Annotated in this window: 182 protein-coding genes, 2 tRNA genes and 3 pseudogenes; 91 read left to right on the top strand and 96 right to left on the bottom strand. The window is 68.4% G+C overall.

What is annotated here, in order from left to right:
* Positions 1–257, top strand: a 257-nt coding sequence (locus tag LOZ83_RS37665) for a hypothetical protein (protein WP_236796664.1), incomplete at its 5' end; no start/stop codon positions are given.
* Here LOZ83_RS37665 and LOZ83_RS37660 read toward each other — a convergent pair.
* Positions 237–1,055 carry an MBL fold metallo-hydrolase gene (locus LOZ83_RS37660; RefSeq protein ID WP_236796663.1) on the bottom strand — a complete coding sequence of 273 codons (819 nt, stop codon included), beginning with the start codon at positions 1,053–1,055 and terminating at the stop codon, positions 237–239. The two genes, LOZ83_RS37665 and LOZ83_RS37660, sit on opposite strands and share 21 nt — an antisense overlap.
* Entirely contained in the window at positions 1,055–1,630 is a 576-nt protein-coding gene (locus LOZ83_RS37655; protein WP_236796661.1) for a TetR/AcrR family transcriptional regulator, read from the bottom strand. Before LOZ83_RS37655 ends, LOZ83_RS37660 begins: the two co-directional genes overlap by 1 nt.
* 57 nt (positions 1,631–1,687) lie before the next feature.
* Here LOZ83_RS37655 and LOZ83_RS37650 point away from each other — a divergent pair, with 57 nt between their 5' ends.
* Both LOZ83_RS37650 and LOZ83_RS37645 read left to right on the top strand, forming a co-directional pair.
* The gene (locus LOZ83_RS37650; protein WP_236796659.1) at positions 1,688–2,596 is read left to right on the top strand and encodes an aldose 1-epimerase family protein; all 909 of its coding nucleotides are present in this window, start codon (positions 1,688–1,690) and stop codon (positions 2,594–2,596) included.
* Positions 2,597–2,640: 44 nt separating this feature from the next.
* Positions 2,641–3,852: an amidohydrolase gene (locus tag LOZ83_RS37645; RefSeq protein ID WP_236796657.1), complete on the top strand. Its 1,212-nt coding sequence runs from the start codon at positions 2,641–2,643 to the stop codon at positions 3,850–3,852.
* Here LOZ83_RS37645 and LOZ83_RS37640 read toward each other — a convergent pair whose 3' ends face one another.
* Together LOZ83_RS37640 and LOZ83_RS37635 are read right to left on the bottom strand one after the other, a co-directional pair.
* Complete coding sequence (locus LOZ83_RS37640; RefSeq protein ID WP_236796656.1) at positions 3,853–5,505, bottom strand: glycosyltransferase family 39 protein; 1,653 nt, start codon at positions 5,503–5,505, stop codon at positions 3,853–3,855.
* Between the two features lie 57 nt (positions 5,506–5,562).
* Complete coding sequence (locus LOZ83_RS37635) at positions 5,563–6,699, bottom strand: acyl-CoA dehydrogenase family protein (protein WP_236796655.1); 1,137 nt, start codon at positions 6,697–6,699, stop codon at positions 5,563–5,565.
* A gap of 70 nt (positions 6,700–6,769) precedes the next feature.
* Between LOZ83_RS37635 and LOZ83_RS37630 the strand changes: the two genes are divergently transcribed.
* The 4 genes and pseudogenes from LOZ83_RS37630 to LOZ83_RS37615 all read left to right on the top strand — a co-directional run bounded on the left by LOZ83_RS37630 (position 6,770) and on the right by LOZ83_RS37615 (position 11,275).
* Positions 6,770–7,372, top strand: a complete 603-nt coding sequence (locus LOZ83_RS37630) for a TetR/AcrR family transcriptional regulator (RefSeq protein ID WP_236796654.1) — start codon at positions 6,770–6,772, stop codon at positions 7,370–7,372.
* Between the two features lie 9 nt (positions 7,373–7,381).
* The gene (locus LOZ83_RS37625; protein ID WP_236796653.1) at positions 7,382–8,302 is read left to right on the top strand and encodes a carbohydrate kinase; all 921 of its coding nucleotides are present in this window, start codon (positions 7,382–7,384) and stop codon (positions 8,300–8,302) included.
* Between the two features lie 197 nt (positions 8,303–8,499).
* Positions 8,500–9,810 carry a citrate synthase gene (locus LOZ83_RS37620; RefSeq protein ID WP_236796652.1) on the top strand — a complete coding sequence of 437 codons (1,311 nt, stop codon included), beginning with the start codon at positions 8,500–8,502 and terminating at the stop codon, positions 9,808–9,810.
* Positions 9,811–9,902: 92 nt separating this feature from the next.
* Positions 9,903–11,275 (top strand): annotated as a pseudogene (locus LOZ83_RS37615) (deoxyribodipyrimidine photo-lyase).
* Here the strand turns inward: LOZ83_RS37615 and LOZ83_RS37610 are convergent.
* The 11 genes from LOZ83_RS37610 to LOZ83_RS37560 all read right to left on the bottom strand — a co-directional run bounded on the left by LOZ83_RS37610 (position 11,247) and on the right by LOZ83_RS37560 (position 21,999).
* On the bottom strand, positions 11,247–12,434 hold the full coding sequence (locus LOZ83_RS37610; RefSeq protein WP_236796651.1) for an ABC transporter permease: 1,188 nt from the start codon (positions 12,432–12,434) through the stop codon (positions 11,247–11,249). The pseudogene LOZ83_RS37615 and the gene LOZ83_RS37610 sit on opposite strands and share 29 nt — an antisense overlap.
* A complete protein-coding gene (locus tag LOZ83_RS37605) occupies positions 12,431–13,339 on the bottom strand; it encodes an ABC transporter ATP-binding protein (RefSeq protein WP_236796678.1) in 909 nt (302 codons plus the stop codon). The genes LOZ83_RS37610 and LOZ83_RS37605 overlap by 4 nt, the downstream gene beginning before the upstream one ends.
* The gene (locus LOZ83_RS37600; protein ID WP_236796650.1) at positions 13,326–13,847 is read right to left on the bottom strand and encodes a hypothetical protein; all 522 of its coding nucleotides are present in this window, start codon (positions 13,845–13,847) and stop codon (positions 13,326–13,328) included. The genes LOZ83_RS37605 and LOZ83_RS37600 overlap by 14 nt, the downstream gene beginning before the upstream one ends.
* The gene (locus tag LOZ83_RS37595) at positions 13,844–14,113 is read right to left on the bottom strand and encodes a helix-turn-helix transcriptional regulator (RefSeq protein ID WP_236796649.1); all 270 of its coding nucleotides are present in this window, start codon (positions 14,111–14,113) and stop codon (positions 13,844–13,846) included. The genes LOZ83_RS37600 and LOZ83_RS37595 overlap by 4 nt, the downstream gene beginning before the upstream one ends.
* A gap of 66 nt (positions 14,114–14,179) precedes the next feature.
* Positions 14,180–14,875, bottom strand: a complete 696-nt coding sequence (locus LOZ83_RS37590) for a TetR/AcrR family transcriptional regulator (RefSeq protein ID WP_236796648.1) — start codon at positions 14,873–14,875, stop codon at positions 14,180–14,182.
* A gap of 38 nt (positions 14,876–14,913) precedes the next feature.
* Positions 14,914–15,447, bottom strand: coding sequence for a gamma-glutamylcyclotransferase (locus LOZ83_RS37585; protein ID WP_236796647.1), 534 nt, complete (start codon positions 15,445–15,447; stop codon positions 14,914–14,916).
* Positions 15,448–15,509: 62 nt separating this feature from the next.
* Positions 15,510–16,610, bottom strand: a complete 1,101-nt coding sequence (locus tag LOZ83_RS37580) for an S-(hydroxymethyl)mycothiol dehydrogenase (protein ID WP_236796646.1) — start codon at positions 16,608–16,610, stop codon at positions 15,510–15,512.
* 326 nt (positions 16,611–16,936) lie between these two features.
* Entirely contained in the window at positions 16,937–18,130 is a 1,194-nt protein-coding gene (locus tag LOZ83_RS37575; RefSeq protein ID WP_236796645.1) for a C39 family peptidase, read from the bottom strand.
* A gap of 43 nt (positions 18,131–18,173) precedes the next feature.
* A complete protein-coding gene (locus LOZ83_RS37570; RefSeq protein WP_236796644.1) occupies positions 18,174–18,575 on the bottom strand; it encodes a PaaI family thioesterase in 402 nt (133 codons plus the stop codon).
* Positions 18,576–18,579: 4 nt separating this feature from the next.
* A complete protein-coding gene (locus LOZ83_RS37565; protein ID WP_236796643.1) occupies positions 18,580–20,259 on the bottom strand; it encodes a TIGR03767 family metallophosphoesterase in 1,680 nt (559 codons plus the stop codon).
* Positions 20,260–20,370: 111 nt separating this feature from the next.
* Positions 20,371–21,999 (bottom strand): long-chain fatty acid--CoA ligase, encoded by a 1,629-nt coding sequence (locus LOZ83_RS37560; protein ID WP_236796642.1) that lies wholly within the window; start codon positions 21,997–21,999, stop codon positions 20,371–20,373.
* 261 nt (positions 22,000–22,260) lie between these two features.
* Here LOZ83_RS37560 and mihF point away from each other — a divergent pair, with 261 nt between their 5' ends.
* On the top strand, positions 22,261–22,572 hold the full coding sequence (gene mihF / locus LOZ83_RS37555) for an integration host factor, actinobacterial type (protein ID WP_154759096.1): 312 nt from the start codon (positions 22,261–22,263) through the stop codon (positions 22,570–22,572).
* Between the two features lie 65 nt (positions 22,573–22,637).
* A complete protein-coding gene (locus LOZ83_RS37550) occupies positions 22,638–23,762 on the top strand; it encodes an isochorismate synthase (RefSeq protein WP_374202770.1) in 1,125 nt (374 codons plus the stop codon).
* 265 nt (positions 23,763–24,027) lie between these two features.
* On the opposite strand, the gene LOZ83_RS37545 is transcribed toward LOZ83_RS37550, so the two are convergent.
* Complete coding sequence (locus tag LOZ83_RS37545) at positions 24,028–24,696, bottom strand: 4'-phosphopantetheinyl transferase superfamily protein (RefSeq protein WP_236796640.1); 669 nt, start codon at positions 24,694–24,696, stop codon at positions 24,028–24,030.
* 83 nt (positions 24,697–24,779) lie between these two features.
* On the opposite strand from LOZ83_RS37545, the gene LOZ83_RS37540 reads away from it, so the two are divergent.
* Positions 24,780–25,949 (top strand): acyl-CoA dehydrogenase family protein, encoded by a 1,170-nt coding sequence (locus tag LOZ83_RS37540; protein ID WP_236796639.1) that lies wholly within the window; start codon positions 24,780–24,782, stop codon positions 25,947–25,949.
* Here LOZ83_RS37540 and LOZ83_RS37535 read toward each other — a convergent pair.
* From LOZ83_RS37535 to LOZ83_RS37515, 5 genes are all read right to left on the bottom strand, one after another.
* On the bottom strand, positions 25,946–28,141 hold the full coding sequence (locus LOZ83_RS37535; RefSeq protein WP_236796638.1) for a hypothetical protein: 2,196 nt from the start codon (positions 28,139–28,141) through the stop codon (positions 25,946–25,948). The genes LOZ83_RS37540 and LOZ83_RS37535 overlap by 4 nt on opposite strands.
* 113 nt (positions 28,142–28,254) lie before the next feature.
* Entirely contained in the window at positions 28,255–28,578 is a 324-nt protein-coding gene (locus LOZ83_RS37530) for a hypothetical protein (protein WP_236796637.1), read from the bottom strand.
* A 57-nt stretch (positions 28,579–28,635) separates the two neighbouring features.
* Positions 28,636–29,277 (bottom strand): TetR/AcrR family transcriptional regulator, encoded by a 642-nt coding sequence (locus tag LOZ83_RS37525; RefSeq protein WP_236796636.1) that lies wholly within the window; start codon positions 29,275–29,277, stop codon positions 28,636–28,638.
* On the bottom strand, positions 29,268–30,794 hold the full coding sequence (locus LOZ83_RS37520; protein ID WP_236796635.1) for an AMP-binding protein: 1,527 nt from the start codon (positions 30,792–30,794) through the stop codon (positions 29,268–29,270). The genes LOZ83_RS37525 and LOZ83_RS37520 overlap by 10 nt, the downstream gene beginning before the upstream one ends.
* A complete protein-coding gene (locus LOZ83_RS37515; RefSeq protein ID WP_236796634.1) occupies positions 30,791–31,522 on the bottom strand; it encodes an enoyl-CoA hydratase/isomerase family protein in 732 nt (243 codons plus the stop codon). The genes LOZ83_RS37520 and LOZ83_RS37515 overlap by 4 nt, the downstream gene beginning before the upstream one ends.
* A 46-nt stretch (positions 31,523–31,568) precedes the next feature.
* Here LOZ83_RS37515 and LOZ83_RS37510 point away from each other — a divergent pair, with 46 nt between their 5' ends.
* The 6 genes from LOZ83_RS37510 (at position 31,569) to LOZ83_RS37485 (ending at position 37,562) form a co-directional block, all read left to right on the top strand.
* Positions 31,569–33,170, top strand: coding sequence for an amidohydrolase (locus LOZ83_RS37510; RefSeq protein ID WP_236796633.1), 1,602 nt, complete (start codon positions 31,569–31,571; stop codon positions 33,168–33,170).
* Positions 33,157–33,594 carry a GNAT family N-acetyltransferase gene (locus LOZ83_RS37505; protein WP_236796632.1) on the top strand — a complete coding sequence of 146 codons (438 nt, stop codon included), beginning with the start codon at positions 33,157–33,159 and terminating at the stop codon, positions 33,592–33,594. Before LOZ83_RS37510 ends, LOZ83_RS37505 begins: the two co-directional genes overlap by 14 nt.
* A gap of 42 nt (positions 33,595–33,636) precedes the next feature.
* The gene (locus tag LOZ83_RS37500) at positions 33,637–34,323 is read left to right on the top strand and encodes a metal-dependent transcriptional regulator (RefSeq protein ID WP_236796631.1); all 687 of its coding nucleotides are present in this window, start codon (positions 33,637–33,639) and stop codon (positions 34,321–34,323) included.
* A gap of 68 nt (positions 34,324–34,391) precedes the next feature.
* Positions 34,392–35,192, top strand: coding sequence for an LLM class flavin-dependent oxidoreductase (locus LOZ83_RS37495; protein WP_236796630.1), 801 nt, complete (start codon positions 34,392–34,394; stop codon positions 35,190–35,192).
* 520 nt (positions 35,193–35,712) lie between these two features.
* Positions 35,713–36,756: a zinc-dependent alcohol dehydrogenase family protein gene (locus LOZ83_RS37490; protein WP_236796629.1), complete on the top strand. Its 1,044-nt coding sequence runs from the start codon at positions 35,713–35,715 to the stop codon at positions 36,754–36,756.
* Positions 36,753–37,562: a MurR/RpiR family transcriptional regulator gene (locus LOZ83_RS37485; protein ID WP_236796628.1), complete on the top strand. Its 810-nt coding sequence runs from the start codon at positions 36,753–36,755 to the stop codon at positions 37,560–37,562. The genes LOZ83_RS37490 and LOZ83_RS37485 overlap by 4 nt, the downstream gene beginning before the upstream one ends.
* Before the next feature lies 1 nt (position 37,563).
* On the opposite strand, the gene LOZ83_RS37480 is transcribed toward LOZ83_RS37485, so the two are convergent.
* The 3 genes from LOZ83_RS37480 to LOZ83_RS37470 all read right to left on the bottom strand — a co-directional run bounded on the left by LOZ83_RS37480 (position 37,564) and on the right by LOZ83_RS37470 (position 41,586).
* Positions 37,564–40,398, bottom strand: a complete 2,835-nt coding sequence (locus tag LOZ83_RS37480) for a PQQ-dependent sugar dehydrogenase (protein WP_236796627.1) — start codon at positions 40,396–40,398, stop codon at positions 37,564–37,566.
* A 165-nt stretch (positions 40,399–40,563) separates the two neighbouring features.
* Positions 40,564–41,103 (bottom strand): hypothetical protein, encoded by a 540-nt coding sequence (locus tag LOZ83_RS37475; RefSeq protein WP_236796626.1) that lies wholly within the window; start codon positions 41,101–41,103, stop codon positions 40,564–40,566.
* A 195-nt stretch (positions 41,104–41,298) separates the two neighbouring features.
* The gene (locus tag LOZ83_RS37470) at positions 41,299–41,586 is read right to left on the bottom strand and encodes a glutaredoxin domain-containing protein (protein ID WP_236796625.1); all 288 of its coding nucleotides are present in this window, start codon (positions 41,584–41,586) and stop codon (positions 41,299–41,301) included.
* A gap of 200 nt (positions 41,587–41,786) precedes the next feature.
* Between LOZ83_RS37470 and LOZ83_RS40645 the strand changes: the two genes are divergently transcribed.
* The gene (locus LOZ83_RS40645; protein WP_236796624.1) at positions 41,787–45,197 is read left to right on the top strand and encodes a choice-of-anchor D domain-containing protein; all 3,411 of its coding nucleotides are present in this window, start codon (positions 41,787–41,789) and stop codon (positions 45,195–45,197) included.
* 58 nt (positions 45,198–45,255) lie between these two features.
* On the opposite strand, the gene LOZ83_RS37460 is transcribed toward LOZ83_RS40645, so the two are convergent.
* Entirely contained in the window at positions 45,256–46,086 is an 831-nt protein-coding gene (locus LOZ83_RS37460) for a phosphoribosylaminoimidazolesuccinocarboxamide synthase (RefSeq protein ID WP_236796623.1), read from the bottom strand.
* 158 nt (positions 46,087–46,244) lie between these two features.
* Between LOZ83_RS37460 and LOZ83_RS37455 the strand changes: the two genes are divergently transcribed.
* On the top strand, positions 46,245–51,191 hold the full coding sequence (locus LOZ83_RS37455; RefSeq protein ID WP_236796622.1) for an RHS repeat-associated core domain-containing protein: 4,947 nt from the start codon (positions 46,245–46,247) through the stop codon (positions 51,189–51,191).
* A 13-nt stretch (positions 51,192–51,204) separates the two neighbouring features.
* Here LOZ83_RS37455 and LOZ83_RS37450 read toward each other — a convergent pair whose 3' ends face one another.
* Together LOZ83_RS37450 and LOZ83_RS37445 are read right to left on the bottom strand one after the other, a co-directional pair.
* Positions 51,205–52,884, bottom strand: a complete 1,680-nt coding sequence (locus LOZ83_RS37450; RefSeq protein WP_236796621.1) for an SDR family oxidoreductase — start codon at positions 52,882–52,884, stop codon at positions 51,205–51,207.
* A 559-nt stretch (positions 52,885–53,443) separates the two neighbouring features.
* Positions 53,444–54,943, bottom strand: coding sequence for an alpha/beta hydrolase (locus tag LOZ83_RS37445; protein WP_236796677.1), 1,500 nt, complete (start codon positions 54,941–54,943; stop codon positions 53,444–53,446).
* Positions 54,944–55,035: 92 nt separating this feature from the next.
* Between LOZ83_RS37445 and LOZ83_RS37440 the strand changes: the two genes are divergently transcribed.
* On the top strand, positions 55,036–55,698 hold the full coding sequence (locus tag LOZ83_RS37440; protein ID WP_236796620.1) for a rhomboid family intramembrane serine protease: 663 nt from the start codon (positions 55,036–55,038) through the stop codon (positions 55,696–55,698).
* A 28-nt stretch (positions 55,699–55,726) separates the two neighbouring features.
* Here the strand turns inward: LOZ83_RS37440 and LOZ83_RS37435 are convergent, their stop codons facing one another.
* Together LOZ83_RS37435 and LOZ83_RS37430 are read right to left on the bottom strand one after the other, a co-directional pair.
* On the bottom strand, positions 55,727–56,956 hold the full coding sequence (locus LOZ83_RS37435; RefSeq protein WP_236796619.1) for an RNA polymerase sigma factor: 1,230 nt from the start codon (positions 56,954–56,956) through the stop codon (positions 55,727–55,729).
* A gap of 38 nt (positions 56,957–56,994) precedes the next feature.
* Positions 56,995–57,423, bottom strand: coding sequence for a YciI family protein (locus LOZ83_RS37430; protein ID WP_236796618.1), 429 nt, complete (start codon positions 57,421–57,423; stop codon positions 56,995–56,997).
* A 121-nt stretch (positions 57,424–57,544) separates the two neighbouring features.
* Between LOZ83_RS37430 and LOZ83_RS37425 the strand changes: the two genes are divergently transcribed.
* The 4 genes from LOZ83_RS37425 (at position 57,545) to LOZ83_RS37410 (ending at position 59,548) form a co-directional block, all read left to right on the top strand.
* Positions 57,545–58,459 (top strand): ribonuclease Z, encoded by a 915-nt coding sequence (locus LOZ83_RS37425; protein ID WP_236796617.1) that lies wholly within the window; start codon positions 57,545–57,547, stop codon positions 58,457–58,459.
* A gap of 79 nt (positions 58,460–58,538) precedes the next feature.
* Positions 58,539–58,748 carry a type II toxin-antitoxin system HicA family toxin gene (locus LOZ83_RS37420; protein WP_236796616.1) on the top strand — a complete coding sequence of 70 codons (210 nt, stop codon included), beginning with the start codon at positions 58,539–58,541 and terminating at the stop codon, positions 58,746–58,748.
* On the top strand, positions 58,745–59,233 hold the full coding sequence (locus LOZ83_RS37415) for a hypothetical protein (RefSeq protein ID WP_236796615.1): 489 nt from the start codon (positions 58,745–58,747) through the stop codon (positions 59,231–59,233). Before LOZ83_RS37420 ends, LOZ83_RS37415 begins: the two co-directional genes overlap by 4 nt.
* An 81-nt stretch (positions 59,234–59,314) precedes the next feature.
* On the top strand, positions 59,315–59,548 hold the full coding sequence (locus tag LOZ83_RS37410; RefSeq protein WP_236796614.1) for a hypothetical protein: 234 nt from the start codon (positions 59,315–59,317) through the stop codon (positions 59,546–59,548).
* A gap of 40 nt (positions 59,549–59,588) precedes the next feature.
* On the opposite strand, the gene LOZ83_RS37405 is transcribed toward LOZ83_RS37410, so the two are convergent.
* Positions 59,589–60,590 (bottom strand): hypothetical protein, encoded by a 1,002-nt coding sequence (locus LOZ83_RS37405; RefSeq protein WP_236796613.1) that lies wholly within the window; start codon positions 60,588–60,590, stop codon positions 59,589–59,591.
* A 140-nt stretch (positions 60,591–60,730) separates the two neighbouring features.
* On the opposite strand from LOZ83_RS37405, the gene LOZ83_RS37400 reads away from it, so the two are divergent.
* The 3 genes from LOZ83_RS37400 to LOZ83_RS37390 are packed head-to-tail and all read left to right on the top strand — an operon-like array spanning position 60,731 to position 63,089.
* Positions 60,731–62,008, top strand: a complete 1,278-nt coding sequence (locus tag LOZ83_RS37400) for an MFS transporter (RefSeq protein ID WP_236796612.1) — start codon at positions 60,731–60,733, stop codon at positions 62,006–62,008.
* Positions 62,008–62,628, top strand: coding sequence for an HNH endonuclease family protein (locus tag LOZ83_RS37395; protein WP_374202769.1), 621 nt, complete (start codon positions 62,008–62,010; stop codon positions 62,626–62,628). The genes LOZ83_RS37400 and LOZ83_RS37395 overlap by 1 nt, the downstream gene beginning before the upstream one ends.
* A 59-nt stretch (positions 62,629–62,687) precedes the next feature.
* Positions 62,688–63,089 (top strand): VOC family protein, encoded by a 402-nt coding sequence (locus LOZ83_RS37390; protein WP_236796611.1) that lies wholly within the window; start codon positions 62,688–62,690, stop codon positions 63,087–63,089.
* 41 nt (positions 63,090–63,130) lie between these two features.
* On the opposite strand, the gene LOZ83_RS37385 is transcribed toward LOZ83_RS37390, so the two are convergent.
* The gene (locus LOZ83_RS37385) at positions 63,131–63,634 is read right to left on the bottom strand and encodes an OsmC family protein (RefSeq protein ID WP_236796610.1); all 504 of its coding nucleotides are present in this window, start codon (positions 63,632–63,634) and stop codon (positions 63,131–63,133) included.
* A 119-nt stretch (positions 63,635–63,753) separates the two neighbouring features.
* Between LOZ83_RS37385 and lysA the strand changes: the two genes are divergently transcribed.
* Positions 63,754–65,040, top strand: coding sequence for a diaminopimelate decarboxylase (gene lysA / locus LOZ83_RS37380; protein ID WP_236796609.1), 1,287 nt, complete (start codon positions 63,754–63,756; stop codon positions 65,038–65,040).
* Here lysA and hisC read toward each other — a convergent pair.
* From hisC to LOZ83_RS37355, 5 genes are read right to left on the bottom strand one after another with little or no spacing between them, the layout of a single operon-like run.
* A complete protein-coding gene (hisC, locus tag LOZ83_RS37375) occupies positions 64,926–66,074 on the bottom strand; it encodes a histidinol-phosphate transaminase (protein ID WP_236796608.1) in 1,149 nt (382 codons plus the stop codon). The genes lysA and hisC overlap by 115 nt on opposite strands.
* 2 nt (positions 66,075–66,076) lie before the next feature.
* Complete coding sequence (locus LOZ83_RS37370; RefSeq protein ID WP_236796607.1) at positions 66,077–66,694, bottom strand: alpha/beta fold hydrolase; 618 nt, start codon at positions 66,692–66,694, stop codon at positions 66,077–66,079.
* Complete coding sequence (locus LOZ83_RS37365) at positions 66,695–67,018, bottom strand: biotin/lipoyl-containing protein (RefSeq protein WP_236796606.1); 324 nt, start codon at positions 67,016–67,018, stop codon at positions 66,695–66,697.
* Complete coding sequence (locus tag LOZ83_RS37360; RefSeq protein WP_236796605.1) at positions 67,011–68,000, bottom strand: alpha-ketoacid dehydrogenase subunit beta; 990 nt, start codon at positions 67,998–68,000, stop codon at positions 67,011–67,013. Before LOZ83_RS37360 ends, LOZ83_RS37365 begins: the two co-directional genes overlap by 8 nt.
* Entirely contained in the window at positions 67,993–68,955 is a 963-nt protein-coding gene (locus LOZ83_RS37355) for a thiamine pyrophosphate-dependent enzyme (RefSeq protein WP_236796604.1), read from the bottom strand. Before LOZ83_RS37355 ends, LOZ83_RS37360 begins: the two co-directional genes overlap by 8 nt.
* Positions 68,956–69,158: 203 nt before the next feature.
* Between LOZ83_RS37355 and valS the strand changes: the two genes are divergently transcribed.
* Positions 69,159–71,699, top strand: coding sequence for a valine--tRNA ligase (valS, locus tag LOZ83_RS37350; RefSeq protein WP_236796603.1), 2,541 nt, complete (start codon positions 69,159–69,161; stop codon positions 71,697–71,699).
* Positions 71,700–71,733: 34 nt separating this feature from the next.
* On the opposite strand, the gene LOZ83_RS37345 is transcribed toward valS, so the two are convergent.
* A complete protein-coding gene (locus LOZ83_RS37345) occupies positions 71,734–72,219 on the bottom strand; it encodes a LuxR C-terminal-related transcriptional regulator (protein WP_236796602.1) in 486 nt (161 codons plus the stop codon).
* Positions 72,220–72,379: 160 nt separating this feature from the next.
* On the opposite strand from LOZ83_RS37345, the gene LOZ83_RS37340 reads away from it, so the two are divergent.
* Entirely contained in the window at positions 72,380–75,421 is a 3,042-nt protein-coding gene (locus LOZ83_RS37340; protein ID WP_236796601.1) for a BTAD domain-containing putative transcriptional regulator, read from the top strand.
* Here the strand turns inward: LOZ83_RS37340 and LOZ83_RS37335 are convergent.
* On the bottom strand, positions 75,399–76,178 hold the full coding sequence (locus LOZ83_RS37335; RefSeq protein ID WP_236796600.1) for an ABC transporter permease: 780 nt from the start codon (positions 76,176–76,178) through the stop codon (positions 75,399–75,401). The genes LOZ83_RS37340 and LOZ83_RS37335 overlap by 23 nt on opposite strands.
* Positions 76,175–77,122, bottom strand: coding sequence for an ATP-binding cassette domain-containing protein (locus LOZ83_RS37330; protein ID WP_236796599.1), 948 nt, complete (start codon positions 77,120–77,122; stop codon positions 76,175–76,177). Before LOZ83_RS37330 ends, LOZ83_RS37335 begins: the two co-directional genes overlap by 4 nt.
* Positions 77,123–77,191: 69 nt before the next feature.
* On the opposite strand from LOZ83_RS37330, the gene LOZ83_RS37325 reads away from it, so the two are divergent.
* Together LOZ83_RS37325 and LOZ83_RS37320 are read left to right on the top strand one after the other, a co-directional pair.
* Positions 77,192–77,422: a hypothetical protein gene (locus LOZ83_RS37325; protein ID WP_236796598.1), complete on the top strand. Its 231-nt coding sequence runs from the start codon at positions 77,192–77,194 to the stop codon at positions 77,420–77,422.
* Positions 77,423–77,483: 61 nt separating this feature from the next.
* Positions 77,484–77,783, top strand: a complete 300-nt coding sequence (locus LOZ83_RS37320; protein WP_236796597.1) for a hypothetical protein — start codon at positions 77,484–77,486, stop codon at positions 77,781–77,783.
* A gap of 3 nt (positions 77,784–77,786) precedes the next feature.
* Here the strand turns inward: LOZ83_RS37320 and LOZ83_RS37315 are convergent, their stop codons facing one another.
* Entirely contained in the window at positions 77,787–79,130 is a 1,344-nt protein-coding gene (locus LOZ83_RS37315) for a protein kinase (RefSeq protein WP_236796596.1), read from the bottom strand.
* 73 nt (positions 79,131–79,203) lie between these two features.
* Between LOZ83_RS37315 and eccD the strand changes: the two genes are divergently transcribed.
* Positions 79,204–80,493 carry a type VII secretion integral membrane protein EccD gene (gene eccD / locus LOZ83_RS37310; protein ID WP_236796595.1) on the top strand — a complete coding sequence of 430 codons (1,290 nt, stop codon included), beginning with the start codon at positions 79,204–79,206 and terminating at the stop codon, positions 80,491–80,493.
* 2 nt (positions 80,494–80,495) lie between these two features.
* Here the strand turns inward: eccD and LOZ83_RS37305 are convergent, their stop codons facing one another.
* From LOZ83_RS37305 to LOZ83_RS37290, 4 genes are all read right to left on the bottom strand, one after another.
* Positions 80,496–81,155 carry a response regulator transcription factor gene (locus LOZ83_RS37305; RefSeq protein ID WP_236796594.1) on the bottom strand — a complete coding sequence of 220 codons (660 nt, stop codon included), beginning with the start codon at positions 81,153–81,155 and terminating at the stop codon, positions 80,496–80,498.
* A 64-nt stretch (positions 81,156–81,219) separates the two neighbouring features.
* Complete coding sequence (locus tag LOZ83_RS37300; protein WP_236796593.1) at positions 81,220–81,642, bottom strand: hypothetical protein; 423 nt, start codon at positions 81,640–81,642, stop codon at positions 81,220–81,222.
* A 1-nt stretch (position 81,643) separates the two neighbouring features.
* Positions 81,644–82,243 (bottom strand): LuxR C-terminal-related transcriptional regulator, encoded by a 600-nt coding sequence (locus tag LOZ83_RS37295; RefSeq protein WP_236796592.1) that lies wholly within the window; start codon positions 82,241–82,243, stop codon positions 81,644–81,646.
* On the bottom strand, positions 82,240–83,349 hold the full coding sequence (locus LOZ83_RS37290) for a hypothetical protein (protein ID WP_236796591.1): 1,110 nt from the start codon (positions 83,347–83,349) through the stop codon (positions 82,240–82,242). Before LOZ83_RS37290 ends, LOZ83_RS37295 begins: the two co-directional genes overlap by 4 nt.
* Positions 83,350–83,440: 91 nt before the next feature.
* On the opposite strand from LOZ83_RS37290, the gene LOZ83_RS37285 reads away from it, so the two are divergent.
* The 10 genes from LOZ83_RS37285 (at position 83,441) to LOZ83_RS37240 (ending at position 95,055) form a co-directional block, all read left to right on the top strand.
* On the top strand, positions 83,441–84,121 hold the full coding sequence (locus LOZ83_RS37285) for a response regulator transcription factor (protein ID WP_236796590.1): 681 nt from the start codon (positions 83,441–83,443) through the stop codon (positions 84,119–84,121).
* Positions 84,118–85,362: a sensor histidine kinase KdpD gene (locus LOZ83_RS37280; protein WP_236796589.1), complete on the top strand. Its 1,245-nt coding sequence runs from the start codon at positions 84,118–84,120 to the stop codon at positions 85,360–85,362. The genes LOZ83_RS37285 and LOZ83_RS37280 overlap by 4 nt, the downstream gene beginning before the upstream one ends.
* Positions 85,363–85,386: 24 nt before the next feature.
* Positions 85,387–85,608: a hypothetical protein gene (locus LOZ83_RS37275; protein WP_236796588.1), complete on the top strand. Its 222-nt coding sequence runs from the start codon at positions 85,387–85,389 to the stop codon at positions 85,606–85,608.
* Positions 85,605–85,925 (top strand): type II toxin-antitoxin system PemK/MazF family toxin, encoded by a 321-nt coding sequence (locus LOZ83_RS37270; RefSeq protein ID WP_236796587.1) that lies wholly within the window; start codon positions 85,605–85,607, stop codon positions 85,923–85,925. Before LOZ83_RS37275 ends, LOZ83_RS37270 begins: the two co-directional genes overlap by 4 nt.
* 81 nt (positions 85,926–86,006) lie before the next feature.
* Entirely contained in the window at positions 86,007–88,157 is a 2,151-nt protein-coding gene (locus LOZ83_RS37265) for a fibronectin type III domain-containing protein (protein WP_236796586.1), read from the top strand.
* Complete coding sequence (locus LOZ83_RS37260) at positions 88,148–89,119, top strand: AAA family ATPase (RefSeq protein WP_374202768.1); 972 nt, start codon at positions 88,148–88,150, stop codon at positions 89,117–89,119. The genes LOZ83_RS37265 and LOZ83_RS37260 overlap by 10 nt, the downstream gene beginning before the upstream one ends.
* Before the next feature lie 3 nt (positions 89,120–89,122).
* Positions 89,123–90,244, top strand: coding sequence for a DUF58 domain-containing protein (locus tag LOZ83_RS37255; protein WP_236796584.1), 1,122 nt, complete (start codon positions 89,123–89,125; stop codon positions 90,242–90,244).
* Positions 90,220–92,358 (top strand): transglutaminaseTgpA domain-containing protein, encoded by a 2,139-nt coding sequence (locus tag LOZ83_RS37250; protein WP_236796583.1) that lies wholly within the window; start codon positions 90,220–90,222, stop codon positions 92,356–92,358. The genes LOZ83_RS37255 and LOZ83_RS37250 overlap by 25 nt, the downstream gene beginning before the upstream one ends.
* Positions 92,359–92,408: 50 nt before the next feature.
* Complete coding sequence (locus LOZ83_RS37245; RefSeq protein ID WP_236796582.1) at positions 92,409–94,196, top strand: serine/threonine-protein kinase; 1,788 nt, start codon at positions 92,409–92,411, stop codon at positions 94,194–94,196.
* Between the two features lie 58 nt (positions 94,197–94,254).
* On the top strand, positions 94,255–95,055 hold the full coding sequence (locus tag LOZ83_RS37240; RefSeq protein WP_236796581.1) for an FHA domain-containing protein: 801 nt from the start codon (positions 94,255–94,257) through the stop codon (positions 95,053–95,055).
* Positions 95,056–95,063: 8 nt separating this feature from the next.
* Here the strand turns inward: LOZ83_RS37240 and LOZ83_RS37235 are convergent, their stop codons facing one another.
* Positions 95,064–96,185 (bottom strand): hypothetical protein, encoded by a 1,122-nt coding sequence (locus tag LOZ83_RS37235; RefSeq protein ID WP_236796580.1) that lies wholly within the window; start codon positions 96,183–96,185, stop codon positions 95,064–95,066.
* A 317-nt stretch (positions 96,186–96,502) separates the two neighbouring features.
* On the opposite strand from LOZ83_RS37235, the gene LOZ83_RS37230 reads away from it, so the two are divergent.
* From LOZ83_RS37230 to LOZ83_RS37215, 4 genes are all read left to right on the top strand, one after another.
* Entirely contained in the window at positions 96,503–97,696 is a 1,194-nt protein-coding gene (locus LOZ83_RS37230; RefSeq protein WP_236796579.1) for a sigma-70 family RNA polymerase sigma factor, read from the top strand.
* 61 nt (positions 97,697–97,757) lie between these two features.
* Entirely contained in the window at positions 97,758–98,246 is a 489-nt protein-coding gene (locus LOZ83_RS37225) for an SRPBCC domain-containing protein (protein WP_236796578.1), read from the top strand.
* Positions 98,247–98,362: 116 nt separating this feature from the next.
* On the top strand, positions 98,363–99,748 hold the full coding sequence (locus tag LOZ83_RS37220; protein ID WP_236796577.1) for a 3' terminal RNA ribose 2'-O-methyltransferase Hen1: 1,386 nt from the start codon (positions 98,363–98,365) through the stop codon (positions 99,746–99,748).
* Complete coding sequence (locus LOZ83_RS37215) at positions 99,745–102,270, top strand: polynucleotide kinase-phosphatase (protein ID WP_236796576.1); 2,526 nt, start codon at positions 99,745–99,747, stop codon at positions 102,268–102,270. Before LOZ83_RS37220 ends, LOZ83_RS37215 begins: the two co-directional genes overlap by 4 nt.
* A gap of 22 nt (positions 102,271–102,292) precedes the next feature.
* On the opposite strand, the gene LOZ83_RS37210 is transcribed toward LOZ83_RS37215, so the two are convergent.
* Positions 102,293–103,171 carry an alpha/beta fold hydrolase gene (locus LOZ83_RS37210; protein ID WP_236796575.1) on the bottom strand — a complete coding sequence of 293 codons (879 nt, stop codon included), beginning with the start codon at positions 103,169–103,171 and terminating at the stop codon, positions 102,293–102,295.
* Between the two features lie 143 nt (positions 103,172–103,314).
* Between LOZ83_RS37210 and LOZ83_RS37205 the strand changes: the two genes are divergently transcribed.
* Positions 103,315–103,686 (top strand): helix-turn-helix domain-containing protein, encoded by a 372-nt coding sequence (locus LOZ83_RS37205; RefSeq protein ID WP_236796574.1) that lies wholly within the window; start codon positions 103,315–103,317, stop codon positions 103,684–103,686.
* Between the two features lie 981 nt (positions 103,687–104,667).
* Here LOZ83_RS37205 and LOZ83_RS37200 read toward each other — a convergent pair.
* Positions 104,668–105,312, bottom strand: a complete 645-nt coding sequence (locus LOZ83_RS37200; protein ID WP_236796573.1) for an ankyrin repeat domain-containing protein — start codon at positions 105,310–105,312, stop codon at positions 104,668–104,670.
* Between the two features lie 161 nt (positions 105,313–105,473).
* Entirely contained in the window at positions 105,474–109,328 is a 3,855-nt protein-coding gene (locus tag LOZ83_RS37195) for an ALF repeat-containing protein (protein WP_236796572.1), read from the bottom strand.
* 308 nt (positions 109,329–109,636) lie between these two features.
* On the opposite strand from LOZ83_RS37195, the gene LOZ83_RS37190 reads away from it, so the two are divergent.
* Together LOZ83_RS37190 and LOZ83_RS37185 are read left to right on the top strand one after the other, a co-directional pair.
* Complete coding sequence (locus LOZ83_RS37190; protein WP_236796571.1) at positions 109,637–110,095, top strand: hypothetical protein; 459 nt, start codon at positions 109,637–109,639, stop codon at positions 110,093–110,095.
* A gap of 192 nt (positions 110,096–110,287) precedes the next feature.
* A complete protein-coding gene (locus LOZ83_RS37185) occupies positions 110,288–111,871 on the top strand; it encodes a trypsin-like serine protease (protein ID WP_236796570.1) in 1,584 nt (527 codons plus the stop codon).
* 467 nt (positions 111,872–112,338) lie between these two features.
* Here the strand turns inward: LOZ83_RS37185 and LOZ83_RS37180 are convergent, their stop codons facing one another.
* From LOZ83_RS37180 to LOZ83_RS37175, 3 genes are all read right to left on the bottom strand, one after another.
* On the bottom strand, positions 112,339–113,325 hold the full coding sequence (locus tag LOZ83_RS37180) for a hypothetical protein (protein WP_236796569.1): 987 nt from the start codon (positions 113,323–113,325) through the stop codon (positions 112,339–112,341).
* 752 nt (positions 113,326–114,077) lie between these two features.
* Positions 114,078–114,374 carry a WhiB family transcriptional regulator gene (locus tag LOZ83_RS40960; protein ID WP_374202767.1) on the bottom strand — a complete coding sequence of 99 codons (297 nt, stop codon included), beginning with the start codon at positions 114,372–114,374 and terminating at the stop codon, positions 114,078–114,080.
* The gene (locus tag LOZ83_RS37175; protein ID WP_236796568.1) at positions 114,371–115,102 is read right to left on the bottom strand and encodes a hypothetical protein; all 732 of its coding nucleotides are present in this window, start codon (positions 115,100–115,102) and stop codon (positions 114,371–114,373) included. The genes LOZ83_RS40960 and LOZ83_RS37175 overlap by 4 nt, the downstream gene beginning before the upstream one ends.
* Positions 115,103–115,243: 141 nt before the next feature.
* Here LOZ83_RS37175 and LOZ83_RS37170 point away from each other — a divergent pair, with 141 nt between their 5' ends.
* The 5 genes from LOZ83_RS37170 (at position 115,244) to LOZ83_RS37150 (ending at position 123,383) form a co-directional block, all read left to right on the top strand.
* Positions 115,244–115,609, top strand: coding sequence for a DUF2397 domain-containing protein (locus tag LOZ83_RS37170; RefSeq protein WP_236796567.1), 366 nt, complete (start codon positions 115,244–115,246; stop codon positions 115,607–115,609).
* On the top strand, positions 115,545–117,119 hold the full coding sequence (locus LOZ83_RS37165) for a hypothetical protein (RefSeq protein WP_236796566.1): 1,575 nt from the start codon (positions 115,545–115,547) through the stop codon (positions 117,117–117,119). The genes LOZ83_RS37170 and LOZ83_RS37165 overlap by 65 nt, the downstream gene beginning before the upstream one ends.
* Positions 117,116–117,847 (top strand): hypothetical protein, encoded by a 732-nt coding sequence (locus tag LOZ83_RS37160; RefSeq protein WP_236796565.1) that lies wholly within the window; start codon positions 117,116–117,118, stop codon positions 117,845–117,847. The genes LOZ83_RS37165 and LOZ83_RS37160 overlap by 4 nt, the downstream gene beginning before the upstream one ends.
* Entirely contained in the window at positions 117,844–122,337 is a 4,494-nt protein-coding gene (locus tag LOZ83_RS37155; RefSeq protein WP_236796564.1) for a hypothetical protein, read from the top strand. The genes LOZ83_RS37160 and LOZ83_RS37155 overlap by 4 nt, the downstream gene beginning before the upstream one ends.
* A gap of 158 nt (positions 122,338–122,495) precedes the next feature.
* Positions 122,496–123,383, top strand: a complete 888-nt coding sequence (locus tag LOZ83_RS37150; RefSeq protein WP_236796563.1) for a hypothetical protein — start codon at positions 122,496–122,498, stop codon at positions 123,381–123,383.
* A gap of 412 nt (positions 123,384–123,795) precedes the next feature.
* Here the strand turns inward: LOZ83_RS37150 and LOZ83_RS37145 are convergent.
* Positions 123,796–123,868, bottom strand: a tRNA-Arg gene (locus LOZ83_RS37145).
* 147 nt (positions 123,869–124,015) lie between these two features.
* Here LOZ83_RS37145 and LOZ83_RS37140 point away from each other — a divergent pair.
* The 6 genes from LOZ83_RS37140 (at position 124,016) to LOZ83_RS37115 (ending at position 130,205) form a co-directional block, all read left to right on the top strand.
* Positions 124,016–124,672 (top strand): response regulator transcription factor, encoded by a 657-nt coding sequence (locus LOZ83_RS37140; RefSeq protein WP_236796562.1) that lies wholly within the window; start codon positions 124,016–124,018, stop codon positions 124,670–124,672.
* 44 nt (positions 124,673–124,716) lie between these two features.
* On the top strand, positions 124,717–125,409 hold the full coding sequence (locus LOZ83_RS37135; protein WP_236796561.1) for a response regulator transcription factor: 693 nt from the start codon (positions 124,717–124,719) through the stop codon (positions 125,407–125,409).
* 8 nt (positions 125,410–125,417) lie between these two features.
* Positions 125,418–126,827: a cell wall metabolism sensor histidine kinase WalK gene (locus tag LOZ83_RS37130; protein ID WP_236796560.1), complete on the top strand. Its 1,410-nt coding sequence runs from the start codon at positions 125,418–125,420 to the stop codon at positions 126,825–126,827.
* Between the two features lie 64 nt (positions 126,828–126,891).
* On the top strand, positions 126,892–127,683 hold the full coding sequence (locus tag LOZ83_RS37125; RefSeq protein WP_236796559.1) for a DeoR/GlpR family DNA-binding transcription regulator: 792 nt from the start codon (positions 126,892–126,894) through the stop codon (positions 127,681–127,683).
* Complete coding sequence (gene galT / locus LOZ83_RS37120) at positions 127,680–128,759, top strand: galactose-1-phosphate uridylyltransferase (RefSeq protein ID WP_236796558.1); 1,080 nt, start codon at positions 127,680–127,682, stop codon at positions 128,757–128,759. Before LOZ83_RS37125 ends, galT begins: the two co-directional genes overlap by 4 nt.
* A gap of 75 nt (positions 128,760–128,834) precedes the next feature.
* A complete protein-coding gene (locus LOZ83_RS37115) occupies positions 128,835–130,205 on the top strand; it encodes a trypsin-like peptidase domain-containing protein (protein ID WP_236796557.1) in 1,371 nt (456 codons plus the stop codon).
* 79 nt (positions 130,206–130,284) lie between these two features.
* Here the strand turns inward: LOZ83_RS37115 and LOZ83_RS37110 are convergent, their stop codons facing one another.
* From LOZ83_RS37110 to LOZ83_RS37100, 3 genes are read right to left on the bottom strand one after another with little or no spacing between them, the layout of a single operon-like run.
* The gene (locus LOZ83_RS37110) at positions 130,285–130,887 is read right to left on the bottom strand and encodes a class I SAM-dependent methyltransferase (protein ID WP_236796556.1); all 603 of its coding nucleotides are present in this window, start codon (positions 130,885–130,887) and stop codon (positions 130,285–130,287) included.
* Positions 130,884–131,543 (bottom strand): DUF2064 domain-containing protein, encoded by a 660-nt coding sequence (locus tag LOZ83_RS37105; protein ID WP_236796555.1) that lies wholly within the window; start codon positions 131,541–131,543, stop codon positions 130,884–130,886. The genes LOZ83_RS37110 and LOZ83_RS37105 overlap by 4 nt, the downstream gene beginning before the upstream one ends.
* Positions 131,540–132,199 carry a glycosyltransferase family 2 protein gene (locus LOZ83_RS37100; protein WP_236796554.1) on the bottom strand — a complete coding sequence of 220 codons (660 nt, stop codon included), beginning with the start codon at positions 132,197–132,199 and terminating at the stop codon, positions 131,540–131,542. The genes LOZ83_RS37105 and LOZ83_RS37100 overlap by 4 nt, the downstream gene beginning before the upstream one ends.
* A 142-nt stretch (positions 132,200–132,341) precedes the next feature.
* On the opposite strand from LOZ83_RS37100, the gene LOZ83_RS37095 reads away from it, so the two are divergent.
* The 3 genes from LOZ83_RS37095 to LOZ83_RS37085 are packed head-to-tail and all read left to right on the top strand — an operon-like array spanning position 132,342 to position 135,495.
* Positions 132,342–133,724, top strand: coding sequence for a hypothetical protein (locus LOZ83_RS37095; RefSeq protein ID WP_236796553.1), 1,383 nt, complete (start codon positions 132,342–132,344; stop codon positions 133,722–133,724).
* A gap of 6 nt (positions 133,725–133,730) precedes the next feature.
* Positions 133,731–134,429, top strand: coding sequence for a response regulator transcription factor (locus LOZ83_RS37090; RefSeq protein WP_236796552.1), 699 nt, complete (start codon positions 133,731–133,733; stop codon positions 134,427–134,429).
* Positions 134,430–134,448: 19 nt separating this feature from the next.
* Positions 134,449–135,495, top strand: coding sequence for a sensor histidine kinase KdpD (locus LOZ83_RS37085; RefSeq protein ID WP_236796551.1), 1,047 nt, complete (start codon positions 134,449–134,451; stop codon positions 135,493–135,495).
* Between the two features lie 220 nt (positions 135,496–135,715).
* Here LOZ83_RS37085 and LOZ83_RS37080 read toward each other — a convergent pair.
* A pseudogene (locus LOZ83_RS37080) lies at positions 135,716–136,762 on the bottom strand (NAD-dependent epimerase/dehydratase family protein); the annotation flags it as partial.
* 88 nt (positions 136,763–136,850) lie between these two features.
* Between LOZ83_RS37080 and LOZ83_RS37075 the strand changes: the two are divergent.
* Positions 136,851–137,351: a molybdenum cofactor biosynthesis protein B gene (locus LOZ83_RS37075; RefSeq protein ID WP_236796550.1), complete on the top strand. Its 501-nt coding sequence runs from the start codon at positions 136,851–136,853 to the stop codon at positions 137,349–137,351.
* 4 nt (positions 137,352–137,355) lie between these two features.
* Positions 137,356–137,550, top strand: coding sequence for a hypothetical protein (locus LOZ83_RS37070; RefSeq protein ID WP_236796549.1), 195 nt, complete (start codon positions 137,356–137,358; stop codon positions 137,548–137,550).
* 329 nt (positions 137,551–137,879) lie between these two features.
* Here the strand turns inward: LOZ83_RS37070 and mscL are convergent, their stop codons facing one another.
* The 4 genes from mscL to LOZ83_RS37050 all read right to left on the bottom strand — a co-directional run bounded on the left by mscL (position 137,880) and on the right by LOZ83_RS37050 (position 140,166).
* Positions 137,880–138,320, bottom strand: coding sequence for a large-conductance mechanosensitive channel protein MscL (mscL, locus tag LOZ83_RS37065; protein ID WP_236796548.1), 441 nt, complete (start codon positions 138,318–138,320; stop codon positions 137,880–137,882).
* Between the two features lie 27 nt (positions 138,321–138,347).
* Positions 138,348–138,836 carry a hypothetical protein gene (locus LOZ83_RS37060; protein WP_236796675.1) on the bottom strand — a complete coding sequence of 163 codons (489 nt, stop codon included), beginning with the start codon at positions 138,834–138,836 and terminating at the stop codon, positions 138,348–138,350.
* A 131-nt stretch (positions 138,837–138,967) separates the two neighbouring features.
* Complete coding sequence (locus tag LOZ83_RS37055; RefSeq protein WP_236796547.1) at positions 138,968–139,327, bottom strand: FmdB family zinc ribbon protein; 360 nt, start codon at positions 139,325–139,327, stop codon at positions 138,968–138,970.
* Positions 139,328–139,569: 242 nt separating this feature from the next.
* Positions 139,570–140,166 (bottom strand): 5-formyltetrahydrofolate cyclo-ligase, encoded by a 597-nt coding sequence (locus LOZ83_RS37050; protein WP_236796546.1) that lies wholly within the window; start codon positions 140,164–140,166, stop codon positions 139,570–139,572.
* Between the two features lie 24 nt (positions 140,167–140,190).
* Here LOZ83_RS37050 and LOZ83_RS37045 point away from each other — a divergent pair, with 24 nt between their 5' ends.
* The 5 genes from LOZ83_RS37045 (at position 140,191) to LOZ83_RS37025 (ending at position 144,098) form a co-directional block, all read left to right on the top strand.
* Positions 140,191–141,093: a UTP--glucose-1-phosphate uridylyltransferase gene (locus LOZ83_RS37045; RefSeq protein WP_236796545.1), complete on the top strand. Its 903-nt coding sequence runs from the start codon at positions 140,191–140,193 to the stop codon at positions 141,091–141,093.
* The gene (glp, locus tag LOZ83_RS37040) at positions 141,093–142,361 is read left to right on the top strand and encodes a gephyrin-like molybdotransferase Glp (protein WP_236796544.1); all 1,269 of its coding nucleotides are present in this window, start codon (positions 141,093–141,095) and stop codon (positions 142,359–142,361) included. Before LOZ83_RS37045 ends, glp begins: the two co-directional genes overlap by 1 nt.
* A gap of 15 nt (positions 142,362–142,376) precedes the next feature.
* Positions 142,377–143,036, top strand: coding sequence for a GNAT family N-acetyltransferase (locus tag LOZ83_RS37035; protein ID WP_236796543.1), 660 nt, complete (start codon positions 142,377–142,379; stop codon positions 143,034–143,036).
* Between the two features lie 141 nt (positions 143,037–143,177).
* The gene (gene glpR, locus LOZ83_RS37030) at positions 143,178–143,972 is read left to right on the top strand and encodes a gephyrin-like molybdotransferase receptor GlpR (protein ID WP_236796542.1); all 795 of its coding nucleotides are present in this window, start codon (positions 143,178–143,180) and stop codon (positions 143,970–143,972) included.
* Positions 143,973–144,025: 53 nt separating this feature from the next.
* Positions 144,026–144,098: transfer RNA gene (locus LOZ83_RS37025), tRNA-Ala, on the top strand.
* Positions 144,099–144,164: 66 nt separating this feature from the next.
* On the opposite strand, the gene LOZ83_RS37020 is transcribed toward LOZ83_RS37025, so the two are convergent.
* The 13 genes and pseudogenes from LOZ83_RS37020 to LOZ83_RS40640 form a co-directional block, all read right to left on the bottom strand.
* Complete coding sequence (locus LOZ83_RS37020) at positions 144,165–144,617, bottom strand: tyrosine-type recombinase/integrase (protein WP_236796541.1); 453 nt, start codon at positions 144,615–144,617, stop codon at positions 144,165–144,167.
* A gap of 68 nt (positions 144,618–144,685) precedes the next feature.
* Complete coding sequence (locus LOZ83_RS37015; protein WP_236796540.1) at positions 144,686–145,246, bottom strand: flavoprotein; 561 nt, start codon at positions 145,244–145,246, stop codon at positions 144,686–144,688.
* Between the two features lie 4 nt (positions 145,247–145,250).
* A pseudogene (locus tag LOZ83_RS37010) lies at positions 145,251–146,491 on the bottom strand (helix-turn-helix domain-containing protein).
* 177 nt (positions 146,492–146,668) lie between these two features.
* Positions 146,669–147,115 (bottom strand): hypothetical protein, encoded by a 447-nt coding sequence (locus tag LOZ83_RS37005; RefSeq protein WP_236796539.1) that lies wholly within the window; start codon positions 147,113–147,115, stop codon positions 146,669–146,671.
* A gap of 175 nt (positions 147,116–147,290) precedes the next feature.
* Positions 147,291–148,343: a ParA family protein gene (locus LOZ83_RS37000; protein WP_236796538.1), complete on the bottom strand. Its 1,053-nt coding sequence runs from the start codon at positions 148,341–148,343 to the stop codon at positions 147,291–147,293.
* Between the two features lie 266 nt (positions 148,344–148,609).
* Positions 148,610–148,987, bottom strand: coding sequence for a hypothetical protein (locus LOZ83_RS36995; protein WP_236796537.1), 378 nt, complete (start codon positions 148,985–148,987; stop codon positions 148,610–148,612).
* A 416-nt stretch (positions 148,988–149,403) separates the two neighbouring features.
* Complete coding sequence (locus LOZ83_RS36990; protein ID WP_236796674.1) at positions 149,404–149,631, bottom strand: Imm74 family immunity protein; 228 nt, start codon at positions 149,629–149,631, stop codon at positions 149,404–149,406.
* Positions 149,632–149,660: 29 nt separating this feature from the next.
* Positions 149,661–149,831 carry a hypothetical protein gene (locus LOZ83_RS36985; protein WP_236796536.1) on the bottom strand — a complete coding sequence of 57 codons (171 nt, stop codon included), beginning with the start codon at positions 149,829–149,831 and terminating at the stop codon, positions 149,661–149,663.
* 10 nt (positions 149,832–149,841) lie between these two features.
* Entirely contained in the window at positions 149,842–150,015 is a 174-nt protein-coding gene (locus LOZ83_RS36980) for a hypothetical protein (protein WP_236796535.1), read from the bottom strand.
* A 68-nt stretch (positions 150,016–150,083) separates the two neighbouring features.
* Entirely contained in the window at positions 150,084–150,293 is a 210-nt protein-coding gene (locus LOZ83_RS36975; protein WP_236796534.1) for a hypothetical protein, read from the bottom strand.
* Between the two features lie 270 nt (positions 150,294–150,563).
* On the bottom strand, positions 150,564–150,812 hold the full coding sequence (locus tag LOZ83_RS36970) for a hypothetical protein (RefSeq protein WP_236796533.1): 249 nt from the start codon (positions 150,810–150,812) through the stop codon (positions 150,564–150,566).
* 60 nt (positions 150,813–150,872) lie between these two features.
* On the bottom strand, positions 150,873–151,385 hold the full coding sequence (locus LOZ83_RS36965; RefSeq protein ID WP_236796532.1) for a potassium channel family protein: 513 nt from the start codon (positions 151,383–151,385) through the stop codon (positions 150,873–150,875).
* Positions 151,382–152,545 carry an FUSC family protein gene (locus LOZ83_RS40640; protein ID WP_236796531.1) on the bottom strand — a complete coding sequence of 388 codons (1,164 nt, stop codon included), beginning with the start codon at positions 152,543–152,545 and terminating at the stop codon, positions 151,382–151,384. The genes LOZ83_RS36965 and LOZ83_RS40640 overlap by 4 nt, the downstream gene beginning before the upstream one ends.
* 447 nt (positions 152,546–152,992) lie before the next feature.
* On the opposite strand from LOZ83_RS40640, the gene LOZ83_RS36955 reads away from it, so the two are divergent.
* Positions 152,993–153,625 carry a GAP family protein gene (locus LOZ83_RS36955; RefSeq protein WP_236796530.1) on the top strand — a complete coding sequence of 211 codons (633 nt, stop codon included), beginning with the start codon at positions 152,993–152,995 and terminating at the stop codon, positions 153,623–153,625.
* 166 nt (positions 153,626–153,791) lie between these two features.
* Here LOZ83_RS36955 and LOZ83_RS36950 read toward each other — a convergent pair whose 3' ends face one another.
* Both LOZ83_RS36950 and LOZ83_RS36945 read right to left on the bottom strand, forming a co-directional pair.
* A complete protein-coding gene (locus LOZ83_RS36950; protein ID WP_236796529.1) occupies positions 153,792–154,037 on the bottom strand; it encodes a twitching motility protein PilT in 246 nt (81 codons plus the stop codon).
* A 699-nt stretch (positions 154,038–154,736) separates the two neighbouring features.
* Complete coding sequence (locus LOZ83_RS36945; protein WP_236796528.1) at positions 154,737–155,666, bottom strand: LysR family transcriptional regulator; 930 nt, start codon at positions 155,664–155,666, stop codon at positions 154,737–154,739.
* Between the two features lie 71 nt (positions 155,667–155,737).
* Here LOZ83_RS36945 and LOZ83_RS36940 point away from each other — a divergent pair, with 71 nt between their 5' ends.
* From LOZ83_RS36940 to LOZ83_RS36905, 8 genes are all read left to right on the top strand, one after another.
* On the top strand, positions 155,738–156,328 hold the full coding sequence (locus tag LOZ83_RS36940; RefSeq protein ID WP_236796527.1) for a carboxymuconolactone decarboxylase family protein: 591 nt from the start codon (positions 155,738–155,740) through the stop codon (positions 156,326–156,328).
* A gap of 48 nt (positions 156,329–156,376) precedes the next feature.
* Positions 156,377–156,793, top strand: coding sequence for a tautomerase family protein (locus tag LOZ83_RS36935; RefSeq protein WP_236796526.1), 417 nt, complete (start codon positions 156,377–156,379; stop codon positions 156,791–156,793).
* 477 nt (positions 156,794–157,270) lie between these two features.
* Positions 157,271–158,545 (top strand): ABC transporter substrate-binding protein, encoded by a 1,275-nt coding sequence (locus tag LOZ83_RS36930; RefSeq protein ID WP_236796525.1) that lies wholly within the window; start codon positions 157,271–157,273, stop codon positions 158,543–158,545.
* Complete coding sequence (locus tag LOZ83_RS36925) at positions 158,542–159,498, top strand: carbohydrate ABC transporter permease (RefSeq protein ID WP_236796524.1); 957 nt, start codon at positions 158,542–158,544, stop codon at positions 159,496–159,498. The genes LOZ83_RS36930 and LOZ83_RS36925 overlap by 4 nt, the downstream gene beginning before the upstream one ends.
* Complete coding sequence (locus LOZ83_RS36920) at positions 159,498–160,316, top strand: carbohydrate ABC transporter permease (RefSeq protein WP_236796523.1); 819 nt, start codon at positions 159,498–159,500, stop codon at positions 160,314–160,316. Before LOZ83_RS36925 ends, LOZ83_RS36920 begins: the two co-directional genes overlap by 1 nt.
* The gene (locus LOZ83_RS36915) at positions 160,313–161,128 is read left to right on the top strand and encodes an inositol monophosphatase family protein (RefSeq protein WP_236796522.1); all 816 of its coding nucleotides are present in this window, start codon (positions 160,313–160,315) and stop codon (positions 161,126–161,128) included. The genes LOZ83_RS36920 and LOZ83_RS36915 overlap by 4 nt, the downstream gene beginning before the upstream one ends.
* Positions 161,121–161,897: a glycerophosphodiester phosphodiesterase family protein gene (locus tag LOZ83_RS36910; protein ID WP_236796521.1), complete on the top strand. Its 777-nt coding sequence runs from the start codon at positions 161,121–161,123 to the stop codon at positions 161,895–161,897. The genes LOZ83_RS36915 and LOZ83_RS36910 overlap by 8 nt, the downstream gene beginning before the upstream one ends.
* Positions 161,898–161,951: 54 nt before the next feature.
* Positions 161,952–163,001 (top strand): LacI family DNA-binding transcriptional regulator, encoded by a 1,050-nt coding sequence (locus LOZ83_RS36905; RefSeq protein WP_236796671.1) that lies wholly within the window; start codon positions 161,952–161,954, stop codon positions 162,999–163,001.
* A gap of 61 nt (positions 163,002–163,062) precedes the next feature.
* Here the strand turns inward: LOZ83_RS36905 and LOZ83_RS36900 are convergent, their stop codons facing one another.
* A complete protein-coding gene (locus LOZ83_RS36900; protein ID WP_236796520.1) occupies positions 163,063–163,716 on the bottom strand; it encodes a class I SAM-dependent methyltransferase in 654 nt (217 codons plus the stop codon).
* Between the two features lie 144 nt (positions 163,717–163,860).
* Entirely contained in the window at positions 163,861–164,280 is a 420-nt protein-coding gene (locus LOZ83_RS36895) for a DUF2306 domain-containing protein (RefSeq protein ID WP_236796519.1), read from the bottom strand.
* A gap of 141 nt (positions 164,281–164,421) precedes the next feature.
* On the opposite strand from LOZ83_RS36895, the gene LOZ83_RS36890 reads away from it, so the two are divergent.
* Positions 164,422–165,861, top strand: a complete 1,440-nt coding sequence (locus LOZ83_RS36890; protein ID WP_236796518.1) for an NAD(P)/FAD-dependent oxidoreductase — start codon at positions 164,422–164,424, stop codon at positions 165,859–165,861.
* On the opposite strand, the gene LOZ83_RS36885 is transcribed toward LOZ83_RS36890, so the two are convergent.
* Together LOZ83_RS36885 and LOZ83_RS36880 are read right to left on the bottom strand one after the other, a co-directional pair.
* Entirely contained in the window at positions 165,829–167,298 is a 1,470-nt protein-coding gene (locus LOZ83_RS36885) for a PH domain-containing protein (RefSeq protein WP_236796670.1), read from the bottom strand. The genes LOZ83_RS36890 and LOZ83_RS36885 overlap by 33 nt on opposite strands.
* On the bottom strand, positions 167,298–167,792 hold the full coding sequence (locus LOZ83_RS36880) for a PH domain-containing protein (protein ID WP_236796517.1): 495 nt from the start codon (positions 167,790–167,792) through the stop codon (positions 167,298–167,300). Before LOZ83_RS36880 ends, LOZ83_RS36885 begins: the two co-directional genes overlap by 1 nt.
* Positions 167,793–167,910: 118 nt before the next feature.
* Between LOZ83_RS36880 and LOZ83_RS36875 the strand changes: the two genes are divergently transcribed.
* A complete protein-coding gene (locus LOZ83_RS36875; RefSeq protein WP_236796669.1) occupies positions 167,911–169,335 on the top strand; it encodes an aminotransferase class I/II-fold pyridoxal phosphate-dependent enzyme in 1,425 nt (474 codons plus the stop codon).
* Positions 169,336–169,464: 129 nt separating this feature from the next.
* Here LOZ83_RS36875 and LOZ83_RS36870 read toward each other — a convergent pair whose 3' ends face one another.
* The 7 genes from LOZ83_RS36870 to LOZ83_RS36840 all read right to left on the bottom strand — a co-directional run bounded on the left by LOZ83_RS36870 (position 169,465) and on the right by LOZ83_RS36840 (position 177,260).
* Positions 169,465–169,998, bottom strand: coding sequence for a TetR/AcrR family transcriptional regulator (locus LOZ83_RS36870; protein WP_236796516.1), 534 nt, complete (start codon positions 169,996–169,998; stop codon positions 169,465–169,467).
* Entirely contained in the window at positions 169,971–170,777 is an 807-nt protein-coding gene (locus LOZ83_RS36865; RefSeq protein ID WP_236796515.1) for an SGNH/GDSL hydrolase family protein, read from the bottom strand. The genes LOZ83_RS36870 and LOZ83_RS36865 overlap by 28 nt, the downstream gene beginning before the upstream one ends.
* Before the next feature lie 72 nt (positions 170,778–170,849).
* Entirely contained in the window at positions 170,850–172,412 is a 1,563-nt protein-coding gene (locus LOZ83_RS36860; RefSeq protein ID WP_236796514.1) for a beta-N-acetylhexosaminidase, read from the bottom strand.
* Between the two features lie 135 nt (positions 172,413–172,547).
* Complete coding sequence (locus tag LOZ83_RS36855; RefSeq protein WP_236796513.1) at positions 172,548–173,294, bottom strand: SDR family NAD(P)-dependent oxidoreductase; 747 nt, start codon at positions 173,292–173,294, stop codon at positions 172,548–172,550.
* 66 nt (positions 173,295–173,360) lie between these two features.
* Positions 173,361–175,226: a propionyl-CoA synthetase gene (locus tag LOZ83_RS36850; protein ID WP_236796512.1), complete on the bottom strand. Its 1,866-nt coding sequence runs from the start codon at positions 175,224–175,226 to the stop codon at positions 173,361–173,363.
* Between the two features lie 43 nt (positions 175,227–175,269).
* Positions 175,270–175,584 (bottom strand): hypothetical protein, encoded by a 315-nt coding sequence (locus tag LOZ83_RS36845; protein ID WP_236796511.1) that lies wholly within the window; start codon positions 175,582–175,584, stop codon positions 175,270–175,272.
* Positions 175,581–177,260: a hypothetical protein gene (locus LOZ83_RS36840; RefSeq protein WP_236796510.1), complete on the bottom strand. Its 1,680-nt coding sequence runs from the start codon at positions 177,258–177,260 to the stop codon at positions 175,581–175,583. Before LOZ83_RS36840 ends, LOZ83_RS36845 begins: the two co-directional genes overlap by 4 nt.
* 218 nt (positions 177,261–177,478) lie before the next feature.
* On the opposite strand from LOZ83_RS36840, the gene LOZ83_RS36835 reads away from it, so the two are divergent.
* Complete coding sequence (locus tag LOZ83_RS36835; protein ID WP_236796509.1) at positions 177,479–179,191, top strand: serine/threonine-protein kinase; 1,713 nt, start codon at positions 177,479–177,481, stop codon at positions 179,189–179,191.
* 581 nt (positions 179,192–179,772) lie between these two features.
* Here the strand turns inward: LOZ83_RS36835 and LOZ83_RS36830 are convergent.
* Positions 179,773–181,326 carry a dolichyl-phosphate-mannose--protein mannosyltransferase gene (locus tag LOZ83_RS36830; RefSeq protein WP_236796508.1) on the bottom strand — a complete coding sequence of 518 codons (1,554 nt, stop codon included), beginning with the start codon at positions 181,324–181,326 and terminating at the stop codon, positions 179,773–179,775.
* A 35-nt stretch (positions 181,327–181,361) separates the two neighbouring features.
* Between LOZ83_RS36830 and rsmI the strand changes: the two genes are divergently transcribed.
* Together rsmI and LOZ83_RS36820 are read left to right on the top strand one after the other, a co-directional pair.
* Positions 181,362–182,186: a 16S rRNA (cytidine(1402)-2'-O)-methyltransferase gene (gene rsmI / locus LOZ83_RS36825; RefSeq protein ID WP_236796507.1), complete on the top strand. Its 825-nt coding sequence runs from the start codon at positions 181,362–181,364 to the stop codon at positions 182,184–182,186.
* Between the two features lie 242 nt (positions 182,187–182,428).
* Positions 182,429–183,385 carry an NADPH:quinone oxidoreductase family protein gene (locus LOZ83_RS36820; RefSeq protein ID WP_236796506.1) on the top strand — a complete coding sequence of 319 codons (957 nt, stop codon included), beginning with the start codon at positions 182,429–182,431 and terminating at the stop codon, positions 183,383–183,385.
* Between the two features lie 282 nt (positions 183,386–183,667).
* Here LOZ83_RS36820 and LOZ83_RS36815 read toward each other — a convergent pair whose 3' ends face one another.
* The 4 genes from LOZ83_RS36815 to LOZ83_RS36800 form a co-directional block, all read right to left on the bottom strand.
* Complete coding sequence (locus LOZ83_RS36815) at positions 183,668–184,354, bottom strand: G1 family glutamic endopeptidase (RefSeq protein ID WP_236796505.1); 687 nt, start codon at positions 184,352–184,354, stop codon at positions 183,668–183,670.
* Positions 184,355–184,533: 179 nt separating this feature from the next.
* The gene (locus LOZ83_RS36810) at positions 184,534–185,577 is read right to left on the bottom strand and encodes an ABC transporter substrate-binding protein (protein WP_236796504.1); all 1,044 of its coding nucleotides are present in this window, start codon (positions 185,575–185,577) and stop codon (positions 184,534–184,536) included.
* A gap of 16 nt (positions 185,578–185,593) precedes the next feature.
* The gene (locus tag LOZ83_RS36805; RefSeq protein ID WP_236796503.1) at positions 185,594–186,469 is read right to left on the bottom strand and encodes an ABC transporter permease; all 876 of its coding nucleotides are present in this window, start codon (positions 186,467–186,469) and stop codon (positions 185,594–185,596) included.
* On the bottom strand, positions 186,459–187,262 hold the full coding sequence (locus LOZ83_RS36800; protein WP_236796502.1) for an ABC transporter ATP-binding protein: 804 nt from the start codon (positions 187,260–187,262) through the stop codon (positions 186,459–186,461). The genes LOZ83_RS36805 and LOZ83_RS36800 overlap by 11 nt, the downstream gene beginning before the upstream one ends.
* 161 nt (positions 187,263–187,423) lie before the next feature.
* On the opposite strand from LOZ83_RS36800, the gene LOZ83_RS36795 reads away from it, so the two are divergent.
* Genes LOZ83_RS36795 through LOZ83_RS36785 form a run of 3 tightly spaced genes read left to right on the top strand, consistent with a single transcriptional unit; the run spans position 187,424 to position 190,697 of the window.
* Complete coding sequence (locus tag LOZ83_RS36795) at positions 187,424–189,016, top strand: sensor histidine kinase (RefSeq protein ID WP_236796501.1); 1,593 nt, start codon at positions 187,424–187,426, stop codon at positions 189,014–189,016.
* A complete protein-coding gene (locus tag LOZ83_RS36790) occupies positions 189,013–189,669 on the top strand; it encodes a response regulator (RefSeq protein WP_236796500.1) in 657 nt (218 codons plus the stop codon). The genes LOZ83_RS36795 and LOZ83_RS36790 overlap by 4 nt, the downstream gene beginning before the upstream one ends.
* Positions 189,670–189,707: 38 nt before the next feature.
* A complete protein-coding gene (locus tag LOZ83_RS36785) occupies positions 189,708–190,697 on the top strand; it encodes a DUF4185 domain-containing protein (RefSeq protein ID WP_236796499.1) in 990 nt (329 codons plus the stop codon).
* On the opposite strand, the gene LOZ83_RS36780 is transcribed toward LOZ83_RS36785, so the two are convergent.
* The 3 genes from LOZ83_RS36780 to LOZ83_RS36770 are packed head-to-tail and all read right to left on the bottom strand — an operon-like array spanning position 190,669 to position 193,169.
* Positions 190,669–191,403, bottom strand: a complete 735-nt coding sequence (locus tag LOZ83_RS36780) for an HpcH/HpaI aldolase/citrate lyase family protein (protein WP_236796498.1) — start codon at positions 191,401–191,403, stop codon at positions 190,669–190,671. The genes LOZ83_RS36785 and LOZ83_RS36780 overlap by 29 nt on opposite strands.
* Positions 191,396–192,268 (bottom strand): hypothetical protein, encoded by an 873-nt coding sequence (locus LOZ83_RS36775; RefSeq protein ID WP_236796497.1) that lies wholly within the window; start codon positions 192,266–192,268, stop codon positions 191,396–191,398. The genes LOZ83_RS36780 and LOZ83_RS36775 overlap by 8 nt, the downstream gene beginning before the upstream one ends.
* Positions 192,269–192,281: 13 nt before the next feature.
* Entirely contained in the window at positions 192,282–193,169 is an 888-nt protein-coding gene (locus tag LOZ83_RS36770; RefSeq protein ID WP_236796496.1) for a DUF6282 family protein, read from the bottom strand.
* 169 nt (positions 193,170–193,338) lie between these two features.
* Between LOZ83_RS36770 and LOZ83_RS36765 the strand changes: the two genes are divergently transcribed.
* Both LOZ83_RS36765 and LOZ83_RS36760 read left to right on the top strand, forming a co-directional pair.
* The gene (locus LOZ83_RS36765; protein ID WP_236796495.1) at positions 193,339–194,661 is read left to right on the top strand and encodes an MFS transporter; all 1,323 of its coding nucleotides are present in this window, start codon (positions 193,339–193,341) and stop codon (positions 194,659–194,661) included.
* Positions 194,662–194,675: 14 nt separating this feature from the next.
* Positions 194,676–195,467, top strand: coding sequence for an IclR family transcriptional regulator (locus tag LOZ83_RS36760; RefSeq protein WP_236796494.1), 792 nt, complete (start codon positions 194,676–194,678; stop codon positions 195,465–195,467).
* Here the strand turns inward: LOZ83_RS36760 and LOZ83_RS36755 are convergent.
* On the bottom strand, positions 195,464–196,345 hold the full coding sequence (locus tag LOZ83_RS36755; protein WP_304512179.1) for a LysR family transcriptional regulator: 882 nt from the start codon (positions 196,343–196,345) through the stop codon (positions 195,464–195,466). The genes LOZ83_RS36760 and LOZ83_RS36755 overlap by 4 nt on opposite strands.
* A gap of 386 nt (positions 196,346–196,731) precedes the next feature.
* Here LOZ83_RS36755 and LOZ83_RS36750 point away from each other — a divergent pair, with 386 nt between their 5' ends.
* On the top strand, positions 196,732–197,247 hold the full coding sequence (locus tag LOZ83_RS36750; protein ID WP_236796493.1) for a hypothetical protein: 516 nt from the start codon (positions 196,732–196,734) through the stop codon (positions 197,245–197,247).
* A gap of 633 nt (positions 197,248–197,880) precedes the next feature.
* On the opposite strand, the gene LOZ83_RS40635 is transcribed toward LOZ83_RS36750, so the two are convergent.
* Positions 197,881–203,541 (bottom strand): LamG-like jellyroll fold domain-containing protein, encoded by a 5,661-nt coding sequence (locus tag LOZ83_RS40635; RefSeq protein WP_236796492.1) that lies wholly within the window; start codon positions 203,539–203,541, stop codon positions 197,881–197,883.
* A gap of 474 nt (positions 203,542–204,015) precedes the next feature.
* Between LOZ83_RS40635 and LOZ83_RS36740 the strand changes: the two genes are divergently transcribed.
* Positions 204,016–209,776: RHS repeat-associated core domain-containing protein (locus LOZ83_RS36740; RefSeq protein ID WP_236796666.1), on the top strand; the 5,761-nt coding region annotated here is incomplete at its 3' end.

Below are 209,776 nucleotides of genomic sequence, written 5' to 3'. Positions count from 1 at the left end.
GGACCGCCTTCACCACCTCGGCCTTCAATTCCGGCGAATACCTTCTCTGTCTCCTGGCCATAAAAACTCCTCCGGATCCTCCACCAGCCTACTTGGAAGACATGTCCGGAAACCTCGGAGCACCTCAAAAGAGTACCTTGACAAAACCCGCTTCCCGCAAGGGCGGCTTGGGATCGGGGTGGGGGAGGGAGTGGGCGGTGGCGGTGCTGGGTTGTGTTGTGGTGCTGGGCGGCGGGTTACTGCGTGAATTGCGCTAGTTCTGTGGGGTCGTGGGCGGAGAAGATTTTGATTTCTGGGTGGTCGGTTCGCAGGGTGCGTAGGCGGTGCTGGTTTTCCTTGCGTGGTGTGGAGGCCATTTGCACCAGGCGTTCGAACCGTGCCAGGCCTGGCGGGCAATAGGGGTGCACGGGATCGATCTGGTCGTGGAAGAAGTATGAGTCGCCGGCGTTGAGTAGCCAGCCATCGTCCGACTGTACTGCGACACCGGCATGGCCTCGGGTGTGTCCGGTCAGTGGTATCAACAGGATTTCCGGCGGCAGGCCCTTCAGATCGCGCACCGCCTCGAAACCGTACCAATCATCACCAGTATCCGCATAGGATATCCATTTTGGACCATGGTCGAACTGAATTTTCCGGTAACGCCAGCGTTCCGACGACCTCAACGGCGACTGTAGCGCCCGCAACTCCTCGGCGTACACGTGCACGGTCGCGTCGGGGAAGTCGACTAGGCCGCCCGCGTGGTCCAGGTCCAGGTGGGTGAGGACGACATGTCGCACGTCCCCGGGTGCGTAGCCGAGCCGCTTTACTTGTGCCACAGCGGTTTCCGCCAACGCAGGCCGGGCACCGGTGAGGACGGTGAAGGGGCGCCCGAGCCAGTCCGGACGCTGGACGCTCGGGCTGCCCATCCCGGTCTCGATGAGTACCAGTTCCGAACCGGTGTCGACCAGTAGGCAGTGGCACACCAGCTCCGACCGGCGTAGATAACCGGCCCGCCCATCGATGAGGCGCCCGCCGAGGGGGCGAAGCGTGCCGGCGTTGAAATGGTGGACGCGCATCAGGTCTCCTTCGTGAACGTGAACCGGAGGTGTTCGCCAACGGCCCGCATCGGCGCGAGGTCCCGGTTGAGTTTCGCCAGCATCAGCGCGCCCTCGATGGAACTCAGGGCGATCACGCTCAGAACCGACGCACGGTCCGACGAAAAGCCTTGGTGTACAAGGTAATCGGCGATGATAGCCTGCCAGGAAGAGTAGCCGCCCGCACAAGTGTCCCGGATCCGCTCGCTTTCCGTACCGGCATCCACCGCGACCGTCGCAATAGGACAACCGCGCCGGAAGTCCGACTCGGTCAGGTTCTGCGACAGGGCGTCGACCACGGCGGCGATGGCCGAGCCGGGATCGGACGCGGCTTCCAGCAACTGCCGCAGCACGGAAGCGAGGCGCGACGCCGAGATCTCCAGCGCTTCGGCGGCCAGTTGTTCCTTGCCGCCAGGGAAATGGAAGTACATCGAACCCTTGGGGGCACCACCCACACTGACCAGCTGGTTCAGGCCGGTCGCGTGGTAGCCCTGGGTGTGGAAGAGATCAGCGGCGGACTCGAGCATCCGCTGCCGCGTATCGGTTCGGCGGACCATGCGAATCAAACTATGACGACCGGTCTAGTTAGTCAAGCCCCCGCTAACCTCAACCGCATGGCCAACCCCACTGGACAGCAGTTCGAGATCGTCCGCGGCTCCGCTCGCGCGGTCGTCACCGAAATCGGCGCTGGGCTGCGCGCGTTCTCGATCAACGACGTGCCGTACCTCGAAACTTTCGACGAGGACGCCAAACCGCCGAAGGGCGCGGGTCAGGTCCTGCTGCCGTGGCCGAACCGCACGAAGGCCGCGCAGTGGACGTACCAGGGGGAGAAGCAGGAGCTCGAAGTCACCGAGGAGGCGCGCGGCAACGCGATCCACGGGCTGACCCGCCGTCGCGAGTGGACGCTCGTCGAACATGCCGAGTCGTCGATCACGTTCGAGATCGAGGTGGAGGTCCAGCCGGGCTGGCCGGTGCCGCTGCACGCGCGCATCACCTACGCACTCGCCCCGCGCGAACTGACGGTGACGCACGAGATCCGCAACGAGGGCGAGTCCGAGATCGGTATCGGGGTCGGCACGCACCCGTACTTCCGGATCGGCGACGTGCCGACCGACGACCTCACGCTGACGCTGTCCGCGACGCGGGTCCGGCCGTATGAAGCCGACGAGCAACTGCCGTACGGCCCAGAGCAGGACGTCGAGGGCACCGAATACGACTTCCGCACCGGCAAGGTCGTCGCGAGCGTCGACCTGGACACGGCGTTCGGCGGGCTGAGCGTGGGCGAGGACGGCCTGCATCACCACGTGCTCTCGCACGGCGCCCAGCGCGTCGACGTGTGGACGGGCCCGGATTTCAAGTGGGTTCAGGTGTTCACGCCGCAGGACCTCGTCGGCCGCGGCCGCGCCATCGCGATCGAGCCGATGACCTGTCCCGCGGACGCGCTGAATTCGGGCACCGACCTCATCCAGCTGGACCCGGGCACTTCGTGGACCGGCAGCTGGGGAATTCGCGTCGAGGTCTGACCTAACGGTGTCACGGCGCGCCGGGTTCGTTAGCGTGTCGAATTATGGTGAGCGCGATTGTGGGCGGTTATGTTGTGCCGGTCGATGGTGACCCGATCGACGGCGGCACGGTCCTCATCGAGGACGGCAAGATCATCGCGGTCGGCACGGATGCCGACGTCGACACCCCGGAAGACGCACAGCTGATCGACGCGGCCGGCGCCTGGGTGCTGCCCGGCTTCGTCGACGCGCATGTCCACCTCGGCGTGCACGAGGAGGGCGAGGGCTGGTCGGGCAACGACACCAACGAGATGACCGACCCGAACGGCGCCCGGTTCCGCGCCGTCGACGGCATCGACCCGTTCGACGTCGGGTTCGACGACGCGCTGTCCGGCGGCGTGACGAGCGTCGTGGTCAAGCCCGGCTCGGGCAACCCGATCGGCGGGCGGACCATCGGCGTCAAGACCTGGGGCCGCACGACTCTGGACATGGTGTTCGCCGAGCACATCAGCGTGAAGAGCGCGCTGGGCGAGAACCCGAAGCGCGTGTACGGCGACAAAAAGCAGACGCCGTCGACCCGTCTCGGCGTCGCGGCGATCATCCGCGAGGCCTTCACGAAGGCCCGCAACTACGCCGCCCAGCGCGATCACGCACAGTCCGAGGGCAAGCCGTTCGACACCGACCTGACCATGGAGACCCTCGCCGAGGTGCTCGCCGGCGAGCTGTACTGGGATCAGCACACCCACCGCGCGGACGATATCGTCACCGCCATCCGGCTCGCCGAGGAGTTCGGCTACAAGCTGATCGTGAACCACGGCACCGAGGGCCATCTCATCGCGGATGTGCTGGCGGAGAAGCAGATCCCGGTGATCCTCGGGCCGCTGTTCACCACCCGGTCGAAGGTCGAGCTGCGGCACCGGACGCTGCGTTCGGCCGGCATCCTGGCCAGGGCCGGCGTGCAGCTGGCGATCACTACCGACCACCCCGTCGTGCCGATCAACTTCCTGGTGTACCAAGCGGCGCTCGCGGTCAAGGACGGCTTGGAGCCGGAGACGGCGCTGCGCGCGCTGACCGTGAACCCGGCGAGCATGCTCGGCCTGCAGGACAAGATCGGCGCCCTGAAGCCGGGCCTGGACGCGGACGTCGTCGTGTGGTCCGGCGATCCGCTGGACGTGATGAACCGCGCGCTGCGGGTTTTCATCCGGGGCCGCGAGGTTTACCACTTCGACGAGGCCAGCGGCGACGGTGTCATCGCGGAACGCCGGTACCAGGAGTAGTTACGGCCGCCGGTAGATCGTGATGGAGTAGCCGACCTCGTCGATCGGCGTGCTGCTGTCGATCAGTGTCGTGAGGGGCGGATCGGCCTCGGCGACGGCGGAATCGGACACGACGAGCAGCCCGCGCACCTGGTCCGGGGGCACGCTGAACGGGTCGGCGGCGTCGATCCCGTAGTAGGACGGCACGCCGCTGCCCTTGTAGACGAGCCAGACCCGCTCGCCCGGGTAACGCTGCCGCAGGCGGTCCGCCAGCCGGCCCAGGTCCTGGCCCCAGTCGACGTTCGAGTCGTGCAGGAGCAGATGGGTCCTGGCCGGCCCGCCGAACGCCTCGTTGGCGTACGGCAGGTAGTACGGGAACGTCAGCAACGAGCTGACCGCGACGAAGACGACCAGCACCGCCGTCGCGACGTGCGCCCACCGCCGGCGGATGGCGACCACGCCGGCCGCCGCGACCGCCAGGAAGATCGGTACGACGAGCGCGTACCGGACGCCGAGGTTGCGGCTGCTGGTCATCGCCGCGGCGAGCAGGACGGCGGTGGGAACGAGGATGTAGGGCGCCGCCGGGCGAAGCCGGGGAACCGACACCATCGCGACCGCGCCGGCCAGCCACAGCGCCAGCATCCCCAGCGGCGTCTTCACCAGCAGCGCGATCGGCAGGTAGTACCACCGTGAACCGAGGTAGAGCCGGCCGAACAGGAAACCGCGCCATTCCTGGTCTTCGAAGCCGAACTGGAGGTGTATCCCGTCCCGGTAGGGCTTGGGGAGCGGCAGCCAGTCGGTGAGCGCGCGCACGCCGTGGAGCGGCGGCAGGCCCGGTGGCGTCGTCCAGCGCAGCCGCGGATCCACGGCCAGGTACGCGACCCACACGACGCCGACCGCTAGCAGTGCTACGCCGACGGCCGCCGCTAGGCCGAGCCCGAGAAGCCGGACCGTTCCGCCCCGACCGAGGTCGTGCGTGCGGCGGGCGTACCAGACCGACAGCACGACCAAGAGCAGCAGCACTGGAACCGCGTACAGCGCGGTCATCTTCGTCGCCAGCGCCGCGCCGAGGGCGAGTCCCGCGAGCGGGAGGTAGAGGACAGGGCGCTGCCGGGCCCGCCACAGCAGCCAGACCGACGTCAGCAGGAACCCGGTCACCGGCACGTCGAGCGTCGCCAGCGATCCGTGCGCGATGACGTCAGGTGAGAACGCGTACAGCGCGAGCGCCACCAGCCCGCCGACGGGACCGACCAGATCGCGCGCGAACAAGAAGACGACCAGGCCGAACAGCAGCGTCAGCGCTATCACCGGCAGCCGCGCTAGCAGCATTAGCCGTCCCGGATCGTGGCCCGATTCGTACAGCACGTGCCGGCCGAGCTGTGTCTGGTCGCCGGCGAAGGCCGGGTCGAGGTGCACGTCGGCGAAGGCCAGCCCGGTCGCGATGATCAGCTTGCCCAGCGGCGGATGCTCCGGGTTGTAGCGCAGGCTGTGCTGGTCCAGGTAGACCACCGCCGTGCCCGCGTAGACCGGCTCGTCGATGGTCGGCGTCTGCTCCACGGCCGTCGTGATCATCGCGATGGCCATCCCGGCGAGCAGCGCGACCACGACGAGCGCGAACAACCAGCGCCGGTGCCGCCGGCCCCGGAGGTCAGTTCGCGCGAGGGAACGGTCCACGCCTATTCGACGATTTACCCGGCGACTTGGTTCAACGGTCTATTGTGGACGCTCGCGCTACGCCTTCTTCAGTTCCCGTGCGATGACCATCCGCTGGATCTGGTTCGTGCCTTCGAAGATCTGCGGCACCTTCGCCTCGCGCATGTACCTTTCCACCGGAAAGTCCCGGGTGTACCCGGCCCCGCCGAGCACCTGGACCGCATCGGTGGTCACCTTCATCGCGGCGTCCGTCGCCGTCAGCTTCGCGATCGAGGCCTGGCGGCGGAACGACATCCCGCGATCCCGGCGCCGGGCGGCGTCGAGGTAGGTCGCGCGGGCCGAATCGACCGCGGCGGCCATGTCGGCGAGCAGGAATTCCAGGCCCTGGAAATCGATGATCGGCTTGCCGAACTGGCTGCGGCCCTTCGCGTACTCGACCGCCTCGTCCAGCGCCGCCTGTGCCAAACCGACCGCGCAGGCAGCGATCCCCAGCCGCCCGGAGTCCAATGAGGACAGTGCGATGCGCAGCCCGGTGCCGTCAGCGCCGATCAGCCGGTCCGCGTCGACCCGCGCGTCGGCGAAGATCAGTTGCGTCGTGGTCGAGCCGGTGAGGCCCATCTTCCGTTCCGGCGGACCCGCGGCGAGACCCGGCGTCGCGCCGTCGACGAGCAGGCACGAGATCGCGTCCGGTCCCGTCCGAACCATCGTCGTGTAGAAGTCGGCCTGCCCGCCGTGCGTGATCCACGCCTTCGTGCCGTTGACGACGTATGTTTCCCCATCGAGCCGGGCGCGCGTGGACAGCGAACCGGCGTCGGACCCGGCGTGCGGCTCCGAAAGCGCGTACGCCCCCAGCAACTCGCCCTCGAGCATCGCCGGGAGCCAGCGGTCACGCTGCTCGTCCGTCCCGTGGTGGACGAGCGCGAAGCAGGACATCGTGTGCACCGAGAGCCCCACGCCGATCGACATCCATGCCGCGGCGATCTCCTCCAGGACCTGCAGGTACACCTCGTACGAAACCTCGCCGCCGCTCCAGCGCTCCGGGTACGGCAACCCGAGCAGCCCGGACTTGCCGAGCGTGCGGAACTGCTCACGAGGGAACCGCTCGGCCTCTTCGTAGGCCGCGGCGTGGGGTTTGAGTTCCTCGCGGGCGAGTTCGGTCGCCAGTGCGAGCAGGTCGGCGGACTCACGGTCGGGCAACAGTCGTTCGACAGGCATCTCAGCCTCCGGAAGCGTACTCTGAACAGTACTGGGTAATCAATGACAGTACAGCACATACGGTGTCCGGATGGCAGATCGCATCCCGTTGCGTGCACCGAGCGGCCGGCAGCTGACCGCCCGGCAGCGGATGCTGCTCGCCGAGCTCGAGAAGCTCTTCCTGGCGGAGGGCTTCATCCACTTCACGCTCGACGACCTCGCGGCCAAGATGCACTGCTCGAAATCGACCCTGTACGCGCTGGCGCCCAGCAAGGAACAGCTCGCGGTCCGTGTCGTCGCACACTTCTTCCGCGGCGCGGCCGAGATGATGGAGAAGCGCATCGCGGACCTCGGCGACGCCCGCGAGATCATCGGCAGCTACCTCGCCGGCATCTCCGAGTACCTCAACCGCGCCTCGCCGGCCTTCATGCGCGACATCAACGACTTCGCACCCGCGCGGGCGGCGTACGAGCTCAACAGCCGCGCCGCGGCCGCGCGCATCCGCACGTTCATCGCCCAGGGTGTCGAGGACGGCGTGTTCCGTGAGGTGCACGCGACGCTCATCGCCGAGATGGCGGGCGTGCTCATCGAGGGCATCCAGACCGGCGTCGTCGGCGCGCGCACCGGAGTGTCCGACGCCGAGGCGTTCACGGCGCTGGCAGAGCTACTCCTGGGTGGCCTGGCCAGTCGGTAAGCTCGCAGCGTGATCGTGGTTGGTGGAGAGGCACTGGTCGACCTGGTGCCTGGTGAATCCAAAGTGGACAATGGGCTGACGTCGCTGCTGCCGAGGCTCGGTGGCGGGCCGTACAACGTGGCGCTGGCGGCGGGACGGCTGGGGGTGCCGGCGGCCTTCTTTTCGCGGATTTCGTCCGACCGCTTCGGACGAGCCCTGCGCGAGCGGCTCACCGAGTCAGCTGTCGACATATCAATGGTGCAATCCGGTCCGGAACCCACCACCCTCGCTGTCGTCGCGCTCGACGAGCGGGGCTCGGCCAGCTACACGTTCTACACCGACGGCACGGCCGACCGCCTGGTCGCCGACCCCGGCCCGCTCCCCGAGGACGTGACCACGCTGTCCCTCGGCACGCTCGGCATGGTGCTCGAACCGGGCGCCACGACCTACGAGACGATGCTGCGCCGCGAGGCCGCGCGCGGCGTGCTGACGGCGCTCGACCCGAACATCCGCGCCGCCCTCATCCAGGACCCCGACGCCTACCGCGCGCGCTTCCGTTCGTGGCTGCCCGACGTCCGGCTGCTGAAGCTGTCCGATGATGACGCCGTGTGGCTGGCCGGTGGCTCGGACCCGGCGACCGCCGCGAAGGGCTGGCTCGACGCCGGAGTGGACGCGGTCGTGCTCACTCAGGGTGCCGACGGAATCGCGGTGCACACCGCCGCCGCCGAGGTTTTCGTGCCCTCCGCACCGGCGCAATTGGTCGACACGATCGGCGCCGGCGACACCGTGCAAGGCGCCCTACTTGCCTGGCTGTACCAGCGCAATGTGCGTACGATCACGCAGCTCGACGCGGCAGATTGGCGGGCTGCACTGGGCTACGCGGCCAAGGCCGCGGCGATCACGGTGTCCCGCAGTGGGGCGGAGCCGCCGAAAGCTGAGGAAATGGTGTGAATCTGATCCCAACGGTTTGCTCTGGGTAACACAACGGCTGCGCGAGGCGTGGGAGTTCGACTAGCGTAAGAGGGGAATTCATACCCCAGCGGGGCGGTGTGCGGCGAGACCCGAATTGGTCGGTCACGCACGAACAAATGGCCGCCTGTGTGACCTGCAGGCGCCCGCCGGCCCGTGTGATCGTGAGAGGGACTTGCATGTCCGACGCGACTGCGGCGTCCGGTGGCAGCTCGGTATCGCTGCGCCTGCCGACCGGCGAGCACGAACTTAAGGTGGTCAACGCCGTCGAGGGCGCTCCCGGTATCGAACTGGGCAAGCTGCTGGCGTCGACGGGGTACATCACCTACGACCCGGGATTCGTCAACACCGGATCCACCTCCTCCGCCATTACCTACATCGACGGCGACGCCGGCATTCTGCGCTACCGCGGCTACCCTATCGAGCAGCTCGCGGAGAACTCGAGCTTCATCGAGGTCTCTTATCTGCTGATTTACGGTGAGCTGCCGACGCCGGCCCAGCTCGAGGACTTCACGCAGAAGATCAGCCGGCACACGCTGCTGCACGAGGACCTGAAGCGGTTCTTCGACGGCTTCCCGCGTGACGCGCATCCGATGCCGGTGCTTTCGAGCGCGGTGTCCGCGCTGTCCACCTTCTACCAGGACGCGCTGAACCCGTTCGACGAACCCAATGTGGAGCTCTCGACCGTCCGCCTGCTGGCGAAGGTGCCGACCCTGGCCGCCTACGCCTACAAGAAGTCAATCGGCCAGCCGTTCCTGTACCCGGACAACTCGCTGGGCCTGGTCGAGAACTTCCTGCGGATGACCTTCGGCCTGCCCGCCGAGCCCTACGAGGTCGACCCCGATGTCGCCAAGGCGCTCGACCTGCTGTTCATCCTGCACGCCGACCACGAGCAGAACTGCTCGACCTCGACCGTGCGGCTCGTCGGCTCGTCCGAGGCGAACCTGTTCGCCAGCATCTCGGCCGGCATCATGGCCCTGTTCGGCCCGCTGCACGGTGGCGCGAACAGCGCGGTGCTGGAGATGCTGCAGGGCATCAAGGCCGACGGCGGTGACGTCACGGACTTCGTGAACCGCGTGAAGAACAAGGAGAAGGGTGTCCGCCTGATGGGCTTCGGGCACCGGGTCTACAAGAACTACGACCCGCGCGCGAAGATCATCAAGAAGACGGCCGACCAGATCCTCGGCAAGATCGGCGCCAACGACGAGCTGCTCGACATCGCGAAGAAGCTCGAGGAGACAGCGCTTTCCGACGACTACTTCGTCGAGCGCAAGCTGTACCCGAACGTCGACTTCTACACCGGCCTGATCTACCGGGCCCTGGGCTTCCCGACGAAGTTCTTCACCGTGCTGTTCGCGCTCGGCCGGCTCCCCGGCTGGATCGCGCACTGGCGCGAGATGATCCAGGACCCGCAGACCAAGATCGGCCGCCCTCGCCAGATCTACACCGGTGAGAAGGCCCGCGACTACCTCGCCATCAGCGAGCGCTGACGCGCGAGTCCGGCGAAGACGCCCTCCCGTTCGCGGGAGGGCGTTCTTGTTTCACCAGGCCGGATCGTGCCTCCGTGCCTACCCTGGTCCGCATGAGTTCCTCCGCCGAGACGGCAGTTCTGTGGTTCCGGCGCGACCTCCGGCTGCGTGACCACGCCGCGTTGCTCAGCGCGAGTGAGCGGGCGGACCGGGTGCTCGCGTTGTTCGTGCTGGACGATCGGTTGCTGAAGCCGTCCGGTGCGCCGCGGGCCGCGTTTCTCCTTGGCTGCCTGGAAGCGCTGTCCGAACAGCTGGACAGCAGGCTGCAGTTGGTGCACGGCGATCCGGTGCGGGAGGTCGTGCGGGCCGCGGAATCGGTGGGCGCGAAGAGCGTGCACGTCAGCACGGACTGTGCGCCATACGGCCGTAAACGTGACGAGGAGGTCGCGAAGGAACTCGAGAGCCGTGGGATCGACTGGGTGGAAACCGGTTCGCCGTATGCGATCACGCCGGGCCGGGTGACCAAACCGGACGGTGCGCCGTACAAGGTGTTCACCGCGTTCTACCGGGCATGGCGCGAGCACGGCTGGCTTTCGCCCGCACGTACTGGCCGGTCCACTGTGGACTGGATCGAGCCGGAGGGGAACAATGCGATCCGTCCGGCGGTGGTTGAAATGAAGTTGCCCGAGCCGGGTGAGAAGGCGGCGCTGCGGGCGTGGAAGCGCTTTCTCGACGACGGTGTCGACGAGTACGGCAGCGCCCGCGACCGGCCGGATTTCGATGCCACCACAAGGCTTTCCCCGTACCTGCGCTGGGGTTGCGTGCATCCGCGGACGCTGCTGGCCGAGTTGGCGGACCGGCGCGGCGACGGTCCGGAGTCGCTGCGCGGCGAGCTGGCGTGGCGCGAGTTCCACGCGGACGTGTTGTGGCACCGCCCGGACGCGGCTCGGCAGAACTACGACCGGCGATTCGACAGGATCGCCTACGACCACGACGAGCACGCGTTCGAGCAGTGGGCTCAGGGCCGCACGGGCTATCCGATCGTGGACGCCGGGATGCGCCAGTTGCTCGCCGAGGGCTGGATGCACAACCGCGTCCGGATGATCGTGCGAGCTTCCTGGTCAAGGACCTGCACCAGCCGTGGTGGCGGGGCGCCCGGCACTTCATGCGCCATCTCGTCGACGGCGACCTCGCGTCCAACCAGCTGAACTGGCAGTGGGTCGCGGGCTCGGGCACGGACGCGGCGCCCTACTTCCGCGTCTTCAACCCCACCACGCAGGGCGAGAAGCTCGACCCGTCCGGCGAGTACGTGCGCAAGTACGTGCCGGAGTTGCGCGGGATCGACGGCAAGGCCGTGCACCAGCCGTGGAAGCTGGCGGCGCGGCCCGAGGGCTACCCGGAGCCCCTGGTGGAGCACGCGCAGGAGCGCCGGGTCGCCCTCGACCGGTTCGAGCGGATCAGCCGCGCAACGCGGTCGTCAGCTTGAGCCGGCTTCCGGTCCGCAGCAAGGCATTGCGGTAGATCCGGCTGCCGATCCAGGTCAGCAGCGAGCCCAGGGCCAGCGTCAGCACGAGCGAAAGCGCCACCTCCCAGCCCGCGGTGGTGCCGAGCGCCATCCGGCCCGGCATCAGGATCGGCGAGAACAGCGGGATCAGCGACAGCACCCGGGTGCCGGCGCCGTCAGGGCTCTGCAGCAGGACGTTGAACCCGACGACGAACCCGATGGTGAGCACCATGGTCACCGGGGTGATCACCGACGCTGCGTCCTCCTGGCGCGAAACCAGCGAGCCCGCCGCCGCATACACTGTGGCGTAAAGGAAAAAGCCCAGCACGTACCAGACCACACCCCACAGCACCGTCCCGGTCGCGACGCCGGAGAGCGTGAGCACACCCGTCGAGTTGGCCATCACGAGCCCGGCGACCGCGAGGATCACGATCTGCACCAACCCGGTGATCCCCAGCCCGAGTACCTTGCCGAGCATCAGCTGCCACGGCCGCACCGTCGACAGCAGCAGTTCGACCACCCGGCTGGACTTTTCTTCGACCACCCCCTGGGCGACGAACGCGCCGTAGGTCTGGATACCGAAGAACAGCAGGAACACCGTGATCAACCCGATCACGAGCCGCTGCCCGCGGCCGGGGTCGGGTGTTTCGACTGTCGTCAGGGTGATCTGCGCGCTGTTCACCTCGCGCATCACCTGCGCCGGATCCAGATCGGCCTCCAGCAGCTTGGCGTTGAGCACCTGCTGCTGCGAGATCCCGTTGAGCAGCGCGCGAAACTGCGGGTCGAGATCGGATTTCACCAGCACGTTCAGATCGGCCGCGTTGCCGGACAGCAGGATGTCGAGCTCGCCACTCTCGACCTGCGTCCTGCCTTCCCGAGGATCGGCGACCACGGTGGTCTGTACCTCTTTGCCGATCTGCGCGGCGCTGGTCTGTAGCTGCTGCGCGATCCCGGTGGTCTGCCCGGTGAGGCCGATCTTCGCCTTGCTCGCGCTGCCGAACAGGTTGGCCTGCAACAACAGGTACCCGAACAGCACCACGAGAATGACGATCGTGCCGATCACGAACGACCGCGTGCGCAGCCGGGTGTTCAGTTCGCGCTTGGCGACCAGTGCGATCGCCTTCGCCGGTGACACGGTCATTTTTCGCCCCCTGTCACGACATGCCGGAAGAGCTCGGTCAGCGTCGGCCGCCGTCGCCGGAACTCGCGCACCGGACCGGTCGCGAGCGCGGCCCGCAGCACGGTCTGGTCGTCCACATCGGACTCCAGTTCGAGCACCGTGCCGCTCTGGTCCTCGCCCAGCACCCGCACGCCCGGAATCTGCTTGGCCCACCCCGGATACGCGGCCGGGGCCTGCACGACGAGCTGCGCGTTCGCACCGGCGGTCAGCTCGCCGACGGTGCCGTTGGCGACCAATCGTCCACTTCGGATGATGCCGATCCGGTCGCAGAGCCGTTCGACGAGATCGAGCTGGTGGCTGGAGAAGACGACCGGCACCCCGTTCGCCGCCTTCTCCCGCAGTACGTCGCTCATCACGTCCACCGCGATCGGATCCAGCCCCGAGAACGGCTCGTCGAGGACCAGTACCGCCGGGTCGTGCACGAGCGCGGCGGCGAGCTGGACCCGTTGCTGGTTACCGAGGCTGAGTTTCTGCACCTCGTCCAGGCGCCGCTCGGTGAGCCCGAGCCGGGCGATCCAGTTCTCCGCACTGCGGTGCGCTTCGCCGGTGCTCATGCCGTGCAGTTCGGCGAGGTAGACGAGCTGCGGCAGCACCTTCATCTTCGGATACAGCCCGCGTTCCTCCGGCATGTAACCGATCCTGGTGCGGGTCTCGTGCGTGACGGGCGTGCCGCCGAAGCGCACCTCGCCCCCGTCCGCGGCGAGCACGCCGAGCGCGATCCGCATCGTGGTGGTCTTCCCGGCGCCGTTGCTGCCGACGAACCCGAACAGCTCGCCGGCCCGCACCGTGAAGGACACCTCGTCGAGCGCGACCACGTTTCCGTACCGTTTGGACACTCGGTCGATTTCCAAGTCAGGCAATGGAATCCTCCGGCACGTCGTCGGGCAGCGTCCAACCCAGCACGATAGTTGGTATCGACGTGCCGAGCATCAGCAACGCCGAGAGCATGATGGCGCCGCGCTGGGCCGCGTTCTCCTGGTGCGCGATCACGAACAGGTAGATCATCGCGACGACCATCAGCACCGTGAGCACCTGGTACCCGACGTAGCTGACACGATGCCGCCAATCGCGCTCACGTTCGTCGAGACCGACGGAGAACGAGCCGGACATCTTGCCCGTCAGTATTCGCAGCAGTGCGAACGGCACCTGCCAGATCAGGTAGCCCACGAGCCAAGGCAGGAAGACCGTCAGATCGCCCTGCTTGCCGGCGAACGCGGCACCGGTGATCATCACGACGTTCGCCCCGGCGACCATCATGGTCAGCCGCCGGCGGTGCCGTCTGGTGCGCCAGCCCGGCAGTTGCCGGGCTCGTTTCACTTCTCGTTCTTCGAGGTGGTCGAGGTAGCGCTGCCAGCGCGTTTCGAGCAGGTTCATGCCTCCCCCTTGCGATAGACCTGAGTGGACAGTGGCGCGAACGGCTCCCGGTTGAACACGGCCTCGACCGGCAGGTCGAACACGGCGCAGATGCGCAGCGCGAGGTCGAGGCTGGGGTAGTGGTCACCCCGTTCGAGCGCGCCGATGGTCTGCGGGTTGACCTCGACGGCCTCGGCCAGCGCCGCCCGGCTCATCCCGCGTTCGGCGCGCAGCACCTGGAGCCGGTTGTGGATCGGTAGCTCTTTGCCACGTCTCACCGGACTCATACAACTTACTGTTGCAAAAACCCAACGCCATGGCAAGCGGAAACCGCGAACGGCTGGAGCGGGGGCTTACGGACGCAGCGCCGCGTCCAGGTGATGGGCCATCTCGGCCAGCAGGGCCTTCGGCTCGACATCCCGGGTGGCCGCGCGCAGGGAAAGAACAAAGGACTGGACGACCAGCAGCACCGCGCGGGCCTGGGCGGCCAGATCGCTCTCGCGGATCGAACCGTCGGCCCGCCCGGCCTCGAGATGTGTCCGGATCACTTCTTCGCCGACCCGCTGGGTGCCGCCGAGCCGCTCGACGATGTACGGCATCAGGAGTTCGGTGTCGACGTCGATGATGGTGCGCATGAGGTCGTCGCCGTTGAGCAGGCGGACCGCGGCGACCGCGCTGCGCACGAGCCGCTGCCGTGCGGTCGGCGCGTTCGCGCCCTCGGTGCTCGCCCGATGCAGCAGCGCGCTGAATTCCCGTGTCATCAGAGCCGAAAGCACACTGCTCACGTCGGGAAAACGCCGGTACAGCGTCATCCGGCTGACCTTCGCGGTGCGCGCGATTTCCGCCAGCGTCGCCCGCCGGAGCCCGACCGCGAGCACGCATTGCCTTGCGGCGTCGAGGAGGAGATCGTCGGCGACCCGCGCCGTGCTCTGCCGCGCACGCGCATTGGCCAGACTCGATGCGCGTGCAGATGAACGTGCACCCTCTGATGGGGTTCCCGAGGAAAGCTGGTGGTAAAATCTGAACGCGATGTGACCGTCGTCATCCATGTGTCACCGTGCCCTCTTCAGGTTTCAGGCGGGCGATATTAGACGATCACCGTGTCTAGCCCATGTGAGGGCGCTGGAACACCGTTCAACAACCGGGCTTTCCCTTGCGGAACATCTGTCGTGCGCACGGGGGCACCGTTCACGAGCAGCGGCATCCTTGCCGGACTCGCCCCCACATAAGCGAAAACCTCGGGCAGTGCCGTGCCGTCCGCCAATGTCACCCCGTTTTCGAGGCGTGCCAGATGATATCGGTCGCCGCGCCCCTCGCATACGTCGAGCACGGCGAGTTGCTCCGGCGTGGCGAGCCAGACCGCGTGGGTTTCCACGACTCCCGGGTACGCGGCCAGCGTCGCCGAACGCTGGCCGTCGCGGGCCCGGAAACCCGCCGCCCACACCGCCGCCATGTCCGTGCACCGTGCCCGCAGCACGAAGACATCGTCGGTCAGCCCGAGATTCTCCCGCAACCAGGTGATTTTCGAAGGGCAGGCGTTGGAACCGTAGGCCAGCACCGGAATGCGCCCGCTGTGGTCGAGCTTCGCGGGAAGCGCGTAACCGCACCCGTCGCGATGCACGAACGAGCAATCCGGCCGAGCCCCGGGATAGGGATCGGCCGGATAGTCGCTGTCGCGAAAGATCAGGAGAACTCCACCACGCTGCGCAGCACCTCACCGCGGTGCATTCGCTCGAACGCATGCTCCACGGCGTCGACGGTGATCCGCTCGGTGACGAACTTGTCGAGCGGCAACCGGCCCTGCAGGTAGAGGTCCACCAGCATCGGGAAGTCCCGCGACGGGAGGCAGTCGCCGTACCAGGAGGATTTCAGCGAGCCGCCGTGCGAGAAGAAGTCGATGAGCGGCAGGTCGTTCAGGCGCATGTCCGGCGTGGGCACACCCACGAGCACCACGGTGCCGGCCAGATCCCGGCCGTGGAAGGCGGTGCGCCACGTCTCGGGGCGGCCGACCGCGTCGATCACCACGTCGGCGCCGAACGAGCCGGTGAGGTCCTGGATGGCCTCGACGACCTCGTCCTCGCTCTTACCGCGCGAGTTGACGGTGTGCGTGGCGCCGAACTCCTTTGCCCAGTCCAGTTTTCGGTCGTCCATGTCGATGCCGATAATCGTGCCGGCGCCGGCGAGCCGGGCGCCCGCGATCGCCGCGTCGCCGACCCCGCCGCAGCCGATCACGGCGACGGTGTCACCGCGGCCGACCGCGCCAGTGTTGATCGCCGCACCGATCCCGGCCATCACACCGCAGCCGAGCAGCCCCGCAACGGCGGGCTCGGCCTCCGGGCTGACCTTGGTGCACTGCCCGGCGTGCACGAGCGTCTTGTCGAGGAACGCGCCGATCCCCAGCGCGGGGCTGAGCTTCGTGCCGTCGGCCAGTGTCATCGACTGGCCGGCGTTGTGGGTGTTGAAGCAGTACCAGGGCTTTCCGCGCTTGCAGGCCCGGCAGGCCCCGCAGACCGCGCGCCAGTTGAGGATCACGTAGTCGCCGGGCTCGAGGTCGGTGACGCCCTCGCCGACCTCCTCGACGAAGCCCGCCGCTTCGTGCCCGAGCAGGAACGGGTAGTCGTCGTTGATGCCGCCGTCGCGGTAGTGCATGTCGGTGTGGCAGACCCCGCAGGCCTTGACGGACACGATCGCCTCGCCGGGCCCCGGATCGGGCACGAGCACCGTTTCCAGCGAGACCGGTTCACCCTTGGCGCGGGAGACGACTCCCTGCACTTCGCGAGGCATGCGGCGACCACCCTTCATCGACGTGTGTGATCGCAGCTTGCCATGAATCATGCGGGTATCGCGACTGTTGCATCGGGGGCGGCTCGTCTGCAGCGGCAGCGGGCACGGCTCGTCGCGTGAACGCGACGTTGCCTGGGGTGACCCCACCCCCGCCCCAACTCGCCGAGTGTTCAACGGTCGGCACACCGCGTCAAGGGCGCCTTCGGCGTCGCTTCGCGATGGGCGTTGCCCACCCTTGACACGGCGTGCCGACCGCTGAGGAGGCTTCGTGTTGGGGTCGGGGGAGGGTGTGGGCGGTGTGGTTTCTTGTTGTCGGGTTGCGGTTTTTACGGCGTGATGATGTAGGCGATACCGCCGGAGCCACTGGTTGTCGTGCCGTCGTCGGTGTAGCGCTTTGTGCGTTGCCAGATGTTTTCGAACTGGTCGCGTTTGTAGATGGTGCGGACGTTGGCGTTGCTGTTGGCCGCTGGGTCGTTGACGATCACGTCGCCGTCTTTGGTGAAGCCGACGACGACCCAGATGTGCCCCGCCGTCCCGTATCCGGCGTTGTCCAGCTCGTCCGCGCGGAACGACTGCGACGTGATCACCGGGATCCCCCGCGCGACGTAATCTTCCAGCTCTGCCAGCGAATGCAGCCGCGTGACGTGCCCGTGCAGCCCGAACTCCGCGGCGTACGCCGTGTTGAACGGCCAGTTCCCGGTGCCCTCGTACGCATAGTCGTAGGTGTTCCGCGCCGCGTAGTCCACTGTGCGGTCGGCGTAATCCGCGGGGATCCAGGACATCTGCGACTCGCTCGGCCGCCGGCCCCAGTACTCGACGACCATCTCCGTCGCGGTGGGGCTGCACCAGTTCTCGCCACCGCCGCCGTACTCCGGGAACTGTCCTTTGTGGAGGTTCTGGGCGTAGGCGGGCACCGGCAGTTCGATCCCGGTCGCCTTGCCGGGCGGGGAAACCGGCACCGTGAACCGGTCCGGCACGTTCGAGGTCATCGCGCCGATCGTGCTCACCGTCGGCGCGGCGGCGCCGGGTTCGCGGTAGAGGCTCAGCCGCAACCGGTACGAACGCAGGGTCACGCCCGGCTTCATGACGAGCGTGTCGACGCTGACCGAGGCGTCCGCGTCATCCTGGCCGTCGACGCTGGTGCGATGGAAGTCCGCATCGTCGCTGGCCCACCGGCCCATCACGTACCACGCGGTCTCGGCGCCGGCATTCGTCTCGCCCTGCGCCTCGACCTGCAGCCAGGTGTGCGCCGGCGTCCGCGCGTTCCACGAGGCGACCAGCTCTGTCGCGTCGAAGCCCTGCCGGAACACCGGAGACGTCCACTGCGCGTACTCGTACGTCTTGCCGCCGAACTCGATGCGCCCGGCCGGCCGCGTGACGGGATCGTGCCAGTCGTGGTAGCTGACGGCTTCATCGCCGGCGCGGGCCGGCTGCGCGTCGGCGAGTCCTACGGTGGTCACGGACGCCATGATCGCGACCGCCGGCACGATGAGCAAGCCGGTGGCATACCTACTCGTCATCCGGTGATTTTCGCGCCATTTACAGGTTGTGTAAACCAATCCCCTACGAAAGGACCGCTTGGGTCTGCGTCACCTTCGCGACCAGCTTCCCCGCGTCGTCCCGGATCTCCGTCTCGACCACGATCACCGTGCGGCCGGTGTGCAGCGGACGCGAGGTCGCCGTCGCGTGGCCATCCCGGAGCGCGCGCAGGAAATTCGTCTTCGACTCGATCGTCGTGGTGCCCTTGGCACCCTCGGGCAGGTTCAGGAACGCGCACACCGCGGCCGTCGAGTCGGCCAGCGACATCAGCACGCCACCGTGCAGGACACCGCCGGCCGTGCAGAGCGAGTCCTCCCAAGCCAGCCGCGAACTCACGACCTCGCGGCCGTGCTCCAGCACCTCGATGCCGAGCCGTTTCGTGAACGGCATGGTCTGGTGGAACAGCGCGGTGCCCTCGTCGTCCATCGCCTCAGGCTAGGGGATTGACGATCAGCAGCTCGGTGTTGTGATCGCCCGCCGCGCCGACATGGCCGAGATCGACGTGGATGTCGTTGTACGCCAGCTCCCGGTACAGCGACGCCAGCGCGGCCGGCGAGTTGTCGCCGTACGCCGCGGCATACGGCGCCTCGGACTCGATGAGCGTGGTGAACAGCGAGAGCGTGCCGTCCGCGTTGTCCGCCACCTCGATGATCCGCGCGTGCTGCGGGAAGTCGATGTGCGACGCGGTGTTGATCTCCCAGAAGCCCTGCGCCGGGGTCTTGCCGGGCTGCGGGGTGATCTTGTTCGAGTGCGTGTGCCCGTTGACCCAGGCCAGCACGTTCGGGAACCGGTGCAGCAGGCCGGCGAACATGTCGCCGGTCAGCCGCGGGTCCAGCGGGTGCCGCGAGTCCGGCAGGATGTTGCCCATCGTCGTCGACGAGTGGTGGCTGAAGAGGATGAACAGCTCGTCCGTCACCTGCTGGGTGACCTTGCTGCCCCAGAAATCGTAGTACGTCGAGCTGGCGCGGGTCAGCGTCTTCTCCACCCACAGGTACTGCGAAAGCCCGATCGACCCGTCCGCGAAACCCGTGAGCGTCGTGGTGTCGAGGCTGATCCCGGTGATGCCCGGCGCGATGCGGAACGTGTAGTAGACGTTCTTGCCGTCGGCGTTGCCCGAGGTGAACCCGTGTCCTGCCGGTCCGGAGCCGGTGTTGGCCGGGTCGAGGTGGGCCTGCACGAACTGCGCCGTGGTGAACGGCTTCCGGCGTGGGTCCGGGGTCACCTCGCGGACCGTGCCGCTGCCGCCGAACAGTTCCGTGACGGGCACGCTCGCGCCCGGCGTCTTGATAGCGTCGGCAAGTTTCCTAGCGCTGCTCTCGTCCTTGCCGATGATCTTGTATCGGCCGGTGTACCAGTACTCGATGCCCGGGATGCCCTCCGGCAGCGAGCCGACGACGCTGTCGTCGTGGTTGCCGAACGTGCAGTACCAGGGGATGTCCAGACCGGGCGAGGTGACCGCCGAGCCCGCGGTCAGCAGGCCAGGGATCGTCGGGAAGCCCTTGGTGGTGTAGTCGTCGCCGGACAGTGCGGTGTCCGGGTTCCAGAAGTGCGGCGAGCCCGACGCCTGCACACCCTCGTAGCGGCTCAGGTCGCCGGACGCCGCGGTGAACGTGCCGCCGTTGAGCACCCGGAGGAACCAGTCGAGCTCGATCAGCTCGTGGTTGTCGGTGTTGTCGCCGGTGGTCATCATGAAGTCGAGGCCACGGCCGGTGAACGGACCCGAGCGCAGGCTGTTGACCCGCTTGACGAGCGCGGCCGTCGCGACCGGCCCGAGTGTCTCATGTGGACGGTGCGCGGAGGCGCCGATGAACGGGTGCAGGTACTCGAACCGCGCGGGGCTCTCGGCGTCGGTGATGTGCAGATCGGTGAACTGCACGAACGCGGTGAGCGCGGTGCGCCGGTCGTCCCGGCCGGACTTGCCCGCGACCAGCTCTTCGCGCACCACGAGCGGCCAGCCCGGTCCGGCGGCGAGCCTCGTGTAGGCGGCAGTTCCCGTGGTCACCGGTGTCGCCACCGTGTCGAGCGTCGTCCCGGTGGTTCGGACCGCCCGTGCACTGGCCGATGGGGCCGCGATCACCAGTCCCAGTCCGGCCAGACCGGACGCCGCCATGAATCCTCGCCGTGAAACGACCAACGCCGCCACCTCCCGGTCAGAGCCTGGGGGCAGACCCTGGCCAGAAGGTGACGGCGAGACGACGAGACGACGAAATCGCCTCAGCCGTCAGAAGTGCAGGACGTCGAGCTTGCCCTCGGAATTCATGGCCCGCAGGCGCTTCTTGTCGAACTTGCCGACGCTCGTCTTCGGCACCTCTTCGATGAACGTCCAGTGCTCCGGCAGCTGCCACTTGGCGACCTTGTCCTGCAGGAACTCGCGAAGCTCGGCCGCCGTCACGGTCTGGCCCTGCCGCACGACGACGGCGACCAGCGGCCGCTCGTCCCACTTCTCGTCGGGCACCCCGACCACGGCGGCCTCGGCGACCGCGGGATGTGCCATCACCGCGTTCTCCAGATCCACCGAGGAGATCCACTCGCCGCCGGACTTGATCACGTCCTTCGACCGGTCGGTCAGCGTGAGGAAGCCGTCGTGGCTGATCTTGCCGACGTCACCGGTGCGCAGCCAGCCGTCGTGGAACTTCTCCGGGTCCACCGCGGAACCGCCGTAGTAGGAGGCCGCGATCCACGGGCCGCCCACCTCGAGTTCACCCACGGATTCGTTGTCCCACGGCAGTTCCTGGCCCGAGTCGTCGATCAGGCGGGCGTTCACCGACGCCGGGAAGCGGCCCTGGGTGTAGCGGTAGGCCCACCGCTCCTCATTCGTGGCGGACTTCGGCGGCCGCGCCACGCTGCCGAGCGGCGAGGTCTCGGTCATGCCCCACGCGTGGAGGATCGGGACGCCGTAACGCTCCTCGAAGGCGTGCATCATCGACGGCGGCGCCGCCGAACCGCCGACGACGACCTCGCGCAGGTGGCTGATGTCCTGCGGGTTGGCGTCCAGGTACTGCAGCAGCCCCTGCCAGATCGTCGGCACCGCGGCCGCGTACGTGGGCTTCTCGGCCGCCAGCATCTGCGCGATCGGTTCCGGCTGCAGGAACCGATCGGGCATCAGGATCGACGCGCCGATCATCAGTGAGGCGTACGGCAGGCCCCATGACATGGCGTGGAACATCGGCACGATCGCGAGCGCGGTGTCGCTCTCGGTGACGTTCATGGAGTCGGACATGCAGATCTGCATCGAGTGGAGCCAGATCGACCGGTGCGAGTAAACGACGCCCTTCGGCTCGCCGGTCGTGCCGGACGTGTAGCACATCGCGGCGGCCGAACGCTCGTCCACGTCGGGCCAGTCGAAGGTGTCCGGCTGGGCGGCGAGCAGCTCTGCGTAGGAGTGCACCCCGATCCCGTCGGGCGCCTGCAGCGTTGCGGCGTCGCCGTTCGCGACGATCACGTGACGGACGGTTTTCATATTGGGCAGCAGGTTCGCCAGCAGCGGAACCAGCGTGCCGTCGACCAGGATGACCTGGTCCTCGGCGTGGTTCGCGACGAACACGAGCTGCTCGGGGAACAGCCGGATGTTCAGGGTGTGCAGCACCGCGCCCATCGCGGGAATCGCACAGTAGGCCGCCATGTGTTCGGCGTTGTTCCACATGAACGTGCCGACCCGCTGATCACCGGTGATACCGAGACCGCGCAGTGCGTTCGCCAGCTTCGCCGAGTTCCGGCCCAGGTCGGCGAACGTTTCCCGGCGCGCTTCCGCCCCGGTCCAGGTGGTGACTTCGCTGTTCGAGTGCACTGTGCTGGCGTACCGCAGCAGCGTGCCGATGGAGAGGTGTCCGTCCTGCATGGTGCTGAGCATGGGGCTACTCCCGGCGGGTCGTTCGACGGTGAAACGGGGTTGATTGCGACTCTAGGACCTGGATAGTGCGCCTCGCCACAGTCGTGTGGCCCCTCCCCGACCGGGCGAGTGCGCGCGTGTCGATTTCGCGGCATCGGCCCAGGTGGCGTTTACTGGGCGCGTGGACCAGACGGCCTGGCCAGCGCTTGCTCGCGCAAGCACCAGCTGGGTGCCCGGCCGTCGCCGCGAGAGCGGATATCCGAAACAGGAAGGATTAGTACGTTGGCTCTGCCTACGTTGACTCCGGAGCAACGCAAGGAGGCTCTGGCCAAGGCGGCCGAGGCTCGCAAGGCTCGTTCCGAGCTGCTCGCGTCGATCAAGTCCGGCAAGCAGAGCATCGACAAGGTGCTGCTGAAGGCCAAAGAGGACAAGACCATCGGCAAGACGAAGGTCACGCAGCTGCTCAAGGCCGTGCCCGGACTCGGTGCCGTCAAGGTGGCTGCCCTGCTCGAACAGGCTGGTATCGACCCCGACCGGCGCGCGGCCGGACTCGGCGAGCGCCAGCGCGAAGCGCTGATCGACGCGCTCAAGTAAGCCGGCGCCGGTGGGCACGTGACGCCACGCACGTCGCGCCACGTGCCCACCGAAGTGCGCCCACAATGGAGGGCGTGGACGCCGACGGACTGCTCGAGGACTACACGCCCGGAGATTTCTATTTCGGCACTTCCCGGCGGACGATCCTGGGATCCGGCCCCCAGCGGACGTTCACCGACGCCGACGTGGTGGCGCTGAGCGAGCACGTGTCGGCTGAGCTGGCCACGGGATCCGGCTCGCTGGCCGTGGGAGTGCTGCCGTTCGACACGACGGACACCCCGGGACACATCGTGGTCCCGGAGACCGTGCGTGTCGCCGGTCCCGCGCGGCCTGTTGAGCGCAAGACCGTCGGTGCGCCGAGCGCGGTGCGTGCCGTGCCCGAGCCCGTCCGGCACGTCGAGGCCGTGGCGCGGGCGATCAAGATCCTGCGGGACGGCGGCCTGCGGAAGGTCGTGCTGGCCCGCGCGCTGGACCTGGAGTTCGACTTCGAGGTGCCCGCGCGGGCGATCCTGAACAACCTGGCCAAGGACAAGGCCGGTGCGTACACCTACGCGGCCGGCCTGCCGAGTGGTCGCACGCTGATCGGTGCCACCCCGGAACTGTTGCTGTCACGCGTCGGCGGGCAGGTCATCTCGCACCCGCACGCCGGTTCGATGCCACGCTCCGCGGACCCGGTGACGGACCGGGAGAACGCCGACGCGCTGGCCGCTTCCCGCAAGGACCACATCGAGCACGCGGTCCTGACCGAGGCGATCGTCGAGACGATGCGCCCGTTCTGCCGCAGCCTCGATGTCCCGCGCGAGCCGTCCCTGGTGTCGACGCCGACGATGTGGCACCTCGGCACGGTCGTCACGGGCGAGCTGGCCGACCGGGATGTGACGGCGCTGCGCCTTGCCGCCGCCCTCCACCCGACGCCCGCGATCTGCGGCACCCCAACCGAGGCCGCCCGGCAACTGGTCGGTGAACTGGAACCGTTCGACCGCGGTTATTACGCCGGTGCAGTCGGCTGGATGAACGCCGAGGGTGACGGCGAATGGGCGGTGTCGATCCGCTGCGCCGAAGTGGATTCGCGGTCGCTCCGGTTGTATGCCGGGGGTGGGATCGTGCCGGCTTCGGATCCCAAGGCGGAGCTGGATGAAACGTCGGCGAAGTTCCAGACCTTTTTGCGGGCCATGGGGTTGGAGTTGTAGGTCCGGGCTTGGGTTGTCATCCCGTCGCCTGAAACCGGAACCATCACTTTGAGGCAGGCGCGCAACCTACAACACAACCGCCGCCCGACAGCACAAACCTTGCGCGGCTGACTCAAAGTGATATTCACAGACCGCAGGCGACGGGATGACAACCCACCCCGACCACCCACCCAAACGCAAGATCCCCTGGGCCCCCTCATCCCGGAGCCAGCCCGCCGGCGAGGCATCTTTTAATCCCTAAACCCGGACAAGAATCCCGCCGGGGCTAAATCTCCCAGGGCTTTTCGGTGATCGTCACCGGCTCTGTCGTCAGGAACGCGATCGCGGCGCGGTAGCCCTCGCCGGGGTTGAGGTCCGCCAGGTGGGTCGCTTCAGGATTCAGTGCCGCATCGGCCGACGCGGCCAATCGGGCGCCGTCGAGGGTGATGCTTTGCAGCGGGATCTTCAGGCCACGGCCCGTCGCCTTCATCAGCGCCTCTTTCCGGCTCCAGTACTGGAAGAAAGCGCTTGCACGCTCGTCCGCACCCAACCCCCGCAGCGCGGCCTGTTCGGTCTCGTTCAGCGCGTACTCGATCAGGCTGTCCTCGGCACGCCTGGTGTCCGCCTCGACATCCAGTCCGACCGGCACTGTCGTCACCGCGAGGCCGACACGCTCGCCGGAATGCGAGATCGAGAATTCGACACCGGGCAGCTTCGGTTTGCCATGGGGTTTACCGCAGTCCTCGCAAGTCGCGTCGAACCGGATATCGCCTGGCGCGACGCCCCGCCGCGCACCGAGCAAGGTCTTTGCCAGCACCCGCCCGGTCAGGAAACGCCTGCGGTCGATCTCGCGCCGGTATGCCTCGAACCGCCCCCGTTCGGGCTCGTCCAGCAGATCCAGATGCCGTGTCTCCACGGGCAAGGGCCGCGCCCACCAGACCTCACACTCGATCACCCGTCCAACGTACCGGTTTCTCCCCACATCCCGATCCGCTAGCCTGAGGTGAGCAAGCGCTTAATAACGCGGAGGCACAGACAATGGACTTCACCCTCAGCACGGAAGAGCGAGAAGTGCGGGACTGGGTCCGCACGTTCGTACAGCGAGAGCTGATGCCGCTCGAGCCCGAGGTGCTCCGCCGCGAACGCGCGGGCCAGCCGGGCATCACCGCCGACGAGCTGAGGGAACTGCAACTCAAGGCGAAGGAGTCCGGCTTCTGGGGTGTCCAGACACCCACGGAGTACGGCGGCATGGGGCTGTCCGCCGTGATGACGGCGCTGCTCGAAGCCGAGCTGGGCCGGACGTTCGTGCCGTTCCGGTTCGGTGGCTCCGCGGACAACATCTTGTTCTACGCCAACGACGAGCAGAAGGAGCGCTACTTGCTCCCGACGATCTCGGGCGAGCGCAAGTCCTGCTTCGCGATCACCGAGCCGGGCGCCGGATCGGACGCCAAGGCGATCCGCACCTCGGCCCGCAAGGACGGCGCCGACTGGATCATCAACGGCGAGAAGACCTTCATCACCGGCGGGAACGAGGCCGACTTCGTGATGGTCTTCGCGGTGACCGACTCGGCCAAGGGCGCGAACGGCGGCGTCACCTGCTTCCTCGTCGACCGCGAGATGGGCTGGAAGTCCGAGTACATCGACACGATGGGCGAGTGGGGCCCGGCGTCGCTGGTCTTCCAGGACGTCCGGGTGCCGGAGAGCCAGATCCTCGGCGAGGTCGGCCGAGGTTTCGAGCTGGCGATGCAGTGGATCGGCCGCGGCCGGTACCTCCTGCCGGCGCACGCGATCGGCTCGTGCGAGCGGCTGCTGTCGATGGCGATCGAGCACGCGAACACGCGGGAGACCTTCGGGCAGAAGATCGCGGAGCGGCAGGCGATCCAGTGGATGATCGCGGACTCCGGTGTCGAGCTGGAGGCGCTGCGCTGGCTGGTGCTGCACGCCGCGTGGCAGGTCGACCAGGGCATGGACTCGCGGCACGCGCAGTCGATCGCCAAGCTGTACGGCGGCCAGAAGGCCAACGAGATCGTCGACCGGGTGCTGCAGATCCACGGCGGCATGGGCTACACCCGTGAGCTGCCGGTCGAGCGCTGGTACCGCGAGCTGCGGCTGCTGCGGATCTACGAGGGCACCGACGAGATCCAACGTCGTACGATCGCCCGCAACCTGCTCAAGGGGCACGTGAAGGTGTCCGGCGTCCTCGGCTAGAGCCGCCAGACGATGACCGTGGGCAGCGTGAGGGCCCTCGGGATCAGGTGATCGAGCGCGCCGGCGTCGACCGGCGCCCGGGTGTCGGCGACCAGCCAGTGGACGCCGGTCGCCGACAGCCGGGCGAGCACTGCTCGCGTCGGGGCGCGGAAGGCGGCCAGCTCCGACGCCAGCCGCTGCTGATCCCAGAACGGCTGGTCGGCGTACCAGACCGTGCTCGACCATGCCGAGTCCAGATTGCGCGACGAGTACGTCCAACCTTCTACGTCCACCTCGCGCTGCGCGAACGCGCCCAGGTCGAACAGCTTCGCCGTGCACTCGTCCGGCGACTGTTGCGTGCACACCCGGTTCACCGCCAGCACGTCCCGCGGCCCGGCGTGCGCGTCCAGCCAGCGCCCGGCTGCCAGCTCGTCCCGGGTGACGGGCAGCGTGACACCGTCGTTCCGCGTGGCGGAGAGGTTGTAGCTGGGCTTCGTCGAGGTCTGGGTCAGGTACAGCCCCGTCGACAGCAGACCGGTGCCCAGCACGGCGAACATCACGACCGCCGACCGCCGCGAGAGCAGAGCTAGAATGGCTAGCGCCGCTACGAGCGCGATCAGCGGCAACAGCCAGCCGCTGATCGACTTCGGCGGGTGCGCCCCGGCGAACCACGTGATGACGAGCGTCATCGCCAGGCCGATCCCGAGTCCACAAGCGACAGTCGCACGGGTCCAGCGCAGCCGGGCGATGCCCCACGCCGACCCGATCACCCCGACCGGATACGCCGCGACCAGGAAGTAGATGTTCGAGTTCCCGGACTGGCGGAACGTGAGCATGGCCCCGAACCCGGCGATCGTGGTGCCGAGGAAGAGCCACATCGCGGGGTCGAGCGGCTGCCGCCGGAGCAGCGGCACGAACCCGGCGAGCCGTGGTAGCAGTGGCAGCAGGTAGAGCGTCGTTGTGGCGAGGAACGGCGCTAGCGGAACGTGCGGCAGCGCCAGATAGAGATCGCTGCCGCTCGGTTGTACGGCGTTCGGGAAGATCTCCTTGGCGGTCTGCCGGATCGCCCCGAACGGCGCGAACATCAAGCCGTAGTCCCCGGTGCCGTACATCGTGAACCGTGCCAGCAGCAGCACCCCACCGATGAAGACGTTCACCGCGATCGCCTGCGGCACGACCATCCACTTGCGACAGACGAGGAGCGCACCCAGCGCGAGCACCGTGCCGCCGAGCAACACCGCGAGATCGGCGGATTTCGCCCCCGCGGCAAGGAGGACCAGCGGCACGAACAACCCGGCCGGCACCGCGCGGTCGGCCGCCGAACGGCGCAGGAGCGCGACCACGCACCCCGCGACGGCGACCGTCGGCAACCAGCCGAACGCCGACGTCAGCGAGGAAGCCCAGTACGTCTGGATCATGAACGGTGCCGCCCCGTCCGTGGACCACGCCGTCGCGACGGTGGCCCCGGTGACGGTCAGCAGCCCGGCGCAGACCACGCCCGCGCGCACGCTGTCCGCGACCCGCCGCGCCACCACGGCCGCCAGCAGCACCACCGCCGGGAACAGTGTCGTCGGCACCAGCCGCAGCATCGAGTCGAACGGGTCGACGCCGGTGCCGGTGGTCAGGTGCGCGGTGATCGCGTGCAGGAACCAGTGGTACGAGTACGGTTCGCCGTGGACCAGTGGGTAGCCGGGCCACAGCGTGTGGCGCAGCTCGCCCATGACGGCGACCTGGAAAGTCGTGTCGTAGTAGTAAATCCGGCCGCCCGGACCGGGGTCGAGCGGGTTGAACCGCAGGTAGTCGGTCGTCATCCAGGCGATCGCGACGGCCATCGCGCCGGCCAGCCACAGGTTCGCCGCGGTGCCCCAGCCCGGTGCCGGCCGCGCGAGGATTCGCCGGCGGGTGACCGGAAAGGCCAGCAACACCAACGTGAACACCGGGCCGACGAGCCATGGCGGCGGTGCCCACGGCAGGACAACATCGAGGAACCAGCCGAGCATCCCGGTCAGGCAGCCGGCGACCGTGGCCCAGGCCAGATCTTCGAGCAGCGGCGCGGTCGCGGCGCGAACGGCACGCACGAGGGCGAAACCGGGCAGCAGAAGGCCGGGCACGACGGCGAGCGCCCATTGGGCCAGTTCGGCCGCCGGGGTGCCGGTGCCCAGGTGCACCCCGAGCCACGCGAAGAGCACAGCGCTCCACGCCAGAGCGCGCATCGCGGGCCCCCTGGTGCCGGGTGGGGAAAGGGGGGCCAGCTTACGAGGTGAAGATCAGCCGGGAAAGAGGGGCTTCCCGGGGAAGAAACGCCCTCTTACCCGGCTTCGGGCCGCTACGTGGACTGGGCGCGCATGGCCAGCGGTGCGCCGGCGAGATCCTCTTCGTTGCAGAGCAACTTGACGTCGTAGTACGGGGCGCCTTCCCGGTCGTCGTAGTCGAGGTGAAGCGCCAGCACATCGAGCGGCTCACCCAGCCACTCCTGTGCGGTTCGCAGCCAGGCCGCGCACCGTTCCAGCGCGGAAGCGAGATCGTCGTCACGGAATTCGACGGGGCGGTAGGGCACGTCCTGAACCTGATCGCGAGGGTTTGCCGGAACCGGAAGCCCCGGAGCGAGGCCTGAGTCGTTCAGTTCCAGATGGATCGTCTGCTCACTCACAGTTCGAGGGTCCCTCAAGTGAGCCGCCGCGGCAAGGTATTGCCCGAGGATCCCCAGCTAGAGGGTTGTTCCCCACACCGTGGATACCACCCGGCGAGCGGTGTCGAGCGCGGCCGGGCAGTCTTCCCCGCCGCTGTCGAGCATCCGCAGCGCCAGGCCCGCGTAATGGCGCGCCAAGTGGTCCAATCCGAGCGGCCCGCGCGGCGAATACCAGCGCGTGACACCGTTGCACATTTCCACCAGTGCGAGCCTGGTCACGGCCGGTTCTTCGGTGGCGAAGACACCCTGCTGGATACCGTCTTCGATCGCGTCCGCCCAGAACTGCTCGTATTCGTCGCGTAACTCGACGATACGTCGCCGGGTGGCTCGGGAAAGCACCTGCACCTCGTTGTCGACAACACGCGTTTCCGCGGGCTGTTGTGCGTGTGCGCGGACATGCAGCGCGACCAGCGTGGCGAGGCGCTGCCGCGGATCCGTGACGCCGTCCGTCGCCTGGCGCGCGGCGAGCAGGAGACGTTCCAGGCATTCGCGCATGATCCCGGCGAGCAGGTCCTCTTTGGTGCCCATGTAGTGGTACAGGCTCGCCGAGGAGATCCCGGCCTCCTGGGCGAGATCCCGGATGCCGGTGCCGTGGAATCCCTTGCTGGCGAACAGTTTCACCGCGGCCCGGCGGACCCGTTGCTCGGTCGTCAGCGCCACTCGCGGGCCACCCGGTCGTAGGTGGGCAGCTCGATCCGGCGCAGCTCACCCTTCGCGACCCGTTCGGACGGAGTCAACGGCAGGGAATCGGCGATGGACCAGAATCGCGGCACCTTGAAGTAGGCGAGCTTGGCCGCGCAGAACTCCGTGAGTTCATCCGGCGTTGTTTCCGTTGACAGCACGACGAAAGCTTTGATCTCTTCGCCGCGCAGTTCATCCGGCACCGCGATCACCGCGGCCAGTTCCACCGCCGGATGCGACATCAGCGCCCGCTCGACCTCGTCGGCCGAGATGTTCTCACCGCTACGGCGGATCATGTCCTTGGTCCGGCCCACGTAGAAGATCCGGCCCTGATGGTCCATTGTGGCCAGATCGCCGGTGTGGAACCAGCCGCCCGAGAACGCACGCGCGGTCGCCTCGGGATCATCGTGGTATCCGTGCATCATGCCGAGCCCGCGCAACACCAGCTCGCCGGGTTCGCCGCGCGGCACCGGGTGGCCCGCGTCGTCGACGATCATCGCCTCGCGCGTCCGGTTCGGCCGGCCGAGGCAGCCGGTGCCGACGAACTCGTCGTGGTCGGTCTCCGAAAGCCGGATGTCGCTGCCGGTTTCGGTCATCCCGAACGCTTCGAACCACCGCACGCCCCACCGCTGTTCGAGCTGGGCCTGCAGGTCGCGGGGGATCGCGGAGGCGTGGATCGCCCGTACGCTGTGCGCCCGGTCCAAGGTGGACTCCGGTTGCCGCAACAGTAGCGCCGGCATCAGGCCGAGGCAGTAGAACCAAGTGATCTCGTGTTCGCGGATCTTGGCCCAGAACGTCGACGGGTGGAAGCGGTCGAGCACCACGAGTGTCGCGCCGGAGGCCAGTCCCAACGCGACGTTCCATTGTGGATCGATGTAGTGGAACGGTTGCGCGGTAAGGATTCTGTCTTCGTCGGAGATGGCGGGAAAGCTGGTGGCCAGGTCGCGGGCGATCGTCAGCCAGTACCGCTGCGGCAGCACGCAGCCCTTGGGGGCGCCGGTGGTGCCCGACGTGTACTGGATGTTCGAGGGCAGCTCGCCGGGCACGTCGAACCGTGCCGCCGCACTGGATTCCGCGCTCAGCTCGGCCGGGGTGAGCACGCGTTCGAGCTTCGTGTCCGGGGCGATCCTGGTGAGCAGCCCGGCGAATTCCGGTGCGGCGACGGCGAACCGGGCGCCCGAATGTCGCAGTACGTGTGCGCCGTCGAGCTCCCGGTAGTTGATGTTCACCGGCACCAGCATCGCGCCGATCTTCGCCAATGCCAGCCACAGCAACGGGAACTCCGGCTGGTTGCGCAGCATCACGGCCACCCGGTCGCCGGGTTCGAGGCCCAGTTCGAGCAGCGCGAGCGCGAACCGGGTGCTGTCCCGTTCGACGTCGGCGAACGTGTAGCGGGCACCGGTCTCGTCGAAGATCCACGCGTCGCGGTCCGGCCACAGCTCGGCGGCCCGGCGGACCAGCGTCGCGAGGTCGTCGACGTCTTCGAGCGGGATCATCCGCGGCTCCGGAACGCTTCGGCCGACCGCGCGACCTCGGGTGTGTGCTCGGTGATCAGCGCGTGGCTGACCTCCAGTTCGAGCGCCGCTTCCAGGTCGATGCTCGCGTCGAGAGCGCGTTTGGCAAGCGAAACCGCGCCGTGCGGACGTTCCGCGATGCGCTTCGCCCAGTCGCTCGCGGTCGCGTGGACGTCGGGCACGACCGCGTTGACCAGGCCGAGTTCGAGGGCCTTCGCCGCGCCGATGCGTTCGCCGAGCAGCACGAGTTCCTTCGCCTTGAGCGGGCCGACGAGCTGCGGCAGCAATCGCGAGGCGGCGCCGGTGACGCTGAGCCCGAGACCGGCCTCGGGGAAGGCGAACACCGCGTCCTCGGCGGCGAGGATCAGGTCACAGCCCAGGGCGAACTCCGCACCCGCGCCGATCGCGTACCCGTGCACGGCGGCGATCACCGGCTGCCGCAGCGCGCGCAGGCGCCGCGTCACGTCCTGCAGCCGCTCCAGCCGGGCGCGGGAATCGCCGCCGGGAGCGGGTTCCTTGAGGTCGTGCCCGGCGCAGAAGGCCCGGCCCCGGCCGGCGAGCACGACGGCGCCCGCGGTGGAGCCGGCCACGGTGTCCAGCGCGGCGAGCAGGTCGTCCACCAGCGCGGGGGCCACGGCGTTGAGCCGTTCCGGCCTGTTGAGCCAGATCCGGGCCACGCCGTCGTCGATCGAGACTTCCACGGTGCTCATCTGACCGAGCCTAGCGGCCCGATCGATCGATCGATAGTCTCGCCAAATGCGGGTAGACGCGGTGTACGAGAACGCACGGGTGTTCACCGGCTCGTCGTGGACTTCGGCGGTGGCCGTGCTGCACGGGCGGATCGTCGCGCTCGGCGAGGACGCGGAATCCCTGTCCACGGCGAAGCGCGTCGACCTCGGCGGCGCGTTCGTCGTGCCCGGGTTCCATGACGCGCACAACCACATGGCCATGTTCGGGATGACCCTCGACGAGGTGCCGCTGGGCGAGTGCAAGCACGTCGACGAGGTGTACGCGGCGATCGCCGGGCGGGCGGCCGAGGTGCCGCGCGGCGGTTGGATCGTCGGCAGCGGCTACGACCAGAACCGCCTGATCGGCGGGCATCCGACCCGGCACGGGCTCGACCGCGTCGCGCCGGACCACCTCGTGCGGCTCCAGCACAACTCGCGGCACATGGTCGTGGTCAGCTCCAACGTCCTCGACCGGCTGGACCTGGCGAAGGTGCCCGTGGGCGGGGACGTCGTGCTCGACGAGGACGGTTCGCCGACGGGATTGCTGCGCGAACAGGCACAGTTGCTGCTGCGGCCGCTGATCTACCCGACCCCGCTGGACACGCTGGTCCGGGCGATCGACCGGGCCGGCGAGCGGTACCTGGCGGAGGGCATCACGAGTGTGCAGGAGGCCGGGGTCGGCGGCGGGCTGGCCGGTCAGTCGCCGGCGGAGGTGCTGGCGTACCAGCTCGCGCGGGAGCGCGGGGTGCTGCGGGTACGCGGCACGCTGATGGTGTCCTCGGCGATGCTGCACGAGCTGCCCGATGGCGCCGGTTTCGGGCTGGATCTGGGGTTGCGCACCGGGATGGGCGACGAGTGGCTGCGGATCGGGCCGATGAAGCTGTTCGCGGACGGTTCGCTCATCGGGCGGACCGCCGCGATGCACGAGGACTACGCGAACGAGCCCGGTAACCGCGGGTACTTCCAGCAGCCCGAGGAAGAGCTGGCGGACACGATCTTGCGCGCGCACACGGCCGGCTGGCAGATCGCGACGCACGCGATCGGGGACCGGGCGATTTCGACGATCGTGGACGCGTACGAGGCGGCGCTGAAGGCTCATCCGCGCGCCGATCACCGGCACCGGATCGAGCACTGCGCGGTCGTTTCGCCGGAGGAACTCGCCCGGATCGCGGCGCTGGCGCTGGTGCCCGTGCCGCAGGGCCGGTTCATCAGCGAGATCGGCGACGGGATGGCCGCCGCGCTCGGGCCGGCCCGGGAGGACTGGTGCTACCGGCAGCGCTCATTCGTCGAAGCGGGCTGTGTCCTGCCCGGCAGTTCTGACCGGCCGGTGGTGAACGGGGCGCCGCTGCTGGGTCTGGTCGACATGGTGCAACGTCGTACGTCCAACGGCTACCTGCTCGGCGCGGCTGAGCGTCTGACGCCTATGGAGGCCCTACGCGCGTATACGTACGGCTCGGCGTACGCCGCCTTCCGCGAGCACGAGGTGGGAACGTTGGACGTTGGATGTCTGGCGGATTTTGTGGCGCTGTCGGCGGATCCGACCACGAACGTGCAGGACGCGAGCGTGCTGGCGACGGTTGTCGGTGGCACGCTGGCCTACGAGAGGGGGATGACCGATGCCGGTGCGTGACGCCGAAGTCGCCGATGCCGAAGAGATCTGCGCGCTCATCGAGGAGCACGCGCGCTACGAGGGGAACGACAGCCTGGTCCTGGACCGTGCCGAGATGACGAAACACCTGTTCGGCCCGGAACCGAAGGCGTGGGTGCTGATCGCGGAGTCGCCCGGGCGGCCCGGCGTGGTCGCGGGGTTCGCGTTCTGCTCGTGGAACTTCTCGACCTGGTCGGGGCAGCCGGGGATCTGGCTCGACGACCTGTTCATCCGGCCCGAACACCGGCGGTACGGGCTCGGCGGTGAGCTGCTCGAAGCGCTGCGGGCGCGCACCAGCGGAAGGGTCGAGTGGGAGATGCAAGAGGGCAACGAGAAGGCGGCGGCGTTCTACAAGCAGCTGGGCGCGGTGTCCGTTTCGGGGTGGATCAAGTACCGCTGGACTTAGCCGATCCTTACTTGGCGGCGGAACACGTCGTAGAGTTGACATATGTCGGACAGCCCCAGTCGCTCGTCGTCTTCCTCTATCGAGGACTACATCCGGGTGATCTATGGCCTGGTGGAGCGCGGTGAGCCGGTCACGAACACGACCCTCGCGGGGCGTCTCGAGGTCAGCCCTTCGTCGGCATCCGGCATGGTCACGAAGCTTTCGCAGCAGGGTTTGGTCGAGCATGTGCCGTACCGGGGTATCGAGCTGACCCCGGCCGGCCGGGTGCTCGCGCGCGGGGTGCTGCGGCGGCACCGGCTGATCGAGACGTACCTCGTGCAGGAGCTCGGCTACACGTGGGACGAGGTGCACCTGGAAGCGGACGCACTCGAGCATGCCGTGTCCGACCGGCTGATCGAACGTATCTCGGCGAAGCTCGGCCACCCGGTTCGCGATCCCCATGGCGACCCGATCCCGGCGGCTGACGGCAGTGTCGAGGAGTTGGCGACGCGGCTGCTCGACGAGCTGGAGCCGGGGGCGGTCGGCCAGATCGTGCGAGTCTGGGACACGGACCCGAACATGCTGCGGTACCTGTCGGAGCATGAGATCGGGATCGGTGAGCGGATCGAGGTCGTCGAGCGGCAGCCGTTCGGGGGGCCGCTCGTGGTGAAGATCGGGGCGCCGCCCACGGTGACGACGCATGCGCTGGGCAAGGAGATCGCGCAGGCGTTGAGCGTCGCCGTACATTGAGGCGCGTACTGCGAGGTGCCGCTTCCCGGTGGATGCTTCACTGGGGCTGAGGGGTCAGGATCGGTGGCATGACTGATCGAGCTTTCCGGTTCGGCGTGGTCGGCACCGGCACCGACCTCGCCACCTGGACCGACGTCGCCCGTCGCGCCGAAGCTGCCGGTTATGACACCCTGGTTTCGCCTGACCCCCAGGTCGACATCGACCCGTTCACGATCATGTCGGCTGCTGCGGCGGTGACCGAGACCCTGCATGTCGGGACTTTCGTGGCCGTCGACAAGTTCCGGGACCGGCGTTTGCTGGACTGGCAGTCACGGTCGCTGCACCAGTTCACGGGGGGACGTTTCGAGCTGGGCCTCGGCACCGGCCGCCCGGACGCCGCCGCCAAGGTGGCCGCTCTCGGGGGTACCTGGGACCATCGGTACTCACACTTGGTCGAGACCATTGAGTTCCTGAAGAAGCAGGACGATCGGCCGCCCTTGTTGCTGGCCCCGGGCGGCCCGAAAATGCTGGCCCTCGCCGCGCGCGAGGCCGATATCGCGACCATGGCGTGGATGCCACGCACCACTGAGGCTGAGGCACAGTCCATGGTGGACACTTTCCGGGCTGCCGGCGACCGGGTGGACGAGGTCGAGCTGGCCGTGAACCTCCTTGCCGTCGGCGATGAACCGGCACCATGGCTGGAGAAGTTCATCGGCGCCAGCGTGACCGACCTGGCCGCCGCCGGCGCGGTGACCGTACTACCCGGAACGCCAGAACAGGCGGCGGAAACCCTCCAGCGCTGGCGGTCAGACCTGGGAATCTCCTACGTCACGGTGAACTCGGGCTACCTGGACCAATTCGCCAGAGTCATCGAGGCCCTGCGGGGATAAGCACCTACACAGCAACAAAAACCGCACACGGCAACACAACCCAACCCCCAACACCGCCCACTCCCTCCCCCGCCCCGATCCCAAGCCGCCCTTGCGGATGGGGGAGTTCGTCAAGGTACTCTTTCCCGCCTTGACGAACTCCCCCATCCGCGAACACTCAACGATCGGGGCGGGGGAGGGCCGACGCTGGGACGAGGGCGCTCCGCGCCCGGTTCCCCGAGCCCGGCAGGGCACTTGCCGAAAGCAAAAGGCAAAAGATCAAAAGATTGCCTCGCCGGCGGGCAGGCTCCAGGATGGCCGGGCCCAAAGGGATCTCACCTTGGGTGGTTGAGTTGGGTGGTCATCCCGTCGCCTGCGGTTTCGAGTATCACTTTTCCTCAGGGCCGCAAGCTTTGGTCTTTCGGCCGCCGGACCCAGCGCAGGTTGCGGCCCTGACGAAAAGTGATCGTGCCTGTTTCAGGCGACGGGATGACCACCCAACTCACACTTGTGTCGGCATTTTTACCCGTATCGTGGTTGGGTGCGTGCTGTCTTGTTCTCCGAGTTCGGTGTGGTTCCGCAGGTCGTGGAGGTTGCGGATCCGGTGCCTGCGCCGGATGGGGTGGTGGTCGCGGTCGAGGCGACCGGGGTGTGCCGTAGTGATTGGCATGCCTGGCGCGGGCATGACGCCGACGTCAAGCTTCCGCACGTACCTGGGCATGAGCTCGCCGGACGGATAATGGCCGTCGGGCCTCTCGTTCAGCGGCATCGCGTCGGGGAGCGGGTGACGGTTCCGTTCGTCTGTGCTTGTGGGGTCTGCCCGCAATGTGCGACCGGCAATCAGCAGATCTGTGATTTCCAGTCGCAGCCCGGATTCACCGGCTGGGGTTCGTTCGCGGAGTACGTCGCATTGGACCACGCCGACGTGAACCTCGTGCCGCTTCCCGACAGCCTCGACTCGGTGACCGCCGCCGCGCTCGGGTGCCGGTTCGGCACCGCGTACCGCGCTGTGTCGCGGCAGGGCGAGGTGCGCGCCGGCGAGTGGGTCGCGGTGTACGGCTGCGGCGGCGCGGGCATGTCCGCGATCATGCTCGCGGTCGCGGCCGGCGCGAGGGTCGTCGCAGTGGACCTCTCGCCCGACGCGCTCACGGTGGCGAAGCGGCTCGGTGCCGAGGCTATTGTGCACAGCACCGAACCCGTCGAGGAGGTCCGCGAGCTGACCGGCGGTGGCGCGCACCTGTCCGTCGACTGCGTCGGCCTGCCCGTGACCTGCGCGTCGTCCGTCGCGAGCCTGCGCAAACGCGGGCGGCACGTGCAGGTCGGGTTGATGCCGCCCGAACAAGGTGTACCACCGATCCCGATGCACCGGGTCATCGCCGACGAACTCCGGATCCTGGGCAGCCACGGCCTCCAGGCCCACGAGTACCCGGCGATGCTGGAGTTCGTCGCCCGGTCCGGAATGGACCTTGCCCGCCTGATCGGCCGCCGCATCGGGCTCGACGAAGCACCCATCGCACTGTCCGAAATGGACGAACCGGTACCGGCACGGGCCGGCGTCACGGTGGTGGAGCTGCCGATACCGTGACCCCACCGGGCAGTTATCAGGAGCTGACCGAACTTCTCCGCAGCCGATTGCCGAAACTGGCCGCGGGGCGGCTGCGGATCGCGCATCTGGTGCTGGCCGACCCGGAGGGCACCGCCCACCGTGGCATCTCCGACGCCGCCCGGCTCGCCGAAGTCCCCGAGTCGTCCGTCGCGCGGTTCGCGAATTCCCTTGGCCTGTCAGGGTATCCGGCCATCATGGAGCTGTGCCGGAGCTGGCTCGCCGAACAAGCACAAGTCGCCCGGCGCGCGGACAACAACGGTCACCCACCGCCGGGCGGCACGCTTTCCGCGATCCTCGAACAGGAACAGACCAATCTGGCACGCACGTTCACCCGGCTCGATCGCACGACCTGGCTGCACGCCGTCGCCTTGCTCGCCAACGCCGACACGGTGCACGTCCTCGGGTTGCGCGAAAGCCGGCCGATCGCGGACCTGCTGTCCCGCCGGCTGCACGCGCGCCGGCTCGGCGATTCACTGCCCGACGAAGTCCGTGAACTGTCCGGTGTGCTGGTCGCGGTCTCCGTCCGGCGCTACGCGGCCGACACGGTCCGCACCGCCGAGTACGCCCGCGAGCACGGCGTGCAAGTCGTTGCCCTGACAGACAATCCGGCGTCCCCGCTGGTGGAGCACGCGCATGCGGCGTTGTTCGCGGAGACGGCCGGAGTGGGCAATTCGCGCTCGCTCACGGCGCTCGCCGCGCTGGCGCAGGCATTGGCAAGGGAGGTCGCCCTCCGGCGTGGTGACCACGGCCCGGAGGACGACCTCCCGTTCGGCTTCTACTTCTGACTCACCAGCGGCCGTCGATCACCCGGCCGTTCGGGTACCACTGGATGAACCCGAACTGGAAGTCGTTGCGCCGCCCGCCATCGAAGTCGAACTCGCCCGACCGCGGATAGCCCAGATACGACCGCTCCCAGCCGAGCGTCGCCCACCGCGCCCGGATCGCACCGTAGATCTCGTGCGCACCCGTCGCCGGGCTGAAATAGATCGACGCGTCCTTGCTGAAATGGTTGTACCGCCCCACTCCGTCCGGCGTGATCAGCTCATCGGTGGTCGGATAGCCCATCGGTCCCAGCTCCCACCCGGTCGCCTGCCACGTCTGCCGGATCAGGCCCCAGACGCCGTGCGCGCCGGTCGCCGGGGTCCAGTAGATCGAGGCCGCCTTGCTGAAGTGGTTGTAGCGCCCCACTCCGTCCGGTGTGGTCAGCTCATCGGTGGTCGGATAGCCCAGCGGGCCCTTCTCCCAGTCGAGCTGGGACCACCGGTCCCGGATCAGGCCCCAGATCGCGTGCGCCCCGGTGCCCGGCGTGAAGTAGATCGACGCCGTGAGTGTCCCGGGCGTGCCGATGAAGTGGTTGTACTTACCGATCCCGTCCGGCGTCGTCGACTCGTCGGTCGTCGGCGCGCCGAACTTCGTGTGCCCACCGAGTTCGAGGTACTTGCCCAGGATCAGGCCCCAGAGCGCGTGCACCCCGGTCTGCTGCGACCAGTACAGCCGGCCGTGCTCGTACACCCGGTACCGCACGCCGCCGTCGGCGACCTCGGGCCCGGTCGGTGCGCCGAGCGTCTGCGCCAGCGCGGGGTCGGAGTTGTACCGCTGGTCGATCGCCGTGGTGTAGTTCGCGGTCAGCGTCAGATCCGACGACGGCATCTGGAGTGTGCGGGTCGCCGTGGCCGGCCCGTCCGCCCAGGCGGCGAACTTCGAAGCGCCGTCGGTCGCGGTCGGCGACGCGATCACGTCGAGCGTCACGCCGTCGGTCACCATGGCCGTGTTCGCGTTGTTCTCGGAGGGAATCCGCAACGACGCGGGCACGTTCGAGACCAGCGTCAGCCGGTGCTGCCGCGGCGAGGCGATGTAGGTCTTGCTCGCCTGCACGCCCACGCTGTCGGTGACCGTCGCGGTGATCAGGTACTGCGTGTCGGGATGGTCGGGGAACGGTGCCGTGAAGGTCGAACCCGTCGCGCCGGTGCCGGGATGCGAGTGGCAGGTCGCCGCCTCCGGGCAGTGCAGCTCGCGGCTCGTCCAGGTGACCGGCAGTGCGCCGTCCTCGGCGTCGGTCGCCGTCGCGGACAGGCTGACCGGATCGCCCACACCGTAGAGATCGCTCGGCGGCGTGCTGAGGGTCAGCTCCGGCGAGTGGTTGGACGGCGCCACGACGAGGGTCGTGCTGCCGGTCGCGCCGAGTGGGTCCGTCACGGTCAGGGTCGCGGTGAACCGGTCCGTGCCGGGCGTGTAAGTGTGGGCGACGGTCTTGCCGGTTCCCGTTGTGCCGTCACCGAAATTCCAGCTGTACGTGATCGGGTCGCCGTCGTAGTCGACCGAGTCGGACCCGTCGAACGTGACCGTGCGGGTGTCGGCGTCGGTGGTGCTGGTCGCGCCCGCGATCGGCGCGATGTTGCCCTGCTGGTAGCTGATCCGCCTGATGTTGCCGGACAGCAGGTCCGCGAACACCACGTCCCCGTTGGGCGCGGCGGCGAACTCGACGGGACCGCCGACTCCCGTCGCCCACGGCGGGCTCTGCGGCGCCTGGGTCAGCTTGCCGGTGTTGTCGTAACGCGCCGTCCAGATCTTCCCGGCCGCGTAATCGCCGAAGAAGTAGGTGCCCTGGTACTGGCTGGGGTAGCTGGTTCCGGTGTAGACGAAGCCGCCGGTGATGCTGTTGCCTTGGTCGACGCCGCTGCCGTGGTGGTACTCCCAGAACGGCGCAGTGTTCGACACCGGGCCGCACTGGGCGAGGAAGGCGCCGGCGTACGGGGTCTGGTGGTTGCCTTCCCAGCAGGGCCAGGCGTAGTTGCGACCCGGCTGGACGACGTCCAGCTCTTCCCAGGTGTCCCAGCCGACGTCGCCGACCACCGGCAGCCCGCTGCTCGGGTCGAGTGCGAGCCGGAACGGGCTGCGGAACCCGTTCGCGAACACCTTGCTGCGCACGGAGTTCGGGTTCGCCGCGTCGTAGAACGGGTTGCCGGGTACGCCGGCGCCGTTCGAGGTGAGGTGCATGATCTTGCCGTACGGCAGGTTGAGATCCTGGGTGCGCAGGGCGTTCGGGTCGGTGACGCCGGGCGCGAAACTGGAGTTGTCTCCCATGGAGACCCAGACGGTGCCGTCGTCCGCGGCGATGATGCCGGTCATGCCGTGCACGTTGGAGCCGGCGCTCACCGGAGCGTCGAGCAGCACCTGTTCGCCGCCGATGCCGGTCGGGTCGGGGGAGCCGGTGACGGTGAAGCGCGCCAGCCGGAAAGTCGAGGAACCGTTGCCGTTCCTGATGGCCCTGGTGAGGTAGACGTTGTGCGAACTCGCGTAGTCGGGCGCGATCGCGAGGCCGACGAGGCCGAGGTCGCCGTCGCTGTTGACCGGGAGCGTCGTGATGGTCTTGACCGCGCCGGTGGCGGAGATCCAGGTGATCTTCCCGCTCTTCGCCGTGGTGAGGATGCTGCCGTCGGGCAGATAGCCGAAGTCGGTCAGATCGTACGGGCCCTGGCCGGACGGCTGGTCGCGGATGACGAACCCGGTTGGAATGGTGGGTGCGGCGCTGGCCTGCGGCGCGGCTGCCACGCCGGCCACGCTCACGAGCAACGCGGCGAACGCCGCGCCCGTGGCACGTCGGAACCACTGTCTGTGCATGTATCCCCCTTTTGGGTGCCTTACCTCTTTTCGCCCGATAAGGGGGTTTCGTTGCCCACGGTTACCTAGTCGTGATTTTCCTCGACGTGCGATGTATTAGTGAGTAATTGACCAACAGATTTGGCCGAGGCGCGACGCGCGGATTTTTGAAAGCGCTATCCGGAATTAGCGCGTGCAGAGAAGGAACAGAATGCACGTTGGCGAAGTCCTGGTTGGGCTCGTCGAATGGGGTGCCGAATTCGAGGCCTGACCGCTGGTGGCCGGCGTCGTGGTGACCGAGGGGCCGGTGGCGGCCGGATCGCCGACGCCCGGATCGGTGGAGTCGGTCACGGTGACGGTCGTCGTCTCGCTGGTGGTGGTCCGGGAACGTCTGGGATTCTCGTTGATCCCGGCGACGACCCCGCCCGGCGCCTGGTTGGTCACCACGACCGTCGTGTTGGTCGCGGTCACCTCGGAAGCGCCTGGTGCGGAAGGCACCCCGCCGCCCGCGAGGCCGCCGGTCGGCGGGTGTGGCAGGTTGAACACGGACGGTGAGTCCGCCTCCGAACTCTGCGATCCGAAGTGGACCAGCAGCGCCGCGAGACCGCAGCCGAGCACGACCGCGAGCATCACCGCCGTCATCCGCATGCGGCCGTTCGGCCTGCGGCGCGGCTCTTCCCAGCCCTCTCGTTCGAGCAGTGCGGCCACCGACACTTCGTCGTTCACCGGACATACCTTTCGAACGGAGGGAAAGCGCCACGGTATTTGTAGCGCAGCCCGGCCGTCCGTCAATGGTCAGGGGTGGAAAAGACGCGGAAAATCACTGACCGTATCGCTGAACATCGTTAGGCGCCGGTTTTCGCGACCTTCCGCAACCGGTGTAGTGCCCGTTGGGGCAAACGGTGGAGTGCGGGTCCAGGGTTACCCGTTCGTGTGAGCCTCGAGGAGCGCGGGTGCGTGCTCGCGGACGGCGGTGAGCACCTGGTCGATGTCCGGGTTGACCATCGCGACCGGTCCGACGAACACCGTCGGCACGGTCTCGTTGCCGTCCGCGACCTCGCGGACACGCGTCGCAGCCGCCTTGTCCTCCCAGATGTTGACCTCGTGCAAGGGAAGGCCGGCGCGCTTGAGGTGGGCGCGCAGCATCATGCAGAACCCGCAGCCGGGCCGCCAGTAGAACTCGACGGCGGTTTCGTGCGCAGTGGTCATGGCTCCAGGCTAACCGTTCGCCGATAGTCGTTACCCATCGGTGATCTTGACCTGTAACACGATCGAGTGATCCGTCGAAGTGTCTGTTGCAGGGTGACGCGACCGTTGCGTCCCAATGGCGCCATGGAGGCACTTTGTTCATCCGGTCTCGTCGTGCTGTCCGGATTCTTCTACTCTCCGTAATTTCTCTTCTTGTTGCGTTGTGCGTCGCGCCCAGCGCCCTCGCCGACAACACGACGGCGGCGCACGACTCGCTGCGCACCGGCTGGGACAGCGACGAAGCCGGCTTGGTGCCCTCTCAGGTGAGCGCCGCCGACTTCGGCCAGCTGTTCTCCGCGAGCGTGGACGGTCAGGTCTATGCCCAGCCGGTGGTGGCCGGTGGCATCGTGATCACCGCGACCGAGAACAACAAGGTCTACGGCCTCGACGCGGTGACCGGCGCGCAGCGCTGGAGCGTCAACTTCGGACCCGCGTGGCCGGTGTCCACCGTCAACTGCGGTGACCTCGTGCCGACGATCGGTGTCAGTGCGACGCCCGTGTACGACCCGTCGACCGGCACCGTCTACCTGACCTCGAAGGTCAACGACGGGCCCGATCCCCAGCACCCGCACTGGTACCTGCACGCGCTGGACGCGAAGACCGGTGCCGAGCGAGCGGGCTTCCCGACCACGATCAAGGGCGCGCCGACCAACAACCCGAACGTGCCGTTCAACCCGATGACCGCGATGCAGCGCCCCGGCCTGCTGTTGCTCGACGGGGTCGTCTACGCCGGGTTCGCCAGCCACTGCGACTACACGCCGTACGTCGGCTACATCGTGGGTGTCAACGCGTCGAGCGGGGTCCAGACCACCATGTGGGCCACCGAGGCCGCCGCGTCCGACGAAGGCGGGATTTGGCAGTCCGGCTCGGGCCTGACGTCCGACGGGTCCGGCCGCATCATCGTCGCGACCGGCAACGGCATCGCACCCGCGCCGGGTCCCGGCGACACCCCGCCGGCGACGCTCGGTGAGTCGGTCGTGCGGCTGGCGGTCAACAGTGACGGATCCCTTACCCCGCAAAGCTTCTTCAGCCCGCACGACAGCACCAAGCTCAACCAGGACGACGCCGATCTGGGCTCGGGCGGCCCGATGGCGCTGCCGTCGAACTTCGGCACCAGCGCGCATCCCCACCTCGTCGTCCAGGTCGGCAAGGACGGCCGGATCTACCTGCTCGACGCCGATCACCTCGGCGGGGCGGGGCAGGGGCCGAACGGCGGCGACGCGGTCGTCGACATGGCAGGCCCGTTCCAGGGCGTGTGGGGGCGCCCCGGTTTCTGGGGCGGCGACGGCGGTTACGTCTACGTCGTCGGCAGCAACGGACCGTTGCGGGCGCTGAAGTACTCGTCGACCGGCCCGTCGCTGACCTCCGTCGGCACGACGAGCGACAACTTCGGCTACACCTCGGGCTCGCCGGTGGTCACCTCGACCGGCACCACGTCGGGCTCGGCGCTCGTGTGGGTCATCTACAGCACCGGCCCGAACGGCGCGAACGCCCAGCTGCGCGCGTATGACCCGGTGCCGGTCAACGGGGTGCTGAAGATGCGCTACTCCGCGCCGATCGGCACGGCCGTGAAGTTCGCCGTGCCCGCGACCGACAACGGCCGTGTGTACGTCGGCACGCGCGACGGCAAGGTCCTCGGCTTCGGCCGGCCGACCACCTCACCACTGGTGACGAAACCGTACGACTTCGGCTCGGCCGCGGTCGGCAGCACGGCGAACGCGTCCGTCACGGTCACCGCGAACCAGAACCTCACGGTGAACAGCGTGTCCGCGGACGCGCCGTTCACGTCCTCGCTCACCACGCCGGTGAGCCTGGTCAAGGGCCAGACCCTGAACGTGCCGATCTCTTACACGCCAACGACTTGGGGTGGGTCGACGGGCAGCCTGACGTTCCACACGAACGTCGGTGACACCGCGATGGACCTGCACGGCCAGGGCACCCAGCCCGGTCTCGGCGCAACACCTGCGTCGCTGGACTTCCAACAGGTCCGCACCGGCGCGGCGAAGGAACTGAGCGTCAACATTCTCAACACGGGCACGACATCCGAGACGATCACCGGCGTGACTTCGCCGACCGGTCCGTTCACTGTGGACAATGTGCCGGCCTCCGGCACGGTGCTGGCCGCGGGCGCGTCCGTGACGATCCCGGTCACCTACACCCCGGTCAACGGCACCGACACCGGGACCGTCAACAGTTCGCAGCTTGTCGTGTCGAGCGACCAGGGTTCGGTGACGGTGCCCGTCACCGGTATCGCCTTGACGGGGCAGGCGCATCTGACGCTCGAACCGGCGGTGCTGGACTTCCACACCGTCCCGGTTGGACAGTCGGTGACGCTGTCGTTCACCGTGTCGAACACCGGCACGATCCCGTTGCAGATCCTGAAGGCGAAGGCGCCGGCAGGGGTGTTCTCCAGCGCGAGCCCGCTCGGTGAGGGACAGCCGATCTCGGCGGGTGATTCGCTGCAGCAGAGCGTGACCTTCACACCGACCGACGCCAACCCGGCGACGGCGACGTACGAGGTCACGGCCGACGACGGCCAGAGCGCGCAATACGTGACCCTGCAAGGAAACACGGACCCGATCACCGACTACTACAACCAGCTCGGTGGTGCGCGCGGTTCGGTGCTGAGCGACCCGGTGTCGGCGCAGTACCCGACGGCCAACGGCGGCGAGGCGCAGGACTTCCGCGGTGGCACCATCTACTGGTCCGCGGCCACCGGCCCGCATGTGGTGATGGGCGCGATTCTGACCGAGTACAAGGCGGTCGGTGGCCCGGCGAGCAGCCTGGGCTACCCGGTCACCGACGAACAGGGCACGCCGGACGGAGTCGGCCGGTACAACCACTTCACGGGCGGGGGCGGTGCGTCGATCTACTGGACGCCGAACACCGGGGCGCATTCCATCCAGGGTCAGATCCGGGCCAAGTGGGCGGCGCTGGGCTGGGAGACGGGTCCGCTCGGCTATCCGGTGACCGATGAGCTGACGACTCCGGATGGGGTCGGGAGGTTCAACCACTTCTCGCGGGCGGACGGTGCGTCGATCTATTGGACGCCGAACACCGGGGCGCATTCCATCCAGGGTCAGATCCGGGCCAAGTGGGCGGCGCTGGGCTGGGAGACGGGTCCGCTCGGCTATCCGGTGACCGACGAACAGGGCACGCCGGACGGGGTGGGCCGGTACAACCACTTCAGCAACAACGGCTCGATCTACTGGACGCCGGCGAACGGCCCGTGGTCGATCCACGGTGCGATCCGGGACAAGTGGGCGGCGACCGGCTGGGAGGCGGGCCCGCTCGGGTACCCGGTGACCGACGAGTCGACCACGCCGGACGGCATCGGCCGGTACAACCACTTCAGCAAGCAGGGTTCGATCTACTGGAGCCCGAGCACGCCTGCCTCGGCGATCTACGGTCTGATCCGGCAGAAGTGGGCGGCGCTGGGCTGGGAGGCGGGCCGGCTCGGCTACCCGACGTCCGATGAGTACGGCATCGACGGCGGGCGCCGGAACGACTTCGTGCACGGGTGGATCACGTTCTGGTTCTCCAACGGCGCGGTGGTCGACACCTACCGGTGATCGGGTTTCGGGGCTGCCTCGGATGTTCTCCGGGGCAGCCCCGTCCTTTTAGGACCAGTTACGAGCAGGTGCGGCCGGTGATCCGCTCGTAGGCTTCCGTGTACCGGCGCCGCGTCGCTTCGACGACGTCCGCCGGGATTTCCGGGCCGGGTTCGGTCTTGTCCCAGCCCGTTCCCGTCGCCCACTCCCGGACGAACTGCTTGTCGAACGCGTACTGCGGGCGTCCCGGCTCCCACTGGTCCGCCGGCCAGAACCGTGACGAGTCGGACGTGAGCACCTCGTCGCCGAGGGTCAGCACCCCCGCGGAATCCCAGCCGAACTCCAGTTTCGTGTCCGCGACGATGATCCCGCGACCCGCCGCGTGCTCGGCGCCGCGACGGTAGATGTCCAGGGTCAGTGCACGCAGCCGCTCGGCGGTCTCCTGGCCTTCCTGTTTCACCACGTCGTCGAACGTGATGAACTCGTCGTGCCCCTCGCTCGCCTTCGTGGTCGGCGTGAAGATCGGCTCCGGCAGCTTGCTGCCCTCTTCGAGCCCGGGCGGCAGCGCGACACCGGAAACGGTGCCGTACTTCTGGTACTCGCGCAGGCCGAGTCCGGCCAGGTAGCCGCGCGCGATGCATTCGACCTGCACCATCTTCAGCGGCCGGCACCGGACCGCGCGGCCGGCGAACTCCTCGGGAACGTCCGTCGTGGACAGCACGTGATTGGGCACGACGTCGCGGAAGTACTCAAACCACCAGTTCGACAGCTGGGTGAGTAGCGCGCCCTTGCCGGGCACCGGCGTGGGCAGCACCACGTCGTAGACCGAGATCCGGTCTGACGCCACGAGCAGGATGTCGTCGCCATCGCGATAGAGGTCGCGAACCTTGCCCGCGTGCACATGCTCCATTCGCTCATCCTAGGCACGGCGTGGACGAGACAGATCGTTCGGTCGGGCCGCTTGCGGGAGCCCGCGAACGAGCAGTTACTCTTGCCCGCTACTGAGTGATGTTCCGTTACTTCTACACCCGGTTGAATCAGGGTGTAACGCGATGAGGTGGTGCCCGTATGTCGAATCCGTTGGTGGCGCAGAAACAGGACTCAACGACGGCACTTTCGGGAATCACGTTCCTCGAAGGCGGGCAGGCCATCAAGGACGGGATCGAGTCCGGTGACTGGGCTTCGGTCGCGATGGGCGCCGTGGGTGTGGGGCTGGACGCGATCGCGGCCGTCGCGGACCCGTTCGGGTCGATCCTCGCCGCGGGCGTCGGCTGGCTGATGGAGCACGTCGGCCCGTTGAAGGAGGCGCTCGACGCGCTGGCCGGCGATCCGGATCAGATCACGGCGCATTCGGAGACCTGGAAGAACATCGCCAAGGAAGTCGGCGACGTCTCCACGGACCTTGCGAACCAGGTCAAAGCCGATGTGCAGTCCTGGACCGGGCCGGGCGCGGATGCCTACCGCAAGCAGGCCGAGGAAGTCGCCAAGACGCTGGCGGGTACGGCGCAGGCCTGTGAGGGCGCCGCGAGCGGGGTGAAGACCGCCGGTGAGGTCGTGGCCGCCGTCCGCATGCTGGTGCGCGACATCATCGCGCAGGTCGTCGGCCACATGGTGTCCTGGGCGCTGCAGGTGCTGTTCACCCTCGGCATCGGCCTGATCTGGGTGGTGCCCCAGGTGGTCAGCCTGGTGGCGAAGACCGCCAAGCAGCTCGCCGAGCTGATCAAGAACCTCACCAAGGCGCTCAAGGCCCTGGGCGAGCTGCTGGGTAAGGCGAGCAAGCTGTTCGCCGACGCCGGGAAGGCGCTGAAAGGCATCAAGCCCAGCGCGAAGACGACCCCGAGCAAGATCGACACGCTGCCTTCCGGCGCGAAATCGGACACCGTGCCGTCCGGTGCGAAATCGATCGACGAACCGCCGAGCCCGGGCGGCGGCGCCACCCCGAGCGGGGCGCGCGGCGTCGACGACGTGCCCACCGGAACCGTGCCGGGTGGTACCGCGTCGCGGGGTCTCGACGACGCGCCGACCACACCGTCCGGCGCGGGTACGCGCGGCGCCACCAACTCGCGCTCGCTTGCCGACGAAGGTGGCAACCCGCGCTCCCCCGACAACGTCAAATGCGAGTTCGACCCCATCGACGTGTCCACCGGGCAGCTCGTCTTCAGCGAGATCGACGCCGAACTCGCTGGCGTGCTGCCGCTGGTGTTCGAGCGCACGCACTTCTCCGGTCACCGCGCGGGCCGTCTCCTCGGCGGTGCCTGGATGTCCACCGCCGACCAGCGGCTCGAGGTGTACCCGGGCGGCATCGCCTTCGCGGCGGCGGACGGCACGATCCAGCAGTTCGCGTGGCCGGCGGACGACAACTGGGTCCTGCCGGAGTACGGGGCTACGCGGGCGCTCGCGCGCACCCCCGACGGCGGCTATGTCATCGAGGACCGCGACCTCGGGCGGGTGCTGTACTTCGCGCCGGGCAACGGCGTGCTGCCACTCGCGTCGGTGTCGGACCGCAACGGCAACCACTACGCCTTCGTGCGCGACGACGACGGGACGCCGCGCGAGATCTGGCACAGCGGCGGGCACCGGGTGCGCTTCGACATCGAGGACGGCCGCATCACCGCGCTGTACGCCGTCGCCCCCGACGGCGAGGAACTGAAGCTCGTCTCCTACGGCTACACCGACGGGAACCTCACCGAGGTCACCAACCCCTCGGGCATTCCGTTCCACTACCACTACGACCGCCGCGGCCGGATCGTGGAATGGGTCGACCGCAACGGCGAGTGGTACCGCTACCACTACGACGAGCGCGGCCGGGTCGTGCGCACCGAGGGCTCCGGCGACGCGCTCACCGGCACGCTCGAATACGACACCGCGAACCGGATCACCCGCACCACCGATGCGTTGGGGCACACCAAACAGTTCCACCTCAACGCCCGCAACCAGGTGGTGCGCGAGGTGAACGAGCTCGGCCACGCGACGGCGTACGAGTGGGACGCGCACGACCGGCTGCTGCGGGAGACCGACCCGCTCGGCCGCAGCACCTCGTTCACCTACGACGAGCTGGGCAACGTGGTGGCGGTGCTGCGCCCGGACGGCCACCGGATCGAGATCGAGCGCGACACGTTCGGCCTCCCGGTGCGCATGGTCGAGGCCCCCGGTGTCGTGGTGACGTGGCAGTACGACGACCGCGGCAACGTGCTGAGCCGGACCGAACCGGATGGCGCCACCACCACCTACGAGTACGACGGCCTGGGGCACCTCGCCGCGGTCACCGACCCGGCCGGGGTTACCCAGACGGTCGCCTGCGACGCGGCCGGGCTGCCGATCGCCGTCACCGACGCCGGCGGCGCGACGACGCGGTACGAGCGCGACGCGCTGGGCCGCCTCGCCGCGGTCGGCGAGCCGACCGGCGCCGTCGAGCGTTTCGGCTACACCCCGGACGGCCTGCCGGCCTGGCACCAGCACGCCGACGGCACCGTCGAGCGGTGGATCTACGACGGCGAGGGCAACAACCGGGTGCACGCCGGCCGTGTCGGTGCGGTGACCCGCGCCGAGCCGACGCACTTCGACCTGCCGTCGAGCCAGGTCAACCCGGATGGCAGCCAGGTCGGGTTCAGCTACGACCAGCAGCTGCGGCTCACCTCGGTGACCAACGAGACCGGCGAGGTCTGGCGTTACGAGTACGACCCGGCGGGCAATCTCGTGTCCGAGACCGACTTCTCGGGCGTCACCCTGAGCTACCGCTATGACGCCGCCGGGCAGCTGAGCCAGGTCACCAACGGTGCGGGCGAGACCATCGCGTTCACCCGCAACGCGCTCGGCGAGGTCGTCGAGTCCGTCGCCGGCGGGGTGCGCACCCGGTTCGCCTACGACGCCGGGGGACATCTGCTGTCGGTGGACGACGGGACCACCCGCGTCGAGTACCGGCGTGACCTGACCGGCCGGGTGCTGGCCGAGTCCGTCAACGGCCGCACGGTGCACTCGGAGTACGACGCGGCCGGCCGCCGCGTGCGGCGGGTGACCCCCGCGGGCGCGGAGACCACCTGGGAATACGACGACGCCGGGCTGCCCTCGGTCGTCCGCGCGGGCGCTCGTTCGCTGCGCTTCGAGCACGACCTCGCGGGCCGCGAGACCCGCCGGGTGCTGGGTTCCGGTGCCGCGCTGACGCAGTCATGGACGCCGGGCGGGCAGATCGCGACGCAGGCCGTGCGCGGCGCGGCGGGTGACCTGCGGCAGGAACGGACCTACCTCTACCGCGGCGACGGCCTGCCCACCCACGTGCACGACCGGCTGGCGGGCCCGCGCGAGTTCGGGCTCGACGAGCTCGGCCGCGTCACCGATGTGTGGACGCCGCAGTGGACCGAGCAGTACGCCTACGACGCCGCGGGCCGGATCGCCGGGGCGGAGTGGCCGTCGCAGACCACCGCGGACACCCGTGGCGCGCGCACGATGTCGGGGGCGCTGGTGACGGCCGCGGGCCGGGAGCGCTACACGCACGACGGCAACGGCCGGCTGATCCGGCGCGAGCACGAGAACGGCGCCACCTGGCACTACCGGTGGGACGCGCACGATCACCTCGTCGCGGTGCGCACCCCCGAGGGCGACGAGTGGCGCTACACCTACGACCCGCTCGGCCGGCGCGTCCGCAAGGAGCACGTCGCGCGCGACGGAGCGACCGTCGTGGGCCGCGTCGACTTCGTGTGGGACGACCAGACGCTCGTCGAGGAGATTCGCTCGGGCCCGGAGGGCACCGAGATCACGGTGTGGGACTACGAGCTCGACGGTGTCAGCCCGATGCTGCAGCGGCAGCGCGCGAACCGCGGCGGTCCACAGTGGACGGAGGAGCGGTTCCACGCCGTCGTCGTCGACTCGTCGGGGGCGCCGGCGGAGCTGCTGGACGAGCAGGGCGGTGTCGTGCCGCTCGCCCGGATGAGCCTCTTCGGCTCGACGGTGGGGGAGAACGTGGCCGGAGCGGACATTCCGCTGCGCTACCCGGGACAGTATTTCGACGCCGAGACCGGGCTGCACTACAACTTCCACCGCTACTACGACCCGTCGCTCGCGCGGTACCTCAGCTCCGACCCGCTCGGGCTGACCGGCGGGCCGGATCCCCAGGCCTACGTCAGCAACCCCCTGGTGGCGATGGACCCGCTGGGGCTGAAGGGCTGTGGCAACAGCAGCAGTGGCAGCAGCAGCGGCCGCCGGCGGCGCAACACCGGCAGCGGCACGACCCCGTCGCTGGCGCGGCGTGAGACGTCGCCCGGCGGATCCGTCTACGAGGCGCGCCCGCCGGGCGGGGCGTACGCCGGTGCCAATCGCCGGCATGCCGCGGGATACGACAACCCGTCACACAGTCACAGTGCGATGCTGCCGTTGTGGCAGCGCGCGGCGGTGTCACCCGAGCCGCCGAACCTGAGCCGGACCGAGCAGCGGGACTGGCTGATGGACCCCAACCGGCGATTCCGCGCGACCACCCCGGGCGGATCGGACACCGGCATCATCACCGGTCACTCCAGCGGTGTGCTCGGCCACGAGCCGTCCGCGAGCACACACTGGAACACCGGCGGGATGGACCAGACCCGGGCGAGCAACTTCTCGCACAACCGGGAGACCAGCACCTACCACGGCATCGAAGACCGCGGGCGCTCGGACGCGAGCGGTGCCAGCGAGCCGCGCTACACGAGCCCCGGGCCCAGCTCCGGTGGGCACCGCAGCTACTGGGATCGTCAGGACCCGGGCTTCAGCAGCCAGGGTGGGCCCTGGTCGTCGTGGGAGAAGGTGCCGCCCCCGTCCTCGTCGACGCGGCCACCGGCCTCGTCCTCCTCGTCGTCGAGGTACTACCCGCCGTCGTCGTACCGGCCGCCGACCGCCTATACGCCTTCGGGGCCCGGGCCGATTCGCAGGCAGTCGAGCAGTTCCGGTTATCAGCCCTACCCGTCATTCGGGCGCAGCAACAGCAGCTCGGGGGGCGGTGGATACTCCAACAGCAGCAGTTCCAACGTCTACGGGCGTCGGTGGTAACCGGGACCGTGCGCTAGCTGTGGCGCACCGCCGCCCTTAGCGTCGCGGGCGAAAGCCGGGCCAGTACGAGGCCTGCTTTGGCCTCGGGGGTGACCGGGACGGTCGCCTTTCCGGTGGCGACCGCGCGCAGGATCTGCGCCGCCACCTTCTCCGGGCCGAAGTTGCGGCGCTGGTAGGCCTTCGTCGCGCCGGCCCGCTTGCGTTCCTGTTCGGCCGCGTCGACGCCGGAAAACGTGGTGGTGCGGGTGATGTTCGTGGTGATCAGGCCGGGGCAGATGGTCGAGACTCCGATCCCGCGGGCGCTCACCTCGGCGCGCAGGCAGTCCGACAGCATCAGCACCGCGGCCTTGCTCGTCGAGTACGCGGCCAGCGACTTCACCGGCAGGTAGGCGGCCGCGGACGCGACGTTCACGATGTGCCCGCCCTCGCCGCGCTCGGCCATCAGCCGCCCGAACACCTGGCATCCGTGGATCACGCCCCACAGGTTCACGTCGAGCACGCGGTGCCACTCTTCCGTTGTGGTGGCAAGGAAACTGCCCGCGTGCCCAATGCCGGCGTTGTTCACCACGATGTCCGGCACGCCGTGCCGCGCGACGACCTCGTCGGCGAACTTGCGCATGGCCGCCTCGTCGGACACGTCGACCTGGTACGCGTGCCCGCCCGTGGCTTTCGCGGCTTCCTCGTCGATGTCGCAGACGACGACCTCCGCGCCGGTCGCCGCGAACGCTTGCGCGGTGGCCCGTCCGATCCCGCTGCCCGCGCCGGTGACCACCACGAGCGGCGGGGTTTCCGTGCGGGCGCGGCTCAGGCTTCGGGTCTCGGGCGCTCCGCCGAGGTGGTCGATCAGTTCGGTGACCATCCGCGCGACCTGGGCTCCGTCGCGCAGCAGTGCGGACCAGTGCCCGGCGTGGAGGCGCCGGCGCCATAGGCGCGGCACCCATCGTTCGAGACCCTCGGCCAGCGCCGGGGTGGCGTAGCGGTCGGCGGTTGGCATTATTACCTGCACCGGGACCTGCGTGTGCCGTTCGCGCGGGTGGCTCAGCCGGGGCCGGAAGTTGGCGCGGTACAAGGAAACCCCGTGCGCGGCGTCGGATGCCATAGTTGGTGCGGGATGCCCTGCGCGGGGCGGTACGTTTTCGAGTGCGCTGAGGAACAATGGCCAGCGCTTCGTGAGGACGGTGCGCCACAACAGTTCTGGCAGTACTGGCACTTGGAATGCCATGATGTACCAGGAATGCAACTGCTGGCTGAGCACCTTCCGGAGATGTCGAGGCGTCGGGCGTCGCCGCATCCAGTAGGCCACGTGGTCCAGGCATGGCCCGGAGATCGAGGTGAACGACGCGATCCGCTCGTGTGCGCCTGGCTCGGTGACCGCCTCCCAGGACTGGATCGATCCCCAGTCGTGGGCCACGATGTGTACCGGCTGGTTCGGGCTCACCGCGTCGGCGACAGCGAACAGGTCGTCGGACAAATGCTCGAGTCGGTACGCCGCCTGGTCGCGCGGCACATCGGACTGCCCAGCGCCCCGAACGTCGTAGCGGACCACATGAAAGCGGTCCGCCAGCACGGCGGCGACGTCGTCCCACACCGTGTGCGTGTCCGGATAACCGTGCACGAGCAACACCGTGGGCGCGTCCAACGGCCCCTCTTCGAACACCGCGAGCCGGACCCCGCCGGACACCACCGTTCTCATGCTACCGAAAGTAACTGTGACCCCGGGTAACAGTCAAGCGTTTCCTTCCTTTCACAACCGGCACCCGGCACCACAACCCAGCCACCAACACCGCCCACTCCCTCCCCCACCCCGATCCCAAGCCGCCCTTGCGGATGGAGGAGTTCGTCAAGGTACTCTTTCCCGCCTTGACGAACTCCTCCATCCGCGAACACTAAAAGATCGGGGCGGGGGAGGGCCCACGCTGGGTCGAGGGCGCCTTGCGCCCGGTTCCCACACAGCCCGGCAGGGCACCCGAAAGACCCAAAAGTCAAAGACAAAAGAAAAAGATGCCTCGCCGGCGGGCTGGCTCCGGGATGAGGGGGCCCAGGGGATCTCACCTTGGGTGGGTGGTTGAGTTGGGTGGTCATCCCGTCGCCTGCGGTTTACGAATATCACTTTTCCTCAGGGCCGCAAGCTTTGTGTTCTCGGCTGCACGCCGTGCAGGGATGTTGCGGCCCTGACGAAAAGTGATCGTTCCTGTTTCAGGCGACGGGATGACCACCCAACTCGGCCCGTCGGCTTTCGCTGCCTGCCGCCTTTACGGCGCCTTCGGCACCGGTTGTGGCAATGGGTCACATAGGACGTCTGCCTTGTTTCCCGGTTTTCGTGCGGGGAGGTTTCCGGTGAGTAGGTAATCCGCGATCTTGTCGTCCACGCAGGCGTTGCCGCGTGGGGTGATTGCGTGGCTGGTACCGCCCGGCTCGGCGATGAGGACCGCACCGGGGAAGCGTTTCCGGACTTCGAGGCTGCCTTCGTAAGGTGTTGGGGCGTCAAGGGTTTCGTCGATCAGCAGCACATTGTGCACCTTGCTGCCATTGACGTTCACCGGCTTGCCCGCCTTCGCCGGCCAGTATATGCAGGGCGCGTTGTACCACGCGTTCATCCAGGTGAAGTATGGCGCCTGCTCGAACGTGCGCCAGTTGTCGAAACGCCACTGGTTCCAGTTCGTCGGCCACTGTACATCGGTGCACTGCACCGCCAAATATACCGCGAACCCATTGTCGTCGCCTCGGCCGCCGAAAGACTCGAACAGTGACTTCATCGTCTGCCAGTCACCATTGTTGACGAACTTCGAGAAGGCGTCGCCGAGCGTCGTCCACCGTAGCTGATAGTACGAAGCCTGCAGGAAAACGTCGAGCCATTCGTCCGGCCCGATCACGCCGCCCGCCGGCTGGAACGAAAGCTTTGCCAGTTGCTCGTCGAACAAATGCTTCACGGCGGTACCAGTAGTACCCAGATGGTAAACCGAATCGTATTTGGCGACCCAGTCGGACCAGATCTGGATATTGCGATCGAAACCGAGATCCTGGTTCAGATTAGCTTGATAAAAAACATAACGCGGGTCCACATTGCTGTCGAGAACCATGCGCCGCACCCGGTTCGGGAACAGCGTGCCGTACACCTGCCCGAGATAGGTGCCGTAGGAGTATCCATAGAAACTGGCCTGCTGGACGCCGAGCGCCGCGCGGATCGAGTCCATGTCCTTGACGGTGTCGACGGTCTTCATGTGCTGCAACAACGCCGGATCGTTCTTCTGCGCGCACGCATCCGCATAGGATTTCGAGCGCTGGAGCCAAGTTTGCTCCAGGTTCGGCGTGATCGGCAGGTAGTTCGGCCGGTTGTAGTCCATGTACAGCGGATCACACGAGAGCGCGGGCTTGCTCGAGCCGACACCCCGCGGATCGAAGCCGATCCAGTCGTAGGCGTCGCCGGCGTGGTTCGGCAGGTTCCCGCCCCGCGCCGCGAGGTACAGACCAGAACCGCCGGGCCCACCGGGATTGGTGAGCATGACACCTTGGTACTGCGAGTCGGGCACCTTGTGCTTGACCCGGCCGACGGCGAGCTGGATCTTCTTGCCGCCAGGGTGGTCGTAGTCCACCGGGACGGACAGGTAACCGCATTCGCCACCGGCGGCGACGAGGGTCGGATCCGTGCACGGACCCCAGGTGATGGATTCCGCGGCCGCGACGGCGGGCGCCGCCGTCACGATCGAAGCCACGGTCAGTGCGGACGCCGCGAGGGCCACGAGACGCTTCACGCGGCGCAACGGTAGCCCGGATCCTCCCGATCGGGACCCGCCGGAAGTAGGTATGTCCGTTACCCTGACCGAAACCGGACACGGGAGGGCGAATGAGCATGCCGCGCGGCGAGGACGCCGAAGCGTTGCTTGCCGAGGCCCGCAAGGCGCTGTGGGTCATGGTCGGCATCCTGGTCGTGCTGTGGATCGTGCAGATCGTCAACGCCGCGCTCGGGTACGAGCTGAGCTTCGAATACGGCATCCGCGCACGGGAGATCGGTTCCCTCCCGGAGATCCTGAGCGCCCCGTTCCTGCACTTCAGCTGGGCACACATCGAGGGCAACTCCGGCCCGCTGTTCATCTTCGGCTTCCTCGCCGCCTACCGGGGCGTGAAGAAATTCCTCGGGGTGACCACGCTGATCGTGATCAGCAGCGGGCTCGGCGCGTGGTTCACCGCCGGCGCGGGCACGGTCGGGGCGGGCGCGAGCGGCGTCGTGTTCGGCTACTTCGGCTACATCATCGTGCGCGGGCTGTTCGACCGGCGGCCGATCGACCTCGTGATCGGGCTGGTGATGGCCCTGTGCTTCGCCTACCAGTTCTCCCTGCTGATCCCCGCGGGCGAGGGCATCGGCTGGCAGGCTCACCTGTTCGGGTTCATCGCCGGTGTGGTGGGCGGCTGGCTGTTCCGCGAGCGGCGGCCGAAGAAGACCGTCGAGACCGGCGCGACGACGCTCATCGACAGGCCGGAAATACCGCGGCGCGAAGCGCCTCAATGAGGGGCGGTGGTCGGGCGAGGGGCTGGCGTTAGCACTCGGCAGCGCGTTTGAGCAGCAGCTCCCGCTCACGGGCGTTACGGGTCATCGACGCGGCCCGTTCGAACTCGGCGCGGGCTTCCGCCGGGCGGTCGAGCTTCGCGAGCAGGTCGCCGCGGACGCTCGGCAGCAGGTGGTACTGCCGCATCGACGGCTCGTCGGCCAGCTCCTCGACGAGTTTCAGGGCCACGATCGGGCCGAACGCCATGGACACCGCGACCGCCCGGTTCAGCTCGACGACCGGTGACGGCATCAGCCGACCCAACGCCTCGTACAGCGCCGAAATCCGCACCCAATCGGTGTCCTCGGGCTTGGCCGCGCGGGCGTGACAAGCGGCGATCGCGGCCTGCACGGTGTACGGGCCGCCGCCGAGTTCCTCGGCCCGCGCGAGCGCCCGCAGCCCGCGCCCGATCAGCAGCCGGTCCCACAACGCGCGGTTCTGCTCCAGCAACAGGATGGGCTCGCCGTCCGGGCCGGACCGGGCACGCGAGCGGGACGCCTGGATCTCCATCAGTGCGACCAGTCCGTGCACCTCGGCTTGCCTCGGCTCCAGCGCGGCGAGGATCCGGCCGAGCCGCATCGCGTCCTCACACAGGCCTGGGCGCATCCAGTCGTCGCCCGCGGTCGCCGAGTAGCCCTCGTTGAAGATCAGGTAGACGACTTCGAGCACCGACGAAAGCCGGGGCGCGAGCTCGTCGCCACTAGGTACCTCGAACGGTACCTTCGCCTTGGCGAGACTGCGTTTGGCGCGCACGATCCGTTGCGCCACAGTCGATTCCGTGACGAGATAGGCGCGGGCGATCTCGTCGGTGGTGAGGCCGCCGAGCAGCCGCAGGGTGAGCGCGACGCGCGCCTCGGTCGACAGCACCGGGTGGCAGGCGGTGAACATCAGGCGCAGCACGTCGTCGTCGACTTCGTCCGGCTCGTGCCCGGGCTCCTGGACAGGCAGGTCGCGGCCCAGCTCCTCCTGCTTGCGTTCCAGCGTCTTGTCGCGGCGAATGCGGTCGATGGCGCGGCGCTTGGCGGTCGTCATCAGCCACGCGCCCGGGTTCTGCGGGACGCCGGACTCGGGCCACTGTTCGAGCGCGGCGACCAGCGCGTCCTGCGCCAGCTCCTCGGCCAGGCCGATGTCGCGCAGCATGCGGGTGAGCGCACCGATGATCTTCGCCGACTCGATGCGCCAGACCGCGTCGATCGTCCGGTGGGTGTCGGAGGCCGTCACGGCCCCCGAGCACACCACCTCCGGACGAATCGGGCAAGTCAGTTACCGCCGAGCTGCTCACGCAGCCGCTTCTGCTGGGCCAGGATGTCCGGCGTGACGTCGGTGAAGTCCTCGGCCTCGACGACCTGACGGATCTCGACCTCGGTCGTCTCGCCTCGCCCGATCGGGTCGTTCGGGATGCGCTTGACCCACTCGATCGCCTCTTCGCGCGACTTGACGTCGAGGATCCAGAAGCCCGCGAGCAGTTCCTTCGTCTCCGCGAACGGCCCGTCGATGACCGTGCGCTGGTCGCCCTCGAACCGCACCCGGGCGCCCTTCGAGCTGGCGTGCAACCCGTCGCCGGCGAGCATCACGCCCGCCTTGACCAGCTCTTCGTTGTATTGGCCCATCGCCTCGAGCAACTCCGCGCTGGGCATCACGCCGGCTTCGGACTCGGCGGTGGCCTTGATCAGGACCATGAATCGCATCGTCTCGCTCCTCGAACTCGTAGCTTGTGCCTTCACCTGGAGCGTCGAACGAGCAGGGGCCGGATCGACACGTCCTTCAAGATTTTTCTCGGCACACCCCGGACCGACTACGGTTGGTCAGGTGTCCGTCCGCGAGCTGGTTGTGCTGGGGACCGCTAGTCAGGTGCCCGGCCGTACCCGAAACCACAACGGTTATCTGCTGCGCTGGGACGGGGAGGGGTTCCTGTTCGACCCCGGCGAGGGCACGCAGCGGCAGATGCTGTTCGCGGGGGTGCCGGCGTCGGCGATCACCCGGATCTGCCTGAGCCATTTTCACGGCGATCACTGCCTGGGGCTGCCCGGCGTGGTGCAACGGCTGTCGCTGGACGGGGTGTCGCATCCGGTGCACGCGCACTACCCGTTGTCGGGACAGGTGTTCTTCGACCGGCTGCGGCATGCGAGCGTGTTCCACGAGACGGCTTCGATCGTCGAGGAGCCGGTTTCGGCCGACGGCGTGATCGCGACGGGTGAGTTCGGTGAGCTGCGGGCGCGGCGGCTGGACCATCCGGTGGAGTCGTTCGGGTACCAGCTGGTCGAACCGGGCGGGCGGCGGATGATGCCGGAGTTGCTGGCGCGCTTCGGAATCACCGGCCCGGAGGTGGGCGAGCTGCAGCGGGCGGGCTCGTTGCGGTTCGGCAGCCGGACGGTGTCGGTCGAGCAGGTCAGCGTGGTCCGCCGCGGCCAGCGGTTCGCGTTCGTGATGGACACGCGGCTGTGCGACGGGGTGTACGAGCTGGCGGACCGGGCGGACCTGCTGGTGATCGAGTCGACCTTCCTCGACGAAGACGCCGCCTTGGCGGAGGAGTACGGCCACCTGACGGCCCGCCAGGCGGCGCGGGTCGCGGCGGAGAGCAAGGTGGGCAAACTGGTGCTCACCCATTTCTCGCAACGCTACGACGACCCGACCAAGTTCTACGAAGAAGCAAGAGAAATCTTCGGCGGCGAGGTCGTAGTGGCCGCCGACCTGAGCCGGGTCAGCATGCCGAAGCGCCGTTGAGCCGCGGTTTTCACCGGTCCGGGTAAAGTCATCTAGGGCGTCTAGACGTTGCGCGTCTAGACGCCCTAGATTACATTGCATGGTGAAGGCGATGAGGTGTCGGGAGGTGCAGCGGGCGCTCCTCGATCAGGGCGCCGGGCACAAGGGAACTCGCGGAAGTCACGAGAAGTGGCTGTGTCCGTGCGGAAAGCATCAGGCGATCGTCCCGAACCACACCATCGTCTCGCCCGGAGTCATCCGGGACATCATCAAGAAGCTGGACTGCCTGCCGGAGGGATGGTTACAGTGACCGATACTTACACCGTCGTTGCCAAGCGCTGGGCACGCGGCTGGGAACTTCACATCGAGGGTGTCGGCGTCACGCAGACCGCGTCCTTGTCCAAAGCGGAAACCACCGCACGGGAGTACATCGCGTTCGCGCTCGATCTCGACGACGAGAAGGCTTTCGACGTGCACGTCGTGCCGCAGCTCGACGACGAATTGGCGGAGCAGGTCAGGATTGCCCGTGCCCAGGTCAAAGATGCGGAACGTCAGCAGCGCGAGGCGGCCGCGAAACAACGTGAGGTGGCCAGGAACCTGGAGCGAACCGGTTTGTCCGGGCGCGAAATCGCGGTGGTGCTCGGCCTGACTCCGCAACGCGTCAGCCAGCTGATCGGCTCGTCCTCGACAGCGGCGGCGGCCAAGGCCGTACGCGGCGGTCAGGTCGTCGCCCGAGCAGCCGTGACCAAGGCGGGCCGCACCGGCCAGCAGAAAAAGCCTGCCGCGGGACGCTGATCCACTGGCGGCTCCAAGTAAACCAACGCTGCGCCGCCGCGCGGCGCGCAACTCGCCGACGTGGCAGGCAAACTCGCCGACGTGGCGAGCAAACTGACCGACGCAGGGCGCAAATTCGGCGACGCAGCGCGCAAACTCGGTGTCGTGGCAAGCAAATTCGGCGACGCGGCGCGCAAACTCAGCGGCGCGGCGCGCAACTCGCCGACGTGGCGCGCAAATTCGCCGACGTGGCAGGCAAAGTCGCCAACGCGGCGCGCAAACTCACCGACGCAGCAGGCAAACTCGGCGTCGTGGCAAGCAAACTCACTGGCGTGAGTGTCGGACTCGGCGTCGTGAGTGTCGGACTCGCCGGGCGTTACGAGGCCGTGAGTTCGGGGTGGCGGGCGACGTGGAGGTGGGGCCGCGCGAGGAGGGCCTCGCGGAGGCGTTCGTTTTCCGCTTGGAGGTCCATCACCAGGCGCTGCTGGTCGCGCCAGGACACCGGGAGCGGCGTCGGCTCGTAGGTGTGCATCAGTTCCCGTGCTTCGAGTGGGATCGGCTGGCGGGCGGCGCGGTCGCGTTCGGCGCGGCCCAGCATGCGGGCCAGCTGCCGGGTATCGGTCGCCGTGATCCGGGTGCGGCCCAGGATCCGGTGCCGCAGCGGGTCTTCCGGGTTGTCGAGGTCCACGTCCGGCAGGTAGGTGCGCATCGTCCCCGGCGGGACCGCGTGCGCCGCGCCCACCATCTCGTTGAAGCCCGCCTCGACGGCCGGGTCGAGCAGGAAAGCGCTGCCCATCCCGACCAGGTGCCACGTCACTTCCCGCGCCCACCGCTCGAATTCCTCGCGCGGCTGGTGCCCCTGGCTGAGCATGTACACCGGCCCGCGGCGGGTCTCGTCGGCCAGGTAGTCCATCAGGTCGGGCAAGTGGCCGAGTGCGACCCACTGCGGGCTCGGCGTCACCTCGGTCCGGCCGTCGCACACCTCCAGCTCCCCGAGTAGCCCGCGCAACACGCTCGGCACCGACATGCACCGGTTGAACGGGGCCTCGCCGAGCCCCGTGCCGTCGTCCCGTGTCTCGATCTCGGTCCAGATCCAGCCCGGCGAATCCGGCCGCTCCAGCACGGAAATCGTGGTGCGCCAGACATCCCGCGGCTGCGCGTCCGGGTGCTGCCGCCGCCACTGGTACAGCTGCCCCCCACCGGCCCGGCTGTTCAGCACCGTGACCAGATCGTCGTGATCCAGCACGTACTGCCCCGCGCGGCCGGCCTCGAGGTGGATCTCCTTCGTCGCGAGCCACCTGACGAGGTGTTCGATGACGGTGCCGAGCAGCTGCTGACCGGGCGTGACATGCAGAAAAGACCGGAATCCGACAGCCATCACCGTCTCCTCGCACTCAGGGGTAATTGAAACCGCTGTGCCATTCAGTGAACCCAAGTGTGCAGACGGGGCCGGAGGGAAGTCAAGAGGCAGGCACCCCCGCCTTGATCACCGCGGGGGCCGTGAGGTCTTATTTCGCCGTGACCACAGCCGAGAAAGCGCCGAGCCGGCGCCGGGTGATCAGCTGGGCGTTCTGGGACTGGGGCTCGTCGGCCTTCAACGCCATCATTCTCACCTTCGTCTTCACCGTCTACCTCACGAAAGCCGTCGCGCCGGACCCGGACAGCGGTTCCGCGGACCTCGGGGTGGGGCTGACCATCGCGGGCGTCGCGATCGCGCTGCTCGCGCCCGTCACCGGCCAGCGCAGCGACGCCGGCGGCCGCCGCAAGCTCTGGCTCGGCGTGCACACGGTGATCGTCGTGCTGAGCATGGTCGGGCTGTTCTTCGTCCGTGACAGCCCGTCGTATCTCCTGCTGGGCATCGTGCTGATCTCGGTCGGCAGCGTGTTCGTCGAGTTCGCGGGCGTCAACTACAACGCGATGCTGGTGCAGGTCTCGACCCGCCAGAATGTCGGCCGGATCTCCGGTTTCGGCTGGTCCATGGGGTATTTCGGCGGCCTGATCGCGCTCACGATCGTGCTGTTCGCGTTCGTCCAGCCCGACATCGGGCTGTTCGGCGTCACCTCGCAAGGCGGACTGAACATCCGCGTCGTAGCGCTCTTCTCCGCGGTGTGGTTCGCCCTGTTCGCCTTGCCGCTGTTCCTGTTCGTGCCGGAGGCGCCCGCGTCCGGCGAGCCGGTCCGCCGCAACTTCTTCGCGAGCTACGTCGTGCTCGCCAAACGACTCGCGCACATGTGGCGCACCGAACGGCACACGCTGTGGTTCCTGATCGCGAGCGCGCTCTACCGCGACGGCCTCGCGGCGATCTTCACGTTCGGTGGCGTCGTCGCGGCCGGCACGTTCGGGTTCAGCGCCAGCGAGGTGGTGATCTTCGCGATCGCGGCCAACCTCACGGCCGGCCTCGGCGCGTTGCTCGGCGGCCGGCTGGACGACCGCATCGGGCCCAAGACCGTCATCGTCGCGTCACTGGCGGCACTCGTCGTGCTCGGCATCGCGCTTTCGGTGCTGCCGGGGAAGGCGACGTTCTGGGTGTGCGGGCTCGCGCTCGCCGCGTTCGTCGGCCCGGCGCAGTCCGCGAGCCGGACGTTCCTGGCCCGCATCGTCGCGCCCGAACGCGAAGGCGAGGCGTTCGGCTTGTACGCGACCACCGGGCGCGCGGTGTCGTTCCTCGGGCCGCTCATGTTCAGCGGTTTCATCGGCCTGTTCGGCACGCAGCGCGCGGGCATGGCCGGAATCGTCGTCGTTCTCATCGCCGGGCTGGCCGCCGTGCTCCCGGTCCGAGCCCCGAAGGGTGCGTAGTGAAGAAGACCTGGTTGCCGCTGGTCGCGGTGACGGTGCTGGTGTCGGCCTGCCAGCCGGGGATGCTGAAAACGCAGGCGCCGCCGGCGAACGCGGCGCCCGCGGGCGCGCAGCTGGCGGAACTGGTGATCAAGCCGCGCAGCGGGATGGGCGGTTACTCGCGTGAGAAGTTTCCGCACTGGGCAACGGTTTCGGGAGCCTGTGACACCCGCGAGACGGTGCTGAAGCGCGACGGCCAGGACGTCACGACGGACAAGGAGTGCCGCCCGACGTCGGGCACCTGGCACAGCCCGTACGACGGTGGCACCTGGACCAAAGCGTCCGATGTGGACATCGATCACACCGTTCCGCTGGGCCAGGCCTGGGAAAGCGGCGCGGCCTCGTGGACCACCGAGCACCGCAAGGAGTTCGCGAACGATCTCGTCCGCCCGCAGCTGCGCGCCGTTACGGACAACGTCAACCAGGCCAAGGGTGACCGGGCGCCCGACGAGTGGCGCCCGGGGCTCAAATCGGACTGGTGCACCTATGCGACGGACTGGATCACGGTCAAGCACTACTACCAGCTGACCGTCACCGACGCGGAGAAGGCGGCGCTGACGGACATGCTCAACTACTGCTGACCGATGAGTTTCGCGGACAGCGGGGGTCTCTCCACTACCTACAACGAAGGAGACCCCTGATGTCCACGAAGATCTTCGTCAACCTGGCGGTCAAGGACCTGACCAAATCGCTGCACTTCTACACGGAGCTGGGCTACTCGGTGAACCCGAAGTTCACCGACGACAACGGCGGCTGTGTGGTGATCAGCGAGGAGATCTACGTGATGTTGCTGACCGAGCCGTTCTTCGCAACCTTCACCGGCAAGACCATCATCGACGCGGCGCGCGGCATCGAGGTGATCAACGCGCTGAGCGCCGACACCCGCGACGAGGTCGACCAGCTGGTCGACAAGGCGCTCGCGGCCGGTGGCACGGTGGCGAAGCCGCCCATCGAGATGGACTTCATGTACAGCCGCAGCTTCCACGACCTCGACGGTCACGCCTGGGAAGCCGTGTACATGGACGCGACGCAGGTGCGGTGAACCCCGCGGAGGCGGCCTTCGCAGGGGGAGGGTCGCCTCCGTCACCCGAAGTTCGTGCTGATCTCGGTCGCGTTGCGCAGGGTCTGGAAGACCACGCAATAGCGCTCGGTCAGCTTCTCGAGCGTCGCGAGCTGCTCGGCGCCCGCGTCGGTGTCCAGCTCGAAGGCCAGCCGGATCGCGCGGAAGCCCACCGGCGCGAGCTTGTCCACGCCGAGTGTGCCGCGGAAGTCCAGATCGCCTTCGGCGTGGACGATGCCGCCGCGCACCTCGACGCCGAGCGAAGTCGCGACGGCGCGCAGGGTCACGCCGGCGCACGCCACCAGCGCGTCCAGCAGCATGTCGCCCGAGCAGGCCAGCGTGCCGTCGCCGCCGGCCGCCGGGTGCAGACCGGCCTCGACCAGCGCCTGACCCGTCCGCACCTTGCACGACACCGCGGTGCCGGACAGGTCGGCCTCGGATTTCATGGTGACCACGGCGGTTTCCGGGGTCTCCCGGTACCGGTCCTTCAGCGGCGCCTGCAGCTGCCGCAGTTCTGTGCTGTCCATGCCGCCAGCATGACCGACATCACCGAACCGTCAAAATCCCGGCAATAAGCCCCATCTCGGGTGTCATGATCGCGTCCGCGTCCCACTTCCCGGCGTCGGGCGTGGCCGATCGTGAGGCCATGACATTGGTTGAGCTGTTGCCGAGCGTCGGCGCCTGTGCGGAGCCGCCGTTGGAAAAACATCTGTGGCCGGCCGGCACGAAGCTGCTGCCCCAGGGGGATCTGGAGATCGGCGGTGTTCCCCTGACCAGGCTGGCCGCCCGCTTCGGTACCCCCTTTCAGTTGCTCGACGAGACCGAGGTCCGCGCGCGGGCCCGCGCGTTCCGGCACGCCCTGCCCGAGGCCGAGGTGGTGTTCGCGGGCAAGTCGCTGCCGTGCGGCTCGGTGTTCCGCTGGCTTGCCGAGGAGGGCCTGTCGCTGGACGTGTGCTCGGCCGGTGAGCTGGCCGCGGCCCGCAAGGCCGGCTTCCCCGCCGACCGGATTGTCTTGCACGGCAACGTGAAGACCGCCGAGGACATCAAAGCCGCGCTGTCCTACGGCGTGGGCCGGATCGTGCTCGACTCGTTCGACGAGATCGCCCAGCTGGTCCCCGGGCAGCGGGTGCTGATCCGCGTCACGCCGGGCGTCGACGCGCACACCCACCCCGCCATCACGACCGGGGTCGAGGGCCAGAAGTTCGGCTTCTCCCTGGACGCGGTCCCCGAGGCGGTGCGGCGGGTCGAGGAAGCTGGGCTGCGGCTGGCGGGCCTGCACTGCCACCTCGGCTCGCAGATCACCTGCGTGTCGGTGTACGAGGAGGCCGTCCGCCGCGTGATCGGGCTCGGCCTGCCGATCGAACAGCTCGATCTCGGCGGCGGCTTCGCGGCGCCCTACGTCCCTGGCGAGCAGCCGTTCGACCTCACCGGTTTCGCGAACCGGGTGCACGCCGCGCTCGGCTACGAGTGCGAGCACAACCGGATTCCGGTGCCCCGCCTGATGATCGAGCCCGGGCGCGCGCTGGTCGCGAACGCCGGGGTCACGGTTTACCGGGTGGCCGCGGTCAAGCCCGGCTTCATTGCCGTGGACGGCGGGATGAGCGACAACCCGCGCCCCGCCCTGTACGGCGCCCGCTACACCGCCCGCCTCGTCGGCCGCCATTCACGCGCGCCGCGCCACACGGTCACCGTCGTCGGCCGGCATTGCGAAGCGGGCGACGTCCTCGCGCGCGACGTGCAGTTGCCCGATGACGTGCGCGCCGGCGATCTGCTCGCGGTGCCGGTCACCGGCGCGTACCACTACGCCCTTGCGTCCAACTACAACTTGGTCGGCCGCCCGCCGCTGGTCGGTGTCTGCGACGGAATCGTGCGGGAGCTCGTCCGCCGCGAAACCGAGGAGGACCTGCTGCGCCGCGACCTGATGCCGGCCTGAGCGGCCGCGAGGAACAGGTCGTTCTCCGCGGGTTCGCCGATGCTGACCCGGCACCCGTCGTCGTCGAACGGGCGGACGAGGAGCCCGGACTGCCGGCAGTCCGCCGCGAACTCCATCGTCCGGGCGCCCGTGGGCAGCCAGACGAAGTTCGCCTCGGTCTCCGGGACCGGCCAGCCTTGCGCGAGCAGCGCGTCGCGCACGCGCGTCCGTTCCGCGACGACCGCGTCGACCCGTTCGCGCATCGCATCCTGGCTGTGCAGCGACTCGATCGCGGCGAGCTGCGCGATTGACGACACCCCGAACGGCACCGCGCATTTGCGGATCGCCGCCGTGACCGGGGGATGCGCGATCGCGTAGCCGACCCGGAGCCCGGCCAGCCCGTACGCTTTCGAGAACGTCCGCAGCAGGCACAGATTCGGGTGTGCGGCAAGGAAGTCCAGTCCGTTGACGGCGTCGGGGTCGCGGACGAATTCGACGTAGGCCTCGTCCAGCACGACGAGCACGTCCTCGGGCACCCGCGCGAGCAGCGCCGCGAACTCGTCCCGCCGGACGGCGGGCCCGGTCGGATTGTTGGGCGAGCACACCAAAACCAGCGTGGTCCGCTCGGTCACCGCGTTGGTAAGCGCTTTCAGATCGAGCCGGGATTCCGCGTCGAGCGGTACCTCGACGACCGAAGCGCCCGCGATCCGCGTGGTGATCGGGTACGCCTCGAACGACCGCCACGGATACAGGACTTCGTCGCCCACCGAGGCGACCGACTGCACGATCTGCTGGAGCACACCGACGCTCCCGGTGCCGACCGCGATGAAATCCGTTGGCACGGAAAGGAATTCCGAGAGCTCTCCGGTCAGCTCGGTCGCGGCGAGATCCGGGTACCGGTGCAGCGTCGCCGCCGCGGCGGTCGCCCGCTCCAGCACGCCGGGCAGCGGTGGGAACGGATTTTCGTTACTGGACAGCTTCACCAGCCCCGCGGCGGATTGTCCGGGGACATAGGCCGGCACGTCGTCGAGCGCGGCACGGATACGCGGATACATGATCAGCTCCCGAAGAATTCCAGTGCGGCCTGTTTGAAGGCCCTGCTCGATACGGCGTTGAAGTGGTGGCGCTTGCCCAAGGACACGAATGGTTCGGGCGCGCCGGCCGCGAACTCGTCGTCATCCCCGGCGGCGAACAGCACCGGCACCGGTGCGGTGCCCTCGATCCGGCTCCCCGCCATTCCGTCGACGCAGGCGGAGAGATCCTCGCCGCCCAGCTTTTCCTGTACCAGCAGCAGGTCCTCGCGTGCGGCGGGCTTTGATCCGATCCCGCCCAGCACCATTCGCCGGACCCGCCCGAGTTTCGCCAGCTGCCACGCGACGATCCCGCCCATCGAATACGACACGACATCCACAGTGGACAATCCGGCGGCGTCGAGGACGGCGATCGCGTCCTGGGCGAGGCCGTCCGGCGAGTAGCCGGTGACGGGCTTGTCGCTCTGCCCGTGGCCACGCAGATCCATCGTCACGTAGCCGAGTTCGCCGAGTGCGCGCAGCCAGCCCGTGTCACCCCACGTGCGACGACTGTCGGACGCGAATCCGTGCAGCAGCAACACCGGCGCCGGGCCGGGTGCGTGCTCGTACCAGAGCTTCGTGCCGTCGGCGGCGGTGGCGAACATTCAGTCCTCCGGCAGGGACAGGCGGACCCGCCGGGACGGCTTCTTCTCCGCCGGCACCGTGCCGACGATACCGGCCTGGTCGTCGTCGACGGTGAACGTGACGAGCGGCTCGCCGACCGCCAGCTCCTCGTCGGCCTCGACATGCAGGCGGGTGACCCGGCCCGACTGCGGCGACGGCAGTTCCACCGCGGACTTGGTCGTCTCCACCTCTACCAGCGGCGTGTTGCGCTCGACCCAGTCGCCCTCGGCGACCAGCCACTCCAGCACCTTCGCGCCGATCAGGCCCTCACCGAGGTCGGGCAGGGGAACGGTCACTTCAGCCACGGCGATACTCCAAAGTGGTCTGGACGGCGGTCAGGATCCGGTCGATGCTCGGCAGGTACTCGTCTTCGAGCGCGCCCGACGGGTACGGCACGTCGAACCCGGTGACCCGCTGGACGGGTGCGCGCAACGTGTCGAAGCAACGTTCGGTGACCACAGTGGACACTTCGGCGCCGAGGCCCGCGGTGAGCGGCGCCTCGTGCACGACCACGGCGCGGCGGGTTCGCGAGACCGACTCGGCGAGCCCGTCGGCGTCGATCGGCTTGAGCCAGCGCAGGTCCAGCACCTCCAGTTCGACACCGTCCTCCGCGGCCAGTTCGGCGACCTGCAGGCAGCGCGAAACCATGGCGCCCCAGGCGATCAGCGTCGCATGCTTGCCGGGCCGCACAATGCGGCTCGTGCCCACCGGAAGCTGCTCGGCCGGCGCGTCCGGGTCGAAGGATTCCCGTTGCCAGTACCGGGATTTCGGTTCCATGAAGATCACCGGGTCCGGGTCGGCGATCGACTGGCGCAGCAGGTGGTAGCCCTCGGCCGGCGACGACGGCGAGACCACCTTGAGCCCGGGCACGTGCGCGAACAACGCCTCCATGCTCTCGCTGTGGTGCTCCGGCGCGCGGATACCGCCGAAACTGGGCAGCCGCAAGGTGATCGGCATGGGCAGCGTGCCGCGGCTGCGGTAGTGCATCCGCGCGACCTGGTTCACGATCTGGTCGACCGCGGGATAGCTGAACCCGTCGAACTGGATTTCCGGCACCGGCCGCCAGCCGGCCATCGCGAGCCCGACCGCCATGCCCATGATCCCGGACTCGGCGAGCGGCGTGTCGAACACGCGCTGCTCGCCGAATTTCGCCTGCAGGCCGTCGGTCACCCGGAACACGCCGCCGAGCCTGCCGACGTCCTCACCGAAGATCAGCACCCGGTCGTCGTCCTCGCACGCGTGCCGCAACGCGAGATTCAGGGCTTGCTGCAAGGAAAACTCAGACATCGGCCGACTCCTGCCAGGTGCGCTGCTGGTCGAGCAGAGCCTTCGTCGGCTCGCGGTAGACGAACGAGAACAGCTCCTCGCCGGGCCGGTCGCCCAGCGCGAGCACGCCTTCGCGGACCTCGCGGACGACCTCCGCGGCATGACGTTCGGCGTCGGCCACCACCTCGGGCGGCAGTTGGGCGGCCGCGCGGGCGACCGGATCCTTCTCCGCCCACGCCTGTTCCTCTTCGAGCGTGCGGTACCGGCCGGGATCGTCCGAAGTGGAGTGTGGCCCCATCCGGTAGGTCATCGCCTCGATCACCGTCGGCCCGCCGCCCGCGCGACCGCGCTCGACCGCTTCGCGAGTCGCCTCGACCACCGCGAGCACGTCGTTGCCGTCGACCTGGACGCCTTCCATCCCGTACCCAGCGGCGCGTGCGGCGACGGACCCGCCCGCGACCTGCCGTTCGGTGGGCACCGAGATCGCCCAGCCGTTGTTCTGGCAGAAGAACACCACCGGCAGCCGGTACACCGCGGCGAAGTTCATCGCCTCGTGCACGTCGCCCTGCGAGCTGGCGCCGTCACCGAAGTAGGTGATCGCGACCCCGCCGGTGTCGTCGAGCTTCGCGCCCATCGCCCAGCCGACCGCATGCGTCACCGTGCCGCCGACGACCGCGTTGAACGGCGCGAGCCGCGAGGCGGCCGGGTCGTACAGCCCGCCGTGCCAGGTGCCCAGGTGCGTGGCGAGGTAGCCGACCAGGTCGACCCCCATCGCCACGGCCACGCCCAGGTCACGGTAGTTGGGGAAGGCGAAGTCACGGGTCTTTTCGAGCGCCGCGGCGCTGCCCACCTGCGCCGCCTCCTGCCCCTTCGTCGGCGCGTAGCCGGGAAGCGCGCCCTGGCGCTGCAGGGCGATCGCCTCCTCGTCGATCCGGCGTGCCACCAGCATGAGGCGGTGCAGCTCGGTGAGATCCATACAGAAAGACTGCTGGGAAGCCGATGCGGCTGGCAAGAGTGCTCGATTTCGCTGGCCAATCTGCCCAATCTGGCCAGTGATCGGTAGCAATGACTGGACAAGTTGCCAGAATCAACTACGGCGCAACTTGCTCCAGAACTTGCCCCGTTAAGCTGTACGCAAATCAACTACAGCGCAACTTTCTTGATGAGGTGGCAGAACGCGTGTCCGAGACCACGCCGAACGTGCCCGACCGGCCAGTGCTGGACGGTCTGGATGCCAAGTGGGCGGACCAGTGGGAGCAGACCGGTGTCTACCGGTTCCGCGCTCCTGGTACGCGAGCCGCGGTGTTCTCCATTGACACACCGCCGCCGACCGTCAGCGGTTCCCTGCACGTAGGCCACGTCTTCTCCTACACGCACACCGACATCGTCGCCCGTTTCCAGCGGATGCGCGGCAAGCAGGTGTTCTACCCGATGGGCTGGGACGACAACGGCCTGCCCACCGAGCGCCGGGTGCAGAACTACTACGGCGTCCGCTGCGAGCCGTCGCTGCCCTACGACCCGGACTTCGTCGCGCCGGAGCCGATGGTGAAGAAGGGCGAGCGACCGGTCCAGAACCTGTCGCGCCGCAACTTCATCGAGCTGTGCGAGCTGCTGACCGCCGAGGACGAGAAGGCCTTCGAGCAGACCTGGAAGCGGCTCGGCCTGTCGGTGGACTGGTCGCGCACGTACACCACGATCGGGCAGCATGCCCAGCGCGTGTCGCAGCGCGCCTTCCTGCGGCTGCTCGGTCGCGGCGAGGCGTACCAGGCCGAGGCGCCGACGCTGTGGGATGTCGGGTTCCGCACCGCCGTCGCGCAGGCCGAGCTGGAGGACCGCGAGTTCGCCGGCGCCTGGCACCGGATCGCGTTCCACAAGCCCGGCGGCGAGCCGGTGTACATCGAGACCACCCGGCCGGAGCTGTTGCCGGCGTGTGTCGCGCTGATCGCGCACCCGGACGACGAGCGTTACCAGGACCTGTTCGGTTCCACCGTGACCTCGCCGGTGTTCGGGGTCGAGGTGCCGGTGGTCGCGCATCCGGCCGCCGAGATGGACCGCGGCGCCGGGATCGCGATGTGCTGCACCTTCGGTGACCTGACCGACGTGCAGTGGTGGCGTGAGCTGAAGCTGCCGACGCGCACGATCATCGGCCGCGACGGCCGGATCCTCGCCGACGCGCCTGCGGGGCTGGACGGCGAGGCGGGCCGCAAGGCGTACGCGGAGCTGGTCGGCGCGACCGTGCACACCGCCCGCGAACGGGTCGTCGTCATGCTGCGCGAGTCCGGCGATCTCGACGGCGAGCCGAAGAAGACCGTGCGCCCGGTCAAGTTCTACGAAAAGGGCGACAAGCCGCTGGAGATCGTGTCCAGCCGGCAGTGGTTCATCAAGTCGATCGAGCACCAGGACGTCATGCTGGAGCGTGGCGCCGAGCTGCAGTGGCACCCGGCGTACATGAAGGCCCGCTACGACGACTGGGTGCGCGGTCTCAACGGTGACTGGCTGGTCAGCCGCCAGCGGTTCTTCGGCGTGCCGTTCCCGCTGTGGTACCCGGTGGACTCCTCCGGCGAGCCGGACTACTCCGCGCCGATCCTGCCGGGCGAGGACATCCTGCCGATCGACCCGTCGTCGGACACCCCGCCCGGGTACACCGCCGAGCAGCGCAACCAGCCCGGCGGCTTCACCGGCGACCCGGACATCATGGACACCTGGGCCACGTCCTCGCTCACGCCGCAGATCGCGTGCGGCTGGGAGGAGGACGAGGAGTTGTTCGCGCAGACGTTCCCGATGGACCTGCGCCCGCAGGCGCACGACATCATCCGCACCTGGCTGTTCGCGACCGTGCTGCGCGCGCAGCTGGAGAACGGCTCGCTGCCCTGGTACCACGCGGCGCTGTCAGGCTGGATCCTCGACCCGGACCGCAAGAAGATGAGCAAGTCCAAGGGCAACGTCGTCACCCCGGTGGGGCTCTTGGAGGAGTTCAGCCCGGACGCGGTCCGGTACTGGGCCGCGAACGGCCGTCCCGGCACGGACACGGCGTTCGACCAGGGGCAGATGAAGATCGGCCGCCGGCTGGCGACGAAGTTGTTGAACGCCAGCAAGTTCGCGCTGAGCTTCCCGGAGCCGTCCGCGGACGCGCGGATCACCGAAGCGCTCGACGAGGCGATGCTGTCCGCTTTGGACGATGTCATCCGGACCGCGACCGAGGCGCTGGAGGCGTTCGAGTACACCACCGCGCTCGAGCGGATCGAGCGGTTCTTCTGGTTCTTCTGCGACGACTACCTGGAGCTGATCAAGCAGCGGGCGTACGACGAGGAGGGCGGCGCGGCGACGCAGTCGGCCCGGCTCGCGTTGCGGAAAGCGCTTTCCTCCTTGCAGCGGTTGTTCGCGCCGTTCGTGCCGTACAGCACGGAAGAGGCGTGGTCGTGGTGGCACGACTCGTCGGTGCACACCGCGAACTGGCCGGTGCCGGCGGGCGTCGACTCCGACGCGGACGTGATCACCTTGGCCAGCACCGCGATCAGCGCGATCCGCAAGGCGAAGAGCGACGCGAAGCGCTCGATGCGCTCCCCGGTCGAGACGGTGCGGATCGCCGGCCCGGCCGGCCAGGTCGAGACACTCACCTCGATCGGCGGCGACCTCCGCGCGGCCGGCAACGTCGAGGCGCTGGAGTTCTCACCGGACGGCGAGGAACTGCGCATCGAGGTCCAGCTCGCGGAGGTGTGACCGCGGGGACGCGGCTGGTGTGCTGACAGCGCTTTCAGCGCACCAGCCCGTGGCGGAATGCGAGTGCGACGGCGTTCGCGCGGGTGCGGGCGCCGAGCTTGCGCCTGGCGGAGTCCATTATGGACCGGCCGCCGCTCGTGGTGAGGTCTAGGCGCTGGGCGGTGTCCTCGATCGTCATCCCGGCCGCGGCGCAGGTCAGCACCTCGATCTCGATCGGGGTCAGGCGCGGGCCGAGCGCCTGGCTGATCTCCGTCGCGAGCGCGAGCAACTGCACCGGCGTCGTGGCCGCGCAGTTGAGGACACCGCGGATGCCCGCCGGAAGCGCTGCCGGCGGCTCTTCGAACGGGCAGCTGACCAGAAACGCGCCACTGACCACAGTGGACAGCCGGTCGATCAGGACGATATCCGCGTCCGCCGCCGAACCCGCCCAGCGCAAGGAAGAATCGGATGCCGCGAGCGAGCGCGCGAACAGCTCGTGATGGGCGTGGTCACCGAGGTAACTCACTCCGAGTGCGATCACCGCGCGGACTCTAACGGCCGGACGACCCTTGTTGATCATGTACGAGCCGTCCGGGTGACCCTCAAACGGGTCTGAAGTGGACAGTCGCTCCGCGGGTCCCCGGTTCCCGCCGCGCGAGTTCCGCATTCCCGGTTGCCGGGCGAGCCATTACCCTGATCCGGTGAGCACCGAGTTGATCCTGCTGTCCCGCGTGGCGTTTCGCGGTCAGGAGATCACCGGTCCGCGCCTGCGGAACCTGCTCGCGCTACTGGCCGCCGACCTGCACACGGGCTGCGGCACGGCCCGCCTCGTGGACGGGCTGTGGCCGGACGAGAAGCCCGAGAACCCGGCCAAGGCGCTGCAGATCCTCATCTCCCGGGTCCGCGCCCAGCTCGGCCCGGACATCATCGTCCGCACCCCGGCCGGGTACCGGCTGTCCCTCACCGACGACCAGGTCGACGCCGCCGCGGTCCTGCGGTACGCGTCGGCCGCCTCCCAAGAACAGGACCCCGCCGCGGCCTTGCGCCAGGCCGAAACCGGCCTCGCGCTGTGGGAAGGCGGGGTCGAGACCGGTGACGACCCGCTCGCCGAGCTGCGCGCGGAACGCGCCTCGGCGCACCAGACCCTGAGGCGGGCCCGCGCGCTCGCCCTGGCTCGCCTCGGTCGGCACGCCGAGGCCGTCGACGCGCTGACCGAGGTCTTCCGCGACCGCCCGCGTGACGAGGAGGTGCTGCTCGAACTCCTTCGCAGCGAGGCGGCGACCGCGGGCGATTCCGCCGCGCTGGCCAGATACGAGCAGTACCGCCGCGCGCTGCGTGACGAGCTCGGCACCGATCCGGGTCCCGACCTGCAAACCCTCCACCAGCGGTTGCTGCAACCCTCGGTCCGGCACGGCATCCAGCACGAGCCCAACCCGCTCCTCGGCCGCGAAGACGACGTCGCCGCGGTCCTCGGCCTGCTGCGCGCGGCGCGGGTCGTGTCGGTCGTCGGACCCGGCGGCCTCGGCAAGACCCGGCTCGCGCACGCGGTCGCCCGGGAGGCCGACCAACGCGTCGTGCATTTCGTTGCCCTCGCCGGAGTTTCGCGCGACGAGGACGTCGCGGGCGAGGTCGCGTCGGTGCTCGGCGTCGGTGAAACCCGGCTGGTCACGGCGGGCGTCGTCGCCGGGATCGCGCAGGTCGCCGGCCCCGCGCTGCTGGTGCTCGACAACTGCGAGCACGTCGTCACCGGCGTCGCGGATCTCGTGCGCGCGCTCGTGTCCATGACCCGCGACCTGCGGATACTGACCACGACCCGGGCCCCGCTGGGGCTTTCCTCGGAATCCGGGTACCTCCTGCCGGAGCTGGACCTGCCGACGTCGGTCGAGCTGTTCACGCAGCGCGCCCGTGCCGCGCGGCCGGGTGCGGACCTTCCCTCGGACACCGTCGAGGAGCTTTGCCGCCATCTCGACGGCCTACCGCTCGCGGTCGAACTGGCCGCCGCGCGGGTCCGGACGATGTCGATCGCCGAGATCGGCCGCCGGCTCAACGACCGCTTCGCCTTGTTGCGCGGCGGCGCGCGCGACGCCCCCGAACGACATCGCACGCTGCAAGCCGTCGTCGAGTGGAGCTGGCACCTCCTCGACCCGAGCGGGCGCGACGCGATGCGCGCGCTGTCGGTGTTCCCCGACGGGTTCACCGCCGACGCCGCGCTGCGTGTCGGCGCGAGTGTGGACGAACTGGTCGACCAGTCGCTGCTGAAGGTCGTGGAAACGCCGACGGGCACTCGCTTCCGGATGCTCGAAACCGTGCGCGAGTTCAGCGCCGCCCAGCGCACGGACGACCGGGCCATCGACGATTTCCTCGGCTGGGCAAGGGAATTCGGGCTCGCGCACTACGACGGCCCGCTCGGCCCCGACCCCGGGGCGACGACCGGATTGATCCGTGCCGAGCAGGACAACCTCGTGCAGGCACTGCGGTACGCGCTCGATCGGGAAGACGGTGACACGGTCGCCGCCGTCGTCGCGGTGATCGTCGTGCTGTGGACGTTCGAGACGAACTACCTGCGGATGATGACGTTCCTCGGGGGCGTCGGTCACGTCCTGTCGCACTACCGTCCGGCGCCCGAATTCGTCGAGGTCACGCGGACGGCGGCGGCCCTGTGCACCGCGTACGCGTTCACCCTGCACGGCCCGCGTGCGATGCGCACGCTGCTGGTCCTGCACAAGCTTCCGCCCGCGCCACCGGACACGCTGATCCGGGCCGCGGCCGCCGCGCTCATCCGGATCGACCGGCTGGCCGAACTGTGCGACAGCCCGGAACCCCTGCTCGCGGGCTACGCGAACGCGGTGTTCAGTTATCTGCTGGAGAACACCGGCGACCTGCCGGGTGCACGCGTCGCGGCCCAGCGGACGTTCGAGGTCTTCGACACGGCCGAGTACCCCTGGATGCGGATCATCGCGCTGTTCCGGCTCGGCGAGATCCACATGCACCTCGGTGAGGGCGCGGAAGCGTTGCCGTACCTGCGAAAGGCCTGGGATCTGCAGGTTGAGCTGGGCGTGTGGGTGGACGAACCGGGCTTCCGGTGGTCGATGGCGCTGGTGTCCCTGCAGGCCGGTTCGGTCGCCGACGCGGAGCGCTGGTTCGACGGCGCGCCGCCCGGTATCACCGACGAGCGGTTCGCCTACCACTCTTTCGACCTCGCTGTCCGGGCCGAGCTGGCACTCGCGCGCGGTGAGATCGACTCCGGACTCGCGTCGTGGCGGCGGGCGCTGGCCGCGACCAGGGTGGAGGTGCCGGTCGAGCAGGCCGAGCCGGGCCGGACGCCGTGGGAGTTGGAGGTCAAGTCCGTGATGGTGGTCGCGCACGCGCGGCTGGGCCGGCTCGATCTCGTCGAGGACGTCGTGCGCGACCTGCCAGGCGAGTTGTCGTCGTTGCTCAGTGGTCTGGACCTCGCCCAGCCGTCGTACCTGACCGGATTTCCCCTGTGCGGCGCGCTTTTCCTGGCGCTCGGCATGGCGGACCTCGCGCTCGACCGGACCGCCCCGGGCGCGCGGCTCATCGCGCTGGCCGAACGGCTGCGCTACCTGCGCCAGTTCCAGCCGACGATGTCGCTGGTGCGGGCCCGAGAGGCCGCCGAACAAGCCGACAAACCGGCGTACGACGACGCGGTGTCGTCGTACGCCGGCCTCGGTGCGGCGGAACTTCACGCCGTCGCGCTGGCTACCGTGCGGGATCGCGGTTGAACAACTTCATCGCCCAGAGGTAGCCGAATACCGCGATCGCCACGGCCCAGCCGACGGCCATGATCGCGCTGTTGCCGATCGGCGTGCCGAGCAGCAGGCCCCGGATGGTTTCGATGAACGGCGTGAACGGCTGGTACTCGGCGAACTGGCGCAACCCGTCCGGCATCGAATCGGTCGGCACGAACCCGCTGCCGAGGAACGGCAGGAAGGTCAGCGGCATCGGCATGTTGCTGGCGCTTTCCACCGTCTTGGCCACCAGGCCGAGCGCGACCGAGAGCCAGGTGAGCGCGAACGTGATCAGCACGATCACGCCGATCGCCGCCAGCCATTCGAGCGGGGACGCGGTGGGCCGGAAGCCGATCAGCAGTGCCACCGCGAGCAGCACGACCAGGCTGATCAGCGTCTGGATCGTGCTGCCGACCACGTGCCCGGTCAGCACCGAGCCGCGCGAGATGGCCATCGTGCGGAAGCGGGCGATGATCCCCTCGGTCATGTCCATCGCGACGGAGACCGCGGTGCCGGTCGCCGCGAGGCCGATGGACATCAGCATGATCCCCGGCACCACGTAGTCGACGTAGGCACCGCGGCCGCCGGATCCGCCGAGGCCGTTGCCGAGCGTGCCGCCGAAGACGTACACGAACAGCAGCAGGAAGAGCACCGGCATGCCCGCGAGTTGGACGGTCATGCTCGGGTAGCGGAGCATGCGCTTGAGGTTCCGGCGCAGCATCGTCGCCGAATCGGTCAGTGCGTACGTCATGATGTCGGCACCTTCGAAGTTCCGGTGAGGGCAAGGAAAACGTCGTCGAGATCGGGTGTGTGCACGGACAGCTCCTCGACCTCGATCGAGGCCGCGTCGAGCCGGTCGAGCAGCACGCGCAGCGCCTTCACCCCGCCGTCGCCGGGAATCTGCAGCGTGAGCGCCTCGTCGTCGCGCTGGCCGCCGAGTTCGCGAACGGCCTTGGCGAGCTCGTGCGCGTCGGTGAAGCGCAGTGCGATGTGGCCGCCGGGGATCTGCCCCTTCAGCTCGGCCGGCGTGCCCTCGGCGACGATCTTTCCGTTGTCCAGCACGGCGATCCGGTTGGCCAGCTCGTCGGCCTCGTCGAGGTACTGGGTGGTGAGGAAGATGGTCACGCCGCGGTTCACCAGGTCGCGGATGATCTGCCACATCGTGCGGCGGCTGCGTGGATCGAGGCCGGTGGTCGGTTCGTCGAGGAAGATGATCCGTGGTTCGCCGATGAGGCTCATCGCGAGGTCGAGCCGCCGTTTCATGCCACCGGAGTAGGTGGCGGCGGTCTTGCGGGCGGCCTCGACGAGGTCGAACTGCTCCAGGAGTCCGGCCGCGCGCTGCTTGCCCGTCCGGCGGCCGAGATGGTGCAGATCGGCCATCAGGAGGAGGTTCTCCTCGCCGGTGAGCAACCCGTCGACGGCGGAGAACTGCCCCGTGACCCCGATCGCCGCGCGGACGCCGTCGGGCTCGGTGGCCGGATCGTGGCCCCCGACCCGGACCCGGCCCCCGTCGGATCCGATGAGCGTGGACAGGATGTGCACGGTGGTGGTTTTGCCGGCCCCGTTCGGCCCGAGCAGTGAGAAGATCGTCCCCTGGGGAACCTGCAGATCGATGCCGTCGAGCACCACGTGATCCCCGAACGCCTTCCTGAGCCCGGCCGCCTCGATGGCTGGTCCGTTCGCTGTGGATGACATGCCCCGAAGCCTGGCGGGCCCCGCCTTCGCCACGGTTTCACGGCGGTTTCAGGCGGTATCGTGCCTGGTGTGGGGCATAAAGGGATTCGTGACGGCGGCCCGGCCCGGACGCCCGGTTTCCGGCCGGAAGACGTCGTCGGCCTGCCCATCCGGCGAGCGCTGATCGACCTGAGCCACCAGGGTTTCGACGCCGAGATCGTGGACGGCCGCGAGCACCAGCCGAGGACTCTCACCTGGATCAGCAGTCGCGTGCACCTGGTCGTCGACGACGGTGTGGTCGTCCAGGTGTTCAGGGGTTGAGCGGCCGGTCCGCCCACGCAACCGGGACCGGTCCCGTGCCGGTGGCCCTACCTTCGGGGCCATGACGACTCCTGGTGGGAAGGCGCACCGGCCGCGGGGACGTGGCCGTGGCTGGCTGTTCTCCTTCGGCGCGATGCTGTCGTGGGAGGCCGCGTTCCTGATCTTCGGCGCCATCGCGTTCGGCCCGCCGGACGGGGACGCATTGTACTTCACCGTCGGCCCGCAGCTGGCCGTCGTCCTGCTGATCGGGACGCCCATCACGTACCTCATCGCCTGGCGCCGCAGCCGGCCGTTCTACCAGGTGTTGTTGTGGGCGCTGCCGGTGTTCCTGGTTCTGCTGGGAGTCGCGCAGACCCGTTGACCCCTACTGGTGACAGGTCGCGCCGCGGATCGCTTTCGGGGGCGCGGTCCAGACCTGGTTGCTGTCGGTGGCCTGGAGTTCGAAGCAGTACTTGCGCACCGGGTCGATCGGGACGGTCAGGCTGTGGTTCCGTTGCGCGAGCAGTGTTCGGTTGGGCTCACCCTCGCCGGCCACGATCACGGCGTAGTCGAGCACCTGCTCGCCCTCGACGGTCCAGCTCAGCTGCGCCTGGTTGCCGAGGTCGACCGGGTCGGCCAGGTTCAGCCGCACGGGTGCCGCGGCGGACGACGGCGTTTCCTGCGCCGGGGGCGGCGGCAGCCGGGGCGTGGTGTGCAACTCGCCGGAACCCTGCTGTGCCAACAGGACGGCGGCCCCGACGAGTCCCGCCGCCACGACGGCCGCTCCGGCGAGGAAGTACGGGCGCCGTGACCGCGTCGGCCGCTGGACCGGATCATCAGCGGGCACAACGAAATCGTCGAACTCGGGGGCGACCGGCGCGGCACCGGAAATACTCGGCGACGGGTCGGCCGGCAGCATCCCGGCCAGTTGTTCCGCCACCCAGGCGGCGCCGGACGGGCGGTTCGCGGCGTCCGGCGCGAGCAGCCTGGCCACCACTGTGGACAGTCCAATGGGGACGTCGGCGCGGTTGATCGCCGGCACGGGACTGCGCAACACGCGGAGCACCCGCTCGCCCGGTTGCTCGCCGAGCTTGCCGGGGTGCGGTGAGCTGCCGGTGAGCGCGTAGTGCAGCACGGCGCCCAGCCCGTACAGATCCGTGCGCTCGTCGACGATCCCGGTGCGAAGCGTTTCCGGCGGTACGCATTCGATGGCGTGCAACGGATCGCGCGGGAACGCCTCCCGGAGCGGGACGCCGAAGTCGGCGAGCACGGGTTCGCCGGACGCGTGGAACAGCACATTGTCCGGACTGATGCCGCCATGCAGGATCCTGGCTTCGTGCGCCGCCGAAAGCGCGAGGGCGAGCGCGTAGCCCAGCACCACCACATCCTCGGGCGGCAGCGCGCCGACCTGTTCGACGAGCCCGGTCAGGGACTGCGCGTACCGCGTCATCCGCAGCGCGTGCCGCCCGTCGCCGGTCTGCTCGACGGCTTCGGCGGGCAGGATCGGCGCCGACGCGGCCAGGGCGCGTAGCTGCTGCTGCTCGCGCTCGACGGCCGCGAGCGTCTTCCGGTCGAGCTTCGCGGGAAACACCTTGAGTATCACGGGTTTGCCGTCGCGGAGTACGGAGTAGACGGTCGCCACCGGTCCATGTGCGACCGGCTCGCCGGAGATCGTCACCTTCGCCCCCGTGTCCGCTAGCTGCCGAACGTGTTCCTCGACCGCGCTCATGCTGCGATCGTAATTCCGGCGCCCGGTTCGCGGGCCGGTGTAGGCAGCTTGTTGCCGTCGCGGGAAGGATCCTATGAGTACCACCAGACTCGTCCGGGTGACCATCGCCGCGCCGGGGCGGCGGGTCGAGCTCGCCGTGCCCGACGGCTCCCCGCTCGCCGAGATCCTGCCGGACCTGCTCGGCGCCGGCGATCACGTCGCCGACCGGGGGGTCCTCACCAGCGGTTGGACCCTTCGCCGCGCGGACGGCACGGTGCTCGAACCGGACGGCACGCTGGCCGCGCACGAGGTGGCCGACGGTGAGGTGCTGAGCCTGCTGCCCACCCGGACCGACTGGCCCGAGCACGAAACCGAGGACCCACCGCGGCCCGCCGCCGACCCGACCGAGATCGGCCCCGCGCAGCCGCGCGGGGTCTGGGGCCCGCGGCACACCGAGTGGACCGGGCTCGCGGCCGGCGCCACGACGATTCTGCTGTGCCTGCTCGGCGTCACGCGATCCGGATGGCCGGGACACGGCCCGGCGTGGTGGGCGCTCGGCCTCGCCGGACTGGCCCTGGCCATCGGTGTCGCGCTGACCCGTGGCCTGCGCGATGCCGTGGCCGGCAGCGTCTACGCGACCGTCGCGCTCGCCTGCGCGGTCACCGGCGGTGGACTCGTCTGGCCTCAGGACAGTGTGCTGGGCGCGGGGCTGGCGTTGCTGGTGGCGTCCGTGACGGGCGCGCTCGTCGGGGCGGGCCGGGTGGCGGTACTCGTCGCCGGCGCGACCGTGGGCCTGCTTACCGTGGTCACGGCTGGGTTGACCGCGTGGACGGGCCAGGCGGCAGCAGTCGTCGCTGGGGCGGGGCTGGCAGTGTCGCCGTTGATCGAGTCGTGGTCGAAGAGGCTCGGCCGGCTCGCGTTTCCGGTCCCGCCGATGCCACGATCCGCGATCTCGGCGCCTGTCGTGCGAGCCGACGATGTGCACACCGGCCTGGTTGCCGGGATCGCCGCGGTGGTGCTGCTGTGCCAGCTGGTGCTGGTTCGCAGTGGTGACACGGCGGCCCTGATCCTCGTCGCGATGCTGACCGCGGGATTCATGCTGCGGGCCCGGCTACAGCACAACGTCGCGCGGCGACTGGCGTTGCTGGCTGCGGCCGGTTGCGGCGCGGCGTGCCTGGCCGCCGACCCGCTGTTGACTCACCGGCCGGGCTGGTTGTCGCTCGCGGGACCGGTACTGGTCGGGGTGGCCGCGCTGATCGTGTTGGCAGGACTGCAATTCCGGCTCCGTGACCGTGATCCGCGCCCGGGCGGATACGACCTGCTCGAACTGTTTTGTTTGCTGGCGGTCGTTCCCGCGATCTGCGCGGTGCTCGGCCTGTACTGAGCTCAGCCCGGATCGATGCGGTATCCGACCCCGCGGACGGTGTGAATCACTGCCGGCGCGCGAAGTTTGCGGCGCAGCTGCGCGATCAGGACGTCCAGCAGGTTCGACCGCGGTTCCAGTTCGGCGTCCCAGCAGCGCGCGATGAGGTCGGCACGGGAAACCGGCTGACCCTGCTGCGAGATCAGCAGTTCGAGGACGGCGAATTCCTTGCTGGTCAAGGTAAGCAGGACGCCGCCCCGGCGCGCCTCGTGGCGTCCGGTGTCGAGTTCCACGTCGCCGCAGACGAGTTTCGCGGGCGGGCGGGCCGGGGTGCGGCGGCACAGGCTGTACACCCGGGCGATCAACTCCGCCATGGCGAACGGTTTGACGAGGTAGTCGTCGCCGTGTTCGAGTCCTGCGATGCGGTCGGCGACGGCGTCGCGGGCGGTCAGGAACAGCACCGGCACCCGCGATCCGGCGCGCCGCTGGGCGCCGACGAAAGGCAGGGAGTCGCCGGAGGGCAGCATCCGGTCGAAGACGGCGCAGTCATAGGTGTTCACCGCGAGCGCCTCGTCGGCGCCGGGAAGATCCGCGACCGCGTCGACGGCGAGCCCGGCGCCGCGAAGGGAAACACTGATCGCGACCCGAAGATCGGCGTCGTCTTCGGTGATCAGTACCCGCACGAGTGCGGAGTGTAATGCGCCCCGCCCCACAGCAGCTGCGGGACGGGGCGCGATGGTGGGTGTTTTATCGCTGGGGCGTCAGGTCCCCGGCGAACCAGCTGCGGACCTCGGGCCGCAGCAGCGGCTGGATCACGAGGAAGCTGAGCACGAGCGAGATGACCGAGGTCGGCTGGAACGACTCGCCCGCGGTGCTCAGCTGGATGATGGCCTCCAGACCGAGCGCCACGTTGGCGAACTCGATGACCAGGACCGTGACCCGGACCCACCGCAGGCCGCGGCGGAGCAGGATCGCGCCCACGAACTGGATCACGCCGATCACGAGGCCCACCACGGCGACGAAGCGCAGTTGGCCCGCGCCGTCCTCCTCCGTCATGTGGACCGAGCCGATCAGCACCAGGATGATCACCCCGCCGGCGATACCGAGCAGGGATTGGCCGTACAGCGCGAAAGTCGCGGAGCGCAGGGCCTTCGGTGCGGGTGTTGTCATGTCATGCCACCTTCCTTCCAGCCGGCTCGGTCGAGCCGGATTCGCTGAGCCAGCCGTGGTGAGCGGCCTTGGCGCCGGCCATGAAGCGGCTCCGCGCGCCGAGGCGGTTCATGAGGTCGGCGACGGAACGCCGGACCGTGCGGACCGACACCCCGAGTTCTTCCGCCGCGGCCGCGTCGGTGTGTCCGGCGGCGAGCAGCGACAGCAGTTCCCGTTCCCGGTCCCCGAATTCCGACTGCGCCGGGATCGCCGTGGCCCACAGCCGCTGGAAATGCTCGACGGCGGTGGTGACGACGCCGAGCAACCGGAACGGGGCGGCGCCGTGCTCGGCCGGGTACACCGCCGTGGTCCGGTCGATCACGACGGCGTCGGTGCTGATCGCCGGCACCGTGCGGACCTCCGCACCGGCGAGGGCGAGCTTCCGCAGCTGCGTCGTGAACGCCGGCGCGAGCACCCGGTAACGCACGCCTCGGCGCAGGTTCCGGTAGTCCGCGGCGCGCGGCACGAACACGCGGCTGGTCAGCACCAGCACTTCGGCTGCGGCCGTGGCGAGCAGCGCGTCGGTGGTCGGGCGGCGCTCTGCGATCAGAATCGTTGTCATCGCGGGAAACCTCCGATCGGAAGGGACGCGGCGAGCCCGGCGAGCTGGGCGCCGTCGAGCCGCGTGAGGTGGATACCGGTGGGGGACAGCAAATGGGCCGCGTGCGTGGCGGCGGCGTCGACCGCGGTCTCGGTCGCGGCCGCCAGGCGCAGCAGTGTCGAGGTCTCGCCGGCGCGTGCCGAGCGGGTGGCGGTGACGGCGACGCCCGGGTAGCGGGTGAGCAGGGTGCCGACCAGCCGTTGCAGGTCGGCCCGGTCCTGCCCGTCCAGCAGGAAACACGCCTGGACGACGCCCCGGGTCCGCACGAGACGCCAGGACTGGCGCAGCTCCTGGCGGCCGCCGCCGATGTGGGCGAGCCCGGTGATCGCGGTGAGCGCCGCGCCCGAATCCATCGGCCCGGTCCGTACACCGGACCGCTCCAGCACCTGCTGGATGCGATGCAATCCCTTGTGCAGCAACAGGATCAGCTCGTCGTCGGTCGCCATCCCGGGGGTCCGGGCGATGCTCACCGCCAGCCAGATCCCGGCCGCCCGGTCGTGCCGCGCCGGGGCGTGGAACACGGTCTGGACCTCGCACCACGGCACGCCGGCCGCGGCCAGCAGTTCGCCGGGCGCTGGGAAGGACGAGAGCAGCAGCTTGGTGACGGTCCGGGGACGGAGGATCGCGGTCAGCCCCTCGACGTGGCTGATCGTCACCACCGGACCCTGCCCGGTCTCGACGTCGCGCGCGACCGACCCGGGCATCAGCAGGCGGAGCAGGCCGCTGCCGTCGGGGACCCGGTGCCGCCGGGCACGCAGCACGGACCGGCACTGCAGGAGCATCACCTGGTAGAGCCGCCGGCCGCGGTAGCGGGCGACGCTCGCGGCGACCAGCACGCCCGCGCCGGCGACCGCGAGCGCCGCGGTCGGCCACGGCTGGCGTGCGGCCATCGTCGCGAGCACGATCGCGATCTGCCAGCACAGGATCTGGCCCGGGACGGGCTTGCGGAATCGCCGAGGCCGCGGTTGCGCCACGACGGGAGCCGCCATCGGGACCGCCGCGGATGGCGCCGCGTGCGGCCGGGCCGCGACCGACACCACCAGTGACCGGCGTTCGCGAGTGTCCACATTCACCTCCCGAGAGACCTGGCCCGTTCCGGCCAACCCGCCACCGGAGTGGCCGGTGACCGAATACGATCACCCGGAACATGAGGATTCGATGACAGGGAAACGCGGCGTGCGGGTACTGGTGGCCGAGGACGACGAGAACCTGCGGACCGCGGTGGGCACCGAGCTCGAGGCGGCCGGTCTCGAGGTGACCTCCGCGGCGGACCTCGCGACGGCGGCCGCTGCGATCGAGAACGGCGTTTTCGCCTGCCTGGTCCTGGATCGGATGTTTCCGGACGGGGACGCGGTCACCCTCGTGCGCGACCGCCGCCTCGCCGGTTACCCCACGCCGGTGCTGTTCCTGACCGCGCGGGACACCGTGGCCGACCGGATCGCGGGCTTCGACCACGGCGGCGACGACTACCTGGTGAAACCGTTCGCGATGGCCGAGCTGGTGGCCCGCGTGCGGGTGCTGTGCCGGCGAGGGGACGATGGCCGGCCGCCGATCCTGCGTTACGCCGACGTCGTGCTCGACTGCGCGCGGCGGGAAACGCGCCGGGGTGGTGTGTTGCTTACGTTGTCCGCCAAGGAGTTCGCAGTGCTGGAGTACCTGATGGTGCATCCGGATCAGGTGGTGTCGCGGACCGAGCTGATCGAGCACTGCTGGGACGAGGAGGCCGACCCGATGTCCAATGTGGTCGATGTGGTGATCAGGCGGTTGCGCCGCAAACTACGGGAGCCCGATCTGGTGCACGCGGTGCGGGGCGCGGGCTACCGGCTGATGTCCTCGTGAAGGCCCGCTCGGCCGCCGACCGGCTGCGCCGGCTGCGGCGCCTGCTCACGTGGTTGTTCACGGCCGTCAACGCCGCCGGGTTGATCGTCTTCGCGTGGCTCGCGGTCACGGCGGACGCAAGGCAGGGGGAGCAGCGTCTCGACGGCGGGAACCAGGTGGTGACCTCGACCGTGGCCCGGCTGATCCAGTACGACGCGACCCTGGTCACGGCCTACGTGAGCGCTGATCCGATCAACGATCAGTGCCCGCAGTTCGCCGTCCTGCAAGGGGGTGCGGGGAGCTTCCCGAGCTACTACAGCGCGCGGGCCTGCATCGCCGCGGACCCGGCGGTGCTGGGCGGCCTCGCGCACGACGCGGCGCAGAGTGGGCGGGTGCAGTACGGGAACGTCGACGTGGGCGGCGGGGTCGCGCGCGTGCGGGCCGAACCGTTCCGCAACAACTCGGGCCAGTACATCGGGGCGATCGTCGTGGTCGCCGACGCCGGGCCCACGCAGGCGGCGCACACCCGGTTCACGCTGCTCGTGACGGGCGGCAGTGTCGTGCTGATCGCGGTACTAGCGCTGGCCGGGCACCTCCTGTCGAGCCGCGCGATCAAACCCGCCGCCGACGCGCTGGAGCAGCAGCAGACCCTGCTCGACGAGACCGCGCACGATCTGCGCACCCCGGTCGCGGCGCTGCGCGCGCTGGCCGAGACCGCGTTGCACAACCCCGATCAGCAGGCGGAGCTGCTCCCGCGCACGGTGGCGCTGGCAGCGCAGATGGGCGGGATCATCGAAAGCCAGCTCATGCGTGCGCGTCTCGCGGCCGGGCTGCGCGAGCTGACGATCGAGCCGGTGATGCTCGATCAGCTGGTGACCGACGTCGTCGAGAACACCCCGGACGACGGCGCGATCGTGACGGTGACGGCGGCGCCGTCGCAGGTGCGGGCGGACGCGTCACTGATCCGGCGGGCGATCGGGAACCTGGTGGACAACGCGCTGCACCACGGGCACTACCCGGGCCAGCCCGCCATCGTGCACGTCACCGTCGCGGGCGGCCGGGTCACCGTCGCCGACCACGGGCCGGGCGTCGATCCGGGAATCGCCGACGACCTGCTGGACCGGTTCCGCACCGGCAGCGGCTCGACCGGGCTCGGGCTGTCCATCGTGCGCTGGGTCGCCCAGATTCATGGCGGCACGCTGAACGTCTACAACGCCGACGAGGGCGGCGCGATCTTCGAACTGGCGCTGCCGGCCATGTAATACGAGACGTGTTACACTCGGTTCATGACGTTGAACGTGCGGACTGACGAAGCACTGGAGCACGCTCTCGAAGCCCTGACCGAGCGGCACGGCAGCCGCTCGGAGGCGGTGCGTTATGCCATTCTTCGAACCTATCGGGAAACGCTGATCGAGCAGGCGCGGCAGGACGCCGAGCGGCTCAACGCCGATCCCGGCGACCAGGCCGAGATGCTGGCGATCCAGCGGTTCATGGGTGTTGCCGAGTGATCTTCCGGGGGGCGATCTACGAGATCAAGGCTCTCCCCGGCACTCGCGGCAATGAGCAGCAAGGCCGGCGTTACGCGGTGATCATCCAGTCCGACCGTTTCGCCGGCAGCACGATCACGGTCGCGCTGACGTCCGCCAGCGCGGGAGCCGCGATCTACCGGCCGGAGATCGACATCGACGGGACGAAGGCAAGGATCCTCCCGGACCAGATCTTTTGCGTCGCGCCGGAGCGGCTCGGCCGGTTCATGGGCTCGCTGGATGCCGCCGAACTCGTCGAGCTGGACCGGGCGCTCATTCTCAAGCTCGGCTTGATCTGACACCATCGGCCGTCCTTATTGGATGGCCCTTTGCGGCCAATCCGGGACCGGTCCCCGGCGAATCTCGCTAGCCTCCTTGCTGTGACAGACGAGACCTCGCGTGCCACCGGCCGGCGTCTGGTCGCGACTTCCGACGAGACCGCCAAAAGGAAGCCCCGCGGCTGGCGCACCCGTGGCCCGTTCGCGTTCGTGCTGGTGCTCTGTGTCGTGGCGCTGGTCGCCGCGCTGACCGGGGCCGCGCAACCGTTGCTGGGCACGCCGTTCGCGCTTTCCGGCCACTGGGTCTACAACTCCGTGCTCAACGCGGCGTTCCATGTGGACGGTGCGACCGCCAACATCGACGCGCAGGTACCGGTTCCGGCCGATCCCGGCAGTCAGGTGGTGCAGGGCGAGACCAGTGGCTACGTCGTCGGCAGCTCGCGGATCACCGAGTTCGGGAAGTCCACATTGTCGGTGGAATCGACGACCACCCCGCCGGCGAACGAGATCCCGGTGGGACTCGAGGTCACCGGTGGTCCGTACCTCGTGTATCGCAACGCGGGCAAGGTGGTGCGGCTCGGTGATCCGTCGGCGACGTTGTCCGCCGGCGGCCCGGTCGGTGACCCGGTGGCGACGCCGGAAGGCGCGGTTTGGCTCTACCGCACCGGCACCGGTCTGCTCTGCCAGTTGCCCAAGGGCGCCGACCGGATCACCTCCTGCCCGGTCGCCTCGCCGCGTGACCACGCGGGCGCGCTGACCGTGATCGGCGACCGGCCCGCCCTGGTGGACCTGACCGCCGGCACGGTGCAGCCCGTCGACGGCGACCGGCTCGGCGCGGGTGTCTCGCTCGGCGTACCGGTGTCCGCGGCTGCACGACCGGCGGCCAACGATGTGGCCGGCCGGGTGGCGATCCTGGACCCGGCCGCGCACCGGCTGATCCTGGCCGACACGGCCAACCCGCCCGCGAAGCCGGTCACGGTGGCACTGCCCAACGGTGACTACGACGGTCCGGTGTCGACGGGTTCCGCGGTCGCCGTGGTCGACCGTACGAGCGGAAACCTGCTGACGTTCGGTGTGGACGGTTCGCCGAAGGACACGAAGCCCCTGCCGCACGACGCGGGCGCGCCACGGCTGTCCCGCGGCGAGGATTCCCGGGCATACGTCGAAGACGCCGCCGGCACGCATGTGCTCATCGTCGCCAAGGACGGCAAGGTGCAGGACGTGCCGGTCACCGGCAAGCAGTCCGGGAACGCACCCGCGCCGCAGACGCACGACGAGCCCAACGTGGGTCCCGTGGTCAACCAGCCGCAGGGCGAGCGACCCGAGCCCGGCCACCAGCCGTCGCGGCCCCCCGCACAGCCGTCGCGGCCTCCCACGCAGCAGAAGCCGCCGCCGGCGGTACCGGCCAGCCCGCCGGGTGCCCCGTCCTCGGTGTCCGCGTCGGCGGGCGACGGCTCGGCGACGGTCACCTGGGGTGCGGCAGCGGACAACCGCTCGCCGATCACCTCCTACCGGGTGTCTTGGACGGGCGGGTCGACCACGGTCGGCGGCGGTGCCCGGAGTGCGAAGATCACCGGCCTGGCGAACGGAACGCGGTACGTCTTCACGGTGACGGCGACCAACCGCGTGGGCACCGGCCCCGGCGCGTCCGCGAACCCCGTGACACCGCAGGCGACGGCGTCCCCGGCGGCCGCGCCGGTCGCCCTGAGCGCGAGCTACGACGTCAACGACAGGCCGACCCGGGACGTCACGCTGAGCTGGAAGCAGCCCGCGCTGAACGGCGGCACGCTGGTGCACTACCTGGTCAGCGCCACCGGCCAGGCCGACCGCCAGGTGACCGGGACCCAGGTCACGTACGCGCAGATGCGGGCGGACCAGGTGGTCACCTACACCGTGCGCGCGGTGACCAGGACGCCGGACGGGAAGACTCTCACCGGCCAGCCCGCGTCGAAGACCGTCCAGGACACACAGCCGACGCCGAAGGTGACGATCGCCAAGGGTGCGCCGATGTCGACCGGCAACTGCGACCCGCCGAACTGCTACGCGGTGAACGTGACGATGACGGGCTTCAGCCCGAACACGACGTACAAGATCACGTTGCACTCCAACAGCAACAACAACGTTTGGACGGAGTCGGCGAAGACGGACTCCAGCGGCAACGCGACACACAACACCGGCGACTACGACGTTCCCGGCCAGCAGGTGTGGGTCACCGTCGGTGGGGCCACTTCGAACAAGATCACATGGAGTTGAGGGTGAACCAGATTCCGGCCGGCGAGGTCTACGAACGCATCGCGGCCAACGTCCAGACCGTGGTGCGCGGCAAGCCGGAGGTGGTCCGGCTGGCGATCGCCGCGCTGCTCGCCGAGGGGCACCTGCTCGTCGAGGACGTGCCCGGGCTCGGCAAGACGACGCTCGCCCGGTGCCTGGCGCGCAGCATCGGCGGCAGCTGGAACCGCATCCAGTTCACCCCGGACCTGCTGCCCGGCGACATCACCGGCGTGCAGGTCTACCACCAGCGCGACGAGCGCTTCGCGTTCCACCCCGGCGGGGTGTTCGCCAACGTCGTGCTCGCCGACGAGATCAACCGTGGCACCCCGAAAACCCAGTCGGCGCTGCTGGAGGTGATGTCCGAGCGGACCGTCACCGTGGACGCGGAGCGGCACGAGGTGCCCCGGCCGTTCCTGGTGATCGCCAGCCAGAACCCGATCGAGATGGAGGGCACCTACCGGCTGCCCGAGGCCCAGCTCGACCGGTTCCTGATGCGGCTCCGGGTCGGCTACCCGGACCTGGCGTCCGAAGTGATGGTGATCATGAGCGACTGTGCCGGGGTCAATCCCGACGAACTACAACCCGTGGTGGACATCCCCGCGCTGCAGGCCGCCGTGGCACAGGTGCGGGCCGCGCACATCGACCGTGCCATCGTCGAGTACGCCGCGAAGCTGGCCGCCGCCACCCGCGAGCACGTGGCTCTGCGCTACGGCGCGAGCCCGCGCGGGAGTATCGCGCTGGTGCGGGCGGCGCAGGCGGTCGCGGCGACGCACGGCCGCGCTTTCGTCACCCCGGACGACGTCAAGGAGGTCGCGCACCCGGTGCTCGAACACCGGCTGATCCTCACCTCCGACGCCGAACTGAACCAGCGTCGCCCGGCCGACGTCGTCGACGAGGTCCTCGCCGCCACCCCGGCGCCGGGCATGAGCACCGCGGGGGTCTAGCCGATGCGGCTCACCCGGCGCGGGGGCGCCGTGCTCGTGGCCGCGGCCGCCCTGTTCGGCCTCGGCCAATGGTTGGGGTATCCGGTTTTCCTTGCCCTGGCAGGGGTTTCGGCCGGTGCGGTGCTGGCCGCCGTGCTCGTCACCAGGCGGCGGACGCGGATCGCGGTGGCCCGGGAGGTATACCCCGACCGGGTACAGCGGGGACGTCCCGCCTTCGCCCGGCTGCGGGTGCACAATCCCGGCGCCCGCAGGCAGTCCGGGTTCACCGCGGGCGATCGGGTGGGCGTCGGTTTCCACGCCGTGGCGGTACGACCGCTCGCGCCGGGCGCGGAAGCCGTTTACCACTACGAACTTCCGACCACGACCCGCGGCCGGCACCAGGTCGGACCGCTGACCCTGGACCGCGCGGACGCCTTCGGCCTCGCCGGCAGCCGACTGTCCACAGGGGACACTACGACGATGTGGGTGCACCCGCGCGTCTATCCGATGACCGCGATCGCCGGCGGTTTCCCGCGCCACCACCACGAAGGCGAGGCCACCGAGTCCGCGCTGCGCGGTTCGCTCGACGTGCGGGAGGTGCGCGAGTACGTCGTCGGTGACGAGGTGCGGCACCTGCACTGGAAGGCGACCGCGCGGACCGGGCGGCTGATGGTCCGCGACTACGCCGATCCCGACCAACCGCGATTCACCGCGCTACTGGACAACCGGCGCACCGCGGGTCCGGTGTTCGAAGAGGCCGTGGACCTCACCGCCTCCCTTGTCGTGTCGGCGGCCGGGGCCGATCACCGGTGCCGGCTCGTCACGTCGTGCGGCGTCGACGTCGCCACCGCCGGCGGGACGGCCGCGGTCCGGCAGCTGCTCGACGAGCTGTGCGTGCTGGACCAGGCGGCGGATCCGGGACTGCCCCTCGTGCCCGGCGCGTTGTCCCGCGCCGGCGGCGGCACGCTTGTGGTGGTGTCCACCGCCTTGGCGCAAGCCGATCTCGCGGCCATCCGTCCGCATTACGCGGATCTCGTCGTGATCGTCGTCGGCGCGCAGGCGCCATCGATACCCGGCGCCCGAGTGCTCGATGCTATTGACGCCAAGGATGCCGCACGCAAATGGAACGCGGTGATCGCCTCGTGACCGCCCAGACATCTCGGATCATCGCCGCGTGCGTGCTCCTGGCCACGGCGCTGTCCGGTCTGCTGTTCGCGCCGATCTTCGGCCTGTGGCCACTCGCGGCGCCCATCGCCGTCGTTGTAGTGGCCTGCTACGCGGCTTTCGAGCTGTGCCAACGGTTTCCGTCGCTGCGTTCGTGGCGGCCGGTGCTCGCCCTGGTGGCCGGGCTGATGGGACTGACCGAAGTCACGCTGTGCAGAACCACGCTCGCGGGTCTGCCGACGTCGGCGACCGTGCGCGGGCTCGTCTCGGGCGTGACCGAGTCGTGGCAGCTGACCTTGCAGTCGACCTGGCCGGTCCGGCCCGCGCCCGAACTGCTGCTGTTCGTACCGCTGGCCGTGCTCGCCGCCGCCGTGCTGAGCATCGAGCTGCTGCGCTGGCCGGCCGTCGCTTTGCTGCCCAGCCTGGGAATTCTGGGGCTGACCCAGGTCTTCACACCATGGTCTGGACCAGCGGCGACCGTGGTCGCGCTGGGCTACACGGCGCTGTCCGGCGGCGTGTTCCTCGCTTCGAGGCCTGGCGGGGATTCGGCGCGGCGGCGAGCTGTGCTGGTGATACCGGCGGTGGTGCTGGCCGTCGTCGCGGCGGTCGTCGTCACCGGTGTCGACCAGGGCAGGCAACCGGCGTATTCGCTACACCAGAACCACCCGGCGCCGGCCCCGGCGGCTCCGGCGATCAACCCGCTCGACGAGGTGGCCGCCCGCCTGAAGCAACCGGACGCGCCGGTCTTCAGCTACACCAGCGCCGACCCGGTGGACCGCTGGAGGCTGGTCGTGCTCGACGACTTCGACGGCGTCACCTGGTCCACCGGCGATCGGTACCAGCGGCTCGGCGCCGATCTCGCGCCCTCGGCCGCCGTGCCGACGACGCCGCATTCCGCGCAGGTCACCATCCCGGCCGGCGACGAACCGTGGCTGCCCAGCCAGGCCATGCCCGCCTCGGTCACCGGTGCCGACCCGTTGGTCGACCCGGCCTCGGGCATGCTGCTCGACCCCGACCGCGCCGGCGTCCTGAACTACGAGCTGACCTGGCGTGAGCCTCAGGTCGACCCCGCGGCGCTCGCGAGCGCCGCGCTCGACCAGAGCGCTGTGCGCCCGGACGCTCTCGGCGTGATCCCGCCCGGGATCAGCGAACTCGCCAGGACGGCCACGGCCGGGATGCGTCCGTCGTTCCAGACCGCGCTCGTGCTGGAGCGTTACCTCAGCCAGAACTACCACGTCGCGGTCGGCGCGGACCTGCCCACCGGGCACGCCTGGCCGCAGCTGAGCCAGTTTCTGTTGAGCACCAAGCGTGGCACCAGCGAGCAGTTCGCCGCCGCCTATGTGGCCCTTGCGAAGATCGCCGGAATCCCGGCCCGGATCGCGGTCGGTTTCCACCCGCCGCAGGCGACGGGTCAGGTCGTGGTGCGTGGCGGGGATGTCCTTGCCTGGCCGGAGGTCGCGGTGGCCGGGATCGGCTGGGTGCCGCTCGACCCGACCGGCACCGCGAGCGATTCCGGTGCCGGCGCGCCCGGTCTGGCCCGGATCACCGCGCAGGCGCGGGCCGATCTCCCGGCACCGCAGGACATCAAGGATCCACCGCTGCCGGCCGGCGCCGACGATCAATCCGGTCCCGGCACCGGGATCCGGATACCGGTGCTGCCGATCGTCTTCGCGCTGCTGGCGCTGATCGTACTGACCGGGCTGGCGATCCCGCTGCTGAAGACGATCCGCACGTGGCGGCGCCGGCGGCGGGCGGGTGCGCACGGCGTGGCGGCGGCCGCGGCCGAGGCGCGGGATCTGTTGCGCGAACACGGTTTGCCGCTTACACGTGGGATGACGGTTCGCGATTTCGCCGGTGCCGTGTCCGAACAGTCCGTTGTAGACAGTCTGATGTCGTTGGCACGTCTGGTGGATCTCGCGCTGTGGTCCGGCATCGATGTCGGCGACGACACCGTGCGCGAGGCGTGGGCGGCGGTCCGCGCGGTTCGCCGCGGCCTCGGGCGGCGTTCGCTGTTCGCCCGTGTCCGGGCGGTGTTCGATCCGCGCTCGCTGTCCATTGTGGATTCGAAGGCGGCGTATGCCCTGAGCGGTGGGTGATCGTCCGGGACCGGTCCCGGTGACTGGGCCGGATGGCCTACAGTGGTTCGGTGCGCCCCGGGCAGTTGGTTGGCGGCCGTTACCGGCTGGACGAGGAGATCGATGCCGGCGGCAACGGCGTGGTGTGGCGCGCCCACGATCACGTGCTCGACCGGACGGTGGCGCTCAAGCACGCTCTTTCGCCGGAGACCGGCGGCGCCGACCGGGTGCGGCAGTTACGCCGCGAGGCCACGATCCTGGCGAAGCTGAGCCACCCGAACGTCGTCACGGTGTTCGACACGACGTCCGAGAACGGCCAGTGGTGGCTGGTCATGGAGTATGCGCCGGCGCCGAACCTCGCCCGCCACGGAAAGCTGCCGCCGGAGCGCGTCGCGCGGTACGGCGCTCAACTGGCGTATGCACTGCAGGCGGTGCACGAGCAAGGCGTGGTGCACCGCGACATCAAGCCCGCGAACGTCCTCGTCACCGCCGATAACCGGGTCAAGCTGAGCGATTTCGGTATTTCCCGGGTCATGCACGGGGACGTGACCGTCACCGACAGCGCCTTGATCGCCGGCACCCCCGGCTACATCGCGCCCGAGGTCGCGAAGGGACACGATCCGACCCCGGCCGCCGACATGTTCTCCCTCGGCGCCACCTTGTACGCGGTCGCGGAGGGCGTCTCGCCGTTCGGCCCCACCGACAATCAGGGCGCGGTCTGGCGGCGCACGATCGCCGCCGACGTGGCCGCGCCCGACCCCGGCTCGCCGCTGGCGCCCGTGCTGTCCCGGCTGATGGACGTGAACCCGGCGAAACGGCCCACGGCGGCCGAAGCCCGGCTCCTGCTGGAAAAAGTGGCGGATGGCGCGGTTGTCCGCAGGCCCCGGCGGTGGCGGGACGTGGCGCTGGTGACGGGCGCCGTGGTCGTTGTGGTGGCGGCGGTGGCGTGGCTCGTGTTCAGCCCGGCCTCCGGTTCCGGCGGCACTGCGACTCCGCTGCCCGCTCCGGTGACCAGCCGCGCGGCGGTGTCGCTGCTCGGAGATCCGCGCACGGCCGATCCGTGCGCGTTGAGCGACGCGTCCGCGCTGGCACGGTTCGGCGAGGCCGAGCGGGACGCCGAGTACGGCAACTTCGACCGCTGCGACGTCATCGTGCGCTCGAACGGCAGCGAGGTCGACGTCAAGACGGAACTGGACACGGCCGATCCGGACGGTCCCCCGGCCGGTGCGGTCCAGACCACCGGGCAGATCGGCGTCGTGCGCGAACCGCTCGACGGCGAAGAATGCGACCGCACCCTGCTGCTCGGGGACGGCAACCAGGTCGCGATCACCGCCCAGCAGAACGGGGACGGCCCGGCGGATCTGTGTGCGATGGCAGACACCGCAACGGATACCGCCGTCACGGTGCTCTCTCGCGGTGAGATCCCGCGGCGCGTCCCGGCGGATCCCGCGTCCTTGATCAAGGCGGATGCCTGCGCGCTGCTCGACGCCGACGCGCTCTCGCGTTTTCCCGGTGTCGACGCCGTGGACCCGGAAATCGGGTTCGGGGACTGGTCGTGCCGCTGGCACAGCACCACCAGCCAGGCCAACCTGCTGGTCCGCTTCGACCGCAACCAGCCGCCGACCGCGGACGACGGGCAGCCGACCCGGATCGCGGGGCGGCAGGCGTTCGTCGAGCGGCTCCCCGACGACCACGCGTGCCAGGTGGAGGTCGTGTACCGGCGCTTCAGCAGTGCCGATACCTCGGCCAAAGTCGAGCTCCTGCTGGTGGTGCTCACCGGTTCCCAGCCCCTCGACCAGCTCTGCGGCCTGGCGACCTCTCTCGCCGAACCGGCGGCCGCGAAGCTGCCGGCCACGTGATCCCGGGACCGGTCCCGCGCCGGCCGTTCATGCTGGTGAGGACGATCTGGAGACCATCATGAACAAGCGAGTGCCGCCGGCCGGCGGTGAACACCTGTCCGCCGGGCACGAGAGCCTGGCTCTCGGCGTCCCGGCGTCGGCCCCCGGCACGATCTACGCGCTGAGCGTGATCGGCGGCATCACCTTCGGCCCGCGCGACGGCCGGACCATCCTTTTCGGACGGAACCGGCCGGAAGTGCACGTGTGCGTCGGCGAGAACGACCGTGGTGTCAGCCGCTGCCACGGCGAACTGCGGCACCGCGAGAACCGTTGGTGGGTCGCCAGTATGGGACGGCTGCCCGTCAGGCTGCCGGGGTCGCGGTTGCTGTTCCCGCAGGACGAACCGGTCCCGCTCGCCGAGGGATACACGCCGCTGTTCGTGCCGGGTTCGGGCGAGCGCGAGCATCTGTTGGAGCTCTTCGTCACCGGACCGGACCACGAGCGCCCCGCGCCGCGGCACAACGACCCCACCGCGCCCCCGCGGACCTGGCATCTGACCGAAACGGAGCGGCTGGCGCTGATCGTGCTGGGGCAGCGCTATCTCCGGCACGAGGCGTACCCGCAACCGTTGACGTGGAAGCAGACCGCCGAGCATCTGGCCGACCTGCAGCCGGGATCCGGTTGGAGCGCGAAGAAGGTCGAGCACTCCATTGTGGACGTCCGCGCCCGGCTGTCCAAGGACGGCGTCGCCGGCCTCACCCGGGACGAGGTCGGCGAACCGGTGGGCAATGCCCTCAACGACAACCTGATCCGGCACCTGATGAAGAGCACCACGCTGATCCCGCCGGACCTGCGGCAGCTGGACTACCCGGACGACTGATCTCGCGGCTACGCGGTGGGCGCGTACCGCAGGATCCCCGCGACATCGCCACCTCCGGGCACGTCCTCGTGCCGGACCGCGAGCAGGCGGGCGCCGGAAAGCCAGGCGCGGCGGGCGATTTCGCCCACGACACCACCCGAACCTGCCTGCTGGGCCGCGAAAGTCACCTCGCCGAACTCGTCGATTTCGCCGGGGACGGCGGCGTCGATATCGACGAACAGCGTGTCCACGGCGCCACGGGTGGCGAAGTGAGCGAGCTCGGCGACGTCGATGGAGGTACGGCCCTGTTCGGCGCGCTCGGCGAAGGTCTGCTTGTCCTTCTCCAGCTGATCGGCGTACCAGCGGTCGAGGACCGCTCGGGCAGCCGTGACCAGTTCGGCGTCGCCGCGGGCCTCCGGGTTGCCGGGCACGCTGTACGGCACCAGGTCGGGGTATCGGCAGTGGGCGCGGAAGATCGCGTCGAGCGGCTCGGTCGCGGCGACGACCAGCGGCACGCCGTGGCCGGGCAACACCTCGCGCAACGCACTGTCGACCTGCCGGGAGAACTGCGCCATCCGCAGTTTCTGGCCTTCCGTGCCCTGCACCCGGCGGATCGGCGCCCGGTCCTTGATCGACGACTTGCCGACGGCGCTCGCCACGTCCGCCGGGAGTTCCGGCACCTGAACCTCGCGCGGCGGGGTGTCGGGCGTCGTTTCCAGCAGCCGGACCGACCCCTGCGCGAGCGCCAGCACGAACGCGGTCTGCGGGAACGTCACGGCACGCATGAGCGGCTTGACGTAGAACCGGTTCCCGCCGACCACGACCGGCGTGAGCCGGTTCGGCAGCCGGAAGCTGCGCAGCGACGCCGATCCGGCGAATACCGCGAGGCTGCGGGCCTGGTGCCGCCAGAACTCCTCGGACCCCGCGTCGTCGAGCACGCCGAGCTGCTCGGCCAGGCCGGTGAGTTCCTCCTTGTCGGCGTCCCCCACCTGGGTCAGCGCCTCCCGCACGGCATTCTTGTAGGCGATCCGCTCCGCCTCACCCGACGACTCGGGGGTGGTCTCCAAATAGATCGAGACGGCGGCCGGAGCCTCGGCCTGCCAAAGCGCATCGATCTCGGACCGGGTCGGAATGTCGGTGTACAGCGTCATACGTCCCCTCCTCCACGAGGCCGACAATGCTAGTTGCTGGTAGAGGCGACCGCCGTGCTCGTCGAGCCGGCGTCGGCTACGACACGCGAACGGGCGGGATCGCCCGGGTTGTCCACCCCGGGTGCATGCCGTGCGGTAGGAATTACGTAACGCGGGATGGTGTGACGATCGGGAGTCAGGTCTTGGGCGTGGGGGCATGTGGGGTGTGCGGTCGGCCGCTGCCGGCACGGAACCGTGGCCGGGGTGCGGTGTACTGCTCGGCCGCGTGCCGGCAGCGGGCGTACCGGGCGCGGCGGACCGGGGCCGGGGAGCAGGCCGTGACGGAGCTGGTCACGACCATCGAGCGGCAGGTGAAGGACCTGGCGCTCAGCCCGCCGGACACGTTCTACTCGGGCGTCAACGCCCTGTCGTCGCAGGTTGGGCGGCTGCGCCGGATCGCCCGGCTGGCGAGCGAGGCGGCGGGTGCGGAAAACGTCACGCCGGCCGGAGTGACGGAATCGCGGCCCGCGCTGGCCGTGGACGAGGGGACGTTCGCCGGGCTGGTGGAGCCGTACCGCGCGGAATTGCGGGTGCACTGTTACCGGATGGTGTCCTCGTACGACGACGCCGAGGACCTGGTGCAGGAGACCCTGCTCAAGGCGTGGCGCAGCCGGGAGGCATTCGAGGGCCGCGCGTCGGTGCGCACGTGGCTGTACCGGATCGCCACCAACACCTGCCTGGACTTCCTGCGCCGCCACACCCGCCGGCCACAGCGTTACGAGCCGGTGCCCGGGATCGACTCGGGCGAGGGCGCGCCACCGCCCCGGCTCGCCTGGCTGCAGCCCTACCCCGACGAACTGCTGGACCAGGTCCCCGCCGATGACGTCGGGCCGGACCTGGCGGCCGTGTCCCGCGAAACGATCGAGCTCGTGTTCCTGGCCGCGATCCAGTTCCTGCCGTCCCGGCAGCGCGCGGTCCTGATCATGCGCGACGTACTCGGCTGGCCCGCCGAGGACACCGCGAACACCCTGGGGATGACCGTGGCAGGAGTCAACAGCGCGCTGCAACGCGCGCGGCCCACGCTGCGGGAACGGCTGCCCGAGCGACGCACCGACTGGACGCCACACCAGGTCAGCGCGGAGGAGCGTGCGGTGTTGCGGCGCTACATGGCGGCGGCCGAGGCGGCTGACGCAGCCGCGATGGTGGGGATGCTGCGTGAGGACGCGGTGCTGACCATGCCGCCCAACCCGGTGTGGTTCGTCGGCCGTGACGCGATCATGCGGCAGGTCGGGCCGGTGTTCGACCCGTCGTCGCCGAGGTACTTCGGGCAATGGCGGTACCTGCCGGTACAGGCGAACCGGATGCCGGCCGCGGCCGGCTATGTGCGGCGCCCGGGCACGGCGGTGTACCGGGCGCAATTGTTGGATGTGTTGCGCATCGAGGGCGGGCGGATCGTGGAGATCACCACGTTCGAGTCGCACCTGCTGCCGGCGTTCGGCCTGCCGCTGACCCTGCCGGGGGCCGGCCGATGAGTCGGCGGGTGCTCGTGCGTCGGTATGGGCGACACGGTCGTGACAACGAACAGGAGCCAACATGACCAGCAAGTCCGAGTCGCCGATCCGGATCCAGCGCACCTACACCGCACCGGTGGAGCGGGTGTGGGAGCTGTGGACGACCGGGGCGGGCATCCAGCAGTGGTGGGCACCGGACGGTTTCACCGTCCGTGTCGACGAACTCGACCTGCGCCCGGACGGCAAGCTCGTCTACACGATGACCGCCACCGCGGCGGAACAGGTCGAGTTCATGCGCAACAACGGCCTACCGCTGGAAACGCAGTCGCACAAGACATTCACCGAGATCACACCGACCAGTCGCCTGTGCTACACAACCCTGGTGGACTTCGTGCCCGACGTGGCGCCCTACGAAGTCCTCACCGAGGTCGACCTGCGCCCCACCGGCGAAGGCACCGAAGTCACGATGACCATCGAGCCCATGCACGACGCGGAGTGGACACAGCGACTGGTCATGGGGCGAGAGAACGAAATGGACAATCTGGCGAAGCTGGTCGGCCAGACCCACTGATCCACCACCGTGGACAGTGCGTGACCACTCGAGTTCAGCACGACTGGCCACGCCGGCTTCGGGTTCTCGGTGCAAAACCAGCTGTGCGGTCCCGATTCTTTTGACACACTGCCCGGGTGCTCCTCATGATCAGCACCACTCACCAGCCGGCGACCGAGCTGGGTTTCCTGTTGCACAAGCACCCGGATCGGGTTCAGTCCTTCCCGATCTCGGCGGGCACCGCGCACGTGTTCTACCCGCGCGCGACGGAGCGGGAGTGCACGGCGGCGCTGATGATCGAGCTCGATCCGGTCGCGATGGTGCGTGATCGTCGCGACGAGCTCACCCAGTACGTCAACGACCGTCCCTACGCGGCGGGCTCGCAGCTCGCGGTCGCGTTGCGCGCCGTGTTCACCACGGCGATGACCGGCCGCTGCGACGCGCGGCCCGAACTCGCCGCGCAGGCGATCCCGTTGACGATCCGGGTGCCGTCGCTGTCCGCGCGGGCCGGTCTCGATGTCGTCAAGCGCTTGTTCGAACCGTTGGGATGGACCGTTTCCGGCACCGTCGCCCCGCTCGATCCGGAGTTCCCGGACTGGGGAGAGTCCCGGTACATCGACCTGACCTTGTCCGGCACCGTCCGGCTCGCGGACGCGCTGCGCCATCTCTACGTGCTGCTGCCCGCGCTCGACGGCACCAAGCATTACTGGGTGAACCAGGACGAGGCCGACAAGCTGCTGCGCATGGGCGAAGGCTGGCTCAGCGAGCACCCGGAACGCGAGCTCATCGCCAAGCGGTACCTCGTGCATCGCCGGGTCTACGTCAACTACGCGCTCGAGCGCCTCGCCGAATCCGATCCCGACGAGGTGCTCGCCGAGCCGCTCGTGACGGAGGCGCCGGACCAGCCGCAGCCACTGGCCGTGCAGCGCCAGGGCGCGGTGCTCGCGACGCTGCGCGGCGCGGGCGCGCGGCGTGTGCTCGACCTCGGCTGTGGCGGCGGCGCGCTGCTCAAGGTGTTGATGTCGGAACCGTCCTTCACCGAGATCGTCGGGCTCGACGTGTCGGCACGTGTGCTCGACCTGGCCGAGCGCAGGCTGAAGCTCGATCGCGTGCCCGAGCACGCGCGCGAGCGGGTCACGTTGCGGCAGTCCGCGCTGACCTACACGGACCCGTCGCTGTCCGGGTACGACGCCGCCGTGTTGATGGAGGTCATCGAGCACATCGAGGAGGAGCGCCTGCCCGCGATGGAACACGCGGTGTTCTCCGTCGCGCGTCCGGGCACCGTCGTGGTGACCACGCCGAACTCGGAGTACAACGTGCGCTTCGAAACGTTGGCCGCCGGCGCGTTCCGGCACGCCGACCACCGTTTCGAATGGACACGCGAGCAGTTCCGGTCGTGGGCATCGGCTGTGGCCGCGCGGTACGGCTACGCGGTTCGATACCTGCCCGTCGGCGTCGAGGACCCCGACCTCGGCCCGCCGACCCAGCTCGCCGTTTTCACCGCGAAGGAGGCCGCGGCATGAAGCTGACCATCCCCGACATGTCCCTCGTCGCGCTCGTCGGTGCCTCGGGATCCGGCAAGTCGACCTTCGCGCGTACTCATTTCGCGCCGACGCAGGTGCTTTCCAGCGACACCTTCCGCGGCCTGGTCTCCGATGACGAGAACGACCAGGCGGCCTCGAAGGACGCATTCGAGGCACTGCACTTCGTGGCGGGCAAACGGCTCGCCGCGGGCAGGCTGACCGTGATCGACGCGACCAACGTGCAGGCACCGGACCGTGCCGCGCTGATCCGGCTCGCGAAGGAGCACGACGTGCTTCCCACCGCGATCGTGCTCGACCTGCCGGAGCAGCTTTGCGTCGCGCGCAACGCCTCCCGGCCGGACCGCGACTTCGGCACGCATGTGATCAGGCGGCACCGGCAGAATCTGCGGCGCTCGCTGAAGACCTTGCAGCGTGAGGGTTTCCGGCGGGTGCACGTCCTGCGCTCCGAGGAGGAGGTCGCGGAGGCCGAGATCGTCATCGAACCGCTACTCAACGACCGGCGGGAGCTGACCGGTCCGTTCGACGTGATCGGTGATGTGCACGGGTGCCGCGAGGAGCTGGAAGAACTGCTCGCCGAGCTCGGATACGTTGCCGGCGCGGGGCATCCCGAGGGCCGGACCGCGGTGTTCCTCGGTGATCTCGTCGACCGCGGTCCCGACACTCCTGGCGTGCTGCGGATCGTGATGGACATGGTCGAGCGCGGGTACGCGCTGGTGGTGTGCGGCAACCACGAACAGAAGCTCGTGCGGGCACTGCGTGGGCGGCGCGTCCAGGTTTCGCACGGGCTGGCCGAATCGCTGGAGCAGCTCGCCGCCGCCGGCGACGAGTTCCGCGCGAAAGTTGATTCCTTCTGCGACGGCCTCATCGCGCATTACGTGCTGGACGGCGGGAAACTCGTCGTCGCGCACGCCGGGCTGCCCGAACGGTTCCACGGCCGCGCTTCTGGGCGGGTCCGCAGCACCGCGTTGTACGGCGACACCACCGGCGAGACCGACGAGTACGGGCTGCCGGTGCGCCAGCCGTGGGCGCGGGACTACCGGGGGAACGCGATGGTCCTTTATGGACATACACCGACCCCGGAGGTCGAATGGGTCAACGGCACGATGTGTCTCGACACCGGCTGCGTGTTCGGCGGCAAGCTGACCGCGTTGCGCTATCCGGAGCGTGAAGTCGTCTCGGTCAAGGCGAAGAAGGTCTGGTACGAGTCGATCAAGCCGCTGTTGCCGCCCGAAGATCTGCCGCCGTCCGCGACGCGTCATCGTGAGCCCGCAACCTTGGAGCTGGCGGACGTCACCGGGAAGCGGGTCGTGCAGACCCAGCACCACGGGCGCGTCGGCGTGTCCGCCGAGCAGTCCGCGGCGGCGCTCGAAGTGATGAGCCGGTTCGCGACCGACCCGCGGTGGCTGTTGTATCTGCCGCCGACGATGTCGCCCAGCGCGACGTCCACCGTGGAGGGCCACCTGGAGCATCCGGGGCAGGCGTTCGCCGAGTTCCGCTCGGCGGGCGTGCAGTCCGTGGTGTGCGAGGAAAAGCACATGGGCTCGCGCGCGGTCGTACTCGTCTGCCGACACGAAACCGTTGCACCGCGACGGTTTGGCACCGACGGGTCCGGTGTGGTTTACACGCGGACCGGACGGCCGTTCTTCCGCGGTGGCGAGAGCGACGCGCTGCTGGCCCGGGTACGGGACGCGGTTACGGCGGCGGGCCTGTGGTCCGAACTGGACACCGGCTGGCTCCTGCTCGACGCCGAGCTGATGCCGTGGAGTCTCAAGGCGGGCCAGCTGATCGCCGACCAGTACGCGTCGGTCGGGGCCGCCGCGCAGGCCGCGCTGCCCGTCGCCACGGAGGCGCTGGCCTCGGCGATGTCGCGCGGCGTCGACGTGGGCGAACTGTTGGCCCGCACCGAAGCCCGAACGTCCACTGTGGAGGCGTACCGGGCCGCGTACCGGCGATACTGCTGGCCGACCGAGGGCCTCGACGGGGTTCGGCTCGCGCCGTTCCAGGTGCTGGCATCCGAGGGCGCGGCGCACCATGAGCGCCCACACTCCTGGCACCTGGCGCTCGCGGAACGGTTGACCGCTGCAGATCCCGCACTGTTCACACCAACCAGGACGCTGACGGTGGACACCACCGACGAGGACTCGGTCGCGGCGGGCACCGCGTGGTGGCAGGAACTCACCTCGGCCGGTGGCGAAGGCATGGTCGTGAAACCGGCCGCGAACCTGACGCGCGGCACACGGGGGCTCGTGCAGCCGGGCGTGAAGGTACGCGGCCGGGAGTACCTGCGGATCATCTACGGCCCCGACTACACCCTGGAGGAGAACCTCTCGCGGCTGCGGGAGCGGAGCGTCAACCGCAAGCGCGCGCTCGCGCTGCGGGAGTACGCGCTGGGCCTGGAAGCACTACAGCGGGTTGCGCGCGGGGAACCGTTGTGGCGCGTGCACGAATGCGTATTCGCCGTGCTGGCACTGGAATCCGACCCGGTCGACCCCCGTCTTTGAACCCGGCGACCAGCATACGAACCTAAATCCGCTGGTCGGTGGCGAGGAAGGGTGTCAGGAGGCGGAGTAGTTCCTGGGGCTGGTCCAGTGGAATGATGTGGCCGCAGTCCTGAATGAGGTGGCCGGTGAGGTTGTCGGCGACGGGGCGCAGTTGCTGTTCCAGTGTGCGGCCGACCGGGTGTGCGCCGATCGCCATGGTGGGCATGGTGAGCCGCCGGCCGGCTGTCACGGCCTGGTTGATTTGACGTGCGCTGGTCGGCAAGGCGCGGTAGTAGGCGAAGGCGCAACGTAGGGCGTCGTGTCCGGTGTGGGCGCTGGTGAAGGCGTTGCGGATGTCCGGTGGTACGCCGCGGCCGCGGGTGCCTGCGGCGAGGAACCAGTCGATGTACTCGGCCTCGTGTCCGGTTAGGACGGTTTCACCCAGGCCGGGAACGGCGTGGAACCCGAACCACCACGGTGCGCCGTTGGCGAGGAAGTCTTCGGCGCCGGGCAGCGAGCCGAGCAGTGACTCCATCACGACGAGTCGCCGTACCAGATCCGGCCGGCGCATGGCGAGCAGGAAGGCGACCGGGGTGCCGGCGTCGATGGCGACCACGGCGGCGGTGGGTTCGGCGAGCGCGTCGAGGATGCCTTCGGCGTCGGCGGCCAGCGTGCCCGCGTCGTAGCCTTCCGCCGCGCGGGTGCTGGCGCCGAACCCGCGCAGGTCTGGGGCGATGACCCGGTGGTGCTCGGCCAGCGGGCCGATGATCTCGGTCCAGAGCCGCCAGGTGTGCGGGAAGCCGTGCAGCAGCAGGACTGCCGGCCCGGTGCCGGCAACGGCCACGTTGGCTTGGATGCCGTTGGTGGTGATCCGTCGCAGCACGATGTCGGCGCTGTGGCGTGGAGAAGTGGTTCCGGGCACGTCGTCTCCAGGGTGGTTACCATTGGTTACCAGCGAACGGTAAGTAACTTCGGTTGTGCTGCCAAGACGGCACCTTTCCCACAGGTGGTGAGTTCCAGGTGACCTCCCAGCGGGCGCGCTCGGCGGAAGGTAGGCGTGGTGACTTGTTCGATCCCGAGTGCCCGACCCGCCGGCTGTTGGACCGTATCGGCACGAAATGGACGTCAATGGCGGTCAAGGTCCTCGCGGAGGCGGCCCCGCACGAGGTGCGTTTCGCCGAGTTGCGGCGGCGGATGCCTGGTGTCTCACAGAAAATGCTGTCGGTGACCCTGCACAGCCTGGTCCGCGACGGCCTCGCCACCCGCCGGGTGGAGGCGACCGTGCCGCCAAGCGTGCATTACCGGCTCACCGACCTGGGCTCGTCGCTCGAGGTCCCGCTGGCGGCGTTCCGGACATGGGCCGAGGAGCACATGGCCCAGATCGACCGCGCCAACGCGACCAGCGACGCCCAAGCCGCCCCCGCCGCCAGAGGGTGAGGTGTCCCTACACCCGATCGACGACGATGAACCCGTTGCCACTGAGCCATGTCGCGTTGGTGATCCGCGCCGCCTTCTCCGACCAGCAGACGTAGGAGGCCGATCGGGGCGGCCATCATCCAGCCCGCGGACGAGGATGCCTCCGTAGCCTGACCACGGAGCAGCCGCTCGCCCTCCTCCCGGCCGGCGACGCGCGCGTTCTTCATGTGACACTCATGATCGAGATGCCATCGAACCCCGCCAGGCGTTCATACCGCAAACGACCGATTGCGATCACCGAGCCAACGACCTTGCCCTCGCCCGAACACGACCAAGCTCAGGCCGTCGCAGAGCAGAACGCATGTGGGTCACGAATGGCGCCCCCGGCAGGATTCGAACCTGCTACAGCGCTTTAGGAGACGGTTGTTGCGGCGTTCCGTGAGGTTCTGGCTGCAGTTTTCTTGTTAGCACCGTCGCACCATGTCTCGTTGGTCCCGTTCGCGCCGGTGGTTCGTACTACGAGCCACACCATGGCGTGGCTTCGCCGTGGATCGCGTTCGCTCGGAAACGTGGGTATAACGCTGCCGGCGCGGTATCGGCGGCCCGGTTACTGTTCGCCTCTGGCGCTGGCCCGAACTCGCTGCTGCTGTGCCGCTCGACCGTCGGCGGCGAGCTGGCGGGCCGATGGTGAAGAATTTCTCTCCAGCCCCCTACCGCCTGCATCGAACCGACCGGGTAGGAACCGGACACCGCGTCAAGATTCCAGTTGACGTCGAGCTTCCTTGTTCGCCGCTGCGCTTTCCGGAAGCAAGCCGAATCTCTAACTGCCGAGCACGACGACCACGGCAAATCTAGGAGAGTCAAAGCCTGGGGCCGAATCGCTCAACGGAACCTGAAGAACGAACGCATCCAGGGCGTTCTATGCGCGGCCTGGAGAGGGCATTGCCGTAACCGTGGCTGGGATCCTGGTGAGTGTGCGCTGAACGATTGGCTCGGCGGGGTTCAGGCGCCTGCGGCTTTGAGTATGGCGATGACCTGGGCAAAGCCTGCCAGTCGTTCGGGATCGGTTCGGTAGCGGGCAGAGTTGCGTTCGGCGAGTTCCAGCGCCTCTGTCGTTGGGATAGCGCCCCGGTCCAGCAACATGCGAACGATGACGGGCCACCCGCCTGCCGCAGCGCCAGCTAACGGTGTGCCCCGATATCCCTCGACGTGGTTAATGCTGGCTCCGTGGTCCAGCAGCATCTCCACGATGGCCGCAAGGCCCTGAACAGCGGCCAACTGCGACCCCGGAGCCCGCTCGCGGGCCCCACCCCGACCGTCGGGGTCGGCACCCGCTTCGAGTAGCAGGCGAAGAATGTCTGTCATGCCTCTAGGGGCGGCGAACCGAACCGGTGTGTTTTCGCCGTATTCGCCGATGGGTTGCTCGGGGTCCGCGCCCGAGGCTAGCAGGAGCCGGACCACGTCCGTTTGCTCCGCCCAAATGGCCCGGTCGAGAGCGGTACGGGGCCGACCGACGGGGTTTCTGGCGTCAACCGGAACACCCTCCCGTAGCAGCCGTCCCACCCGCTCCACATCACCAGTTTCCGCCGCGTACCCCAACTGTTGTATCGCATCCACGACCCGATATTCTGCCAGTTTCTCGGACATGGTGCCAAGTCTGGACTATCTTCCCTTTTCCGAACGGTTTGGTTACCTACCCGCGCCGCTTGGTTCCAAGACGACAAGGGTGTTTGAGATATCGCATGGGAGTGCCGGTTTCGATCGTCGACCCCCGCCGACACTCCCATGATTGGCATAGCCTTCACGCATTAGCTGGGATACATGGTGACGATGTCAACCAATCCGTAGGGACCGGGGAACTTGTCCACGACGAGGGTTATTGCCGTCGAGGGGCCTCCTCCGGCCTGGGCTGACTTGGTGCCAACGCCTGAGTAGGGGAACGTCTTTTCGTAGTAGTTGCTCGCATTCAATGCCCACAGGTTCGAGTCCTGAAGTCCCGTGTCGAGGATTTTCGCGAGGTCCCCGTTGGTTACCGTCGAAAAGAAGAGGCCCTTACTGCTGTCGACTTTGGACCCACCCGGGAAATGGGAGTCGTGGATGTTTGTGACGGCCTTCAGGTCCAACTGAACGTTGCCGGATGGGGGGTAGTTGTAGCATCCCGAGTTGGCTGCGGCTGCCATGTCGGCCGTGGGCACGCGCGCGAGACTGTTGGGCACGCAGGCCTGCAGGTAGTCGATCAACTGTTCGGCGATCGCCGCCAACAGGGCTTCTTCGGCGGCCGCTTGTTCGGCGAGGTGGGCGGCTTGGGCTTCTTCGGCGATGATGCGGGTGCCGATGATGTCGGCTAGGTCGGCGCCGGTGGCGGCGGCGTTGGCGAGGGTGGCGAGGCTGTCGAGTCCGAGGATCTCGCCGAGGTCGGCGGCGCCGCCGAGGATGACGTCACCCAGTGCGCATTCGGGGCAGAGGAGGGCAACCGCGCCGCCGAGGGCGGAAAGGACTACCGTGTCGAGCCATTTCGGTGGACTGGTGTCCACAACGGGGCGAAAGTTGGGGCTAAGCAGGTTGTTCGGGTCGAGACACAGTGCCAGCCCGTGGCTTCCTTCATAGTTGTGCTGGCGGCAGATCTCCTGCAGATGCCCGAGGATTCGTTCTTTGTCGGCAGGGGTTCCGGTGAACAGCAGGACACAGTTTGCCGAACTGAGGACCGCGGTCGACACGACCAGCCGGTTCATGTCTTCGCATTGGACCTGACGTTGCTGGATGAACTCTTGTTTTTCGTTTTCGGCCTTCGTTGCGACGGCCTGCCAGGCGTCGCGTGCGGCGAGGGCGGCGTCGGTGGCGTCTTTTCCTGCGGCGCGCGCTGCGTTGTAGGCGTTGGTGGCTGACGTGGCTGCCTGTTGCGCGTAGTTGGCGGCTTGGTTGGCTGAGTGTTGGGCCCAGGTGGCGGAGCGGGTGGCGCGGTCGGCGGCGGCTACTGCGGTAGCAGCGGCTTGGGTGGCGGTGTTGGCGGATTGCTGGGCTTGTTGCGCGGAGTCCGCCGCACGCTGCGCAGCGGCCTGGGCCTGGTTGGCCCAATCGGCGGCTTGAGCGGCAGCGGCCTGGGCTTGGTTGGCCCAGTTGGCGGCTTCGTCGGCGGCGTTGCGGGCGGTGGCTGCGGCGGCTTGGGCTTCGTTCGCGTTTTGGACGGCGGAGGACGCAGCGGCGGAGGCCTGGGCGAGGAGGCCGTCGATGGCGGCGTTGTGGGCGGCGGTGTTCTGATCCCGTCGGGCGGCGGTGTATTGGCCGGTGGTGAGGAATTCGTGGGCGAGGGTGGGTGGGCCGTCGAGTGCGGCTTGGGCCATGGCAGCCACTTCACGTGACCCGGCGGTGCGAGCAGCGGAGAGGACTTGGTTGACCTTGACGTTGTCGTCAATGGTCAGCGCGGTGTACTGCCCGGTCTGGAGGAATGTACGCAGTGCTTGGTCGTTGCCGGCGTCCAGCGCGTGCTGTGCGGCGTCGACCACGACGGTTCGGCCGGCGGTGCGCGCGGCGGACATGATCTGGTTGACCTGCACCGAGTCGTCGATCTCGCGGCTGGGGTAGTCGGGGTTGCGCAGGAAGTCCCGTACGGCGGTGTCGGTTCCGGCGAGGGCGGCGTCTGCGGCGGTCTGGAAGTTGGGGGTTGCGGAGTCTTTGAGCAGGTTCAGAGTTGCGCGATCGTCCTGGCCGGCGGCATCCCACAGTCCGGTGGTGACGTAGGTGATGGCTTCATCCTCGGTGCCGCCGAGCGCGGCCAACGCGGACTCTTTGGTCCATTGCCCGGTGCTGCCGGCCAGCGTGAGTGCGACCTTGCGGGCGTCGGTGACCGCGAGCGCGTGGTCGGTGCCGGGGTTGGTTGCCTCGGCGATGAGCCGGTTCGTCTCGGCATCCCAGGTACTCGCCTGGTCCACAGTGGACTGTGTGGTGGGTTGGGGGGTGACGGTGCCGAGTGCTGCTTGCGCGGCGTCGTCGGCTTCCTGCCCGGCGAGGGCGATCCGGTTGTCGTCCGCGGTCCGGGCCGCTTGGGCGATCTGGGTGGCCTGATTCGCCGCCGCGACGGCCGCGTTTGCTGCGGCGGTTGCGGCGTTGGCGTGGTTGGTGGCTTGCTGGGCAGCGTCAGCGGCTTGCCCGGCGTGCGCGGCGGCGTCGTCCGCTGCGGCAGCAGCGGCTTGTGCGTTGGTGGCGGCGGCGTCGGCGGCGTCTGCGGCCTGGCCGGCATCGGTGCTGGCTTCGCGTGCCCATGCCTGGCTGGCCTGCGCGGCGGCGACCGCACGGGCGGCCTGGGCGCGTGCCGCTGCCGCGGCGGCTTGTGCCTGCCGGGAGTCGGCACCGGCCGCGGCGGCGGCATTGGCGGCCTGGGTGGCGTTGTCGGCGGCTGTTTGTGACTGGGCGGCGGCGTCCTTCGCGGCGTCACCGGCTAGGCCTGCCTGTTCGGACGCGGTGCGGGCGGATCTTGCGGCGTTCGCGGCGGTTGAGGCACTGTCCGCGGCGGCCCGCGCCGCCACCGCTGAGAGGCTGGCGGCGGCGGCCTTGCTCTTGTCGCTCACGGCCGCGGCTGCGGCGTTGTAGGCGTTCGTCGCGGCGACACCGGCCCGCGATGCCGCCGCGGCCGCGCGGGACGCGGCCCCAGCGGCAGTGTTCGCCGCGCGGGTCGCCGCGTTCGACGCCCCGATCGCTTCGCGTGCGGTGGCCGCCGCCTGGTTCGCCGCATACGCCGCTCGGGATGCCGCATCCGTGGCCGCGCTGGCATTTCCCTGGGCCGCAGCCGCGGCGTCCTTTGCCGCCTGCGCCGCGCGCTGTGCCGCCGCAGCCTCCGCAACCGCGCGGTCGGCCTGTTGCTTCGCGGCCACGGTCTCACTCGCTGCCTGGGCGGACGCTGCTTGCGCCGTGGTCACCAACTGTGTGATCGAGTCGGTCTCCGCGTCGCGGGCCTGCGCGACCGGCAGGTCAACGGCCAGGAACGCGTCTAGCGCTTCGACCGTGTTGGCGTCCAGCGCCTGCTGCGCGGCTCTTTGCACCTCCGGCCCACCGGCCGACATGGCCTGGTTGACCTTCACGTCCTGGTCGATCTCGTACGGCGCCTGCCAGCCGCTGTCGACGAAGGTCTGCAGCGCTTCGGTGGTGTTTGCGTCCAGCGCGGCCTGCCCGGCCTTCCGCACCTGGGGTCCGCCCGCGGACATCATCTGGTTGACCCGCACGTTCAGGTCATTACTCGCCGCCGTTTGCCAGTCAGTGTCCAAAAAGGTCTGGAGCGCATCGTCGTTACCGGCGTCCAGCGCCTGCTGCGCCGCGGTCTTCGTCGACGGACCACCCGCGGACATCATCTTGTTGACAGCCACGTCTCGGTCGATCGACGCATCAGGATCCTTCTGCGTCGTCAGGAACGTCGTGATATCCGCATCTGTCCCCGCCAAGGCTGCCGCGGCATCGCGCTTCGTCGCAGGACCACCGAACTCCCACAGGCGCGCGACCTTCTGTCGATCGGTGGCGGAAGTGAGGTCCGACGGGGCAGGGTCGCTTGCCGCGGCTTGCACACGCGCCGCGGGTGCCGCCACCGATTCGGGTGCGGTGACAGTGCCGCCCGCAACGGCCAGGGTCAGAACCGTGGCCAGAATGGCACGGAAACGTCTCGGCGCGACGCGCATGAGGAAACCCCCAGGTTTCGATTTTCCGGGAATACCGCGCACAACGCGCGGTTGCCACAAGGCAGATTAACCACGCCAATCGGTAACCAGTTACCGCCAAATGGCCGTGATCCAGATCACCTAACAGTTTTCGAAAACCGTGGATTACGCTCACGTTTGCTGCCACCTGTTGGCGAACTCTGCGGCAAATGTCCGTATTGACCCGATCTGACGCTGTCGATGTGGGGGAACTTGTGCGCGCACTTCTTCGAATCCTGGCCGTTGCGGCAGTGGTATGCACCGCGGCAGTTGGCGGGACGGCAATAGCAATGAACGACAGCGGTCAGGAGTCCACTTCGGACACTCAGCCGTCGATCGTGGAGGACTTCGGCTATCCTGGCGCGGCGCAGATCCAGGCAACCGACAACGTTCAGCTGATCAGCGGCGACGGGCATATCGTCTACACCGACTGCCCCTCCGGCCCGGACACCGTCGGCCTCATCATGGTCCATACCAGTAACCTGGTCGGCCCGAACGGCGACGGGAAGCTGTGCTTCCACGTCCTCGCTGCCAGTGGCTACCTGACGATGATGATCGCCGACGTGTACTCCATTCGCGGCGACGGCCTGCAAGCAGGGCAGGGGCACAAACTCAAAGCGGCACTCACCACCGACGCCGGGGTGCACACCGTCGTCGACGTCAACCCCAGCGGCACCACCCAGGTCGGCATCACGACAGACCCACCCGGTGATCCCACCACGCTGCTGCGCCTCGACGCCTCATCCTGACCGCATCCACCAAGCGCAGGACGTGCCTCGAATTCACCTGATCCGTCCAATTCCTGGGGAGAATTTTCAATGCCTGTCGTTTCTCGAAGACGCCTAGGTGCCGCGGTCGCGCTGGTGCTTTCCAGCTCGACCCTATGTGCTACTTCAGCTGGAGCAGTGACCGGTGATGCGGCTCCGACTCCGGGTGCCGTAGTGAAGATCAACACTGTGAGTGGTGCGTGCAGTGGGGTGTTGGTGGCGCCGCAGTGGGTCTTGACGTCCACCGCATGTTTCCCCAATGCCACGGCGTATGCGGCACCTCCGGCCGCGACCATGGCGACGGTGGGGCGCACCACCTTGTCTGGTACCGACGGGCATGTGGTCGGGGTTGCGCGGGTGGTGCCACAGCCGGATCGGCCGGTCCTGTTGGCGCGTTTGGTCGCCCCGGTTACCGATGTGCTCCTCGCCCCCGTTGCCGCGACCCCACCGCAGGCGGGGGACAGCGTGTTTGTCGCTGGGTATGGGCGGACCGGTAGCGAATGGGTGCCCGATCAACCCCACCTGGCCACCGCCACCGTCGATGCCGTGAACCCCACGACGTTCGGTATCTCCAGCGGCAGTGGTCCGACCACGTGTAAGGGCGATGCGGGTGGGCCTGCCTGGCGCACCAATACCGGTGGGGGCGCGGAAGTTCTCGCGGTGCATCAGTCGTCATGGCAGGGAGGGTGTCTTGGGGAAACCGAGACCCGCACCGGCGCCACCGAAACCCGCGTCGACGACCTCCACGACACGCTGAGACAGCAAACCAGTAGCCCGATCCTCGCCCGCTACCTCGACCTCGGTGGCGTCACCTCGTTCCTCGGGGCACCCCAGGGCGGCGAATACACCGTGGCCGGTGGTAGCGGGCAGGACTACGAACACGGCAGCCTGTATTACTCGCCCGCTACAGGTGTGCACTCCGTGCAGGGCCTGATCCTCGGCAAATACAAAGAGTTGGGTGGGCCGGCGACATTCGGGTTCCCGCTCACCGACGAAACCACCACTCCCGACGGTGTCGGGAAATACAACCACTTCAGTCTGGCCTCCGGTGCCTCCATCTACTGGTCGCCGGCCACGGGTGCGCACGGGATCGAAGGTGCCATCCGCGACAAGTGGTCGGCGCTCGGGTGGGAAACCGGACTGGGCTACCCCACCACCGACGAAACCAGCACCGCGGACGGGGTCGCCCGCTACAACACGTTCAGCCTCTCCGACGGCGCCGCCATCTACGCGACCCCCGGCACCGGGGCGCATGAACTCCGCGGCGAGATCCTGAAGAAATGGACAGCCCTGGGAGCCGGACCAAAACTCGGGTATCCGACCACCGATGAAAACACCACCCCCGACGGGGTTGGCCGCTACAACCACTTCAGCCTCGCCGGCGGCGCCTCCATCTACTGGACTCCCGCCACCGGGGCACACGAAATCCGGGGGGCTATCCGGCAGAAATGGGCCGACCTCGGCTGGGAGACCGGACCCGGCTACCCCACCACCGACGAAAACACGACCCCGGACGGCATCGGCAAATACAACCACTTCAGCGGGAACGCCTCCATCTACTGGACGTCTTCCACCGCGGCCCACATCGTCTACGGCACCATCCGCGACACCTGGGCGTCGCTGGGCTGGGAAACGAGCCGACTGGGCTACCCGACCTCAGATGAATACGACATTCCCGGCGGACGCCGCAACGATTTCCAACACGGCAACATCAGCTGGAACGCCAGCACCAACACAACCACCGCCACCTACATATAGCAGCTCAAGGACTGACGGATTTCGTGTTCGGGATTGGGACTGAACGCCGGTCATCGCAGGCGAGCGATGACCGGCGTTTCGAGCCTGGGCCATGGTCGTCGGTTCAGGTGAGCACAGGCACCGCTGTCGCAGCGCCGATTGCGCCGCTGGTGCGCCTTGATGTCCCTCTCCTGCGGCTTCGTGTCCTTCTGCGCGATGCTGCTGCGAATCCAGACCACCGTGTTGTCGAGGTCGAGCCCGGGCCCAGCGCAGTGCGCACAGTTAACCGCAGTGAGCGCCCGTCGTCGTCGCCAGACGCGGGCGTGCGGCTGGCGCCGGTCCCGCGTGGCGGTTCGACACGGGCCGGGCGACCCCGCAGCCGCCGCAAGGGAGAAGGGAATATGCCTTCGCCGGGCAGGCTCCGGGATGGCCACGCTGTGTTTCCGGCCGTCATTTCTTGATGCCGTGTTCAATTCAAATTCATGGTGTTAGGGAAGTTTGGGCCAGGTCGCGGCCGCGACCGTCTTTGCGACGGCGCAGGGGTCGTTGTGAGGGGCGGGGACGCGGGCCCAGAGCGTCGCGTATTCGTAGACGCGGGGCCATTGCGTGATACCGACTTGGGTTCGGATGTAGCAGTACTCGTTATATCGTTCGACGATCGCTGTCTGGTTGTCGATCGTGGTCTTCGTTCCTCCGGTTGGCCGGCCGACGTAGTCGTCGCTGAGCTGAACCTCGGTGGTGTCGATGGGATTGAGCCAGGTGCACCGGTGCTGGTTCGGTGCTGGGATCACCTTGAGTCCGTTAGCCAGCGCGCCCAATACGTTGTGGGGATCGGGCATCAGAGTGCAGAGATCGAACTTGCCGAGATAGCTCTCGCGGTCATGATGGTCGACTTTCCTGGTGGTGACGTGCTCGACGAGTCCGGCGAAGACAGCCTTTTCCACGGTGCACAGCGCGGCACGCTGGTCCAGGGTGCCCGGGCTGGTGTCGGTGAAAGCGACGTTGACCGACAGGTGGGTACCATCGGCGAAAGTCAAGTACCGCAAACATGATGTCGGGCTGTTGAAATACGTTCCGAGCTGGACCTTCAGGCCCTGGTCCAGCGGCACCGCGTTGACGTCGGGACCCCGGTCCGGATCTTCCTTCGCGTCCGCAACGTTGCCCACCTGAACCACGATGGCTTGACCGCTGACGGTGCCGTACTCATCGCACAAATTGGGCCCAGAGACGACCAGGCCGCGACTTTCTACCCCTGCAGCAGCAGCCTTGTCCTGGTCCAGGAGACTGCAGAAGTCAAGCGAGGTCAAGTCGCCCAGCGCTTGCTCAGGGTGCAGAGGCTCCGGCGCGACCGACTGCGGAGTGGCTGGGGGCGGTGAAGGGACATCGCGTTGCGGCGCTGGGGCGTCGTTGGTGCCGGTAGAAGCGCAGGCCGCAAGAAGAACCGCAGCCAGGACGACGAGCCAAGATCGTGCCACGATCGGAACATCTGCCTCCTACGGGCTGTCGTTTCATGTCGTGACCGAACTGTGTCGGAAGATCGGCACCGAGGACGTGTGTTCAGCGCCGCGGCCGGTCAAAGTGCGACGAGCGGCGCGACGACCTGTGAATGCTGTTTGTCGCGCCGGGAGAGGGCTTCATTCTTCGCAGGTCAGGCCGTAAGTCGAAGTGGTGAAACGGGACAAAAATCCTTCCCCGCGAGTCGGTGCTTCGAGACCGCATGACTGGCATCTTGCAAGGCTCGGTCGTTGTTGGCGTCCAGGAAATTGTTGGAACCCTTGCACGGGTTTACTTGCCCAATTTCGCGAGGAGGCGAAGCGGGCATTCAACGATCAAACCGCCTTGGTTTATGTGCGGCTTCGTCTGAATAGGCATCTGCGCAATTCTTGAGCGGGTTTGACACTGTGGCGGGCCTGCTCCGGTGATCTCGTTGACCAGCCGAATGCGGACCTTCTCGGCTTCCTTCGCCGCGTTAGATCCAGCGGGGATCGTCTCGCGGAGGTGCCTGCGGGGCCTCACCGGCGTAGACCTTCACGCGCAGTGCGCCGTTCGCCAGGGTCTCGATCGCAGTCCGCGCGCTTCTGGGCACGTCACCAGCGCCAGTCGTGGTGCGAACATACGCCGTCCGGCACCGCACGCAAGCACGCTGACCGGCCAAAGCTGCCTCTGACCTGTGTGCCCCGGCGGGAGCACCAGGTGACGCTCGCGCCCGGTGACGCGCGGTTGCCGTTTAGTCGGTAGCACTGCAATACGTCACGGATGACCGCCGCCCGCTGTAGACCAAGGCGCTCAGCTTCGGCGCCGTCAACGAGGTTGATCTCGAAGACAACGTCCCATAGTTCTTGTCAGTGGTGAGCGCTGTGATGGCGCAGGTGAGGCGGACGGGGCACAGGCGACAGGTCTCTTTGCGGTCAGCCGCAGTATTGCTTCCAGGCTCGACGTCGATCCAGTCGACTTCTCGGTCTGCGTTTCGGCGTGCTGCGTGCACGTGCCGCTTCGGTGCACGCACCACCAGGAGCGTGGTCATGCGGCCGGACGAAGTGGGCCGCAGAGCAGATAGTCGGCGAGGTGCGGGGAGGCGGTGTTGAGCTGTGCTGCCACTTTGTGGCGGCTCAGACCGCGCCGCTTGGCTGCGGTTGATCGGTCTCCATGGTCGAGGAGCACATCGGAGACGAGGTCGGCTTCGTGGGGTGTGATGGCACCTGAGAGCATGGCTCCTGCGAGGACGAGGTCTGGGTGCCCGCTCACCGCGCGGGTGTCGACGGCGGTGTCGGTGAGTTCGGACCGGGCCATCGCTCGCCGCCTTTCGCTGTTGCAGGCTTCGTGGCCGCGCCGGAATGCGGACCAGTAGAGCTGTCCGAAGATCTTCGGCGATCGGGCGTCGACGATGTCGAGTGCCTGGAGGAAGCCTTCGAGGATTTCGGAGTCCAGGTCGTTGCGGTCACCGCAGAAGCGGGAGCCCAGTTTCCCGGCGATGGCTTTGAGGCCGGGCATCATCATGGCGGCTGCGACGGTGGTCCATGGCTCCGGCTTTGCGTGTGCCCGTCGGACCAGCTCCTGCCACACGGCGTCTTTGGTCACCCAACTTGTCTGCCGCTTCAGCAACAGCACGCGCACCTCATCCAGCGGCAGCACCTCGGTGGGTAGTCCGCATCCCAGTGCGGCGCAGTCAAGGGTGAGCGGCTGCGGGCCAGCAGTCATCGCCAGGAACCGCCGCTCGATCATGTCCAGGTGCGAAGGGGAGAATGAGGTCATCGGAGTGGAGCCTTTCCGGGGGACGGGGACATCTCACTGCCTAACCCGCCCATAGCGTCGTTCGACGGGAAGGATTCACCAGAACGGGTGATGTGTCGCTGTTGTCCTCGGCTTGGCACCCTGTGTTCGTACCCTGGATGTGTGATCGATCACGACGAGCTGCCGGAGACGGAGGCACCCGCTGATCGGTGGTCGGCCCTACTGCCGGCGCAGGAACTCATCCCGGCCTACCTGGCCTCGCGGTTCGCGGCGCAGTACCGGGTGATCGTCGACGTCCTGCCGGCCGAGCGGGACATGAGCCTGACCGGGTTGTCCTACGACGAGGTGGCCGCCGGCTGGTATCACGCAGATCGTCTGTCGGGTAGTTCCTTCGCGATCATGCGCAACAGAGAACAGAAGGTTCACACATCCCAGCGAGGTGTAATGGTGGTAGGGAGTCTCTGTGGCCGATTCGTGGGGGCCTATAGCCGATACAGCCAGCTGGGATGTGCTGATCCCGACCGATGACGAGTCGATCACTCGGCGCCGGCGTGCGTTGGCGCCGATTCAGGTACTCACCGATATCGAGCGGACCAAGGGCAGTTTGGACGGTGACTACTGGGACCGGTACGACCTGTTCACCATCGCGTTGGCCGTGATCGACCAGGTGGCCTTGGCGATGGGCATCTCGGCAGGGCGGACCTGGGAGGAGGCACTTGACTACGGGACCATGCAAGCCGCTCGCCAGGTTCCTGAAGCGTCAGCGTCGCAGTGGCTGTCCGTAGCGGAACGCGTCCTCGTATCGCTGGTCACCACGGACGTAGAGATCGTGAAGCACCTGGTGCACACGGCATCCGGGCCGGCATGGCGTAACCAGCGTTTCCGGCTGCTGTATCTGCACCCGACGGGTAGCGAGGGGATCGAGCACCTGCGTGCCTCCGAGCAGGCGATCAACATCTTCGTCGAGGCGCTCGACCTGGACATCGAGGCGGCCCAGATCGCCAACGAGGCGCAGCTCAACGCCCTCATCGCGCGAGGCGCCGTCGAGTCGGCCGTCGAGATCGCGAAGCACGCGCGATACCGGTCGATCCAGTATCAGGAGCGGGTACGCCGGATCGTGGCCGACACATTGATCGATCCCGACGTGCACGACTGGATCGGCGAGGTGCCGGCCTTGTTGCACGCTGCTCTCGATCATGTGAAGGAACGCCTGGACGCCGAGTCGGCACTACTCGACGCCGTCGCGGATCGCCGTGCGGAACTCGACGACCAGACCAAGCTGGATGCCGCCAACCAGCTGATCGAGATCCTGCGCGAGTGCCGTCGACGCCACGACGACCTGCACCGGCATCTCATCGGCGCCCGAAGTCGGCTCCGGGAAGCGCTCGACGACCGTTTCAGCCGTCCACCTCATGCTGTTCGGCGCTACGACATCGGGACCGACCTGCTTGCGCCCTACCTGACCAGAGGGACGGCGACCGCTGCCGATGCCGCGGACAGGATGGTGGCGATCGTGGGTGGCCTGCCGGCTCGCTGGTGGCCGTCGCTCACCACGCTCACCGACGAGCTGTGTGCACCGCCTCAGCCGCCCCAGCTCGGCGACGAGTTCCACCCACCGGAGACCGAGGTGGACGAGGAGCCCGAGTGGTGGGAGGTCTACGAGACCACGGTGGACACCGTGCTGGACGGTATCGAGCAGCCGGCCCGGTTGTCACAGCTACTGGCGCGAGTCGATCGGTTGACGGCCGAGGTCGAAGATCCAGACGGAGAGCCGCTGAACCCTGCCCTCCTCGCCGCGGCGATCGTGCACGCGGCGCACCGTGCCTGGGCGGCACGTCTCGCCGGACGGTCCGCCGGCGACCGGGTCGTCATCGCGGTCTTCACCGGGATCGAGCTCGACAGCGCGGGCATTCACGCCGACGACCTGCTCGTGATGCCGGGCGAGGTCATCGCCGACGTCAACGAACCCGCCGAAGTGCCACGTCTGCCACGGCATGTGCTGGACGAAGACGACATCGACAGAGAGGCGACCGGATGAGGTCCTCGACCGACGATGTGGATATCGGCCGTCTTCTCGCATGGTCGGCCCGGCCACGCGAGACACCAGGGCGCAACGAGGATCTCCATCGCGTCGTCACCCGCTACCTCGACGAGCCGGACTTCGCCGCCGCAGTGGACCGGGTGTTCTCCGGCGCGGGCCTGGACCTCCAGGTCGACGGCAGGGAAGGGATCGTCGTCACCGCACGGCACCATTCGCTGCTTCGGCTGCACGTCACGGACATCATGAAACGTGCGCAGCCGCATCATCGCACCGTCATGGGAGCCGTGATACTGGCCATCGCGCGCACCGTCTACCCGGAAGCCGGCATGCTCGACGATCCGGATCGGATCGCCGTGTTCACCACTCAGTCGGTCGTCGACACGCTGGATCGAGCCGGGCAGCGGCTCGCCGAGGCCGCGGCGGATGACAGTGACGTCGACGAGAGCCTCGTCGAGGGCTGGCGCCGATGGCTCGATCTGCCCCAGGCCCGCCCCAATGCCCAGCGACGTTCGACCGGTGACCGGGCCGGCGCGGTGAACCGCATGTGCAAGATGCTCACCGAGGCCGGCTATCTCAACCTGCGAGCCGAGACGGATGGCGGAACCTGGACAGCACGGCCACGGTTCCGGTACGCCGTTGCGGCCCTTACCGAGGACTCGGATCTCTATGCCCTCGTCAACGGCCTGCCGGACGCGGTCGATCTCGACACCGAGGAGGGCGTATGACGCGCTCCCTCTTCGCGGGACCGGTCGATCGAGAGCCGGACATGCCTGTCCCGCCGTTGCGGCTTCGACGGATCAGACTGCACGGTGTCGGTCCGGACGGCGCCAGGTTCGACCCGCTGGATCTCGACTTCGTCACCAGTGACGGTGCCGCGGCGCGCGTGCTGCTGTCGCTCACCAACACGGGTGGCAAGTCAACACTGATCACCTTGGTGTGCAGCCTCGTCGTGCCGGCGTCTCGGGCACAGGTGGGCGGCAAGGTGCTCGGGGACTACGTCCTCACCGGAGACACCTCCCACGTCGTGTGCGAGTGGGAGGACGTCACGTCGGGGCGGCGGACGGTGACCGGCGCCGTCATGGAATGGAAGGACGGCAGGCGGCAGCCCCCGCACGCGTCTCGTTCGACGAGCAACATGCACCGTTCCTGGTACCTGTTTCACACCGGACCGGGCCTGCCCGGCGTTGACGACCTGCCGTTCGTCGTGGACGGCCGGCGGTTGCCGCACCGCGCCTTCTGCGACGCGGTCGACGACCTGATCGCCGACCACCCGGGAACACAAGGGGTGCTGACCGACAAGCAGCAAGCGTGGACAACCGCGCTCGAGGAGCGGACGAGTGTCGACCCGACCCTGTTCGGCTATCAGATGAGGATGAACGATTCGGAAGCCGGCGCGGAGAAACTGCTCGCTTCGTTCGACTCTCCGGACAACGTCGTACGGTTCTTCGTGGCCGCGCTGAACGATCACCGCGAACTGGAGACGTTCACCCAGAAGCTCGAGGACTATTCGGCGCTCGCGTCCCAGCGCACCGAGCTCGAGGCGATCGCGGGCTTCGGCGCGGAGATCACTCCGGGGATCGAGTTGATCGTGAGCCGGTCCGCGGTCGTTGACGTCGCCGCCGCGCGGTCACGTCGCTCACGACTTCACGGTGGGGAGCACGCCGCCGCGTTGGTCAACCGGATCCACCAGGACGAAGAATCGCTCGGCGAGCTGCAGAAGGCACTGGACGCCGCGCGTGGGGAGGCCAACAAGGCACGCTACGCGTACGGCCAGATCAGCGACATCAGGCAGCAGCTGCAACTAGAGGAGGCCCGCGCACGGGTTGCGTCAACGAGGAAACAGGTCGAGCTCGCCGAGGCGGCAACGGCGGAAGCGCGGCGGCACGAGCAGGCTTGGCGTGCCGTGGACGTGGTGATCGACCTCGAGACGGCGCGGCAAGCACGGGACGCGGCGAAGCTCGCCTACAAGGCGGCCGACGCCGGGCTGGAACCGCTCCGGGAACGAGTGACGGACGCGGCCGAACGGACGGCAGGACGGCTCGACGCTCTTGTCGCTGAGTCGTCGGCGATCGCCGACGCCGCCGATGTAGCGGCGGGCGATGCGGCTGAGGACGCCGACCGGGCTCAGCAGGACAAGACCACAGCCACTCTCGAACTGGAGCGGGTCGACCGCGAACTGGGCGAGATCAAGAAGCAGAACGATGACGCGGAGACGGCGACCGCCGCGGCCGTGTCCGTCGGCTGGTTGAACGACGGCGAGCGTGCTTCCGCGTGTGTCAGCCGCTGGCAGGAAGTCAGAGGAGAAGCGAACCTGGCAGCGGACGGTGCGGACGAGGCCGCCCTCGCCGCCGACCGGACGTACGACAGCCTCGGAACCGAGATCGACATACTCGACAAGAAGCTCGTCGAGCTTCGGGCGACCGCTCAGCGAGCTGCCGCGAGACTGAACGACCACGACACGGAGTTCGGGACGGTCAGCGCTGACGAGACCGTGGTCCACCTGATCGGCGCGCGACCGGAGAGCACGGTCGAACTGGCGCGTGCCAAGCAGATGGCGGAGGAGTCCGCGCGCGCTGCGGACCGCAGGGCGGCCGAACACAAGGCGAATGCCCTTGCCGCCAACGAAGAATTGGCGCAGCTCGACGAAGCGGGCACGGCACCCGCAGGGTCGGACGCCCTTGCCGTGCTGGGAATCCTGACGGAGGCACGGATAGGTGCGGTCACCGGCCTGAGCTGGATCGAGCGCAACATAGCCGACTCGGAGCGACGGGCCCCGTTCATCGCGGAGAACCCGGACCTGGCCGGTGGTGTGGTCATCTCGGACCCACAACGGTTTACCGATGGGGTCGCACTGCTGGTTGAGAAGGAGGTGCGCACCAGAACACCGGTCACCGTGCGCACCGCGCCGACTTCGACGACCGGACCACGACCGGAAACCGTGACGGATGCGCGGCGGCACGTCGTCGTGCCCCACCGTGCCACCTGGGACCGAGCGTGGGCACTCGAGACCCGCAAGGCACTGGAAGAGACCGCGCTGGCCGAGGGTGACGCCCATCAGCAAGCAGCCGCCGCCGCACAGCGGTATCGCGACGTCGTAGCATTGTGCAGCGGTTTCCTGCGCCGATGGGGTGAAACTTCCCGGGATGAGCTGGCCCGCATGTCGACGGAGGCCGCCGACATCCTGGAGGCCGAGGACAGTCGCCGAGACGCTCTCGTTGCCGACCGGAAGGCTCAACGGACGAGAGCCGCTGAAGCCCGTGCCGATGCCAAGAAGTACCGAGGGCAGGCCACCATGGCCGATGGTCACGTGGCACGTGCGACGCGACTGGCAGAAGTGGTGCAGGCGGCTGAGGTCGCGACCGCCCGCGTCGCCGGGCTGACGATCAGACGTGGCCGAGCCAGGGAAGAGCTTCGGTCGGCAGGTGAAGCTATCGCCGCGGCCGCCGAGATGCTCAAGAACTCTCTGCAGCGCGCCGCCGATGCCCGGAGCGCGGGCGAGACGTGGGCACGGGAACGTGCTGAGATGGGCGTAGACGAAGCGGCGCTCAATTCCGAAGGCAACCTCCAGGTTCTCAGGGACGCTTGGCATGCCTTGCGTGCCGAACTCGCCGCCGCCGAGCACGGCATGATCGAGGCGGAACTCCTGAAACGAGCGGAGTCCGACGTCGGCAAGGCGGTAGGACGCACGAGACAGTTCGACGACAGGGCACTTGCCGACGCCGAGGTGCTGGCTACCACCGGCGAGGCGGCCTCGCCCGGTAGCCGTATCCGTGCCCAGCAACGGGTGGGTACGTCGTTGGACTCGGCGCGGGCGGCACTGGTCACCGCGACCACCAAACGGAAGCAGGCCGAGGACGACCTGGCCGAGGCACAGCCTGCCGGTCCGGATCACCAGAACTTCATCGATCTGTCCACGACGGACTGGGCACCGGCCACACCCGAGGACATACCCCGGTTGCAGGAGAAACTGGAGATCCGCAACGTCGAGCTTCGTGAGATCCGTGATGGTGCGGAACAAGCCGAACGAGACGCGGACGAACTAGTGCGGGCGGTGCAGGAGGACATCGCGTCACTCGGTGACACCCTGGACCTGTGGCCCGTCGAACGAATCCCGACCACACACGTCTTCCACGGCACCAGAGTCAACGCGCGTGACCTGATGAAGCAGTACGTCCAGGAGCAGCGAGAGACCGACGGGCTCGAGCGCGCCGCACGCGACGACTTGCATACCGCGGTCGTCGCGGCCCGGAGCACGGCGTTGGACTCCCGGTGGTCTGGTCTCGACGCCGCGGCAGCGATGCGAGTCCGGTCGTTGTCCGAAGCCGATCTGGTCACCGAAGCCGAGGTGCTGGCGAGGCGGATCAGGGCGATGGCCGGATCCGCCGCCGACGACCTACGGGAACTCGACGACCACCGTGCGATCCTGCGGGACAGCCTGCTGTCGCTGTGCCGCGACCAGCGACGCATGCTGCGCGAGGTGACCCGATCCGCCAAACTACCGGACGGGCTCGGCGATCTCTCGCAACAATCGGCGATCAAGATCCGGTTCGACGACGCCCCCGATGACGAAGCCGCCGCACGTCTTGTCACCCGGATCGACACGTGGGCTGTCGAGCTGTCCGGAAATCCGAAACGAGCCAAGTCCTCCGAGGTGCGGGCACGGTGGCTGGCGGATGCAGTGCGTGACACGGTGCTCGACCGCACGCGGGCGGGCGCGTGGTCCATCGAGATCCTCAAGCCGTCGATCGACGGCAGGGTGCTGTACTGCCCGCCTGACCGGATCCCCATCGAGTTCTCCGGCGGACAAGTGCTCACCCTTGCCGTGCTCGTCTACTGTGCGCTGTCCCGGGTCCGTTCCGCGCATCGGCAGGGCGGCCCCCGGCCCGCAGGCACACTCCTGCTGGACAACCCGTTCGGTGCGGCGTCGGCCGAAGCGTTGATACAGATGCAGCACAGGCTGGCCGCCCACTCCGGAGTTCAGCTCGTCTGCGCCACCGGTCTGCACGATCCCGCCGTTGATGCGGCGTTCACCGGCACGGGCTCGGTGATCATGAAGCTGCGGAACGACGGTGATCTCCGCCGCAATCTTTCGTACCTGCGGCTGCGGGCGACGACGGTGGACGGCGTTGACGTGGCCGAGTCGATCACCGGTGGCCGGGACCGGGCGGCCACCCGGAACTGGGTCGATGCGACCCGCTACGAGATTCGCGGATGACCTCGACACCACGTCGTTCGGAGACCGCCGCTCTCCGTGACGCGATACTGGACACTGGATCCGTCAGGATCGAGTTCACTGCGTTGTGGCGGCTCTGGTGCAAGGTCGCGCCGCGGTTCGTGGGGGATCCGGCCCAGGCCACGGCACTGCATAGCGCGTTGCTCGAGCTGTCGCAGGACGCCGTGATCGAACTGCCGAAGCGGGCATGGGACAACTCGACGGTGCCGGCACAACCTCGATTCGTCACGGTTCCTGCGGCTCGGCCGGCAGGCCGTGGACGGGCTTGGTGTGTGTTCCCGTGGCGTGCCGAGCTGGGCTGGGTGGCGTCGTTGCCGACGTTGTCGGATGTGCTGTTCGAGGATCTCGTCACCATCAACGACTGGCTCGGCCGGACAGAGGCCCAGGAGCTGCCTGTCGTTCCCGTTCGCTACCGGTCCGCCGAGATCTTCGCGAGAGAGAAACGACTCGACGAGCTGGAACGCACGAAGCTGTTCGGCGCGGAACGGTTGAGCTTGTCGTTGCTCGCGTGTGTTCGGATCGCGCCACCGGTTCCGGCCGCCGTCGTCGGTACCGGTGCGGACGTGCTCGTCGTGGAGAACAGCGACACCTACTGGGTCACGGTCGACGCGTTGCGCAACGCCCGTGGCCACGCCATCGGCGCGGTCTGCTGGGGCTCCGGCAAGACGTTCCCTGCGCAGGTGTCGTCCCTTGCGGTGGACGTCGCGGGTCAGGGCCCGTTACGTGGCACTGCTTGGTATTGGGGCGATTTCGACCCAGCGGGAACGTCGACGGCCGTCCTCGCCACGCAAGTGACGCGTGATGTGCGCGTACGTCCGGCTTCCGGTCTGTGGGCCGAGATGGTCGGTCTCGCTGTGCAGGAGGCCGGTGAGTTCAACTGGTCCGGCGCGGTTGGCAGGGAGTGGCTTGGCCCCGAGCTGTGGGACCGTCTGGAATATGTGCGATCCGCACACGGACGCATCGCCCAGGAACTCGTGCCGGTGGATGCGGTGGTCAGGTGGGCCGCAGACCATCACTCACACTGCTGACTTTGCGATGGAATTCAGGCATGAACAGTGCTGTTGCGGAGCTGTCGAGCCAGGACTGGGACCGGATGTCCGACGCGGAGTTGCTCGACTCGGTTCTGCAGGTCGAAGCATGGCCGCGTCGGCTGTATGAGGTCGCCCTTGGTGGGACAGTTGCCGCGGCCGGGGCGCCGCCAGCGTCACGGCCAGTCTGCGACACCCGGCCGTCCGCCGCCGCTCGTGCCGCCGAGCGGTTGGGTGAAGCGCAGCGTGTGCTCACGCGGTGCAAGCACGCCGTTAGGGGTGGTCAGCGCGGATCGAGCCTCCGTAGGAGACCAACGGGAACAGGGCCGACCTGGGAATCGGCGTTTCTGTCGCTATGCCGACCTCGCGAGAGGAACAGGAATGACCTGCGGAAACGCTTGATCGGGTGTTGTGCCCCCGGCAGGATTCGAACCTGCGACACCCGCTTTAGGAGAGCGGTGCTCTATCCCCTGAGCTACGAGGGCTTGCGGGGCCAGCCTAGCGGCAGCAGCCGGTCGAGCGACAACCAACGTGGGCAATCGTGCCAAGATATCGACTCTTGCGCTACCAGTGGGTAACCTTCCGTGATCGGAGTCGGAAACCCCGCTCCCAGGAAAACCCCGGAGGGCCCGTTGATCAAGCTGGTGTTCGCCGATGACGAAGAGCTGGTCCGGTCGAGTCTGCGCGGCATGATGGGGGGCGCGCCGGACATCGAGGTCGTCGGCGAGGCCAGTGACGGACGTTCGGCGGTGGAGACCGCCCGCCGCGTGCATCCCGACGTCATGCTGCTCGACATCAAGATGCGCGCCCCCGACGACGGGATCCGTGCGCTCCGCGCCATTCTCGCCCTCCCGACACCGCCCGCGGTCGCGATGCTCACCACCTTCGACATGGACGAGTACGTCAGCCTCGCCCTGCGCCTGGGCGCCAACGGCTTCCTGCTCAAGGACATCGAGCCCGCCGCATTGCTGCGCGCGGTCCGCGACCTCGCCCGCGGCGGCGCGGTGCTCGATCCGGGTGTCGCGGCCCGCATGGTGCGCGCGCATCGCGAGGGTCAGCGCGCCGCGCAACCCGCGCGCAAGCTGCTCGCCAGCCTCTCCGAGCGCGAACGCGAGGTCGTCGCGCTCATCGGCCAGGGCCTGTCCAACGCCGAGATCGGGGGCAAACTCCACCTGTCCGAAGCCACCGTCAAGGGCTATGTGTCCGCGGTCCTGTCGAAAATCGGTGCGGCCAACCGGGTACAGGCGGCGCTACTCGCCTACCGGGGCGGTCTCTTGGACCAGCTTTAACAGGTTCTTAGGCGAGTCTCAGCACGGTCAGTAACACTGTCCACATGCGCATTCTCGTAGTCGACGACGATCGGGCGGTCCGGGAGTCCCTCCGTCGCTCCCTGGAGTTCAACGGCTACCAGGTAGAGCTGGCCGGGGATGGCGCGCAGGCACTGGAACGGGTCATCGCCGATCGTCCCGACGCGATGATCCTCGACGTCATGATGCCCCGCTTGGACGGCCTCGAGGTGGCCCGGCGACTCCGCAGCACCGGCGATGACCTGCCGATTCTCGTCCTCACGGCCCGCGACACGGTGTCCGACCGGGTGTCCGGCCTGGACGCGGGCGCCGACGACTACCTGCCGAAGCCCTTCGCGCTCGAGGAGCTCCTCGCCCGCCTGCGCGCGCTCCTGCGCCGGGCCGCGCCGGACAACCAGCCGGGCCCGAACGCCGAACAGTTCACCTTCGCCGACCTGACCCTCGACCCGGGCACCCGCGAGGTCCGCCGCGGCGAACGCGACATCAGCCTCACCCGCACCGAGTTCGCGTTGCTCGAGCTGTTCATGTCGTACCCGAAGCACGTGCTGACCCGCAGCCGCATCCTGGAAGAGGTGTGGGGCTACGACTTCCCGACCTCCGGCAACGCGCTCGAGGTGTATGTCGGGTACCTGCGCCGCAAGACCGAGGCGGACGGCGAGCCGAGGCTGATCCACACCGTCCGGGGGGTCGGCTACGTCCTCCGGGAAACCCCGCCGTGAGCCAAGCCGTGACCGAACCGGTTGCCATCGTCGCGGTCGGCACCAGGGCCGGGCGCAAGCCGAGGAAGCGCATCTCCCTGCGGGCCCGCGTCACGCTGCTGGCCGCGGCCTGTGTCGCCGGGGTGACGGCGCTGGTGTCGATCGGCGCCTACGTGACCGTCTACAACAACCTGTACCAGCAGGTCGACGACACCCTGCAGGTCCGCGCGATCGCCGCCGCGCAGGCCCCGCAGGTGCGCCAGGGCATCCAGCAGTACCCGGGGGCGCTGCTGAGCAGCACGGACATCCAGATCGCCGTGCTCGACGCCGACGGGGTGCCGCAGATCCCGACCGGCGGCCGGCAGCCACCCATCGGCCGGGTCGAGCTGGCCGTCGCGCAGGGCAGCGCGAACTCGTCGATCCGCACCGACACCAAGACCGACATGCGAGTCGTGGCGCTGCACTACGCGCCTGACCAGGCCCTCGTGCTCGCCCAGTCGCTGACGCCGACGAGGCAGACGCTCAACCAGCTGGCCATCGTGCTCGCGCTGATCGGTGGTGGCGGCATCATCGTCGCCGCCCTCGCCGGCACCGCGGTCGCGCGCACCGGGCTGCGGCCCGTCGAACGGCTGACCGCCGCGACGGAATACGTGACCCGGACGGGGGACTTGCGCCCGATCCCGGTCAGCGGTGACGACGAGCTCGCCCGCCTGACGACGAGCTTCAACACGATGCTCGGCACGGTCGCCGAGTCACAGGAGAGACAGCGGCAGCTCGTCGCCGACGCCGGGCACGAGCTGCGCACGCCGCTGACCTCCTTGCGCACCAACCTGGAGCTGTTGCTCTCCGCCAGCCGCGCCGGCGCGCCCACACTGTCCGAAAAGGACAGATCTGATATCGAGACCGATATCAAGGCGCAGCTGGACGAGCTGACCCAGCTCATCGGCGACCTGGTGGAGCTGGCGCGACAGGACGAGCCGCACACCCAGTTCGAGCGGGTCGAGATGATCGAGGTCATCGAGCGGGCGCTGGACCGGGCCCGCAGGCGCGCGAGCGAGATCGAGTTCGACGTGTCGCTGCAGCCGTGGGTGCTGACCGGCGACCACAGCGCGCTTGAACGTGCGGTGCTGAACCTGCTGGACAACGCCGTGAAATTCTCACCGGCCGGCTCGGCGGTCCGGGTCCGCATGCACCCGCTGGGCGACGGCACCGCGGTCATCGAGGTCGCGGACTCCGGACCGGGCATCGCCGAAGCCGATCTGCCCAAGGTGTTCGACCGGTTCTACCGCTCCTCGGAAGCACGCACCCTGCCCGGTTCGGGGCTCGGCCTGTCGATCGTGAAGCAGGCCGCGCAACGGCACGGCGGCGACGTGTACGCCGGCCGCGCGCCCGAAGGCGGCGCGCTGCTGACCATCCGGCTGCCAGGAGCACCCGGCTGAGCGAAGTCCTGCGGATGTTTGATCGTGTAGGATTTTGTGTAGTTGGCGAGAAACGGGAGCAGCGGTGCTGGCGCGGCAGCGGCAAGCGGTGATTCTGGCGGAGGCCCGGCGTACGGGTGCCGTCCGAGTCAGCGAACTCGTTGCCAGGCTGGGCGTTTCGGACATGACCATCCGCCGCGACCTGGACGTGCTGGCCGGCCAGGGGCTCGTCGAGAAGGTCTACGGCGGCGCGACGGCGAACCTCGGCAAGAGCACCGACGAGCCCGGTTTCGAGGCGAAGTCCGAACAGCAGCAGGCGCAGAAGGAAGCGATCGCGACGCTGGCGGCCGGACTCGTCCGGCCCGGCACGGCTATCGGTATTTCCGCGGGAACCACCACGTGGAGCTTCGCCCGTGCGCTCGACGCGGTGCCCGAGCTGACGATCGTGACGAACTCCATCCGGGTGGCCGACGTGCTGCGTGACTCGGCGCAGGCCGAGCGCACAGTCGTGCTCACCGGCGGCGTCCGCACACCCTCGGACGCGCTGGTCGGTGGGGTCGCCGTGGCCAGCCTCCGGCGGCTGCACCTGGACCAGGTGTTCCTCGGCGTGCACGGGATGTCCGCGGAAGCCGGGTTCACCACGCCGAACCTGGAGGAGAGCGAGACCAACCGCGCATTGGTCGAGGCCGGGCGGGATCTCGTCGTGCTCGCCGACCACACCAAATGGGGAATCGTGGGCATCTCCACGTTCGCCGATCTGGAAGAGGCCGACATCGTGGTGACCGACGACGGGTTGCCGACGGCGGCGCGGGAAACGCTGGACGAGCACGCCGGTGAGCTGAAGATCGCCGAAGTGGACGAGGGGGAGGAAAGTTGATACGCACGGTGCGGCACCTCGCCGACGGCAGGGAGATCATCTACTACGACGAGTCGCCGCGTGAGCGCACCGCCGTCGACACCCGGGACCTGCCGCCGGTCGCGGCGAGCTCGGAGATCCGCCGCGACCCGTTGACCGGCGAGTGGGTGGCGATGGCCGCACACCGGCAGACGCGCACGTACAAGCCGCCGGCCGACCTGTGCCCGCTCGATCCGAGCAACCCCGGAAAACCCACCGAGATTCCCGAATCCGACTACGACGTGGTGGTGTTCGAGAACCGGTTCCCCTCGTTCTCCCAGCACGTCACCGGTGAGCCGGGCACGGTCGACGGGATGGGCCTGGTGCCGTCGGCGCCGGGGCGCGGGCGGGCCGATGTCGTGTGCTTCACCAGTGATCACAACGGTTCCTTCGCGCAGTTGAGCCCGAAGCGGGTGCGCACGGTGGTCGACGCGTGGGCGGACCGTACCGCGTCGATGTCCACTTTGGAGGGTGTGGAGCAGGTCTTCCCGTTCGAGAACAGGGGCGAGGAGATCGGCGTGACACTCTCGCACCCGCACGGGCAGATCTACGCATATCCGTTCGTCACGCCCAAAACGCGGCAGATGCTCGAAACCGCCCGCGCCTACCAGGCCGAACACGGCCGCCACGTGCTCGGCGACGTGCTCGCCGCGGAGCGGAAGTCCGGTGTGCGGGTCATCGCGGAGGGCGCGTACTGGACGGCGTTCGTGCCGCCGGCGGCGCGCTGGCCGGTGGAGGTGCTGCTGGTGCCGCACCGCCAGGTGCCCGACATCCCCGCGCTCACCGATGCCGAGCGCGACGATTTCGCTGAGGTGTATCTGCAGGTTCTCCGCGCCTGCGATGCCTTGTACGATCGGCCGTTGCCCTACATCGCGGCCTGGAACCAGGCGCCCGTGCGCGTCGGTCGCGAGTTGGGCTGGCTGCACCTGGACCTGCTCTCGATCCTGCGCGCGAAGGACAAGCTGAAGTACCTCGCGGGCTCGGAGTCCGGCATGGCGGTCTGGATCAACGACGCCACCCCCGAGCAGATCGCCGACCGTCTCCGGGCGGTGCTTTAGCACGCGCGCCATACTCATGTGGGAACCTCAGGTTGGGCTCAGCCGGCTCTCAGGACCGACCAGCATGGTGAGGACATGACGGAGAACGACCCCAGCGCGTCACACGGCAGTGGTGCTCCGCAGGAGCCGCAGCCGGAACTGCCCCAGCAGCCGGAGCTGCCGTCGCAGTCGCAGGAGGACGCGAGCACGCCGCCGCGCGGGACTTCGTTCGGTGGGCCGCCGCCGAGCCCGTGGTCGGTGCAGGGTCAGCAGCAGACGTATCCCTGGACGTCGCCGTCGCCGCACCAGCCGCAGAGCCTGCCGTACAGCACCGCGACCTTCGCCGCGCCGCAGCCCCCGATCCCGCAGCAGCGCCGCGGTTCGGGCCGGCTCGTCGCGGGGGTCGCCGTGCTCGCGCTCGTCGTGGGCGGTGCCGCCGGTGGGCTCGGGGGCTATTTCGCGTCCGGGAACGCCGGTGGCGGCAACGCCTACAACGCGCTCAACCAGCCCGTGCCCAGCCAGCAGACCAGCAACGCGCCGGCAGGCAGCGTCGAATCGGTGGCGCAGAAGGTCTTGCCGAGCGTGGTCGAGCTCGTCGTGTCGGGCAGTCAGGAACAGGGCGAAGGCTCGGGCTTCGTGCTGTCGACCGACGGCTACATCCTGACCAACAACCACGTCGTGGAGGTCGCCGCGCAGGGCGGCAGCATCCAGGCGGTGTTCCAGGACGGGTCGAAGGCGGGCGCGTCGATCGTCGGCCGCGACCCGTCGACGGATATCGCCGTGGTCAAGGTGCAGGGCGTGAAGAACCTGACCCCGGTGGCGCTCGGCAACTCCGACCAGATGCAGGTCGGCCAGTCGGTGGTGGCGTTCGGTTCGCCGTTCGAGCTGACCGGCACCGTCACGTCGGGCATCGTGAGCGCGCTACACCGGCCGGTCCGCGCCGGTGGCAGCAGCGGCGACCAGGCGACGGTGATGAGTGCGATCCAGACCGACGCGGCGATCAACCCGGGCAACTCGGGTGGCCCGCTGGTCAACCTGGCCGGCCAGGTCATCGGTATCAACTCGGCGATCTACAGCCCGCAGTCCTCGGGCGGGCTCGGCCAGCAGCAGAGCGAGGCGACCAACGCCGGCATCGGGTTCGCGATCCCGATCAGCCAGGCGCGCCGGACCGCGCAGGAGATCATCGACACCGGGAAGGCCACGCAGACCTACATCGGCGCGACGGTCGCCGACGCGCAGTCGGGCGGGGCGCAGATCCAGAACGTCGGGCAGGGCAGTCCGGCGGAGCAGGCCGGGCTCAAGACCGGCGATGTGGTGACCAAAGTGGACAACCAGGTCATCAACGACTCGGACGGCCTGATCGCGGCGATCCGCACCCGCGCGCCGAACGACAAGGTGACGTTCACCCTCAGCGACAACCGCACGGTGCAGGTGACGCTGGGCGGACAACCGGTCCCGGTGAACTGACTTCCGACGCTCGGCCGCACGTGCGGCCGAGACCAACTCCGGGCTCCCGGCGATCCGTCGCCGGGAGCCCGTCTGGCGTTCAGCTCGCGGCGAGTTCGGTGAAGTGGCGCGAATCGTGCGCGCCGGCCCAGACGACGCGCAGCGATGCCTCGTCCGCGATCTCCTCCAGCGCGCCGATTCCCAGCCAAGCCCACGGAAACCAGGTGCTGTCGCCGACGCGGACGTGCCCGCGGCGCAGCGTGTGCCCGGGCTCGACCTCGATCACCACCCGGCCGTCCGGCGCGAGCAACTCCCGTACTCGCCGCAGCAGCGTGACGGGGTCGCCGCCGATGCCGATATTGCCGTCGGCGAGCAGGGCGTGCTGCCACCGTCCTTCACCGGGCACGCGGCCGAAGACGTCGCGTCGCAACGCGGAACCGCCACGCAGCCGGGTCAACCGGACCGCCGTGCGGGACACGTCGATGCCCAGCGAGCTGATCCCGCGCGCGGTCAGCTCGCTGGTCAGCCGGCCCGGTCCGCAGCCGATGTCGAGAGTCGGCCCGCTGCAGCGGGCCAGCATCAGTTCGTCGCCGAGGCACGGGTCGGCCGCCCAGCGTTTCGCCGGCAGTTCGATCCGTTCACCGTTGGCCAGTTCGAGCACGCAGCTGTTGGTGACGAGGGCGCTGTCGAAGGGACTCCTCACGATCGCGCCGCCGCGACCGCTTCGGCGAACCTGCCGCCACACAGGCTCGCCACCCGTTCGGCGTCCGCCATGGTGTCCACATCGGACAGTTCTGCGAGCTCGGTCGTGTTCAGCCCGGCTGCGGTCAGCGCCCGCAGCGTACGGATCCCGGTGTCGTCGCGGGACATCGGGACATCGGCCAGAACCCTTGCCGCAGAAGGGTTTCCGAGTCCGAGCGCCCACCAGCCGCCGTCCTGCGCCGGGCCGAGCACGGCTTCCCGCTCGGACCTGAGCAGTGCCCCGGACTCGGCGAGCAGGTCCGGGGTGACCTGCGGGGTGTCCATCCCGATCTGTAGCACCGGCAGGCCGGCGACGGCCGCGTCGCAGTGTGCGTTGGCGAGCCGCTGTGCGAAACCGTTGCCGCGCTGGCGAATCACGGTCATCGGCCACAGCGCGTGCGCGAGTTCGGCGGAACGGGCGGCCGTGGTGAAATCGCCGGTGGTCGCGACGAAGGGCACGGCGCCGGGCGTCGCGCCGACCGCGTCGAGCGTGTCGAGCAGCGCCGCGGCGGCGATGTCGGCGGCCTGCTCCGGCGTGGCCGGCGGGCACAGCCGGGTCTTGGCGAACCCGGGCACCGGCGCCTTGGCCACGACCAGCAGGCAGAACGCGCCGGTCATCCGCGCAACACCTTCGCCATGTCGCGGGTCGCGCGGAGCGTGCCGCGCACGGAGCCCGAGACCTTCGACTTCGTGCCGGCGGCCCGCGGCCGGTAGGCGACATCGAACTCCTCGATGCGCAGTCCCGCGCGGCCGGCCTTGATGAGTAGTTCCAAGGGGTAGCCGAAGCCGCGGTCGGCGATCCCCAGGTCGAGCAGCGTCCGGCGGCGGGCCGCCCGGATCGGCGCGATGTCATGCACCGGGACGCCTTGCCGTCGCATCAGTGTCGCGAGGAGCAGGTTGCCCGCGCGCGCGTGCCACGGCCAGGCGTCACGGGTCACGGGCACGCGCCGGCCGGCGGCGAGATCGGCGCCCCTGGCCACGATGTCGGCCATCGGGATCAGGTCGGCCGGGTCGAGGGAACCGTCGGCGTCGAGGAAGCACACGATGTCCGAGGTGGCGTACTCGAGTCCGGTGTGCACGGCGGCGCCGTAGCCGCGGCGCGGTTCGTGAACCACCTTCGCGCCGTGCTCGGCCGCGATTCGCGGCGAGTCATCCGTCGAGCCGTTGTCGACGACGATCGCGCGAAATCCTCGTGGCAGGGTAGACAACAAATTCGGCAGCGCCGCCGCTTCGTCGAGGCACGGCAATATGACGTCTGTTGGATCTTGGCTCACGCAACGGAAAGTAAGTCCAGGGTGGACAGAGCGGAACCCTTGCCGGCATTACCAAACCATGACGTGTGCCGAGTCCTTACCACTGTATGACGGTTTCCGGTGTTCACTGAGCGGGCGATCGCGGGGGCGTTAAGGTGCGCGCATGACCAGCGGGACTTTGCCTGCGCGGACCGCGGGGGAGAAACGGTCGCGAAAGCACTCCCGCGATCTGTGGGCGGTTCTGATCGCCGCCGTTCTCGTCGCGGTCGCGGTCGCCGTCGGGGCGTATTTGAACCGGCCCGGCAGTGGTGTCGTGCTGTGGGCGCCGGCTGCGCCGCTGTTCGCGCAATGGCTGCCACATTTCGGGCCCGGCACGCTTTTCGCGGTGCTGATCGCGATCGCGGTCGTGCTCTGGGGACCGGATCTCGCGGCCCGGCTGCCGTGGCGGTGGCTGCTCGCCGCCGGGTACGTGAGCTCGCTGGCGTGGACGTTCGCGCTGGCCATGATCGATGGCTGGCATCGTGGGTTCACCGACCGGCTCACCAATCCCAACGAGTACCTGCACGAGGTGCCCGGCATCACCGACATCCCGGCGATGCTGCGCCAGTTCTCGTCGCGGATCCTCGATTTCCAGCCGAACTCGTGGACCACGCACGTGTCCGGGCATCCGCCCGGCGCGACGCTCGTCTTCGTCTGGCTGGACCGCATCGGCCTTTCCGGTGGCGCGTGGGCGGCGACGGTGTGCGTGCTCGTCGGATGCCTGGTGACGGTCGCGGTCCCGCTCACGTTGTCGGCCCTGCACCGGTGCGACGCGGCCCGCGCGACGATCCCGTTCGCCGTGCTGTTCCCGGGCGCGGTCTGGATCGGGGTGTCCGCGGACGGCATGTTCGCGGGTGTGACCGCGACCGGGATCGCGCTGATTGCCGTTGCCACGCACGGGTTCCGTGCCGGCCGCTGGCACGCGGTGCCGCTGTCGGTGCTCGGCGGGGCGCTGCTCGGGTTCGGCGTGTACCTGTCCTACGGGCTGCCGCTGATCGGCCTGATCGCGTTCGCGGTGACCCTGCTCGGGGGCAGCCTCACCCGTGCGCTGCCGTTCGCGGTCGCCGGTGCGCTGGCCGTCGTCGTGGCGTTCACCGCGGCCGGGTTCTGGTGGTTCGACGGCTATCACCTGGTGGTCGAGCGGTACTACCAGGGCATCGCCAGCGCGCGGCCGTACTCGTACTGGGTATGGGCGGACCTGGCGGCGCTGGTGCTCGCGGCTGGTCCCGCCCTGGTCGCGGGCGTGCGGCGGGCCGCGGCCGCTTCGGTGCACTGGCGGCTGAGCAAGCGGTGCGATCCGGTGGTCCTGCTGGTCGCGGCCGCCGTGGTGGCGATCGTGCTCGCGGACGTCTCCGGGTTGTCGAAGGCCGAGACCGAGCGGATCTGGTTACCGTTCATGGTGTGGTTGCTGCCCGCGGTGTCGCTGCTGCCTTCGCGGCGGGGATGGCTCGCGGGGCAGGCGTTGACCGCGCTCGCGGTCAACTCGCTGGTGCTGACGTTCTGGTAGGTGGGTGTGGCGGAGACAGGTCGGGTGCTCGTCGTCGACGACGACGAGACGGTGCGCGACGTCGTGCGGCGCTATCTGGAGGCGAGCGGGTTCACCGTCGATGTCGCCGGGGACGGGGTTTCAGGGCTGCGGTCGTTCGCGGAACAACCGGCGGACGTCGTCGTGCTGGACGTGATGATGCCCGGGATCAACGGCCTCGAGGTGTGCCGGCGGCTGCGGCAGATGAGTCAGGTGCCGGTCGTGCTGCTCACGGCGCTCGGCGAGGAGGAGAACCGGATCGCCGGGCTGCAACTGGGCGCGGATGATTACGTGACGAAGCCGTTCAGCCCGCGCGAGCTGGCCCTGCGGGTCGGCTCGGTGCTGCGGCGCGCGCGGATGCCCGCGGTCGCGCCGGTGGTCGATGAGGCGGTGGACGGCAATCTGCGGCTGCAGCCCGGGGCCCGCCAGGCCACTTTGGACGGTGTCGAACTGCCTTTGACAGCAAGGGAGTTCGACCTGCTGATGTTCTTCCTGGCGCATCCGGGAGCGGCGTTTTCGCGGGCGGAGCTGCTGGAGAAGGTGTGGGGCTGGGATTTCGGTGACCAGTCCACGGTGACCGTGCACGTCCGCCGCCTGCGCGAGAAGATCGAACGGGACCCGGCGAAGCCGGCGCGGATCGCGACGGTGTGGGGCGTCGGGTACCGGTACGACCCGGTGTCGTCGTGAAGGGCCGGGTGGTGCCGCGATGATCCCGGCCGGTGAGACCTGGCAGCAGATGGTGTCGCATGTCTGGGCCATCCTGCCGCTGGCGCTGGGGTTCGCGTTGCCGGTCGCGCTGGTCGGCGGGCTGGTGCTGTACCTGCTGCGGCGCGGTTCGCTCGCCACGACGCTGACGGTGCTCGTGCTGATCCCGGTGCTGTCCACGCTGGCCGGCGTGATCGGGATCAGCGGGTTCATGTTCACCCCGACCCTGACCACGATGCTGCTGGTCTGCCTGCTCGTCGCGCTGGTGACGGTGCCCGCGGCGATCGTGCTCGGGCGGGCGATCGCGCGGCGCAGCGTGTGGGAGCGCGAGGCCCGAGAGCGCGAGCGCTCGGCGGAGGCGGCGCGGCGCGACCTGGTGGCGTGGATCAGCCATGACTTGCGCAGCCCGCTCGCCGGGATCCGCGCGATGGCGGAGGCGCTGGCGGACGGGATCGTCTCGGAGCAGGACGACGTCGCCGACTACGCGACCCGCATCAGCGGCGAGACGGCCCGGCTTTCGGGGATGGTCAACGACCTGTTCGAGCTGTCCCGGATCACCGCGGGCGCGCTGCGGCTGACGATGTCCGCGGTGCCGCTGCGGGATGTCATCAGTGACGCGCTCGCCGCGCAAACCGTTGTGGCGAACCAGAAGAAGGTGCAGGTCCTGGCCGACGCGGAGGAGTGGCCGGTGGTGACCGGCAGCGATCCGGAGCTGGCGCGAGTCGTGCGCAACCTGGTGTCGAACGCGATCCGGCACACTCCGCCGGACGGCACAGTCGCCATCCACGTCGGGGTCGAGGGGCAGGATGCGCTGGTCGCCGTCGACGACGGGTGCGGTGGGATCCCGGAGGACGAGCTGGACCGGGTTTTCGAGGTCGCGTTCCGCGGGACGCAGGCCCGCACCCCGGACCGCTCGGGCTCGACGGGCGGTGGTCTGGGCCTCGCGATCGCGAAGGGTCTCGTCGAGGCGCATCAAGGCCGGATCGGCGTGCGGAATCACGGCGACGGCTGCCGCTTCGAGGTCCGGCTTCCGCTGGCCGTGTTGTGATGCCTTAGCGCCCGTCGGCTGGTGCTGGTGCTGGTGCTGGTGCTGGTGCTGGTGCTGGTGCCGGTGCCGGAGCTGGTGCGGGAGCCGGAGCCGGAGCTGCTGCCGGTGCTGGTGCCGGAGCTGGTGCGGGAGCCGGAGCCGGAGCTGCTGCCGGTGCTGGTGCCGGAGATGGCGCCGGCGTCGGTGCTGGAACCGGTTCCGGAGCCGGCGTCGATGCCTGAGCGCGGAGCGGCGCGGTCGCGAACGACGCGATGCCGGTCTCGAACGGGACGGTGGCACGGAAGCCGAGGAGCTTCTCGGCGCGGGCCGGGTCGGCGACGACGTGCCGGACATCCGCCGGACGGGCCCCGCCGACGATGCGCGGCGCCGGTCCGTCGCATGCCTTGGCCAGTTCGGTCGCCAGTTCGCCCACGGTGTGTGGTGTGCCGGAGCAGACGTTGACCGGGGTGAGTTCGCCTTGCGTGGCCCCGGAATGGAGCGCGAGCAGGTTGGCGCGGGCGACGTCGTGGACGTGCACGAAGTCGCGGCGCTGGTTGCCGTCTTCCAGGACGGTCGGCGCCTCGCCACGCACTAGCGCCGAGCGGAACAGCGACGCGACGCCCGCGTAGGGCGTGTTCTGCGGCATGCGCGGGCCGTACACGTTGTGGTAGCGCAGTGCCCAGACGGTGCCGCCCGTCTGCCGTGCCCATGCCCCGGCGAGGTGTTCCTGAGCGAGCTTCGTCGCGGCGTAGGTGCTCTGCGGTCGCAGGGGCGCATCCTCCGGCACGAGCTGTGACTCGAGCTCGCGTCCGCACTCGGGGCAGGTCGGCTCGAACCGGCCGGCGTCCACATCGGACTGCCGGCGCGGTGCGGGCGGGACGACGCCGTGGTCGAGGCAGGCGTACCGGCCCTCGCCGTAGACGACCATCGACGACGCGAGCACGAGCCTGCTCACCCCCGCCGCGTGCATCTCGGCGAGGAGGACGGCTGTCGCGTAGTCGTTGTTCAGTGCGTACGCCGGGGCGTCCGACGGGTCGAGTCCGTGCCCGACGATCGCCGCCTGGTGGCAGACTACGTCCACTTCGGACAGCAGGTCGCGTAGCAACCTCGGGTCACCGACGCCGCCTCGGACGAACCGGTGCGGCTCGACGTAGTCCGGCGCCGTGGCCGTGCGGTGCGCCTGCGGCAGCAGGTCGTCGAGGATGGTCACGGTGTCGCCGGATTCGGCCAGCAGGTCGGCGACATGGGAACCGATGAAGCCCGCGCCGCCGGTCACGAGTACTCGCACGACGGTCACGCTAGGGGCCGCCGGGGGCGGTCGCAGTAGGTCGGACGTGGCCGTCAGACTTCGGTAACAACGGGCTAACGTGTGCTCCATGGAACGCAGTGCACAGCGGCTCGGCCGCGCTCTCGTGGTGATCGTCGACGACCGCGCGGCTCACGGCGAGCACGACGACACCTCCGGCCCGTTGGTCACGGAGCTGCTGGAGGAAGCCGGGTTCATCGTGGACGGCGTCGTCGTCGTGCACGCGGACACCGTCGCGATCCGCAATGCGCTCAACACCGCGGTCATCGGCGGCGTCGACCTGGTGATCACCGTCGGCGGCACTGGCGTGTCGCCCCGCGACGTGACCCCGGACGCGACCGCCGGCGTGCTGGACCGCCCGATCCCCGGTATCGGCGAGGCGCTGCGCTCGTCCGGCCTGGCGGCGGGCGCGGTCGACGCGGGGATCTCCCGCGGCCTGGTCGGCGTCTCGGGGAGCACCCTGGTGGTCAACCTCGCCGGCTCGCGCGCGGCCGTGCGGGACGGTATGGCCACGCTGTCCTCGCTGGTGCCGCACGTCATCGACGAGCTGTCCGGCCTCGACGAGTCCTGACCCGTTGTCCGGCGACGAGAGCGAGGAGACCGGCCGGCCCACCACCCCGCCGGCCCCGAAACGCGACCGGCGCGAGCTGGACGCGATCTTCGGAGACGTCCTGCCGGAGACCACGTCCGACGAGCGCGACCCGGAGTCCAGCAGTGGCGACCGTGAGGCCTGGTACCGGGAGAACCGCCCCCCGCACCACGACCGGTAGCCCCACGAAGCCGGTAGCCGCACGACGTCGGTTGGCACACGGTCAGCCGTACCACGGCCGGTAGCCCCCATGACGCCGACAGCCGCCTTGGGTCGGCGCATCTACAGACGTCCCAGTGCGTTTCCGCGCCTCTTCCGGCGGCGATCGCCGCCACCGCGGCTGCGGTGCCACCACGGCCGCCGCCCCGCCACCACTGGTCCCCGCTGCACCACCACAGTCGCCGTGGGCTCGCGGCGGGCCTGGCTGGCCCGCGCGTCGTCACCGAGGCGGATCGGTTTGCCGCGCCGTTACGGCCCGACGGCGGCTGCCGCGCGGCGTGATGTGGCTGCTTACGACCTGGTCGTCTCCCTGCTGGTCTGACCGTCGCTGCTCTGACCGTCGCGCCGTTCGCGCAGCAGGTCGCGGATCTCGGTGAGCAGTTCGACGTCCGTCGGCTCGGCGGGGCCTGCCTCCTTGCCTTTCTTCCGGCGCGCCTGGACATGCTGTACGGGCAGCACGATCACGAAGTACACGACAGCGGCGATCAGCACGAAGTTGATCGCGGCGTTGATCACGCCACCGAAGTCGAGGAACGTCGAGTCGTTGCCGCCCAGGACGTTGAAGCCCAGGCCCTTCGCCGCGTCCGTCCCGCCGATGGCGTTGATCAGCGGCTTGATCAGGCCGTTGGTGAACGCCGTGACGATCGCCGTGAACGCGGTGCCGATGACGACCGCGACCGCGAGGTCGACGACGTTGCCGCGCATCAGAAAGTCTTTGAAGCCCTTCAGCATGTGCACTCCTTCCGAGCCGGGTCCTGGCTAGCGGAGGGTAACGGTTACCAACTTTCGTAGTGACAGTGCGGCCACTTGTGTCGCGGTATCGGTGGGTACGGCGATCAACACCAGTGGTCCCTTGGACTCGCCGCTCGTGAACCGGCTGCCACCGTCCGGCGGCGGGCGGATGTCGACCACCGTGGCCATGCTCGCCACGACCCTCCGGCTCAGGTCACCGTCGTCGGCGGTCACCACGTCCACGCGCGTTCCAGGGGTGAGCAGGTCCGCCACGCTGGCGTCCGCCAGGTGGATGGGAACTGTGGACAACCCGGGCTGCCGGGCTGTGGACACATCGGGGCTCGCTCGTGCTCGCGCGGGCTCGGCCGACGTCGGCGGCGAGGCGGCCGGACGCACGGCTAGCACCGCGGCGACGAGCAGCAAGCCAACGGCGAATGCTCGCCGGGCCAGGAGAAAGCGCTTACCGCGCAAGCGAAAACGCAGGCGGTTGCGCACAGGACTCGGCAGGAAACGCATCGCGGGCACACTCCGGATCGTCGGTGCGGCGGCCTTGGCCGGCCGCCGTCACCTCGACGTTAGAAGCGCACCCGCGGGGAGCGACAGAGGAAATTCAGGCGCCTGTGGATAACTGGGTGCCTGTGGATAACTCAGGAGGCAGCTGCGGCGGTCGTCGACGAGCTGCTCGACGACGAGGAGCTGCTGGAGGAGGACGACGAATCCGACTTGCTGCCGGACCCGCTGTCCTTGCTGCTCGACCCGCTGTCGCCATTCGAGCTGCTCGCCGACGACGGGGACTTGCTGCTCGACCCAGACGACGAGGACTTCGACTCGGACCGGGAGTCGTTGCGGTAGAAGCCGCTGCCCTTGAAGATCACGCCGACGGCGCCGTAAAGCTTGCGCAGCGGGCCGGCGCACTGCGGGCACTCGGTCAGGCTGGCGTCGGAGAAGGACTGCACGGCCTCGAACTGGTGGCCGCACTCCTTGCAGGCGTACTGGTACGTGGGCACTGGTGCTCCTTCGGGCATTGGCACTCGATCCGCGAGAGTGCCAACGCTGCACGATACTGGGCCATTCCCCCGCAGGTCAAACGGGGTTTCCGCGGACTGCAACCGAGCCTTGCCGCCGTCGCCGGCGATCAGCCGCCCGCGCCGGTATCAGTGGCCTGCTCGTTTGCTCTCATTGTTGGTCAACGGTCAGCGGAACTCCGGGAATGTCGGTGGGCGATGAGATCTTGGTCACCGAAGATCGGTCAGGGAATCGGCAGCGGAACGAACCCCCGCCGTGGCGTCAGCGCCGCGGTCATCCGGACGTCGTGGGGTTCGGTGGGGAGGTGGTCGACCAGTTCGTCGTCGCGGACCACCGCGACCAGCGCGGTGTCTTCGCCGGCATGCACCAGGGAGCGGTCGTAATAGCCCGCGCCCCGGCCGAGGCGGGCGCCGGCGTGGTCGACGGCAAGCGCGGGCACGAGCACCAGACCGGCTTCGCGTACCGACTCCGGGCCGAGGCGCGGGCCCGACGGCTCGAGAACGCCCCGCAGGCGTCCTGGTGAAAGCGTTTGCGGGCCGGTGTACTCGGCCCATTCGAGCGCGGCCCGGTCCGCTGGGATCACCGGCAGCAGCACCCGCGCGCCCGCACCGCGAACGACATCCAGCCACGCGATCGAACCCGGTTCGGTGCCGAACGGGACGTAGCAGCAGACCGTGTCCGGCAGGGCCATCGACGAGACCACGTCGACCAGAGCGCTCGCCTCCGCGACCCGCTGCGCATGGGAAAGATCCCTGCGAGCAGCGGTCAGACGGGTCCGCCACACCGCCTTGCCCGGGTCGCCATTCCGCCCGTCACCCATATCCGCAGGTTAGGCTTTACCTCCATGACGGGCGCCTTCCACGACAATTCGTTCCGCACCGCGATCGTCCCCGCCGCCGGGCTCGGGACACGCTTCCTACCTGCGACAAAGGCGGTTCCCAAGGAACTGTTGCCCGTGGTGGACACGCCGGGCATCGAGATCGTCGCCGCCGAAGCGGCGCAAGCCGGCGCCAAACGTCTCGTGATCGTGACCTCACCGGGCAAGGAAGCGGTGGTCAACTACTTCCGCTCCTCGCCCGATCTCGAGGACAACCTCGAGCGCAAGGGGAAGACCGCCTTGCTGGAGAAGGTGCGCCGCGGGCCGGGCCTGCTCGACGTCGAGGTCGCCATCCAGGAGGAGGCGCTGGGGCTCGGGCACGCGGTCGCCCAGGCCGAGTCGAACCTGACCGACGAGGACCAGGCCGTCGCCGTGCTGCTGCCCGACGATCTCGTGCTGCCGGCCGGGGTGCTCGAGCGGATGGCGCAGGTCCGCGCCACGTATGGCGGCAGCGTGCTCTGTGCCTTCGACATTCCGAAGGCACAGATCTCACCCTATGGCGTGTTCGACGTCACCGATACGGACGATGACGACGTCAAGCGCGTGCACGGAATGGTCGAGAAGCCGAAGCCCGAGGACGCGCCGTCGACCTACGCGGCGGCCGGCCGATACCTCCTTGACCGGGCGATCTTCGACGCGCTGCGCAAGATCAAGCCCGGCACCGGCGGCGAGTTGCAGCTCACGGACGCGGTGGCACTGCTGATCGAAGACGGACACCCGGTACATATCGTGGTGCACCGGGGCGGCCGGCACGACCTGGGCAACCCCGGCGGGTTCCTGCGGGCCGCGGTCGACTTCGCACTCGACGACCCGGAGTACGGCCCGTCGCTGCGCACCTGGCTCGCCGAGCGAATCGAGAACAAAGGCTGATGACCCCACCCATCCCGGAGCCGCCCGAGGCCGCTGAGCAGGAGTTCCGCCCCGTCGACGAGCAGATCGCGCTCGTGCTGGAGTCGGCGGTGCGCCCGCGCCCGGTGCGGGTCGCGATCTCCGAGGCGCAGGGCTTGCTCTGTGCGGAAGAGGTCGTCGCGGAACACGCCCTGCCCGGTTTCGACCAGGCCGCCGTGGATGGGTATGCCGTGCGCAGCGTGGACGTCCGCCCGGTTGAGGACGAGCCGGTGCAGCTGCCGGTGGTGGGCGAGATCCCGGCCGGGTCGCGGCAGCCGCGACGGCTGCAGCCAGGGCAGGCGGTCCGTGTCGCGACAGGCGCGCCGCTGCCGACCCTGGCCGACGCCGTAGTGCCGACCGCCTTCACCGACGGGCATCCGGCGAACGTGACGGTGCACCGTTCGGTGCCCTCGGCCGGCTATGTCCGGCGTACCGGGGAAGACGTGCAGATCGGTGACGTCGCGGTCCGCCAGGGCGACACGATCGGCTCCGCCCAGGTCGGGCTGCTCGCCGCGGTCGGCAGGTCCAAGGTGCTGGTCTACCCGCGGCCCCGGGTGTCGATCGTGTCCGTGGGCGACGAGCTGGTCGACATCGACCGCACGCCCTCGGTCGGCCAGGTCTACGACGTCAACTCCTATGCGCTGGCGGCCGCCGCGCGGGACGCGGGCGCCGAGGTCAGCCGGGTCGGGATCGTGCCCGGTGAGCCCAAGCGGCTGCGGGAAGTGGTCGAAGGCCGGCTGCTGATGTCCGAGGTCGTCGTGGTCGCCGGTGGCGCCGGCGGCAGCTCGGGCGACGAGGTGCACGCCGCGCTGTCCGATCTCGGGCGGATCGACATGGCCCGGGTCGCGATGCACCCGGGGTCCGCGCAGGGGTTCGGTCGGCTCGGCCCGGACTCGGTGCCGACGTTCCTGTTGCCCGCCAACCCGATGAGCGCGCTCGTGGTGTTCGAGGTGCTGGTCCGTCCGTTGATCAGGGTGGCCCGCGGGACGCGGAACCCGCATCGCCGCATGGTGAACGCGCGGCTGCTGTCGCCGCTGGCTTCGACCAAGGGGCGCAAGGGTTTCCTGCGCGGGCAGCTGCTGCGGGACGAGAGCACGGGCGAATACCTGGTGCAGCCGCTCGGCCTGTCGGGCGCGCACCTGCTGGCGTCGCTCGCCGAAGCGAACTGCCTGGTGAACGTGGACGAAGACCTCACGGAGGTGCCCGCCGGCGAGGAGGTACGGGTGACCTTCCTCGCGCAACGGGTGTAACGGTTAAATACGCCGGTGCAGGCAGCGACTTACGACCTCGAAGCCCGGCATCCCGGCTGGCCCACGCGACTGGGCCCGCTCAAGGTACGGGCGGGAGTCGTCGCACTGCGGCCCATCCACCTGCGGGACGCGGCGGAATGGTCCCGGATCCGGTTGCGTGACCAGCAACATCTGGAGCGGTGGGAGCCGACCGCGCCCGGGCCGTGGGCCGACCGCAACGGGTTCTGGTCGTGGCCGCCGCAGTGGATGGCGCTGCGCGGCCTGGCGCGGCGCGGTCAGTGCCTGCCGTTCGTGATCACCGTCGACGGCCGGTACGGCGGGCAGATCACGCTCGGTAACGTGATCAGGGCCTCACTCCGTTCCGCGTGGATCGGTTACTGGGTGTCCTCGACGGAGGTCGGTGGCGGCGTCGCCACCGCCGCGGTCGCCCTGCTCGTGGACCACGCGTTCGGCCTGACCGGGCTCCACCGGATCGAGGCGACCGTGCGGCCGGAGAACGAGCCGAGCATCCGGGTGCTGACCAAGGCCGGCCTGCGGCAGGAGGGTTTGTTCCAGCGATATCTCGATGTCGCGGGGGATTGGCGGGACCACCTGTGTTTCGCGATCACCGCCGAGGAGACCGGCCCCGGGCTCGTTGCCCGCCTTGTCCAGCAGGGCCGCGCCGAACGCGTGTGATCCGGCGTTACCACACTGGTGCCTTTTCACCTGATCCGGTGGCCGCATTTCGCGGTTTCAGCGGCGTGGCTCCCCAGCATCTGTTACTCCTGTGACTAACGTGACGGTATGTAGCAGGAGTCGGGGGAGGTGACAGAGGGGATGCCCAGCTCACTGATCATTGTCGCCCTTGCGGCGGCGTGGCTTGTCGTGCTCGTACCCATGGTCGCGCGGAAGCGTCAGTCAGTCGCGAAGACGACCGACGCGGCGCTCGCGGCGCGCGTCGTGCGGAGCGGCACCGGCGGGGAGACGGCCGAGGCCGCGCCGGAGGTCGCCGAGCCGGAGCTCGACGAGACCGAGGACGACGAGCGCGAGTACCGGCAGGCCCGGTTCGAGGCCGAGGAGGATGAGGGGCGTCCCTCTCGGCGAGGGGGCTTCGAGGATCCCGATGATCGGTATGAAGCGGATAGTCGTCAGTACCGTCCTGGCCGGGGTGGTTTCGACCCGGAGGCGGCCGAGATCGCGGCCCGCGCCAAGTACGCGATGCGGCAGCGGGTGGTGGTGGGGCTGATCCTGCTGGCCGTGGTGAGTGCTGTCGCCGCTGTTCTCCTGTCGCCGCTGCTGTGGTGGGGACATGGTGCGGTCGATGTCGCGTTCGTCTCGTACCTCGCGTACCTGCGGCGCCAGGTCCGGATCGAGAACGAGATCCGGCAGCGGCGCCTGGCCCGGCTGGACCGTGCCCGCCGTCGCCCCATGCCGCGCCGCGAACCGGTGCGGGACGAGTACGAGACCCCCGAAGAGCCACGACGCGAACTGGTCGGTATCGAGCGTCGCCCGTCACCCGCGTCCCGCCTGCGCGGCAACGCGGTCGTCATCGACGTGGACGACGAGGACCCGGCCTTCCACGAGCTGGACGACCCAGGCCAGCTGCCCTTCCGGTGGGCGGTCGGCGAGTAACCCCCACGCCGACCGCCCACCGGGCGGTTGCTATGCTTTCCAAGCTTCACCGAGGGGCTGTAGCGCAGTTGGTAGCGCGTCTCGTTCGCATCGAGAAGGTCAGGGGTTCGATTCCCCTCAGCTCCACAGCAGGTCAGAGGCTCTTTCCGGGTAGTCGGGGAGGGCCTTTTTCGTGCCCGTACAGCAGCAGGGTCATTGGAGGCTGTCTCCCAGTTTCTTGAGCGCTGCGCGCGTCTGCTCCGAGGAGACCTCGGTGTAGACCTCCATCGTGACTGTGAAGTTCGCGCGTCGGAGGATACGCATCGCGACGCGCGGGTGCACGTCGAGGTCAGCCAGCAGCGAGCCGCACGAGCGCCGGCCGTCGTGCACGGTGATGTAGCGGACGCCCGCTGTGGTGCACCGCGCGGTCCAGGACCGCAGGAAGTTGCGCGGCTCGATCGGCGTGCCGTACTGGGTGGTGAACAGCAAGCCGTCTTCCACCCACCCCTCGGCCTTCGCCTTGTCGCGGTTGCGCCGATCAATACGGGCCCTCAGCGCGGCCGTGACGACGTCGATCAACGGCAGGGTGTCATCAGAGTTTGGTGTCTTGGTCTGCCGGTGCAGAAGCTCCTTCTGTACCCGTTGCAGTTGCCAGGAGATGTCCAAATAACCCAGGAGACACCCGGCGCAAGACGATCACCCGGACAAACTGTCCGGGTGCCTTCGAGGAGGGACTAGCGCGATGCCGGAACGGCGGTGTTGATCGCGTCGAGCATGGCTGACCAGGGCAGTTCCCGGCCCGGTGCGCTGCGCGGTTCGTGCAGAGGCCACACGTTATCGCCGTAGACCAGGTGCACGCCAGCACGGCGTAGCGCCTCGATATGGCTGTCCCAGGACGGGTGGCGAGTGTGAGCAGCATTGACGCGCGGGAACACGATCACCGGCAGGTCACGAGTACCGATAGCCTCGTTGACCTGCGTCAATGCCTGATTGTCGGCGATACCGAGCGCGAGCTTGGCGACCATGTTCGCCGTGGCCGAGACGACCAGGTAGCAGTCCACCGCAGGATGCGGGCTCTTCTCGTCCGGCGCCCGCGGTTCCACACGCACGGAGTAGCCGGTGGCCTCTTCGATCTCGGTGAGCGCGCCGGACTTGCTCAGCCACCGGCCGGCCGTAGGCGTCAGCGTGACCGCCACCGTCCACCCCTGCTCCTGGGCCGGGCGGATCAGAAGAGGCAACAACTCTTCCACGCCACCGGAACCCGATCCGACCAGGCCGAGTACGCGTGCGCCCATCGGGCTACCTCACCGCGCCGCAGCGCTCGGCCAGTGCCAGCAGCACCGAGGACTTCTTGCCGCCCGTCGACGGTGCGCGACGGTACATCGACCGCACGACCTCCCGCACGGCCGTCGAGTGGCGAACGATCCCCGGTGACTTCTGCTCCGCCGTCAGCAGCGCCTGTAGGGCCTCGTCGTCCTTAGCCATCAGGCTCAGGGCACGGGCGAAGTCGATCAGGTGCGTGACCTGGCGCTCGGCGGGCAGGTGGTCGACGTCGATACGCGGGGCGTCCTCGATCACTCGCGTGACATCGCCCAAGTCGAGGGCAGCGGAGAGCCGGGTGCAGCTCAACGTTCGAGGGGCCGAACCCGGTCTGCCAGTAATTCGCATCCACCCCGAGCTGCTCACCGGCTCGCGTAGCGCGGGACAGCAGATCATTCGAGGTGGTTCGGTCCTGATGGCGAGCGGCGGCGACCGCCGTGCGCAAGTAGAGCATGCCGTAAAGGCTCAGCGCGGCCGGGTCACCAGCAGCCATCTTCGGCTCCAGCCACTTCGCAGCAGCCTCGCCCGGCTCCAACGCGTCCTCGAACCGACCGACCGCCAAGAGCGCGTGCGTGCCCGAGCGGGCCGCCGAGGCCAGGACCAGCGGGTCGTCCGCCTCCGTCCGCGGCCTGCATCGCCCGCTCTGCCGCAATCCAAGACAGGTCCGCCTCACCGATCTTGCTCAACGTGGTCGCCGTCAGATGATGCACTCGCGCCGAGACGGCCGCGCAACCTCGCTGGTACGCCGGATCACCCGCCGAGGCAGCCTCCATCTGCTGCGTGGTCTTGATCAGGTCCGGGAGCGCTCTGACGACGTGGCCTAGGTCGCCCTTCTGGTAGTTCGACCAGGCACTTTCGACCAATTGCGCCACCGGGGCGGGGTCGATGTACTCCGGCGCCATCGATCCGGAGAACAACGTGCGCGACAGCCGACGCGGAGCCATCAGCGCGTCACGGATGGCGGGAACGTCGTCGTTGCGCTCCTCGTCCTCCATCAGCACCGGCTCGCCGAGCAGATCCCCCAACGTGACGCGCAGGGCCTTCGCGACCTCAGCCAAGACGTCCAGCCTGCGGATATCGCGCTCACCGCGCTCGATCTTGCTCAGCCAGTCCTCGGTGCGGCCCACCAGATCGGCCAAGACAGCCTGGGACAGCCCCCGACGGCGCCGGTAGAAGGCAACACGCTCCCCGATGCTGAGTTGATCACCCGCACCACGCACGCAGCCAAGGCTAGCAGCGGTGGACCGCTCCCGATCTCAAGTTCGGCCAGACATGCCACCAATCTTTCCCGCGCCGCCGAGCTTCAGGTGATGGCGCCGGGGCTCCCGGCGAAGGTTGTACGGTCGCGACCATATCGCGTTAGATCACAATTGTACGCTGAGCTTATGAAAAAGTTATTAATTAGCAAACCTGTTCGCATCTAGGTTTGTATCGATTGTGGTGACTATCTCTGTTATGGAGTCTGCCGCCGTAAGCGCGTCGGAATCTGCTAGCGGCATTACCTCGCTCGAATTCAATGGATTCACATCACAGCTGTGCACTATCCGGTTACGGCGATTGACGATGAGGCTTAGCTGTTGCTTCGTCGAGTGAGCATCGTTGCCGAAAACTGTGGACCAGATCTTTCCGATGCCGACTGTTGCGAAGGCGGTCGCAATATCGTCTGGCTTCTGAAAAGTCTCACGACTCAGGCGGTCGGCAATATGCGCTCGCGCAAGAAGTTCGAGATCTGTTGGAGAGGTTGCGCTGACCAATTCACGTACCGCGCCGAAGTGCAGGCCAACCTGAGTCTTGCTCCCCGGCTCTTTTCGCTGAAGGAGAATATCGACTGCGTAGTCGAGCACGACGCCATGCACGTACGAGTCTAAAGCTGCGACCGCCTGAACCAGTGCTGCGCGGTACATATCCGCGGCATCTACTCTCCCGACGGTGAGACCCGCGATAGATTTCCCCAGACCTACAAGTTCGCGAGATCTTCCGATATTCTCGACGAATTGACGCTGTCTAGTCGGCGGCACCTCAGTGCCTCGCCTCTTCGGTCAGTGCGGTGATTCGGTCGCCCAACTCTTCGAACGTCTTCTTGAAATTCAAGATGTTCGACTCGGTGTTTCCCCATAACTTCCCTCCGCGTCCAACATCCTCTTGTGTCAGCGTGAAGACGGGCTTTCGTTTCTGTTGTGAGTGAGCTATCAGAGTGTTGAAGTCTGAGATCTCCGCCAGAACAAGATGACTATCAAGGCCCGCATTCTGATATTCGGAATTCTCTAGCATCATATTCGCGCCCGAGAGGGCGGGCACCAGAGTCTCGGCGACGGCTGAATTTAGCTTCTCGAAATACTTTTGGAACGCGCTGGTCGCCTTTCCGTTTTTTAGTCGAAAGCGTTGAATAATCACGCCGAGAAACTTGAGGTCTGGCTTTGGGAAAGGATAATCAGCTTCAGCGAGAACATCCAGCTTCGACGCGCGGTCCGCCCACGACGTCCACCTTGGGATAACACGCGCAAGTGAGTCGATTGCCATTACCGAGAAGACGTCCGGACTGCAAGGCACCAAGAAGTAGTCCGATGTAGCTACAAGGTTTTGGTTCACCGCACCCAGGCCCGGACTAAGATCGATTAGGACGTAATCCGCGCGGTACTTCTCGGCAGTTATCTCGAAAAGATGCGAGAAGCTTCCGGGAAGGTTCCTGAGACCCTGGAGTGATTCTGATAGTTGTTGGGCAATTCCCAGAGAAGTTTCGTCTTCTGCTAGTGCCACGTGGCCCGGGATTAAGAACAATCCGTCGCGTCCGGTTACGGGCACGCAGTCCACCGGTTTTAGCGGAACAGGTCGTGACTTGAATGCTGGTTCAAGAGCGTCTTTGAGGTTTCGGCCTGCGTTGGCTTTGTAAAACTCCTCAAGTGCGTCCTCGCCGCTCAAGTCCAGGACCATGCCAGTCAGGTTGCATTGCGGATCGGCATCGACCATGATCACGCGCTTGCCGCGCTGGGCGAGCATCCATCCGAGATTGAAGCAAGTCGTGGTCTTGCTGACGCCACCCTTGTTGTTGAAGAGCGCGATTTTGGTAGTCACGAGTGCCTGCCTCAGGAGTCGATATGCGAAACGCGGACGAACTTCAGGTTTGCGACTAGGAGTATCGCCGTGGTACGCACAGTGTTACAACCTGTCTCTCGCGTCCACGCAACGACTGTGCACTGCTGCCGAACTTGGCTCTATGGAATCAAGAGCGGCGCGCAAGCGCGCCGCGTGGCCGTCCGGCCTGCCGCTCCGCTCCGGCCGGCGGCCCCGATGAGCCCTCGCGGGACCTGTCGGCCCGTCGACCCGTTCGACGCAGCCCGTTAGCTGCGCTGGTTGCCGATCGGCACGATGTCCGACACTCCAGGCCACGCCATCGGTGGTGAATCTCCATAGGAGACGTACTCCAGACAACTCAGGTATCCGTCACGAACGAAGAGGAGAATCTCGCCCGGCGCGGCGCTCTCGTCCCCAGCGATGCCCGCCTCAAGGAGCAAGAGGCCGTCGCCAACGGGAGCGCGTACGGCGCCCGGCCGAGGGGCCAGGTCGATCGTGGGGCAACCACACCGACACCGCCGCACCGCGGCCGCGCCCTTGACCTGGTCACGCAGCTGGTCCACGCCGTCGAACTCGACCGATAGCAGCGCGGTTAAGGTGGCCAGCTCGGATGTTCCTAGCGGGCGCGGGAACTCGTTCCGCATGAACGCAATTTTGACTGGTCAGATGACTCGAAGCCAACTGATTTCGAGCCAAACCCCGGGGCTCTGCGCCGGACCCCGACACCGCTTCAGAGATCAGGGGGAGGGCACGTCCGGTGATCTCCCTACGGCGCGCCCGAGGGCAGCCAGACCGGGCGGCACCGATCAAGGGCGCTACGCGGCCTCCGGCAAACCCTTGACCGGCACCACCCGGCCTGGCAGGGGTGAACCCGCGCCGCGAGGAGATCACCTCAGCCCCAGGTCACTGGGGCGATTCCCAGCAACATCCCAACAACATGCCCGGGTCAACCACGGTCAACAAGGGTGCCCCACGCACACCTAAAACCCCAGGTCAGCGTCACTTTCCATACGCTCGGGTATGGTTCAAAAGCTGGCGATGGAGTGTGGCAGCGACAGCGTCAGTCGATCTCGATGTTGAGCCCTTTTTCGGCCGCACAGGTGAAGAGATGATCGAGGATGGCTTTGCGCTCGTCGTCGGTTACTTCTGCTCCGTCGTTCCAGTGGTGTATCTGGGCTCCGCTCACGACAAAGTCGACGGGGCCTTGTCTGAATCCTTCGCCTTGGAGCCGGATCGTTCGGCCGTTGAGCTCCAGATCCAAGCGGCCCCGTGATGGGATGCTGATCATGGCCACCGCGCCTCCAAAGTCCGAATCCGTTACTCCGGCAGCAAGGTGAACGCCTGCACGTGGCGCGGCCGAACTACCGTGAAGTGCCGTAGGTCCAGCGTGGCGATCTCCTCGACATCCAGCCGTTCGGCGAGGGCGATCACTGACGCGTCGCTCGTGCCGAGGGGAAGGTCGTGGTATTGCTCTACCAGCTCAGCCATCCGGGTGTAGTCATCCGTGGTTAGCTCGACCCGGGATGAAGTCGCGGTCAGCCAGGGCGCGCAGGAAGAACGCTTCCGTGCGGGCGCCAGCCTTGGTAGCGAGCAGGTGGCCGACCTCGGCGACGATGGGGGACGGCAAGAGCAACTGCCGGTTGGCCAGGCGCAGGCCCGTGAACAGCTCCACGCATCAATGGTGATCAGCGTCCTTGTAGAGCGCGGCCGCGACGATCGGGGCCGTGTCGCAGATGATCACTACCGGCCGAAGCCCTCGCTCAGCAGGTCGTCGATCTCTTCGGCGATGCTCCCGCCGTCGCCAGGAGCGCTGGCGAAGAAGGCCGGAGGCCAGGGCCGCTCGGAGACCGGCTGGAGGTGGCGCCGCATCTCGCGAAGGGCGTCGGGCACCTGGTCGTCCGGGATTTCCTGGACCAAGCGCAGTAGTTCGTCGCGCTCTGGGCTGCTCATGCCGGCAAGTCTACGATGACAGCAGCACGGCGTGCGGAACCGCTGGTCAGGGCCCTGCTGTACAGCACAAAGTACAGCAGCAGCACCGGCCCGGACCGACCGCGACCGGCCATTATGGCCCGAGGTGCGACCTCGCTAACCTGGGAAAACGCCGGGGCGGACAGTTCGCATCGAGAAGGTCAGGGGTTCGATTCCCCTCAGCTCCACAGCAGGTCAGAGGCCCTTCCTGAGTAGTCGGGGAGGGCCTTTTGCTGCCGTACAGCAGCAGCGTCATTGCAGGCTGTCTCCCAGTTTCTTGAGCGCTGCACGCGTCTGCTCCGAGGACACCTCGGTGTAGACCTCCATGGTCACGGTGAAGTTGGCGTGCCGGAGGATGCGCATCGCCACACGCGGGTGCACGTCGAGATCGGCCAGCAGCGATCCGCCCGAGGGCCGTCCGTCGTACACGGTGATGTAGCGGACGCCCGCCTTGGCGCCCGCGCGGTCCAGGACCGCAGGAAGTTCCAGCAGTGGACTCAAAAGTCGGACGTCGGGTCTGTGGGACGTCGTCGGGCCTCGGGACCGCGTTGCTCGCACGCATCAAGCGTCTGATCGGCGTCGCCGGACCGCGCCCACGATGACCTTGATGGCCACGCCGAAGACAACCAGGTCCGCGAGCATCTGCCCCGTGACCACCAGCCTGGCTGTCTCAGTTTTGCCGGTGATGTCACCGAACCCGACGGTGGAGAACACGGTCACCGTGAAGTAAAGCCCATCGGTGCGTGACAGGTGCCCGCCGAAGTTGCTGGCTGACAGCCCGGCCAGGACCACGTACGTCGCGGCGAATAGCAGCAGGAAGAACGGCACGCTGGTGGCCAGCGACTCGATGGCCCGCAGACCCGGAAACTGGGACCGCATGATCAGCCAGACCTGGACGGCGACAAGGGCGCTGAACCCGGCCAGCCCCACAAGGAGCATCGCGCCGGCGGCAGGGGCGGACGCGTGGTCCAGCGGCAGCGCGTAGTACAGCGCCACCAATGCGGCGACGGATCCGACTGCTCGTAGTGCTGTCCAGGCGATTCTGCCCGCAGCACTGGAAAACCGTCTCGTCATGCTGGCTGTGCAGTGGGATGTGGCGGCGTTGTGGTGGTGCGTTTGGCGAGTAGGCCTGCGAGCAGCATGACGAGCACGGCGAATCCTGCGCCACACAGTGTCCACAGCACCCGGTAGCCCTCGGCGGAGAAGTTGGATGGTTGGGGGAGGTCGAGCAGGATCAGTACTCCTGCGGCGATGGCCGCGCAGTAGAGCGCATAGTTCCAGAAGCGGATCGCGAAGCCGTGCATCAGGACGATGAGCGCGACCACTTCGAGTCCACGGGTGATCGCGATCAGCGTGGATCCGTGTTCATTGGCGGGTATCAGCAGTATCAGAGCAGCGGCGACGGCGCCGATCAGCGCACCGGCAAGGCGCTGTGCGGCTGTCAGCGTGCTCTGCTCGAGGCTCGGCTTCATCGCGACGATGGCGGCGATCGGCATCCACGAACCGTGAGACAGGTTCAGTCCGAACGCGATCGCGACGGTGCCGCCGATGACGACAGCGCGGATCACCGCGAACATGATCAGCGGCCGGGTCAGTGGGCGCCGCGAGGTGTCACCGGGCAGCTCCACGGCCACGGCGGGCCGGTCCTGGCGCCCGTGGATCAGCCAGCCGAGGAACGTGACCGTGATCCACAGCGCCGACCCACCGGCCCAGGCGAGCACCTGAGCCCAGGTGTAGCTGGTGATGTGGGGCTGCTGATGCAAGCCGAACGCGACCGCGACGGTGATGATGAACCAGACGTTGAGCAGTAGCGCCGTTACGAACCTGTGGGCCCCGAACGCGGCCGCCAGGCCTCCCGCCAGGGTGACTGCGAACGCCGCCAGCGCCAGCCAGCCCCAGCCGCTCCCGCTGATACCGAAGCCCAGCGCGGTCAACCCTGCGCCGATCAGCGCGAAAAGGGCGATATGCGACACGCGGTTTCCGTAGCTGCCGCCCGGGTCGGCCAGCGCCGCGAACAATGCGCCGAACAGTGCGCTCAGAAGGTATTCCTCGCGCCCGAGAGCCCAGAGAACGAGCACGGGGACCAGTGCGACGTCGAGGAACAGCACTGCTCGCGGCCAGTTGATCCCCGCCCGATTGAGCGCAAACACCTCCGACAGCCACTCCGCGACTTTCCCCGCCTGAACAGGCCGTGCATCTTCTCCGGGCGCGCTGGGCGTCGTCACCTTGCTCACCCACCTCCATGTCGACGTGGTCCACCCCGGCATCTCACGGTCGTCCCACACCCACGGCGCACCGGCTAGGGCCAAAATGCCCGTAACCCCAATCTGACAACATGCCGCGGTCAATGGGGGTACCCCAGGAACACCTGAAACCGCAGGTCAAAGGCACTCTCCAGGTGCTCGGATTTGGTTCCCAAGCTGCGTTACTCAGATGTGAGGTCGCCTGGGAGTCACGCGATCTCCTCACCAGGTCACTAGGTGGCACGATTTCGCCTCGTTGAGATCCGGCGCGTGGCCACCGATGGCAGACGGGTGCTTGAGCGGTCCGCGGACTCGTCCCTTCTGACTAGGAGCGATTCGGCGTCGACGCCAGCGGGCCTGCCGCGCATGCTGTATTGGACGACGGGTGAATCCGTTCGGTGTCAACCGTACGGGGTGGGACGGAAGGTTGTGTCCGCGATGTTGTCCGAAGCCGTGCCCGCCGCGTTCGGCGCCGCGATCTCCCCGCCTGCCCTGCTGTTCATGGCGTTCGTGTTGACCGGCCCGCAACCCCGGAGACGAGCGCTGACCTTCCTGACCGGCGCTGCGCTGATCGCCCTCGGCGCCGGCTTTCTTTTCGTGCTCCTGTTGCAGGGGAGCGGAGCCGAGAGCCCTAGGCACCACACCGTGCCGCACTGGATCGACCTCGTCATCGGCATCGTGCTGGTTGCCTTCGCCGTGATCATTTACTTCCGGCCACCGCGCGGGCCCAAAGCAGACAAACAGCGCCGCGAGCTTGGCGTGATCGGGTTGCTGGGTGTCGCTGTGGTGATGTATTCGCCAGGGCCGTTGTACGTGGCCTCGCTGCATTCCATCGCCAAGGCGCACAACAGCCTGCTGGTGACTGTGCTGAGCATCGTCCTCGTCGCCGCGATCTACATGCTGATGATCGAGATACCGATCATCGCTCACGCCATCTGGCCCGATGCCACGGTCCGCGGTGTCACCGTCGTGAACACCTGGCTGGCCAGGCACGGCCGCACGATCATCATCATCGTTGCCGCTGGCTTCGGCGCCTACTTCATTGGCTCCGGCATCGCCCACCTCGTGTGATCCGGCGATCCCAACGCAAAACGGCAGGTCAAACCGCAGGGTGCCCAGGAAGGTCGTCGTGGTACTGCCACATGGGCGCTTCAAGGTCTCCGGCGAGCCCTTGACCAGCACCACCCGGCCCGGCAGGCGTGAACCCGCGCCGCAAGGAGATCACCTCAGCCCCAGGTCACTGGGGCGTGAATGCCTTCACGTGCCGGGGACGGACAGCGCGGAAGTGCCGCTGATCCAGTGTTGCGATCTCGTCGACGTCCAGGCGTTCGGCCAGGGCGATCACTGCGGCGTCGCTGGTGCCGAGAGGGAAGTCCGCGTACTGCTCGACGAGGTCGGCCATGTGGTTGTAGTCCGCGTTGGTCAGGTCGGCCGAGACGAAGGCGCGCCTTCGGCGATGGAGGGGAAAACCGGCCTCGACCACAGCGTTGCCAACGCGGCCGAGCAGGTAGCCGACGAGACCCCGTGAACAGCTCGGTGCGGCGGTGGTAGTCGGTGTCTCGGCGGATCGAGGCGGCGACCAGCGGACCCGTATCGCAGATGATCACGTGCTTACTGACCGAACCCACCGGCGACCAGTTCCTTCGCGCGAGCACCGATCGCAGTTCCGTCACCTTCGATGCTTCCGAAGAAGGCTGGCGGCCACGTCACCTCGCGGACCGGGCGAAGGTGCCTGCGCACATCGGCGAGCACCTGCGGGACCTGCTCGTCAGAAGCTCCTCGGATGAGGCGGGCTCGAAGCGTTGTAACCCGGACCGAGCGTGACCGGCCATTATGGCCTCAGGTATGACTTCGCTGACCTGCGAAAACGCCGGGGCGGACAGTTCGCATCGAGAAGGTCAGGGGTTCGGTTCCCCTCAGCTCTACCGCGAGTTTGATTTTTATCCTTTGACCTGCGGCTGTGTGCGAGAGGGGCACTCCAAGGTTCGTGGTGCTGGACCGCGATGGCGCCGCTCGCGCGGCAGGCCTTGCCTTCATCGGCGACGGGGCGGTAGTCAACGCGGCGCTAGAAAGGTAGGCGGAGGCCAGGGCCACCGAGATCATCGCGGCGCGGACGGCGCTGGACTCCGATGCCGACCGCCGACGTGGACTGCCGCATCGCGAGCTGTGGCTGTTAGACGGGTCATCGTGGCGGGGCATCTTGCTCTGCGAGCAGGGTGGCGGCCGCTTCGCGGGTTGCTTGGACTAGCGGAGCGGCTACGTCCGGGTCAAGGTTGGGGGAGTGTGTGAGGGTCACCCGGCGGATCTCTTCCGGTACATCGGCGATGTGGGTGATGGTCACGCCGGGGGGAACGCGCGGCAGGAACTCCGCCGGCACCGTGGTGATCCCGGCGCCTTCGGAAACCAGGCTGAGCTTCGTGGCCCAATCGCGCGCCCAGTGTTGCACAACCGGCCGTCCGGGGAGGCCTGGCCAGACGCCGAGTTGTGGCTCGTCATCGGTCGACCTGCTCGCGATCCACGACGCGCCCTGGAGTGACTCCAAGGTCACCGGCTCCGGGCCGGCGTGGCGGCTGGCCGATGGCACGGCGATTGCGAGCGAAGCCTCAACGATGGTGTGCTGTTTCAGCGGCGGTTGCTCCTGGTCGGGCGAACGGAACGGCGGCCGACCGGTGATCAGTGCGGCGTCCAGCGTCCCGGCCCGCACCGCCGGGACCAGCGCTGGTGTGGTGCCCTCGCGGGTGGAGATCTCGAGGTCGGCACGGATGCGCCGGAGCACGGCGATCGACCGCGGCAGCAGCGCCGTCCCTGCCACCGGAATGGCGCCCACCCGAACCCGCCGCACCTGCCGAGGCTCGCCGGCGAGCACCTTTTCGGCCTGTTCGAGCGCGTCGAGGGCGATCACGACCTGGCGCAGCACGAGACCACCGGCGCGGGTCAGTTGCACGCCACGAGGCGTGCGCTCGAACAGCGCCGCGCCCAGTTCACGCTCCGCCGCCGCGATCTGGCGCGACACCGCCGACTGCGTGTAACCGAGGGCGGCGGCCGCAGCCGTGAAGCTGCGGGTCTCGGCTACGACGCGGATTGTGCGCAAGGCGGACAACGACAAATCCATGCTTAGAGAGCATACCCACGGTGCGTAATGTGCGTTGGTGGCATCGTGGATGCGGACGTAGGTTGAATCTTGTGACAGGGAAAAAGCCGGAGACCGGTCGCCTTCGACTGCTGGACCGGGACGAACTCGACGCCGAGCAAAGAAAACTCAGCGATCGGCTGATGGGAACCCGCGTCGCCCGCGGACGGCAGGCCGGCTACCGCGCCGCTCTCGACGACGGCCGGCTCATCGGGCCGTTCAACGCTTTTCTGCGGGCGCCGGGCATCGGCGAACGTCAACTCGACTGGGCCGAGGCGATCTCGGCGGCGGACCTGCCCCCGGCAGTGCGCGAGGTCGCAATCCTCACCGTGGCCGCGCATTGGCGGGCGGAGTACGTCCTCTATGCCCACAGCGCGGCTGCGCGCGGCGCAGGCCTGAGCGACGAGGTGATCGAGCACCTCGCCGCCGCGCGCACTCCCGCGGGGCTCGACCGGCCCGCTCGGCTGGCCCACGACGTGGCGCTCGGCCTTGTCCGGGACCACGACGTACCGGACGAGCTGTACGGCGAGTTCCTGTCGGTCTTCGGCGAGACACGGGCCGTGACTCTCCTCGCCCTGATCGGCCAATACCTCGCCACATGCGCCGTGACCACGTGCTTCCGGGTGCCGGCGCCCGGCGCTTGACCTGTCCACAGCCGACCCGTCGTACCACTTCACACCAGGAGGAACACCATGCCCGTCATCGACATCTACCTGGAGCAGGGCGTGACCACTCGCGACCAGCGCAAAGCCATCTCCGACGCCATCCACGTGGCGATGGTCGAGACACTCGCCATTCCCGACGACGATCGATTCCACTTCTTCCACGAATTCCCAGAAGGCACGGTGTTCCGCGAGGACGTCGTTTTCGGAATCCCCCGCTCGGAGCGTTTTATGTGCATCACGCTGTCGTTCAATGACCGCACGGCCGACACCAAGAAGGCACTGTTCGAATCGCTGGTGAAACATCTCCGGCAGACAGCCGGGGTGTCCGAGGAGGACGTCGCCTTCCGCATTCTGGAGACCGCTCGCGAGAACTGGTGGGCAGCCGGTCGTGTGATCGACCCCAGCACCGGTTACGACGAGCGGATGACCTCAGTCGCGGAGTAGGCACTACTGACGGACAACGTAAGGCTTGGCTTGAGGCAGGGATTCCAGCGCGCCGTCGAAGCCTGGCCTCAGCCATGGCGAACGTATGTACCGCGCCAAGACGACCTGGCGGGTTAGGTACGTGTAGCCGTCGTCGGAAGTCCGCGCATCGTGTCCGAAACGAGCCGAGCACGCGGGATCACGATGCGGCAAGCCGCGCACGTCGTGGGTGTGGCCAGGTGGCCGATGCCGTCCGCATCAGCCGACTCCACCCATGATCTGAGCAGTGACGGCTGCTGTCGCGATACATCTCTGGGACCGGTCCCATTAGACCGGACGACACCCGAGGTTAAGCTAGCTTTCACCTGATGATGTGCAGATCAAAGCTAGTGTGGGACCGGTCCCAAAGGGGCACCTGCGACCGGTCCGTTCGCATGCTGGGACCGGTCCCGATCGCATTTGATCTCGAAAGGTCACACCATGCGTTCTCCTAGCTGCGTGAAGCGCGTCGTCGGTGCGGCGGCCGTGGCGCTCTCGTTCGCCGTCGCGATCGCCGGCTGTTCGTCCACCACGTCCTCCGGGGGCGGCGACGCAACAAAGCTGAGCTTGATGATCTGGGACCCCGCGCAGAAAGCGGGCGTGCAGAAGGCCGTCGACGGGTTCGAGGCGAAGTTCCCGAAGATCCAGGTCGACGTGCAGCAGGTCCCGCAGGACCAGTACTACACGAAGCTCGATGCCTCACTCAGTGCCGGCGAGGGCCCCGACGTGATGTGGCAGAGCTCGGCTGTGTCGCAGTACATCAACGGCGGCGCGCTCGAGCCGCTCGACGGGTACATCAAGCAGGACAGTGTCAATCTGTCGGACTACGCGTCCAGCATCACCAGCCTCTACAACGTCAACGGGAAGCAATACGGCATCCCGAAGGACGAGGACACCTGGACCTTCGTCTACAACACCGCCGTGTTCGCGAAGCTCGGCGTGACCGACGTCCCGACCAACGACTGGACGTGGGACGACATGGTGCGGATCGCCAAGGAGATCAAGGCGAAGCAGACCTCGCCGACCGATGTTCCGATGTCCTGTGACCGCACCTTCAACAACGGTGTCGCCAGCCTCATCCACCAACTCGGCGGCAAGATCGTCAACCAGAACAAGGGGGTCGTCTCGTCGCCGGAGGGTATCCAGGCCCTCACGATGATGAAGGGCCTGCAGGACCAGGGCCTGATCCCGGTGGTCGCCAATTCGGCCGACTTCAATCCGGCGTCTTCCCTCATCTCTGGCACAGTTGCGATGGCGGAGATCCCTTCGTGGAACCTCAGCCTGCTCTCGCAGGCCAACGTTCCGGCTGACACGTTCCACCTCGTGCGGGCGCCGTCGGTGAACGGCAAGTGGCTCACCGACACCAACGGCCTCGCCTACGTCATGAACGCCAATTCGCGGCACAAGGACGAGGCCTGGAAGCTGATCGAGTACCTGACCTCCACGCAGGGCGCCGAGCAGCACGCCGCGGGTGGCGCCGCGATCCCGGCGAACACCGACAAGGCCGCCTTCGACGCGTATGTCTCGGCCAACTCGAAGCTGGCCGGGCTCAGCGACGCCGTCGCGGCCGCGCGGCAGCAGAACTATCTCCGCACGTCGACGCAGTACCCCGCCACGCGAGCTCCGCTCCCGCAGATCGAGAGCACCCAGATGGGCCCGTTCTATGCCGGCTCGATCACCGCTTCCGACGCCGCGAAGGGCATCGACCAGATCCTCGACAAGGCGCTTGGATGAGCACAACCACCTCGCTGCGCGTACCCGACGCTCCGCCGGTGTTGCGTCGTGGCAAGCGGCGCCGCAGTCGGCGGGGCGCTCTCACCGGGTACCTGTTCCTGGTCCCGCTGCTGTTCGGACTCGCCGTCTTCCGGTTCTACGGCTTCGGTTACAACGTGTGGCTGTCCTTCACGAAGGCCGGCGCTTTCGGGCCGGCCCGGTTCATAGGACTGGACAACTACGTGGCGCTCATCTCGGACAGCCAGCTCGGCGTCGCGCTGGTCAACACCTTCAGGTTCGTAGTCGTCGCGGTCCCTGCCGTGGTCATCGTGTCGCTGCTGTGTGCGACCCTCATGCAGCACCGCTTCCGCGGCGAATCGGTGTTTCGCGCGATCCTCTTCCTGCCGGCGGTGTGCCTGCCGACGGCCATCATCTTTGTCTTCGGCTGGCTCTTCCAGACCCAGTACGGACTTGTCAACGCGACGATCCGGTCCATCGGGGCGTCGCCCGTCAGCTGGCTCGGCAGCACCACCGGTGTCACCGTCGTCGTCACGCTCATCGTGCTGTACCTGTCGTTCAGCGTGCCGACGATCATTCTCTATGCCGGCATGCAGGACATCCCCACGGAGTTCTACGAGGCCGCGACGCTCGACGGCGCGGGACCGGTGCGGCGGTTCTTCAAGATCACGCTTCCGCTGCTGGGCCCGTCGCTGTTCTTCGTGGTCCTCACCACGACGATCAGCGTGCTCAAGCTTTTCGACGTGGTGTATCTGCTGTTGCCGCCGGAGCAGTCGACATCGGTCAACTTCGGCATGACGGTCCTCTATTACTACTACCAACTCGCGTTCGTCGGGATCGGGCAGCGTGGCTACGCGGCAGCGGTGTCGCTCGTCCTGTTCGTGCTGATCCTGGTGGTCTCGCTCGTCTTCTTCCGCCTGCAGCGCAGGTTCGTGCACTACGGAGAGGACGGCTGATGGATTTCCACCGTGTCCGTTGGTGGACCTATGCCACGGTGATCGTGGTCGGCCTGCTGGTCCTCGCGCCGTTCGCGTGGATGGTCGCCACCGCTCTCATGAGCACCACGCAGACCCTGCAGGCCACCCCGTCGGTGATTCCGTCGCCGCCCACCCTGCAGGGCGTGCAGGAGGTTTTCGCCAAGCTGCCGTTCCTGCGCCTGCTGGGGAACACGGTCGTCGTTTCCTTGGGCCGGGCGCTGGCAACGCTCGTCATCGCGTCGCTCGCGGCGTACGCACTGGCGATCATCAAGGTGCCCGGCGCCCGGATCATCCTGGTGCTGGTACTGATGCTGATCATGGTGCCGGGCGACATCTTCATCATCCCGAGCTTCTCGATCATGGCCAAGCTGCACCTGACGAACACGCTCGTCGCGCTCGTGCTGCCGAACGTGTTCGATGTCTTCGGGGTGTTCCTGCTCTATCAGTTCTTCCGCGGCGTGCCCCGTGAGCTGATCGAGGCGGCGCGGATCGACGGTGCGTCGCATCTGCGGATCCTCTTCACGATCGTCGTGCCGATCAGCCGCGGCGGGCTCATCGCCCTCGCTATCCTGGCCGTGCTGAACGAGTGGAAAGAGCTGCTGTGGCCCATCGTCGTCAACAATGACGTCGATCAGCTCACGCTCGGGCCCGGCCTCGCGTTGCTGCGCGGTACGGCCGTCACCGACTGGAACGTGCTCATGTCCGCCGGCGCGCTGGCCACGCTGCCGATGATCGTGATCTTCCTGTTGCTGCAGCGGCACTTCGTATCGAGCTTCGCCCGGAGCGGGCTCAAGTGAGCGGCGTCGACGTTCTCGAGCTGCTGGGCCTGGCGCGGGAAGTGGCGGCGGAGGCGGCCGGCCTCGCGGCCGACATGCGCAGCGGCGGAATCCAGGTACAGGCGACGAAGTCCAACGATCTCGACATCGTGACGCAGGCGGACACCGCGGTGGAGGCATTGATCCGCAAGCGGATCGCGCTCACCCGGCCGGCCGACGGTGTGCTCGGTGAGGAGACCGGAGAAGCTGAAGGGACGAGCGGAATCACCTGGGTCGTCGACCCAATTGACGGCACTGTGAACTACCTGTACGGCTCCCCGAGCTACGCCGTGTCCATTGCCGCGACAACGAAGTCCGCCGATGGGCGGCGAATCTCTCTGGCCGGCTGCGTGCACGCGCCCGTGCTCGGCAACGAGTACACGGCGGCCGCCGGCCATCCAGCTCGGCGCAACGGCCAGGAGTTGCACGTCAACGTCGGCGTGCCGTTGCGCGAGGCGCTGGTTTCCACCGGCATCCCTTACGACCTCGAGGTTCGAGGCCGCGTCCTCGCGGATTTCGCCTCCCTCGCACCGCGGATCCGCGACCTGCGGCTGGTCGGTTCGGCCGCGCTGGACGTCTGCGGGGTCGCGGAAGGCCGTACCGACGCGCATGCCGGGCGACAGCTGCCGATCTGGGACTACGCGGCCGCGGCGTTGATCGCCATTCAGGCCGGCGCCGTCGTACGCGGTGCACGAGGCGGCCCTCCCAGCCTCGAGCTTCTGCTCGTCGCGGATGCGCCTCTCGCCGACGCGCTCGAACCCCTGCTCACAGATGGAGGAATAACCCATGCCTGACGACCGGATGTTCGTGCTGTGCGGACACCGCGGGAACATGGCCGACTCGCCGGAGAACACACTGATCTCGTTCGCCAGCGCGGAGCGCGTCGGCGTCGATGAGATCGAGCTGGACGTGCGCACGACCATCGATGGCGAGCTCGTGATCCTGCACGACCACACGGTGAGGCGGACGGCCGCGGCGCACACGCCGTTCCTCGACCTGCCGATCGAGCGGCTCACGTTCGAGCAAGTGCGCGGCATCGACATGGGTGCAGGGCAGAAGATCCCGACCTTCGCCGAGACCCTCGACTCGACCAGCGTTCTGCTACAGGTCGAGATCAAGGCCCCGGCGGCGGCCCGTCCGCTGGCCCGATTCCTGCGCGACCGGCCCGTGCAGGACCGCGACCGGTGCCTCATCACGAGTTTCGACCCACTGTCGCTCGCGGACTTCCGCGACGAGTGGACGGGAGGCGCCCGCGGGCTCGCCCTGCACATCCCCGACGTCACCGGCAACTGGCGCGATCACGCGGACCGGCTCGAGGTTTCCACCGTCTACATTCCGGTTCCGCAGCTCACCACCGCGCTCGTCGACGAACTGCACGACAGCGGACGACGCGTCGCGGCGTCGCTGATTGAAGGACCCGGCGACGTGCACCGCATCGTGCAGGTCGACGTGGACGCCACCGCCTCCAATTCGCCCGCCTACGCCCGCCGGCTCCTGGAGTCCAACGACGAGTTCGTGGCCCGGTTCCCGTCGTTCGCGTCGAACATCGCGAAAACGGCTTGAGACACTGGAACGCGTCGCCGCAGAACGAACGGAAGGGGCGATAGCTTGACCGCCATGCCACCCGGCCCGGACTCCCAGCCCGGTCGCCGGCCGAGCACCATCCGGGACGTCGCGGCCCTTGCCGGGGTTTCGAAATCGACGGCCTCCCGTGCCGTACTGGGCCAAGGGGGAGTCAGCCCCGAGAACCTCGAAAAGGTTCGGCGGGCGATCGAACAACTTGACTTCGTGCCGAACCAGATCGCGCGCAATCTCACCACCCGCTCGTCGGCCATCCTCGGTCTGTACCTCCGGCACACTCACTCGCCCTTCTACGCGAGCCTGGCCGGAGCGTTCGAGGAAAGCGCCGGTGTCAAGGGGTACGAGGTCATGTCCCTTGCATCAGGCGATAAACCCGACGAGGCCAACTACCGGTCGCTGATGCTCATGGCCGACATGCGGACCGCGGGAATCGTCGTGGCGGCGCCGACCGTCGACCCACGCACGATCCGCCAGGTCGCGTCGCGGGTTCCGCTGGTCCTCGTCGGCCAGATGGGCCAGCCCGCCAACCCGGGCGTGCCCTATGTCGCCCCGGACCCTCGTGAGGGTCAAACGCTCATCGACCACGTCGTCGGCCTCGGGCACCGCTCGATCGCGTTGCTGGCCTTCTCGCCCGAACAGTCGCCGACGCAGTGGGCGCGCATTGCCTGGATGCAGGACGAGCTGGAGCGTCACGGGTTGCTCAACAGGCTCGAGATGATCACTCCCGACGAAGATCTCACGAAGGTGGTCGACACGCTCCACCGAGCGGGCGCGACGGCGATCCTGGGCAACAACGACTGGACCGCGCTCGACGCGATCGCCGCCGCTGCCAGGCTGGGCATCGCGGTCCCGGGTGACCTGTCGATCGCCGGCCACGACGGGATCCCGCCGTTCGACCACGAGGTGTTCGGGCTGACAACCTATCGGGTCCCGGTGAACGGGATGGCCGAGGCGGCCGTCCGGCTGGTCGACGAGCTCGTCCGCGACAGCCACGTGGAAACAGGCGGGATCCTGCTGCGCGGCGAGTTGGTCGTCGGACGCACAACCGGATCGGCTCCGACGGGCTCGCAATCCGGGAGCGCTTGATGACACGCCGGGCATTGGTGCACACCAGGTGGATCGCGAACATCGCCGGCAAGCGCTGGGTTCAGAGCACGCTCTTGGCGGCCAGCAGTTGCAGCTCCTGGAACTGCCGCTTGTCGGTGGGCTTCGGCTCGCACAGCACACGGGCGACCTCGCGCACGCCGACGTCGCGCAGCAGCCCCGCCAGACGGTCGGGGGACCAGCGGTAGGCCGTCACGACCAAGTGGTCGAAGGACTGCGTCGGGATCGAGGGGTCGTCGGTGGCGAAGCAGCTGATCAGCAGATGGCCGCCTGGGGTCAGGACCCGGGCGAACTCCGCAATGACGGCCGGGAGTTCCCGCGGTGGGGTATGGATGATCGAGGACCGCGAGAGCAGCCCGCCCAGTGCGCCGTCGGCGATGTCGAGTGCGGCCATCGAGCCCACCTCGAAGCGCAGGTCCGGGTTGGCCTCGCGGGCTAGTTCGATCATCGCCGTCGAAGCGTCGACGCCGAAGGGGCGTAGCCCCAAGCTGCGCAGATGAGTCGTGATGTGCCCGGGACCGCACCCCAAGTCCGCGACCTCCTCGTTCCCGCCCGCGCGCACCAGCTCGGCGAAGGCGGCCAGCAGCGCGCGCTCCACGGGCCGGTCGCGCAGGGTGTCCGTGAACTGCTGCGCGTAGCGCGCGGCCACGGTGTCATAGGCGTCGCTGGTGGCACGGAGGGAGCCCGGTTCGATCACTCGGGGACCGTAGCCGACACCACTGACACGGGGCGGCGTGATTGCTGCACGGTGCGCACCACGGCGCACCTGTCCGTCTCCTCCGCTAGATCGAGCGCGGCCGCCGCAGCCACCATTCGGCCACCAGCAGGTTCACCACCCAGCTCAGCCAGGCGGCCACGGCGACCGCCTGCGCGATGCTCGTTTCGTCCGTGGGCTGGGCGCCATCCGCCAGCCCATGATCGTGGTGAATACCCACAGCACGCCGAGCATCGTGTTCGCCGCCTGCTGGTTCAGGCCCCAGTGCGTCAGCGGCGCGAACGTCAGCACCGCGAGCCCGCCGAAGACGCACGAGAACACGTAAACCCGCTCGATCCACCGGTGCGTCACGGGATACCGGCCCCGCAGCCACGGCCACAGTTGCAGGCAGCCGGCGAGCAACGCGAGCGAGCCGAGGAAGATGTGCGTGACCAGCAGCGGGTAGTAGTACGGCACGCCGTCCGGGGCGAGCGTGCGGGAACGCGCGGGGTCGAGGCCCAGATACGGCGGCAGCGAATAGCCGAGGAACGCCACGACCACGACCATCATCGCCACCAGAGGCGGTCGGAGCCGGACGCGGGTTCCAGGGCGGTCAACAGTCGTTGAAGTCATGCCGGAAGTCTTCGGTGATCACCCGCCGGGGACACTGGTGTTTGCCCTGGACTCGCGGTGGGGTAAACCCGAACCGTGTCCAGTGATGTCGTCGTGGTCGGGTCCGGGCCCAACGGGCTGGCCGCCGCCGTGCTCCTCGCCCGCGCCGGGCTGCGGGTCGAAGTCCGCGAAGGCGCGGCAGCACCCGGTGGTGGCATGCGGTCCAAGGCGCTGTTCGACTCGGAGATCGTGCACGACATCTGTTCCGCCGTGCATCCGCTCGCGGTCGCGGGCCGGTTCTTCCGCGAATTCGACCTGCCCACCCGCGGTGTCGAACTGCGTCAGCCGGAGATCGCCTACGGGCATCCGCTGGACGGCGGCCGGGCTGGACTGGCGTACCGGGCCTTCGACCGCACATGCGACGCGCTCGGTGTGGACGGGCCACGGTACCGGAAGCTGATGCGGCCGCTCGTCGAGCACTCACAGTCCACAGTGGATGCTTTGATGTCCGGTCAGCGGTCTGTTTCCTTGGCTGCATTGCGTTTGCCTGCAAGGCTTTTCACCCAGCGGCTCTTCCGCACCGAGGAAGCCGCCGCGATGCTTGCCGGTGTCGCCGCGCACGCCGGGGGCAGGCTGCCGAGCCTGCCCGCCGCCGGGATCAGCCTCCTGCTCGGGCATCTCGCGCACACGACGGGCTGGCCCGTCCCGCGCGGCGGCAGCCAGCGGATCGCGAACGCGCTCGTGGACGATCTCGTCGCGCACGGCGGACTAATCCACAGTGGACAGATGGTGACCGATCTGCGTGAGCTGGCCGGCTTCCGTGCCGTCGTGCTCGACGTCGGGCCGCGGAACCTGCTCGACCTCGCGGGTAGCCTGCTGCCGAGCGGTTACCGGCGCCGGCTCGAACGGTACCGTTATGGGCCCGCCGCGGCGAAGGTCGATTTCCTGGTGTCCGAACCGATCCCGTGGACCAACCCCGAGCTGCGCAAGGCTGGGACGGTGCATGTGGGTGGGCGCCGGGCCGCGGTGTACGCGAGCGAAAACGCCACCGTACAAGGGAAACTGTCGAACGAGCCGTTCGTGTTGCTGTCCGAGCCGATGGTCGCCGACGAGACCCGTGGCCTGCCGGGGAAACGGCCGGTGTGGGCGTACTGCCATGTGCCGAACGGGGATCCGGTCGATCCCGCCGACCTGATTCGCCGGCAGATCGAACGGTTCGCGCCCGGCTTCACCGACACCGTTCTCGCCAGCCGTACCGTGAATGCCTTGCAGCAGAACGAGTACAACCCGAACTACGTCGGCGGCGACATTTCGGCGGGTGCGCTCGATCTGTGGCAGGTCGTCGGCCGTCCGGTGCTCGCGTGGAACCCGTACCGCACCCCGCTGCGGGGCGTCTACCTGTGCTCCGCGGCCACTCCGCCCGGGCCGGGCGTGCACGGTATGGGCGGGTACTACGCGGCGAAAACCTTGCTGCGCGACGAGTTCGGGATCCGTGAGCTGCCGTCACTCGCGCCGGACAAGGAACGGGTCCAGTAGGCCCGGCACGGCGTCGTGCGCCAGCGCGACGGCTTCGGCGGCCGGCAGGTCCGCGCAGGTGTAATGCTGCCGTCCCGCCGCTGTGGTCGCGGTGAGCGACACCAAACCGGCGCGGCGCTGGAAGAAGGACCGGTGCACGACCCAGCCGATCACGCCGTCCGAGGACAGCATGTACCGGCGGCGCACCAGGCTTCCGTGCCGGAACACCAGCCGCCGGCCGAGCAGGACGTGGCCGAGGTTGCGGTAGCGGTCCTCGGCGAGCAGGGCACCGATCGGGAACAACGCGAGCGACACCTGCCACGGCAGGGCGGGCCAGCCCGCGAGCCACCACAAGAGCACGAACACGCCGGTCACGATCGCCGCGAACAGGAACGCCCGCGTGTAGCGGCGCCGGTGCGCCCTCCGGCCGTGGCGCACCGGTTCGCGTGCCGGGGGATCGGCGTCGCCGATGACCTCGCCCGCGACCCGCCGGACGTCGGAGAGCGGCGCCGGTGGAAGCAGCACGCTGCCGCCCATCTCGGCGCCGCGGCCCACGCGCAGGCCCGTCGTGATCGCCATGCAGCGGGCGCCACCCGCCACGCGCAACAGCAACGGCTCGCTGATTTCGGCGCCGCGCAGGCGCCGCACCTCGATCGTCGTCGACCGGGTGGTGAGCAGACCGCGGGTGACGTGCAGCGTGCCGTCCGTGCGCACCAGCCGGAAGTTCCAGAACGCCAGGATGTACGCGAGCGCGGACAGTACCGCGACGAGCACCGCCGCGAACAAGGTGATCTCCGCGATCGCGACGGCGACCGGCACCGAGGTGAGCTGGTTGATGACCGAGCGCAGCAGCCCGAAGTTGTCGGGGTCGAGGCGGGTTTCGTTGAACAGGTTCACCAGTGAGCCGACCACGACGCCGATCGTCGCGATCCCGGACAGGGTGAACGGTCCGAATCGGACCCAGCGCGGCGAGAGCCGGGCGATGGTCGCGCCCTGTGGCTTCGCCGGCTGTTCGACGGAAACGGTGCGGTGCAACAGTTCTTCACGCAGCCGCGCCGCCTGCGCGACCGCGAGCGCGTCGAGGGTGACGCCCTCGTCGTGGCGGTCCGACCGGCCGGTGCCGATCACGATCCGGCTCAGGCCGAGGATCCGTTGCAGCGGATGGGCGCTCAGGTCGACCGAGCGGATCCGGTCTCTGGGCACGGAAAGCTCGCGGCGGCGCAGCAGCCCGCGGCGCACGCGGATGTGCGTCGGCGTGATCTGGTACGTCGTGGTGAACCAGCGGAGCAACCCGCCCAGCACCGCGATGCCGAGGCCGATCAGGCTCCAGATCGGGCCCTGCCCGCTGCGGCCGATGAACAGGACGCCGATGAGCACGGGCAGGAACCGGATGATCTCCTGCACCGGGTGCACCGCGAGCATTTTGGCGCTCAGCCGGTGCCATGGCAGCGGCTCCATCACGTGGCGTCTCCGACGGTGGCCTGCGTGCGGGTGGCGAGATCGGCGGCGAGTCGTTGGGCGGTGTCGAGGTCGAGGCCGTGGATGTGCACCGGGCCGCGCGCGGACGCCGTCGTGACGGTCAGGTTGGCGAGCCCGAACATGCGTTCCAGCGGGCCGCGTTCGGTGTCGACGGTCTGGATCCGGGACACCGGCGCGATCCGGCGCTCCTGGTTGAACCAGCCGGACTGGGTGTACACGACCTGGTCGGTCGTCTCCCAGCGGTGCACGCGGTAGCGCCATTGCGGCATCACCAGCAGGTGCGCGATCGCGATCACCGCGGTGATGACCAGGGCTGTCGTCAGCGGGGTGCCGCCGTCGCCGAGGACGAGCCAGAGCAGTTCGGCGATCAGCGGCACCAGCCAGCCCAGTGCGGCTCTGGTCGTCCAGAACAGCACCGCGCGGCGGTTCACCCGGTTCGCCGGGGGCCGGAGATCGAGCACCGGTTCGGTCACAATGACCACTTTGCCAGGGCCGGGTATGAAGGTTCGACTGCCCTTGCGGACTCCGCCGGGCCGGGCCGGTTGCGGAACCCGGCTCGGACCTGGTCAGCTGGGGTGCATGGCAGGGCATATGTCGCCGGAGGAGTTCCGGCACTATGGCAAGCAGGTCGTGGACTGGATCGCGGACTACCTCGCCGGGATCGAGAAGTACCCGGTGCGCTCGCAGTCGCGGCCGGGCGAGGTGCGGGCGATGCTGCCCGCGCATCCACCCGAGCAGGGCGAGCCGTACGAGAAGGTGCTGGCCGATCTGGACCGCGTGATCATGCCCGGCATCACGCACTGGCAACACCCGAACTTCTTCGCGTACTTTCCGGCCAACGGCAGCGGGCCGGGCATCCTCGGTGACCTCCTTTCGTCGGGTCTCGGGGTGCAGGGCATGCTCTGGGCGACGAGCCCGGCCTGCACCGAGCTGGAGACGTTGACCGTCGACTGGCTCGCGGAGCTACTCGGACTGCGCGCGCATTTCCGGACGGATTCGGCCGGTGGTGGCGTGATCCAGGATTCCGCCTCGGGCGCGTCGCTCGTCGCGATGCTCTCGGCGCTGCAGCGGGTGAGCGGTGGTGTCGCCGGAGCGGACGGGATCGGGGAGCGGTACACGGTTTACGTTTCCTCGCAGACGCATTCGTCGTTGGAGAAGGCGGGCCGGATCGCGGGGATCGGCGCCCACAATGTCCGGACTGTGCGGGTGGACCCCGAAACACTCGAGATGGACCCGGCGCACCTGCTCACCTTGATCGACGAGGATGTCGCAGCGGGCGCCATTCCGGTGATGGTGTGCGCGACGATCGGCACCACGTCCACGACGGCGATCGATCCCGTGCGCGCTATCGGCGAGATCTGCCGGGAACGCGGAATCTGGCTACATGTCGATGCTGCCTACGCCGGTGTTGCCGCCGTTTGTCCGGAACTGCGGTGGATCAACGATGGCGTAGCCGAATACGCGGACTCGTATGCGACGAACCCGCACAAATGGCTGCTGACGAACTTCGACTGCACTGTTCTGTGGGTCCGGGACCGTAAGCCGATGATCGATACCCTTTCGATTCTGCCGGAGTTCCTGCGCAACCAGGCGAGCGAGTCCGGTGACGTGATCGACTACCGGGACTGGCAAGTTCCGTTGGGGCGGCGTTTCCGTGCGCTGAAGCTGTGGTCGGTGATCCGGTGGTATGGGGCGGAAGGCTTGCGGGACCACGTTCGGACGGGCATCGCCCTAGCCGAGCGGTTCGCTTCGCTCGTCGCGGCGGACCCGGACTTCGAGCTACGGTCGCACCACCCGTTCGGCCTGGTATGCTTCCGTCCACTTCGGACCGATGCGCATGACGTGATGGAACTTGTCAACGCCTCGGGCGAATTGTATTTGAGCCACACAAAGATCGGCGACGAGGTCTGGCTACGAATGGCGATCGGCAGCCCGGCCACGAAGGAACACCACATCGACAAGGCCTGGGAAACCCTGAGGGCGGCAGGAAAGCGGATCAGTCCGGGCAGACAGTAGCGGCGAAAGCCAAGGACCGAGTTGGATGACCACCCAACTTAACCACCCACCCAACGCAAGATCCCCTGGCTCCCCTCATCCCGGAGCCTGCCCGCCGGCGAGGCATCTTTTAATCTTTTGTCTTTTGGTTTACCGAGGCAGATAGCTGGCCAACGTCACGTCCAATATGGACGATAAATCCCGCGCCGCCAATCCACCCCACAACCACAAAACCGCCAGCCCGTGCACAGCCGCCCACAGTGACGCCGCCAATCCCTGGGTGTCGGCGTCGGCACGCCAGCCCGCTGCCTGCGCGTCCGCGACCAGCTTCGTGAACCTCACGAACAGCGCTTGATCCAGACCAGCCGTATCGATCAGATCGTGCCTGAACATCAGCTCGAACATCGCCGGGTTGCGTTGGGCGAACTCGACATAGGCGTGGCATGCCGCCAGCAACCGGGCCTGCGCGTCCGTCGACGGGAGGGCGGCCTCGCCGAGTTCCGCGAAGCCTTCGCCGGCCACGGCCGAGAGCAACTCCGCGCGGCCGCTGAAGTGACGCAGTGGGGCGCTGTGTGAAACCCCGGCCGCCCTGGCGATCCGCCGCAGGGTCACCGCCTCGACGCCGTCGGAGGCGAGCAGGGCGACGGCACTGGAGATCAGGCGCTGCCGGGGGTCGCGGGCCACGGGTTCAACTTGTCGGCGAGGACAGGCAACAGTTCGGGGCGTTTCGCGGTGAAGCCGTCGCCGGGGGAACGGCCCGTGAACCAGTCGCGGGTGCGGGCGGCGGCGGCCGGGAGCACCTCATGCCACATCCAGTGGGCGTGCGAGCCCAACCCCGGGTGGACCGGCTCCCCGGGAAGCGGTTCGAGCCAAGCCGGATCGAATGGCACGTCGAGCCGGGTCAACAGGTGCGCCGCAAGCCGCCGATGTCCCGGTTCCGACAGGTGCAGCCGGTCTGGGCCGAAGTAGCGCAGGTCGTCCACCTGCTCGTCGGCGAGGTCCACCAGCAGCGCGCCGTGTCGCGCGGCCGACTCGCGGATCGCGACGTTCAGCGCGTCGATGCGGGGGCGGATGGGCAGCACGCCGGGGATCCGGCTGGACACATCGCTCAGGGTGAACACCGCGACCGTCGGCACCGACCTGGTTAGCATCCGCACCGCCGCGTCGACGCGCCGGGCGACGACCTCGGCCCGCGAGTTCCGGTTCATGACGTCGTTCGCGCCGCCGAAGAGTGCCACGACGTCGGGCTGCAGGTCGAGCGCGGACGGGATCTGCTCGACGACGATCTGGTCGAGCCGCCGCCCCCGGACGCCGAGATTGGCATACCGGAGCTGGGGGTTGGCCGTGGCGAGACTCGCCGCGGCCAGATCCGCCCAGCCCCGGTAGCTGGTGCTGCCCGGGTACGGGTCGTACAGCCCCTCGGTGCAGCTATCCCCGAGGGCAATGAAGCGTTCGTACTGCATTCAGGTCTCCGTCATGAGTTGTTCACCCAAGAAGACCTTGATATCAAAAGATGTGGACAGTGTCTACTGAGACTACTTCCAGTCCACCTGCGGTGACCGATAGAAGTTGATGCCCTCGGCGTCCCATCGCGGACCCTGGTCGGCCAGCCGCTCACGGTAGGTGTTCCAGTCGTGCGTCGACTGTGGCGACCACCCGATCTCGGCGATCCCCGCGAGCCGCGGGAACGCCAGGTACTCGATGTCGTGGTTGTCGGTGATCGTCTCCGACCACAACGGCGCCTCGACCCCGGCCACCTGATTCTCGCTCACGCCTTGCACGGCCGTGGCGGGATCCCAGTCGTAGGAGTCCTGGACCTCGACGTACCCGGCCCAGTGCAGGCCGAGCGGGCTGTCCGGGTTGTACTGCTGGTCGATGTACGCCTTGTTTGCCGGCGACATCAGGATCTTGTTGCCCCGCGCGGCCGCGGCGGCCGTCGCGGCGTCCTGGCCGTCGGTGTCCCAGAACTGCGGGACCGTGGTCACGGGCGGGTTGACGCTCGCGATCTCGTTCCAGCCCTCGGCGAACTTGCCGTACTTCGCCACGATCGGGAGCACCTTGCCCATGAACGTCTGGTAGTCCGCCGGGGTGGTCGCGTGCGCCTCGTCGCCACCGATGTGCAGGTACTTGCCCGGGGTGATCGCGGCGAGCTCGCGGATCACGTCGTCCAGGAACTTGTACGTGATGTCCTTGTCCACGCAGAACGAGCTGAAGCCGACGTCGGTGCCGGTGTAGAGCGGCGGGGCCACGCCGTCGCAGTTCAGCTCCGCGTACGACGACAACGCCGCGTTGGTGTGCCCGGGCATGTCGATCTCGGGAATGATCGTGATGTGCCGCGAGGCGGCGTACGCCACGAGGTCCTTGTACTGGTCCTGCGTGTAGTAGCCACCGGCGCCGCCGCCGACCTCGGTGCTGCCACCGTGGGCCGTGAGGTTCGGCCAGCTCTTGATCTGGATCCGCCAGCCCTGGTCGTCGGCCAGGTGCAGGTGCAGCCGGTTGATCTTGTACTGGGCGATCTGGTCGATGTACAGCTTGACCTGGTCCGGTGTGAAGAAATGCCGGGCCACGTCGAGCATCGCGCCGCGGTAGCCGAACCGCGGGTAGTCGGTGATGCTGCCGCCGGGCACCACCCAGCGCGCGTGACGCTGCACGGACTTCGCCTCGATCGACGCGGGCAGCAGCTGGCGCAGCGTCTGCACGCCGGCGAACAGGCCGTCGGTCGTGTTGGCGCGGATCGTCACGCCGTGCCGGTCGGTGTCGAGCCGGTAGCCCTGGTCACCGACCTTCGCGGTCGGGCCGAGGTCCAGCTCGATCGTCGAGCCGCCACCGCGCGACACCACCGGCAACCGGTAGCCGGTGGACGGCCGCAGCAGGCCGCCGAGGTAGTCGGCGACCTGCCGGGCGTTTCGGTCGGCGACGATCACGGTCGCCGGGTCGAGCCGGAAATCGGCTCGCGGGTTGGGTTTCGCGTCAACGGGGATGGGGATCACGTCGGTCAGCTGCTTGCTGGTCCCCTCCGCGCTCGCCGGCTGGGCGAATGCGGTGAGCACCAGGAGAGCCGCGCCGAACAAACTTGCCAGGGACACGCGTCTACGCATCGGGCACACTCCGGCTGTCGGGGGGAGCGGATCCTCAAAGGTATAGACCACTTCATCCCGGTATGCAATGCCTCACAGTGGGTCCGCCCGAACAGCGCAGTTCTTTCGGTGGTCGGCTCGATGGTCCACGGGTGATCAGCCGATGGCGGGCATGCCGCCCATGGCGTTCAACACCGCGCCGTTGACGTAGCCGGCCGCGGGGGAGACGAGGAAGGCGATCGCGTCCGCGATCTCGCCCGCGTCGGCAAGGCGCTGCAGCGCGGTCGATTTCCCGGCTGTCTCGAACTGTTCGCCGAATGCGGCGGTGCCTTCGGTGCGCGTGGGGCCTGCGGCGACGGTGTTGACCCGGACCGCGGCGGGACCGAACTCGGCGGCCCAGGCCCGGGTCAGCGATTCGAGGGCGGCCTTGGTCGCCCCGTAGATGCCGGTGCCGTGGCCCGGAACGGCCGCGGCACCACTGCTGACGTTGACCACCGCACCGCGGCCGCGGGCTGCCATGCCCGGAGCGAGTGCCTGCACCAGAAGGAACGGGGCGCGCAGGTTGACGTCGACATGCGCGTCGAAGGTGGTGTCGTCGGTGTCGGCGGTACGCGCGAATCGGAAGATGCCCGCGTTGTTGACCAGGATGTCGATCTGGCCGGCGGCCTGGGCCAGGCGGCGGACCTCGCCCGCGTCGGCGAGATCGGCAGCCTCGAATCGGGCTTTGCCGCCGAGTGCCTCGATGCGGGTGACGGTGTCCGCTGCCCGATCCGGGTCGCGGCCGTGCACGATGACCTCCGCGCCGCGTTCGGCGAGGGCGAGCGCGGTGGCGCGACCGATGCCCGCGGTGGCACCGGTGATCAGGGCGATCGAGCCGGACAGGCCGGTCTTCTCCGTCGTCATGATCGCAGTTTCGGCCGCCTGCTGGCGCGGAGGCAAAGTTCCTTGCGGTATCGGCAAACTACCGGTTCACCGCAGGATGGGGCGGAGCGCGTCGAGCACCGCCGGGTCCTCGATGGTCGAGGGGACCGGCTCGTCCCGGCCTTCGGCGATGCCGCGCATCGTCTTGCGGAGGATCTTGCCGGACCGCGTCTTCGGCAGCGCGTCTACAATGGACACTTGACGGAATGCCGCCACCGGCCCGATGTCGCGGCGCACCGCGGCGATGAGCTCCTCACGCAGCGTGTCCTCCGGGATGTCCGCCCCGGCCTTGAGCACCACGAGCCCGCGCGGCAGCTGGCCTTTCAGCTCGTCGTGCACGCCGATCACCGCACACTCCGCGACCGCCGGATGCGCCGCGAGCACCGCCTCCATCGAGCCGGTCGACAACCTGTGCCCGGCCACGTTGATCACGTCGTCGGTGCGGCCCATCACGAACAGGTAGCCTTCGTCGTCCTGGTAGCCCGAATCGCCGGTCAGGTAGAAGCCCGGGTACTCCGACAGGTACGAGTCGATGTACCGCTGGTCATCGCCCCACAGCGTCGGCAGGGTGCCCGGCGGCAGCGGCAGCCGGATCGCGATCGCGCCCTCGTGGCCGGCCGGCAGCGGCTCGCCGGCCGGGTCGAGGATCCGCACGTCATAGCCCGGCAGCGGCACCGTCGCCGAGCCCGGTTTCACCGGCATGGGTTCGAGGCCGCGCGGGTTCGCCGCGATCGGCCAGCCCGTTTCGGTCTGCCACCAGTGATCGACGACCGGCGTGCCGAGCTTTTCGTGTGCCCACCGGTAGGTTTCCGGGTCGAGCCGCTCCCCGGCGAGGAACAGGGTCTCGAAATCGGCCAGGTCGTACGCTTCGAGTTCGCGGGCGTCCGGGTCGACGCGCTTGATCGCGCGCAGCGCCGTCGGTGCGGTGAACAACGCCTTCGCGCGGTGTTCGGAGATGACGCGCCAGAACGCGCCCGCATCCGGCGTGCCGATCGGTTTTCCTTCGTACAGCACGGTTGTCGCGCCGATCAGGAGCGGTGCGTACACGATGTACGAGTGCCCGACGACCCAGCCGACGTCGGACGCGGTCCACCAGACGTCGCCCGGCTGGATGTCGTACACCGCGCCCATCGACCACGCGAGCGCGACCGCGTGCCCGCCGGTGTCCCGGACGACGCCCTTCGGCTTCCCTGTGGTGCCCGACGTGTAGAGGATGTACAACGGATCGGTCGCCGCGACGGGCACCGGGGCGGCCGGCTCGGCGGTCAGGTCCTGCCAGTCGACGTCGCGCGGGCCCAGTTCCGCCTTGGCCGCATCCCGTTGCAGCACAACGATCTTGTCCGGCTGGTGCGCGGTCGCGCCGAGCGCCGCGTCGATGATCGGCTTGTACTCGACCACCCGCGTGGGCTCGACCCCGCACGACGCCGCGACGATGACCTTCGGCTTGGCGTCCTCGATCCGGGCCGCCAGTTCCTTCGGTGCGAAGCCGCCGAAGACGACCGAGTGCACCGCGCCGATCCGTGCGCATGCCAGCATCGCGATGACGGCCTCGGGCACCATCGGCATGTAGATGATCACCCGGTCGCCCTTGCCGACGTCGAGCGAGCGCAGCGCACCGGCGAAACGCGCGACCTCGTCCCGCAACTGGGCGTAGCTGTACGTCCGTTTGCTCGACGTGACGGGCGAATCCCAGATCAACGCCGCCTGTTCGCCGCGGCCGCGCTCGACATGCCGGTCCAGCGCGTTGTACGACGTGTTCAGCTCACCGCCGGGAAACCAGCGGTAGAGCGGCGCGTTCGTCGCGTCGAGCGCTTTCCGCGGTTCGCGGACCCAGTCGATGGCCTTGGCCGCGTCCAGCCAGAACCCGTCCGGGTCGGCCAGGCTGCGCTGGTATTCCTCGGCGTAGCCACCCATGGGATAGACCTCCTCGTCGTCGAGCCGGTCCCCACATCATGGCTCAGAGTGCCGAGATCAGCTCGTGCACCGCGGTCACGGTCTTCGCGACAGGGCCGCTGACCTCGGCCATCCCGGTCAGCGTCGCCTTGATCTTTTCCCAGCGGGACCGCACTTCCGCGGGTTTCGCGGCGCCGGACGCGACATCCTCCTGCAGCTGGGCGAGTTCGGCGCGCGCCTCGGGCGCGTCGTCGCGCAACTGGCCCAGCAGCTCCGCCAGCCGCGGGTTGTGCACCGTCGCGCCGCTCAGGTTCCCCTTGACCGTGCCGCCGACGTTGAAGGCGCCGTAGTTGTCGCCGCCGATATTGACGTTGTTCACTCGTCCCCGCCCTTCACGGTCGCGCCGCCCAGGTCGCCGAACACCTTGCCGCCGACGTTGAACGCGCCGAAGTTCCGTTCGATGGTGACGTCGTTGTTCACGACCATCGCGGCCTGGCGTTCGAACGTGGCGGGCGAGTAGCCGCTGTCACGCAGGATGCGGCTGATCGCCGGGATCAGCCTGCTGTGCATGATCTTCTCGTAGCGCTCGACGTCGACGAGCTGGAAGTAGCTCGGCACATCGCTGGCCGCGGCCATCTCCCGCAACGTGCGCAGCGAGCCGTACGCGTCGGGGTTGATCACCCCGCGCTCCCGGCGCAGCGGGTGGATCAGCCCGAGCGTGTGCACGGTGCGGCCGAGGATCGACGCGGGCAGCTTCACCCAGCGCAGCAACGCCTGGCCGAGCGGGACGGCGAGGTTCGACGTCATCCTGTCGACCGCGCGGTACCCCGGGTGGATCGGGGGCAGCACGGTCGGGGTCCATTCCAGGTACAGCGTGGTCTCGTCGACCGCCGCGTGCAGGTAGCTCGACATCACCAGGTCGCGGTCCCAGGTCTCGACCTGGAAGCACAGGTAGTAGCGCGCCCATTCCCGTGGCTGGCGGCGCAGCTCGGCGACCTCGGCGGGCGGCAGCGCCGGGTTCGGCGGAAAGTCCACATCGGACAGATAGAGGCCGGCCGCCGGGTCTTCGAGATGGTCGATCAGTTCCGACGAGGACGCGTACACCGCGTCGATGATCTTCAGGTCGCGCAGGCGCTGGTCCGGCGAGAGCGCCGTGCTCGCCTGCAGCGCCGACATCGCTTCGCGCACCTTGTCGTACAAGGAGACCGTGGTCAGCTCGTCGAACGGTGAGCCGTCCGGTTTCGTGTCCTTCGACAGCTTTTCCAGCGGCAACGCCATCGACCAGGGTTCGCGGTGCAGGCCGGCACCGACGAACGGGTTGTAGCCGCGATGCACGATCAGCGGCGCGCCGCCGTCGGGCCACGGGATGGCGGCGCGGTAGCGGTCGAGGTGGCGCACGAACCGGGGCGGGCTCATCGAGAGCATCTGCTGCTGCGCCTCGAACGGGTCAGCCGGTGGCAGGTTCCTGGTGCCGTAACCGAAGCGGGTGCGCAGCAGGTTCCACACGAACAACCGGTCGCCGATCAGCAGCACGCCGATCAGGGCGAGCGGGATCAGCGAGATCGGCCACAGCTCGACGGGTGTCTCGTAGGGGTAGTAGTCGTCGGCGTAGTACCGGCTGCTCGAACCGGAGTCGAGCATGTCCTGCAACCCGCCGGACACCAAGGCGATGATCAGCACGAGCCCTGCGGCCACGGCGATCGCGGCGCCGGCCTTGCGCGCCCGGCTGCCCTTGCCGAGCATCGACGGGACCGCCGCGGCCACGCCCACGATCAGCCAGCCGTAGAGCAGCCACGTGCCCCAGGCGAGCCAGATGAACAGACCCAGCAGCACCGCGAGCGCCCCGTCGCGGTACTTGCGGCGGGCGCGGGACGCGATGGCCTCGACCAGCACGCTCACCGGCTGGAAGCCGGGCGAGGGCGGGATCGGCCGCGTCGGCTCGACCACGAACTCGCGGATCGCCGCGTCCGCGTACCGGTAGTCGAGGTGCGTCGCCGCGCACAGGTAGCGCGTGGTGTCGTCCTGCATGGTGGCCGTGTCGGGCGCGGTCAACATCCGCTTCTCCCCAGTGCGTTCTCGTGTCCGAAAGGGCACCGAACGTAGCACGCATAACCCTTAAGGGTTACCGCCATTGGGGGAGAAACGGGTCAATCCAGGCGGGCGTGCCGGTCAGGCCGCCGACCCGGAATCCGACCGCAACCTGCCAGTCGGATCCTGCGTCAGAAGGACGAATAGGGTGGGGGCCCGACACACCCGAGCAGGAGGGACCGGCGGTGAACGCATTCGCGAGCTGGTTGCTGTCCCTCGCGCATACCTTGTTCAACCCGGGGTTCTGCCCCGGTGACTGGGTGTGGGCGACCAGTGCGGCCGGTGCGCTGATCGCGCTGTTCCCGGTGCTGGGCGCCGTGATCGTCGCGATGATGCGCAAGTTCACGGGCAACAGATATGACGCGGTGACCATCAGCGTGATCGCCGTGACCGGGGTGGTGCTGGTGTTCCTGGTGCCGTGGCTGCTGGCCAACGGCATCTCGGGCACGTTCCGCGCCGCGTTCACCGGGCACCAGTCCGGGTTGTCCGCGAGTGAGGTGGGCACGCTCAACCGGCAGTACTGCGGGTTCATCGGCAGGCAGAGCCAGTACCTCGGCGGCGGGCAGAACGTCTTCGAGACGCTCTTCTACCCCTCGGGCAGCACGCTCGCCTACGGCTACTACCTCGGCGCGCTCGTCGGGCTGCCGGTGCTGACGATGTTCTTCATCATGCTGCAGGCGCGGACGGCGATGCGGCGTGGGCAGAAGTGGCCGGGCCGGCTGCTGTGGGTGCCGTACGTGATCTTCGTGGTGTTCAGCGCGACCGTCGAGGCCAACACGGCCGTGCACCTGTGGCTCGGTTTCCTGCCGGTCGCCGTGCTGGGGCTGATCCCGGTCACGCTGGTCGGGCCGCCGCCGTGGTCGGTGATCAACCGGCCACGGCAGGAACGCAAGCCCGAACCGCCACCGCAGCCGCGACCCACACCGCCGCCCGTGCCCCCGAAGGAATACAAGCCGACGACGGTCGCGCCCGCACAGCAGCTCGCGTCCGCGCCAGGCCCGGTGCCCCTGCCGCCCGGCTCGACGGCCAATGGCGGCGAGCGATACCGGCGGGTCCGCAGGCTCGGGCACGGTGGGTTCGGCACGGTGTGGCAGGCGGTCGACAACCAGCTGGGCCGCACGGTCGCGTTGAAGATCGCGCACGCGCCCGACCAGGACACCGAGGAACGCATGCGCCGCGAGGCCCGCGCCCTCGCCATGGTCAGCCACCCGAACTGCGTGAAGGTGTACGACCTGGTCGAGGAGCCGGACGGGCTCGCGCTGGTGATGGAATACCTGGAGGGCCAGGCACTCGCCACGGCGGTCGACGCCCAGGGCCCGCTCGACGACATCGCCGCCGCACGCCTCTGGGCGACGACAGCCGGTGCACTCGCGGCCGCGCACGAGAAAGGTGTGCTGCACCGGGACATCAAGCCGTCGAACATCATCCTCGACCCAGGTGGCCTGCCGCACCTGATCGACTTCGGGATCGCCCGCAGCCGCGGCGACTCGACGATGACCGCCACCGGCATGATGATCGGCACCCCGGACTTCGTCGCGCCCGAGCAGGCGGCTGGTGCCGCTGCCTCCCCGGCTTCGGATGCCTGGCAGCTCGCGGCGACGGTTTCCTATGCGCTGTCGGGCTATCCGCCGCGCGGCACCCGCGAAAGCCCGATGGCAGCGTTGATGGCGGCGGCTCGGGCGGAACCGGCGTCACGCCTGCCCCAACGCTCGGCGCACGCCCGGCTGCTGATCGCCTCGCTCGACAACGAACCCCGGCGGCGGCCGACACTGAACGCCGTCCGGCGGGAGGTCGAAGGCTGGCTGGCCCGGGCAGGTAAGTCCGCGGACGGGCCGGTGACTCGGATCGTGCCCAGGCAGCAAGCGTCGGGTACGAGGGCATTGCCGCCGCGGGCGTGAGGCTGCGGCGCAAGCCGACGGCTCGAGTTGGGTGGTCATCCCGTCGCCTGACACCGGCACGATCACTTTTCGTCAGGGCCGCAACCTTGGCCGGGTCCGGCGGCCGAGAGACCAATGCTTGCGGGTCTGACGAAAAGTGATATTCGAAAACCGCAGGCGACGGGATGACCACCCAACTCAACCACCCACTCAAGGTGAGATCCCTTTGGGCCCGGCCATCCTGGAGCCTGCCCGTCCGGCGAGGACATCTTTTTCTTTTCCCTCGCGCTCCGCGCGAGGGGTCCCGGCGCTCCGCGCCGGGTGACGGTGTCGCGCCCACCCCGATCGCCGATCGTCTAACGGTTGGCACGTCGCGTCAAGGGCGCCTTCGGCGTCGCTTCGCGATGGACTTCGTCCACCCTTGACACGACGTGCCAACCGCTAGGGCGGCTTTCTATCGGGGTTGGGGGAGGTGTGGATGGGCTGTTCTTGTTGTTGCGTTCCGTTGCCAGGTTCCGGCGTGTTTGCCCGTGGCGCGGGCGTGTTTGCTTGCCGCGTTGGTGAGTTTGCCCGTGGCGTCGGTGAGTTTGCTTGCTACGCGGCTAGCGCCAGCTTGGTAGCCATAGTTCCGCTTGCCAGTGGGCACCGGAGATGGGGTCACCATTGAGGATTGGCCAGAGCCAGGCGAAGTTTGCGACCACGAGCCCGACGTACAGTGCCACCACCAACAATCCTGTGCCCCGGCGCTCGAAACCTCGCTTGGCGCTGCCGAGGATTTGCCCGAGCACAAGTGTCAGGCCCAGGGCGAGAAATGGGGCCATGGGTGTGGCATAGAAAAAGTACATCTGCCGGTCGATGTTGGTGAACCACGGCAGGTATCCGGCAAAATAAGCCGTCAGGACCATGGCATAGCGCCAGTCGAACCGGAAGAACCAGCGCCAGAAACCCCAGCCGATCATCGGTAGGGCCAGCCACCAGGTCGCGGGCGTCCCGATCAACATCGTTGCCTGGACGCAGTCCGTTGTGCCACAAACCGCCGTGCCCGACTCATAGTAATAGAGCATCGGACGCAGGCCCATCGGCCACACCCACGGCTTCGACTCCCACGGATGCGGATCATTTTTCGGCGTCAACAGGGTTTCGTGGAAGTGCAGCACGTTCATCGAGTAATCACCCAGCGAACGCAGCCCTGCTGGCACCCAGCCCCAGAAACCCGGCGCGATGTTCTTGATCTCCGTGTAATGCCGGTCGGTCGCGGACTCGCTCGCGAACCACGACCACCAGCTTGCCAGGTACAGCAAAACCGGAATGGCGACCATCGCCCACAGCGCGGGCAGGACATCGCGCCGCAGGGTGCCCAGCCATGGCCGGGGAACACCCGCCGCGCGCCGGGCCGCCACATCCAGGCCGACGACGAGCAGGCCGAAGAAAGCCATGTAGTACAAGCCGGACCATTTGACCGCGAAAGTGAGCCCGACACAAACCCCCGCGGCGAACCGCCACCAGCGGAAACCCAGCCGAGGCCCCCACGGCGACTCGTCCGCCCAGCCTTCCCGGACCGCGACCGCCAACCGCTGCCGCACCTGGTCCCGATCCACCAACAGGCACGCGAACGCGGCGAACGAGAACAGGGCGATGAAAATGTCGAGCATCCCCATCCGCGACTGCAAGAAAAGCACACCATCGCAGATGACCAGGATGCCCGCGACCCCACCGAGCAGCGTGGACCGCGTCAGCCGGCGTGCGGCCCGCACCGCGAGGACCACGATGATCGTGCCCGCGACCGCAGAACTGAACCGCCAGCCCCACCCGTCGTAGCCGAACATCCACTCGCCGACCGCGATCAGCTGCTTCGCCAGCGGCGGGTGCACCACCAGCTCGTACCCGGCGTTGTCCTCGAACCCGCCGTTGCGCAGCATCTGCCACGCCTGCGGCACGTAATGCTTCTCGTCGAAAATCGGGGTGCCCTTGTCGGTCGGGAACCCCAGATTCTGGAACCGGGTGATCGCCGCGACCACGCCCAGCACGATCGTGACGATCCAGCCGCGCAGCCGGTCCGACGGCATCGGCCGCCCCAACAGCGTCGCCTCGCGGTCCGTCGGCGGGCGCAGCGCCTCCACCGGATCCGGAGCTGGGCGCGTCAGCATGGCGGTCACGCCTGGATTCTAGGGGTGGCCCGTAAGCTGCACCTATGCCGCTCGTCCTCGCCGCCACCCCGCTCGGTGACTCACGGGACGCCTCACCCCGCCTGGTCAGCGCACTCGGCGACGCCGACGTCATCGCGGCGGAGGACACCCGGCGCCTGCGCGCGCTGGCCGCGGCGCTCGACGTCACACCGAGCGGACGCATCGTCAGCTTCTACGAGGACGTCGAGACAGCGCGGCTACCCAAGCTGCTCGAGGCATTGCACGCCGACGAGACGGTGCTGCTGGTGACCGACGCGGGCATGCCCAGCGTCTCCGACCCGGGATATCGCCTGGTCGCGGCCTGTGTCGCGGAGAACCTGCCGGTGACGTGCCTGCCCGGGCCATCGGCGGTGACCACCGCACTCGCCGTGTCCGGGCTGCCGAGCGACCGGTTCTGCTTCGAGGGTTTCGCGCCACGCAAGGCCGGCGAAAAGGCCAAATGGTTCGCCTCACTGGCCGCTGAGCAGCGCACCGTCGTGTTCTTCGAGTCGCCGCACCGGCTCGCGGCAACCCTGGCGGAGGCCGCGCAGACGCTTGGCGACCGTCGCGCGGCCGTGTGCCGCGAGCTGACGAAGACCTATGAGGAGGTGCGCCGCGGGACGCTCGCCGAACTCGCCGAGTGGGCGGCCGACGGCGTGCGCGGCGAGATCACCGTGGTGCTCGAAGGCGCCCAGCCGGCCGCGGTGAGTGTCAGCGACCTGGTCGAGGAGGTGGCGTCACGCGTCGCCGCCGGCGAGCGACTCAAATCCGTCGCCGCCGAAATCGCCGATGTCACCGGCGTCTCCAGGAAAGAGCTCTACGACGCCGTCCTCGCTGCGCGCCGAGGCTAGCGCGCGCTTCGCGGCGATCATCACCCGTTTGCTGACCACGGAGGCCGGCAGCTTGCGCACGGCCTGCACGTTCAGCTCGACCGTCAGCCGTCGCTGGTAGTCCCCGACGACGACATATCCGATGTCCCCCGGTATTGGATAGCTGACCTTTTTGTCATTCATAGCTCCCCCGATGACAAATCCCCACGGCCCGGACAACACTACCGCCATTCATCCCATTACCGGGGAGTAAGGTTTACTCCATGCGTGCTGTCCAAGTGACCGAGTTCGGTGGTCCCGAAGTCCTGCTAAATGTCGAACTGCCCGATCCGGTGCCCGGTGCGGGGCAGGTGCTGATCGAGGTGGACCACGCCGGGGTCAACTACGCGGACACCCATCAGGCCGAAAACACTTACCTGGCACCGAGTGAGCTACCACTCGTGCCCGGCGGCGAGGTGGTCGGGCGCACCTCCGACGGTACCCGCGTGGTCGCCCTCACCGGCAGCGGCGGATATGCCGAACGTACGGTCGCCGCGCGTCGGACCCTCGTCCCGGTGCCGGACGGGGTGGATGACCTTTCCGCGCTTTCGTTCATCGTGCAGGGTGCGACGGCGTGGTTGTTGTTGCGCAAAAGTGTGCATCTGGAATCAGGGGAAAGCGTCGTCGTGCACGCGGCTGCCGGTGGCGTCGGCACTATCGCGGTGCAGCTGGCGAAAGCGTGGGGCGCCGGGCGGGTGATCGCGACGGCGAGCAGCGAGGAGAAGCGTGCGCTGGCGCTGGAACTCGGCGCGGACGTCGCGGTCGACTCGCGGGCCGAGGACATGACGGCGACCCTGCGTGAGGCCAACGGCGGCGACCGGGTGGACGTCGTCCTCGACATGACCGGTGGGCGGGTCACCGACCAGAGCATCGACGCGCTGGCTCCGTTCGGCCGGCTCGCGTTCTACGGGATGGCGAGCCGTGAGCAGCCGAAGCCGGTGCAGCTGGGGTCCCTGCTCCGCCACTCGACGGCCATCGCCGGAATGTGGATTCCGCACGCGCTTTCATTGCCGGGCAACGTTTACGGCAAGGCGATGGCGGAGCTGTTCGAGCTGTCGCAGGCCGGCAAGATCCGCGCGATCGCCGGTGGTGAGTACGCGCTGTCGGAGGCCCGGGCCGCCCACGAAGCGCTCCGCTCCCGTGCCACGGTCGGCAAGCTGATCCTGGACCCGCGCCGCTGACGGACGCCGTGTTTGCCCGCCGCGCTGGTGTGTTGGCCCGCCGCGCGGGCGTGTTGGCGATTCGCGCGGGTGTGTTGGCCCGCTGCGCGCGCGTGTTGGCGCGGTACGCGGGCGTGTTGGCCGATCCCGGGGCGGTGGCTTCCCGTGCTGGCGAAGCCACCGCGCCCGGAGCCAACTCACTGACATGGCGGGCAAACTCGCCGACGTGGCGGGCAAACTCACCGACGTGGGGAGCCAACTCGCCGACGTGGCGGGCGAACACGGCGAGTGGACCTGCAGGGGTCAGTGGCGGGTCATCGTGAAGTCGGTGCCGTTGGAGATCGCGCCGGGGCTCCACGTGCCGGTGCCGCGGTCGTCGGCGTCGAGGCCTGACGGCGAGGTCGAGGCGAGGTTCGTGCCGTCGAACTTGACGCCGGTGAAGGCCACGCCGCCGCTGATGTTCGGGTACGAGTCGGTCGGCGACTCGATGATCGCCTCGGCCGACGCGTGCTGCGAGGCCAGCGACTTCGTCGTGGTCTTGGACCAGCCCTGGCTGGTGTCGCTGATCACGAGCTGGTAGCTGCTCGTGCCGGTGCGGGTCACCGTCGCGGTGATGTGGTCACCGGCGCTGACGGGTTCGTTGTAGTACACCGGCGCGGCCGGGTACATCTCGTACCACGCCTGGTACACCGGCGATCCGCTGGAGCAGTCGGTCGCGACGCCGGTCTGCTCGACGGTCGACGAGCCGTCACCGTCGATGCCGACCCACGGGGCGAACAGGTCGTTGGCGGAGTTGCAGGTGACCGACGGTTCGACCCAGCTGGCTGTCGCGCTGGTGAAACTGCCGAAACTTACGTAACCACCCCAGTTTCCACCGGAGAAGTTGCTGGCGCCGAACACGGGTGCGGCGCTCGCCGTGCCCGCGAAGGCGGTGGTGGCGACGGCGGCGATCGAGAGCAGGCTCGCGCACCGGGCAAGGGTCGATTTCATGGCGGATTCCAATCCGTTCACTGGCAGGGACTAGAGCGTGATCGGGGGTGTACCGCCGGTAATTATCGATTCGGAAATCGTTGGCCAACAGCTACTTTAGGCTCAAAATAACCAACCAAGCAGAGTTAAAGAACAGGCAAAGGGCCCGGGCACCATCGCCCGGCCCCTTCCTGCCTGATTCAGCCCTGCTTGGCCGCCGCGTCCACGAACTCCGTCGTGTAGGTCTTCGACAGGTCGATGGAATCCTTGCGGGGCTTGACGTTCGTCGAGAACGAGGACAGCACCTCGAGCACGTTCTTCGCGCCGTCGGAGTCCATCTTCCCGTCGGTGTTGAACATCCCGATGCTGTCCTTGATCGATTTCACGTACAGCGCCTGGTCGCCACCGCTGTAGGAGGGCGGCATCTTCGCCGCGATCTCCTCCGCACTGTGCTGGCTGATCCACTTCAGTGTCGCCACGAACGCGTTGGCGAGTTTCTGCACCACGTCGTGGTTCTGCTGGACGAAGTCGCAGTTCAGGTACAGCGACGTCGCCGGGTACAGCCCGCCGAGCGCGGACTTGGTGCCCTCCGGCGTGCGCATGTCGTAGAGCACTTTCGCCTTGCCCGTGTTGGTGAGCTGGGCGATCGTCGGGTCGGTCGTCATCCCGCCGTCGATCCCGCCGTTGTCGAGGCTGGCGATGAACGTCTGCCCGGCACCGACTTTCACCGGCGTGTACTGGTCGGCCCCGACACCCGCCTTCGCGGCGAGCGCCTTGGTCAGGAAGTCGGTCGACGAGCCGAGCGAGGTCACGCCCAGCTTCTTGCCCTTGAAGTCCGCGGAGCTGTTGATCGTGCTCTTGGTGCCGACCATTTCGGCCTCGCCGGGAATGTTGGCCATCTGCACCACGCTCTGGATGCACTGGTCCTTGGCCTGCAGGTCGATCGTGTGGTCGTAGAACCCGACGACGCCGTCGACCTGTTTGGCCACCAGCGAAGTCTCCGCGGTGGCGCCGGACTGCTCACCCTGGAGCTCGACGTCGAGGCCCTGTGCGGTGAAGTTGCCCAGCTGCTGGGTCAGCATCGCGGGCAGGTAGATGACTTTCTCCAGGCCACCGACGATGATCGTCACCTTCGGTTTGCCGCCGGCCCCGGTCTGCGCGACACGCGAGTCCTGGCAGGCGGTGGTGCCGGCGACGACCAGCGCGAGCGCGGCCACAGCGCCGGTGATACGGCGAATCCTCATTGATCCGGTGTCCTTTCTAGACAGCAGAAGTGCTGGTGCTCGAAACGGACGGCCGCCAGCGCAGCAGCCGGTTCTCCAGATGACCGATGCCCCATTCCGCGACCAGGGCGACGACGGTGATGATGATCATGGCGGCGTAGATGCCGGCCGAGTCGAACGTGCCCTGCGCGTTCGCGATGAGAAAACCGATGCCGGCCTTGGATCCGGCGTACTCACCGACCACCGCGCCGATCAGCGCGAAGCCGAACGCGGTGTGCAAAGAGGACAGAATCCACGACGTCGCGCTCGGCAACACGATGGAGCGCAACACTTGTAGCCGTCCCGCGCCGAGGATGCGCGCGTTGTCGATCAGGTTGCGGTCCACTTCGCGGGCGCCGGTGAAGGCGTTGAAGAACACCGCGAAGAACACCAGCACGATCACGGTCGCGACCTTCGACGAGAGCCCGAGGCCGAACCAGATGACGAACAGCGAGGCCAGCACGATCCGTGGCACGGCGTTGGCGGCCTTGATGAACGGCGCCAGCACGTCCGCGAAGTACTGGCTGCGGCCCAGAATCACGCCGAGGACGACACCGGCGAGCGCGCCGAGCACGAACCCGAGCACGGCTTCCTCGACGGTCACCCAGAGCTGGTACCAGATCGAGCCGAAGTCGGTGCCGGTGGTGAACCAGCCGGCGAGCCGGTCCCAGATGCGGGACGGCATCGAGTAGAAGAACGGGTCGATCCACAGCCTGGCGGAAAGTTCCCAGCTGCCGAGCCAGACGACCACGATCGCCAGCCGCAGCAGCCATGTGTTCACGCTCCGGCGGCGGACGTGTTTCCGTTGCCGGGCAAGGATCATCTCCTCGGTCTCCGGCTGCACGAGTATCGGCAGGGCTGTCTCAAGCGACATCGCGGACTCCTCCCCGGGCTTTGTCGACCTCGCCGCGCAGCGACTCCCAGACCTCGCGGTAGATCCGCAGGAAGCCCTCGGTGAGGCGCAGTTCCTCGACCTGTCGCGGGCGAGGCAGGTCGATGGTGAACACGTCCTTGACGGTGGCCGGGCTGCTGGTCAGCACGACGACCTTGTCGGCCAGCGCGATGGCCTCTTCGAGGTCGTGCGTCACGAACACGACCGCCGCCCCGCTGCCCGACCACAGGCGGAGCAGCTCGTCCTGCATCAGTGCGCGGGTCTGCACGTCGAGTGCCGAGAACGGCTCGTCCATCAGCATGATGCGGGGCTCGGTGACCAGCGTCTGGGCGAGCGCGACCCGCTTGCGCATACCGCCGGAAAGCTGGTGCGGGTAATACTTTTCGAACCCGGAGAGGCCGACGCGGCCGACCCAATCGGCGGCCTGTTCGCGCGCCTTTGCCTTGGGCACGCCGCGGAACCGCGGGCCCGACGCGACGTTGTCCAGGACCGAACGCCACGGCATCACCGCGTCGTTCTGGAACATGTAGCCGACACCGTCCGGAATGGACGTCACGGGCTCGCCGTTGACCCGAACCTGTCCGGCCGAGGCCGGTTGCAGCCCGGAGACGAGCGACAGGGTGGTCGACTTGCCGCACCCGGTCGGCCCGACGACGGCGACGAACTCGCCCGGGTCGACGGTGAGGTCGAGATCGCGAACCGCGGTGTGCACCGAGCCGCTCCCGCTCGGGAACCGTTTGGTGGCACCGATCAGTTCGATCAGTGGTGAGGACATCGGGTGACTCCTTCGTCACTCGGTGGGGGAACCGTGAAACGCACGTTAAGAACCCCGGCCTCGGCCGGTGAAGCTTGTCCGCGTTCTGCGTGCCCACTGCGCGTTCTTAGCGTTTTGCTCATTTTCCGCATGGTCTTGACCAGCGGGTACTGTGTCGCCGCATGGACAAAGGTGTCTTCGGGCGCATGCGGTTCTCGCGGCAGATCCTGATCCTGCAGATCGGGCTCGTCGTGCTGCTGCTGGCCGTGGGCCTCGCTCTGGTGAGCTGGTTGCTGTGGGGCACGTTGCGCGATCAGTACGGCGAGCGTGCCCTCGGGATCGCGCACACGGTGGCGGTCGATCCCGCGGTGGTCGCGAACGCCACCGCCAGGCAGCAGGGCGGCGAACTCGAGGAGCTCGTGCAGGCGGTCACCCGTCGCACGGGCGCGCTGTTCGTGGTGATCACCGACGACAACAGCATCCGGCTGGCGCATCCCGACGTGACCCAGATCGGCAAGCGGGTCAGCACGGATGCGTCGGAAGCGCTGGCGGGCAACGACGTCGTCAGTGCCGTGCAGCAGGGCACGCTCGGAGTTTCGGTGCGCAGCAAGACACCGATCTTCGCGGTTGACGGCCGGGTGGTCGGCGAGGTCAGCGTTGGGTACGAAATCGGTGACGCGACAGGGGATCTGGTCCGGCTGACCCTGACCAGCGCGTTGTTCGCGGCCGGCGCGCTGGCACTCGGCGTGGCCGCGTCGGCGCTGCTGAGCTGGCGCCTGAACCGGTTGACGCACGGTCTCGAACCGCATGAGCTGACGGAACTGTTGTACGAGCGGGAAGCCGTGCTGCACGGGATCGGCGAGGGCATGCTTGCGGTGGACGCGGCGGGCCGGGTGTCGGTGCGTAACGCGGAAGCCGAGCGGCTGCTGGGGAAACCGCTGCCGGTGGGCGCTCCGGTGTCCGATCTGGACCTTTCCCCGCGCCTCGGCAAAGCGGTGGCGGAAAGGCAGCCCGTGGACAATCTCCTCGCGGTGGCCGGAAACCGGGTGCTGGTGGTCAACTCGCGGACCGTCCACCGTGATGATCGGGACCTCGGCAGCGTGCTGACCTTCCGCGACCGCACGGATCTCGACGCGCTGACGCGGGAGCTGTCCGCCGTACGGTCCCTTTCGGACGGTCTGCGTGCGCAGCGGCACGAGTTCAGCAACCGGCTGCACACACTCTCCGGACTACTTCAGCTGGGGCACAACGGAGAAGCCGTCGAGTACCTGCAGGCGCTGACGGACACCTCGGTCAGCCCGGACGGGCTCGGGGACACGGTGACCGATCCCTACCTGCGGGCGCTGGTGTCCGCGAAGATCGAGCAGGCCAAGGAGAAGGGGGTGACCCTGGGGCTGGCCGACGACTCGTGGGTGCCGGCGAGCGTGACCGACCCGATCGCGGTGAACACGGTGGTCGGCAACCTGCTGGACAACGCCGTGCACGCGGCCCGGATGGGCACGCGTTCCACGGTGGAAATCGCGTTGCTGCGAAACGGTTCCACCCTGCACGTATCCGTTGTGGACAGTGGTGCGGGAGTGGCTTCCGAGGTGCGGGAAACGTTGTTCGACGAGGGGGTGTCGACGAAGATCGCGCCGGGGCACGGGCTGGGTCTCGCGCTGGCGCGGCAGGCGGCCCGTGCGCGCGGGGGCGATGTGTGGCTCGCGGATGCCGGTGGGGAGGATCGGGGTGCGCTGTTCGTGGCGGCACTGCCTGATGTGCTGGAGGACGCATGATTCGCACGCTCATCGTGGACGATGACTTCCGGGTGGCGGGAGTGCACGCGGGTTTCGTCGACGAGGTGCCGGGGTTCGCGGTGGTCGGCACGGCGCACACTGCGGCGGAGGCTCGCGCGCGGGTGCGGGAGCTGTCGCCGGACCTGGTGCTGCTCGACGTGTACCTGCCCGACGAGTCGGGGTTGAGCCTGCTGGCGGAGTTGCGGACCGACGCGATCATCCTGTCCGCGGCGACCGACACCCGCTCGGTCCGCGCGGCGCTCCGCGGCGGCGCGTTGAACTACCTGATCAAACCGTTCACCACGCGCCAGCTCGCCGAGCGCCTGACCGGCTACGCCCGGTACCGGCGGCTGGTGGGCGAGGACGCCAACCTCACCCAGGCGGACGTCGACCGCGCGTTCCGCGTGCTCCACGAACAGGACCGCGCCGCCGCCCCGAAAGGACAGTCGAGCGCGACGGCCCGCCTGGTGTCCGACCAGCTGCAGCGCGCCGCGACCCCGTTGTCGGCGGCGGAGATCGCGTCGGAACTCGGCGTCGCGCGCGCCACAGCGCAGCGCTACCTGACCGCACTGGCCGAAGCCGGCACGGTCGAGATGCGGCTGCGCTACGGCGCGACCGGAAGGCCGGAGCACGAGTACAGCTGGCGCGGGTGATCGGGCGCGAGGAGCGGGCCGCACCTAGCCTGGTCCGTATGAAGGTCGAACACACTGAGCAGATCGCGCAGATCACCGGGCCTGGGGCGATGAACGCCACCGACCGGCGGTTCGCGGTGCATGGGACCGATCTCGGAATCCTGTGGGACGGCGGGGACGGGCGCGTGTTCGTGCTCTTCGGGGACACGTTCGGCGAGGGGCGCGCGGCCCACGGCGGCGGGCCGAACGAGGCGGACTGGCGCTCCAACGTCCTCGCGTTCTCCCGCACCCGCGACCTTTCGCAAGGGCTCACGCTCGACGGGTTCATCCCCCGGCGCGACGGGACCGCGGCGCAGGTGATCCCGCGCGACAAGCGGCGCGACGAGGTCACCGTCATCCCCAACACGGGTATCGCGATCGACGGGGTGCAGTACGTGCAGTACATGTCCGTCCGCCAGTGGGGGCAGCCCGGTCAGTGGCACACCAACTACGGCGGGCTTGCGTCCTCTGTGGACGGTGGTGTGACCTGGGAGAAGCCGCACGGCTCCCGTTGGATCAACCGCGCCGAGCGTGACGATCCCTTCCAGATGGGCGCGTTCGCCCGCGACGGCGACCACGTGTACCTCTTCGGCACGACCAACGGCCGCCACGGCGACGCGTATCTCGCTCGCACGCGAACACCCGAGATCATGAACGCCGGCGCGTACGAGTATTTCACCGGAACCGGCTGGAGCGGCGACGAGTTCGCCGCCGCGCCGGTGCTGCCGGGCCCGGTCGGCGAACTGTCCGTCGCCTATAGTGTCCACTTGGGACAGTGGCTCGCCATGCACCTCGACGACCCGGGCGGCGCGATCCTGCTGCACACCGCCGACCGCCTCGAAGGACCGTGGTCACCGGGCGAGGTCGTCGTCCCCGGCGCGCACTACCCCGGCCTGTACGGCGGCTACCTCCACCCGTGGGCCCTCGACGGCCCGGACATCTACTACCTGATGTCCCAATGGGGCCCGTACAACGTGTTCCTCATGCGGTCCCGCCTCGCACCTGGCTGACCAGCGACCGGGCGGCGGTCGCGAGCATCGAGGCGTCGTTGGAGACGACGGCGAACCCGCACCCCTGCCCGATCGCCTCGACGGCCGGAGCGGCGGCCGCGAACGCCAGCCCGCACGGTTTGCCGGCGGCCGACGCGTGCCGCAGTGTCTGCGCGATCATTTCCCGCACGGCCGGGTCCGCGGGCGTGGTGCCCATGGACATCGACAGGTCGGCAGCCCCGACGAACACCGCGTCCACCGTCGGCAATGCCAGGATCTCCGGCGCCGCCGCGATCGCCTTTTCGCTTTCCAGCTGCGGAATGCACAACACGTGCTCGCCGACGTACTCGGCGTTCGGCCGCAAGCCCCAGCGGCCGGCCCGGCTCGTACCGCCCGCGCCGCGGTCACCCTCGGGCGGGAACCGTGTCGCGCGGCCCACCGCCCGCGCCTGCTCGACAGTGTCCACATGCGGCACCAGCACGCCCCGCGCACCGGCGTCCAGGATTTTCTGGATCGTCGACGGGCTGTGGTCCGGCACCCGCACGAGCGGCGTCATGCCGAGCGCGGCCGCGCTGTTGATGAGCCGGTACGCCGTTTCCAGCGTCAGCGGCGCGTGCTCGAGATCGACGATCACGAAGTCGAAACCGGCGTACGCCATGATCTCCACCGGTTCCGGCCCGGCGATCTTCAGCCAGGTGCCGACCGGCACCTCCGCGTTGTCAAACATCCTGCGGATACTCCTCGGCGTTGAGGACCCACCCCGGCTGCGCGGCGAAGTCCTTGCGGGGCGGGGAAAAGATATCGATCAGCTGGTTGCGCCCGGCGGCCGCGGCGGCCGAGGTGTGCACGGTGGGCGGCGGGATGATCGTGACCGACGGGCTGCCGACACGCTCGTGATCGTCCTCGCGCCAGGTGCGCGAGTCGGTCGTCCACGGGGTGCGGATGTGGTGCACGTACTCGCCTTCGGCCGCGAGCGAGATCTGCTCGAAGTCGTCATGGTGATGCGGCGACAGTTTCGCCGGATCGCGCGGACCTTCGCTGAGCGGCAGGAAGTTCACCATGAACGCGCGGGTGCGGAAGATGCGCCCGAACCGCTGGGGATCCCGCGGAATGCCGGCCAGCGGGTACACGCGCAGCCGGTCACCACCAACCGGAGCGGGCCCCGGTGAAAGCGCTGTCACGCGCGGATGCGGTGTCTCGTAAGAAGAAGCGTTGCTCGCCCGGGAAGCCCAGCCCGGTTCGTCGTGCTGGATCAGCCGGACCAGATCACCGTCCCCAGTGGACACGACTTCGCTGACACCGGGCGGAATCACGATGATCCCCTGGCCCTGCAACGAAACCTGCTCGGCGCCCGCGACAACTTCCGCGGCCGACGAGTCGTTCACGAGGATCAGCACCTGCTCGAAGTGGAAGTCGCCCTTGCCGAGCGATTCGCCGGTGCCCGGCCGGGTGTAGGCCAGCACGACGTTCTGTGCCCGCGTGATCCAGGTGCCACGGCCCTGCCCGGAGAAGTCGTGATACTCCGGCGCGGCGATGTCGGAGGCGACTTCCGATCCGCCCAGCGCGGCACGTGGATCGTCCTTTGTGTACATGACGAGACTCCTCTCAGTCGAGTCCGAGCAGGTAGGACGGGTTGTCCCGGGTCATCCGCTGCAGGTCCTTCTCCGGCAGGCCGAGGTCGAGCAGCGCACCGCACACGCGCAGGTAGGCGTCGACCGGGGCCGGGTTCGTCGCCTGGCCGAGATCCGAGGACAACACCGTGTGCTCGGGCCCGATGCGCGAGATCCAGTCCAGCAACAGCTTCGGGTCCCAGCGCATGTTCCCTTCCGTGTCGTACATGCCGACCTCGTGCTCGATGAACGCGCCGAGCCGGACGAACTCCAGGCACTGCTCGGGTTCCGCGCCGATCACGAAGTTCGGGTGGTTCACGATGAGCCGCCGGATCCCCTTGCGCCCGGCCGCCTCGAACAGCTGCCGGATGTACTCGGGGTACATGTGCCCGCCCGAGAGCAGCGCGCCGGTTTCCCCGATGACGTCGAGGATTTCGCCGACCTCGGGCTTGAGTTCGCCGCGCTCGTCGACGATGTCGATGCGCTCGCAGGTCAGCGGCACGGTCTCGGTGGGGAAGCCGGAGCCCTCCGGATGGCATTCGATGTGCCGGCCCGACGACATCGTCGGGAACCAGACGACCTTGCCGCCCATCCGCAGCGACATCCGCACCGCGTGCGGGTTCAGCCCCCCGACGAAGCTGTTCAGCGCGATCCCGCCGAATACTTGCGTGCTCAGCTCCCGCAGCCGCGGTGCCATCGCGAGCACGTCCATCACGGTGTTGTGGTGGTGCGACTTGACCACGATGGCCCGCATGCCGAGCCGTTCCTGCGCATCGCGGGCAGCCTCGACGTGGTCGAAGCGGCGGGGGAACGGGCTCGGCCCGGAGTGGCAGTGCAGATCGACACTGCCGCGCAGGATCTTGGCCACGGACGTCGTTGTCATGTCACGGACCCCCTTCGTCGTTCGTAATCCAGGTTGCAGTTTCGCATTACGAACGTCAAGGGGTGTTTGCCTGACGCGAGTCACGCGGATACAGTCGGCACGTTCGCGATACAGAACACACTTGCGCGATGTGAACATCAATGGCGATCCTCACCGCAAGGAGCACCCGATGACCGAGACCCGCGCCGACCGCGGCACGCCGGCGACCGGCACCCATCCCAAGGCCAAGGCCGCGATCAGGGCGGGCGTGCTGGCCTATTTCGTCGACCAGTTCGACATCTACCTGCCGATCATCGCGCTCGCCCCGGCCAGCGCCTACTTCCAGTCCGCCGGAGTGAACGCGGGCACCGCGGCCCTGCTCAACGCGTTCATCTTCACCTCGACGCTGATCGCCCGGCCGATCGGTGCGGCCGTCTTCGGCCACTTCGCCGACACGCGCGGCCGCCGCCGCAGCACGCTCGTCGCGGTCGCCGGGTTCGGGGTCACCACCGCGCTCATCGCGGCACTGCCGGGGTACGAGGCGATCGGCATCGCCTCGGCCGGCCTGCTCATCGCCCTGCGGTTCGTGGCCGGCATCTTCCTCGGCGGCGAGTACACGACCGCGGTGCCGCTGGCGATGGAATGGAGTCCGCGCCGCCGCCGCGGCCTGATCTCCGGCACCATCACCGCCACCTCGCCCGCCGCGTACGGCGTGGTCGCCGCGCTGACGCTGATCCTGCTCAGCGTCATGCCGTCGGCCGGGGTGCACTCGGCGTACGCGCAGTGGGGCTGGCGGATCCCGTTCATCATCGGCGCACTGCTCGCCGTCGTGCTGTTCTGGCACTACCGCCGCGAGGTCGAGGAGCCCGCGACCGAGCGCACGAAGACGGGTTCGCCGTTGGCGGTGCTGTTCAAGGGCGAGCACCGGCGCAGCATGATCCAGGTGTTCGTGCTGATGACCGGCACCTGGCTCGCCACGAACATCGGGGTCGCGCTGCTGCCGGCGCTGCTCAAATCGCATGTCGGGCTCTCCAGCAAGCAGATCTCGGTGACGATGGTGATCGCGGAGGTCGTCACCGCCGCGACGTACCTGGCGTTCGGGCTGCTGTCCCAGCGCATCGGCCGTCGCCCGTTCTACATCGGCTACGGGCTCGCCATGGTCGTCATCGGCGCGCCCTGCTACGCGCTCATCTTGAACCTCCACAGTGGACTCGGCATGGTGATCGTGCTGACCACCCTGGTGGTGGTGTTCACGGTCGGCACGTTCGCCCCGATCGCGGCGTACCTGACCGAGCGGTTCCCGGCGAGCATCCGGGCCAGCGGGTACGGCGTCGGCTACAGCCTCGCGCTGATCATCCCCGCGTTCTACGCCTTCTACCTCGACGGCCTCGGCACGTTCATGTCCGCGACCCTCGCGCCGGTCGTGCTGATCGTGCTCGCGGGGCTGCTGATCAGCATCGGCGGGTTCGCCGGGCCCGAGACGAAGGATGTGGACATGGGCCATACGGTGTAAAGGAGCAGGTGGCGATGAGGGGGTTCGGCGTGATCGACGGTGCGGTGTCCTCCGGCGACATCCAGGCGGTGAGCCGGGTCGGGCAGATCCTCGGGCTGTTCTCCGTGGAGCACCCGACCACGACCGTCGCGGAGGCGGCGGAGCAGCTGGGGCTGAACCGCAGCACCACGCACCGGTACTTCACCTCGCTCGTCGCCGCCGACCTGCTCGAGCGCACCGACGAACCGTCGCGGTTCCAGCCCGGCGGACTGCTGCTGCAACTGGGCGCGGCGGCGCTCGCCCGGCGGCGGGTGCTCGACGTCGCGCCGCCGTTCCTGCGGCGGCTCTGCCAGTCGACGCACCTGACCGCGGTCATCAGCCTGTGGGGCTCGTCCGGGCCGGTGGTGTCCCGGACGGAGGAGGACAGCACGCGGTCGGTGCTGGTGACCGTGCGCGTCGGCACCCAGCTGGGGCTGCATTCGGCCCAGGCCAAGGTTTTCCTGGCGTTCCTGCCCGACCAGCTGCGGGTCGACCGGCTCCTGGCGACGCTGCCGACGGACGAGCGGGACGAGCTGACCGTCCAGCTCGACGAGGTCCGGCGCACCGGCGTCGGCACCGACCATCAGGCCGACTCGGGCATCACCGCGGTCGGCACCGGCGTGTTCGACGAGCACGGCATCTGCGCGACGATCGCGCTGCTCGGCACCCTCCGGACCCTGCCCACCGACGGCGCCTTCCGCGAGGACCTCATCTCGACGGCCGCGCAGATCTCCGAACGCATGGGCGGGGTGAGCCCGGTCGAGCCGCCGGAAAGCACGGTCGCCTAGAGGCGGGTCGCCGTCCGGATGAGGGCGGCGACGGCGCGGGAGCGGCTGTGCGGCGGCCACGCGATCACCGTCGTTACGGTGGGCGCGTCCAGCACCGGCACGGCGGCGAGGTCTTCGCCCAGATGCGCGCGGACCGATTCCGGCATGATCACCGAAGCGCGGCCGAGCGCGACCAGCTGGAGCAGCTGGGTGTGGTCCCGGACCTGCGGACCGGGACCGTCCGGGTAGCTGCCGTCGCGGCGGGGCCAGCGCGGCTTCGGCAGGCCGGGCAGCTCGGCGACGTCGGTCAGCCGCACGTGTGTCTCGCTGGTGAGGGGATGTCCGGCCGGCAGGACGACGACCTGCCCTTCGGCGTGCAACTCCTCGGCGTCGAACCCGGCCGTCGAGTCGAACGGCTGGTGCAGCAACGCCACGTCGGCCCGTCCGTCGCGGAGCCACCCTTCCTGCTCGCCAGGGCCGCACAGGACCACATCGACGGCGACCGAGTCGGGTTCGGCGGCGTAGGCGTCGAGCATTTTCGCCAGCAGTTCGCTGGACGCACCGGCCTTCGTGGCGAGGACCAGCCCTGGCCGGTCGGTCGCCGCACGGCGGGTCCGGCGGTCAGCGGCGTCCACCGCGTCGAGTGCCGCCCGGCCCTCTCGCAGCAGCACCGAACCGGCCTCGGTCAACGTGACCGCGCGGCTGTTGCGTTCCAGCAGCGTCGCCCCGAGTCGTCGTTCGAGCTGGCTGATCGCGCGCGACAACGGGGGTTGCGCGATGCCGAGCCGCTGCGCCGCCCGGCCGAAATGCAGCTCCTCGGCCACGGCGACGAATTTTCTAATGCTCTCTGAATCAAGCGCTGGCCTGGACAAATCAACCACGTCCCCTCCTAAGTCCATCGACAACCGCGTCGGAACGAGACGATCGCCCATGTAGGTGGCGCTCGTCCGGCCGTCCCATCCTGCCCCCACACCGGACCCCCGTGGGTACGGTGCCCGCGACCTACGGCGTAGACCTGCCGCGCCGTGCGGTTGATCAAGCGGGCCGCAAGTACGGCATCGTGTTGTTGCTGGCGACCCAATCACCCACAAAGGCAGCATCCCCCGTGAGGTCACCCGCAACGTGTCCTGCGGTGTCGCGTTCTCCGTGGCCGATCAGGTCGCCAACGACGGCCTGTTGGGGTCCGGCAAGTACGCGGCCGGTATCCCGCGCGACCGAGCTACGCATCAACACCGACAGGGGAACGTGCGTCGCGGTCGGCATCACCGATGAGACGTTCGAGTTGGTGCGCACGTTCTACGTGCCGGTCGAGGACGGGGCCGATGACGTGACTCCGGTCGTCGCCCGCGCCGTCGCGTTGATCGAGGAAGCAGACCGAGCGGTCGAGTCCAGTGCACGACCGCCGATCGAGGCGGCCAGCCCCGCCGAGGTGGACGAGTTGGCCGATCTCGCCGACGTGATCGGCGGAGACGAGCGGGTGCGGACACAGCACGTGTTGGCGCGACTGGTGGAGCACGACCCGGATCACTACGGCGGGTGGAGCTTCGCCGCGCTGGCCGCGATGCTCGCCGAACACGGCATCACCGCGCGCAAGTCCCACGGCGTCATGACCGTGCACGCGGCCGACGTGACGGCCGCACTCGCCCGCCGCGACCCCGGCGAGACGCCCGGGGACGCGGGCGGGGAGCAGCCGGGGACGCGGGGAGTTCTCCCCGCCACGTCCCCCGACCAAAGTCCCTCCAATGACCAGGGGAAACACGGTGAGGGGAGGCGGGGAGGTGCCAACCCGGACACCCGCTGAACCGCCGGAAACTCGGGTATTCGTGACCGCGCTCGGGGCCATCCCCGGCTCCCTATCGACCGGCCGAGGGGAGGTGATCATCCCTTGACCAACCACAGCACAAGCGATCTACAACCGACCACCTCGCGACACCCACGAAAGGACAGCGCCCATGACCGCAACGATCACCACAGGACAGAGCACGACCGAGCCACCGGCAACGGCGACGGCTCCCCGGACAAGAATCCGAACGGAACACAGGGCGGCAGTCCGGACGGCAGCGGGAAGCGGTCGGACCCGGACCGGCCCCCGCGCGACCGGCAGAGCACCCCCGCACGAAAGCCGCACCGGGCCGTGGGCCGCGCGACACCGAGCACGCCGGACCATCCGGCCAATGCAACATCCGACCGCGCGACGGGCACAGCAGACGGGACAGGCGCGGCGTTCGCTCGACAGCGTCCAATGCCCACGCCGGAACAATGGGCACAAGAACAGTTGGAACACGCGCCGCAGCGGTCCCGAGCGTGGGCCGGGAAAGTCGCGTCCATCTACGGTCTGGACGTTCCCGAGGAGAGCTGATGGCGCGTTGACAAGCTCACGTGTTGAGGAGGTCGAAAGGCAGGCGCCGGTCGGGCTCCACGTTGCGCCTGGTCATCAGAGGGTGGCGGTGGGTGGGAAGGTGTTGACGGCGTTGGCGAGGGTTTGGGCGAGTTGTTGGTAGTAGGCGTTGTTGGGTTGGTTGCCGGTGAGGTAGGTGGGGTTGATTTGGTTGGGGTTGGTGGTGTTGGCGACGGCGGTGTCGAGGTCGACGAGTTCGTCGGCACCGTATTGGGTGTAGTTGGCGCGCAGGTCGTTGTTGAGGGCGACGCGGAGGGTTTCGCGGGGGTCGGTTGTGGACAGTCCGAGCGGGGGGATGGTGGTGATGATGACGTGCAGGGGTGTGCCGTCGGGTCGGTAGGCGTTGTGTAGGGCGTAGCCGCCTGGTGACGAGGACTTGAGGGTGTTGGCGAGGTTGTTTTCGATGGTGCTCGGCGGGGTGTTGGTGAGGACGTCGTTGGTGCCGATGGTGGTGATGACGGTGCGGAGGTTAGGTTCGGCGAGCAGGGTTTGATTCAGGGTGGTGTCGGGGCTGGTGCCGACGAGGGCACCGCCGGTGTCGCTGATGTTGCCGAGCTCGAGGGCGTTGGGGGCGCCGGGCATGGGGCCGGGTTGTTGGGCAGGTGCGGCGGTGTAGAGGGCGGGGATGTCGAGGGCGGTGAGGGTGTTGTGGTAGACGCGGACGTCGGACACGGAGCCGGTGAGGTAGTCGCTGGGGTTGCCGTTGGTCTTGTCGCGGCCGATGGTGAGGTTGCCGGTGACGTCGGGCGAGGTGGTGGTGGCGGCGGTGTTCTGGGCGTTGCCGTTGACGTAGAGGGTCATGTTTTGGTTGCTGGCGTCGAATACCCCGGTGAGCAGGGTCCAGGTGCCGGTTTGGGGTGCGGTGGTGGACAGGGCTCGGGTGAGGGTGGGGTTGGTGGTGTCGGCGCTGGCGCGGGTGAAGGCCCACCGGTTGTCGGCCTTGTCGTATTCGAGGCGGAAACTGCTGGTGTTGGTACCGTCCTGCGCGACCACTGTTTGGGAATTGTTGGTGTTGGTGAGGTTGACCCACGCGGAGATGGTGAAGCTGCGGGCGGTACTGACGGCGGCGCCATTGGAGGTGATGGCGCCGGTGCCATCGAACACGGCGCTGCCAGCGAGGTCCCCGGCCCAGGCGGTGCTCCAGGTGACCCCGCCGGAGAGGGTGCCGGGGTGGGTGCCCGCAGTGTCGGCGGCCGTGGTGCCGGTGCCGTCGGCGAGTCTCCACCAGTCCTCGGCGGGTTGACCGGCGCGGCTGACGTTAACGACGCTGCCGGGCAGACTGCCCGCGAGAGCCGCCGGTAGGTCATCGACCCAGGTTTGCTGGTCGCTGCGACCCGGGCCGGCGGCACCAGCGGTGGAGGTTTGGTCGCCGAGGATCGCGATGGTGCCGGCGGTCGGGTCGGTGGTGGTGGCATCGAGCGCGGTGAGGTAGTAGTCCCCGGGAAGCGTGGTGGTGTAGGGGGTTCCGCTGCTGTCGGTGGTGCTGTTGCCGGACGCGAGGTAGGTCGGTGTCACGAGGCCGGTGTGGACGGGGGCGCGGGTGACGGCGTTGGGCAGGTGGATGCTGACGACGAGGTTCCCGCTGCCCCCGCTGGTGGCGGGGAAGGCAATCGGGTCGCTGAGGATTTCACCGCCAGCGGGCAGGGTGACGCTGCTGCTGCCGCCGAAGGTGAGCGCGGTGGGGGCGGCGAGGGTGGTGGGCCCGGCACCAGTGGTGCCGGCTTGCGCTGCGATGGTCGCGGCGTCGACGGCGACGGTGGTGGTCACGGTCTGCGGGGGCGAGGCCAGACCGGCTCCAGCGTTGGACAACCGGATCCGCACCTTGTTCCCGGTGGTGGTGGGGTGGACGATCATGCGGATGGTTTGGTTGGCGAACCCCGCGCCGCCGGGGGGCACTGCGGCGGTGTCGGCGGGGGCGGCCCAGGCGCCGAGCCATCCGGCCGCCCCGGTGGGAACCGGGCCGCTGCTGGCGGGGCGGGGTGCCATCGCGAGCACGTGCAGGGCGGCGGTGACCGGAGTGCCGGTGTTGCAGGTGTTGGTGAGCTGGCCGGTGCCGGTATAGGGCAGAGTCACCTTGGCCACAGTCTTGGTCGGATCTGCCGGCAGGAACACGGTGTAGAATTTCCCGGCCCGACCGGACATCCTCGCCGCGGTCGAGTTGTCGATATAGGACAGCACGGCGGTCGCCGAGGTGTTGTCGCCGTACACCCAGTCCGGCACGGACGGGACTGTGGCGAGGCTGTTTGTGCCGTCGGTGTAGGTGATCCGCGCTCCGGCGGCGGGGCTGGCGCCGCAGGTGCTGGCCGCGAGCAGACCGATCGCGTTGGCCTTCACCTGTTGACCGGCCAGTAGTGGGATGGTTTGGCCGTCGGCGAGGATGTTGTCGTTGCCATTGTTTGCGGCGGGCATGGTGAAGGTGGCGCCGGAGATGGTGACGGTGGAGCCGGGGGCGTAGCCGGCATCGGCCATGGCAGGTCCGGAGAAGCTGTTCCCGCCCCACAGGTCGAGGTTCGCGGGTGCACCGCCCACGGCGATGCCGTGGTTGTTCATCGCCGCACCGAAGTTGGCGGCGGTCATGTTGTTGATCGCTGCCACGGTGAGGTAGTCGATCCCAGCCTGGAACCCACTAGAACTCGCGTTCTTACCGGTGACCGTGACAGTGATGACGTGTGTGCCGGCGGTGAGGTGGATACTGCCGAAGGGCCGGTAGGTCCAGGAACTGGTGGCGCTGTAGGTGTCGATGGGGGCAGTGTCGGTGCCGGCGAGCACGGTGGTGTTGTCCACAGTGAACTCGAGCTGCCCATAGTTGGAGCGGGTGGTGAGGTTCGCGCCGAGCGCGTAGTCGGCCTCCACCGGTACGGTGACAGTGAGGTTTTCGGCCTGGTTCGCCGCCGTGGCCGGGTAGAGCAGCTGGGCGCCGCCCCGCCATCCGGAGCCATTGTCGTTGGCCTCCGGGACCGGGGTGTGGTTTTGTCCAGAGGTGTCGGTGGCCTGAACCAGTTGGGGGGATTCGAGGTCGATCTGGTTGCCGGGTTTGAGGAATATGCCGTCGATCCCGGCCATGTACCGATTGCCGGTGGAGGCACTGTTCGTGCCGACCACGGTGATGGTCAGAGTGTGGTTACCGGGTGTGAGGTAGGCGCCGCCCAGTGTTTGAAATTTCGTGGTGACGGTGGCGCTGTAGGCGTCAATGGGTGACGTGGTCGGCAGGCCCAGAGATTTGCCGTCGAGGGTGAAACTGAGTCGCCCGTAGTCGGGCGCCTTCGTGAGGGCGGCGTCGAACTCATAGTTCGCGGCGACGGGGGCATTGACCGTCATCGAGAAGGACTGCCCTTGGGCATTGCCCTGGAACCACAGCTGCGCCCCGCCGCCCCAGCTCACACCGCAGCAGTTGCTTTGTGCTCCGAGAGGGACGTTCTGCCCGGCGGGTTGGCTGGTGGGCAGGGTCTCGGCCTCGACCCAGCCACCGGACGCACCCGTCGGAGGCGCGACGTAGAAGGTATAGGGCTGAGACTCGGGAGACAGGTTGTGGGCGTAGTCGAAACTGCGCACATAAATGGTGTGATAGCCAATGCCCAACCCGTTGGGCATTGTGAGGTTGGCCCAGCCGGTGGAGTCGGCGGCGACGTACCCACCAGTGGTGCCGAACGTTTGATTATAGTTGCATTGCGACGTCGACGGCGCCGACTCGGTGCCCGCGCCGGTCAGGGTCCAGGTGAACCCGGCGACATTCGACGCACCATTGGCGGAGAAGAACACCGTTTGCGCGTTGTCACTCGGCTGGCCCCAGTAGTTGGCCGGATAGTCCTGACTATTGATGTACGGCGCTTGTGTCGGTGGGGCGAGACGGGTGAAGCCATACCACGGACTGTAGGAGCCGGCCCACATTTCCTGCGGCGTGCCCTGCTGCGTGGACACGTTGACCCGGAACTCGTAGTCGCTGTTACCGCTCAGGGGCGCGGTGTCGGTCCATGCACCGGTCGTACCGGAGGCGATCGTGACCGGTCCCGCGCTGGTGACGATGCCGGTGGTGCCAGCACCGTTGTACAGGTCGTACCACAGCTGTGGGTTCAGCGGCGGATTGTTGTTATCCGTCGCCGTCGCATACAACGTCGGTTGCGCGTCCGACGTATAGACGTGCCCGGTGCAGGTGACCGCATTGGACACCGCCAGCCCACCGGCGGGGTTGGGCGGATAGCTGTAGTTGATCACCAGCGTGGGGTTGTCGGCGAACTCCTTCCATTGGTACTGGTTGCCCTCGTCCGGGGCGCGCAGGTCCATCGTCAGGTTCGGCCAGCCCTGATCCGCGGCCAGCTGGGCGGCGGAAGTGACGTCGAAGACCACGTTGTTCGCGCCGCCGCAGTTCGTCCCAGCCGCGGACCACTGTTCGTTGATGAACCCGGCCTCCGGCCCGGGCCAACGGGTGTTGCCATCGATCGCGCCAGCCAGATGCACATCGACCGGTTGGGCGGTACAGCCATCGGCACTCCACGCCTCGTTCGCGTAGAGCTGGGCGTTGAACACACGGGCGCCACGGCCGTTAGGGTGCCCGGAGATGTCCTCGGTACCCATCTGGAAATAGGACCGCGCCACCGTCAACCCGTTACACCCGTTCCAGCTACCACAGTCGCCGACCTGGGCCCACTGGGTCTGGTTGATGTAGTACCAGCCGTTCGCGGTCACCTCCGCCCAGAACTCCTCACCCCGGCTCATCGACGGGTCAATGTAGACCGGATACGTCACCCCCGACCCGACCAGCGCCGACGACGGCGGATTGATCGAAACATCCACAGTGGACGTCGTTGCGGTGCCCGATGTCTTCGCGGTCGCGGTATTCGTGGTGGTGGCCGGCAGCGTCGTGACGTGACCGGTGCCGGGGTTGGTCGCGGTCGGCTGGGTGCCGGCGTGGGGGTCGTAGGCCGAGTCCCACATCACCGGGGTCGCCCCACCGAACACCACCGCCCCCGTTGGGTCGGTGGCCACCAACGCGCCGTTCGCATCAGTGGACAAGGTGAGGTTCGTGGCTGTCGCGCTCACATGCACGTGCGCCAGATTGGAGTTCGCGGCCGCGGTGGCGTCGTGCACCACCAGCACCTCCGAATAGGAGTCGGCCTCGGCGGTGAGCTGGAGATCCACTCCCGGCATCACGCCGGGATAGGTCGCGGTCGACCCGGACACCTGCGGTGTGGGCAGCGTTGTGGGCCACGACAGGGCGAGTGAGGCCGTGTCGTTGGTCAGCGTGACCAGTGGGCTCGTGCCACCACTGGAGAAGGTGACGTTCTCGGTCGTGGCGGCCGGGGCGAGTGTGCCGTCCAGGTTGGCATGCAACGTGGTGTCGATCGGCACCCACGCCCCGTTCTTCTGCGCCCGCACCGGAACCCGGTTCGAGGTCAACGTGAAGCTGCCGTCCGGATTGGCCATCACCTGACGGGTCGCGGCGGTCTCCGCCGTCACCTCCACCGGCTTCCCCGTCTGCTTCGCGATATCCGACGCCGTCGGAGCCGACACCGGCGGCGGAGGCGCAGGAGCGGGAGCGGCGGGCGGCTGACCCACATTCGGCGGCGACACCGGCGTCTGATCGGCCGGCAGCGCACGGTGATCCGGCACCACAGGCGCAGGCGGCGGCGCGGCGGGGTTGAACGGATCGACAGCTTGCGCGGTCCCGGTCGCGAGCCCGATGGACGTGATCGCGACCACGATGGCGGTGAGAATCCTCGCGGCGAGTCTATTTTTGCGCGCAGGCTCGCACACCGATTGACGTTTTCTCATCGGATCCCCAGTCATCGAAGAACGCGCCCAGAAAATGCAGGCTTCGACACATTAACCAGCGAGAATCGCTGCGTCCTACGGCCGAATGAGTGAACTACGCACCGTGGAACAACTACACAAACAAGCACTCGATTTCAGTTCTAATATCCCATTTGTGGTGTTATCAGTGTGAGCCGTCACTGTTTCGGACACGAATAAATAACGACGGGGGATGTTTTCTTGGATCTTCGCTAATGATGTTCGGCGGCACGTCGTGTCGCATTGCTTGCCAGCAGAGTCCATTCGGATTAATTGCGTCCGTTCGGTCTAACAAGGGGGCCTGGCCCGATGGGTTTTCTAACAAGTCGGAATAGCGGTTACTTTCCGACTCGACGGCGGTGGGTGCGGTTGCCGGTCGTGCTCATGACTCTCCTCGCGCTGCTGGTGTCCACATTGACCACGCCGGCGATCGCGAACGCGGCGCAGAACAAGCAACCACCGATCCCCGCGACGGCGCAGATCCCGCACAAGGATGTGCCGCTGCCAGCGCAACCACCGGCAGGTAAGCCGCCTGCGGCGGTGCCCACTGCTGCGTTGCCAGCCGCGGGCAACGCCGATGTCGCGCCGTGGAAGGACACTGCCCCTGGGCGGGTAGGCACGATGCCGATCACAGTCGCCGCGGCCAGGCCCGGTGCGGCGACACCCCCGATGAAGGTGCACCTGGCCGACCCGGCCGCGGCACGCGGCGCCGGGGTGGCGGGCGTGTTGTTCTCGGTTGAGCTGGCCCAGCCCGGTGGGGGGACGACGGCGCCGGCCACGCTCGGTGTGGACTACTCCCAGTTCCGGGACCTCACCGCGGGGTTCGGGGACCGGGCACGCCTGGTGCAACTTCCGGCGTGCGTTCTCACCACGCCGACGGTGCCCGCGTGCCGGGTGCAGACCCCGGTCAAATCCTCGCTGAACGACCGGAAGGCCAACGTGGTCTCCGCCCAGGTCGACTTCAACCCCACGAACAGCACCGCCAGCACGGCAGCCCGGCCGAACACGACCAGTTCGACGAGCTCGCCGATGGTGGTGATGGCGACCGCCACAGACGCGGGTGGCTCCAATGGCACATTCACCGCGTCATCGCTGTCCCCTTCGGGAACCTGGTCGGTGACGGGGGATTCCGGCCAGTTCTCCTGGTCGTACCCGATCGCGGTGCCGCCGGCCGCGTCCGGGACGGTCGCGCCGACGGTCGCCCTGTCCTATGACTCGTCCTCTGTGGACGGCCGGACGTCGAGCACGAACAACCAGGTGTCGTGGGTTGGGGAGGGCTGGGACTACGCGCCCGGTGACGTCGAGCGCACTTACCGCCCGTGCGCCGACGACATCACATTGCCTGCTGCCCAGCAGACGGGGGATCTGTGCTGGGCGGGGCAGATCGTCACGATGAACCTTGGCGGTTCGAGCGTGCAATTGGTGCGGGACGACGCCACCGGCGCCTGGCATCCGGCGGCCGACAACGGGTCCCGGGTCGAGCTGCTCACCGGCGGGGCCAACGGCGCGTTGAATGGGGAGTACTGGAAGGTCACCACCACCGACGGCACTCAGTACTTCTTCGGGCGCAATATCGGCCCCGGCTACACCAATCAGGCCACGACGAACTCCACCTGGACCACACCCGTCTACGGCGCGCACCCCGGAGACCCGTGCTACAACGCCTCCGGGTTCGCGGCGTCGTCCTGTAACCAGGCGTGGCGATGGAACCTGGACTACGTCGAGGACCCGCACGGCAACGTCACCACCTACTACTACACACCCGAAACGAACTTCTACGGCGCCGACAACGGCACCACCGGGGTCGCCTACACCCGCGGCGGCTACCTCAACCACATCGACTACGGCCTGCGCGACGAGAACGGCACCATCTACGCCCACCCCGCCCCCGACCAGGTGCAGTTCGCCGTGGCCGAACGCTGCTTCCCGTCTGGGCAGATCACCTGTGATCCGTCCCAGTTCACCGCCGCCAACGCCGCGTCCTGGCCCGACACGCCGCAGGATCAGCAATGTCTTTCCGGCGCGGTGTGTAACAACCACGGTCCGTCGTTTTGGACGACCAAGCGGCTGACGAACATCACCACCCAGTACTACAACGGCACCGGCTACACGAAGGTGGATGCCTACAGCCTGGCGCAACAGTTCTCCAGCTCCGGGGACCCGGCACTGTGGCTGAACTCCATCACCCGCACCGGTTATAACGCCGATGGCACGTCGATCGCGTTGCCGCCGGTGTCGTTCACCGGGCAGATGATGGACAACCGCGTCGCCGGCTACAACAACCAGCCCCCGATGGCCCGATGGCGCGTCACCAACGTCACCGCCGAGACCGGTCAGCGCATCAACGTCACCTACAGCCCACCGGAATGCACCTCGACGAACGTGCCAGCGGATCCGTCGCAGAACACGAAGCGCTGTTTCCCCGTCTATTGGACGTTCCCGTACCAGACCAGCCCGACGCTGGACTACTTCCACAAATACGTCGTCAATTCCGTGCAGGTCCAGGACCCGAACGCGGTGTCCCCGTCGAAGCTGACCACCTACACCTATGTCGGTGCCCCGGCGTGGCATTTCGACGACAATGAGGTGGTCAAGCCCGCCAACCGCACGTACGGCCAGTTCCGCGGCTACGGCGAGGTCGACGTCGCCACCGGCGACCCCGGCAACACCACCAACGGCCACGCCGACACCACCACGCTCACCAAAACCACGTACTTCCGCGGCATGGACGCCGACACTCTCCCCGGCGGCGGTGTCCGCAGCGCGACCGTGACCGACTCGCTCGGCGAAACCGTGCCCGATAGCGACGTCTACGCCGACACCGCCCGCGAATCCCAGGTCTTCAACGGGTCCGGTGGCCTCAGGGTGTCCAGCACCATCACCGATCTGTCCACGCTGGCGACCACCGCAACCCGCAACCGTAGCGGGCTGCCGGCGCTGACCGCGGTGGTGTTCGAGCCGACGAAGAGCCGCGAGATCCAGGACCTCGCCGCCGGCGGCACCCGCACGGCCACGACCACATCGGTGTACGACACGCTGGGCCGGATCGTCGAACGGACCGAGTCCGGCGACGGCGTGCCCGATGTCTGTACGAGCACCTCCTACGCCGACAACACGACCTCGTGGATCCGGACCCGCGTCTCGGAAACCGTTACCTCGCAACAGGTGTGCCCCGCGCCCGGCACGACGCCGACGCCGATCCTGGCAGACGCCCGCATGTTCTACGACGGATCCAGCACACTCGGCGCGATCCCCGGCGCCGGTGACACCACCCGCACCGACACCGCCACTGTGAACAACGGCGGAACACTCACCTTCGCCACCACCAGCAGCGGCACCTTCGACGCGTCCGGGCGCGCCCTGACCACAGTGGACGGCCTCAACCGAACCACGACCATCGCCTACACCCCCGCCGACGGCGGCAGCCTGACCCAGACCGTCACCACCAACGCGCTCAACCAGACCTCCACGGTCAATGTCGACCCGGCGCGTGGCGCCACCACCACCACGATCGACGTCGCCGGCCACCGCACCGATGCCAGCTACGACGCACTCGGCCGGCTCACCACCCTATGGCTGCCCGGTCACAACAAAGCCACCAACGATCCCGCTTCCGCCACCTACGCCTACCAACTGTCCGCCACCGCACCATCCGCGGTCACCGCCAAGACCCTGGTGCCCAAGACCGGCACCACGAACACCTACGTCACCTCGATCAAGATCTATGACGCGTTCGGCCAGCTGAAACAAACCCAGAGCGACGCCGAAGGCGGCGGGCGGACCGTGTCGGACACTTTCTACGACTCCCACGGCTGGGCCGCCAACGCCCACGACCGCTACTACACCGACGGTGCCCCCTCCACGACGCTGATCTCCGTCGCGGACTCCGCGGTCAACAGTCGCACCGTCAACACTCACGACGGCGCCGGGCGCCTGATCGACGCCGCCTCCTACAACGGCCTCACCTTCACCTGGGACACCAAAACCGTGTACGGCGGCGACCGCACCACCACCGTCCCACCCGCCGGTGGAGTCACCAACACCGCACTCACGGACGTGCGGGGACACACCACTGAGAGCCGTGCCTACACGACACCGCCCACGATCAACGGCAGCGTCGTGACCGGCGGCACCTACCAGGCCACCACCCAGACCTACACTCCACAAGGGCAAGTCGCCACGAGCACCGACCCGAACGGCAACGTCTGGGCCTCCAGCTACGACATGCTGGGCAACAAAATCCATGCCGTTGACCCGGGCACCGGCACCACCAACTACACCTACGACATCGCGAATCAGCTCAGCACTTCCACCGACGCACGGGGCCAGACCCTGGCCTACACCTACGACAACCTCGGCCGCAAAACCAACGAATACACCGGGTCGGTGACCGGCACGAAACTCGCGTCATGGGTGTATGACACCGTCCAAAAGGGAAAGCTGTCCTACTCGACCCGATACACCCCGCAAGGCAACTACCTTGTCGGCTACGGCGGATACGACGGCGAAGGCAACCCCACCAGCCTCACCGTGCAACTGCCCACCTCGGAAACCGGGCTGAACGGCAACCACACCACCCAGTTCGAGTGGAACGACGCCGGCGTTCTCGGTAACGTGCTCCCCGCCCCCGGCGGTGGGCTACCGGGCGAATGGATCGGTACCACCTATGACGCGCTCGGCAAACCGTCAAGCCTGAGCGGCTACAACGGATACGTCTCCTCGGTCACCTACACCCCCTACGGCGAACCCGCCCAGGTCAACATGGGCGACATCGGCATGGCGTCCTGGCTGACCTACACCTACGACCCACAAACACGTAACACCACGAACGTCAACTACTCCGCCCAAACCGGCACCCCGCAACTGGACAACACCGGCTACACCTACGACCCGTTCGGCAACCCCACCCGCACCGTCGACGTCCAAGGACCCAACGGCGGACCCACCCAAACCCAATGCTTCGGCTACGACACGCTGGACCGGCTCTCCCAGGCCTGGACCGCCACCGACAACTGCGCCGGCGCGCCCTCGGCCGGCGTGATCGGTGGCGTCGCACCGTACTGGACCTCATGGACCTTCGACCCGACCGGTCTGCGGCAAACACAAACCCAGCACGCCGTACCCGGCGGGCCGACCGGGGACACCACCACCAGCTACACCTACCCGGGCACCGGTAGCCCGCAACGCAGCGCCCTGACCTCCACGGCCACAACCGGCCCCAGCGGCAACTCCTCCACCAGCTACAGCTATGACGCGGTCGGCAACACGGTGTCCCGCAACGTCCCTGGCGGGAACCAGACCCTCGCCTGGGACGCCGAAAACCACCTCGCCTCAGACACCACCCCAGCCGGAACAACCTCCTACGTCTATGACGCTGACGGTAACCAGTTGGTGCGGCACGATCCCGGCTCCACCACCCTCTACCTCACCGGCGAGGAGCTGACCTACACGACCGCGACCGCGGCTGTGACCGGTGTCCGCTACTACACCCTCGGCGGTCAAACCGTCGCCTTGCGGGCGGGTGGCGCGAACCCGACGTATCTGGCCGCCGACCAGCATGGCAGCGGAATGGTCGCATACCGCCCCGACACCGGCGCCGTGACCCGCCGCAACCTCGACCCCTACGGCAACCAACTCGGCACCATCACCACCACCCTCAACGGCACCACCAACCCCGGAACCTGGCCCGACAACCACGGATTCCTCAACAAACCACTCGACGCGAACACCGGCCTCTCCGACGTCGGCGCCCGCACCTACGACACCACCACCGGCCGCTTCATGTCGGTCGACCCACTACTCACGCTGTCCGATCCACAAACCAGTAACGGCTACGCCTACAGCGCAGACAACCCGCTACTCAAGAGCGACCCGACCGGCCTGTCATGGATAAGCGATATCTGGGACGCGATCACGTCGCCGCCCAGCGTCCCACAATGGGCGATCGACGTCGGGACATGGGTGAGTGGATTTTTCCCGAGTCCCTCGGATGGCGGTGTTGGGGACCAGTTGCTGACCATCGGCCCGTCCTACGGTGATGGTGGTGGTTACGACAACGCCAACGCCCCCGGTGGCGGGGGTGGCGGCTGCAACTGCGCCGGGACCGGTTACAGCCACGGTGGCGGCCACGGACATACGACGGCCG

Source organism: Amycolatopsis sp. GM8 (genome assembly GCF_021653975.1).
Classification (GTDB): domain Bacteria; phylum Actinomycetota; class Actinomycetes; order Mycobacteriales; family Pseudonocardiaceae; genus Amycolatopsis_E.
Note: the sequence above shows the minus strand (reverse complement) of the source record. Positions and strands in the feature narration are given on the sequence as shown.

Bases quoted from the DNA above. Each gene is read 5' to 3' on its own strand.
- LOZ83_RS36885 (WP_236796670.1), bottom strand. From the start codon at position 167,298: ATGGAGCCGCTGCCATGGCACCGGCTGAGCGCCAAAATGCTCGCGGTG.
- LOZ83_RS36795 (WP_236796501.1), top strand. From the start codon at position 187,424: ATGGACAAAGGTGTCTTCGGGCGCATGCGGTTCTCGCGGCAGATCCTG.
- LOZ83_RS40960 (WP_374202767.1), bottom strand. From the start codon at position 114,374: ATGACCACGCTCCTGGTGGTGCGTGCACCGAAGCGGCACGTGCACGCA.
- glpR (WP_236796542.1), top strand. From the start codon at position 143,178: ATGCCCAGCTCACTGATCATTGTCGCCCTTGCGGCGGCGTGGCTTGTC.
- LOZ83_RS36780 (WP_236796498.1), bottom strand. From the start codon at position 191,403: ATGTTTGACAACGCGGAGGTGCCGGTCGGCACCTGGCTGAAGATCGCC.
- LOZ83_RS36895 (WP_236796519.1), bottom strand. From the start codon at position 164,280: ATGGTCGTGGTCGTGGCGTTCCTCGGCTATTCGCTGCCGCCGTATCTG.
- LOZ83_RS37200 (WP_236796573.1), bottom strand. From the start codon at position 105,312: ATGTCCGAGAAACTGGCAGAATATCGGGTCGTGGATGCGATACAACAG.
- LOZ83_RS36805 (WP_236796503.1), bottom strand. From the start codon at position 186,469: ATGTCGCTTGAGACAGCCCTGCCGATACTCGTGCAGCCGGAGACCGAG.
- LOZ83_RS37630 (WP_236796654.1), top strand. From the start codon at position 6,770: ATGGCAGATCGCATCCCGTTGCGTGCACCGAGCGGCCGGCAGCTGACC.
- hisC (WP_236796608.1), bottom strand. From the start codon at position 66,074: ATGTATCCGCGTATCCGTGCCGCGCTCGACGACGTGCCGGCCTATGTC.
- LOZ83_RS37460 (WP_236796623.1), bottom strand. From the start codon at position 46,086: ATGGAGCATGTGCACGCGGGCAAGGTTCGCGACCTCTATCGCGATGGC.
- LOZ83_RS37295 (WP_236796592.1), bottom strand. From the start codon at position 82,243: ATGACAACGATTCTGATCGCAGAGCGCCGCCCGACCACCGACGCGCTG.
- LOZ83_RS37360 (WP_236796605.1), bottom strand. From the start codon at position 68,000: ATGTCTGAGTTTTCCTTGCAGCAAGCCCTGAATCTCGCGTTGCGGCAC.
- LOZ83_RS36760 (WP_236796494.1), top strand. From the start codon at position 194,676: ATGAGGGGGTTCGGCGTGATCGACGGTGCGGTGTCCTCCGGCGACATC.
- LOZ83_RS37635 (WP_236796655.1), bottom strand. From the start codon at position 6,699: ATGCCTGTCGAACGACTGTTGCCCGACCGTGAGTCCGCCGACCTGCTC.
- LOZ83_RS37085 (WP_236796551.1), top strand. From the start codon at position 134,449: ATGATCCCGGCCGGTGAGACCTGGCAGCAGATGGTGTCGCATGTCTGG.
- LOZ83_RS37420 (WP_236796616.1), top strand. From the start codon at position 58,539: ATGGTGAAGGCGATGAGGTGTCGGGAGGTGCAGCGGGCGCTCCTCGAT.
- LOZ83_RS37335 (WP_236796600.1), bottom strand. From the start codon at position 76,178: ATGACGTACGCACTGACCGATTCGGCGACGATGCTGCGCCGGAACCTC.
- mscL (WP_236796548.1), bottom strand. From the start codon at position 138,320: ATGCTGAAGGGCTTCAAAGACTTTCTGATGCGCGGCAACGTCGTCGAC.
- LOZ83_RS37275 (WP_236796588.1), top strand. From the start codon at position 85,387: ATGACGTTGAACGTGCGGACTGACGAAGCACTGGAGCACGCTCTCGAA.
- LOZ83_RS37115 (WP_236796557.1), top strand. From the start codon at position 128,835: ATGACGGAGAACGACCCCAGCGCGTCACACGGCAGTGGTGCTCCGCAG.
- LOZ83_RS36990 (WP_236796674.1), bottom strand. From the start codon at position 149,631: ATGATCAGCATCCCATCACGGGGCCGCTTGGATCTGGAGCTCAACGGC.
- LOZ83_RS36860 (WP_236796514.1), bottom strand. From the start codon at position 172,412: ATGCGTAGACGCGTGTCCCTGGCAAGTTTGTTCGGCGCGGCTCTCCTG.
- LOZ83_RS37330 (WP_236796599.1), bottom strand. From the start codon at position 77,122: ATGTCATCCACAGCGAACGGACCAGCCATCGAGGCGGCCGGGCTCAGG.
- LOZ83_RS37385 (WP_236796610.1), bottom strand. From the start codon at position 63,634: ATGGACAGCACAGAACTGCGGCAGCTGCAGGCGCCGCTGAAGGACCGG.
- LOZ83_RS37050 (WP_236796546.1), bottom strand. From the start codon at position 140,166: ATGGGTGACGGGCGGAATGGCGACCCGGGCAAGGCGGTGTGGCGGACC.
- LOZ83_RS36855 (WP_236796513.1), bottom strand. From the start codon at position 173,294: ATGACGACGGAGAAGACCGGCCTGTCCGGCTCGATCGCCCTGATCACC.
- LOZ83_RS36785 (WP_236796499.1), top strand. From the start codon at position 189,708: ATGAAGGTCGAACACACTGAGCAGATCGCGCAGATCACCGGGCCTGGG.
- LOZ83_RS37075 (WP_236796550.1), top strand. From the start codon at position 136,851: ATGGAACGCAGTGCACAGCGGCTCGGCCGCGCTCTCGTGGTGATCGTC.
- LOZ83_RS37565 (WP_236796643.1), bottom strand. From the start codon at position 20,259: ATGGCGGCGTCCGGTCTGGCCGGACTGGGACTGGTGATCGCGGCCCCA.
- LOZ83_RS37370 (WP_236796607.1), bottom strand. From the start codon at position 66,694: ATGTTCGCCACCGCCGCCGACGGCACGAAGCTCTGGTACGAGCACGCA.
- LOZ83_RS37430 (WP_236796618.1), bottom strand. From the start codon at position 57,423: ATGCGATTCATGGTCCTGATCAAGGCCACCGCCGAGTCCGAAGCCGGC.
- LOZ83_RS37355 (WP_236796604.1), bottom strand. From the start codon at position 68,955: ATGGATCTCACCGAGCTGCACCGCCTCATGCTGGTGGCACGCCGGATC.
- LOZ83_RS37225 (WP_236796578.1), top strand. From the start codon at position 97,758: ATGACCAGCAAGTCCGAGTCGCCGATCCGGATCCAGCGCACCTACACC.
- LOZ83_RS37540 (WP_236796639.1), top strand. From the start codon at position 24,780: ATGGACTTCACCCTCAGCACGGAAGAGCGAGAAGTGCGGGACTGGGTC.
- glp (WP_236796544.1), top strand. From the start codon at position 141,093: ATGACCCCACCCATCCCGGAGCCGCCCGAGGCCGCTGAGCAGGAGTTC.
- LOZ83_RS37655 (WP_236796661.1), bottom strand. From the start codon at position 1,630: ATGGTCCGCCGAACCGATACGCGGCAGCGGATGCTCGAGTCCGCCGCT.
- LOZ83_RS37300 (WP_236796593.1), bottom strand. From the start codon at position 81,642: ATGACAACACCCGCACCGAAGGCCCTGCGCTCCGCGACTTTCGCGCTG.
- LOZ83_RS37550 (WP_374202770.1), top strand. From the start codon at position 22,638: ATGGAGGGCGTGGACGCCGACGGACTGCTCGAGGACTACACGCCCGGA.
- LOZ83_RS37515 (WP_236796634.1), bottom strand. From the start codon at position 31,522: ATGAGCACCGTGGAAGTCTCGATCGACGACGGCGTGGCCCGGATCTGG.
- LOZ83_RS37015 (WP_236796540.1), bottom strand. From the start codon at position 145,246: ATGGGCGCACGCGTACTCGGCCTGGTCGGATCGGGTTCCGGTGGCGTG.
- LOZ83_RS36875 (WP_236796669.1), top strand. From the start codon at position 167,911: ATGTCGCCGGAGGAGTTCCGGCACTATGGCAAGCAGGTCGTGGACTGG.
- LOZ83_RS37580 (WP_236796646.1), bottom strand. From the start codon at position 16,610: ATGCCTCGCGAAGTGCAGGGAGTCGTCTCCCGCGCCAAGGGTGAACCG.
- LOZ83_RS37155 (WP_236796564.1), top strand. From the start codon at position 117,844: ATGACGCGCTCCCTCTTCGCGGGACCGGTCGATCGAGAGCCGGACATG.
- lysA (WP_236796609.1), top strand. From the start codon at position 63,754: ATGACATTGGTTGAGCTGTTGCCGAGCGTCGGCGCCTGTGCGGAGCCG.
- LOZ83_RS37045 (WP_236796545.1), top strand. From the start codon at position 140,191: ATGACGGGCGCCTTCCACGACAATTCGTTCCGCACCGCGATCGTCCCC.
- LOZ83_RS36965 (WP_236796532.1), bottom strand. From the start codon at position 151,385: ATGACGAGACGGTTTTCCAGTGCTGCGGGCAGAATCGCCTGGACAGCA.
- LOZ83_RS36850 (WP_236796512.1), bottom strand. From the start codon at position 175,226: ATGGGTGGCTACGCCGAGGAATACCAGCGCAGCCTGGCCGACCCGGAC.
- LOZ83_RS37600 (WP_236796650.1), bottom strand. From the start codon at position 13,847: ATGAACCTGCTCGAAACGCGCTGGCAGCGCTACCTCGACCACCTCGAA.
- LOZ83_RS37450 (WP_236796621.1), bottom strand. From the start codon at position 52,884: ATGAGAACGGTGGTGTCCGGCGGGGTCCGGCTCGCGGTGTTCGAAGAG.
- LOZ83_RS36995 (WP_236796537.1), bottom strand. From the start codon at position 148,987: ATGCGGAACGAGTTCCCGCGCCCGCTAGGAACATCCGAGCTGGCCACC.
- LOZ83_RS37190 (WP_236796571.1), top strand. From the start codon at position 109,637: ATGAACGACAGCGGTCAGGAGTCCACTTCGGACACTCAGCCGTCGATC.
- LOZ83_RS36945 (WP_236796528.1), bottom strand. From the start codon at position 155,666: ATGGATTTGTCGTTGTCCGCCTTGCGCACAATCCGCGTCGTAGCCGAG.
- LOZ83_RS36865 (WP_236796515.1), bottom strand. From the start codon at position 170,777: ATGCAGTACGAACGCTTCATTGCCCTCGGGGATAGCTGCACCGAGGGG.
- LOZ83_RS37520 (WP_236796635.1), bottom strand. From the start codon at position 30,794: ATGATCCCGCTCGAAGACGTCGACGACCTCGCGACGCTGGTCCGCCGG.
- LOZ83_RS37105 (WP_236796555.1), bottom strand. From the start codon at position 131,543: ATGACCGGCGCGTTCTGCCTGCTGGTCGTGGCCAAGGCGCCGGTGCCC.
- LOZ83_RS37650 (WP_236796659.1), top strand. From the start codon at position 1,688: ATGGCCAACCCCACTGGACAGCAGTTCGAGATCGTCCGCGGCTCCGCT.
- LOZ83_RS37660 (WP_236796663.1), bottom strand. From the start codon at position 1,055: ATGCGCGTCCACCATTTCAACGCCGGCACGCTTCGCCCCCTCGGCGGG.
- LOZ83_RS37500 (WP_236796631.1), top strand. From the start codon at position 33,637: ATGTCGGACAGCCCCAGTCGCTCGTCGTCTTCCTCTATCGAGGACTAC.
- LOZ83_RS37570 (WP_236796644.1), bottom strand. From the start codon at position 18,575: ATGGACGACGAGGGCACCGCGCTGTTCCACCAGACCATGCCGTTCACG.
- LOZ83_RS36840 (WP_236796510.1), bottom strand. From the start codon at position 177,260: ATGTTGACCGCGCCCGACACGGCCACCATGCAGGACGACACCACGCGC.
- LOZ83_RS37235 (WP_236796580.1), bottom strand. From the start codon at position 96,185: ATGACGCTGTACACCGACATTCCGACCCGGTCCGAGATCGATGCGCTT.
- LOZ83_RS37440 (WP_236796620.1), top strand. From the start codon at position 55,036: ATGAGCATGCCGCGCGGCGAGGACGCCGAAGCGTTGCTTGCCGAGGCC.
- LOZ83_RS36910 (WP_236796521.1), top strand. From the start codon at position 161,121: ATGCCTGACGACCGGATGTTCGTGCTGTGCGGACACCGCGGGAACATG.
- LOZ83_RS36775 (WP_236796497.1), bottom strand. From the start codon at position 192,268: ATGTACACAAAGGACGATCCACGTGCCGCGCTGGGCGGATCGGAAGTC.
- LOZ83_RS37315 (WP_236796596.1), bottom strand. From the start codon at position 79,130: ATGAGCGCGGTCGAGGAACACGTTCGGCAGCTAGCGGACACGGGGGCG.
- LOZ83_RS36905 (WP_236796671.1), top strand. From the start codon at position 161,952: ATGCCACCCGGCCCGGACTCCCAGCCCGGTCGCCGGCCGAGCACCATC.
- LOZ83_RS36770 (WP_236796496.1), bottom strand. From the start codon at position 193,169: ATGACAACGACGTCCGTGGCCAAGATCCTGCGCGGCAGTGTCGATCTG.
- LOZ83_RS37470 (WP_236796625.1), bottom strand. From the start codon at position 41,586: ATGACCACTGCGCACGAAACCGCCGTCGAGTTCTACTGGCGGCCCGGC.
- LOZ83_RS36765 (WP_236796495.1), top strand. From the start codon at position 193,339: ATGACCGAGACCCGCGCCGACCGCGGCACGCCGGCGACCGGCACCCAT.
- LOZ83_RS36790 (WP_236796500.1), top strand. From the start codon at position 189,013: ATGATTCGCACGCTCATCGTGGACGATGACTTCCGGGTGGCGGGAGTG.
- eccD (WP_236796595.1), top strand. From the start codon at position 79,204: ATGAGTACCACCAGACTCGTCCGGGTGACCATCGCCGCGCCGGGGCGG.
- LOZ83_RS37610 (WP_236796651.1), bottom strand. From the start codon at position 12,434: ATGACCGTGTCACCGGCGAAGGCGATCGCACTGGTCGCCAAGCGCGAA.
- LOZ83_RS37620 (WP_236796652.1), top strand. From the start codon at position 8,500: ATGTCCGACGCGACTGCGGCGTCCGGTGGCAGCTCGGTATCGCTGCGC.
- LOZ83_RS37455 (WP_236796622.1), top strand. From the start codon at position 46,245: ATGTCGAATCCGTTGGTGGCGCAGAAACAGGACTCAACGACGGCACTT.
- LOZ83_RS36985 (WP_236796536.1), bottom strand. From the start codon at position 149,831: ATGGCTGAGCTGGTAGAGCAATACCACGACCTTCCCCTCGGCACGAGC.
- LOZ83_RS37255 (WP_236796584.1), top strand. From the start codon at position 89,123: ATGCGGCTCACCCGGCGCGGGGGCGCCGTGCTCGTGGCCGCGGCCGCC.
- LOZ83_RS36935 (WP_236796526.1), top strand. From the start codon at position 156,377: ATGCCCGTCATCGACATCTACCTGGAGCAGGGCGTGACCACTCGCGAC.
- LOZ83_RS36815 (WP_236796505.1), bottom strand. From the start codon at position 184,354: ATGAAATCGACCCTTGCCCGGTGCGCGAGCCTGCTCTCGATCGCCGCC.
- LOZ83_RS37160 (WP_236796565.1), top strand. From the start codon at position 117,116: ATGAGGTCCTCGACCGACGATGTGGATATCGGCCGTCTTCTCGCATGG.
- LOZ83_RS36800 (WP_236796502.1), bottom strand. From the start codon at position 187,262: ATGTCCTCACCACTGATCGAACTGATCGGTGCCACCAAACGGTTCCCG.
- LOZ83_RS37320 (WP_236796597.1), top strand. From the start codon at position 77,484: ATGACGACTCCTGGTGGGAAGGCGCACCGGCCGCGGGGACGTGGCCGT.
- LOZ83_RS37260 (WP_374202768.1), top strand. From the start codon at position 88,148: ATGGAGTTGAGGGTGAACCAGATTCCGGCCGGCGAGGTCTACGAACGC.
- LOZ83_RS37495 (WP_236796630.1), top strand. From the start codon at position 34,392: ATGACTGATCGAGCTTTCCGGTTCGGCGTGGTCGGCACCGGCACCGAC.
- LOZ83_RS37240 (WP_236796581.1), top strand. From the start codon at position 94,255: ATGAACAAGCGAGTGCCGCCGGCCGGCGGTGAACACCTGTCCGCCGGG.
- LOZ83_RS36925 (WP_236796524.1), top strand. From the start codon at position 158,542: ATGAGCACAACCACCTCGCTGCGCGTACCCGACGCTCCGCCGGTGTTG.
- LOZ83_RS37390 (WP_236796611.1), top strand. From the start codon at position 62,688: ATGTCCACGAAGATCTTCGTCAACCTGGCGGTCAAGGACCTGACCAAA.
- LOZ83_RS37505 (WP_236796632.1), top strand. From the start codon at position 33,157: ATGCCGGTGCGTGACGCCGAAGTCGCCGATGCCGAAGAGATCTGCGCG.
- LOZ83_RS37405 (WP_236796613.1), bottom strand. From the start codon at position 60,590: ATGGCTGTCGGATTCCGGTCTTTTCTGCATGTCACGCCCGGTCAGCAG.
- LOZ83_RS37285 (WP_236796590.1), top strand. From the start codon at position 83,441: ATGACAGGGAAACGCGGCGTGCGGGTACTGGTGGCCGAGGACGACGAG.
- rsmI (WP_236796507.1), top strand. From the start codon at position 181,362: ATGCCGCTCGTCCTCGCCGCCACCCCGCTCGGTGACTCACGGGACGCC.
- LOZ83_RS36820 (WP_236796506.1), top strand. From the start codon at position 182,429: ATGCGTGCTGTCCAAGTGACCGAGTTCGGTGGTCCCGAAGTCCTGCTA.
- LOZ83_RS36955 (WP_236796530.1), top strand. From the start codon at position 152,993: ATGTTGTCCGAAGCCGTGCCCGCCGCGTTCGGCGCCGCGATCTCCCCG.
- LOZ83_RS37175 (WP_236796568.1), bottom strand. From the start codon at position 115,102: ATGACCTCATTCTCCCCTTCGCACCTGGACATGATCGAGCGGCGGTTC.
- LOZ83_RS37250 (WP_236796583.1), top strand. From the start codon at position 90,220: ATGGAACGCGGTGATCGCCTCGTGACCGCCCAGACATCTCGGATCATC.
- LOZ83_RS37480 (WP_236796627.1), bottom strand. From the start codon at position 40,398: ATGCACAGACAGTGGTTCCGACGTGCCACGGGCGCGGCGTTCGCCGCG.
- LOZ83_RS37215 (WP_236796576.1), top strand. From the start codon at position 99,745: ATGAAGCTGACCATCCCCGACATGTCCCTCGTCGCGCTCGTCGGTGCC.
- LOZ83_RS36755 (WP_304512179.1), bottom strand. From the start codon at position 196,345: ATGGACTTAGGAGGGGACGTGGTTGATTTGTCCAGGCCAGCGCTTGAT.
- LOZ83_RS37645 (WP_236796657.1), top strand. From the start codon at position 2,641: ATGGTGAGCGCGATTGTGGGCGGTTATGTTGTGCCGGTCGATGGTGAC.
- LOZ83_RS37095 (WP_236796553.1), top strand. From the start codon at position 132,342: ATGACCAGCGGGACTTTGCCTGCGCGGACCGCGGGGGAGAAACGGTCG.
- LOZ83_RS37535 (WP_236796638.1), bottom strand. From the start codon at position 28,141: ATGCGCGCTCTGGCGTGGAGCGCTGTGCTCTTCGCGTGGCTCGGGGTG.
- LOZ83_RS36810 (WP_236796504.1), bottom strand. From the start codon at position 185,577: ATGAGGATTCGCCGTATCACCGGCGCTGTGGCCGCGCTCGCGCTGGTC.
- LOZ83_RS37590 (WP_236796648.1), bottom strand. From the start codon at position 14,875: ATGGATGACGACGGTCACATCGCGTTCAGATTTTACCACCAGCTTTCC.
- LOZ83_RS37060 (WP_236796675.1), bottom strand. From the start codon at position 138,836: ATGCGTTTCCTGCCGAGTCCTGTGCGCAACCGCCTGCGTTTTCGCTTG.
- LOZ83_RS36920 (WP_236796523.1), top strand. From the start codon at position 159,498: ATGGATTTCCACCGTGTCCGTTGGTGGACCTATGCCACGGTGATCGTG.
- LOZ83_RS37595 (WP_236796649.1), bottom strand. From the start codon at position 14,113: ATGAGTCCGGTGAGACGTGGCAAAGAGCTACCGATCCACAACCGGCTC.
- LOZ83_RS37575 (WP_236796645.1), bottom strand. From the start codon at position 18,130: ATGACGAGTAGGTATGCCACCGGCTTGCTCATCGTGCCGGCGGTCGCG.
- LOZ83_RS37135 (WP_236796561.1), top strand. From the start codon at position 124,717: ATGCGCATTCTCGTAGTCGACGACGATCGGGCGGTCCGGGAGTCCCTC.
- LOZ83_RS37510 (WP_236796633.1), top strand. From the start codon at position 31,569: ATGCGGGTAGACGCGGTGTACGAGAACGCACGGGTGTTCACCGGCTCG.
- LOZ83_RS37560 (WP_236796642.1), bottom strand. From the start codon at position 21,999: ATGCTCAGCACCATGCAGGACGGACACCTCTCCATCGGCACGCTGCTG.
- LOZ83_RS37195 (WP_236796572.1), bottom strand. From the start codon at position 109,328: ATGCGCGTCGCGCCGAGACGTTTCCGTGCCATTCTGGCCACGGTTCTG.
- LOZ83_RS36975 (WP_236796534.1), bottom strand. From the start codon at position 150,293: ATGAGCAGCCCAGAGCGCGACGAACTACTGCGCTTGGTCCAGGAAATC.